Annotated in this window: 232 protein-coding genes, 5 tRNA genes and 2 pseudogenes (2 of these 239 only partly in view); 156 read left to right on the plus strand and 83 right to left on the minus strand. The window is 63.3% G+C overall.

The genetic code is table 11. The features are described 5' to 3' along the window. Together parC and WDX12_RS25420 are read left to right on the plus strand one after the other, a co-directional pair. On the plus strand, positions 1-105 hold the 3' portion of the coding sequence (parC, locus tag WDX12_RS25415; protein WP_434722470.1) for a DNA topoisomerase IV subunit A. Its footprint begins 2,151 nt before the window's first position; only the last 105 of its 2,256 coding nucleotides appear in the window; its start codon lies beyond the left edge, outside the window; it ends in the stop codon at positions 103-105. Positions 106-335: 230 nt separating this feature from the next. Next, on the plus strand, positions 336-1,535 hold the full coding sequence (locus WDX12_RS25420) for an AI-2E family transporter (RefSeq protein WP_434722471.1): 1,200 nt from the start codon (positions 336-338) through the stop codon (positions 1,533-1,535). On the opposite strand, the gene WDX12_RS25425 is transcribed toward WDX12_RS25420, so the two are convergent. From WDX12_RS25425 to WDX12_RS25440, 4 genes are all read right to left on the minus strand, one after another. After that, positions 1,523-2,419, minus strand: coding sequence for a DMT family transporter (locus WDX12_RS25425; RefSeq protein ID WP_320297311.1), 897 nt, complete (start codon positions 2,417-2,419; stop codon positions 1,523-1,525). The genes WDX12_RS25420 and WDX12_RS25425 overlap by 13 nt on opposite strands. Positions 2,420-2,543: 124 nt before the next feature. Further along, a complete protein-coding gene (locus WDX12_RS25430; RefSeq protein ID WP_434722472.1) occupies positions 2,544-3,308 on the minus strand; it encodes an arginyltransferase in 765 nt (254 codons plus the stop codon). A gap of 148 nt (positions 3,309-3,456) precedes the next feature. Next, a complete protein-coding gene (locus WDX12_RS25435) occupies positions 3,457-3,927 on the minus strand; it encodes an RDD family protein (RefSeq protein ID WP_434722473.1) in 471 nt (156 codons plus the stop codon). Positions 3,928-4,035: 108 nt separating this feature from the next. Continuing rightward, positions 4,036-4,719, minus strand: coding sequence for a methyltransferase family protein (locus WDX12_RS25440; protein ID WP_434722474.1), 684 nt, complete (start codon positions 4,717-4,719; stop codon positions 4,036-4,038). A gap of 193 nt (positions 4,720-4,912) precedes the next feature. Between WDX12_RS25440 and sthA the strand changes: the two genes are divergently transcribed. Continuing rightward, positions 4,913-6,301, plus strand: a complete 1,389-nt coding sequence (sthA, locus tag WDX12_RS25445) for a Si-specific NAD(P)(+) transhydrogenase (RefSeq protein ID WP_320297307.1) — start codon at positions 4,913-4,915, stop codon at positions 6,299-6,301. 69 nt (positions 6,302-6,370) lie between these two features. Here the strand turns inward: sthA and WDX12_RS25450 are convergent, their stop codons facing one another. The 5 genes from WDX12_RS25450 to WDX12_RS25470 form a co-directional block, all read right to left on the minus strand. Further along, complete coding sequence (locus WDX12_RS25450; protein WP_320297306.1) at positions 6,371-7,477, minus strand: hypothetical protein; 1,107 nt, start codon at positions 7,475-7,477, stop codon at positions 6,371-6,373. After that, on the minus strand, positions 7,477-8,094 hold the full coding sequence (locus WDX12_RS25455) for a 5-bromo-4-chloroindolyl phosphate hydrolysis family protein (RefSeq protein WP_434722475.1): 618 nt from the start codon (positions 8,092-8,094) through the stop codon (positions 7,477-7,479). The genes WDX12_RS25450 and WDX12_RS25455 overlap by 1 nt, the downstream gene beginning before the upstream one ends. 8 nt (positions 8,095-8,102) lie before the next feature. Beyond that, the gene (locus WDX12_RS25460) at positions 8,103-9,674 is read right to left on the minus strand and encodes a substrate-binding domain-containing protein (protein WP_434722476.1); all 1,572 of its coding nucleotides are present in this window, start codon (positions 9,672-9,674) and stop codon (positions 8,103-8,105) included. A gap of 120 nt (positions 9,675-9,794) precedes the next feature. Further along, complete coding sequence (locus WDX12_RS25465) at positions 9,795-10,874, minus strand: toxic anion resistance protein (protein WP_434722477.1); 1,080 nt, start codon at positions 10,872-10,874, stop codon at positions 9,795-9,797. 93 nt (positions 10,875-10,967) lie between these two features. After that, a complete protein-coding gene (locus WDX12_RS25470) occupies positions 10,968-11,672 on the minus strand; it encodes an alpha/beta hydrolase (protein WP_434722478.1) in 705 nt (234 codons plus the stop codon). A gap of 198 nt (positions 11,673-11,870) precedes the next feature. Between WDX12_RS25470 and WDX12_RS25475 the strand changes: the two genes are divergently transcribed. Next, positions 11,871-13,067 carry an OpgC family protein gene (locus WDX12_RS25475; protein WP_320297301.1) on the plus strand — a complete coding sequence of 399 codons (1,197 nt, stop codon included), beginning with the start codon at positions 11,871-11,873 and terminating at the stop codon, positions 13,065-13,067. A gap of 54 nt (positions 13,068-13,121) precedes the next feature. Here the strand turns inward: WDX12_RS25475 and WDX12_RS25480 are convergent, their stop codons facing one another. Together WDX12_RS25480 and WDX12_RS25485 are read right to left on the minus strand one after the other, a co-directional pair. Then, positions 13,122-14,387: a serine hydrolase domain-containing protein gene (locus WDX12_RS25480; protein ID WP_434722479.1), complete on the minus strand. Its 1,266-nt coding sequence runs from the start codon at positions 14,385-14,387 to the stop codon at positions 13,122-13,124. A 67-nt stretch (positions 14,388-14,454) separates the two neighbouring features. Continuing rightward, positions 14,455-15,534 (minus strand): LacI family DNA-binding transcriptional regulator, encoded by a 1,080-nt coding sequence (locus WDX12_RS25485; RefSeq protein ID WP_434722480.1) that lies wholly within the window; start codon positions 15,532-15,534, stop codon positions 14,455-14,457. A 169-nt stretch (positions 15,535-15,703) separates the two neighbouring features. On the opposite strand from WDX12_RS25485, the gene WDX12_RS25490 reads away from it, so the two are divergent. After that, entirely contained in the window at positions 15,704-15,847 is a 144-nt protein-coding gene (locus tag WDX12_RS25490; RefSeq protein ID WP_320297298.1) for a hypothetical protein, read from the plus strand. 59 nt (positions 15,848-15,906) lie between these two features. Continuing rightward, positions 15,907-16,044 (plus strand): hypothetical protein, encoded by a 138-nt coding sequence (locus WDX12_RS25495; RefSeq protein WP_320297297.1) that lies wholly within the window; start codon positions 15,907-15,909, stop codon positions 16,042-16,044. Between the two features lie 17 nt (positions 16,045-16,061). Here the strand turns inward: WDX12_RS25495 and WDX12_RS25500 are convergent, their stop codons facing one another. After that, positions 16,062-16,436 (minus strand): DUF423 domain-containing protein, encoded by a 375-nt coding sequence (locus tag WDX12_RS25500; protein WP_434722481.1) that lies wholly within the window; start codon positions 16,434-16,436, stop codon positions 16,062-16,064. A gap of 37 nt (positions 16,437-16,473) precedes the next feature. Further along, positions 16,474-17,721, minus strand: a complete 1,248-nt coding sequence (locus WDX12_RS25505; RefSeq protein WP_434722482.1) for an MFS transporter — start codon at positions 17,719-17,721, stop codon at positions 16,474-16,476. Positions 17,722-17,836: 115 nt separating this feature from the next. Between WDX12_RS25505 and WDX12_RS25510 the strand changes: the two genes are divergently transcribed. Both WDX12_RS25510 and WDX12_RS25515 read left to right on the plus strand, forming a co-directional pair. Beyond that, a complete protein-coding gene (locus WDX12_RS25510; RefSeq protein WP_320297294.1) occupies positions 17,837-18,502 on the plus strand; it encodes a GntR family transcriptional regulator in 666 nt (221 codons plus the stop codon). Positions 18,503-18,617: 115 nt separating this feature from the next. Beyond that, complete coding sequence (locus WDX12_RS25515; protein ID WP_320297293.1) at positions 18,618-19,589, plus strand: glycosyl transferase family 90; 972 nt, start codon at positions 18,618-18,620, stop codon at positions 19,587-19,589. A 5-nt stretch (positions 19,590-19,594) separates the two neighbouring features. On the opposite strand, the gene WDX12_RS25520 is transcribed toward WDX12_RS25515, so the two are convergent. After that, a complete protein-coding gene (locus tag WDX12_RS25520; RefSeq protein ID WP_434722483.1) occupies positions 19,595-20,638 on the minus strand; it encodes an aldo/keto reductase in 1,044 nt (347 codons plus the stop codon). 254 nt (positions 20,639-20,892) lie between these two features. On the opposite strand from WDX12_RS25520, the gene ppk2 reads away from it, so the two are divergent. Then, a complete protein-coding gene (ppk2, locus tag WDX12_RS25525) occupies positions 20,893-21,813 on the plus strand; it encodes a polyphosphate kinase 2 (RefSeq protein WP_320297291.1) in 921 nt (306 codons plus the stop codon). A 201-nt stretch (positions 21,814-22,014) separates the two neighbouring features. Here ppk2 and WDX12_RS25530 read toward each other — a convergent pair whose 3' ends face one another. The 4 genes and pseudogenes from WDX12_RS25530 to WDX12_RS25545 all read right to left on the minus strand — a co-directional run bounded on the left by WDX12_RS25530 (position 22,015) and on the right by WDX12_RS25545 (position 25,222). Next, entirely contained in the window at positions 22,015-22,659 is a 645-nt protein-coding gene (locus WDX12_RS25530) for a dihydrofolate reductase family protein (RefSeq protein WP_434722484.1), read from the minus strand. Positions 22,660-22,817: 158 nt separating this feature from the next. Then, positions 22,818-23,113, minus strand: a pseudogene (locus WDX12_RS25535) (nucleotidyltransferase family protein). A 49-nt stretch (positions 23,114-23,162) separates the two neighbouring features. Continuing rightward, entirely contained in the window at positions 23,163-24,194 is a 1,032-nt protein-coding gene (gene hemB, locus WDX12_RS25540) for a porphobilinogen synthase (protein ID WP_434722485.1), read from the minus strand. A gap of 215 nt (positions 24,195-24,409) precedes the next feature. Further along, positions 24,410-25,222 (minus strand): DUF2066 domain-containing protein, encoded by an 813-nt coding sequence (locus WDX12_RS25545; protein ID WP_434722486.1) that lies wholly within the window; start codon positions 25,220-25,222, stop codon positions 24,410-24,412. A gap of 162 nt (positions 25,223-25,384) precedes the next feature. On the opposite strand from WDX12_RS25545, the gene WDX12_RS25550 reads away from it, so the two are divergent. From WDX12_RS25550 to WDX12_RS25620, 15 genes are all read left to right on the plus strand, one after another. Beyond that, a complete protein-coding gene (locus WDX12_RS25550; protein ID WP_434722487.1) occupies positions 25,385-26,428 on the plus strand; it encodes an enoyl-CoA hydratase/isomerase family protein in 1,044 nt (347 codons plus the stop codon). Further along, entirely contained in the window at positions 26,425-26,847 is a 423-nt protein-coding gene (locus tag WDX12_RS25555) for a DUF6163 family protein (protein ID WP_320297286.1), read from the plus strand. Before WDX12_RS25550 ends, WDX12_RS25555 begins: the two co-directional genes overlap by 4 nt. 300 nt (positions 26,848-27,147) lie before the next feature. Then, positions 27,148-27,663: a transcriptional regulator LdtR gene (gene ldtR / locus WDX12_RS25560; protein WP_040983294.1), complete on the plus strand. Its 516-nt coding sequence runs from the start codon at positions 27,148-27,150 to the stop codon at positions 27,661-27,663. Between the two features lie 406 nt (positions 27,664-28,069). Beyond that, a complete protein-coding gene (locus tag WDX12_RS25565; protein ID WP_320297285.1) occupies positions 28,070-29,323 on the plus strand; it encodes a L,D-transpeptidase family protein in 1,254 nt (417 codons plus the stop codon). A 280-nt stretch (positions 29,324-29,603) separates the two neighbouring features. Next, a complete protein-coding gene (locus WDX12_RS25570; protein ID WP_434722488.1) occupies positions 29,604-31,244 on the plus strand; it encodes a Na+/H+ antiporter in 1,641 nt (546 codons plus the stop codon). 125 nt (positions 31,245-31,369) lie between these two features. Continuing rightward, entirely contained in the window at positions 31,370-32,683 is a 1,314-nt protein-coding gene (glyA, locus tag WDX12_RS25575) for a serine hydroxymethyltransferase (protein WP_320297283.1), read from the plus strand. Between the two features lie 111 nt (positions 32,684-32,794). Beyond that, positions 32,795-33,382: a hypothetical protein gene (locus WDX12_RS25580; protein ID WP_430699280.1), complete on the plus strand. Its 588-nt coding sequence runs from the start codon at positions 32,795-32,797 to the stop codon at positions 33,380-33,382. 112 nt (positions 33,383-33,494) lie between these two features. Then, the gene (nrdR, locus tag WDX12_RS25585; protein ID WP_320297281.1) at positions 33,495-33,974 is read left to right on the plus strand and encodes a transcriptional regulator NrdR; all 480 of its coding nucleotides are present in this window, start codon (positions 33,495-33,497) and stop codon (positions 33,972-33,974) included. Positions 33,975-33,976: 2 nt separating this feature from the next. Then, a complete protein-coding gene (ribD, locus tag WDX12_RS25590) occupies positions 33,977-35,104 on the plus strand; it encodes a bifunctional diaminohydroxyphosphoribosylaminopyrimidine deaminase/5-amino-6-(5-phosphoribosylamino)uracil reductase RibD (RefSeq protein WP_320297280.1) in 1,128 nt (375 codons plus the stop codon). A gap of 61 nt (positions 35,105-35,165) precedes the next feature. Then, the gene (locus tag WDX12_RS25595; protein WP_320297279.1) at positions 35,166-35,783 is read left to right on the plus strand and encodes a riboflavin synthase; all 618 of its coding nucleotides are present in this window, start codon (positions 35,166-35,168) and stop codon (positions 35,781-35,783) included. A 59-nt stretch (positions 35,784-35,842) separates the two neighbouring features. Beyond that, a complete protein-coding gene (locus WDX12_RS25600; protein ID WP_320297278.1) occupies positions 35,843-36,133 on the plus strand; it encodes a DUF1778 domain-containing protein in 291 nt (96 codons plus the stop codon). Between the two features lie 39 nt (positions 36,134-36,172). Next, the gene (locus WDX12_RS25605; protein ID WP_434722489.1) at positions 36,173-36,649 is read left to right on the plus strand and encodes a GNAT family N-acetyltransferase; all 477 of its coding nucleotides are present in this window, start codon (positions 36,173-36,175) and stop codon (positions 36,647-36,649) included. Between the two features lie 256 nt (positions 36,650-36,905). Next, positions 36,906-37,400 (plus strand): 6,7-dimethyl-8-ribityllumazine synthase, encoded by a 495-nt coding sequence (gene ribH / locus WDX12_RS25610; RefSeq protein WP_320297276.1) that lies wholly within the window; start codon positions 36,906-36,908, stop codon positions 37,398-37,400. Further along, a complete protein-coding gene (gene nusB / locus WDX12_RS25615) occupies positions 37,397-37,891 on the plus strand; it encodes a transcription antitermination factor NusB (protein WP_320297275.1) in 495 nt (164 codons plus the stop codon). Before ribH ends, nusB begins: the two co-directional genes overlap by 4 nt. Further along, the gene (locus WDX12_RS25620) at positions 37,888-39,108 is read left to right on the plus strand and encodes an MFS transporter (RefSeq protein WP_434722490.1); all 1,221 of its coding nucleotides are present in this window, start codon (positions 37,888-37,890) and stop codon (positions 39,106-39,108) included. The genes nusB and WDX12_RS25620 overlap by 4 nt, the downstream gene beginning before the upstream one ends. Positions 39,109-39,270: 162 nt before the next feature. Here WDX12_RS25620 and WDX12_RS25625 read toward each other — a convergent pair whose 3' ends face one another. Then, complete coding sequence (locus tag WDX12_RS25625) at positions 39,271-39,843, minus strand: NADPH-dependent FMN reductase (protein ID WP_434722491.1); 573 nt, start codon at positions 39,841-39,843, stop codon at positions 39,271-39,273. Positions 39,844-40,082: 239 nt separating this feature from the next. On the opposite strand from WDX12_RS25625, the gene osmF reads away from it, so the two are divergent. The 5 genes from osmF to WDX12_RS25650 all read left to right on the plus strand — a co-directional run bounded on the left by osmF (position 40,083) and on the right by WDX12_RS25650 (position 46,531). Then, positions 40,083-40,994: a glycine betaine ABC transporter substrate-binding protein OsmF gene (gene osmF, locus WDX12_RS25630; protein ID WP_434722492.1), complete on the plus strand. Its 912-nt coding sequence runs from the start codon at positions 40,083-40,085 to the stop codon at positions 40,992-40,994. A gap of 213 nt (positions 40,995-41,207) precedes the next feature. Further along, entirely contained in the window at positions 41,208-42,374 is a 1,167-nt protein-coding gene (locus tag WDX12_RS25635) for an ABC transporter permease (protein WP_320297271.1), read from the plus strand. Beyond that, positions 42,371-43,309 carry an ABC transporter ATP-binding protein gene (locus WDX12_RS25640; RefSeq protein WP_434722493.1) on the plus strand — a complete coding sequence of 313 codons (939 nt, stop codon included), beginning with the start codon at positions 42,371-42,373 and terminating at the stop codon, positions 43,307-43,309. The genes WDX12_RS25635 and WDX12_RS25640 overlap by 4 nt, the downstream gene beginning before the upstream one ends. After that, entirely contained in the window at positions 43,306-44,055 is a 750-nt protein-coding gene (locus tag WDX12_RS25645) for an ABC transporter permease (protein WP_434722494.1), read from the plus strand. Before WDX12_RS25640 ends, WDX12_RS25645 begins: the two co-directional genes overlap by 4 nt. Positions 44,056-44,389: 334 nt before the next feature. After that, positions 44,390-46,531: a sodium-translocating pyrophosphatase gene (locus WDX12_RS25650; RefSeq protein WP_434722495.1), complete on the plus strand. Its 2,142-nt coding sequence runs from the start codon at positions 44,390-44,392 to the stop codon at positions 46,529-46,531. Positions 46,532-46,586: 55 nt separating this feature from the next. Here the strand turns inward: WDX12_RS25650 and WDX12_RS25655 are convergent, their stop codons facing one another. The 3 genes from WDX12_RS25655 to WDX12_RS25665 form a co-directional block, all read right to left on the minus strand. Further along, on the minus strand, positions 46,587-47,579 hold the full coding sequence (locus WDX12_RS25655) for a glycosyltransferase family 2 protein (protein ID WP_434722496.1): 993 nt from the start codon (positions 47,577-47,579) through the stop codon (positions 46,587-46,589). A 1-nt stretch (position 47,580) separates the two neighbouring features. Next, positions 47,581-48,126 (minus strand): dTDP-4-dehydrorhamnose 3,5-epimerase family protein, encoded by a 546-nt coding sequence (locus tag WDX12_RS25660; RefSeq protein ID WP_320297266.1) that lies wholly within the window; start codon positions 48,124-48,126, stop codon positions 47,581-47,583. Between the two features lie 156 nt (positions 48,127-48,282). After that, positions 48,283-48,798, minus strand: a complete 516-nt coding sequence (locus WDX12_RS25665; protein ID WP_320297265.1) for an outer membrane protein assembly factor BamE — start codon at positions 48,796-48,798, stop codon at positions 48,283-48,285. Between the two features lie 117 nt (positions 48,799-48,915). Between WDX12_RS25665 and WDX12_RS25670 the strand changes: the two genes are divergently transcribed. From WDX12_RS25670 to WDX12_RS25700, 7 genes are all read left to right on the plus strand, one after another. Next, positions 48,916-49,458: a ubiquinol-cytochrome C chaperone family protein gene (locus tag WDX12_RS25670; RefSeq protein ID WP_320297457.1), complete on the plus strand. Its 543-nt coding sequence runs from the start codon at positions 48,916-48,918 to the stop codon at positions 49,456-49,458. A gap of 11 nt (positions 49,459-49,469) precedes the next feature. Then, positions 49,470-50,018 (plus strand): YceD family protein, encoded by a 549-nt coding sequence (locus tag WDX12_RS25675; protein WP_434722497.1) that lies wholly within the window; start codon positions 49,470-49,472, stop codon positions 50,016-50,018. A 130-nt stretch (positions 50,019-50,148) separates the two neighbouring features. Further along, a complete protein-coding gene (plsX, locus tag WDX12_RS25680) occupies positions 50,149-51,216 on the plus strand; it encodes a phosphate acyltransferase PlsX (protein ID WP_320297263.1) in 1,068 nt (355 codons plus the stop codon). 9 nt (positions 51,217-51,225) lie between these two features. Next, a complete protein-coding gene (locus WDX12_RS25685; RefSeq protein WP_434722498.1) occupies positions 51,226-52,197 on the plus strand; it encodes a beta-ketoacyl-ACP synthase III in 972 nt (323 codons plus the stop codon). A gap of 105 nt (positions 52,198-52,302) precedes the next feature. After that, the gene (locus WDX12_RS25690) at positions 52,303-52,626 is read left to right on the plus strand and encodes an integration host factor subunit alpha (protein WP_320233628.1); all 324 of its coding nucleotides are present in this window, start codon (positions 52,303-52,305) and stop codon (positions 52,624-52,626) included. A 131-nt stretch (positions 52,627-52,757) separates the two neighbouring features. Beyond that, the gene (locus WDX12_RS25695; RefSeq protein WP_434722499.1) at positions 52,758-53,297 is read left to right on the plus strand and encodes a MerR family transcriptional regulator; all 540 of its coding nucleotides are present in this window, start codon (positions 52,758-52,760) and stop codon (positions 53,295-53,297) included. 94 nt (positions 53,298-53,391) lie between these two features. Further along, positions 53,392-53,694, plus strand: coding sequence for a DUF883 family protein (locus WDX12_RS25700; protein ID WP_320297261.1), 303 nt, complete (start codon positions 53,392-53,394; stop codon positions 53,692-53,694). A gap of 221 nt (positions 53,695-53,915) precedes the next feature. On the opposite strand, the gene WDX12_RS25705 is transcribed toward WDX12_RS25700, so the two are convergent. From WDX12_RS25705 to WDX12_RS25715, 3 genes are all read right to left on the minus strand, one after another. Beyond that, positions 53,916-54,905, minus strand: coding sequence for an ATP-grasp fold amidoligase family protein (locus WDX12_RS25705; RefSeq protein ID WP_434722500.1), 990 nt, complete (start codon positions 54,903-54,905; stop codon positions 53,916-53,918). Positions 54,906-55,019: 114 nt separating this feature from the next. Continuing rightward, complete coding sequence (locus WDX12_RS25710) at positions 55,020-55,238, minus strand: hypothetical protein (protein ID WP_434722501.1); 219 nt, start codon at positions 55,236-55,238, stop codon at positions 55,020-55,022. A 221-nt stretch (positions 55,239-55,459) separates the two neighbouring features. After that, positions 55,460-56,068: a hypothetical protein gene (locus WDX12_RS25715; RefSeq protein WP_434722502.1), complete on the minus strand. Its 609-nt coding sequence runs from the start codon at positions 56,066-56,068 to the stop codon at positions 55,460-55,462. Positions 56,069-56,366: 298 nt separating this feature from the next. On the opposite strand from WDX12_RS25715, the gene WDX12_RS25720 reads away from it, so the two are divergent. The 7 genes from WDX12_RS25720 to WDX12_RS25750 all read left to right on the plus strand — a co-directional run bounded on the left by WDX12_RS25720 (position 56,367) and on the right by WDX12_RS25750 (position 63,597). Further along, a complete protein-coding gene (locus WDX12_RS25720; protein ID WP_320297257.1) occupies positions 56,367-56,633 on the plus strand; it encodes a helix-turn-helix domain-containing protein in 267 nt (88 codons plus the stop codon). A 153-nt stretch (positions 56,634-56,786) separates the two neighbouring features. Further along, complete coding sequence (locus tag WDX12_RS25725; protein ID WP_320297256.1) at positions 56,787-57,245, plus strand: YbaK/EbsC family protein; 459 nt, start codon at positions 56,787-56,789, stop codon at positions 57,243-57,245. Between the two features lie 305 nt (positions 57,246-57,550). Beyond that, complete coding sequence (locus WDX12_RS25730) at positions 57,551-58,879, plus strand: NAD(P)H-dependent oxidoreductase (RefSeq protein WP_320297255.1); 1,329 nt, start codon at positions 57,551-57,553, stop codon at positions 58,877-58,879. Positions 58,880-58,881: 2 nt separating this feature from the next. Next, positions 58,882-59,928, plus strand: coding sequence for a thiamine pyrophosphate-dependent dehydrogenase E1 component subunit alpha (locus tag WDX12_RS25735; protein ID WP_434722503.1), 1,047 nt, complete (start codon positions 58,882-58,884; stop codon positions 59,926-59,928). Then, on the plus strand, positions 59,928-60,926 hold the full coding sequence (locus WDX12_RS25740; protein ID WP_434722504.1) for an alpha-ketoacid dehydrogenase subunit beta: 999 nt from the start codon (positions 59,928-59,930) through the stop codon (positions 60,924-60,926). The genes WDX12_RS25735 and WDX12_RS25740 overlap by 1 nt, the downstream gene beginning before the upstream one ends. A gap of 3 nt (positions 60,927-60,929) precedes the next feature. Further along, positions 60,930-62,303, plus strand: coding sequence for a pyruvate dehydrogenase complex dihydrolipoamide acetyltransferase (locus WDX12_RS25745; protein WP_434722505.1), 1,374 nt, complete (start codon positions 60,930-60,932; stop codon positions 62,301-62,303). A 121-nt stretch (positions 62,304-62,424) separates the two neighbouring features. Continuing rightward, entirely contained in the window at positions 62,425-63,597 is a 1,173-nt protein-coding gene (locus WDX12_RS25750; RefSeq protein WP_434722506.1) for a DUF930 domain-containing protein, read from the plus strand. A 220-nt stretch (positions 63,598-63,817) separates the two neighbouring features. Here the strand turns inward: WDX12_RS25750 and WDX12_RS25755 are convergent, their stop codons facing one another. Continuing rightward, positions 63,818-64,492 (minus strand): HAD family hydrolase, encoded by a 675-nt coding sequence (locus tag WDX12_RS25755; RefSeq protein ID WP_434722507.1) that lies wholly within the window; start codon positions 64,490-64,492, stop codon positions 63,818-63,820. 89 nt (positions 64,493-64,581) lie between these two features. Next, on the minus strand, positions 64,582-65,223 hold the full coding sequence (locus WDX12_RS25760) for a hypothetical protein (protein WP_320298074.1): 642 nt from the start codon (positions 65,221-65,223) through the stop codon (positions 64,582-64,584). 189 nt (positions 65,224-65,412) lie between these two features. Between WDX12_RS25760 and WDX12_RS25765 the strand changes: the two genes are divergently transcribed. The 5 genes from WDX12_RS25765 to ptsP are packed head-to-tail and all read left to right on the plus strand — an operon-like array spanning position 65,413 to position 70,125. After that, complete coding sequence (locus WDX12_RS25765) at positions 65,413-65,850, plus strand: transcriptional regulator GutM (RefSeq protein WP_320298073.1); 438 nt, start codon at positions 65,413-65,415, stop codon at positions 65,848-65,850. Between the two features lie 52 nt (positions 65,851-65,902). Beyond that, positions 65,903-66,670 carry a PTS glucitol/sorbitol transporter subunit IIC gene (srlA, locus tag WDX12_RS25770; protein WP_434722508.1) on the plus strand — a complete coding sequence of 256 codons (768 nt, stop codon included), beginning with the start codon at positions 65,903-65,905 and terminating at the stop codon, positions 66,668-66,670. 15 nt (positions 66,671-66,685) lie between these two features. Continuing rightward, a complete protein-coding gene (gene srlE / locus WDX12_RS25775) occupies positions 66,686-67,690 on the plus strand; it encodes a PTS glucitol/sorbitol transporter subunit IIB (RefSeq protein WP_434722509.1) in 1,005 nt (334 codons plus the stop codon). 27 nt (positions 67,691-67,717) lie between these two features. Next, positions 67,718-68,098: a PTS glucitol/sorbitol transporter subunit IIA gene (locus WDX12_RS25780; RefSeq protein ID WP_434722510.1), complete on the plus strand. Its 381-nt coding sequence runs from the start codon at positions 67,718-67,720 to the stop codon at positions 68,096-68,098. Positions 68,099-68,145: 47 nt separating this feature from the next. Continuing rightward, positions 68,146-70,125, plus strand: coding sequence for a phosphoenolpyruvate--protein phosphotransferase (gene ptsP, locus WDX12_RS25785; protein ID WP_434722511.1), 1,980 nt, complete (start codon positions 68,146-68,148; stop codon positions 70,123-70,125). A gap of 18 nt (positions 70,126-70,143) precedes the next feature. Here ptsP and WDX12_RS25790 read toward each other — a convergent pair whose 3' ends face one another. Next, entirely contained in the window at positions 70,144-70,926 is a 783-nt protein-coding gene (locus WDX12_RS25790; protein ID WP_434722512.1) for a hypothetical protein, read from the minus strand. 152 nt (positions 70,927-71,078) lie between these two features. On the opposite strand from WDX12_RS25790, the gene WDX12_RS25795 reads away from it, so the two are divergent. Beyond that, positions 71,079-72,092 carry a sugar-binding transcriptional regulator gene (locus tag WDX12_RS25795; RefSeq protein ID WP_434722513.1) on the plus strand — a complete coding sequence of 338 codons (1,014 nt, stop codon included), beginning with the start codon at positions 71,079-71,081 and terminating at the stop codon, positions 72,090-72,092. A gap of 313 nt (positions 72,093-72,405) precedes the next feature. Here the strand turns inward: WDX12_RS25795 and WDX12_RS25800 are convergent, their stop codons facing one another. Beyond that, on the minus strand, positions 72,406-73,647 hold the full coding sequence (locus WDX12_RS25800; protein WP_434722514.1) for an FAD-dependent oxidoreductase: 1,242 nt from the start codon (positions 73,645-73,647) through the stop codon (positions 72,406-72,408). A 156-nt stretch (positions 73,648-73,803) separates the two neighbouring features. On the opposite strand from WDX12_RS25800, the pseudogene WDX12_RS25805 reads away from it, so the two are divergent. Continuing rightward, a pseudogene (locus tag WDX12_RS25805) lies at positions 73,804-74,001 on the plus strand (sugar-binding domain-containing protein); the annotation flags it as partial. 64 nt (positions 74,002-74,065) lie between these two features. Here WDX12_RS25805 and WDX12_RS25810 read toward each other — a convergent pair. Further along, positions 74,066-74,142 (minus strand) — tRNA-Pro (locus WDX12_RS25810). A gap of 148 nt (positions 74,143-74,290) precedes the next feature. Between WDX12_RS25810 and WDX12_RS25815 the strand changes: the two genes are divergently transcribed. The 6 genes from WDX12_RS25815 (at position 74,291) to WDX12_RS25840 (ending at position 81,409) form a co-directional block, all read left to right on the plus strand. After that, positions 74,291-75,505, plus strand: coding sequence for a YcaO-like family protein (locus tag WDX12_RS25815; protein WP_320298065.1), 1,215 nt, complete (start codon positions 74,291-74,293; stop codon positions 75,503-75,505). Beyond that, positions 75,502-76,824, plus strand: a complete 1,323-nt coding sequence (locus tag WDX12_RS25820; RefSeq protein WP_320298064.1) for a TfuA-like protein — start codon at positions 75,502-75,504, stop codon at positions 76,822-76,824. The genes WDX12_RS25815 and WDX12_RS25820 overlap by 4 nt, the downstream gene beginning before the upstream one ends. A gap of 68 nt (positions 76,825-76,892) precedes the next feature. After that, positions 76,893-78,281, plus strand: coding sequence for a hypothetical protein (locus WDX12_RS25825; RefSeq protein WP_320298063.1), 1,389 nt, complete (start codon positions 76,893-76,895; stop codon positions 78,279-78,281). A gap of 22 nt (positions 78,282-78,303) precedes the next feature. Continuing rightward, positions 78,304-78,486 (plus strand): hypothetical protein, encoded by a 183-nt coding sequence (locus tag WDX12_RS25830; RefSeq protein ID WP_320298062.1) that lies wholly within the window; start codon positions 78,304-78,306, stop codon positions 78,484-78,486. A 61-nt stretch (positions 78,487-78,547) separates the two neighbouring features. Continuing rightward, positions 78,548-79,393 carry a hypothetical protein gene (locus WDX12_RS25835; RefSeq protein WP_434722515.1) on the plus strand — a complete coding sequence of 282 codons (846 nt, stop codon included), beginning with the start codon at positions 78,548-78,550 and terminating at the stop codon, positions 79,391-79,393. Between the two features lie 249 nt (positions 79,394-79,642). After that, positions 79,643-81,409: a tetratricopeptide repeat protein gene (locus WDX12_RS25840; RefSeq protein WP_320298060.1), complete on the plus strand. Its 1,767-nt coding sequence runs from the start codon at positions 79,643-79,645 to the stop codon at positions 81,407-81,409. Here the strand turns inward: WDX12_RS25840 and WDX12_RS25845 are convergent. The 4 genes from WDX12_RS25845 to WDX12_RS25860 all read right to left on the minus strand — a co-directional run bounded on the left by WDX12_RS25845 (position 81,401) and on the right by WDX12_RS25860 (position 86,035). Further along, positions 81,401-82,699 (minus strand): O-antigen ligase family protein, encoded by a 1,299-nt coding sequence (locus WDX12_RS25845; protein ID WP_320298059.1) that lies wholly within the window; start codon positions 82,697-82,699, stop codon positions 81,401-81,403. The genes WDX12_RS25840 and WDX12_RS25845 overlap by 9 nt on opposite strands. After that, a complete protein-coding gene (locus tag WDX12_RS25850) occupies positions 82,696-84,231 on the minus strand; it encodes an undecaprenyl-phosphate glucose phosphotransferase (protein WP_434722516.1) in 1,536 nt (511 codons plus the stop codon). The genes WDX12_RS25845 and WDX12_RS25850 overlap by 4 nt, the downstream gene beginning before the upstream one ends. 99 nt (positions 84,232-84,330) lie before the next feature. After that, positions 84,331-85,461 (minus strand): glycosyltransferase, encoded by a 1,131-nt coding sequence (locus WDX12_RS25855; RefSeq protein WP_320298057.1) that lies wholly within the window; start codon positions 85,459-85,461, stop codon positions 84,331-84,333. A 10-nt stretch (positions 85,462-85,471) separates the two neighbouring features. Then, a complete protein-coding gene (locus WDX12_RS25860) occupies positions 85,472-86,035 on the minus strand; it encodes a polysaccharide biosynthesis/export family protein (protein WP_320298056.1) in 564 nt (187 codons plus the stop codon). 262 nt (positions 86,036-86,297) lie between these two features. Between WDX12_RS25860 and WDX12_RS25865 the strand changes: the two genes are divergently transcribed. Next, positions 86,298-88,538 carry a GumC family protein gene (locus tag WDX12_RS25865; RefSeq protein ID WP_434725709.1) on the plus strand — a complete coding sequence of 747 codons (2,241 nt, stop codon included), beginning with the start codon at positions 86,298-86,300 and terminating at the stop codon, positions 88,536-88,538. 61 nt (positions 88,539-88,599) lie between these two features. On the opposite strand, the gene WDX12_RS25870 is transcribed toward WDX12_RS25865, so the two are convergent. Further along, positions 88,600-89,829: a GNAT family N-acetyltransferase gene (locus WDX12_RS25870; protein WP_434722517.1), complete on the minus strand. Its 1,230-nt coding sequence runs from the start codon at positions 89,827-89,829 to the stop codon at positions 88,600-88,602. Between the two features lie 91 nt (positions 89,830-89,920). Between WDX12_RS25870 and WDX12_RS25875 the strand changes: the two genes are divergently transcribed. Continuing rightward, complete coding sequence (locus WDX12_RS25875) at positions 89,921-90,979, plus strand: polysaccharide deacetylase family protein (protein WP_434725710.1); 1,059 nt, start codon at positions 89,921-89,923, stop codon at positions 90,977-90,979. 7 nt (positions 90,980-90,986) lie between these two features. Here WDX12_RS25875 and WDX12_RS25880 read toward each other — a convergent pair whose 3' ends face one another. Further along, positions 90,987-91,202, minus strand: a complete 216-nt coding sequence (locus tag WDX12_RS25880; RefSeq protein ID WP_320298053.1) for a DUF2842 domain-containing protein — start codon at positions 91,200-91,202, stop codon at positions 90,987-90,989. A 151-nt stretch (positions 91,203-91,353) separates the two neighbouring features. On the opposite strand from WDX12_RS25880, the gene WDX12_RS25885 reads away from it, so the two are divergent. Then, positions 91,354-92,445: a COX15/CtaA family protein gene (locus WDX12_RS25885; RefSeq protein WP_320298052.1), complete on the plus strand. Its 1,092-nt coding sequence runs from the start codon at positions 91,354-91,356 to the stop codon at positions 92,443-92,445. Here WDX12_RS25885 and WDX12_RS25890 read toward each other — a convergent pair. The 3 genes from WDX12_RS25890 to speB are packed head-to-tail and all read right to left on the minus strand — an operon-like array spanning position 92,435 to position 95,238. Beyond that, complete coding sequence (locus tag WDX12_RS25890; RefSeq protein WP_320298051.1) at positions 92,435-93,268, minus strand: aminoglycoside phosphotransferase family protein; 834 nt, start codon at positions 93,266-93,268, stop codon at positions 92,435-92,437. The genes WDX12_RS25885 and WDX12_RS25890 overlap by 11 nt on opposite strands. Positions 93,269-93,274: 6 nt before the next feature. After that, positions 93,275-94,207, minus strand: a complete 933-nt coding sequence (gene argC, locus WDX12_RS25895) for an N-acetyl-gamma-glutamyl-phosphate reductase (RefSeq protein ID WP_320298050.1) — start codon at positions 94,205-94,207, stop codon at positions 93,275-93,277. Between the two features lie 29 nt (positions 94,208-94,236). Beyond that, positions 94,237-95,238 (minus strand): agmatinase, encoded by a 1,002-nt coding sequence (speB, locus tag WDX12_RS25900; RefSeq protein WP_320298049.1) that lies wholly within the window; start codon positions 95,236-95,238, stop codon positions 94,237-94,239. A 125-nt stretch (positions 95,239-95,363) separates the two neighbouring features. Here speB and WDX12_RS25905 point away from each other — a divergent pair, with 125 nt between their 5' ends. Together WDX12_RS25905 and WDX12_RS25910 are read left to right on the plus strand one after the other, a co-directional pair. Continuing rightward, on the plus strand, positions 95,364-96,578 hold the full coding sequence (locus tag WDX12_RS25905; protein ID WP_434722518.1) for an acyltransferase family protein: 1,215 nt from the start codon (positions 95,364-95,366) through the stop codon (positions 96,576-96,578). Between the two features lie 95 nt (positions 96,579-96,673). Beyond that, positions 96,674-97,732: a glycerophosphodiester phosphodiesterase family protein gene (locus WDX12_RS25910; RefSeq protein WP_320298047.1), complete on the plus strand. Its 1,059-nt coding sequence runs from the start codon at positions 96,674-96,676 to the stop codon at positions 97,730-97,732. Positions 97,733-97,945: 213 nt separating this feature from the next. Here WDX12_RS25910 and WDX12_RS25915 read toward each other — a convergent pair whose 3' ends face one another. Further along, complete coding sequence (locus tag WDX12_RS25915; protein WP_434722519.1) at positions 97,946-98,818, minus strand: aldo/keto reductase family oxidoreductase; 873 nt, start codon at positions 98,816-98,818, stop codon at positions 97,946-97,948. Between the two features lie 95 nt (positions 98,819-98,913). Between WDX12_RS25915 and WDX12_RS25920 the strand changes: the two genes are divergently transcribed. After that, positions 98,914-99,822: a LysR family transcriptional regulator gene (locus tag WDX12_RS25920; RefSeq protein WP_320298045.1), complete on the plus strand. Its 909-nt coding sequence runs from the start codon at positions 98,914-98,916 to the stop codon at positions 99,820-99,822. Between the two features lie 57 nt (positions 99,823-99,879). On the opposite strand, the gene rpsI is transcribed toward WDX12_RS25920, so the two are convergent. From rpsI to WDX12_RS25945, 5 genes are all read right to left on the minus strand, one after another. Beyond that, positions 99,880-100,350, minus strand: a complete 471-nt coding sequence (gene rpsI / locus WDX12_RS25925; RefSeq protein ID WP_040983171.1) for a 30S ribosomal protein S9 — start codon at positions 100,348-100,350, stop codon at positions 99,880-99,882. Continuing rightward, on the minus strand, positions 100,350-100,814 hold the full coding sequence (gene rplM / locus WDX12_RS25930) for a 50S ribosomal protein L13 (RefSeq protein ID WP_040983169.1): 465 nt from the start codon (positions 100,812-100,814) through the stop codon (positions 100,350-100,352). Before rplM ends, rpsI begins: the two co-directional genes overlap by 1 nt. A 260-nt stretch (positions 100,815-101,074) precedes the next feature. Next, entirely contained in the window at positions 101,075-101,473 is a 399-nt protein-coding gene (locus WDX12_RS25935) for a type II toxin-antitoxin system HicB family antitoxin (protein WP_434722520.1), read from the minus strand. Between the two features lie 26 nt (positions 101,474-101,499). Then, complete coding sequence (locus WDX12_RS25940) at positions 101,500-101,685, minus strand: type II toxin-antitoxin system HicA family toxin (protein ID WP_434725711.1); 186 nt, start codon at positions 101,683-101,685, stop codon at positions 101,500-101,502. 44 nt (positions 101,686-101,729) lie between these two features. Further along, on the minus strand, positions 101,730-102,185 hold the full coding sequence (locus WDX12_RS25945; protein ID WP_434722521.1) for a PaaI family thioesterase: 456 nt from the start codon (positions 102,183-102,185) through the stop codon (positions 101,730-101,732). 136 nt (positions 102,186-102,321) lie between these two features. Between WDX12_RS25945 and WDX12_RS25950 the strand changes: the two genes are divergently transcribed. The 5 genes from WDX12_RS25950 to WDX12_RS25970 all read left to right on the plus strand — a co-directional run bounded on the left by WDX12_RS25950 (position 102,322) and on the right by WDX12_RS25970 (position 106,274). Then, positions 102,322-103,143 carry an enoyl-CoA hydratase gene (locus WDX12_RS25950; RefSeq protein ID WP_434722522.1) on the plus strand — a complete coding sequence of 274 codons (822 nt, stop codon included), beginning with the start codon at positions 102,322-102,324 and terminating at the stop codon, positions 103,141-103,143. A 44-nt stretch (positions 103,144-103,187) separates the two neighbouring features. Further along, positions 103,188-103,970: an AAA family ATPase gene (locus WDX12_RS25955; protein ID WP_434722523.1), complete on the plus strand. Its 783-nt coding sequence runs from the start codon at positions 103,188-103,190 to the stop codon at positions 103,968-103,970. Next, positions 103,967-104,488: a CoA-binding protein gene (locus tag WDX12_RS25960; protein ID WP_434722524.1), complete on the plus strand. Its 522-nt coding sequence runs from the start codon at positions 103,967-103,969 to the stop codon at positions 104,486-104,488. The genes WDX12_RS25955 and WDX12_RS25960 overlap by 4 nt, the downstream gene beginning before the upstream one ends. Before the next feature lie 159 nt (positions 104,489-104,647). Next, the gene (locus WDX12_RS25965; RefSeq protein ID WP_434722525.1) at positions 104,648-105,928 is read left to right on the plus strand and encodes an O-acetylhomoserine aminocarboxypropyltransferase; all 1,281 of its coding nucleotides are present in this window, start codon (positions 104,648-104,650) and stop codon (positions 105,926-105,928) included. 1 nt (position 105,929) lies between these two features. Beyond that, positions 105,930-106,274 carry a cupin domain-containing protein gene (locus WDX12_RS25970; RefSeq protein ID WP_434722526.1) on the plus strand — a complete coding sequence of 115 codons (345 nt, stop codon included), beginning with the start codon at positions 105,930-105,932 and terminating at the stop codon, positions 106,272-106,274. A 14-nt stretch (positions 106,275-106,288) separates the two neighbouring features. On the opposite strand, the gene WDX12_RS25975 is transcribed toward WDX12_RS25970, so the two are convergent. From WDX12_RS25975 to WDX12_RS25985, 3 genes are all read right to left on the minus strand, one after another. Beyond that, positions 106,289-106,996 (minus strand): transporter substrate-binding domain-containing protein, encoded by a 708-nt coding sequence (locus WDX12_RS25975; protein ID WP_434722527.1) that lies wholly within the window; start codon positions 106,994-106,996, stop codon positions 106,289-106,291. Continuing rightward, entirely contained in the window at positions 106,993-108,246 is a 1,254-nt protein-coding gene (locus WDX12_RS25980) for a cytochrome P450 (protein ID WP_434722528.1), read from the minus strand. The genes WDX12_RS25975 and WDX12_RS25980 overlap by 4 nt, the downstream gene beginning before the upstream one ends. Before the next feature lie 127 nt (positions 108,247-108,373). Then, on the minus strand, positions 108,374-109,102 hold the full coding sequence (locus tag WDX12_RS25985) for a hypothetical protein (protein WP_320298036.1): 729 nt from the start codon (positions 109,100-109,102) through the stop codon (positions 108,374-108,376). 181 nt (positions 109,103-109,283) lie between these two features. Between WDX12_RS25985 and WDX12_RS25990 the strand changes: the two genes are divergently transcribed. Together WDX12_RS25990 and WDX12_RS25995 are read left to right on the plus strand one after the other, a co-directional pair. Continuing rightward, positions 109,284-109,556 (plus strand): DUF6949 family protein, encoded by a 273-nt coding sequence (locus tag WDX12_RS25990; RefSeq protein WP_434722529.1) that lies wholly within the window; start codon positions 109,284-109,286, stop codon positions 109,554-109,556. Positions 109,557-109,575: 19 nt separating this feature from the next. Further along, positions 109,576-110,103 (plus strand): gamma carbonic anhydrase family protein, encoded by a 528-nt coding sequence (locus tag WDX12_RS25995; RefSeq protein ID WP_434722530.1) that lies wholly within the window; start codon positions 109,576-109,578, stop codon positions 110,101-110,103. Between the two features lie 24 nt (positions 110,104-110,127). On the opposite strand, the gene WDX12_RS26000 is transcribed toward WDX12_RS25995, so the two are convergent. From WDX12_RS26000 to WDX12_RS26015, 4 genes are all read right to left on the minus strand, one after another. Next, positions 110,128-110,706 carry an ankyrin repeat domain-containing protein gene (locus WDX12_RS26000; RefSeq protein ID WP_434722531.1) on the minus strand — a complete coding sequence of 193 codons (579 nt, stop codon included), beginning with the start codon at positions 110,704-110,706 and terminating at the stop codon, positions 110,128-110,130. Between the two features lie 201 nt (positions 110,707-110,907). Continuing rightward, entirely contained in the window at positions 110,908-111,513 is a 606-nt protein-coding gene (locus WDX12_RS26005) for a transglutaminase-like cysteine peptidase (RefSeq protein ID WP_320298033.1), read from the minus strand. A 247-nt stretch (positions 111,514-111,760) separates the two neighbouring features. Further along, on the minus strand, positions 111,761-112,378 hold the full coding sequence (locus WDX12_RS26010; RefSeq protein WP_320298032.1) for a PilZ domain-containing protein: 618 nt from the start codon (positions 112,376-112,378) through the stop codon (positions 111,761-111,763). Between the two features lie 174 nt (positions 112,379-112,552). Further along, positions 112,553-113,191: a PAS domain-containing protein gene (locus WDX12_RS26015; RefSeq protein WP_434722532.1), complete on the minus strand. Its 639-nt coding sequence runs from the start codon at positions 113,189-113,191 to the stop codon at positions 112,553-112,555. Between the two features lie 425 nt (positions 113,192-113,616). On the opposite strand from WDX12_RS26015, the gene WDX12_RS26020 reads away from it, so the two are divergent. Then, a complete protein-coding gene (locus WDX12_RS26020) occupies positions 113,617-114,354 on the plus strand; it encodes a rhomboid family intramembrane serine protease (RefSeq protein ID WP_434722533.1) in 738 nt (245 codons plus the stop codon). 133 nt (positions 114,355-114,487) lie between these two features. Beyond that, positions 114,488-114,919 carry a CBS domain-containing protein gene (locus WDX12_RS26025; RefSeq protein WP_434722534.1) on the plus strand — a complete coding sequence of 144 codons (432 nt, stop codon included), beginning with the start codon at positions 114,488-114,490 and terminating at the stop codon, positions 114,917-114,919. 53 nt (positions 114,920-114,972) lie between these two features. On the opposite strand, the gene WDX12_RS26030 is transcribed toward WDX12_RS26025, so the two are convergent. Continuing rightward, positions 114,973-115,230, minus strand: a complete 258-nt coding sequence (locus WDX12_RS26030) for a YjhX family toxin (protein WP_434722535.1) — start codon at positions 115,228-115,230, stop codon at positions 114,973-114,975. A gap of 284 nt (positions 115,231-115,514) precedes the next feature. Between WDX12_RS26030 and gatB the strand changes: the two genes are divergently transcribed. The 3 genes from gatB (at position 115,515) to WDX12_RS26045 (ending at position 118,333) form a co-directional block, all read left to right on the plus strand. Then, the gene (gene gatB / locus WDX12_RS26035; protein ID WP_434722536.1) at positions 115,515-117,014 is read left to right on the plus strand and encodes an Asp-tRNA(Asn)/Glu-tRNA(Gln) amidotransferase subunit GatB; all 1,500 of its coding nucleotides are present in this window, start codon (positions 115,515-115,517) and stop codon (positions 117,012-117,014) included. Between the two features lie 4 nt (positions 117,015-117,018). After that, a complete protein-coding gene (locus WDX12_RS26040; protein WP_434722537.1) occupies positions 117,019-117,507 on the plus strand; it encodes a GNAT family N-acetyltransferase in 489 nt (162 codons plus the stop codon). Positions 117,508-117,634: 127 nt separating this feature from the next. After that, positions 117,635-118,333 carry an AIM24 family protein gene (locus WDX12_RS26045; RefSeq protein WP_140646928.1) on the plus strand — a complete coding sequence of 233 codons (699 nt, stop codon included), beginning with the start codon at positions 117,635-117,637 and terminating at the stop codon, positions 118,331-118,333. Positions 118,334-118,360: 27 nt separating this feature from the next. Here WDX12_RS26045 and panC read toward each other — a convergent pair whose 3' ends face one another. Both panC and panB read right to left on the minus strand, forming a co-directional pair. Further along, positions 118,361-119,212: a pantoate--beta-alanine ligase gene (gene panC / locus WDX12_RS26050; protein WP_434722538.1), complete on the minus strand. Its 852-nt coding sequence runs from the start codon at positions 119,210-119,212 to the stop codon at positions 118,361-118,363. Beyond that, positions 119,209-120,048 (minus strand): 3-methyl-2-oxobutanoate hydroxymethyltransferase, encoded by an 840-nt coding sequence (panB, locus tag WDX12_RS26055; protein ID WP_434722539.1) that lies wholly within the window; start codon positions 120,046-120,048, stop codon positions 119,209-119,211. The genes panC and panB overlap by 4 nt, the downstream gene beginning before the upstream one ends. 321 nt (positions 120,049-120,369) lie before the next feature. Here panB and WDX12_RS26060 point away from each other — a divergent pair, with 321 nt between their 5' ends. The 3 genes from WDX12_RS26060 (at position 120,370) to WDX12_RS26070 (ending at position 121,904) form a co-directional block, all read left to right on the plus strand. Next, the gene (locus WDX12_RS26060) at positions 120,370-120,768 is read left to right on the plus strand and encodes an NADH:ubiquinone oxidoreductase subunit NDUFA12 (RefSeq protein WP_320298024.1); all 399 of its coding nucleotides are present in this window, start codon (positions 120,370-120,372) and stop codon (positions 120,766-120,768) included. A gap of 126 nt (positions 120,769-120,894) precedes the next feature. Beyond that, on the plus strand, positions 120,895-121,452 hold the full coding sequence (locus tag WDX12_RS26065) for a DUF2155 domain-containing protein (protein ID WP_434722540.1): 558 nt from the start codon (positions 120,895-120,897) through the stop codon (positions 121,450-121,452). A gap of 62 nt (positions 121,453-121,514) precedes the next feature. Then, on the plus strand, positions 121,515-121,904 hold the full coding sequence (locus WDX12_RS26070) for a hypothetical protein (RefSeq protein WP_320298022.1): 390 nt from the start codon (positions 121,515-121,517) through the stop codon (positions 121,902-121,904). On the opposite strand, the gene aat is transcribed toward WDX12_RS26070, so the two are convergent. From aat to WDX12_RS26100, 6 genes are all read right to left on the minus strand, one after another. Next, on the minus strand, positions 121,895-122,512 hold the full coding sequence (gene aat / locus WDX12_RS26075) for a leucyl/phenylalanyl-tRNA--protein transferase (protein ID WP_140829649.1): 618 nt from the start codon (positions 122,510-122,512) through the stop codon (positions 121,895-121,897). The two genes, WDX12_RS26070 and aat, sit on opposite strands and share 10 nt — an antisense overlap. 12 nt (positions 122,513-122,524) lie before the next feature. Next, complete coding sequence (gene accC / locus WDX12_RS26080; RefSeq protein WP_434722541.1) at positions 122,525-123,868, minus strand: acetyl-CoA carboxylase biotin carboxylase subunit; 1,344 nt, start codon at positions 123,866-123,868, stop codon at positions 122,525-122,527. Between the two features lie 16 nt (positions 123,869-123,884). Further along, a complete protein-coding gene (gene accB / locus WDX12_RS26085; RefSeq protein ID WP_434722542.1) occupies positions 123,885-124,346 on the minus strand; it encodes an acetyl-CoA carboxylase biotin carboxyl carrier protein in 462 nt (153 codons plus the stop codon). 26 nt (positions 124,347-124,372) lie between these two features. Continuing rightward, positions 124,373-124,807, minus strand: a complete 435-nt coding sequence (gene aroQ / locus WDX12_RS26090; RefSeq protein ID WP_434722543.1) for a type II 3-dehydroquinate dehydratase — start codon at positions 124,805-124,807, stop codon at positions 124,373-124,375. Positions 124,808-124,939: 132 nt separating this feature from the next. Next, positions 124,940-125,767 (minus strand): DsbA family protein, encoded by an 828-nt coding sequence (locus WDX12_RS26095; protein WP_320298018.1) that lies wholly within the window; start codon positions 125,765-125,767, stop codon positions 124,940-124,942. Positions 125,768-125,825: 58 nt separating this feature from the next. Beyond that, positions 125,826-127,238 (minus strand): M48 family metalloprotease, encoded by a 1,413-nt coding sequence (locus WDX12_RS26100; protein WP_320298017.1) that lies wholly within the window; start codon positions 127,236-127,238, stop codon positions 125,826-125,828. A gap of 183 nt (positions 127,239-127,421) precedes the next feature. On the opposite strand from WDX12_RS26100, the gene WDX12_RS26105 reads away from it, so the two are divergent. Both WDX12_RS26105 and WDX12_RS26110 read left to right on the plus strand, forming a co-directional pair. Further along, on the plus strand, positions 127,422-128,570 hold the full coding sequence (locus tag WDX12_RS26105; protein WP_434722544.1) for a pyridoxal phosphate-dependent aminotransferase: 1,149 nt from the start codon (positions 127,422-127,424) through the stop codon (positions 128,568-128,570). 5 nt (positions 128,571-128,575) lie between these two features. Beyond that, entirely contained in the window at positions 128,576-129,505 is a 930-nt protein-coding gene (locus WDX12_RS26110) for a glutaminase (protein ID WP_434722545.1), read from the plus strand. Positions 129,506-129,573: 68 nt separating this feature from the next. Here the strand turns inward: WDX12_RS26110 and WDX12_RS26115 are convergent, their stop codons facing one another. Further along, on the minus strand, positions 129,574-132,501 hold the full coding sequence (locus WDX12_RS26115) for a ribonuclease E/G (RefSeq protein ID WP_434722546.1): 2,928 nt from the start codon (positions 132,499-132,501) through the stop codon (positions 129,574-129,576). A 647-nt stretch (positions 132,502-133,148) separates the two neighbouring features. Here WDX12_RS26115 and WDX12_RS26120 point away from each other — a divergent pair. The 8 genes from WDX12_RS26120 to WDX12_RS26155 all read left to right on the plus strand — a co-directional run bounded on the left by WDX12_RS26120 (position 133,149) and on the right by WDX12_RS26155 (position 141,622). Next, complete coding sequence (locus tag WDX12_RS26120) at positions 133,149-134,405, plus strand: N-acetylmuramoyl-L-alanine amidase (RefSeq protein WP_320298013.1); 1,257 nt, start codon at positions 133,149-133,151, stop codon at positions 134,403-134,405. A gap of 226 nt (positions 134,406-134,631) precedes the next feature. Further along, a complete protein-coding gene (locus WDX12_RS26125; RefSeq protein WP_434722547.1) occupies positions 134,632-137,088 on the plus strand; it encodes a penicillin-binding protein 1A in 2,457 nt (818 codons plus the stop codon). A 124-nt stretch (positions 137,089-137,212) separates the two neighbouring features. Further along, positions 137,213-138,344, plus strand: a protein-coding gene (gene prfB, locus WDX12_RS26130; protein ID WP_320298011.1) for a peptide chain release factor 2 whose coding sequence is annotated in 2 segments (ribosomal slippage) — positions 137,213-137,278 and positions 137,280-138,344 — 1,131 coding nt in all. Because the reading frame shifts where the segments join, the coding sequence is not laid out codon by codon here. 31 nt (positions 138,345-138,375) lie between these two features. Next, positions 138,376-138,780 carry a GFA family protein gene (locus WDX12_RS26135; protein WP_434722548.1) on the plus strand — a complete coding sequence of 135 codons (405 nt, stop codon included), beginning with the start codon at positions 138,376-138,378 and terminating at the stop codon, positions 138,778-138,780. A 295-nt stretch (positions 138,781-139,075) separates the two neighbouring features. Beyond that, a complete protein-coding gene (locus tag WDX12_RS26140) occupies positions 139,076-139,453 on the plus strand; it encodes a hypothetical protein (protein ID WP_434722549.1) in 378 nt (125 codons plus the stop codon). Between the two features lie 152 nt (positions 139,454-139,605). After that, on the plus strand, positions 139,606-139,974 hold the full coding sequence (locus WDX12_RS26145; protein WP_434722550.1) for a GFA family protein: 369 nt from the start codon (positions 139,606-139,608) through the stop codon (positions 139,972-139,974). A 136-nt stretch (positions 139,975-140,110) separates the two neighbouring features. Next, complete coding sequence (locus tag WDX12_RS26150; RefSeq protein ID WP_320298008.1) at positions 140,111-140,761, plus strand: OmpA family protein; 651 nt, start codon at positions 140,111-140,113, stop codon at positions 140,759-140,761. A 252-nt stretch (positions 140,762-141,013) separates the two neighbouring features. Then, positions 141,014-141,622 carry a hypothetical protein gene (locus WDX12_RS26155; protein WP_434722551.1) on the plus strand — a complete coding sequence of 203 codons (609 nt, stop codon included), beginning with the start codon at positions 141,014-141,016 and terminating at the stop codon, positions 141,620-141,622. Between the two features lie 76 nt (positions 141,623-141,698). On the opposite strand, the gene WDX12_RS26160 is transcribed toward WDX12_RS26155, so the two are convergent. From WDX12_RS26160 to WDX12_RS26190, 7 genes are all read right to left on the minus strand, one after another. After that, positions 141,699-143,252, minus strand: a complete 1,554-nt coding sequence (locus tag WDX12_RS26160; RefSeq protein WP_434722552.1) for a DEAD/DEAH box helicase — start codon at positions 143,250-143,252, stop codon at positions 141,699-141,701. Positions 143,253-143,442: 190 nt separating this feature from the next. Next, complete coding sequence (locus WDX12_RS26165; protein WP_434722553.1) at positions 143,443-144,216, minus strand: NAD kinase; 774 nt, start codon at positions 144,214-144,216, stop codon at positions 143,443-143,445. A 431-nt stretch (positions 144,217-144,647) separates the two neighbouring features. Next, entirely contained in the window at positions 144,648-145,400 is a 753-nt protein-coding gene (locus WDX12_RS26170) for an MBL fold metallo-hydrolase (RefSeq protein ID WP_434722554.1), read from the minus strand. A gap of 3 nt (positions 145,401-145,403) precedes the next feature. Further along, positions 145,404-146,468, minus strand: a complete 1,065-nt coding sequence (locus tag WDX12_RS26175; protein WP_434722555.1) for an ABC transporter ATP-binding protein — start codon at positions 146,466-146,468, stop codon at positions 145,404-145,406. Then, positions 146,465-147,247, minus strand: coding sequence for an ABC transporter permease (locus tag WDX12_RS26180; protein ID WP_434722556.1), 783 nt, complete (start codon positions 147,245-147,247; stop codon positions 146,465-146,467). Before WDX12_RS26180 ends, WDX12_RS26175 begins: the two co-directional genes overlap by 4 nt. A 2-nt stretch (positions 147,248-147,249) precedes the next feature. Continuing rightward, positions 147,250-148,095 carry an ABC transporter permease gene (locus WDX12_RS26185; RefSeq protein ID WP_434722557.1) on the minus strand — a complete coding sequence of 282 codons (846 nt, stop codon included), beginning with the start codon at positions 148,093-148,095 and terminating at the stop codon, positions 147,250-147,252. Positions 148,096-148,103: 8 nt separating this feature from the next. Beyond that, positions 148,104-149,186, minus strand: coding sequence for a polyamine ABC transporter substrate-binding protein (locus WDX12_RS26190; protein WP_434722558.1), 1,083 nt, complete (start codon positions 149,184-149,186; stop codon positions 148,104-148,106). 93 nt (positions 149,187-149,279) lie between these two features. On the opposite strand from WDX12_RS26190, the gene WDX12_RS26195 reads away from it, so the two are divergent. Continuing rightward, positions 149,280-149,894, plus strand: a complete 615-nt coding sequence (locus tag WDX12_RS26195; protein ID WP_320297999.1) for a TetR/AcrR family transcriptional regulator — start codon at positions 149,280-149,282, stop codon at positions 149,892-149,894. 69 nt (positions 149,895-149,963) lie between these two features. Here WDX12_RS26195 and WDX12_RS26200 read toward each other — a convergent pair whose 3' ends face one another. Further along, the gene (locus tag WDX12_RS26200) at positions 149,964-151,190 is read right to left on the minus strand and encodes a glycosyltransferase family 87 protein (RefSeq protein WP_434722559.1); all 1,227 of its coding nucleotides are present in this window, start codon (positions 151,188-151,190) and stop codon (positions 149,964-149,966) included. Between the two features lie 182 nt (positions 151,191-151,372). Further along, positions 151,373-151,448 (minus strand) — tRNA-Thr (locus WDX12_RS26205). Positions 151,449-151,597: 149 nt separating this feature from the next. Between WDX12_RS26205 and WDX12_RS26210 the strand changes: the two genes are divergently transcribed. The 3 genes from WDX12_RS26210 to WDX12_RS26220 all read left to right on the plus strand — a co-directional run bounded on the left by WDX12_RS26210 (position 151,598) and on the right by WDX12_RS26220 (position 152,636). After that, the gene (locus WDX12_RS26210) at positions 151,598-151,765 is read left to right on the plus strand and encodes a hypothetical protein (protein WP_434722560.1); all 168 of its coding nucleotides are present in this window, start codon (positions 151,598-151,600) and stop codon (positions 151,763-151,765) included. Between the two features lie 166 nt (positions 151,766-151,931). After that, complete coding sequence (locus tag WDX12_RS26215) at positions 151,932-152,120, plus strand: hypothetical protein (RefSeq protein WP_434722561.1); 189 nt, start codon at positions 151,932-151,934, stop codon at positions 152,118-152,120. 198 nt (positions 152,121-152,318) lie between these two features. Further along, positions 152,319-152,636 carry a BA14K family protein gene (locus WDX12_RS26220; RefSeq protein ID WP_434722562.1) on the plus strand — a complete coding sequence of 106 codons (318 nt, stop codon included), beginning with the start codon at positions 152,319-152,321 and terminating at the stop codon, positions 152,634-152,636. Between the two features lie 114 nt (positions 152,637-152,750). On the opposite strand, the gene WDX12_RS26225 is transcribed toward WDX12_RS26220, so the two are convergent. After that, entirely contained in the window at positions 152,751-153,038 is a 288-nt protein-coding gene (locus WDX12_RS26225) for a hypothetical protein (RefSeq protein WP_434722563.1), read from the minus strand. 283 nt (positions 153,039-153,321) lie between these two features. Between WDX12_RS26225 and WDX12_RS26230 the strand changes: the two genes are divergently transcribed. Next, positions 153,322-153,681: a hypothetical protein gene (locus tag WDX12_RS26230; RefSeq protein ID WP_041006281.1), complete on the plus strand. Its 360-nt coding sequence runs from the start codon at positions 153,322-153,324 to the stop codon at positions 153,679-153,681. Here WDX12_RS26230 and bhcR read toward each other — a convergent pair. After that, on the minus strand, positions 153,678-154,499 hold the full coding sequence (gene bhcR, locus WDX12_RS26235) for an HTH-type transcriptional regulator BhcR (protein ID WP_434722564.1): 822 nt from the start codon (positions 154,497-154,499) through the stop codon (positions 153,678-153,680). The genes WDX12_RS26230 and bhcR overlap by 4 nt on opposite strands. Positions 154,500-154,702: 203 nt before the next feature. Between bhcR and gcl the strand changes: the two genes are divergently transcribed. From gcl to WDX12_RS26250, 3 genes are all read left to right on the plus strand, one after another. After that, complete coding sequence (gene gcl / locus WDX12_RS26240; protein ID WP_320297993.1) at positions 154,703-156,484, plus strand: glyoxylate carboligase; 1,782 nt, start codon at positions 154,703-154,705, stop codon at positions 156,482-156,484. A gap of 23 nt (positions 156,485-156,507) precedes the next feature. Continuing rightward, positions 156,508-157,305: a hydroxypyruvate isomerase gene (gene hyi, locus WDX12_RS26245; protein WP_434722565.1), complete on the plus strand. Its 798-nt coding sequence runs from the start codon at positions 156,508-156,510 to the stop codon at positions 157,303-157,305. Positions 157,306-157,412: 107 nt separating this feature from the next. Continuing rightward, entirely contained in the window at positions 157,413-158,330 is a 918-nt protein-coding gene (locus WDX12_RS26250) for a 2-hydroxy-3-oxopropionate reductase (RefSeq protein ID WP_434722566.1), read from the plus strand. Between the two features lie 117 nt (positions 158,331-158,447). Here the strand turns inward: WDX12_RS26250 and WDX12_RS26255 are convergent, their stop codons facing one another. Further along, positions 158,448-159,305 (minus strand): TrmH family RNA methyltransferase, encoded by an 858-nt coding sequence (locus WDX12_RS26255; protein WP_434722567.1) that lies wholly within the window; start codon positions 159,303-159,305, stop codon positions 158,448-158,450. Positions 159,306-159,504: 199 nt separating this feature from the next. On the opposite strand from WDX12_RS26255, the gene WDX12_RS26260 reads away from it, so the two are divergent. Continuing rightward, a tRNA-Tyr gene (locus WDX12_RS26260) sits at positions 159,505-159,589 on the plus strand. 86 nt (positions 159,590-159,675) lie between these two features. Continuing rightward, a tRNA-Gly gene (locus tag WDX12_RS26265) sits at positions 159,676-159,749 on the plus strand. Positions 159,750-159,827: 78 nt separating this feature from the next. Here WDX12_RS26265 and WDX12_RS26270 read toward each other — a convergent pair. Continuing rightward, positions 159,828-160,283, minus strand: coding sequence for a YidB family protein (locus WDX12_RS26270; protein WP_320297989.1), 456 nt, complete (start codon positions 160,281-160,283; stop codon positions 159,828-159,830). Positions 160,284-160,411: 128 nt separating this feature from the next. Here WDX12_RS26270 and WDX12_RS26275 point away from each other — a divergent pair, with 128 nt between their 5' ends. Further along, complete coding sequence (locus tag WDX12_RS26275; RefSeq protein ID WP_434722568.1) at positions 160,412-160,669, plus strand: GlsB/YeaQ/YmgE family stress response membrane protein; 258 nt, start codon at positions 160,412-160,414, stop codon at positions 160,667-160,669. 117 nt (positions 160,670-160,786) lie between these two features. Beyond that, on the plus strand, positions 160,787-161,602 hold the full coding sequence (locus WDX12_RS26280) for a sulfotransferase family 2 domain-containing protein (protein WP_434722569.1): 816 nt from the start codon (positions 160,787-160,789) through the stop codon (positions 161,600-161,602). Positions 161,603-161,613: 11 nt separating this feature from the next. On the opposite strand, the gene WDX12_RS26285 is transcribed toward WDX12_RS26280, so the two are convergent. Next, positions 161,614-162,501: a DMT family transporter gene (locus WDX12_RS26285; protein ID WP_434722570.1), complete on the minus strand. Its 888-nt coding sequence runs from the start codon at positions 162,499-162,501 to the stop codon at positions 161,614-161,616. Positions 162,502-162,728: 227 nt separating this feature from the next. On the opposite strand from WDX12_RS26285, the gene tuf (WDX12_RS26290) reads away from it, so the two are divergent. From tuf (WDX12_RS26290) to WDX12_RS26350, 13 genes are all read left to right on the plus strand, one after another. Then, positions 162,729-163,904 (plus strand): elongation factor Tu, encoded by a 1,176-nt coding sequence (gene tuf / locus WDX12_RS26290; protein WP_095765516.1) that lies wholly within the window; start codon positions 162,729-162,731, stop codon positions 163,902-163,904. A 219-nt stretch (positions 163,905-164,123) separates the two neighbouring features. Beyond that, complete coding sequence (locus WDX12_RS26295) at positions 164,124-165,722, plus strand: hypothetical protein (RefSeq protein WP_320298080.1); 1,599 nt, start codon at positions 164,124-164,126, stop codon at positions 165,720-165,722. An 89-nt stretch (positions 165,723-165,811) separates the two neighbouring features. After that, positions 165,812-166,297 carry a group II truncated hemoglobin gene (locus WDX12_RS26300; RefSeq protein WP_434722571.1) on the plus strand — a complete coding sequence of 162 codons (486 nt, stop codon included), beginning with the start codon at positions 165,812-165,814 and terminating at the stop codon, positions 166,295-166,297. 147 nt (positions 166,298-166,444) lie between these two features. After that, positions 166,445-166,520: transfer RNA gene (locus tag WDX12_RS26305), tRNA-Trp, on the plus strand. Positions 166,521-166,871: 351 nt separating this feature from the next. Then, positions 166,872-167,075, plus strand: coding sequence for a preprotein translocase subunit SecE (secE, locus tag WDX12_RS26310; RefSeq protein ID WP_095765634.1), 204 nt, complete (start codon positions 166,872-166,874; stop codon positions 167,073-167,075). A 27-nt stretch (positions 167,076-167,102) separates the two neighbouring features. Next, the gene (gene nusG / locus WDX12_RS26315) at positions 167,103-167,630 is read left to right on the plus strand and encodes a transcription termination/antitermination protein NusG (RefSeq protein ID WP_041003121.1); all 528 of its coding nucleotides are present in this window, start codon (positions 167,103-167,105) and stop codon (positions 167,628-167,630) included. 187 nt (positions 167,631-167,817) lie between these two features. After that, positions 167,818-168,246 carry a 50S ribosomal protein L11 gene (rplK, locus tag WDX12_RS26320; protein ID WP_042642146.1) on the plus strand — a complete coding sequence of 143 codons (429 nt, stop codon included), beginning with the start codon at positions 167,818-167,820 and terminating at the stop codon, positions 168,244-168,246. A 4-nt stretch (positions 168,247-168,250) separates the two neighbouring features. Beyond that, positions 168,251-168,949, plus strand: a complete 699-nt coding sequence (gene rplA / locus WDX12_RS26325) for a 50S ribosomal protein L1 (protein WP_140637120.1) — start codon at positions 168,251-168,253, stop codon at positions 168,947-168,949. Positions 168,950-169,373: 424 nt separating this feature from the next. Continuing rightward, the gene (rplJ, locus tag WDX12_RS26330) at positions 169,374-169,892 is read left to right on the plus strand and encodes a 50S ribosomal protein L10 (RefSeq protein ID WP_320297984.1); all 519 of its coding nucleotides are present in this window, start codon (positions 169,374-169,376) and stop codon (positions 169,890-169,892) included. Between the two features lie 54 nt (positions 169,893-169,946). Next, a complete protein-coding gene (rplL, locus tag WDX12_RS26335; protein ID WP_059189560.1) occupies positions 169,947-170,327 on the plus strand; it encodes a 50S ribosomal protein L7/L12 in 381 nt (126 codons plus the stop codon). A gap of 282 nt (positions 170,328-170,609) precedes the next feature. Then, complete coding sequence (gene rpoB / locus WDX12_RS26340) at positions 170,610-174,746, plus strand: DNA-directed RNA polymerase subunit beta (RefSeq protein WP_434722572.1); 4,137 nt, start codon at positions 170,610-170,612, stop codon at positions 174,744-174,746. 134 nt (positions 174,747-174,880) lie between these two features. After that, the gene (rpoC, locus tag WDX12_RS26345) at positions 174,881-179,077 is read left to right on the plus strand and encodes a DNA-directed RNA polymerase subunit beta' (protein WP_320297982.1); all 4,197 of its coding nucleotides are present in this window, start codon (positions 174,881-174,883) and stop codon (positions 179,075-179,077) included. Positions 179,078-179,257: 180 nt separating this feature from the next. Continuing rightward, a complete protein-coding gene (locus WDX12_RS26350) occupies positions 179,258-179,923 on the plus strand; it encodes an O-methyltransferase (protein ID WP_434722573.1) in 666 nt (221 codons plus the stop codon). Positions 179,924-179,955: 32 nt separating this feature from the next. Here WDX12_RS26350 and WDX12_RS26355 read toward each other — a convergent pair whose 3' ends face one another. Beyond that, positions 179,956-180,885 (minus strand): Gfo/Idh/MocA family protein, encoded by a 930-nt coding sequence (locus WDX12_RS26355; RefSeq protein ID WP_434722574.1) that lies wholly within the window; start codon positions 180,883-180,885, stop codon positions 179,956-179,958. An 83-nt stretch (positions 180,886-180,968) separates the two neighbouring features. Further along, complete coding sequence (locus tag WDX12_RS26360) at positions 180,969-181,250, minus strand: transcriptional regulator (protein ID WP_320297979.1); 282 nt, start codon at positions 181,248-181,250, stop codon at positions 180,969-180,971. A gap of 461 nt (positions 181,251-181,711) precedes the next feature. On the opposite strand from WDX12_RS26360, the gene rpsL reads away from it, so the two are divergent. The 41 genes from rpsL to WDX12_RS26565 all read left to right on the plus strand — a co-directional run bounded on the left by rpsL (position 181,712) and on the right by WDX12_RS26565 (position 213,215). Further along, a complete protein-coding gene (rpsL, locus tag WDX12_RS26365; protein ID WP_006202128.1) occupies positions 181,712-182,083 on the plus strand; it encodes a 30S ribosomal protein S12 in 372 nt (123 codons plus the stop codon). 9 nt (positions 182,084-182,092) lie between these two features. Next, positions 182,093-182,563: a 30S ribosomal protein S7 gene (rpsG, locus tag WDX12_RS26370; protein ID WP_027170372.1), complete on the plus strand. Its 471-nt coding sequence runs from the start codon at positions 182,093-182,095 to the stop codon at positions 182,561-182,563. A 29-nt stretch (positions 182,564-182,592) separates the two neighbouring features. Beyond that, positions 182,593-184,683 carry an elongation factor G gene (gene fusA, locus WDX12_RS26375; protein WP_320297978.1) on the plus strand — a complete coding sequence of 697 codons (2,091 nt, stop codon included), beginning with the start codon at positions 182,593-182,595 and terminating at the stop codon, positions 184,681-184,683. A gap of 65 nt (positions 184,684-184,748) precedes the next feature. After that, complete coding sequence (tuf, locus tag WDX12_RS26380; protein WP_095765516.1) at positions 184,749-185,924, plus strand: elongation factor Tu; 1,176 nt, start codon at positions 184,749-184,751, stop codon at positions 185,922-185,924. A gap of 69 nt (positions 185,925-185,993) precedes the next feature. Further along, positions 185,994-186,302: a 30S ribosomal protein S10 gene (gene rpsJ, locus WDX12_RS26385; RefSeq protein WP_006205468.1), complete on the plus strand. Its 309-nt coding sequence runs from the start codon at positions 185,994-185,996 to the stop codon at positions 186,300-186,302. A 62-nt stretch (positions 186,303-186,364) separates the two neighbouring features. Then, positions 186,365-187,081 (plus strand): 50S ribosomal protein L3, encoded by a 717-nt coding sequence (rplC, locus tag WDX12_RS26390; protein WP_095765515.1) that lies wholly within the window; start codon positions 186,365-186,367, stop codon positions 187,079-187,081. After that, the gene (gene rplD, locus WDX12_RS26395) at positions 187,081-187,701 is read left to right on the plus strand and encodes a 50S ribosomal protein L4 (RefSeq protein WP_140784986.1); all 621 of its coding nucleotides are present in this window, start codon (positions 187,081-187,083) and stop codon (positions 187,699-187,701) included. Before rplC ends, rplD begins: the two co-directional genes overlap by 1 nt. Beyond that, entirely contained in the window at positions 187,698-187,991 is a 294-nt protein-coding gene (locus WDX12_RS26400; RefSeq protein ID WP_040983033.1) for a 50S ribosomal protein L23, read from the plus strand. The genes rplD and WDX12_RS26400 overlap by 4 nt, the downstream gene beginning before the upstream one ends. A gap of 22 nt (positions 187,992-188,013) precedes the next feature. Beyond that, positions 188,014-188,847 carry a 50S ribosomal protein L2 gene (gene rplB, locus WDX12_RS26405; protein WP_320297977.1) on the plus strand — a complete coding sequence of 278 codons (834 nt, stop codon included), beginning with the start codon at positions 188,014-188,016 and terminating at the stop codon, positions 188,845-188,847. Positions 188,848-188,863: 16 nt separating this feature from the next. Further along, positions 188,864-189,142, plus strand: a complete 279-nt coding sequence (gene rpsS, locus WDX12_RS26410; RefSeq protein WP_015317982.1) for a 30S ribosomal protein S19 — start codon at positions 188,864-188,866, stop codon at positions 189,140-189,142. A 2-nt stretch (positions 189,143-189,144) separates the two neighbouring features. Then, entirely contained in the window at positions 189,145-189,534 is a 390-nt protein-coding gene (gene rplV / locus WDX12_RS26415; RefSeq protein WP_006205462.1) for a 50S ribosomal protein L22, read from the plus strand. After that, complete coding sequence (rpsC, locus tag WDX12_RS26420) at positions 189,534-190,268, plus strand: 30S ribosomal protein S3 (RefSeq protein WP_112129139.1); 735 nt, start codon at positions 189,534-189,536, stop codon at positions 190,266-190,268. Before rplV ends, rpsC begins: the two co-directional genes overlap by 1 nt. Before the next feature lie 27 nt (positions 190,269-190,295). Further along, the gene (gene rplP / locus WDX12_RS26425; RefSeq protein ID WP_027170364.1) at positions 190,296-190,709 is read left to right on the plus strand and encodes a 50S ribosomal protein L16; all 414 of its coding nucleotides are present in this window, start codon (positions 190,296-190,298) and stop codon (positions 190,707-190,709) included. Between the two features lie 12 nt (positions 190,710-190,721). Beyond that, positions 190,722-190,922, plus strand: coding sequence for a 50S ribosomal protein L29 (gene rpmC / locus WDX12_RS26430; protein WP_320297976.1), 201 nt, complete (start codon positions 190,722-190,724; stop codon positions 190,920-190,922). 11 nt (positions 190,923-190,933) lie between these two features. After that, positions 190,934-191,173, plus strand: coding sequence for a 30S ribosomal protein S17 (rpsQ, locus tag WDX12_RS26435; protein ID WP_010909280.1), 240 nt, complete (start codon positions 190,934-190,936; stop codon positions 191,171-191,173). 82 nt (positions 191,174-191,255) lie between these two features. Then, entirely contained in the window at positions 191,256-191,624 is a 369-nt protein-coding gene (rplN, locus tag WDX12_RS26440; protein WP_006205457.1) for a 50S ribosomal protein L14, read from the plus strand. Positions 191,625-191,636: 12 nt separating this feature from the next. After that, entirely contained in the window at positions 191,637-191,951 is a 315-nt protein-coding gene (gene rplX / locus WDX12_RS26445; RefSeq protein ID WP_042642195.1) for a 50S ribosomal protein L24, read from the plus strand. Next, a complete protein-coding gene (rplE, locus tag WDX12_RS26450) occupies positions 191,944-192,522 on the plus strand; it encodes a 50S ribosomal protein L5 (RefSeq protein ID WP_320297975.1) in 579 nt (192 codons plus the stop codon). The genes rplX and rplE overlap by 8 nt, the downstream gene beginning before the upstream one ends. 26 nt (positions 192,523-192,548) lie before the next feature. After that, positions 192,549-192,854 carry a 30S ribosomal protein S14 gene (rpsN, locus tag WDX12_RS26455; protein WP_042642199.1) on the plus strand — a complete coding sequence of 102 codons (306 nt, stop codon included), beginning with the start codon at positions 192,549-192,551 and terminating at the stop codon, positions 192,852-192,854. 12 nt (positions 192,855-192,866) lie between these two features. Continuing rightward, positions 192,867-193,265, plus strand: coding sequence for a 30S ribosomal protein S8 (rpsH, locus tag WDX12_RS26460; protein WP_027170358.1), 399 nt, complete (start codon positions 192,867-192,869; stop codon positions 193,263-193,265). A gap of 113 nt (positions 193,266-193,378) precedes the next feature. Further along, positions 193,379-193,912 carry a 50S ribosomal protein L6 gene (rplF, locus tag WDX12_RS26465; RefSeq protein ID WP_320297974.1) on the plus strand — a complete coding sequence of 178 codons (534 nt, stop codon included), beginning with the start codon at positions 193,379-193,381 and terminating at the stop codon, positions 193,910-193,912. A gap of 133 nt (positions 193,913-194,045) precedes the next feature. Beyond that, positions 194,046-194,408: a 50S ribosomal protein L18 gene (rplR, locus tag WDX12_RS26470; RefSeq protein WP_027170356.1), complete on the plus strand. Its 363-nt coding sequence runs from the start codon at positions 194,046-194,048 to the stop codon at positions 194,406-194,408. Between the two features lie 149 nt (positions 194,409-194,557). Beyond that, positions 194,558-195,121: a 30S ribosomal protein S5 gene (gene rpsE, locus WDX12_RS26475; RefSeq protein WP_032933400.1), complete on the plus strand. Its 564-nt coding sequence runs from the start codon at positions 194,558-194,560 to the stop codon at positions 195,119-195,121. Positions 195,122-195,146: 25 nt separating this feature from the next. Continuing rightward, a complete protein-coding gene (gene rpmD / locus WDX12_RS26480; RefSeq protein WP_027170355.1) occupies positions 195,147-195,344 on the plus strand; it encodes a 50S ribosomal protein L30 in 198 nt (65 codons plus the stop codon). A 22-nt stretch (positions 195,345-195,366) separates the two neighbouring features. After that, positions 195,367-195,840 (plus strand): 50S ribosomal protein L15, encoded by a 474-nt coding sequence (rplO, locus tag WDX12_RS26485; RefSeq protein WP_434722575.1) that lies wholly within the window; start codon positions 195,367-195,369, stop codon positions 195,838-195,840. A 257-nt stretch (positions 195,841-196,097) separates the two neighbouring features. Next, positions 196,098-197,438, plus strand: coding sequence for a preprotein translocase subunit SecY (secY, locus tag WDX12_RS26490; RefSeq protein WP_320297972.1), 1,341 nt, complete (start codon positions 196,098-196,100; stop codon positions 197,436-197,438). After that, entirely contained in the window at positions 197,435-198,025 is a 591-nt protein-coding gene (locus WDX12_RS26495) for an adenylate kinase (protein ID WP_320297971.1), read from the plus strand. Before secY ends, WDX12_RS26495 begins: the two co-directional genes overlap by 4 nt. Before the next feature lie 210 nt (positions 198,026-198,235). Further along, entirely contained in the window at positions 198,236-198,604 is a 369-nt protein-coding gene (gene rpsM / locus WDX12_RS26500) for a 30S ribosomal protein S13 (RefSeq protein ID WP_027170351.1), read from the plus strand. A 133-nt stretch (positions 198,605-198,737) separates the two neighbouring features. Continuing rightward, positions 198,738-199,127, plus strand: a complete 390-nt coding sequence (gene rpsK, locus WDX12_RS26505; RefSeq protein ID WP_006205444.1) for a 30S ribosomal protein S11 — start codon at positions 198,738-198,740, stop codon at positions 199,125-199,127. A gap of 97 nt (positions 199,128-199,224) precedes the next feature. Beyond that, entirely contained in the window at positions 199,225-200,235 is a 1,011-nt protein-coding gene (locus WDX12_RS26510) for a DNA-directed RNA polymerase subunit alpha (RefSeq protein ID WP_320297970.1), read from the plus strand. A gap of 104 nt (positions 200,236-200,339) precedes the next feature. Continuing rightward, complete coding sequence (gene rplQ / locus WDX12_RS26515) at positions 200,340-200,771, plus strand: 50S ribosomal protein L17 (protein ID WP_217570559.1); 432 nt, start codon at positions 200,340-200,342, stop codon at positions 200,769-200,771. A gap of 192 nt (positions 200,772-200,963) precedes the next feature. After that, on the plus strand, positions 200,964-202,451 hold the full coding sequence (locus WDX12_RS26520; protein WP_320297969.1) for a DegQ family serine endoprotease: 1,488 nt from the start codon (positions 200,964-200,966) through the stop codon (positions 202,449-202,451). Between the two features lie 39 nt (positions 202,452-202,490). Then, positions 202,491-203,801 (plus strand): replication-associated recombination protein A, encoded by a 1,311-nt coding sequence (locus WDX12_RS26525; protein ID WP_320297968.1) that lies wholly within the window; start codon positions 202,491-202,493, stop codon positions 203,799-203,801. 148 nt (positions 203,802-203,949) lie between these two features. Further along, positions 203,950-204,777: an aspartyl/asparaginyl beta-hydroxylase domain-containing protein gene (locus WDX12_RS26530; protein WP_320297967.1), complete on the plus strand. Its 828-nt coding sequence runs from the start codon at positions 203,950-203,952 to the stop codon at positions 204,775-204,777. A 270-nt stretch (positions 204,778-205,047) separates the two neighbouring features. Then, the gene (locus WDX12_RS26535) at positions 205,048-206,016 is read left to right on the plus strand and encodes a helix-turn-helix domain-containing protein (RefSeq protein ID WP_320297966.1); all 969 of its coding nucleotides are present in this window, start codon (positions 205,048-205,050) and stop codon (positions 206,014-206,016) included. Positions 206,017-206,178: 162 nt separating this feature from the next. Beyond that, positions 206,179-207,696, plus strand: coding sequence for an aldehyde dehydrogenase (gene adh / locus WDX12_RS26540; protein ID WP_320297965.1), 1,518 nt, complete (start codon positions 206,179-206,181; stop codon positions 207,694-207,696). A gap of 64 nt (positions 207,697-207,760) precedes the next feature. Further along, positions 207,761-208,126 carry a DUF779 domain-containing protein gene (locus WDX12_RS26545; protein WP_434722576.1) on the plus strand — a complete coding sequence of 122 codons (366 nt, stop codon included), beginning with the start codon at positions 207,761-207,763 and terminating at the stop codon, positions 208,124-208,126. Between the two features lie 107 nt (positions 208,127-208,233). Continuing rightward, positions 208,234-209,214 carry an RluA family pseudouridine synthase gene (locus WDX12_RS26550; RefSeq protein WP_434722577.1) on the plus strand — a complete coding sequence of 327 codons (981 nt, stop codon included), beginning with the start codon at positions 208,234-208,236 and terminating at the stop codon, positions 209,212-209,214. 43 nt (positions 209,215-209,257) lie between these two features. Beyond that, positions 209,258-210,133 carry a DMT family transporter gene (locus WDX12_RS26555; protein ID WP_434725712.1) on the plus strand — a complete coding sequence of 292 codons (876 nt, stop codon included), beginning with the start codon at positions 209,258-209,260 and terminating at the stop codon, positions 210,131-210,133. 101 nt (positions 210,134-210,234) lie between these two features. Then, positions 210,235-211,026: an ATP12 family chaperone protein gene (locus tag WDX12_RS26560; RefSeq protein ID WP_434722578.1), complete on the plus strand. Its 792-nt coding sequence runs from the start codon at positions 210,235-210,237 to the stop codon at positions 211,024-211,026. A 299-nt stretch (positions 211,027-211,325) separates the two neighbouring features. Continuing rightward, positions 211,326-213,215, plus strand: coding sequence for an MFS transporter (locus tag WDX12_RS26565; protein ID WP_320297961.1), 1,890 nt, complete (start codon positions 211,326-211,328; stop codon positions 213,213-213,215). 82 nt (positions 213,216-213,297) lie between these two features. Here WDX12_RS26565 and WDX12_RS26570 read toward each other — a convergent pair whose 3' ends face one another. Continuing rightward, positions 213,298-213,489 (minus strand): DUF2735 domain-containing protein, encoded by a 192-nt coding sequence (locus tag WDX12_RS26570; protein WP_292223387.1) that lies wholly within the window; start codon positions 213,487-213,489, stop codon positions 213,298-213,300. A gap of 313 nt (positions 213,490-213,802) precedes the next feature. On the opposite strand from WDX12_RS26570, the gene WDX12_RS26575 reads away from it, so the two are divergent. Further along, positions 213,803-214,840, plus strand: a complete 1,038-nt coding sequence (locus tag WDX12_RS26575) for a glutamine synthetase beta-grasp domain-containing protein (protein ID WP_434722579.1) — start codon at positions 213,803-213,805, stop codon at positions 214,838-214,840. Positions 214,841-214,960: 120 nt separating this feature from the next. Here the strand turns inward: WDX12_RS26575 and WDX12_RS26580 are convergent, their stop codons facing one another. Further along, on the minus strand, positions 214,961-216,115 hold the full coding sequence (locus tag WDX12_RS26580; protein ID WP_434722580.1) for a P1 family peptidase: 1,155 nt from the start codon (positions 216,113-216,115) through the stop codon (positions 214,961-214,963). Positions 216,116-216,159: 44 nt separating this feature from the next. Then, positions 216,160-216,762 (minus strand): TetR/AcrR family transcriptional regulator, encoded by a 603-nt coding sequence (locus WDX12_RS26585; RefSeq protein ID WP_320297957.1) that lies wholly within the window; start codon positions 216,760-216,762, stop codon positions 216,160-216,162. 146 nt (positions 216,763-216,908) lie between these two features. Here WDX12_RS26585 and WDX12_RS26590 point away from each other — a divergent pair, with 146 nt between their 5' ends. Next, entirely contained in the window at positions 216,909-218,333 is a 1,425-nt protein-coding gene (locus WDX12_RS26590; RefSeq protein WP_434722581.1) for an APC family permease, read from the plus strand. Between the two features lie 149 nt (positions 218,334-218,482). On the opposite strand, the gene glnA is transcribed toward WDX12_RS26590, so the two are convergent. Both glnA and WDX12_RS26600 read right to left on the minus strand, forming a co-directional pair. Continuing rightward, the gene (glnA, locus tag WDX12_RS26595; protein ID WP_320297955.1) at positions 218,483-219,892 is read right to left on the minus strand and encodes a type I glutamate--ammonia ligase; all 1,410 of its coding nucleotides are present in this window, start codon (positions 219,890-219,892) and stop codon (positions 218,483-218,485) included. 42 nt (positions 219,893-219,934) lie between these two features. Next, positions 219,935-220,273 (minus strand): P-II family nitrogen regulator, encoded by a 339-nt coding sequence (locus WDX12_RS26600; RefSeq protein ID WP_018428041.1) that lies wholly within the window; start codon positions 220,271-220,273, stop codon positions 219,935-219,937. A 350-nt stretch (positions 220,274-220,623) separates the two neighbouring features. On the opposite strand from WDX12_RS26600, the gene WDX12_RS26605 reads away from it, so the two are divergent. Next, a protein-coding gene (locus WDX12_RS26605; RefSeq protein WP_434725713.1) for an NAD(P)H-hydrate dehydratase crosses the window boundary here: on the plus strand, positions 220,624-222,089 show its 5' portion. It continues 52 nt past the right edge of the window; 1,466 of the gene's 1,518 nt are visible here — the first part of the coding sequence; its start codon is at positions 220,624-220,626; the stop codon falls past the right edge of the window.

Here is a 222,089-nt window from a genome sequence, read left to right on the forward strand (position 1 = left end):
ACTTTCGTCAAGTCGCGCGAGGAACTGGCCGAATGGATCGGAGCGCGCGCCGCCGCCGGCCGCATGGTGCCGAAGGGTTTCCCGCGGACGGGTAAGTTCGGGTAGCACGGCCTTTTCCTTCTTCCCTTGTGGAAGAAGGTGGACGAGCGAAGCTAGGCTGGATGAGAAGTGTTCCAGGGAACGCCGACGTCTCACTCCGCTGGAGCGCCCCTCATCCGTCTCGGCGCTACGCGCCGAAGAGCGCCCAGCCAATCATTTGGACTATCGTCACGATTGCTGCACTATGATGGTGCATAAGCATCCATTGAACCTTCGGGCAGGGGAGAAACGCCGGGTTGAAGCGGGCTGAGATCCAGAAGCCGGGGCAGCGCCTGTTCGGCCTGTCGACGCCGCTGCGGGCGGCCGTCATCCCGCCGCTGTCGGCGGCGCGCTGGCTCCTGGTCCTGATCGTCGCCGCCGGCGTCTATTTCTTCCACGGCTTCCTGTTCCCGGTGCTGGCGGCCCTCGTCATCGCCTTCGCCAGCTGGCCGCTCTACCGCCGGCTGCTCGTCGTCGTCGGCGGCAACCGCACCGTCGGCGCGACGCTTGCGATCCTCTTCATCCTCACCTTCCTGGTGGTGCCGATCGCGCTTGCCGGCACCTATGCCATCAACGAGCTGCGCGAGTGGGTTACCTGGGCGATCGAGACCAATCGGCACGGCGCGGTAACGCCGCAATGGATCGCCACCATGCCGGTGGTCGGCGAGTGGCTGAACGAGCAGTGGACGGCCTATCTCGGCCATCCCGGCGGCATCGGCGAATTGATCCAGCTGATCAGCGGCTCCAATATCGGCACCATCTATCGCGGTGCCCTGGCCGCCGGCGGCAGCGCCTTCGGCCTGTTGCTGACACTTCTGTTCATGATGATCGCGCTGTTCTTCGCCTATCGCGACGGCGAATCTTTCGCGGCCCAGGTCGATCGCCTCGGCGAACGCATTCTGCCGACGCGCTGGGAGCGTATCTCGCGCGTCGTGCCGGCAACCATCTCCTCGACCGTGACGGGCATGACCATCATCGCCATCGGCGAGGGCCTGGTGCTGGGCATAGCCTATTGGCTCGCCGGCGTGCCGTCGCCGGTCACGCTCGGCGCGCTCACCGGCATCATGGCGCTGATACCGGGCGGCGCGCCGCTCTCCTTCACCCTGGTGTCGATCTACCTTGCCGCCAGCGGCCAGCTTTTTGCTGGCGCGGCGCTGTTCATCTGGGGCGCGGTCGAGCTCTTCATCGTCGACAAGACCTTGCGGCCCAAGCTCGTCGGCGGCCCGATCAAGCTGCCGTTCCTGCCGACCTTTTTCGGCTTGATCGGCGGCGTCAAGACGATGGGCTTCCTCGGCCTGTTCATCGGCCCGGTATTGATGGCGCTGCTCGTCGCCATCTGGCGCGAATGGCTGCGCGAGGTTGAGTTGATGGACGAGATCCCGCCAGTCGCCGACGAGGCTGGCGCGCCGCCCCGGATCGAGGCGGCCGCGGAGCCGAGGAAGATTCAGGCCGGATGATGCACCGCGAGGTCCGCGCGGCGCTTGCGGCCCTCATGCAATTGCCACAGCGAATGCGCGACCAGCGTTACGATCATGATGCCGCCGCCGATCAGGCTGTTGCGGGACGGTGTCTCGGCGAAGATCATCCACACCCAGACTGGCGCCAGGATCGTTTCCAGGAGATAGAACATCGCCACTTCCGCGCCCGAGATGTATTTCGGTCCGTTGGCGAGGCAGAAGAATGCGATCGGCATGACGACGCCGCCATTCAGCATGATCCACCACGGCGCCGCTACCTGGAAGCCGGTCCTGGAAACCATGAACGCCGCCACCCCGAAAGGCAGGATGACGCCAATCAGCGCGGTGAAGCCCATGTCCTTGCCGCTGGCGCGCGAGATGGTGATGGCGCAGGCAATCAGGAAGGCGGAGCACAAAGCCATCAGGTCACCGAACAGATATCCGGTGCCGACGGAATCGCCAACGATGATGGCGACGCCGACGATCATCAGCGCCATCGCGGCGAGGGTCAGCGGCCGCGGCCGCTCTTTCAGGAACAGCCAGGACAGCAGCGCCGCGAAGACGGTGTTGAAGGCCAGGATGAAGACGAGATCGGCCGTCGATGTATGGTAGACGGCTGTCATGAAGGCGACCGCGCCGAGCCCGTAGATCACGGCCACGATCAGTCCCGACCAGCCCGGTATGAGCTGCGGCGCATTCTTGCTGTACGAGCGCCAGACGGCCCACATGATCAGCGCCGCCGCCAAGGTGCAGCTGGTGCGCAGCAAAAGGATGGTCCAGGCCTCGCCATTCGCGAGCCGGATCAGCGGAATATCGATGCTCAGCACCAGCCCGCCGATGGCGGTGACGAGAAGGCCTTTCTGATGATCGGTGTGGGAAGACATGTGATCGTTCTCGAAACAAAGCGAGAGCAAGGGCCGGCGCGATTGCGCACGTCTCGCGCGAGGGCGCGCAAGACCGGCGTCTTCTCCCTTGAAACAGTATAAGGGCGGGTTCGGGAAAACTGTTTTAGCGACTGACCGCTTCGTGGTCGAAGCGTTCCCAGCCTTTCGGGCCGAGATGCTCCTGCGGCATGAAGCGCATCTTATAATTCATCTTGCGCGAGCCGTTGACCCAGTAGCCGAGATAGACGTGGGGCAGGCCCATCGCCTTGGCGCGGGCGATGTGGTCGAGGATCATGAAAGTGCCGAGCGAGCGGTCCTCGAAGTCGGGATTGAAGTAGGAATAGACCATCGACAGGCCGTCGGCCATCTTGTCGGTGAGCGCGACGGCGATCAGCTCGCCATGGCCCTTGCCGGTGATGAACGTGTCGGGGCCACGGCGCCGGTATTCGATGATCTTGGTGTCGACATGCGTGTCTTCCACCATCATCGCATAGTCGAGCACGGTCATGTCGGACATGCCGCCGCGGCGATGGCGGGCGTCGAGATAGCTGCGGAAGAGCGAATATTGCTCGGTCGAGGGCTGCGCGTCATGCATGGCCCCGACGAGGTCGGCATTGTGCTGGATGACGCGGCGCATGTTGCGGCTGGGGTCGAATTCCTGCGCCAGGATGCGCACCGAGACACAGGCGCGGCACGATTCGCAGGCCGGGCGGTAGGCGATGTTCTGCGAGCGCCGGAAGCCGCCTTGCGTGAGCAGGTCGTTCATCTCCGGCGCCTTGTCGCCGACAAGGTGCGTGAACACCTTGCGCTCGAACTGTCCCTCCAGATAGGGGCACGGTGACGGCGCGGTCAGGAAGAACTGCGGCGACTGGGTCGGATGCTGCGTCATCTAATCTTGGAAACGCTCCTGCGAATCGCTCTACCTTTGGCCCGGTCGGCGAAAAATTCAACAGGATTGTGCTGACGCGACGGGCTCGACCTGTTCATATTTATGCGCAGGCGGTGCGGCGGTTTGATCGACGCGGCCGTGGACACCGTCAGATATCGGTGCGGGTGACCACCGTGCCGAGCAGCAGATCGTGCAGCGTGCGCTTGCGGTCGGAGAACAGCGTGACCAGAAGCACCAGCGGCGTCAGGATGACATTGCCGGCCCAGAACAGCACCGAGTGAACGACGGCCGTCATGCCGTCGATGCGGCTGCCGTCGAGCTTCTCCAGGCGGATGCCCATGATCTTCATGCCGGTCGTCGCCTGGTCGCGGCTTCCAAGCGTGTTCCAGATGTAGAGAATGGCTACCATCGGCACCAGCACCGAAAACAGCGCCCAGCCGAGGCCGAAGGTCAAAAGCCCGAGGACGGCGACCAGGATGGCGAAGGGAATGGTGAGCAGCGCGACGAAGAAATAATCGAGCAGGAAGGCGAAGATGCGCCTCGTGAGCACGCCGCGATAGGCGCGGGTGTCCTCGAACCTGGTGGTGATGATCTCGCCGTCCAACACGCGTGCGTTCATGTCCGTTCCTCGATCGCGGCATCCGCTTGAGGATGCCTGTCGCCCCTGTCAAATGGTGAGGGCGGACCGGAATTCAAGGAACATGCACGCCGGTGGACCGACGCGATGTCAGAAGATGCCGGGGCAGAGCCTGTAGCGGACCCGCGAGAGATAGTCGCGATACTCATCGGTCATCGCCAGGATACGCTCCTCGCGCAGGATGCGATGGATCTGGAACAGGGTGATGATCGCGTAGACCGCGAAATTGTAGATGGAGAAGCTCGAAAGCAGGAACAGGATGTGCCCGGCCAGGTAGCCGGCATAGATCGGGTGCCGCACGAACCGGTAGGCGCCGCTGGTGACGACGCCGCGATTGGCAGGCAGGATGGCGAAAGAACGGCCGAGCGACATCTTGCCCCAGATAACCACCCACAGCGCCAGGAACTGCAGCGGCGCCGCAATGTAAAGCGGGACGATCGCGATGCCTTGCTCCAGCGAAACCAGACCGGAGCCAAAGCCCGCGGTCAGCGAGATGAAGACGGTGAGCGGGCTCCAGTCGCGCACAAGCGGCCGGCGCGCCAAGAGCAGCCAGACAAAGGTGAGCGTCTCGGAAATCAGCAGCATCAGGACGTTGAGCCGGCCGCTGTCGATGACGAGGTTGTTCACGCCGCGATAGATGAAGACTGCTGCTACCGCGAGCGCGATGAAACGAAACAGCCCCTCGCGCAGGTCGGTGAGAACCGCGCTGCTCTGCAGGCCGGACCAAAAACCGTTCTCCGCGCCAGGCAGCGCATCGCTCTTGGAAATCGCCAACTCTGTTACCCCGGTGGTCCCCTCGCGAGGGACCATTGCACGCAAGCCTTGCCGTCCGGTTAAGGTTTCGCACGCTTTTGGTTGCATCTGGAGGATTTGCGTCGTTACGCACGAATACCGGATGATGTGTTGGCAGTTGAACATGACATTCTTCCCGGTCTAGCTTGCTGCGGCGCACAAAGGGGACAGGGACATGGACTACGACATGCTGGTCATCGGCAGCGGCCCTTCGGGGCGCCGGGCCGCGGTGCAATCGGCCAAGCTCGGCAGGTCGGTGCTGGTGGTCGACAGGGGCCGGCGCCTGGGCGGCGTCTCGGTGCACACCGGCACCATCCCGTCGAAGACGCTGCGCGAGACGGTGCTCAACCTCTCGGGCTGGCGCGAACGCGGCTTCTACGGACGCGGCTACCGGGTCAAGCAGGACATTTCGATCAGCGATCTGGTCGACCGGCTGCACAAGACGCTCGACCATGAGGTGGAGGTGCTGCAGCACCAGTTCATGCGCAACACGGTGAGAAGCGCGCGCGCCGCGGTGAAATTCCTCACGCCGAACAAGGTCAGCCTGACCGCCGACAATGGCGACTACAGCGAGGTTGGCTTCGCCAACGCGCTTATCGCCGTCGGCACCAGGCCGCACCGTCCGGCCGACGTGCCCTTCGACAAACAGCGCGTCTTCGATAGCGACGAGATGCTGGAACTCCACCATCTGCCGCGCACGCTGACGGTGATCGGCGCCGGCGTCATCGGCGTCGAATACGCCACCATCTTTTCCGCGCTCGACGTGCCGGTGACGTTGGTCGAGCCGCGCAACACCATCCTCGACTTCATCGACCGCGAGATCGTCGACGACTTCATCCACCAGATGCGCGACCGCGGCATGACCATCCGCCTTGGCAGTGCGGTGAAGGAGATCGCCTCGAAGCCCGACCATGCCGAAGTGACGCTGGCCGACGGCCGCACCATCCGCTCTGAGATGGTGCTCTACGCCGCCGGCCGCACCGGCAACGTCGCCAGCCTCGGCCTCGACACCGTCGGGATCGAGGCCGACGCCCGGGGCCGCATCAAGGTCGATCCGGACACCTTCCAGACCAGCGTGCCGAACATCTATGCTTCCGGCGACGTCATCGGCTTCCCGAGTCTCGCCTCGACCTCGATGGAGCAGGGCCGGGTGGCGGCCTGTCACGCCTTCGGCGTCCACCTGCCGCCGCCGCCGGAGAGCTTTCCCTACGGCATCTACGCCGTGCCGGAGATCTCGACGGTCGGCCTGTCGGAAGAGCAGGTGCGCGACAGCGGTGCCGCCTATGAGGTCGGCCTGGCACGGTTCCGCGAAACCTCGCGCGGCCACATCATGGGCGTCTCAAGCGGCTTCCTGAAGCTTCTGTTCTCTGTCGAGACGCGCCGCCTGCTCGGCGCCCATATCGTCGGCGAGGGCGCCACCGAACTCATCCATATCGGCCAGGCGGTGATCAACCTCGGCGGCACGGTCGACTTCTTCGTAAACAACACTTTCAACTACCCGACGCTGGCGGAAGCCTACAAGATTGCGGGTTTGGACGCCTGGAACCGGATGGGACGGGGCTAGAGCAATTCCAGGAAAAGTGCGTAGCGGTTTTCCGTCCGGAATTGCGCAAAAGTAAATACTCTAGGTCGACTAGACTTCCAACTGCGACAGCAGCGACAGCATGACGTCGGCCGACGGCATCGGCAGTACCGCCTCGATCTCTGCCGGCCGCACGCCGGCAACGGCGTCGGCGTCGCCCGCCACGGTGCCGAGCGGCCCGCGGAATCCATGTTTTGACCAGGCGAGTTGCTGCAGTTTCGGGCTGGTCAGCGCCTCGAGCAACTGGTCGACCGCCGGATCGATGACGATCAGCGGATGCGCCGAATAGACGGTGGGACGCGGGTAGAGGATTTCCGGCTTGGCGCCGGCGCCGGCCTGCACGCGCTGCCAGCGCGCCGGATCGGCGAGCGCCCATTCCACGAGCTGGTTTTCGTAACCCACTGCCATCGGTTCGGCGCCCAGGCCTCCGGCGATGTATTGGTCGAACAGCTTGCCGGATGACGACGATTTGAGGCCCATGCTGCGGAAGATCGACTTCGCCTGCTCGCCATGCTGCACCAGCAACTCCTGCGTCGCCACGTCGCCGCTCATCAGGCTGAGCACCAGGCCCGCGAACATGAAGCCGGAATTGGAGCGGTTGGGATCGGTGGAGACGATGCGGGCGCGGCCATAGAGTTCGGAAATGCCGAGATCCGACCAGTTCTTGCCGGCAAGGATGGCATCGAGCAGCGCCTTCAGGTCGAGCTGGTTGTAGCCGCCCTTGGCGGCGACCGTGACCAGGCCGCTCTTCTTCAGCCCCTCGACCACCGGGCCCCAGGTGTAGACGACGATCGGCGAATTGAGCACGACCTGGTCGTTGCGGATGGAAACGCCGCTCTTGCGCGCAAGGTCGACCATGATCGAGGAGGACGGCCAAAGGAACTGCGGCTTCTGTGTCAGGAGAGCCGGCTCGCGCACCATCTCGACCGAGCCTGCGACGCGGGCGTCGAGCTCCAGCCCGTAGCCGCCCAGCGCGCTCACCACATCGGGGTCGGCGAGGAACGCCTGCTTCTCGCCGCCGATGAAGCCGAACAGATGCGCCCGGTTGCCGAGATAGCCGCGGAATTCAGGCCGGTCCTTCAGCGTCAGATAGCCGCCCGTTCCGGCCGCGGCGGCGGCAAGCAGTCCAAGTCCGAAAGCGCGGCGAGAAAGGGCCATCAGCGACCGATATCCTCTTTCAGCGACTCCTGGATGAGTCGCAGGTCAACGTCGAGCGTGCCAAGCTCGGAGTCCGCCTGGCTGTCGGCGTAATGCACGAAAGCGTCCTGCAGCTTGGTGATCACCGAGCCGATCGAGGCAAGCCGCTGCTGGCTTGGCGCGCGACGATCGGCGAGCGTGGCATAGCCTTCCGCGATCTCCGCCGCCTGCGGCACGTAATAGGTAAGGAAGCGCCGCACGGAAGCAGCGCTTGCCGGCTTCGCCTCGACCTTGGAGATGACGTCGGCGGCGATGTCGGACAGGTCCTTCACCTTGGCTTTCATGTCCTTGTCGGCGATCGAGCCGGCCGCCGCCGCCAACCGGTCGGCCGCCGGCTGCGCCTGCGCCAGCAACTCACGCGCGAACGCCACCTGGCCGCCGCCGATGGAGCGCAGATCGAGCCCTTCGAACAGCTGCCGCGGCGCCAGCACGAAGACCAGTCCGAAAAACACCAGCACCGAAATCACCGCCGAGACCAGGAAGGGGAAGCGGGTGAGCGTGCCGAGACCGATCAGCAGCGCGGCCGATACCAGCCCCGCCACGATCCAGTTCCAGTCATTGCCGAACAAGCCGCGCATGGTTGGCCTTAATTGTAGCCGCGCGCGGCGCGGAAGGCACCGGCAAGGTCGCCGCCCCCGTCGAAGACTCGCGCCGAGGTCTCCTTGGCGAGACTGTCGAGCTGGCTCTTGTCGGCATCGCCGAAGGTGATGCCGAACACCGGGATCCGTAACGGCGCCTGCCGCCACTCAGCCAAAAACGGTTCGGCGCTGCCGTCGGTGCGGCCGTCCGTCATGATGACGATGGCCGGCAAATATTTAGAAAGGTCGGGCGTCGCCAGGATCTTCTGCAGCGCCTGTGAGGCGCAAGCATACATGTCCGTGCCGCCGCCAGCCCGCTGCTGCGCCACGTCGCCAAGCAACTGGTTCTGGCCCGCCGGATCGCCGGTCGCGTCGAAAATGTCGCGCACCGTGCTGTCGAACGGCAGCACGAAGATGTGGTCGGACGGCGTCCACTGCACAAGCACTTCGCTCGACTTTTCCGGCGTGAACAGGAACTGCGCGGCCTCCTGCAACTGCTTCTCGCCTTCATTCTCCATCGAACCGGAGAAGTCGAAGCAGAGCGCCGTCAGCGACGGCTTGCGCAGGGCTTCCTGATAGAGGTTCAGCGCCGTACGGATCACCGCGGGTTCCGGCATGCGGATCGACGTCACCAGCTTGCCCGGATCGAAATTCCAGTCGGGCTCGGCCGTCGCCTGGACCGCGGCGCCGCCAAGCGGCAGTCGCCGGCCGGTGTCGGCGATGCGCTTGCGTACTGCATCCGACTGCAGATAGGCGAGCAGGTCGGTGAAGAATTTTTCGACATCGGCGCCGCGCCCATGGTCGATGAAACCGAGCGGGGAATCGCCGACCGCGACGCCGTCGGCCGGATAGACCGCATAGAGCGGCTCGTCGCCCATCTGCTTCAGCTTGTCGTTGGTCTCCTTCAGCGTCGCCTCGTAATTCCACATCGCGTCATAGAGCGTGCCTTTGCGCGCGCTGTCGACATAGAGGTCGGCCAGCCAGCCTGAGGACCCGGACGAGCGCTCGACGCCCTGCAACAGGGCACCGACCGTGTCGTGCACGGAGGCATTGTCGAGGTCGCCGGGTTCGATCACCTGCTTGCCGCCGAGCGCGCTGGAGAGCATCGCCAGATAGGCGCTGGCGCCGGAATTGGACTGCGTGGCCGAAGTCATCAGGAATTTGAGCTTGCCATCCTTCACCGCGGCAAGGATGTCCTTCATGTACACGTCCTTGCCGACCCAGCCGAGTTCGGCGGCCTTGGATTTGCGCACGCCGAGGATGACCGGCATTTGCGCGATCGAGGTGAGGTTGCGCACCTTGCGGCCGGTATCGAACAGGTCGACCCAGACGCTCGACGCCGGCCACACCGCGTCCTGATCGAGTCCGCCGGCCTTCTGCAACCCGAGACCGATATCGAGCGAGCCCTGGTAGGTGATGGTGCAGGTCGCGCCCTGCTTGGCGCAGAACTCCTGCACGATCGGTTCCAGCACCGTGTTCTCGGACCCGGAGACGATCGAGAATTTGACGTTGCTGGAATTGCAGGCTGCCAACAGCAGCGCGGCCGCCAGCGCAAGAACGGACGAAAGCTTCATTCGCATCGAGGCCCCGTCAGCCCTTGAGCCGGATGATTTCAGGTCGAGTGGACCTGAAATCATCCGGCTCCAAATCAAATAGATGGAGCATGATGTCGTCCGAAAACCGCTTCACACTTTTCGGCATCATGCTCCAGTGAGCGCTTTCTTGAGGTCGGCGGTCATCTGGTCCATCTGCTTTTCGGCATCGGCCCGCTTCTGCCGGCCTTGCTCCTGGACCTTGAGCACGCCCTGCACGGTGTCGATCAGGTCGCGGTTGGCCTGCGCCAGCGTCTCGACATCGACGATGCCGCGCTGCGCCTGCTCCTCGATGGAGATGGCCTGATCCTTCATCATCTTCGATGTCTGGCGGATCATCTCGTTGGTGGCGTCGGTCACCGTCTTTTGCAGCTCCAGCGCCGATTTCTGGTTGGTCAGCCCAAGCAGGATGACCATCTTCTGCTTCCACGCCGGCACGGTCAGCGCCGAGGTCGCCTGCAGGTTCTCAATCAGCGTCTCGTCGCCGGACTGTACGATGCGGATCTGCGGCAATTGCTGGATGCCGAGCTGGCGCGCCTGCACTAGGTAGAAGATGCGCTTCTCCAGCCGGTCGAGCGCCTGCACGGCGTCCTGGTAGGTCTGTGCCTCTAGCGCTCCGGCGGAATCGCTCGCCTTGGCCTCTGCCGCGGCCTTCAGCTTCGGCAGTTCGTTGGCGCGGTAGTCGTCGACGAATTTCTTGCCGGCCTGCACATAGGCGTCGAGGTTGAGGATAGACTCCTTGGTCTGCTCGTGCAGGTCGTCGAGCACGGCGATGTCGCGGCGCAGCGTGTCCTTGTGGCGGTCGAGCTCCAGGCCGATGCGGTCGATCTGCCCGGCAACGTCCTCGTATTTCTCCTTGAAGCGTTCGAGCCTGGCCTTGAACGAGGAGAACAAATTGCCCAAGAACCCTTCTTCCTTCAGCGAAGCCGGATCGAGGTTCTTGGCCTTCATGATGATGTCGGTCAGCAATGTGCCGGTATCGCCGAGATCGCGGTTGCGGATCTGCGACAGGATCTTGTCGGCATAGTCGCTGACCGCTTGCTGGGCGCGGTCGCCGAAGACCGAAATCGCCGCGCGGTCGCGAATATCGATGCCGCCTTCAATCCTGGCGACCTCGCCCGGACTGGCGGCGATGACGGGCAATTTCGAAGTATCGTCGAGCAAAGTGATGCTGTTCTCGTCGGCCATTCAGACCTCCCCTCGGTGAACAGTATCTCGATAGACAGTGTGTGACAGACATATGACAATGGAGCGACATGCCGCCCCAGGCTGTGAAGTGCGTCACCTTTTTGGCGCCTGGGCGATGGAAGGAGACGCTCTCAGCGCAACCGGCGCAGACTCTGCAAGCCACTGCCGCATGATCGCGGCGTCCGCATCGCCAAATTCATGGCCCGAGGCGACGATGCGCGCGTCGACCTCGGCGCCACGCTGGCTGAACAGCGTCACCAGAGCGGGTGCGAACGGGCCGTAGGTCTGGTCGGCGGCGCCAGCGACGATCAGCACGCGGCTTCCGTCGAGGTCGGTCATGGGCGAAGTGTCGAGCACCGGCATTGCCCGCAAGAGCGCCGCCTGCCTGACCACACCCGGATGGAGCAGCATCAGGCTGGAGACGACATTGGCGCCGTTCGAATAGCCAAGGAAGGTCGCACGCTGAAGGTTGAGCCCATGCTCCCTCACGGCTTCCATTGCGAACTGGGCGTAGGCAGCCGTCTCCGCATGGATGCTGGCCTGCCCGAAACTGGTCGGCGTGATTCGCTCGAACCAGCGAAATCCGTCCTCCTGCGGGATGCGGCCGCGCGCTGCGACGATCACCGAACGCGGCGCGATCTGCATGGCCACCGGCAGCATCGTCGTCTCGTCCACACCCGAGCCGTGCAGCACGAACAGGCACTCGCCGCTTGCGTTTGCCGGCTTCAGCAGACGGTAGGGAAATCTCAGATCCTCGCGCAGGATGCTGTTTTTGTCGCTATATTCGGGAACGCTCATATCCATTTGATTCCATGAGAGATTCGTTGATTTGCCGGCTTCAAAACGGAATATTTTGGCGCTCCGCGAAAGTTGATTGAACCATGCGCATTTCAGTCCGTTTCTGCGCCGATACACTCCTCATGGGAGGAATCGAAGCGGTGCGCCCCGGGGGTCGCATTGCTGGCTATGAACAACCAGCTTTGAGGCCTTTTGTCGATGACCACCCCTGTTCCTAACGATCGCCATAGGCGTATCGACGAGCGCGATACGCGTATCGACGTGCTGCGCGCGCTCGCGCTGCTCACCATTTTCGTCGACCATGTGCCGGGCACTGTCTTCGAGAACTGGACCTACAAGAATTTCGGCTTTTCCGATGCTGCCGAAGCCTTTGTGCTGATTTCCGGCATCTCGGTCGCGCTGGCCTACGGCACGAAGTTCAAGCCGGGCGGCCGATTGCTCGCGACTTTGAAGATGTGGCGGCGCGCCGGCGTGCTCTACATCTCCCACATCGTCATCACGATGGTGGTGATTGCGCTGTTTTGCGCCGCCGCGGTGTTGGCTCATCGTCCGGAAATGCTGACGATGATCAACATCGAGCCCTTGATGAAGAACACGCCGCAGGTGCTGCTCGGCATCGTCACGCTCGGCCACCAGCTCGGCTACAACAACATCCTGCCAGTCTATGCGGCGCTGCTTCTGGCGGCGCCCCTTTTCGTGCTGTTCGTCAGCTATCGGCCGGTGCCGGCGCTGATCGTGTCCGGCCTGCTTTGGCTCGTCGCCGGCATCTGGCAGATCGCGCCGCCGAACTATCCGGAGCCGGGCTTCTGGTTCCTCAACCCGCTGTCCTGGCAGTTCCTGTTCAACATCGGCCTTGCCGCCATGCTGCATGTGAAGCGCGGCGGACGGATCCCGGTCAATCCGTGGCTGCTTGGTGGCGCCGGCATCTATGTGGCCGGCGCGGCGATCTGGGTGCACACCCCGCTTTGGGGGCAGATCACCTGGTTCAACCTGCCGGTGGTGATCGGCGGCTTCGACAAGACCTTCCTGTCGCTGCCGCGGCTCTTGCACATTCTGTCGGTCAGCTATCTGATCGTGGCCCTGCCAGCGGTCTCCAACTTCTTCCGCGTCCGGCCCGACAATCCTCTGGCGATCCTGGGTAAGCGCTCGCTGCCGGTGTTCGTCGCAGGCACGCTACTTGCCATGGCGGCGCAGGTGCTGAAGCTGATCAATCCGGGCGGCCTGGCCTACGATACGCTGCTGATCGCGGCCGGCATCGCCATGCAGCTCGCGCTTGCGCTCTATCTCGAATGGTTCGCCGGCCTCGGCCCGTCCCGCGCCAAGCCGATGCGCGAGGAGCCTGCGCGCGCACCTTTCGGCGCGCAGCCGCTGCCGGCGAGGGCGGGGGGATACTAGCGTGATGCCGAACTGATCTGAGCGCGCGCACTGCGCAGTTTCTGTTGACGAGTCTCAGACCCCTGTAAGCGCACCATGGACGAGTGCGCGCAGTTCCTTGCGCACCGGAATGGCGCTCGAGGGCAAGAGTTGCGTGAAGAGAATGACCACCATGTCGTCGACGGGACTCACCCAGAAGAAAGTGCCTGCCGCTCCGCCCCAGCCATAATCTCCGACCTGCGCCGAAATTTTTGCCTTGGCCGGATCAAGGACGACGGAGCCCAACAAACCGAACCCGATACCATCGAATTGGGTCTCGGCCCAAACTTCGGTTGCCAACGAGGCAAGATCTCCCGGCAGGTGATTGCACGCCGCCAATCTCAAAGTGCGCGGACCGAGGATGCGTTCGCCGTTGAGTTCGCCTCCAGCGCGTAGCATTTCGGCGAACCGCCAATAATCGTCGATGGTTCCGACGAGGCCGCCTCCGCCGCAGAACGTATCAACCTTGCCTTGCCGCCACGCCGAAATCTCCGGCGCTTCGTTCAATGCTATGCCTGCGGGGGTTACCTCATACTGCGGGGACAAGCGGCTCATCTCGGATTCCGGCACCGAGAAACCTGTGTCGGTCATACCGAGAGGCTCGAAGATCCGTGTTACGAAATATTTGTCGAGCGTCATCCCCGAAACGACTTCCACGATACGGCCGATGACATCACTTCCGACGCTATATTGCCATCTCGTACCCGGCTCCCGCTCCAACGGCAGCTCGGCGATCCGGCGCACCATCTTGTCGAGCCCACCATAGCCCTTGGCTAGGCCGAGTGCTTCTCTAGCATAAGCTTCACCGAGTAAGCGAGGGCCGGTAAAGAGGCTCAAACCCGATGTGTGGGTCAGTAGATGGTGGATCGTCGGCTTCGTCTTGACGGGCACCGTCTGGTCGAGCGAGGTCGCGCCGGGTATCAGAAGTTGCATATCTTTGAATTCCGGCAGATAGGCTTCGACCGGGTCGTCGAGATGCACGCGCGTTTCCTCGTACAGCATCAGCAGCGCGACCGCGGTGACAGGCTTGGTCATCGACCAGATGCGGGCGATGAGGTCACGCTGCCAAGGCCGCTTAGCTTCGACGTCGGCGTGCCCGGCGCATTCGAAAAAGGCGAGCTCTCCGTGGCGAGCGACGAGTACCGCACCGCCGGGCCAGCGCCCCGTGTCCGTGTAGCGCTGCATCCAATGCTTGAGTCGCGTCAGCCGTACCTTGTCGAAGCCGAGGTTCGCAGGATCACCAACCGGTTCGCTGTCCAAGGGGCTCATTGCGCCGATGTCCTCGTCGCCATCAAAGGCCAACTAGGCATCCTGCACGCTCTCCGCGCCATTGCCAACTATTGCTTGCTAGCTGCAAGCGAAAGGTCGCTCAGCCTCTTGGAGCGGGGCCGGTCGAGCCTCTGACGATGAACTCAACGCCCATCGTCTCGCGCCGCACCGCGCCGTCATGGTCGAGGATCATGCGCGCGGCGCGGCGGCCGATCTCGATGATCGGCTGGGCGATGGTCGTCAGCGGCGGCGTGGACAGCGCGCCGTCCGGCACGCCGTCGAAGCCGACGATGGAGACGTCGCCGGGAACGTTGAGGCCTCGGGCTTTCAGCCAGTCGATGGCTATCAGCGCCATGCGGTCCGACATCGCCAGGATGGCGGTCGGCGGCTCCTCCTTGGCAAAGATCGCCTCAAGGCCGGCCCTGGTGCTTTTGTCCTCGTTCTCGGTCTCGTAGACCGGGATTTTCGCCGTATCGATGCCGAAGCGGCAAAGCTCCTCGAAATAGCCGGTTAGGCGATCCCGCGTTCCGGTGTAGACTGCGCTGCGCACGGCTTCCGGGGTGGCGAAGCCGGTGCGATTGTCGGCAAAGCCGAGCGATAGGACGGCGAAGCGGCGATGGCCGAGCTCGGCGAGATGGCGCGCGGCGAGCCTCGCGCCGGCGACATTGTCGACGCCGATGGCCGATACCGTTTCGTCCTGGAAGCCGAGTTCCAGCGCAACGAAAGGCAGCCTGCGCTCGCGCGTCAGGTCGACAAGGCGAGAACCGCCTTCGATGCAGAACAGCACGAAACCGTCGACGAGCGCGCTCTGGATGTTCCAGGCGAGCTTTTCCTGGTTGGCGGCCGAGACCAGCGCGATGCCCGCGCCGGTGGCGTCGCAGGCCTGCGAAATGCCGGCCATCATCACGCGGGCGAAGGGATCGTCGAAGAAGTAGGAGAGGGGCTCGGTGGTGGCGACGCCGATGGCGTTGACCTTGCCGGCGCGCAGCAGGCGGCCTTTCGGGTCCGGGCCGGCATAACCCATCTGCTCCGCGACCGCCTTGACCCGTTCCCGCACTTCGGCGCGCACGATCTCGGGGCGGCTGAAAACGTTCGAGGCCGTGCCATGCGAGACGCCGGCGGCCTTGGCGATGTCGGCCAGCCTGATCGGTCTTGCCTGGCCTTCGAGGAGTGATGCCATGTCGTTCCTCCGAATCCGGTCACGCGACGAACATGACCGCTGAATTGTCGCAGGTCATCTAACATTTTTGTTGGATCGATTCAAATTTCAGCTTGACTTGAGGTGGATGAGGCCTATGGTTTGAATCGATCCAAGTCCCATATATGGCGGGTTTCCACAGGAGGGTGCCGTGCATCCGGTGAGCTATTTGTTCGAGGACATCTACCGCGACGACTGGGGCATCGCCTCGGTCGCCGCCAGCGAGAAACGCCGGGGCAGATTGGGCCCGTGGAAGCGCGCGCCGCGCTTTCTCGTGGAGCGCAAGCGCGGCTGACCCACGGTCATATTTTACGCCGGCGTATTGGATCGATTCAATAGAAGGAGAACGTGGTCATGCATCCGATCGGCCATCTGTTTCAGGACATCTACCGCAACTATTGGGGCATCACGCCCGGAACCGAGCAGCCTGAACGGCGTCGCGTGGACGGATTGCCGGTGCGCCAGCGCAAGCGGCGTTTCGGGCAAAGGTAGGTCAGGGCAAAGATAGGTCAGGGTCGCGGGCGCCACAGCGCCGAGACGGCGATCGCCACCCAGCCGGCGATCAACAAGGTGCCTCCGATCGGCGCCGACATCGGGAACAGCCGCGAGCCGAGAAAATCGCGGGCGAGCAGATCGCCGCAGAACAGAAGCAGGCCCGCGAGCAGGACGAGGCTGGCGATCCTGAGGCAGCGGTTGCCGCCGGCAAGGCCGATGGCGAGGAACGCCGGCGCATGGATCAGCAGGAAGTTGGCCGCTGTGCCGGTGAAGGCGCCGCCGCGATGCGCGGCCGCCGCCGACAACGCCACGCCGGCCGCGCCGACGAGGCCGGCTGCCAGCACGAGGACGCGGCTCCCGCCGCCTGATGCCTGGGCCGTAAGACTCATCCTGGATGCTCCATGCTGCGGTTGGGCGATGTGCCGGTCAGGACTCGCCAGCTTCAAGCAGCATATGCCGTGCCCGCCGCGACTGGACAATCCAGTTATAGACCGCGCCGAGCGCCATCAGCACCGATGTGCCCAGAAACACCGAGCGCATGCCGAAATGGCCGCCGAAGTAGCCGCCGGACAGCGGTCCCGCGACCTGGCCGACATATTGCGCCGAGATCGCCAGGCCAAGCACATTGCCGCCGATCCCGTCGGGGATGTTGTGGCGGATGACGCTGGTGATGCAGGGCAACAGTCCGCCCAGCGCCAGTCCCATCAGGAAGCGCAGGCCGATCAATTGCCAGCCATTGGTGACGAAGGCCTGCGGAATGAGCAGCAACGCCGAGACGGCAAGGGCGCCGACCACGACGTTCCAGTGGCCGACGCGGTCGGCGAGTTTTCCCAGCCAGGATGAGGACAGGATGGTGCCGAGCGCCGCCGCGGACATGACCACGCCGGCGACCATGGTGACCTTGCTCTGGTCCTCGACGAGCTGCTGCACATAGACGGTGATGATCGGCTCGATCGACATGGTGGCGAAGGCGAGCAGCATGCCGGTGGTCAGCATGGCGATGATCGGCCGCTTGTCGGGAATCTGCGACCAGCCGCTTTTCGGCTTCGCCGTCGAGGCGGGCTTGGGCGCCGGCGGATTCTCCTTGATCAGGAAAGTCGTCGCCAGGAAGGCCAGGAAGATGACGGCGCCGGACAGCAGGAAGGTCGCGCGGATGCCGATCAGCGGCGGCAGCAGCCCACCGAGCAGCGGTCCGACCAGCGAGCCCGCCGTGATGCCCGCCGCCAGCACGCCCAGCGCCCAACCCGAACGCTCCTTCGGCGTCTGCATAGCCACCAGAATTGTCGAACCTGACGAATAGCCACCGGCAAAACCGATCAGCAGCCGAAGCAGCACCAGCTGCCACACACTTTGGACCATGCCGGTCAGCGACATGCAGATCGCCATGCCGAACGAAGCGCGCACCAGCATCAGTTTGCGGCCGTAGCGGTCGCCCAGTCGTCCCCACAAGGGCGCGACCAGTGCTGCCGCGAAGAAGGTCGCACCATAGGCGATACCCGACCACTGCACGATGGCCGCGTGGCCCTCGGCGCCGAGTTGCTCGACGTAAAGCGGCAGGAACGGCAACAGCAGCGTCATGGCGATAAGCGTGCTGAACGAGCCGGCGAAGCAGACGGCGAGGTTGCGCCGCCAATGGATGTTGAAGCCGCTCTGTTCGGATTCGTTGGACGTCATGTCAGGCATGCCAATGCTGGGGTTGTTGCGGATACCGATTTGGGATACCAAGCTGGTATTCGTCATGGACCTGACATTAGCCGCTGTCAATGCGGCGTTGGAAAACGGAACGACAATGTCGCAGATGCAAAATGTCGAAAGGCAGCTTCGCGAGATGATCCTCGGGCTGGAGATCGGCCCGGGCGAACGTTTGACCGAACGCTGGATCGAGAGCCAGTTCGGCGCTTCGCGCACGCCGGTGCGGGCGGCGCTGCTGCGCCTGGAAACGGAAGGGCTGGTCGGCCGCGATGGCCGCGGCTGGACGGTGGCGCCGATCAACCTCGCGGAGCTCGGACAGATCGCCGTCTACCGCGAGGCTGTCGAGGTCGCGGCGGTTCGCCTGACGGCGGCGCTCGACGACCGCGGCGGCATCGAGGTGATCGCGGCGATGCTCGATTCCTGCGATGCCGAGACGCCGCGCGAGGAGTGGCATCGCGTCGGCCTGGATTTCCACATCGAATTGGCAAGGCTTTCCGGCAACGAGTTTCTGCTCAGGGCCGTTCGCGATGCAATGACCAGGCTGTCGCGGGCGCGCTGGCTGGAGGTGCGCGATGAGAAGGCCCTCGGCCGCGCCTGGACCGAACATCATGCCATCCTCGCCGCCGTCAGGAGCGGCGATGCCGAGCAAGCGGCGCGGCTGCTTTCCGCTCACATCGCCGGCAGCCGCGATCGGCTGGTCACCTCACTGCATGACGACCGGCGCGGTCTGCGCGCAAGAGGGTTCGCCGTCGTCGCAGCGTAAGGTCCTGTGGGGTCATTCGCATTAGCGGGCTTGCAACATGGCTGGGAGAATGCTGTAGGAGACGAGGGGGATGAAGGCCGACTACCATTGACCATCTTGCTGAACTCGCGGACGCATGGCCACACTCTCACGAACCGCCGCAAAGCTGTTCTACTACGCGCGCAATTTCGCGCGTGACCGCGCACCGCAATCCCTGTTCCGCGACCGCCTGGCCAGCAGGCTCGAGCAGGCCAGGCTTTCGGGCAAGACGGTTCGCGAGCGACTGAACTACTACAACAAACTGCAACACCCGTTCGTGACCAGTCCGGACGCCATAGCTGTCGGCAAGCTGCCGTCCGCTTCCAGCATGTATTATTACGACCTCAAGGAATTCGCCCGCTATTTCGATCCCGGCCTGCTGATCGATTTCGAATTCGGCGACGTCGTCGGTGTTCCGGAGGTTCCGAGGATCGTCAAGGACCGGCCCATCGGCGACGACAACGCGAACGGCGTGCTGATGAAGCTGAACAAGTTCCGTCACTTCTACATGCCGCCCGACAAGCTGTCTTTCGCCGACAAGCGCCCGATGGTGGTCTGGCGCGGTCACCTCAACAATCCGCTTCGCACCCGATTCGTAGAAAAGGCCGCCGAGCTGCCGATTTGCGATGCGGGTTCCCACAGGGCCGACGCGCCGGATGGGTACCGCAAGCCGTTCCTGAACATCGAGCAGCAGCGGCAGTATCGCTACATCGTCTCGCTCGAAGGCAATGACGTCGCGACAAACCTGAAATGGATCATGAGCTCCAATTCGCTCTGCCTGATGCCGGAGCCGACTTACGAAACCTGGTTTGCGGAAGCCCAGGTCGAGCCCAATGTCCACTACGTACCGCTGCGGCAGGACTTCTCCGACCTGGTCGACAAGGTGGCCTATTTCGAAAAGCATCCCGCCGAGGCGGGGCGGATAACCGCCGCCGCCAACGCCTATTGCCGCAAATTCGGCAATGAACAGGACGAGCAGGCGATCTCGCTGCTCGTCCTCTATAAATATTTCGTGCTGAGCGGACAGATAAAGCCCGACCCGGAAGTCTGGCGCTTTATCACCGGCTGACTGTTTTAGGCATGCGAGCGGTCGAGCACCTTATCGGCCGGTCCGAACCGGTCCCTGGCGGTGAACTGCTGGTGCCAGTAGGGATAAAGCACCGGCGGTCGGCTGACCACGTCAAGGCGCTGCCGTTCTTCTTCGCTGAGCGACAGGCTGGCCGCGGCGAGATTGTCCTTGAGCTGCGCCTCGTTGCGGGCGCCGATCACCAGCGAGCTTACGGCCGGACGTCCAAGCAGCCAGGCAAGCGCGACTTGCGCTCCCGACACCCCTCGCGCGTTGCCGATCTCGACCAGCACGTCGACGATGCGCCACAGGCGGTCCTCGTCGCGGATCGGCGGTTCCTTCCAGCCGCCAAGCTGGCGCGCGGTCGGGCTGTCGCGACGGTATTTGCCGGAGAGCAGCCCGCCGGCCAGCGGGCTCCAGACCAGCACGCCGAGGCCCTGGTCGACCGAGATCGGCAGCAATTCGTATTCGGCCTCGCGCGCTTCCAGCGTGTAGTGGATCTGCTGGGTGACGAAACGGGCCTGATGGCGGCTGTCGCTGACGGCAAGAGCCTTCATCACCTGCCAGCCCGAGTAGTTGGAGCAGCCGATGTAGCGGATCTTGCCCTGGTTGACCAAGGTGTCGAGCGCCGCGATCGTCTCCTCGACCGGGGTGAGGCCGTCCCATTGATGGACGAAATAGACGTCGATGACGTCGGTCTTGAGCCGCTTCAGGCTCTTTTCGCATTCGCGGATCAGATGGTGGCGCGACAGGCCCTCGTCATTGGGGCCGGTGCCGATACGCATGCGCGCCTTCGAGGCGATCAGCACATCGTTCTTGCGCTTGCCGCCAAGCGCCTCGCCGATGATCTCTTCCGACAAGCCGTTGGAATAGACATTGGCGGTGTCGATGAGGTTGATGCCGGCATCGATGCAGGTGTCGATGATGCGTCTGGCTTCCGCGAGATCCGAATTGCCGACGGCGGCGAACGGACCGGTGCCGCCGAAGGTCATGGTGCCAAGCGTCAATGTCGAGACTTTCAAGCCGGATCGGCCCAGCGTGCGGTATTCCATGTCAGTCCTCGCAATTTGTTTGAAAGAAGCGCCGTGGCGAGCGCTGGCAGAGGCGAGGGGATTTGTAGGACAATTCGCGCCGCTTGTCGCCCTGCTGTCGATACGGACCGATCACATATCTTCGAGGTTTGCGACGGGCGATTGCAATAAAACCGTCATTGCGCCTCTGTATCTCAGTCGGCTTACGGAGTGTCCGTCCGGAGCCGGAGCGGATTCCGAAGCGATGATGGCCGACAGGCAGACGGAGCTGCGCGATGAATGAACTGAAATCGAATTCCGGGGCGAAGGACTGGCTCGAAGCCGAACTCGAGGACACGCTCGACGAAGACTATGAGCTGGAGCTTTCCGAGCCGGCGCTCTCGCTCGAGATCGCCAAGATCTACAAGAAATCGCATCCGCCCTCCATGGAGCGCATGACCTATTTCCGCGAGTTGCTCAGGCTGCAGTCCGAGCTGATCAAGCTGCAGTCCTGGGTCGCCTACCACAAGAAGAAGCTGGTGGTGATCTTCGAGGGCCGCGATTCCGCCGGCAAGGGCGGCGTCATCAAGCGCATCACGCAGCGGCTGAACCCGCGCATCGCCCGCGTCGTGGCGTTGCCGGCGCCGACCGAGCGCGAGAAGTCGCAATGGTATTTCCAGCGCTACGTACCGCATCTGCCGGCGGGCGGCGAGATCGTGCTGTTCGACCGCTCCTGGTACAACCGCTCCGGCGTCGAGCGGGTGATGGGCTTTGCCAACGGGGACCAGGTCGAGGAGTTCTTCCACGACGTGCCGGAATTCGAGCGCATGCTGGTCCGTTCCGGCATCACGCTGGTGAAATACTGGTTCTCGATCACCGACGAAGAACAGCAGATGCGCTTCCTGATGCGCATCCACGATCCGATGAAGCAGTGGAAGCTGTCGCCCATGGACCTGCAGTCGCGCGTGCGCTGGGAGCAGTACACCAAGGCCAAGGAAGAGACCTTCGCACGCACCAACATTCCGGAAGCGCCCTGGTTCATCGTCGAGGGCAACGACAAGAAGCGCGCGCGGCTGAACTGCATCGACCATCTGTTGCAGCAGATGCCGTATGAAGAGGTGCCGCACGAGGAGATTTCGCTGCCGGAGCGTGTCTTCAACCCGCAATACGAGCGCCAGGTTCTGCCGCGCGACCTCTACGTGCCGGAGAAGTATTGAGGCGCCTCTTCCTTCTCCCCGTAAACGGGGTGAAGGTGCCCGAAGGGCGGATGAGGGGCGGCGCCGACGTGGGCGGTTGAAATCCCATTCGCCGCAAGGGCAGGTGCCACAGGTGCTTGGCCAACCTCTAACCGGCAGCGCTGCCCCTCATTGCCCTACCGGGCATTTCTCCCCGTGAACGGGGAGAAAGAGCTACTTCGCCTACACCCGCCCGATCATCACATGCGTCGCATCGGCGGTCGCCACCTGCCCGGTACAGCGGTATCCCAGCTTCAGCATGTCGAGCCCGGCGAACAGATGCTCGCCCGAGCCGAGCAGGAGCGGCGAGACAACCAGATGCATCTCGTCGATGAGCTTCTCCTGCAGATATTGACGGACGGTCGAAACGCCGCCGCCGACGCGCACATCCTTGTCGCCGGCAGCTGCCTTCGCCTGTTCGAGCGCCGACTGGATGCCGTCGGTGACGAAGTAAAAGGTCGTGCCGCCGTCCATCTCGATCGGCGCGCGCTTGTGATGCGTCAGAATAAAGGTCGGCACGTGGTAGGGCGGGTTGGGCCCCCACCAGCCTTTCCAGTTGTCGTCCGGCCATTCGCCGCGGCTCGGCGCGAACATGTTGCGACCGAGGATCCAGGCGCCGACATTCTCAAAACTGCGCACGGCAAACTCGTCATCGGTATCCGTCGTCCCGCCATCCTTGCCGATCATCTGTTGGAACGAGCGGGTTTTGATCATCCATTTGTGCAGATTTTCGCCGCCCACGCCGAGCGGGTTGGCGAGGCTCTGGTCGGGGCCGGCGCCGTAGCCGTCGAGCGACAAGGTGAAAGCGTTGACACGCAGCCTGGACATCATTGCCTCCTAAACCAGTTGTAATTTGCAAGCGGTTGTTAGGTAGCTTGGCTGATTGCGAAATGCAAGCGGTATTTTTCCGGTGCGATCGATTTAGGCGATGCCATCCAGGGCCGCAATGATCTCTGCGATGATCGGCTTGGTCTGACGCGGTGCCATCAAAGTACGCGCACGGCCGATCGTTCGATATCAGCCTTCAACATCGGATGAAGACTGTCCCGTGTGGTGATGTCGACTTCGGCCGACATCTTCTCTTCGAGAAATTGTTTGATGACGACGAGGTCGATCAAGGAAAAGCGCCGCGCCGGATCATAGTCTATGAAGAGATCGAGATCGCTGTCCGGCGTGCGTCGCCGCGGGCGGCCGATCCAAACAGATAGAGCGAAGTCGCGCCCATGCCCCTGATGGCATCTGCGTTCTCCCGTAACCGTTCGATGACTTCATTCCTGCTCATGGATGCATTCTAACGAATCCCGTTAGAATTCCAAAATCGCGAAGCAGCCCTAGCCCTTCAGCATCTGGGCCACCACCGGCGCGAAATAGGTCAGCACGCCGTCGCAGCCGGCCCGCTTCAGCGAAAGCAGCGATTCCAGCATCGCCTTCTCGCCGTCGATCCAGCCATTGGCGGCGGCCGCCTTGATCATCGAATATTCGCCCGACACCTGATAGGCGAAGGTCGGCATCTGCAGCTCGTCCTTCAGCCGGCGGATGATGTCGAGATAGGGCAGGCCCGGCTTCACCATCAGCATGTCGGCGCCTTCGGCGAGGTCCTGTTCGGCCTCGCGCACCGCCTCGTCCGAATTGGCGTGGTCGATGTAGTAGGTCTTCTTGTCGCCCTTGAGCAGGCCGGCGGTGCCGACCGCCTCGCGATAGGGACCGTAGAAGGCCGAGGCGAATTTCGTCGCATAGGACATGATCGCCACGTCCTGAAAACCGTTGGCGTCGAGCGCGTCGCGGATGGCGCCGATGCGGCCGTCCATCATGTCCGACGGCGCGATGATATCGGCGCCCGCCGCCGCCTGGATGACGGCCGCGGCCGCGACCTGCTCCACCGTCTCGTCATTGACGATGACGCCGTCGCGCAGGATGCCGTCATGGCCATGGCTGGTGAACGGGTCGAGCGCCGCGTCGGTGATGATGCCGATCTCCGGCACCGCGTCCTTGATGGCTCGTGTGGCGCGGTTGATGACATTGTCCGGATCGAGGATGTGCGAGCCGGTCTGGTCGCGTAGCGCAAGCTCGACATTGGGGAAGGTGGCGATGGCCGGGATGCCGAGCTTGGCCGCGCGCTCGGCTTCCTTCACCGCGAGGTCGATGCTCAGGCGATAGACGTCGGGCATGGCTGCGATCGGCTCGCGCGTGTTCTTGCCGTCGACGACGAAGATCGGCCAGATCAGGTCGTTCACCGAAAGCTGGTTCTCCTGCACCAGCCGGCGCGACCAGTCGGCCTTGCGCATGCGCCTGAGCCGCCGGCTGCCGGTGATCTCGTCGACGCTGCGCGCGCCGGCAGGTTTTGCGGGGGTGAATTTGTTCATGGCCGAAAACTCTCTTTTGGGCCGGCTTTTACCACGCGTCTCCGCCCCTGACCAATGCGACACGATTGTGCCAGCCTAGGTGCAGGTTCCTCGCCCCGCAACGCGGGGAGAGGTGTCCGCGAAGCGGGCGGAGAGGGGCCTTCGAAGGGCGCTCCCCTCTCCGTCGCGGCTGCGCCGCGCCACCTCTCCCCACTGCATGGGGCGAGGAAACGCTTTCACGGCTGTCCGTGCCCTGACAAGATCTGCGCCGCGCCCCTGATCGCGACCCGGAACGCCTCGTCGAAGCTGACGCCGCGCGCCTGCCAGCGATAGGTCTTGCCGTGGTCGGCCAAGCGCCAGTCGGCGACCCAGCCGAGTTCCTTGTCGCTCCACACGATGCTGCCGGCGAGCGCCCGGGCCGCTCCCGCTTTTTTCGCGAGCTTGTCGAGCCGTGCCATATCGGCCCCCGAAAGCGCCTTCTCACCGAGGCCGCCAAGCTGTCCGGCCTTTGGAAAGATGACGCGCATCAGCATCGGATCGGTCGCATTGGCGAAGGATTCACGCATCGTCTTGCCCTGGTCCTCATCCGCCGTCAGCACGAAATGCCGCGCGCCCTGCTCGGCGGTCATGAAGACGGCAATCGGCGACCGCTCGCCGAGCCATGGCCTGCTGCCGAGCTGCGCCAGAAGCTTGTTGACCACGGCCGGCTTGTAGAGGCAGGTCAGGTCGTGCGGCCGGTCATGCGTGCCTTGCTCGTCATGGATCGGAATGCCTTCCAGCCGATCATGATAGCGGAAGGATTGAACGAAATGACCGGCCTTGTCGCGCAGCGCCAATATCTCCGGTTTCTGCGTCAGGCGCTGGTCGCCCGAGACCTTGACCAGCACCTTGTCGAGGCATTCGCGAAAGCCGATCTGCCGGTTGACCTCTCCGGTGCCGGTGACGATCGCCTGCGCTTGGTAAAGGTCGTTGGTCGTCGCGGCATGCGCGGCAACCCCCAATGCGAGGAGACCGACCAATCCAACCACGAAGCGAGAAATTCCAGGCATGTCGGTCTGCTCGAAACCTGTCGGGGCGCGGGCGTGGTGCTTTGCCGGTTACCTAACATCTGGCGCGGCCGCCCGCTAGCGCAAGGACCGCCACCATTGACGCGTTCTCATGCCGCCTTTAGCACTTCTCCGCCCGCAGGCGCGGGGGAGGATTCTCTCATTATGGATTTTGGCGGAGGCGACGAGATCCGCTTCGAGCGGCTGGGCAGAGCGGGCGTGGTCACCTTGACCCGGCCCAAGGCGCTCAACGCCGTCACGCACAACATGGTCAAGGCGCTCGGCAGGGCGCTCGACGCCTGGGAGCAGGATGCGGGCGTCGGCGTCGTCGTCGTCAAGGCCGAGGGCAGGGCGTTTTCCGCCGGCGGTGATATCCTGCACATCTATGAGGCCGGCCGGGCCGGCAGGCCGCCGGTCGACTTCTTCGCCGACGAGTACCGGCTCAACGCCCGCATCGCGCGCTTCAAGAAGCCCTATGTCGCGCTGATCGACGGCATCGTCATGGGCGGCGGTGTCGGCATCTCCTTCCATGGGTCGCATCGTGTGCTGACCGAAAACGCGCAATTCGCGATGCCCGAGGTCGGCATCGGCTTCTTCCCCGATGTCGGCGCCAGCCACTTGCTGCCGGATCTCGGCGGCTCTTTCGGCATGTATCTCGGGCTGACGGGAAATCGCATCCGCCATGGCGATGCGCTGTGGTCGGGGCTGGCCACCCACACGATCAAGGCCGAGGACCAGGCGGGCTTGCTCGATGAGCTGGCGACAAGCGGCGACGCCAATGCGGAGCTGCGCGATTTCTTCGTGCCGGCCAAACGCGAGACCGAGCGGCACGACCTGGAAGCGATCGCGCGCCATTTTTCGCAGAGCTCGCTCGGCGGCGTCATCGACAGTCTGGAGCGGGCAGGGGCGGAGGATGCTTTTGCCGCAAAGACGCTGGCGACGCTGAAAACCCGCTCGCCGACCAGCCTCAACGTCGCCTGGCGCCAGATCAGCGCGGGATCGACGCTGTCGATGGACGAATGCATGAAGATGGAGTTCCGCATCCTCAACCGCATGCTGGCCGGCCATGATTTCTATGAAGGCATCCGCGCCGCCATCATCGAGAAGGGCTCGACGCCCGCGTGGCGGCCGGCGGGCCTGGATGAGGTCAGTGCTGCCGACATCGACGCCTATTTCGCGCCGCTCGGGGATAAGGAACTCGCGCTGTGAGCGAGGTCACCTCCAGGCGCGTGGTGCTGCAGCCTTCGACCACCGAAGTCATCTTCGCCTGGTTCCAGCGCGTCATCGCCGGCTACTGCCTTTTGTTCGGCATCCTCTACTGGATCCGCCTGATCGGCATCTATCCGGGCGAGTTGTGGCGCTTCGACCTGATGCCGGTGCATTGGCAGGTGGCGGCGGCGACGCTTGCCGTCTTCTTCCCATTCGCCGCGGCGGGCCTGTGGATGCTGGCGTCCTGGGGGCCGGTGATCTGGTTCATCTGCGCGGTGACCGAGACGGTGATGTATGCCGGTTTCCCCGACCTCTTCGGCCACCGCATCCTGATCGTCGTCTCGCATGCCTGCGTGGCCTTGCTCTACATCGTCTTTCGCGTCACCATTTGGCTGCAGAAGCGCCAGCTCCGCCAATGAGCATGATGCCGAAAAGTGTGAAGCGGTTTTCGGACGACATCATGCTCCACTCATAGAGCCGGCCGAAGACGGGCCTCCCGGGCCGATTTCCGAGCCCGGTTTCCCCCAAAATCCATTGGCTAAATCTTTAGGTTAATTGTTCTTGCTCGGGTGACCGATCGTTAAGCGTCTTCCGAAACCTCTTACCGGTAAGCTCTTGTTAGCCCTGGCGTTTAAGTCGAATTTTATGAGTATTCGATAGTGTCGCGATCAAGGTGAAAAACAAAAAATCACCAAGGCGACAAACGAGAGGCAAAGACAATGATCAATTCGCGTCCGGCGGCGAAGACCGCAAACGTATCCGACGATCGCCGCGAGGCTATCCGCTCGCTGTACATGGAATCGCTGCAGCTGGTGGAGCGCCTGCACCGCCGCCTGCTTGACGTGATCAAGGACGAGTTCGACCGCAACGGCCGTTCCGACATCAACGCCATCCAGGCGCTGCTGCTCTTCAACATCGGCAACTCCGAGCTGACCGCCGGCGAGCTGCGCTCGCGTGGCTACTATCTCGGCTCGAACGTCTCCTACAATCTGAAGAAGCTGGTCGATCTCGGCTTCATCAACCACCAGCGCTCGCGCATCGACCGCCGTTCGGTCCGCGTCTCGCTGACGCCGAAGGGCAACGAGGTGGCCGACGTCGTCGCCGGCCTCTACGAGCGCCATGTCGGTTCGATCGAGGCGGTCGGCGGCATCAACACCGACGAATTCAAGCAGATGAACCGCGCCCTGCAGCGCCTGGACCGTTTCTGGAACGATACGATCGCCTATCGGATGTAAGAGCTACGAACTGGAACGGGAAGCCGCGCCGAAGAAGTGCGGCCCGGGGGAAAGAATAGGGAGGGGCCGGTGCCGAAACGCGCCGGTCCTTTTCTTTTTTGCGAAGGCAGGCAACCGCGGAAAGCGCTGATGCAGAAAAGCATCGGTATTTTTTCCTTCATTGCGCCACCACAACCAAATCGCGGGCCAAGGCCACGTTGCCGCCATAATCGCGGGCAATGCGAAGTGTGGGTGATGCTGCGGGCCTGTGCCCTGCGCTCCTTGGAACCTGGGTGGCGGCAGCGCGTTTCTGGCAGCCGGCGATGCGGGTCATGGTTGGCGAATTGTTAAGTTCGCCGCCCCTAGAGTGCGGACAAGCCGCCCTGCAAGCGAGTTGAGCGAGAGCGATAAAGCAAGAATGTCTGCCATGAGAACCAGCCGCCGTTTCTTCCTTACCGGAGCCTCCGCGCTCGCTGCTGCCATGGTCGCAGGCCATGCCAGCGCGCAGGACGTGGTCGGGGACATCCTGAAATCCTCGACGCGTGGCAATTGGGACGACCAGTTCGACGCCCGCGCCAGCGACACCAACAAGGTCGCCTCGACGCTGCCGATCTTCAGCCAGCAGACGGTCGCCTTCACCGAGCAGGCGGTGGCGCAGTACCAGAACATCGTCTCCCAGGGTGGCTGGGAGCAGGTGCCGGCGACCAAAAAACTGCAGCTCGGTGACGACGATCCGGATGTCGTGCCGCTGCGCAAGCGTCTGATGGTTTCGGGCGACCTGCCGCAGAGCGCCGGCATTTCGACGGCCTTCGATTCCTATGTCGACTCGGCGGTCAAGCGCTTCCAGCTGCGTCATGGCCTGCCGGCCGACGGCGCCATGGGCAAATACACCTATACGGCGATGAACGTCTCGGCGCAGATCCGGCTCGGCCAGTTGCAGACCAATCTGCAGCGCCTGAAGGAAAAGGCCGGCACGCTCGGCAGCCGTTACGTGCTGGTCGACATCCCTGGCGCCCAGATCGAAGCGGTCGAGAACGAACGCGTCGTGCTTCGCCATACCGCGATCGTCGGCAAGATCGACCGCCAGACGCCGATCGTGAATTCGAAGATCAACGAGATCATCGTCAATCCGTACTGGAACGCGCCGGTCTCGATCGTGCGCAAGGATATCATTCCGCTGATGCGGAAGGACCCGAACTACCTCAAGGAGAGCCACATCCGGCTGTTCGCGCCCGACGGCAGCGAGGTCGATCCGATGAACGTCGATTGGTCGACGGACGATGCCGCGAAATACCGTTTCCGCCAGGATCCGGGCAGCAATAACGCCATGGCCTCGGTCAAGATCAACTTCCCGAGCCCGGACGGCGTCTACATGCACGACACGCCGCAGCAGAGCCTGTTCGGCAAGCTGATGCGCTTCGATTCCTCCGGCTGCGTGCGCGTCCAGAACGTGCGCGACCTCGTCACCTGGATCCTGCGCGACACGCCCGGCTGGGATCGCCAGCATTTCGAGGCGGCTATCAAGACCGGCGAGAACACGCCGATCCAGGTCGTCAATCCGGTGCCGGTGCATTTCCTCTATCTGTCGGCCTGGTCGACGGGTCCGGGCGTCGTGCAGTTCCGCGACGACATTTACGGCCTCGACGGCGCCCAGGAGCTGCAGATCAGCTCGGCGCAGTAAATATCTGATCTTGGATGCAAAAAGGCCGCTCTTGCAGCGGCCTTTTTTGTTGGATGAGGCGCTGTCGGCCGCGGGTAGAGCCGCGTCTGCAGATAGGAGGCGCCGAATCCTGCATCGTCGCGAGAACGCCACTCTGGCGTCTTCGTCGGTAGGCGGCGCATACGCCGCTTCGACATGCGTCATCAATCGTGGCCGGCGGACGGCATTGCTGGACGGCGCGCGTTCAATTGCGCATGGTCGGATCAGATCAGCTCGGCATTTGGGCAACCGGAATCGTGCCATGGACGTCGCCGTCTTCATTCTCGTCGTGCTCGCCTTCGTCACCGTTTCCGGCGCGGCGGTGCGGCTGGTGCGCGTGCCGCTTCCGGTGCTGCAGATCGCGATCGGCGCCGCCCTGGCATGGCCAGCGCGTGGCTTCCATCTCGAAATCGATCCGGAACTGTTCCTGCTGGTGTTCATTCCCCCGCTGCTGTTTGGCGATGCGTTCTCGGCGCCGAAGCGCGAGCTCATAGCGTTGCGCGGCCCGATCCTCGACCTCGCCATCGGGCTCGTCTTCTTCACCATCGTCGGCTTCGGCTACGCCTTGCACTGGCTGGTGCCGAGCATTCCGCTGGTGGTCGCCTTCGCTTTGGCCGCCGTGCTGTCGCCGACCGACGCGGTCGCCGTTTCCTCGATCGTCGACCGCAATGTCGTCCCGGCCCGGCTGATGCACATATTGGAGGGCGAGTCGCTGCTCAACGACGCCTCTGGTCTGGTGATGTTCCGCTTCACGGTCGCGGCAGCGCTGACCGGCGGCTTTTCGTTTGCCGCGGCATCCCTGAGCTTTGTCTTTGCCGTGGCAATAGGCATCCTCGCCGGTGTCGCGGCGCTGTTCATCGCCGCGAAGTCGTTGCAGATCCTTGGCCGCATCACCAGCACACCGGCCGAAGCGCAGGTGCTGGTCATGGTGCTGCTGCCCTTCGTCGCCTATCTGATCGCCGAGCATTTCGGCGCTTCGGGCATTCTGGCGGCGGTCACGGCCGGCCTGCTGACAGGATACTCCGGCATAGTCCGCCACATGGCGGTCTCGGCGCGCATCCAGACGATCTCGCTCTGGTCAATGCTGATCCTCATGTTCAACGGCTCGCTGTTCATCCTGCTTGGCCTGCAATTGCCCGACATCATCCGCAAGGTGCCACCGGAGCTGACGACCCGGCACTGGCTATTCGAGCCGGCATTGACCGTGCTGTTGCTCACGCTCTGCCTGATCGCCTTGCGCTTCGTCTGGATCTGGATCGGCGATATCGGCGCCGTGCTTGCCGCGCGGCTTGGCAAGCGCAAGGCTGAACCCTTTGGTTTTCGTGTCCGGCTCGCCGGTTCGATCGCCGGCGTGCGCGGCGCGGTGACGCTGGCCGGCATCCTCTCCCTGCCGCTTACCTTGCAGGACGGCTCGCCGTTCCCGGCCCGCGACCTGGTCATCTTCCTTGCCGCCGGCGTCATCATCTGCTCGCTGGCGATCGCCAGCCTTGCCCTGCCGACGGTGGCGCGGGGCCTCGTCGAACCCGGCGAGCATCCGGGTGCCGCGGAAGAGCGCCGGGCCCGCGTCAGCGCCGCCAACGCGGCCATCGCCAGGATCGAAAACCTCGCCAGCGACGGCAATGAAGGAGAGGCGGCGGACATGAAGCTCGCCATCGCCGAGAGCGTCGCATCCATCTACCGGCGGCGCATCTCGCTTTCCGACGGCGCCGATGAAGCCCGCGCCGAGGCCCGCGAAACCGGGCGGATCGAGCTGGAACTCAGGCTTGCCGGCATCGAGGCCGAGCGCGCGGAACTTCAGGCCATGTTCCGCCGCGGCGACATCAACGACCACACGGCGCGCAAGCTGTTCACCGAAATCACCTTCTCCGAAGCGACCCTCAAGGGGCGCCTACCGCGGGATTAGTGCCGGTCGGCCAGTCTTGGCGCAAACCGGCCAGCAAATTTCGCGCCGCAAACGTGGCGGCCCCAAAACAACTGTGTTAATGCGCGGCGACCTCGCAGACCTCCGGCCCCAAGGGAAAGCAAGCCATGTCAAATGCAGCGGCAGCCTCCAGCAAATTCGAATCCTTCTTCGAGACCACGCTTGCCGACGCCGATCCGGAAATCTTCGGCGCCATTCGCAACGAGCTCGGTCGCCAGCGCCATGAGATCGAGCTGATCGCGTCGGAGAACATCGTGTCGCGTGCGGTGCTCGAAGCGCAGGGCTCGATCATGACCAACAAATACGCCGAGGGCTATCCGGGCAAGCGCTACTATGGCGGCTGCCAGTTCGTCGACGTGGCCGAGGAACTGGCCATCGACCGCGCGAAGAAGCTCTTTGGTTGCAACTTCGCCAACGTCCAGCCGAATTCGGGCAGCCAGATGAATCAGGCCGTGTTCCTGGCGCTGCTGCAGCCTGGCGACACCTTCATGGGCCTCGACCTGAATTCGGGCGGCCATCTCACGCACGGCTCGCCGGTCAACATGAGCGGCAAGTGGTTCAAGGTCGTCTCCTACGGCGTGCGCAAGGACGATCACCTGCTCGACATGGATGCGATCGAGAAGACCGCGCATGAGACGAAGCCGAAGCTGATTCTCGCCGGCGGCACCGCCTATTCGCGCATCTGGGACTGGAAGCGCTTCCGCGAGATCGCCGATTCGATCGGCGCCTATCTGATGGTCGACATGGCGCATATCGCCGGCCTCGTCGCTGGCGGCATGCATCCGTCGCCGTTGCCTTATGCCCATGTCGTGACCACGACGACCCACAAGTCGCTGCGCGGCCCGCGTGGCGGCATGATCCTGTGCAACGACGAGGAAATCGCCAAGAAGATGAACTCGGCGGTGTTCCCGGGCCTGCAGGGCGGCCCGCTGATGCATGTCATTGCCGCCAAGGCGGTGGCGCTCGGCGAGGCGTTGAAGCCGAGCTTCAAGGCCTATGCCGAAAGCATCGTCGCCAACGCCAAGGCGCTGGCCTCCAGCCTCCAGGAGACCGGCCTGGATATCGTCTCCGGCGGCACCGACAACCATTTGATGCTGGTCGATCTTCGTCCGAAGAACGCCACCGGCAAGCGCGCGGAAGCCGCGCTCGGCCGCGCCAACATCACCTGCAACAAGAACGGCATCCCGTTCGATCCGGAAAAGCCGTTCGTGACGTCGGGCGTGCGCCTCGGCACGCCGGCCGGTACCACGCGCGGTTTCGGTCAGGCTGAATTCCGCGAGATCGGCAAGCTGATCGCCGAGGTGCTGGACGGGTTGAAGGTGGCGAATTCCGACGAAGGCAATGCGGCGGTCGAGGCCGCCGTCAAGGCCAAGGTCACGGCGCTTACCGATCGTTTCCCGCTCTACCCCTATCTCGGCTGATCCACGCTCGGTTGCCCTCCGTCGGTTGACCGCGCGACATACGTCATCTTTTATCCCTGCGCTTCGCGCCGCTCCTTGATCGGGCGGCGCGGCCTACCGGAGACTTTGATGATGCGCACTTTCCGTCTTGCCATCCTGGCCCTGTCCGGCTCGCTGGCCGTTTTCGCCCTGTCCGGCGCGGTTGCGCAGGAGCAGCAGCCCAGCTCCGACATGCCGGCCACCAATATCTTTGGCAAGTGGACCACCATCATCGATACGCTCGATACCGGGCAGGATGCGCACAAGACTTGCGCCGCCTCGACCGCATTCGTCGACGGCGACGGCAATGCCGGATCCTTGACGATGTCGATCTCCACCGGCGACGCGCTGCCGCCGGATGCGTATCCGGCCATCATGTTCATCGTCGACAACAAGACGTTGCCGACCGGCAACAAGATCGCCGCGACCTTCGGCGATCCTGGCGTGAAGGTAACGGCGACCGTAACCTCCAACGCCGCCGCCGGCGGTCGCCCCAGCTGGATGGTGGACAACCAAGCCAAGACCAGCCTTGCCTTGCTGCGGGCCATGCGCAAGGTCACCTCGCTCGATGTCACCTTCGGCAAGCAGGCCGTCGCCAGCATCCCGATGGATGGCTTCACCAAGGCCTATCGCAATCTCGGTACATCCTGCGGTTTTTCGACCAAAGACGTGGCGCCCTGAGCCTGCTGACGGTCGGGACAGGGCGCTGGCAATCTTGCTCGCGCATCGCTATCTCTGAGGCATAAAAGGCTCTAAGCCTTTCGCCCACAGAATCGCGAACCCAAGGCTCTCCATGCGCTGTCCCTATTGCCAGTCCGAAGATACGCAGGTGAAGGATTCGCGTCCAGCCGAGGATGGCGCGGCAATCCGCAGGCGGCGGGTGTGTCCTGATTGCGGCGGCCGCTTCACGACCTTCGAGCGCGTCCAACTGCGCGACCTCGTCGTCATCAAGAAATCCGGCCGCAAGGTGCCTTTCGACCGCGACAAGCTGCTGCGCTCCGTCGAGATCGCCGTGCGCAAGCGCAACGTCGACCCCGAGCGCATCGACCGCGCCGTCACCGGTATCGTGCGCCAGCTTGAAAGCTCCGGCGAAACCGAGGTTGCTTCGGGCGAGGTCGGCCGGCTGGTCATGGAGGCCCTGAAATCGCTGGATGACGTGGCCTATGTCCGCTTCGCCTCGGTCTATCGCAATTTCCGCGAAGCCAGGGATTTTCACGAGCTGCTGGGCGAGCTGAAGGGCGACGAGGAAAAAACTGAAGAGGAAGCCGGCTGATCATGGCGGGACAGCGACTGGACGAGGCCGCGCAGGCGGCCCTTGACCGCCGTTTCATGGCCGCGGCCATCAGGCTGTCGCGCCGCAATGCCGGTCGTACCTCGACCAACCCTTCCGTCGGCACCATCATCGTGCGCGACGACGGCGCCGGGCCGATGATCGTCGGCACCGGAGTGACGGCTGTCGGTGGCCGCCCGCATGCCGAGACCGAGGCACTGGCCGAGGCCGGCGAGTTGGCCCGTGGCGCAACCGCCTATGTCACGCTGGAGCCTTGCGCCCATCACGGCCGCACCCCGCCCTGCGCCAACGCGCTGGTCAATGCCGGCATAGCGCGCGTCGTCGGCGCCGCGAGCGATCCAGATCCGCGCGTCTCCGGCCAAGGCTACGCCATCCTGCGCGCCGCAGGTGTCGAGGTGGTGGAGAAGGTATTGGCCGCCGAGGCCGCAGAGCAGATGGCCGGTTATCTGACTCGTTCTCTGAAGAAGCGCCCGGAAGTAACTCTGAAGCTTGCGCTTTCGAGCGACGGCAAGATCGGCCGCAAAGGCGCGGGCCAGGTCGCCATCACCGGCGAGGTCGCGCGGCGCGATGTCTATCTGATGCGCGCCGAGGCCGACGCCATCCTGGTCGGCATCGGCACCGCGCTTGAGGACGACCCGGCGCTGACCGTGCGTCTGCCCGGGCTGGAGAACCGCTCGCCGGCGCGCATCGTTCTCGATCGGCAGATCCGGCTGCCGGAGACCTCCAAGCTGGTATCCGGCGTCGACCGCGTGCCGCTCTATATCGCCTCGTGCCTGGAGGCCGATGCGCATCGGCGCGCGGCGCTCGAACGCGCGGGCGTGCGCTTCATCGGCACTGAAACCCATGACGGCGTCGTCGCCTTGCCGGAACTGCTCGAGGACCTTGCCGCGCTCGGCATGGCAAGCGTTTTGGTCGAGGGTGGCGCTCAAGTCGCCAAGGCATTCCTTGACGAAGATTTGGTCGACCGCATCGTGCTGTTCCAGGGACCGGACGCGATCGGGAAGGACGGCATTGCGTCGCCGATCGACGCCGACCATATCCCGACAGGTTTTCGCAAGCTGCGCGAGATGCGGTTTGGCGAAGACAGCTATGCCGAGTGGGTGAGACCATGATCCCAAAAAGTGGGAACCGGTTTTTGGATCAGATCATGGTCAAAACGAAAGACACTCTCTGATGTTTACTGGAATTGTGACTGACGTTGGCACCGTTGCGAGCGTGAAGCCGCTCGCCGAGGGCGTCGGCCTGCGCATCGATACCGCCTACGATCCCGAGACCATCGCCATCGGCGCCTCGATTTCTTGCGGCGGCGTCTGCCTGACTGTTACCGCTTTGCCTGAGCATGGCTCCAACGCGCGCTGGTTCGAGGTCGAGGCCTGGGAGGAAGCGCTCAGGCTGACCACCGCATCGAGTTGGAGATCCGGCACCAGGATCAATCTCGAACGGGCGCTGAAGATCGGCGACGAGCTCGGCGGCCACATCGTCTCCGGCCATGTCGACGGCACCGCCGAGATCGTCGAACGCAAGGAGGAGGGCGATGCCGTGCGCTTCACGCTGGAAGCGCCGCGCCATCTGGCGAAGTTCATCGCGCCAAAAGGTTCGGTCGCGCTCGATGGCACCTCGCTCACCGTCAACAAGGTCGAGGGCACCCGCTTCGACGTGCTTCTGATCCATCACTCGCTGAGCGTCACCACCTGGGGCGAGCGTCAGGCCGGCGACCGCGTCAACATCGAGATCGACACCATGGCCCGCTATGCCGCGCGCCTGGCCGAGGCCGCGAAAGAGGGGCTTTGAGGCGCCAGCCTTGAAATTCCCGGCCATTGGCCGTACATTGCTGCGCCAGGAGAGCGACAATGACGGCACACCCACCACGCCGCGTTCGTGGCGAGCGTCTGGAAACACGCGTCACGGCCGACCAGAAGAGCCTTATCGAGCATGCTGCGGCGCTACAGGGCCGCACCGTGACGGATTTTGTGCTGACCAGTCTCCAGGAAGCTGCCCGCCGCGCAATCGAGGAGCACAAGCGCCTGGAGCTATCTGTCCGCGACAGCCGGGCCTTCGTGGACGCTCTCATCAATCCGAAACCAGTGAACGATCGCCTGCGCGATACAGTACGTCGTTATCGCCAAGCTACTGGCATCTGAGGGGTGACGGGCTCAACCGAGGTCTCTGTACGAGTTGAGGTGCTCGGTCCGCAGCACGTCAGAAGCGCATTCGAAAGTGGCGTAGAACCGCTCGATCGATATCTTCGGCTGCAGGCCGGGCAAGACGCCCGCAAGAACATTGCGGCGCCGTTCGTGCTGGTCATGCCGGATGGAGCTATCGCCGGCTACTACACGCTCTCGTCCACTGCGGTGAATGTCGGCGAATGGCCTGCCGAGACCGTACGCAAGCTGCCGCGCTATCCTCTCGTTCCCGCGACGCTACTCGGACGCCTGGCCGTCGATCGACGGCAACAGGGTAGGGGTTACGGCCGATACCTCCTGGCCGATGCATTGCACCGGTCTCTCCGTAGTGAAATCGCCTCGTTCGCGGTCATTGTCGACGCAAAGGACGAGAACGCGCGGCCCTTCTACGAACGGGAGAGTTTCTTGCCATTTCCGGATCAACCGATGAAGCTGTTTCGACCAATGGCCGATATCGCGGGATTGTTCAGATGAAAAAGGGGGCTCCAACGGAGAGTGATAATTCCGAGTTCAAGGAACGGCTGACACGCGAAGCAATGGCCGATGTGGACGCAGGCCGTGTGGTAGACCACCGAGCCGTTCTTGCCTGGGCTGAAAGCCTGGGGTACCGGCTGTCCGCTCCCGCCGCCTCGGATAAAGATGCGATAGACCAAGCGGCACCCGGACCAATCTTCCGCTTGCGATAAACCCGGCTTCGGCCTAAGTCACCGGCAACCCCCCGGAGACTTTTATGGCTGGAACATCCCAACACGGCAAAGCGTTCATTCGCCCAAAGGCGAAGGCGCATCTGCTCATTGTCGAAGCGCGCTTTCATGACGACCTCGCCGACGCCCTGCTCGAAGGCGCGACCGGCGCGCTCGACGAGGCCGGCGCTACCTATGACGTCGTCACCGTTCCCGGCTCGCTCGAAATACCGGCCGTCATCACCTTCGCGCTCGATGGCGCCGCCGAAGGCGGCACGCATTACGATGGCTTCGTCGCGCTCGGCACCATCGTCCGCGGCGACACCTATCACTTCGACATCGTCGCCAATGAATCGAGCCGCGCGCTGATGGATCTGTCGGTGCAGGAGGCGATTGCGGTCGGCAATGGTATCCTGACCACAGAGAACGATGCGCAGGCATGGGCGCGCGCGCGCAAAACGGAAGGCGACAAGGGCGGCTTCGCCGCCCGCGCGGCGCTGACCATGATCGCGCTCAAAGAGAAATTCGGAGCCCAATCGTGAGCGATCCCGCCTCGACCGGTGCGGTGCGCCACGCCAACAAGCGCGGTGCCGCCCGTCTTGCCGCCGTCCAGGCGCTCTACCAGATGGATGTGGCCGGCGTCGGCGTTTTCGAGATCACGGCCGAATACGAGGCCTTCCGCCTCGGCAAGGAAGTCGATGGCGCGCTCTATCGCGAGGCCGACGCGCAATGGTTCCGCGCCATCCTGACAGGCGTCGTCGAGAACCAGAAGACCATCGATCCCGTCATCCGCCAGGCGCTGACCGAGGACTGGCCGCTGTCGCGGCTGGATTCGACGCTGCGCGCCATCCTGCGCGCCGGCGTCTATGAGTTGATGAAGCGCGAGGACGTGCCGGTGGCCGTCATCGTCTCCGAATATGTCGACATCGCAAAGGCCTTTTACGAGGAAGACGAGCCGAAGCTGGTGAACGCCGTCCTTGATCGTGTCTCGCGCCGGGTTCGCGGCGAGGGGCGTGGCAAGGACGCTTCGTGACGACCGCAACGGCCGCGGTCGCCGAGACCGGCAGGGAAGGGCGCCGCACCGCGGTGCTGCTTGCCGCCGCGCAGGCGATCGTCGGGTCGGCCGCGCCAATCGCCATTTCGCTCGGCGCGCTTGCCGGGCAATATCTGCTTGGTCCCGACAAGTCGCTGGCCACCGCGCCGGTCACCGGGTTCAACATCGGCGTGGCGCTTGGCGCCTTGCCGGCCGCCGCCCTCATCCGCAACCTCGGCCATCGCGGCGGCTTCATGACCGGCACGATCGTCACCGCGCTCGGCGGCCTGGTCGCGACGCTCGCGCTCTATCAGTCGAGCTTCTGGCTGTTCGCCTTCGGCCTCTGCGTCATCGGTATCGGCGGCGCCTTCGTCCAGCAGTTCCGCTTCGCCGCCGCCGACAACGCGCCGCCCGAATTCAAGGCGCGCGCCATCTCCTTCGTGCTGGCCGGCGGCATCATCACCGCCATCCTCGGGCCGCAGATCGTCATCTACACGCGCGAATTGCTGGCCCCGGTGATGTTTGCCGGGTCCTTCGCCTCGATCCTGCCCCTGGCGGCGGCCGGCGCGCTCATCTTGTCGTTCCTACGGGTTTCGTCCCGCACGGACACTGTCACTGAAACCGCCGCAAGCGATGCCCGCCCGCTGATTGAAATCGTCACCCAGCCGCGTTTCGTCGCCGCATTGTTCTGCACCGTCGGCAGCTACGCACTGATGAGCTTCGTCATGACCGGCGCGCCGCTCGCCATGGTCGGCTGCGGCCTGTCGGAAGACAATGCGACGCTCGGCATTTCCTGGCACGTCATGGCGATGTTCGGGCCGAGCTTCTTCACCGGTTCGCTGATCCATCGCTTCGGCGCCGAACGCATCGTCGCCACCGGCCTTATCCTGCTGATCGGCTGCGGCGTCGTGGCGCTTTCCGGACTGGCGCTGTGGCAGTTCTGGACGGCGCTGATCCTGCTCGGCCTCGGCTGGAACTTCGGTTTCATCGGCGCCACGGCGATGGTCGCCGCCAGCTACCGGCCTTCGGAGAAGAGCAAGGTCCAGGGCTTTCATGATTTTGTCTTGTTCGGCTCCGTCGCCTTCTCCTCGCTGATGTCGGGCGCGATCTACAATGCCTGGGGCTGGACCATGCTGAACTGGATCGTGTTCCCGGTCGTCCTGCTTTGTTTTGTCGCGCTCGGCACATTGAAGATGGTGGGCGCCCCCAAACTTTGAAGAAGGCGCCGGATCAGTTCTTCCAGCCCGCTCGCACAGCCTGCCCTAATGCATGTCGCCCAGAAGTGCGCAGCGGTTCTGGGACAACGACTTGCATCCAAACAAGGACTTGAAGCGCATCGCCTGAATCCGTTTCAGCGAGACGCGCTTAGACAGCCAGCGTCATGCATCCGGCGGGAGCACCTGCAGGACCCGCGCGATGAACATGTGGAATTCGTCCATGTAGTTGCGCAGGAATGTTTCGGTCGACTCCACCGTCACCTCGCCATCGTCGGTGATCAATCCCGGGGTAAACTGAATGTAGGCTTCGGGAGAGTTCATCTGGGGTGCGTTGCAGAAGCTCAAGACGCTGCGCAGGCTCTGCTGGGCGACCGCGGTTGCGATCGCGCCGGGTGAGGTTCCGATGACCGCAGACGGTTTACGGGCAAAGGAGTTTTTGCCGTAAGGGCGGCTGGCCCAGTCGATCGCATTCTTCAGGCCGCCCGGGATCGAGCGGTTGTATTCCGGCGTGACGAAAAGCACCGCCTGGACGGACGCGATGGCTTTCTTGAACTCCAGGGCGACCGGAGGAAAGTTGGCATCGTAATCGTAGCTGTAGAGCGGCAGGTCCTTGAAGGAGATCTCCGTCATTTCAAGTTCCGGAGGCGCCAGTTTCACGAGGGCCTTCGCGAGCTTGCGGTTGATGGAGCCCTTGGCGAGGCTGCCGATGAGGTAGCCGACTTTGTGCTTGGCCATGACATACTCCCGTGTTGGCCGCCGACCCCGCCGCTCCTAATATTCCCCAGAACAGGGGAAGTCGCCAGCCGACCTTAGGTCGGCATTGCGTTATGTCGGGTGGGGTAAGGCTTAACCCCGGCCGAACAAAATTATTGCGCGTGTCCCCCTAGTTATGAAACCGTATGCCCCGACTGGCCGTTAAAGCCGTGCTCATATGCGGCCACCGATCGATCGGTTCATAGCAAGGGATTTTCACAATGTTTTCAATCAGAAAGCTCGCTTTCGCGGCGATAGCGCTCGGCATCGCGACGGCTTCGGCGGATGCCCAGGTGGTGGTGTCCTCGAAGATCGATACCGAAGGCGGGGTGCTGGGCAACATCATCCAGCTCGTTCTCAATGCCAACAACATCAAGACGACGGACCGCATCCAGCTCGGCGCGACGCCGGTCGTGCGCAAGGCGATCACCGCCGGCGAGATCGACATCTATCCCGAATACACCGGCAATGCCGCCTTCTTCTTCCAGAAGGCCGACGATCCGGTCTGGAAGGATGCCGCCAAGGCCTACGAAACCGCCAAGAAGCTCGACTACGATGCCAACAAGATCGTCTGGCTGTCGCCGTCGCCGGCCAACAACACCTGGGCGATAGCGCTGCGCAAGGAAGTGACCGACCAGAACAAGCTCGTGACCTTGACGGATTTCGGAAAATACGTTGCGGGCGGCGGCAAGGTGGTGCTCGCCGCTTCCGCCGAGTTCGTCAATTCGGCGGCGGCACTTCCGGCCTTCCAGACGACATACGGCTTCACGCTGAAGCCCGACCAGCTGATCACGCTCTCCGGCGGCGACACCGCGGCGACCATCGCAGCCGCCGCCAACCAGACCAACGGCGCCAACGCCGCCATGGTCTATGGCACCGATGGCGGCATCCAGCCTTCCGGCCTCGTCGTGCTCGATGACGACAAGGGCGTGCAGCCCGTCTATCAGCCCGCGCCGATCATCCGCGAAGAGGTCCTGAAGCAGCATCCCGAGATCGAGGCGCTGCTGAAGCCGGTCTTCGCCAAGCTCGATCTCGTCACGCTGCAGGAGCTCAATGGCCGCGTGCAATTGGGCGGCGAACCCGCGAAGGGCGTGGCGGAGGATTTCCTCAAGAAGAACGGGTTTTTGAAGTAACAAGTTTGGCCTGAAGCGCGCGAAGTCGGTGCGAGGCACCCCCCTCTGTCCTGCCGGACATCTCCCCCTCAAGGGGGGAGATCGCCAGCTGCTGCCTCCCGCTTTCTTCTCCACCCCAGGTGATTGGCGAAAACTTTCGCGACATCTGATCTCCCCCCTGGAGGGGGAGATGGCCGGCAGGCCAGAGAGGGGCGCTTCGCGCAACCCCTCCTCATGAACCTCCGCTTCGACAAGCTCGGCGTCGTGATCACCGCGATCGTCGCCTACGCCGCCTTGGCGGCCCCCTTTGCCACGTTCCGTGCCAACCGCATCGTGCCGGGGCAGGCGCGTTCGATCCTCGAGGCGCTGCCGCCCGCGCTAGGCATGCTGCTGCTGGCGATAGTGATCGCCGCCGCCATCGTCGCCTTGCTCAGGACCCCGCTGGTGCTCAGGCTGGCGGCCAGCGTTGTCGCGCTTGTCGCGATCACGATCCTTATTGGCGTTGCCGGCGGTTTCCTGACACCCGCCGGCAACACTTTTGCCCGCGTCGCCCCAGCTTCGGGTTTCTGGCTGCTGGTCTTTGCTTTCGCCTTGCTGTTGGCCGACGTGCTGACCAGGCTGAACCTGTCGCCCTGGGCGCGCGTCAGCGTGCTGGTGCTTGCCGCTTTGGCCATCGCAGCGCTGCTCGTCTCGGGAAGCTGGGACAGCCTCTCCATTCTCAAGGAATACGCCAGCCGCGCCGACAGTTTCTGGACGGAAGCCTCCAAGCACGTCACACTGGCGCTTGGCTCGCTCGCTGGCGCGGTGATCGTCGGCATACCGCTCGGTATCCTTTGCCATCGCGTCGACAAACTGCGGGCAGGGGTGCTCAATGTGCTCAACATCATCCAGACCATTCCCTCGATCGCGCTTTTCGGCCTGCTGATCGCGCCGCTCGGCTGGGTTGCCGTCCACGTGCCGGGCGCCGCCGCGATCGGCATCAGGGGCATCGGCACCGCGCCGGCTTTTGTCGCCCTTTTCCTCTATTCGCTGCTGCCGGTGGTGGCCAACACCGTGGTCGGCCTCGCCGGTGTGCCTCGCGCCGCCAATGACGCCGCGCGCGGCATGGGCATGACCGATCGCCAGCGCCTGTTCGATGTCGAATTTCCGCTCGCCTTTCCGGTGATTCTGACCGGCATCCGCATCGTGCTGGTGCAGAATATCGGCCTTGCCACAATTGCCGCGCTGATCGGCGGCGGCGGCTTCGGCGTGTTCGTTTTCCAGGGCGTCGGCCAGACGGCGATGGATCTGGTGCTGCTCGGCGCGCTGCCCACCGTGGCGCTGGCCTTTGCGGCGGCCATCATCCTTGATGCGGTGATCGAGATGACCGCCACCAAGCGCAGGGTAGTTGAAACGGCATGATCGAGATCGAAGGCATCACCAAGCGCTATGACGAGACGACGGTGGTCGACAATGTTTCGATGGTCATCGAACCGCGCACCATCGCAACCATCGTCGGCACGTCGGGGTCCGGCAAGACGACGCTGCTCAGGATGATCAACCGGTTGGTCGAACCGACCTCCGGCGTCATCAAGCTCGACGGCGCCGACAACCGCTCGGTGCCCGGCTACCAACTGCGCCGCAGCATCGGCTACGCCATCCAGGGTCACGGCCTGTTTCCGCATCGCACGGTGGCGCAGAACATCGCCACCGTGCCGCTGCTGCTCGGCTGGGACAGGGACCGCATCAAGGCCCGCGTCGACGAGTTGATGACGCTTTACCAGCTCGACCCGCAGGCCTATGGCCCGCGCTATCCGCACGAGCTTTCCGGCGGCCAGCAGCAGCGCGTCGGCGTCGCCCGCGCTTTGGCCGCCGAGCCCAACGTGCTTTTGATGGACGAACCCTTCGGCGCGCTGGATCCGATCATCCGCACCAAGGCGCAGGAGGATCTGCTGGCGATCCAGAAGCGTTTCGGCACCACCATCATCCTCGTCACCCACGACATGGAAGAGGCCGTGCATCTGGGCGACAAGATCGCCGTCATGGATGCCGGCAAGCTGGTGCAATACGCCAAGCCGGCTGAAATCCTGGCGAGGCCGGCAAGCGACTTCGTCGAGGAATTGGTCGGCGCCAGCGAAAGGCCGTTCCGGCTGCTGTCGCTTGGTGCCGTGCGCGATGCCGTGGAGCCGGGCGGCGCCGAGGGCGAGGCTATCCCAGGCGAGGCCACGCAGCGCGATGCGCTGGCCGAGCTGTTGTGGTCGGGCCGCCCTGCGCTGCCGGTGAAGGACGCCGACGGCAAGCTCGTTGGCCGCGTCACCGTCGAAGGCCTGGTGAAGCGCGCGGCGAGGCCGCAATGAAGGCCTGGCTGCCCGCGCTGCTGAGGCTGGCCGTTCTGGTGCTGCTGGTGGTCTTCATCACCAACCCTGGCTGGTTCGAGCCATTGCTGAAGCCGCTGACCGAGAATGGCGCGCCGGCAATCTACAACCAGGGCAGTCTGCTGACGCTGACCTTGCAGCACCTGCGCACCGTGCTGATCGCGACGGTCGCCGCGACGATCGTCGCGGTGGCGCTGGCCATCCTGGTCACCAGGCCGGCCGGCGCCGAGTTCCTGCCCCTGTCGCGCAGCCTGGTCAATATCGGCCAGACTTTCCCGCCGGTTGCCGTGCTGGCGCTTGCCGTGCCGGCCGTCGGCTTCGGCGAAAAACCGACGCTGATCGCGCTATTCCTCTACGGCCTGCTGCCGATCTTCGAGAATGCGCTGACGGCGCTCACCACGCTACCCGGCAACGTGATGGAAGCGGCACGCGGCGCCGGCATGACCGGCTGGCAAAGGTTGATGAAGGTCGAGCTGCCGCTGAGCGCTCCGGTGATCCTCGGCGGCATCCGGCTCTCCGTGGTCATCAGCCTCGCCACAGCGACCATCGGCTCGACGGTGGCGGCCAAGACGCTGGGCGAAGTGATCATCGCCGGCCTGATCTCGAACAACCTTGCCTTCGTCCTGCAGGGCGGTCTGATCGTCGCCGCGCTTGCGGTGCTGATCTATGACGGCCTGTCGGCAATCGAACGCTATGCCGCGCGGCGCATGGGGCAGGGCGTGGAGTAGGGAGGTTCAGACTTCGTTTTCGTTGATTTCGGCCATCTTCAGAAGTCCTGTCTTGGGCGGCTTGTTGCCATGAATTGGAATGGAGAGACTCGATCCTGAACAGCCGCACGCAGCGTCATTTCAATCGATCTAATTCCAGGCTCGCGCTGGCACAACGATTCGTGCCTTCTTCTTTTGGGCGAAAGCCGGGCAAAAACCGAACAATATCTTGACGTTCCAAGCCCTGTTTCGCATACACCCCAGCCAAGGGGTGGATTCCGTGCGCGGCACTCATCTCCGTTCCAACGGCCCAGGGAGGGGTTCTTTTGGGCCATCAATCGAGGAAAATCCGGCAATGACCATCATTACCGCCGTCATCGCCTGCGGCTTGCTGTCAGTTCTATACGCCATCTGGGCGACACGTTCGGTCCTTGCGTCCGATCAGGGCAATCAGCGCATGCAGGAAATCTCTGCCGCCATCCGCGAAGGCGCCCAGGCCTATCTGGCGCGCCAGTACACGACCATCGCGGTCGTCGGTATCGTCGTTCTCCTGCTTGCCTGGTGGCTGCTTTCGATCACCGCCGCTATCGGCTTCCTGATCGGCGCGGTGCTTTCGGGCGCCGCCGGCTTCATCGGCATGCATGTCTCGGTGCGCGCCAATGTGCGCACCGCGCAAGCCGCTTCGAACAGCCTCGCCGCCGGTCTCGACATCGCCTTCAAGTCGGGCGCCATCACCGGCATGCTGGTCGCGGGCCTGGCGCTCCTCGGCGTCTCGATCTACTACGCCATCCTGACCGGCCCGATGGGCCTGCAGCCGAACGACCGCGTCGTCATCGATTCGCTCGTCGCGCTCGGCTTCGGCGCCTCGCTGATCTCGATCTTCGCCCGTCTCGGCGGCGGCATCTTCACCAAGGGCGCCGACGTCGGCGGCGATCTCGTCGGCAAGGTTGAAGCCGGCATTCCGGAGGACGATCCGCGCAACCCGGCCACCATCGCCGACAATGTCGGCGACAATGTCGGCGACTGCGCCGGTATGGCCGCCGACCTGTTCGAGACCTATGCGGTGACCGTCGTCGCCACCATGGTGCTCGCCGCCATCTTCTTCGGCGGCACGGCCGCGCTGGGCGCGGCGATGCTCTATCCGCTGGCCATTTGCGGCGCCTGCATCCTGACCTCGATCGTCGGTACCTTCTTCGTCAAGCTCGGCGCCAACGGCTCGATCATGGGCGCGCTCTACAAGGGCCTTATCGTTACCGGCCTGCTGTCGATCGTCGGCCTCGCCATCGCCACCTCGGCCACGGTTGGCTGGGGCGAGATCGGCACCGTTGCCGGCATCGCCATCACCGGCAAGAACCTGTTCATCTGCGGCCTCATCGGCCTCGTGGTGACCGGTCTTATCGTGGTGATCACCGAATACTACACCGGCACCAACAAGCGTCCGGTGAACTCGATCGCCCAGGCGTCGGTGACCGGTCACGGCACCAACGTCATCCAGGGTCTCGCGGTCTCGCTGGAATCGACTGCGCTGCCGGCCATCGTCATCGTCGGCGGTATCATCGCCACCTACCAGCTCGGCGGCCTCTTCGGCACGGCTATCGCCGTCACCACCATGCTCGGCCTGGCCGGCATGATCGTGGCGCTCGACGCCTTCGGTCCGGTCACCGACAATGCCGGCGGCATTGCCGAAATGGCCGGCCTGCCCAAGGAAGTCCGCCACTCGACCGACGCGCTCGACGCCGTCGGCAACACCACCAAGGCGGTAACCAAAGGCTATGCCATCGGCTCGGCCGGCCTCGGCGCTCTGGTGCTGTTCGCCGCCTACTCGAACGACCTCAGGTTCTTTGCCGCCCATGGCGACAAGTATCCCTACTTCCAGGGCATGGGCGAGATCTCCTTCGATCTCTCCAATCCGTACGTCGTCGCCGGCCTGATCTTCGGCGGCCTGATCCCCTATCTGTTCGGCGGTATCGCCATGACCGCTGTCGGTCGCGCCGCCGGCTCGATCGTCGAGGAAGTGCGCAAGCAGTTCCGCGAGGACAAGGGCATCATGGCGGGCACCTCGAAGCCGAACTATGCGCGCGCCGTCGACATCCTGACCAGGGCGGCGATCCGCGAAATGATCATCCCGTCGCTGCTGCCGGTGCTGGCGCCGCTCGTCGTCTATTTCGGCGTGCTTGTGATCTCGGGCTCGAAGGCCTCGGCCTTCGCGGCGCTCGGCGCCTCGCTGCTCGGCGTCATCGTCAACGGCCTCTTCGTCGCCATCTCGATGACTTCCGGCGGCGGCGCCTGGGACAACGCCAAGAAGTCGTTCGAGGACGGCTTCACCGACAAGGATGGCGTCAAGCACCTCAAGGGCTCGGACGCGCACAAGGCCTCGGTCACCGGCGACACCGTCGGCGATCCCTACAAGGACACCGCGGGGCCTGCGGTCAATCCGGCGATCAAGATCACCAACATCGTCGCGCTGCTTCTGCTCGCCGTGCTCGCACACGGCTGATTGCAGCCGCGGCTCGAAGGCAAGGCCCGCGGGATCGCTCCCGCGGGCCTTTTCCTTAAAGTGAGCCTTCCGGTCCTCCGTCGCTGCCGCGATAGTGGGCCAGCAACTCCTTCAAGCCCGGTTCGCGACCGGGCATTGGAGGCAGGCCACGTTTCCGCCGCAACATTTCGATGAACGCGCCGCGGCGGTAAAGACGGCGGAAGGTACGTGCCCGCGGGTGCACGCCAAGCATAGCCAGAACCCTGCGTTTGAGGTAGCGGAAGCGCTTGAGAGGAACAGGTTCCTCGGCGTTGCCGAGAACCCTGACGCGCAACGCGTCTGGCGCGTTCATTGCGTCCATCAGTTCTTCCTGCTCCCACGCCGTGTCTCGTGTATAGCTGCCTTCGCGCTTGCCCGAATGCAGCATGAGCACGGTTAGATGGGGCATTGTCGCAATCACCGCGCCCTTGCGCCATGCACGGAACAGCCAGTCCTGGGAACTCTCGCAAACGCATTGGCTTGCCGGGCGCCATGGCCCCAGTCCTGGCAGCGACGTCCTCCGGATCATTTGCGCGGAGCCGAATCCGACTGTGGTGACTGGGTCATAGAAACCGTCCCGCCCCATCCCGAGGATCATGTGCCTGGAACCTTTGCTCGCGGCCGACTCGATGACTGCCCCTCGGGCGATCACCACGTCGGCGCCGGTGGCTTCGATCCAGCCGCACATGGACGCCAGATGGTCGGGAAACCAGAGATCGTCATGGTTCAAGATGGCAACGAAACGGCCGCAGGCCCGGGCAAAGCCGATATTGTTGGGCCCTGATTGCTCGCCGAAATTCACCGGAAGGTCGATATAGGAGATGCGGGCGTCTTCGAATGCGGCAACTGTGGTCGCGGTGTCCGCCCGACATGCGTCGCCGACGACGATCGCTTCCCAGTCCTGCATGGTCTGGGCCAGCAGGCTCTTCAGCGCCTGGCGCAGCACCGCCGGACGATTATGCGTCGCGATGACGACGGAAACCAGCGGTTCGAACCGTCCGGTTGGCGCGCGGGGGTCGGCGGGTTCCACGCTACACCAGCTTGTAGGGGATGTGCTCTGTGTCCGGCGGCAAGCGCCAATGGTCGGGCGCGTCATAGGCGTAAGCCTTGTCGACGAGGTTGAGCAGCAACGCCGTCTCCGGTCCGAGGGCGACGACCCCGTGCCAGACGCCCGGCGGAATGGTGACGATTGCCGGCCGCAAGGGGCCGACGATCTTGTGCCAGAGCGCGCCGAAACTGGGCGAGGCCTTGCGCCCATCGAAAAGCGATATTCGCACGCTGCCGGCGCAGCAGAACAGGCGGTCGAGGGTCGCCGCATGCGCGTGCCAGCCCGTCACCGCGCCCGGATACATCGTGCGTTGAAACACTTGCCCGACCGGCGATTGATCGAGAGCCCATTCCTCACGAAAGATCTCGGTCAGGTAGCCGTTGGACGTTGCAACGGAACTGATTTCCTTGACCCGGACGCCCTCGATTGCCGGAGGGTCGATTGCGAGCCAGCCGGGGGTTACGGTTGGCTGGTCAGGTGTGCCCGTGGCCATCCAGCCGTGCGGCCTTGGACGCTCATCGCTGGACATTTTCAAGCCCTCCCAACCCGGTCGGCTTGATAAGGGTTCACCTTGGAGATGACAAGCTGGACTATCCCAGGGATGGAAAAAAAGCCCGTGAGAGCGATCGCACGAGCTTTGTTGCCGCGACGAGAGAAGTCGCCGAAAACGGCGGTGCCGGAGGCCTCAGGGAGTGCCGCCGCCGGGGACGCCGGGCGCGAGCTTGCTGGCGCCATTGATGATCTGGCTCAGGAAGTTCTGGTCCTTGCCGCCGGTCGGCGTCGTCCGCGAGATGAAGTCGAAGACCTTGCCGTCCTTGAGGCCGTAATTGGCGATCTGGGTGACGCGGCCGTCGGCGCCGAAATAGACCGCCAGCACATGCTGGTCGATGATGCGGGGGTTGTCGAAGGCAACGTAGCGCTTGCGCGTTTGCGAGATGTAGTAGAAGGCCTCGTTGTCGAAGGTCGCCGTCGTCGACGGCGTGCCCAGCGCCAAAAGCACTTGTTCGCGGCTCGATCCGACCGGCACCGAATCGATCGCCTGCTGGTCGATGACGTAGCCTTTCGTCAGCGTCTCGCTTGGATGGAGATCACCGAACATCTTGGACGAATTGCAGGCGGAAAGCGCTGACACCATTACCAGCAGCGAAGCCACGCCCACTGGGGCGGACGCAAAGAACGACTTGAATTTCAGCGCACCCAACAACAATTCTCCATCACATCCCCGCAACTTGCGCTGGGCCGCAAAACCGGTAAACCAGCTTGCATGCCGATGCAACAAGGCCAAATTAAACAACAGGTCCCCGGGAGACCGCCCTCAATGTTCCAGCGCCTTTTTGGCCGCGAACGCAATGCCAACCGCGCTATCACCGAGGCGCTCTACGCACAAATCGTGGCGGCGGCGCGGCAAACGGTGTTTTATTCCGACTGGAATGTGCCGGATACGCCGCTCGGCCGCTTCGAGATGTTGTCGCTGCACATGTATCTCGTCCAGCACCGGCTGCGTGGCGAGCAAGGTGTGGCCGCCGAGGTCGCGCAAGTGCTGATCGACGAGTTCTTCCTCGATGTCGAGCATTCGTTGCGCGAACTTGGCATCAGCGATGTCGGCGTGCCCAAACGCATGAAGAAGCTGGCAAAGATGTTTTACGGCCGTACGGCCGCTTATGACGACGCGCTCAGGGAAAACGACCGGGTGGCGCTTGCGGCGGCGCTCGCCCGCAACGTCAGGCCGGACTCCGGCTCCTGGCCGCAGGCGTCGCTGCTGGCGGACTATGTCTGTGAGGCTTGCCAAAAGCTTGCCGCGCAGCCGACCGAATCGATCACCGCCGGCACCGCCGCGTTCCCGGCCGCCGGGGCCGCGTGAAGGAGGCCGCGATGAAAGACGACGAATTGCGCAGCCCCGTATCCTTTGTCGCCAATGTCGCGCGGTTGCCGCAGAAGGGCCTGCCTGTCCTGGTCGAGGCCGATGAGCGCCAGCGCGAAGCGCTGGCCGCTGAATATGAACTGCTTTCGGTCGAAAGCTATCGCGCCGAGCTGCTAGTGGCTTCCTGGAAGCGCAATGGTGTCAAGGTCACCGGTCGCGTCCAAGCCGACATCACGCAAGCCTGCATCGTCACGCTCGATCCGGTGACCGCGCATATCGACGAGCCCGTCGAGGCGCTGTTCCTGCCCGAGCAGTCGAAGCTTGGGCGCGAGGGTTTCGAAGGCGGCGGCGAGATCATCCTCGACGCCGACGGGCCGGACAGTCCGGAGACATTTTCCGGCGACGCCATCGACGTCGGCGCGCTGGCCGAACAGTTTTTCGGCCTGGCGATCGACCCCTATCCGCGCAAGGCGGGGGCCTCGCTCGACGTCGCCGGCGACGATCAGCCCGAGGAAAGCGATTTCCAGAAAAAGCTGCGTTCGCTGCTTGGAAAATCCTGAGAGTGGTGCGGATTTTGGAAAAGCTGGTTGTGTGCAGGCGCAAAACCGCTATTTTCGCCGAACCTTCGCGAGCCCCCTTACCCTGGCAGGCGTCCGCCGCAAGCCATGCAAACCGTGAGAAAAGCACTACGTGATCAGGATTTCCATCGATGCCATGGGCGGCGATCACGGACCGAGCGTGGTCATCCCGGCGCTGATGACGGTTGCCATCCGCCGCCCGGACATCCGCTTCGTCATCTATGGCCGCGAGGACGTGGTGCGTCCCGAACTCGCCAAGTTCCCGAAACTCGCCGAGATAAGCGAATTCGTCCATTGCGAGATCGCCGTGCGCATGGACGACAAGCCGAGCCAGGCGCTGCGCCATGGCCGCTGGAAGTCGTCGATGTGGAAGGCCGTCGAAGCGGTCAAGAACGGCGGCGCGCAGGCCTGCATCTCGGCAGGCAACACCGGCGCGCTGATGGCGATGTCGAAATTCTGCCTGCGCACCATGGCCACGATCGAGCGCCCGGCGATCGCGGCGCTGTGGCCGACGACGCGCGGCGAGAGCGTGGTGCTGGACGTCGGCGCCACCATCGGCGCGGACGCGCACCAGCTTATCGATTTCGCCATTCTGGGCACCGGCATGGCGCGCTCGGTGTTCGGCATCGATCGGCCGAGCGTCGGTCTGCTCAATGTCGGCGTCGAGGAGATCAAGGGCCAGGAAGAGGTCAAGGAAGCCGGCCGCATGCTGCGCGAGGCCAACATGGCCTCGATGAATTATCGCGGCTTCGTCGAGGGCGACGATATCGGCAAGGGCACGGTCGACGTGGTGGTTACCGAGGGTTTTGCCGGCAACATCGCGCTCAAGACCGCCGAGGGCACCGCAAGACAGATCGCCGGCTATCTGCGCGCCGCCATGAGCCGCACGCTCATGGCCAAGATCGGCTATGTCTTCGCCAAGGGCGCCTTCGACAGGCTGCGCGAAAAGATGGATGTCGGGCGCTCCAACGGCGGCGTCTTCCTGGGGTTGAACGGCATCGTGGTAAAGAGCCATGGCGGCGCCGATTCGGACGGCTTCGCGGCCGCCATCGAACTGGGCTATGACATGGTGCGCAACAATCTGCTTGACCGGATCGAGGCCGACCTCGATCTGTTCCATGCGCGCAACCCGACCGCGCAGGCAAACAGGAAGTCCGGCGTCGCCGGCTCCGAGGAATAGGAAAGAGCCTTGATCAGATCAGTCGTGCGCGGCAACGGTGCCGCGCTGCCACGCCGCATCATGAAGAATGCCGACTTCGAAGGCATGGTCGAAACCTCCGGCGAGTGGATCGTCCAGCGCACCGGCATTCGCCAGCGCCACGTCGCTGCCGACGACGAGACGACGGCCTCGCTTGGCGAAGCCGCGGCGCGCGCCGCGCTCGACAGCGCCGGCATGACGCCCACCGATATCGACCTCATCATCCTGGCGACCTCGACGCCCAACAACACGTTCCCGGCGACCGCTGTCGAGATCCAGAACCGGCTCGGCATGCATCACGGCTTCGCCTTCGACATGCAGGCCGTGTGCTCGGGCTTCGTCTATGCCGTCGCCACCGCCGACCTTTATATCCGTGGCGGGCTGGCCAAACGCGTCCTGGTGATCGGTTCGGAAACATTCTCGCGCATCCTAGACTGGAACGACCGCTCGACCTGCGTGCTGTTCGGCGACGGCGCCGGCGCGGTGGTTCTGGAGGCCGGGGAGGGAACCGGCGCCATTGCCGATCGCGGCGTGCTGGCGGCGAGCCTGCGCTCCGACGGCGTGCACAAGGACAAGCTCTTCGTCGACGGCGGTCCTTCGACCACGGGGACCGTCGGCCATCTGAGGATGGAAGGCCGCGAAGTGTTCAAGCATGCCGTCGGCATGATCACCGATGTCATCGAGGCGACCTTCGGCGAGGCCGGCATAACGGCCGGGGACCTCGACTGGTTCGTGCCGCATCAGGCCAATAAACGGATTATTGACGCTTCCGCCAAGAAGCTCGGGATTGCCGAGCAGAAAGTGGTGGTCACCGTCGATTTACACGGTAACACCTCGGCTGCCTCGGTGCCGCTCGCTTTGTCGGTGGCGGTCGCCGACGGCCGCATCAAGAAGGGCGACCTTGTGCTTCTCGAGGCGATGGGTGGAGGTTTCACCTGGGGCGCGGTATTGCTTCGCTGGTAAGTGCCGAACTCGCCGGTTCGGTTCTTGACCTTGCCGGATCAATTACTTAGGCTCAGCCTTTACCTGTATCGATTTATTTTTTTAGCGAGCTGATGGGACGGTCGCATGGGGGGAAAGACACTTACGCGTGCCGACCTTGCTGAAGCCGTTTACCGGAAGGTTGGCTTGTCGCGAACTGAATCCGCGGAGCTGGTCGAGGCTGTCCTGGATGAGATCTGCGAGGCCATCGTTCGCGGCGAGACGGTGAAGCTGTCGTCCTTCGCCACCTTCCATGTCCGTTCCAAGAACGAGCGCGTTGGCCGCAACCCCAAGACGGGCGAGGAAGTGCCGATTCTGCCGCGCCGGGTGATGACGTTCAAATCGTCGAACGTGCTCAAGAGCCGGATCCTGCGTTCGCACCAGAACAGCAAGGGCAAGGGCGGCAAGTAGTTTGCTGGCGAATGCGGTTGAAAACCGCCGGCCGTTTTGAAGCCGGGCTTGAATATCGTTTCATAAATCGCTGAAATAAGGGGCGATTCGGCACTATGCCCGGATCGCGGTCCAGTGTGGAGGATTGGCCCATGGACAAGAGCCCGGATGCTTTCCGCACCATCAGCGAAGTCGCGGAAGATCTCGATCTGCCGCAGCACGTGCTGCGTTTCTGGGAGACGCGCTTCACCCAGATCAAGCCGATGAAGCGTGGCGGCGGCCGGCGTTACTACCGGCCGCAGGACGTCGAGCTGATCAAGGGCATCCGGCATATGCTCTACGATCAGGGCTATACGATCAAAGGCGTGCAGAAGCTGTTGCGCGAGAACGGCAACCATTTTCTGGTCGCCATCGGCAATGGCGACATGGCCGCAGTGGAGGCTATCGCCCAGCGCCGCCAGGCCGACCAGGTGCCGCTGACGGCGGCCGCGCAGCCGCGCGGCGACGAAGACGCGCTGGTCGGCCAGCCGAAGGTGAAGCCCAGTCGTCGGTTCTTTGGTCTCGGTAAGAGCGACGACGAAGGTCCGGTACAACCAGACGCTTCGAAATTGTCGCGTGACAACCGCGCCTTGCTGCAGGAGGCGCTGTTCGACCTCTTGGAATGCAAGCGCCTGCTCGACCAGGTTCGTTGAACGGTCATTATCCCAGTTGATGCCGCGCGGTCGGCCCGCCGGAACTGGCTCGTCGTCCGCGCGTTAGGCCTTCTCGAAGAGAAGGACAACAAGCATGGCATCGTTCTCGACCCTCTCCGACCTGGATATCGACAAGCAGGTCGCGGCGCTTTCGCGACAATTGCACGACCTCAGGAAGGTTCTGGCCAGGCGTGGTGACGACTATTACGAGGATAGCCGCGAGGCGGCGTCCGACTATTATTCGCAACTTGCTGATCGCCTCCACGAGGCCCTGCCGGCAATCCGGCGCAGGGGCAGGGTGATCGAGCGAACGGCGCGCGATCACCCGGCGACGGCCGCTGCAGTCGGGCTGGTCGTGGTCGGATTGCTTGCGGGCCTTTTGATCAGCCGGCGCTGATCGATCGACGCGATTGAAACAGAAATGGCGGCCGTCCTCGACGGCCGCCATTTTCGTGCCCTGTGGTTTCAGGCGATCAGTTCGCCAGCTTGAGCCGGGTCTTCGCCGTTTTTGTCGGTGGTGTCGGTACAGATGCTCCTGCGGCACCAGGCACGAGCCATGGCCCTTACAGATCGCGCGGCCGTCGCGCGATTTTTCTCGTTTGACCGGCGAGTCAGTGTTCAGCCGTCAAAATTATCGGTGCCGCGCATCGCGCATCTGGCACGCAGCGCCTCGGCATAGAAGCGGCTCACTCCGCGATGCCGACGCCTGAGGTAGGCCGAGTCCTCAAGCCGCCACAGCCGTGCGAGTTGCTCGGCGATTGCAGGATTGGTCCATGTGCCGTAGCCGGCGGCGGAATAGATGCAGATTTCACCGGCATAGAGACCCTTGTCCGTGACCAGGAAATCGATCCTGGCATGATCGAGGTCTCCGGCGATATGGGGCGCCAGCGCTATCGCTTGCCGGACAAGGTCGAGCAGGGCGGGACCGACCGGCAGGAATTGGTCCTCACGCGGGTAGTCAGGGTCGCGTCCGGGTAGCGGACGCCCGTCGCCATCGAACAGATGCGAGCGCTCGGCGAGCTTGTCCTCGGCCCAGACATGGCTGATGTCGCCGCTGCAGACATGAACCTTGATGTCGGTGGCGATCGTTCTGCCGCTGAGTTTCAGCCGCTCCTCGACGAGAACGACGGGGGCGATTGGCCAATAGGCCCATTCGCCGCTACGCCGCCCGAAGCGTTTCGTAAGCCACCGCCTTGTCTTGCGCACGATCTCCGCCCGCCCGGGCTGGCCGTCGGAAACGAAGAGGTTCATTTCGCAGCCATGGTTGGTTTTAACGACGACTTGGCCGGCAAGCAGTGCCGCCGGTATGTCTTCCGGATTGCTGCCGGACCACAGCGTTTCAGGCACCGGCAACTCAGGACAGGCGGCGCGGATATGAGCCTTTGCCGCCAGCTTGTCGGTCAGCGTCACGAACAGCGGATTGTGGTCGACGATCTTCCGCCACAGCATCAGCTCGTTGTAGCGCGTTGGGGCGGCTGGGTTCGGCAGATAGCCAAGTCTCATGGCGAAGCGGGCAACGAGAACCGGATGGCGAAGGGTCAGCAAGATTCGAGCGGCCATCAGCACCAGGCGGTGTCCGGCCGGAAGGTCGGCGCTGGCCTCCTCCATCAGACACATTCCGGAGCGTGGTGCGGCATCACCGGATGCTAAAGCAGAAAAATTCCGATGGGGAGGCCGGACCGCGCAACAAGCGAAGGCCTGCCCATCGGCAAAAGCGAAAGGTCAGTACTTCTTCGGAGCCATCTTCTTGTGGTGGTGATGATGATGGTGATGGTGGTGATGATGATGCCAACGATGATGCCAGCGATGATGCCTGTGGTGATGACGATGATGATGATGCTTCTTCATCGGAGTTGCATCAGCGCTGGTGGCGCCCAGGATCGGAATGGTGAACGCCAGGGCCAGAGCCAGCCCGAGCGCTGAGAGAAGGGACTTCTTCATGACTCGTCTCCTTGTTAAGCGGGCGTTCCGGATGCACCGGATCAAATCCGGGACCCAAGCCTCGCAACAAGGACTATCCTCCTGGTTTTTTTCGACAATTTTTCCCAACTGTAGATTTTTGTTTCTGGATTGTTTCCGGGAAGCCCGTTGCGTCGCGCCCCCGCCCCGAAGGACGAGGATTGCGCGATCTTCTGGAAATCCAGGGACGCGGCCGCCTGGCCTTACATGGGCGGCGCGATGCCGTGATTTCCGACCACGACCCGGTTGGCGACGAGCTTGCCGTCGCCGCCGCGCTCGGCGTTGACGAACACCGCGATGCCAGGCGTCAGATCCGCCGGCGTGGCGGCGGCGAATGTCACGATCGGCGTCGTCTGCGGGATCGCGATCTGCTTCTTCTGGCCGTTGTCATAGGTGAGCGTGACCGAGCGGCCCTGGATCTCGGTGACGTCGGCGACGGTGCCGTTGGTCATGCGGCTGTTGGGCTGCAAATCCCAGTCGCGGTCGCCTTCGCCCGTGCCCTTCAGCGCGGCCGGGAAGATCACGACCTCAAGCGCGCCGCTGCCGCCATCGGCCTTGGACACCGAGGCGATGCCGAGAAAATCGCCCTGCTTGATATCGGCTGCCGATGCCTTCGCGACCCCCGAGATCTTCCAGCCGCCGGCAAGCGTGATCGCGTCGGTTTTGCCATCGCGGTCCTTCACCGTCAGCGTCGATCCGGCAACGCTGACGACGCTGCCTCGAATGCGCGTGACGTCCGCCGCCTGCGCATGCGTCGCGCTGATGACGCTTGAGATTGTGCCGAGCACAATTGCGAACGATTTCAAATCCATGGCATTCGATCCTTCCGTGAAGTGCCCGGCGCGCGGGTTTCGGCTGCCGGTGACGGCGAGCTAACGAATAGAGGCGTCGAAAATGCCGGCGAATCCGGCCGTCGCCCTTCAAAAGAACTTGATTGAGCGCCGCGCGGCCTTACATGTACGAAGCCCGAGGCATTAGGCCAAAACGCGCTTCACGATGGCGTGACGCCGTACCGGTGCTCTTGGCAAATCATTTGTTAACGAGCATTCTCCCGCCCGTCTCAGGCAACGCCACATTTCATCCGACCTGTTTCACCTTTAAGGAGTTGCCATGCCCAACACCGTACGAAACGCTGTTGCCAATGACATCATTGCCGCGTCCGGCCTCAATCCGTTGAAAGCCGCTCGCGAAACGAGGGGATACACGATCGAGGAGCTTTCTCTGACCTGCGGCCTGGCCGTGGGCGAGATCGTCGACATCGAGGACGGCAAGGACGCCGACCCCGCCAAGCTTCGCCGCATCGCTTCCGCGCTGCAAATGCCGGAAGAAGAATTGATCAGGGTGCCGTCCACAGAGAATCGGCCCACGCAGCAATAGAGGCGCCAGAGGCGTCAATTCAGGAGCCCGCCGAGGTTTGTCCCGGCGGGCTTTTTAGTGCCTGCGAGGCGCAGGCGCTGGCTCTTGCCAATAATGGCCGCGCCATGCGATTCGCCGATCGCTGCTGTCCGACAGACCTGACGAGGGTTCATCATGAGCTTGGAATCGGTTCACGCCTTCTTTGCCGAGCACGCGCCGGACGTGGAGGTCGTCGTCACCGAGGCAAGCTCGGCCACTGTCGCGCTGGCAGCCGAAGCCCATGGCGTCACGCCGGCACAGATCGCCAAGACGATCTGCCTGCGCGTCGGCGAGGAGACCATGCTGGTCGTGACCAGCGGCATCGCCAGGCTCGACAACCGCAAATTCAAGGACAGGATGGGCGGTAAGCCGCGCATGCTCAGCGGCGAGGAGGTGCTGGCAGTCACCAGCCATCCGCCGGGCGGCGTCTGTCCGTTCGGTCTGCCGGCGCCGCTGCCCGTTTATTGCGATCTGTCGCTCAAGGCTTTCGACGAAGTCGTTCCGGCGGCCGGCGCGACAAATGCCGCAGTGCGCATCACGCCGCAGCGCATGGCCGATCTGGTTGGCGCCGTTTGGGTTGACGTTTGCCAGTAACAATTGCCACCCGAAGCAATTCCCGGAAAAGTGCGTAGCGGTTTTCCGGCCGGAATTGCGTCAAACAAGAGACAGATATCTCTTCATGGTTCGTCGAGGGCCTTGGCGCGGTTTTTGACCGACATTCGGCCGCGGCTGTTCGCTTCTACAGGCGTCCGCCGCCCGTGCCTTTCGCCGTTGCGCCTCGAGCAATTGGAAAAGCGTCGACCAATGCCCAAAATCTGGACATTAGTCTTGACAGAAATACATATGTTCAATACCGGTCAAGCAACCGAACAGCATGCGACATGGGAGGAATACACGGTATGGCATCCAACATTTCGTTGACGGGCCTTGCCCGCGACCTTGAGGAACGAGCCAAGTCCGGCAAGCCCATCCGCATCGGCCTGATCGGCTCCGGCGAAATGGGCACCGACATCGTCACCCGCGTCGCTCACATGTCTGGCATCGAGATTGGCGCCATTTCCGAGCTCAACCTGCCGGCGGCCAGCAAGGCCGTCGACATCGCTTTCCAGGAAACCGGCCATGCGCGGGAAGTGTCGACCGCCTCGGCGATGAATTCGGCCATGGAGGCCGGCAAGATCGCCGTTACCAACGATTCCAGCCTGGTCATCGGCAACGACTTGATCGACGTCGTCATCGACGCGACCGGCGTTCCGGCCGTCGGCGCCGAGATCGGCCTGCGCGCCATGGAGCATGGCAAGCACCTCGTGATGATGAATGTCGAGGCCGACGTCACCATTGGAGCCTATCTCAAGAGCGAGGCCGACCGGCTGGGCGTCACCTATTCGCTGGGCGCCGGCGACGAGCCGTCTTCCTGCATGGAGCTGATCGAGTTCGTCTCGGCCATGGGCCATCCGATCGTGGCCGCGGGCAAGGGCAAGAACAACCCGCTCAACATCGACGCCACGCCTCCGGATTATGAGGAGGAAGCGAAGCGCCGGCATATGAATGTGCGCATGCTGGTCGAGTTCGTCGATGGTTCGAAGACCATGGTCGAGATGGCGGCGATCGCCAACGCGACCGGGCTGGTCCCTGACAAGCCCGGCATGCACGGTCCGGCCGCGACGCTGGGCGAATTGTCGAAGGTGCTGGTGCCTGAGAAGGACGGCGGCGTGCTGTCGAAGGTCGGCGTGGTCGACTATTCGATCGGCAAGGGTGTTGCGCCGGGCGTCTTCGTCGTCGCCGACATGTCGCATCCGCGCATTTCGGAGCGCATGGAAGACCTGAAGATGGGCAAGGGCCCGTATTTCACCTTCCATCGCCCCTATCACCTGACCTCGCTTGAAGTGCCGCTCACCTGCGCCCGTGTCGTGCTTTACGGCAAGGCCGACATGGTGCCGCTGGCCAAGCCCGTGGCCGAGGTCTGTGCGGTCGCCAAGAAGGATTTGAAGCCCGGCGACAAGCTCGATGCCATCGGCGAGTATTGCTATCGCGCCTGGATCATGACGGCCCCGGAGGCCCATGCGGCCCGCGCGGTTCCCTGCGGCCTGCTGCAGGGCGGCTCGGTCACCGCACCGATCAAGAAGGGCGAGCTCATCACCTATGCCAACGCGGCGCCCGCGCCGGGCTCGAAGATCGCCGAGCTGCGCGCCCGCCAGGACAAGCTCGTTTACGGCGCTGTGGAGGCGTGATCATGGCTGGAGCCAGCAAAGCCGTCGTGGCCGGCAAAGCCGTCCTGGATAGCCGGGCCAACCTGCCTTTCGTCTATCGCCAGTACAGCCCGGAGCAGCTGAGAGCGGTGCTTCATAAGATGTACCTCATCCGCCGCTTCGAAGAGGGCGCGGAAGAGTGCTACACACGCGGCCTCATCCACGGCACGATGCACCTGTCGATCGGCCAGGAAGCGAGCGCCATGGGCATCTGCATGCCGCTCGCCGAGGACGACCAGATCACCTCGACGCATCGCGGCCATGGCCATTGCATCGCCAAGGGCGCCGAAGTCAGCCGCATGTTCGCCGAGTTCTTCGGCAAGACCACGGGTTACTGCAAGGGCCGTGGCGGCTCCATGCATATCGCCGATGTCGCCAAGGGCAATCTCGGCGCCAACGGTATCGTCGCCGGCGGCATTCCGATCGCGGTGGGCGCGGGGCTCTCGTCCAAGATGATGAAGACCGGCAAGGTCGTGGTCTCCTTCTTCGGCGACGGCGCCAACAATGAGGGCGCCTTCCACGAAGCGCTGAACATGGCGGCGATCTGGAAGCTGCCGGTGATCTTCGTGTGCGAGAACAACGGCTACGGCATGTCGACCTCGACGGCACGCTCGACCGCGGTGAAGAACATCGCCGAGCGGGCGGCCGCCTATTCGATGCCCGGCGTCATCGTCAACGGCAATATCTTCTCCGAGGTGGCCGAGGCGTCCTTCAAGGCCGTCGAGCGGGCGCGTGCGGGCGAGGGACCGACGCTGATCGAATCCAAGACCTACCGGCATCGCGGCCATTCCAAGAGCGACCGCAACCGCTACCGCACCAAGGAAGAGATCGAGGATTGGATGGCGAACCGCGATCCGATCACGCTGTTCGAGACCGAGCTGCGCGATTTCGGCTTCATCGACGACCAGGGTATCCAGGCGATCCGCGACGCGGTCACCAAGGAGATCGCCGACGGCATCGAGTTCGCCAAGGCGAGCCCGGCGCCCGAGATCGCCACCCTTCAGAACTATGTTTACACGGAGCAGGCGTGATGGACGCCGCGGTGCGTGAACTGAGCTACGCCCAGGCGATCCAGGAAGCCATGGCGATCGCCATGGACATGGATGAACGCGTCTTCCTGATGGGCGAGGATATCGGCGTCTATGGCGGCGCCTTCCAGGTGACCGGCGACCTGGTCGAGCGCTACGGCGCCGACCGGGTGATCGACACCCCGATTTCGGAATTGGGTGGCGCCGGCGTCGCGGTTGGCGCGGCCGTCACCGGCATGCGGCCGATCTTCGAATTCCAGTTCTCGGATTTCGCCACGCTCGGCATGGAGCAGATCGTCAACCAGGCGGCCAAGATGCGCTTCATGCTCGGCGGCGAGGTCTCGGTGCCGGTGGTGATGCGTTTCCCTGCCGGCTCCGGCACGGGTGCCGCCGCACAGCACAGCCAGAGCCTCGAAGCCTGGCTCGGCCATGTGCCTGGCCTCAAGGTCATCCAGCCGGCAACGCCGCACGATGCCAAGGGCATGCTGCTTGCCGCGGTCGCCGATCCGGACCCGGTCATGATCTTCGAGCACAAGCTGCTCTACAAGATGAAGGGCCATGTGCCGGAAGGCCATTACACGGTTCCGATCGGCAAGGCCGAGATCCGCCGTGAAGGCCGCGACCTCACCGTCGTCGCGACGTCGATCATGGTGCAGAAGGCGCTCGACGCCGCTGCGGCGCTGGAAGGCGAGGGCATCGACATCGAAGTGGTCGACCTGCGCACGATCCGCCCGATCGACCGGCAGACCGTTATCGACAGCGTGAAGAAGACCTCGCGCCTGCTCTGCGTCTACGAAGCGGTGAAGACGCTCGGCATCGGCGCGGAAGTGAGCGCGCTCGTCGCCGAAAGCGAGGCGTTCGACTATCTCGATGCGCCGATCGTGCGCCTTGGCGGCGCCGAGACGCCGATCCCCTACAATCCGGATCTTGAAAAGGCGACGGTGCCGCAGGTTCCCGACATCATCTCTGCTGCCCGCGACCTCGTGAAAGGGGTCCGCTGAGCGATGCCGACAGAGGTCATTCTTCCCAAGGTCGACATGGACATGGCGACCGGACAGATCTCGCGCTGGTTTGCCGAGGAGGGGGCTCACGTCAAGAAGGGCGATGTGCTCTTTGAGATTGAGACCGACAAGGCGGCGATGGAGATCGACGCCCCTGCCAGCGGCACGCTGCGCAATGTGACAGGCAAGGAGCGCGTCGACATCCCGGTCGGCGAGCCTGTGGCTTGGATCTATGCTGACGACGAGGTTTATGCGTCTGAGAACAAGGCTCCAATCTCCCCCCAAGTGGGGGCGCTGTCGGCAAAGCCGACAGAGGGGGGCGCTGTCCCTCCGGCCTCTCAGCCTGTCGCGCCCCCGTCTGCGCTGCCGGCCATATCCCGCACAAGTGGAGATATCAGCCAATCGCCGACCGGCGAACGCGCGACGCCGCTTGCGCGCCGCCTGGCCCGCGAGGCAGGTCTTATGATTGCCGATATACGAGGCAGTGGCCCTCGCGGTCGTGTGGTGCGCGCCGATGTAGAGGCCGCAGTCGCCGCGAAGGGCTCAGCTACACTTGAGCAGCCGGCCGAGATCACGTCGCCGGCCTTGGCTGAAATCACGTCAGCCGCTTCAGCCCCACCCAAATCGATGTCGGACGACCAGGTGCTGAAGCTGTTCGCCGAAGGCTCCTATGAGCTCGTGCCGCATGACAACATGCGCAAGACGATTGCGCGGCGCCTCGTCGAGGCGAAGTCCACCATCCCGCATTTCTATTTGACGCTCGACTGCGAGCTCGATGCGCTCTTGGCGCTGCGCACGCAGCTCAATGCCGCAGCCCCGATGCGGAAGACCGACAAGGGCGAGGTCCCGGCCTACAAGCTCTCGGTCAACGACATGGTGATCAAGGCGATGGCGATGGCGCTGATGGCGGTGCCGGATGCCAATGCCTCTTGGACGGACAGCGCCATGGTCAAGCACAAGCACGCCGATGTCGGTGTCGCGGTGTCGATCCCCGGCGGCCTGATCACGCCGATCATCCGGCATGCCGATGAAAAGACGCTGTCGGTCATCTCCAACGAGATGAAGGACCTGGCCAGCCGCGCCAGGAGCCGCAAGCTGAAGCCGGAAGAATATCAGGGTGGCACGACAGCGGTGTCCAATCTCGGCATGTTCGGCATCAAGGACTTTGCCGCCGTCATCAACCCGCCGCATGCGACGATCCTGGCGGTCGGCGCGGGTGAGGAGCGGGCGGTGGTCAAGAAGGGCGAGATCAAAATCGCCACCGTGATGTCGGTGACGCTCTCGACCGATCATCGCGCGGTCGACGGCGCGCTCGGCGCGGAACTGCTCGGCGCCTTCAAGCGCTTGATCGAGAACCCGATGAGCATGCTGGTGTAAGCCTGCAGGCCTCGATCCGGCTTGCTCTTATGCCTGTCATCACCGACTTGTCAGGGCGGCAACTCGCGCGAATCCCGGCAAGTGCTTGAAGCCGCCGCTATTTCGTTCCACATCGGGCGCAATGAACGGCAAGATGCGGGAATGGTTTCGGAATTGGCGGTGGGCCTTGGCCGCATCGCTATTCCTGCATGCCCTGATCGCAGCGTTCCTGTTCCTTGGCTCGACGAGACCCGAGCAACAGCCGGACCAGCAGGAACAGCCGGTCAACGTTGCGATCGTGCCGCCGCCCGAGCAGCCCAAGCCGAAGCCCGCTCCAAAGCCGCCGGAGCCGACGCCTGAAAAGAAGGCTGAAAAGCCGCCCGAGCAGGCCGTGCAAAAGCCACCGCCTCCGCAGCCGCCGAAACCGCAGGACATCCCGGTTCTGAAACGCGTTTTCCAGTATGGCGAGAAGGATACCGGCCCGGAGAAATCTCTTGACGGAGGCAGCGCTCCGGCCAATGCGCCGTCGCCAGCCCAGGACGAACCAGCGAAGCCGCCGGTCGCGCCGAAGCCTGCGCCCAACCAGCCCGCTCCTGCAACGCCTGAGCAGCAGGCGGATTCCAGCAAGGCTCAGGAGAAGCCGGCAACCGCCGCGCCGGACGAAAAACCCGCGCAAAGCGAGGAGAAGCAGGCGACCGAGGACACTGACAAGCCGCAGCCCGACAAACAACAGGCGGCGCCACAAACCACCGAAGAGCAGCCGGTCGTGCCACCGAAGCCGTTGACCGCCGAGACCGGTGACAAGCCCGCGCCTCAATCCTCAATCGAAAAGGCGAAGCCTAAACCTTCCAAGGCGATGAAGTTCAAATCCGCAAGGGCCTTGAGGGCGCCAAGCGGGAACCCGGGAAGGTCGAACTCCGCCGACAGCGAGGCTGCGGGATCGCCCATCTATTCCGGCCTGCCGGGCGTCAGAAAGCTTTACTCGCCGGGTGCAACCGGCAACGCGCTGGCCACGAGTTCGATGGAGAGCGTGCCGCGCGATCAGCGCGTTGCCAACCTTTGCGCCAACGTCCTGAACCAGGAATTGCAAAGCGCCGACTACTCGCCCAAATGGCTGCCGACCATTCCCCTGAAGCAAGGCAATGTTCTCAACCCTCCGCAAGCCGCCTTCAGCACGACAACGCAATGGTACGATCTGAGCTTCCGCTGCGAGGTCGACGCCGATGCGACGAGGGTCCTGTCCTTCAATTTCCGTGTAGGGGGAGTGGTCCCGCCCGGTGACTGGACTCGCCGCCGTTTCCCCAGCCTCCGCTAGAGCATGATCCCGAAAAGTGGGAACCGGTATTCGGAGAAGATCATGCTCCAACAAACATGATCCCGAAAAGTGGGAACCGGTTTTCGGAAAAGATCATGCTCCAACAAACATGATCCCGAAAAGTGGGAACCGGTTTTCGGAAAAGATCATGCTCCAACAAACATGACCCCGAAAAAGGAACCGGTTTTCGAAGAAGATCATGCTCTAACAAAGCGTTAGCTCAGGCCGGCACGCCAAGCCCTGCCAACTGCCGGCCGACTTCGTGCCAGTCGGCGCAGACGAAATCGGCGCCGGCAGCCTTCAGCCGTGCGCCATGCTCGGGATAGGTATGTCCGCCGCCGGTATAGCCGATCGCGATCATGCCGGCCGCCACCGCGCCCTGGATGCCGAAGGGCGAATCCTCGATGACGACACAGTCGGCCGGCTTTGCGCCCATCTTCTCGGCGGCATAGAGGAAGATGTCGGGCGCCGGCTTGCCGTTCTTCACCATCGAGGAGGAAAAGATCGCCTCGCCGAAGAAGCGCGACAGCCCGGTCACCGACAGGCTGTGGTTGATGCGTTCGACTGAGGATGACGAGGCGACGCAGCGGTCGCCGGCAAGCGCGCTGAGGAACGGCGCGATCCCCGGCGTCGGCTTCAGCTCCTCGGAAAACAGCAGCTTGGTCTCGGCCCAGATGTCGCCGTCGGCGGCGGGCGGAAACTGATGGCCGGTGAGTTCCTTGATTTTGACGATGATGTCGGACTGCTTCATGCCGATGCATTGGGCAATGATGCCGCCATGGACGCCCGGCATGCCGTGCTTCTCATAGACGCGCTCATAGGCCTTGGCGGCCAGCGGCTCGCTGTCGACGAGAACGCCGTCGCAATCGAAAATCATCAGTCTAGGTTGCGCCACGCGCTTCTCCCGGCTCCTGTGCCAATGCGCACATCGCTATCGATAAAAAGTCAGATGTTCAATAGCAGGGCGGCTAGGTCCCCAACGCTTCAAAGCTGGCGCAGCGCCTCGCTGACCGGCGTGGATCCAAGCGCGCGCTGCATGGCCTGGCGCGACTGCGCACGGTCGGGCGTGATCCAGTTGGGCTCGGCGCCGAGGAAGCGGTCGAGGAAGGCCACGGCATAGGCGGGCATTTCCGTGGCGTTCTCGCGGTAGGACCACCAGATGCGCAGGTCGTCGGCGCATTTGTCGATGCTGGGCGCCGTGCCGAATTCCTGCTCGTGCACGGCCAGGATCGCCGACACGCAGTAGTTGGTATAGAGGAAACCTTCCGGCCAGAAACGCACGATTTCCGCCGTGCCGGCATTGGCCTCCGTCTCGATCATGTCGGTGAGGCCGGAAATCTCGCGCGCCGGTGCCTGCCGGATCAGCTCGCGCAGCACCAGCCCGGCTGCGAAGACGATGAAGTCCGCGCGGTCTATCGCCGCGAATCGCTTCTGCGCTTCCATGACTTCGATCCAGTCGAGGAAGGCGCGTGTCAGCTTGGCCTCGTCGATCTCGAAACGCACGCCGAACGTTTCGGACACCACCTTCGCGCTGCTGCGGAAGGTGGCGCGAAACCAGCGCAGCTGCCGCAGCCGGTGACGAAGGTCCGGCATAAGCGCGAGTTCGTGCCTGAAAGGCAGATCCATGTCTCATATCCCGTTTGGCGACAGGCTAGCACAGGCGCTGCCGATGCCGAAATCGGCCAGCCGCCTGTGGAGCGTTATGGCGGCTAATATAATACATGTTGACATTCGAGGAAACAAATGTTCTCACTTTCGGGTCATCTCGCCTCCGTCCAATATGTGCCGGAGAAAGAGACTCGGGAGGAAACCGAAATGGCGATCTGGCAGTGGGCGCTGCTTCTGCTTTTTGTTGTCTGGGCGCTGCAATCGCTCGGTGTCTGGCTGCAGATGCGGCATTATTCGGACGTCTTCAAAGGTGTCACCGGAGAGTTCAAGGACGGCTTCGTCGGCGCGGGCAATTTCCGCGGACGGCTGGCCAAGGGCACGATTGCGCTCGTCGTCGTGACGCCGGATCTCATCGTGCGCCGCATGATGGTCATGAGCGGTCGTTCGGTGCTGACCAAGTTCAAGCGACATGAAGAATTCGAGGGCATCCCCCTCGATCGACTCCGGTCCAACCCTGCGATCATGGGGGAGGGGGAACCCGGTGTGGCCGAGGCCGTGAAACGGGCGATCGAGCAGATCGACCGCGCGCGGTCGGAGCCGGGGAAGAAGCCGGGCCTGTCCGGCTTGAACGTAGCAAGGGCTTAAACGACACCGGCGGCCGGCTGGGAATGACCGGCAGGGGTCATAAGGAGGAGAAATGTCTGTAATTTCGTTATTGGCGCAGCATGCCGACCTGGCGGTGCACAACTTGCATGTGGCAGGCACCATGGTCTCGGATGCTGCCTGGCACGGCAAGGTCGGCGTCGGGCATGCCACCGATCATCTCGTGGTCCTCGCGCAGGCGACGACCGACAGCGCGCCGGTCACCGCCGACCAGCTGAAGGAACAGCTGAAGAACGTGCAGCAGGAAGAGCAGCTCGGCTGGCTGACCGCGATCGGCAAGTATTTCATCGGCATCTTCCAGAAGGGCGGCGAGGTGTTCGCCGGCTTCGTCACCGGCATCATTCCGACGCTGGTGGTGCTGATGACCGCCTTCTATGCCGTCACCGAACTGGTCGGCGAAGAGCGCGTCCACGGCCTGGCGCGCGGCGCCGGCCGCATCGCCCTGACCCGCTATACCGTGCTGCCGGTCCTGTCGGTGTTCTTCCTCACCAACCCGATGGCTTACACCTTCGGCTCCTTCCTGGAAGAAAAGCACAAGCCTGCCTTCTACGACGCGGCAGTGTCCTATGTGCATCCGCCGCTCGGCCTGTTCCCGCACATCAATCCCGGCGAATATTTCGTGTGGGGCGGCATGCTGGTCGCGCTCCTCGACCTCGAGAAGCGGGGCGTCATCGCCAACGGCTATCACGTCAAGGTGGCCATCTGGTACGCCATCGTCGGCCTCGTCGTCATCCTGCTGAAGGGCATCCTGACCGAGCGCATCACGGCCATCATGGCACGCCGCCAGGGCGTCGAGCTCTAAGGGCGGGAGGACACCATGGCCAAGACATACAAGGCAGTAAAGATTTCGAAGGGGTCCACCGGTTGGGGCGGCCCACTGGTCATCGAACCGACCGAACAGCGCAGCAAGGTCGTGTCGGTAACCGGCGGCGGCATCCATCCGGTGGCGCAGCTCATCGCCGACATGACCGGCGCCGAGGCCGTCGACGGGTTCAAGGCGCCGCCGATCGAAAGCGAGATGGCGGTCGTCGTCGTCGACTGCGGCGGCACCGCGCGCTGCGGCGTCTATCCGCGCAAGCGTATCCCGACCGTCAACCTGACGCCGGTCGGCCAGGCGGGTCCGCTCGCCCAGTTCATCACGGAAGACATCTACGTTTCGGGCGTGAAGCCAGCCAATGTCACAATGGCGGACGGATCCGAAGCGGTCACCACTGCGGGGGGAGCAGCATCGATGAGTTCAAACAACAACACTGCATCCAGGGCGGCCGAGCCGCTGCCGAGCGAAGGCGGGCTTATCGGCCTGATCAGCTCGATCGGCCGCGTCATGGGCCGTGTCGTCGGCATCTTCTTCAATTCCGGCCGCCGCACCATCGATCAGGTCGTCCGCAACGTGCTGCCCTTCATGGCCTTCGTGACCATGCTGATCGGCCTCATCCTCTATACCGGCATCGGTGACGTGCTGGCACAACCGATGGGTCCGCTGGCCAACAACATCGTCGGCCTGCTGGTCATCTCGGCCATCTGTGGCCTGCCGTTCCTGTCGCCTATCCTGGGACCTGGCGCAGTCATCGCGCAGGTCATCGGCGTTGCCATCATCGGCCCGCAGATCGCCAACGGCACCATCTCGCCCGCAATGGCTCTGCCGGCGCTGTTTGCCTACAACACCCAGGTGGGCTGCGACTTCGTTCCCGTCGGTCTGGCGCTCGGTGAGGCCAAGCCGAAGACGATCGAAATCGGCGTGCCGGCGGTGCTCATCAGCCGCCAGATCATGGGCCCGATCTCCGTGCTGATCGCATGGGTCGTCTCCCTGATCGTGTTCTAAGCCATCAAAAGTATCGAGGTTCGCCATATGTCGGTTCTTCTCAAGACACGGGTCACAGCAATAGGACCCGAAGTGGCGGACCTCGCCGAGGGCGGCGTGGTCATCCTGTTCGCGGATGGCTCGCCTCCCGAGCTGGCCGAGGTTTCCGTGCTTCACCTGACAGAGCAGGAGCCTAGTGAAGACGCGCCGCAAAAGGGCGCATCGATCACCCTCGGACCAGTGTCAGCGACGATAACGGCGGTCGGCTCCACCGCATGGAGCAAGGTCCGCGAGATGGGCCATGTCGTGATCTCCTTCAACGGAGCGGCCGAGGCCGAAAGGCCGGGCGAGGTTTGCGCATCCGAAGTCGATACCGGAGCGCTTGTGGCCGCCCTTACACCGGGCGCTGTCATCACCATCGCCGCCTGATAATATCCGCGCTGTCTGTCGACGGCGCCCAAACCTAGAGTATTGCCATGGAACGCTCGACCATCGTCAGAGTGCACGAAGGTTTGCACGCCCGTCCCGCGACTCGGTTCGTGAAGCTCGCCAAGGCTTTCGAGTCCGATGTAGAGCTGGTCAAGGACGGCAAGGCGGTCAGCGCCAAGAGCTCGGTCAAGCTGATGCTATTGGCGGTCAAGGAGAACCAGGAAGTCACCGTGCGCGCCAATGGCGCCGACGCCATCGAAGCGATCGAGGCGCTGATAGGCTATCTGGAGAACCCGCGCGCCGGCCTCGACGATGAGGGCGACGCGGGCGAGGGTGGCCCGCAAGCAGCCGCGCCTGCGCCGGAGGCGACGCCCGTGGCAGCCGCGCCGACGGATGGAACACCCAAGCTCCAAGGTGTTGCCGCCAGCGAGGGCGTGGCGATCGGGCCGGCCTTTGCGCATTTTCCGCCGGAGATCGAGGGGCCGGGCAGGCGCCTGCAGGCCGACGAGATCGAAGGTGAGCTCCAGCGCTTCCGCGGCGCTGTCGCCAGCGTCCAGGCGCGCATGGACCGCACGCTAGCCGAGAACAATCTCTCCGCCGGCGACCGTGGCATTGTCGCGGCCCTGCGCGACATCGCCGCCGACGACAGCCTTACCGGCGAGGTCGAAAGGCTGATCCGTGGCGGTGACGACGCGGTCTCGGCGGTCATCGGCGCCGCGGCCACCATCGCCGCCGATTTCAGCGCGGTCGACGATCACTATCTCAACGCCCGGGCCGACGACGTCCATGCCGTCGGCCGGCAGATCTGCCTGGTGCTGCTCGGCCAGGACGAGGTCAGCCTGGAGACCATCCCGCAGGGCGCGATCCTGATCGCCGACGACATCGGCGCCTGGGATCTGGCGCGCGCGCCGCTGAAGCGCATCGGCGGCGTGATCTGCGGCCATGGCGGCGCCACCTCGCACATTGCCATCATCGCCCGCTCGCACGGCATCCCGGCGGTGCTGGGTCTCGGCGACAAGGTCAACGAGTTACGCACCGCCAAGGAAGTGGCGATCGACGGTAATGCCGGGCATGTGATCGTCGATCCGGACGAGGCCGCGCGGGCCGACTTCACCCGCCGCGTCGAGGCTGCGGCGCAGGAGCGCGCCGGCCTCAAAGTGTTCAAGGGCGTGACCCCGAAGCGCGCCGACGGCACGGTGATCGAGGTCGCGGCCAATATCGGCTCGCTGGAGGAGATCGAGGCGGCGCAGGAAGCCGGCGCCATGGGCGTCGGGCTGTTCCGCACCGAGCTGCTCTTCATGCGCCACATGCATCTGCCGTCCGAGGACATGCAGGCCGAGACCTACAGCGCCCTGGCCAAGGCGTTCGCGCCGCATTCCGTCATCGTGCGCACGCTCGACATCGGCGGCGACAAGCCGATCGCCGGCATCGAATTTCCCGACGAGGAAAATCCCTTCCTCGGCTGGCGCGGCATCCGCATGTGCCTCGACCGTCCCGACATTTTCAAAAAGCAGTTGCGGGCGCTGCTGCGCGCCGCGATCCATGGCAACATCAAGGTGATGCTGCCGATGGTTTCGGAAATCGCCGAAGTGACGCGCACGCGCGCGCTGGTCGATGAATGCGCGTCCGAATTGAAGGCCGAAGGCGTGCCGCATGCAAGTTTTGACCTCGGCGTGATGATCGAGACGCCAGCCGCCGTGCTGATCGCGCCGGCGTTGGCAAAAGAAGTGGCGTTCTTCTCGATCGGCACCAACGACCTCACCCAGTACATCATGGCCGCCGACCGCCTCAATCCGACGGTCGCCAAGCTCAATGACGTCACCAATCCTGCGGTGATGTCGGCGATCGAGCTGACGGCCAAGGCGGGTGTCGCCGCTGGCATCATGGTGGGCATGTGCGGCGAGGCCGCCGGCCGTCCGGACCTGATCCCGGCCTTCGTCGGGATGGGCCTGACCGAGCTCAGCATGAGCCCTGCCTCGATCCAGCGCGCCAAGAAAACCATCGCGGCCATGGTGGCCGAACGATAGCGGATTCCCTCGCGGCGGTTACGTCAGATGCGCAAGCAGGGTGGCGAGAACCGGTGTCAGTTCCTGGACGGCATTGGCCTGGGCGCAGGCCTGCCGGATGCGATCCTCCCGCACTTCGGCGGCCAGCACCGCGATCTCGAGAATGTCGGGCTCGGGCGCGCCGTCCGCCTTGGTCGCCAGTCCACAGGCAAGCACCACCGGCGCAAGGCATCTGATGTCGAGAGACCGATCGCCGGCGATCGCCGAACCTGCCCCGATCTCGCCAGGCTGGACCGGACGGTGGTTGAGGCATTCGACGAGCAGAGTCGCGCAAGCCGCGGCGACCTGATCCGTGGATACTGCGTCCGCCGTCGCGCCGGCCAGAAGATCCGCGTGACGCTTGCGCATCGCGGCGTGCACGGCCGAAAAGCTCGCCTCGTGAACGCGCGGATTGTCGATGCCGTAACCGGCGAGAACCGCGCGGGTCAGATAATACATGTCACGCCTGAACTGACGTTCGCCGCCGATCTGCCGGTCTTCATCGCCTTGCGGGAAATAAGCCCGCAGGCTTTTTACGGTCGTGCCGTCAACCTTGAGCGGCCGGGAATGCGGAACGAAGGATTCGGCGATCGTCAGCGCCTCGTCGACGGCGCTCGCGGCATGGCCAAGCAGGCTGCGGCCCGGAAAGGGCGGCAGATTACCGGCGATATCGCGCAACGGATCGCCGGCGCTGTCGTGGCGGTTCTGGCGGATCGCGTCGCGCAACTCCCGAAGCCGATCCTTCAGGTTGGCGCGGACATCTTCGGAAATTTGTCGCAGCATCGCCAATTGCCTCGAAATGCTGAAGCCGATCACGGCTTGGGGCGCCAGTCGCCCTCTCTAGATTGTTCGTCTCGATTGGTAGATCAATAGGCGATATTTAACCAGCATGCAGAATCGGCGAGGCAGCATCATCGCCGGACTTGGAGGGGAAATTGGGCAGGCGGCGGCAGGGCGAATCCGAAAACGGCAGGGCGGCGGCTGAGGCCTCCGAGCAGGTCGTCAGCGAAAGCCGGACCGACCGTCTCAGGATCCGCGCCGCCTGGATGTATTTCGTCGAGCAGATGACGCAAAACGAGATCGCCGACGTGCTCGGCGTCGGCCGCGTCACCATCGTGCGCATGCTGGCCGAGGCGAGGGCGCGCAACGAGGTGAAGATCACCATCGAGAGCGAGCTTTTGGAGATCGTGCGGCTGGAGCGGGCGCTGGAGAAGACCTTCGGGCTGCAGCAGGCGCTGGTCGCGCCGCTCACCGACCCCAACGCCGATCCGATCCCGGCAATCGCCGCCAAGACCGGCATGTTCCTGTCCGACGCGATGAAATCGGGCATGCGGGTCGGCGTCGGCTGGGGCGTGACGCTGTTCCATACCTTGCCCTTCATCAGCGCCAAATCGCTGGCCGATTTCAGCGTGATCTCGCTGCTTGGCGGCGTCGGCGTCGCGCGGCGGGTCAACCCGGCCGAGTTCGCCTGGCGCTTCGCCCAGATCTTCCAGGGTGACGGCTATCTGATGCCGACGCCGGCCGTCGTCGACAGCGTCGAGACCAAGATCGCGCTGGTCGAACGCTGCGGCCTGCAGGAGATCTTCGAGATGGCCGATGCACTCGATGCCGTCCTGCTGAGCGTCGGCGGCATCGCTTCGGCCACTACCTTCTCGCGCGGCGGCTTCCTCAAGGAAGCGGACCGCGAGGCCCTGCTGGCGCGCGGCGCCGTCGGCGACCTGCTGTTTCATTTCTACGACCGCAATGGCGATCTGGTCGACCATCCCGTCAACAGCCATGTGATGTCGGTCGATGTTGACCGCCTGCGCAAGGCGCCGATCCGCATCCTCACCTCCGGCGGCGCCGAGAAGACCGAGGCGCTGCTGGGCGCCATGAGCCTGATAGCGCCGACCATCCTGATCACCGACGAGGAAAGCGCGCGGCGCATGCTGGCCGGGCACGCAGGTTAGGCAGCGGGCATAAATTCGCCGCGCACGGTTCGTGATGCCTTCGCGGGGGATTTCAAGGATTTAATGGTCGGAGTGGCCGGATTCGAGCTTCATCCGGAGTCCGGATTCGTGACTCCTCGGTGGGAGGCCGCCTAAGGATTCCCGCTTGGGGCATTTTCGGGGCTTTAGACCCACCGGGGATCAGGCATAGGTTCCGCAAACTCGCCAGTCACTTGGGTTCGACGAAGGCATAGTGCCGGGTCGTTACCTCTCCCCTGTCGACACGCCGCGGATGAACGCCGTCGCACTCAAGTGGCTGACATGCGGCCCAATCTCATATCTCCCCGAAGTAGCGGGCGCGGGCATGATCGTCTGACGGAGCTTCGGGGCCTAAGCCCAATGCATCCGGAATGCGTGAGGAATCGCGGGCAAAGAGCGCGAAGGCGTGGTCGCGCCGCCGGTCAGCCGCATCTCCGCGTTCGAACAGTAGCGTGGTTTGCATCTCCTCCAATCGTCGCATCCTGCCGTAAAAATCATCGTGGTCGCTCGCGTATGCCTCCGCGGCCAATCGCCAATCGGAACTCTCCAGCAATCGGTCTCTCAGCAGCCGAACGTCCCGAAGCGTCCGCGACAGGCCCCTGCCCCAGGCGGGGTCGGTAGCAGCCGCCGCATCACCGATGAGGACGACGCCATCTCGATAAGGGCTGCCGACCCATCGATGCGAACCGTCGAAACTGGCGAATGGACCTGCCTGCCTTGCTCCGTCGAACCAATGGCTGGGTGCCCCCACCTCCTGAAGTTGCCGTATCATCTTCTCAACAGAATGGCGACCTGACAGGCGCTTCGGCAGGACATCTTTGTGGTAGACGAGATAGACGCGATTGCGCTTGGGCGCGATGCGCATCGCGATCACCATGCGCCCGCCCTTGGGGTCATAGAAGAGATTGACCGTGTTTGCCGGTGTCCGCGCCTCGTCGGCGAGGAACTCCGAATAGTTGATGTCACCCTCCATGATCATGCCCGCCGTGAACAGCTGGCACTCGTCGTGCCGCACCTCGAAGCCGAGAAGCGAGCGCAGCCGTGAATCTCGGCCGTCCGCTAGAACGACCAGGCGGGCAGAGAGTCCTCTGATGTCGTCGCCTATGTGGACCCGTGGCACCTCTCCAGAAGTCACACCAGACGCCAAATGTCCGCGCCTGACCTCGGCTCCGAGCGCCTCGGCTTGCTTCAAGAGAACCGCTTGCATTTCCGAATGGGGAAACGTCATGCAGCAGGTGGCAGCCGGGGTCGTCGCGCGCAGATCCCGAATCGCAGGTGGCGAGCCATTGGTAAATGTCGAAAAGTAGGCTGTCTCGATGGCGCAGTCCTTAAGAAGCAGATCGTAAATACCCAAGCCCTTCGCCTCGAGGCTGCCCCATGGCATGAGGACTTCGCCGCGAATGCGGTCCCTGAACTCCTCTTGCTGCTCGAGAATGAGGGTTCGGATGCCGCGGCCAGCAAGGGCGATGGCCAGCGACGAACCTGCAAGCCCGCCACCAACGACGATCAGATCGTAGTCAGCACCGCCGTTTGACAATAGAGTCCCGCTGGTTTTCCCGTGTGACGTGGCTCGCAGTCGATGAATATTTGTATTTTCTAATATAATGAGCTTACATCGGTCTTAAGTCAAATCCCGGGACTTGGTGCGGTGGCTGTTGCTGATTGGCACGGAGCCGCTTCATTGCCGGCGCCGTTGGTCGACCATCCCGTCAACAGCCATGTGATGTCGGTCGATGTTGACCGCCTGCGCAAGGCGCCGATCCGCATCCTCACCTCCGGCGGCGCCGAGAAGACCGAGGCGTTGCTCGGCGCCATGAACCTGATCGCGCCGACCATCCTGATCACCGACGAGGAAAGTGCGCGGCGCATGCTGGCCGCGCATGAGGCCTAGCCAGCGGGCATAAATTCGCCGCGCACGGTTCGTGATGCCTTCGCGGGGGATTTCAAGGATTTAATGGTCGGAGTGGCCGGATTCGAACCGACGACCCCTTGACCCCCAGTCAAGTGCGCTACCGGGCTGCGCTACACTCCGGACCGCGCAAAGCCCTATATTCTCAAAGGGTGGAGTGCAAGGGCCAGTCGGGCAAAATCCTCGAAATTGTAGGCTGACCAGCCAGACCTGATCTGTTGGGCGTCGGTGGAAATCGGTAAGCTTTCCTGATCTCTCGGAGAAAACCTCAGTGTCGTTGGCGAATGGCGCCGTACCGGGAATTCCTGATCGCGCAGACGGCGCTCAGAGCGTGATTGCTCGGTTTCGCCCGCACTGGGCGCAGATGGGGATTACCAGGGTCGCCAATGTGACCGGGCTTGATCGCATAGGCATACCGGTGGTGATGGTGTGCCGCCCCAACGCCCGATCGCTGGCTGTTTCACAAGGCAAGGGCATCGACCTGGAATCGGCCACGGCTTCGGGCCTCATGGAAGCGGCGGAACTTTACCATGCGGAGCACATCGAGCGCCCGCTGAAACTCGGCAGCATGGCTGAGCTCTCCCAATCGCATCGGTTCGCCGAGATTGGGAGGCTGGCTCGCATCACCGGCAGGGCATTCACGAAGGACATTGTGACGCTGTGGATTGAAGGCCAGGAGATGATCTCCGGCGGGAAGCGCTGGCTGCCATACGAGTCGGTGCGGGCCAACTTCACTGTGCCACCGCCTCCTGGAAGCGGCTTCTTCGATTGCAGCAGCAATGGGCTCGCCTCGGGAAATACAGCCGATGAAGCGATCCACCACGGGGTTTGCGAAATCATCGAACGCGACGCGACTGCCTTGTGGAACCGGATACCGTCCGCCAGCCGCCGGCGCACCGGCGTCGACCTCGGCAGTGCGCCGGACGGCCCGTGTCGCGAAGTGTTGAAGAAACTGGAAGGCGCGGACTTCGACGTCGCGGCGTGGGAAACGACCTCCGACATCGGCGTGCCGGCCTTTTTCTGCCTGATCGCGGATCGCCGGGACCGCAACAGCCACTATGGCATAGGCGCGGCAGCACACCCGCTGCCGGAGACCGCCTTGCTGAAGGCGCTTATCGAGGCCGCTCAGGTGCGAACGACCTACGTATCGGCGGCACGAGACGATCTGACCGCCGAGGAATATAGCGAAGCCTACCGGGACAAACGCCGCCGGCAGGCAGAGAGATTGCTGGCCGAACGATCCAGCACGAGGCGACTTGGCTCTGCCGGGGAGAGGGCTGCACACGGGATTGCCCGCAATGTGGCCTGGCTGGTCGAAAGGCTGCAGGCGGCAGGCGTAAGCGAGATCATCGCCGTCGATCTGTCCAAGGAGGATATCGGCCTGCCTGTGGTTCGCGTTGTGATACCTGGCCTCGAAGGCCCCGACGACCATGACGCCTATATGCCGGGCAAACGAGCCCGCCGAATGTCGGATGGCGGACCGTGAATCCGATCGTCTTTTGCGGCCCAAGCCTGCGCGCGCATGACATCGCGTCTTACGACGGATTCGAATTCCGCCCTCCCGTGCGACAGGGAGATCTTTATGCCGCCACGCGCGACCGCCCCAGGGCAATCGGCGTCATCGACGGTTATTTCGACGGTCAGCCGGCTGTCTTGCACAAGGAGATACTTTGGGCCTTGACGCAAGGGATCGCCATATTCGGCGCGTCCAGCATGGGCGCGCTCCGCGCCGCGGAATTGCACTCGTTCGGCATGCGCGGCGTCGGGCGTATTTTCGAAGCCTATCGCGACGGCGAGCTCACCGACGACGACGAGGTCGCGCTCATTCATGGTCCGCCGGAGACCGGCTACATCCATCTGAGCGAGCCGATGGTCAATATCCGCGCGACGCTCGAGCAGGCGGTTGCAGAAGGTATCATCGACAGACCGACAGGGGCGCGCCTTGCGGCTTCGTCGAAGGCACGCTTCTACCGGGAAAGAACCTGGCCTGACGTGCTGGCGGACATCGGCGATCACCGTACGGAGCAGGAATTGGCGACCTGGCTGCGAACGGGCAAGGTCGACAGGAAGCGCCAAGACGGGCTGGAGCTGCTGAAGGAGATGGACGCATTTATCCGCAGTGGGGCTGCGCAGGGGCCTCCCGACTTCCATTTCGAATGGACGGAGAATTGGCACAATGCGTCCTGGCGCAACGAAACCGCGCAGCCGGGCGGAACGGCTGAAGAGGCTGCCATTCTCGATGAGCTTCGGTTGCGTGGCGACTATGCGCAATTGCGCCGCGAGGCGCTGCTTCGTCTGCTGGCCCGCGGCGAGCAGGCGGCACCGGATCGCCAGGCGGTCAAGCGTGCCATGGGCGATTTTCGCTCGCGGCGCGGGCTTATGCGGCAGACGGACGTCGTCGACTGGGCGCGCGACAATGGAATGGATCTTCCCGGTCTTGATCGCATGATCGAGGATGATGCGGCCGTCGAGACGCTCGCGCGAGATCGCGATGCCGAACTGCACCGAGCCATCCTAGACCGACTGCGCGAACTGGGTCTCTACCCCGACTATCGAGACAAGGCTCTGGCCAGGCAGCGGGCACCGTCGCTGTCCGCGCCGGTGCCGCGTGCCCTGCTCGCAGCCTGGTTTTTCGAGAAACGACTCGGCCGCGCCGTGCCTCGAGACATTGACGACTATGCCATCTCCATCGGATTGCCTGGCATCGAGGAATTCTACGACCTGCTGGCGCATGAGTATGCTTTCATGGTCGGCCGCGGCTCGTCCGATGACTCTGGCCTGACCGATGAAAACGGGCTAACTTGAAACCGCATTCGCCGACGATATCGCAGCCAGTTTGACGTGCATGCCTTTGTCCATGCGAGGGGACAAGCGTGACATCTGGAGAGGAAGGCTCTGTATTCAAGAACGGGACGCGCTTCCGGCTATTCGCCCAGGCGCCGTTCCTGGAAGCTTTTCGTCGGCCCGAAATCGTGCTCGTGTCGTCGCCGGCGGGGTCGGTCGGCCCTGGCCCGGGCGACGGGCGCATGTATGTCGTCGACCCTATTGGCAAGGCGTTTGCCTACGGTCTTGCGGAAAATGTCCGCGGCGACCCGCTCTATCTGATGCCGCCTTGGCGTGGCGACGTCTTTCCCCCGGCGTTTCCCGATCTCGACGGGCATTTCGATCACATCGGCCCGGACGATCCGACATTCGAGGCGGCGCATCTGTTCGGCTCGGTGCGTTTCACGCTGGACGTGTGGGAGAAATATTTCGGCCATCCCATCAGATGGCATTTCCGGCGCGACCTCGACCGCCTGGAACTGGTGATACAGCGCAATCTGCACGAAAACGCCTTCATGGGTTACGGCTTTCTGGAGGTCGGCATCCACGAGACGCCGGATGGCCAGGTGGAGCCGTTCACCCTCAACTTCGACGTTGTCGCCCACGAGGTCGGCCACTGCGTCATCTATTCCATCATCGGCGTGCCCGACCTCGGGACGGCCAGCGCGGAATATTACGGCTTTCACGAATCCTCGGCCGACCTCGCTGCGCTCATCACCGCCCTGCATTTCGATTCAGTCATAGATGAGCTGTTGGAAACCAGTCACGGCAATCTCTACACGCACAATCTCGTCAACCGCATCGCCGAGTTATCCTCCAACAGCCAGATCAGGCTCGCGGCCAACCCGCTGTCGATGCTGGATTTCGTCCAGGGCTGGAGCGACGAGCATGCTCTCGCCCAGCCGCTCACTGGCGCGATGTTCGACATTTTTGTCGACCTTTTCCACGAAGAGCTGGTCGCGAGGGGTCTGATCACCCAAAGCCAGGAAGATCTGTCCGACCGGCTGGAGGACAGTCCCGACTATTTTCGCGCCATCCAGCCGATGTTCGACGAAGCCTATGCGGCGTCGCCTTTGGCGTTTCGCGAAGCACTGGTCGCCTCGCGCGACGAGCTCGGCATGCTTCTCGCCGAAACCTGGCGGCGGCTTTCGCCGGACGATCTCAGCTACGCGGAAGTCGGATACACGTTGCGCGCCGTTGACAGGCTGATGACAGGCGGACGCTGGCGCACGATCATCGACGTCAACCTCAACCGTCGCGCGATCGGTTTTGTAAGCGCCGGCCCCAAGATCAAGCCGTTTGGGCCCAAAAGCCACTTCGGTTTGCCGAGGGTGTTCGTGCCGGCACGTCATGGCGCTTGTTGTGCACGGCATCTGCGTGTTGCGAGACAGACGGGAACGCGAGACAGACTGGCAAGAAGCAGGGCCGGCGTTCTTTGAGTCAGATGAGGAGGAATGCTCAATGCCTTACGTCGTGACGGAAATCATGGACGACATTGAATTGTTGCAGGCTCATGTAGACAGCATATCCAAAAAGCGAGGCAGGATCGTAAGCGTATTATGGCGTGAAAGCGATCGCACTTATGTTGTGACGCATGAGGTGGAAGGGACTGAGAAACAAAATAGAAGCCAAAAGGCCGCATGATGCCAAGAAATCATACTGTTTGACACTAGATATATGATCCAGGAACCGGAGGGTTGCGGCTATGGTAGAGAGCCTTCTTAGCGTGTCGGGTATTAATCTATTCGGCCATTTTGTAATCGATCTGCAGGTTGTGAACCCACTTCTGAATCCTATCGTGGCGCAGGTGGCGACCGCCAAGAACATACCGGCATTGACTGGCAACAAGGTCGTGAATGGTGTGCGTCTGGCGGAGAAGAGCAAGATTGTTGTCTGGAAACAGAAGGTCCTGGATCAGATCGGCGTGTACACGGTAGGCGGCGCTGACGGTCGGTGGACCAAGGATGACACGCCGGCCGGTGCAATAATCCAGGTGACCGGCGGGAATAGCTTCGTCGGCTATTTCATGAAGCTTGAGGGCGGGTTCGAATTCATCGGGCGCCGCCCGGGCGCCGCAAACCGAAGCGGGAAGAACAGGCTCCTTGAGGACCAACTGCAAAACGGCAGGTTTGCAAGGATATATGGCTTCAGTTTTGAGGGCAGCTACTACGACCTGCCAAGGCCCATAATATTCCTTGTGCACGGTGATGGAGAACTCGTCGCGGAAGATCTCGGCACGTTCAGTCCCGCCCGTTCACCCAGTCCGACCGGACTGACGGGCCTCGCGGCAGCCGACTTCGATTTCGCCGATGGCTTGCGCGTCTGGTCCTACGACAAGGCCGACTACACAGTGCGCATGGATGTCGAGACAGGCATGTTCGAGGATGTGCTGCTTGCGGCGACACTCGGCGGCGGCGGACCGGGCGGCATGGACAGTGCCGGCATGAGCGCACGCGGGATGAGTGCAAGGGGAATGAGCGCGCGTGGCATGAGCGCAAGGGGAATGAGCGCGCGCGGCATGAGCGCCCGCGGCGGTGGCAACAGCGATTGACCTGCATGCAATGAATGCCTGACGGAGCGGGGCTTCTTCACGGTGCCAAGGGTTGGCCGCGGCTAGCGATCAACCAGGCGGAGCTCTTCCGCACCCGGATCGCGCGTGCGTTGCATTAGAAGCAGCTAATTCCTTTAAATCTCAGCAATATTCCTTTGAGCACGTCCTTCTTTCTCGGCTGCTGTTAGCGATTTCAGCGTGCTATGCTGCAGTGCCCGGTGGTTGCTGGGAACGCCGGCGGGAAGAGCAATGGTCACAAGCCGATTCGAGCTGCTTAATCGAAAGCTGTCGGCGATCGTCTATGCGGACGTGCACGGCTACAGCCGCCTTATGGATCAGGATGAGGCAGGGACGGTTGTCCGCCTGACCCAATCGCTCAGCTTCATCCGCGGCCTGGTTGGCGATTATGGCGGTTCAGTTGTCGATACTGCCGGCGACGGCGTGGTGGCTTTGTTCCCTAGCCCGACCCTGGCATTGCATTTCGCGGTCGAGATGCAGCGGGAACTGTCCAACGAGACCGTGTGGTCAGGCGGCGAGGATCCCATCGCCTACCGGATCGGCATTACCGTTGGAGACACGATCGCAAGCGATGGTGAGATCTATGGCCACAGCATCAATTTGGCCGCTCGAATCCAGTCGCTGGCGGAGCCGCGCGGCATATGCATCGCCGAATCCGTTCGCCAATTCGTTCGCGGTGAGGCGGAGTGTTCGTTCCGGTCGCTGGGCAAGCAAAAGCTGAAGAACATTGCTGAAGAGGTCGAGGTCTTCGCGGTCGACTTCGAATTGGCACATGCGGAGCCAAGGGAGTCGGCGCCACACTTTGTCCCTGCGACTGAGCGTTTCGTGCCGGAGAGTTCACTGGCGGTCTTGCCGCTTGAGAACGTTTCGGGTGACCCAGCGGACCTTCATTTGTGCCAGGGTGTCGTCGCGGACCTCATTTCCAACCTGTGCCGGTTCCGTAACTTGATGGTCATTGCTCGGCACTCGACATTGGCCGTCGTCACGCAGACACGATCGCTGCGCGAGATCGCCAATCAACTGGGTGTTCGCTATCTCCTGACGGGAAGCCTGCGCCGTGCGGGCACTCGTCTCCGGGTTGCGATGGACCTGGTTGAGGCGCAAACCGAGCATACAATCTGGTCGGAACGCTACGACGGTAGCATTGAGGATATCTTCGCCTTCCAGGACGACGTTACCGCGACGACCGCTTCGCGGCTGGCCGTGCATATCGACATGGCTGAGAGACGGCGGCTGATGTCGCAAAATCATCCCAACATTCATGCCTACGGCATGATCCTGCGCGGGCAGGATCTCAGCTTCCGCTTCCGACCGGAGAGCAATTGGCATGCCAGGCGGCTTTATGAGCAGGCGAGGTCGCTCGATCCTCGCTATGCCCGCAGCTATGCAGCGCTGTCACGGACGTTCAACGTCGAATGGCGCTATGCGTGGACCAATGATCCGGAAGCTGCGCTGAACGAGGCGTTGAAGCTCGCGAGTCTGGCCGTGCTGCACGATGACCTCGATGCACGCGGTTACTCGGAGATGGGCCTGGCCCACCTCTACAAGAAAGAGCACGATCCAGCGATCGCCGCCTACGAACGTGCTCTGCAGCTCAATCCCAACGACGCCGACCTGCTGGCCGAGATGGGCGACTGCCTTGTCTATGTTCGGCAGGCGGAGCGGTCCGTGAAGCTGCTGGAGCGGGCGATGCGGCTGAACCCTTACTACCCCGACGCTTATCTTTGGTATCTGGGCGACGCCTATTTTCAGCTGGGCGAATATGAAAAAACGATAGAGACGCTGCAAAAGATGCGGGATGGCTCCGAGAGCCATCGGCTTATGGCGGCGAGCCATGCCTATCTCGGGAACACCCAGGAAGCGGAAAGGCATGCCCGTGCGCTGCTGGAGGTGCACCCGAATTTCACCACCGAGCAATGGCGGAAAGTTCCTCCGCACAAATATCCCGAGGACACTGAGCTGCTTGTCGATGGCCTGCGCAAAGCAGGGTTAAAATAGCGCGGCGACAGGAGCGTGCCGCGCGATAGACGCCGCGGCCGCTGCCGGAACGGGAACTCGCGCCAGCCTCAATTCCCGTTGGTGCCGATACTCCAGAGCGATGGCGCCCCAGACCAGCCCGAGCAGCAGGTAGAGATGGCGCCAGTGGTCGATGTCGATGAAGGTGCCTAGCCCGATATTGCCGAGATAGGCGACATAGGCGCAAAGCAGATAGGGCTGCCATGGCCGGTCGCGCAACAGGATGCGGAAGCCGGCGCCGATCGTCCACAGCGTCAGCGTCAGGAACGAGACGAAGCCCAGCCAGCCGTAATCCATCAGCGCCTTCAGCCAGATGTCGTGCGTGTCCTCGCCGTAGATCGTGCCGAAAACCAGCGGACCGATGCCGAACGGGTGTTCCATCGCCAGCTGGAAGCCGATCGCGTAGCGGGCGAAGCGACCGAGCCGTGCCGAGTCGTAGCTCTGCTCGAGCTGCGCGCGCTGGGTGAACATATCCGACACGCCGGGCAGTTGCAGGATGACCAGGAAGGCGATGATCAGCAGCGCCACGGCCGCGATCGTCATCACCACGACCCGCAACCGGAACTTGCCGCTGGCGCTCTGCAGGAAGAGGCACGCGGTGAGCAGCACCGCCGACACCGCGAACATGCCCCAGGCGCCGCGCGAGAAGGAGAAGAAGATGCCGGCGGTGATGATGAGCAGCGGCAAGGCGAGCAGCGGCATGCGCGACACCGGGCCGGTCAAGAGCAGGTAGAGCAGGTAAGTGCCGGGCAGCACCAGGAACGGCCCGAACACGTTCGGGTCCTGGAAGGCGCCGGCGGCTCGGTCGTATTTGGTGAACATTTCCGCGCCGGGAAAGGCATGGAAATAACCGGCGATGCCAAGCAGCGACGTCGCCACCGCCGATACGACATAAGCGATGAAGATCAGCCGGTAGAGGCTCGGTTGAACCGAGGTCACCGAGGCAAAGAACACCGCGCTGAAGGCGAGAAACAGCGAGACGGCGAGATAGAGCGGCGTGTTGGCGAGGTCCGCCATCTGCGTCATGGCGATCATGCCGCCGATGTTCATCGCCACCAGCAGCACCAGCAACGGCACGATCGCGCGCGAGATTCGAAGGCCGAACAGCGCCCAGACGGCGATCAGCCCGGCCATGTAGATTTCGTAAGGCGCGGGTTCGCTGATGACGAAGCCGGAGAGCAGGATGCCGATGCCGATCGCGGCCGACGCGATCAGCGAAATCAGCTTGGCGTTGACCGCCGACGCCGGCAACTCATGGGCGATAGCGCTCAATAGGCGTTTTCCGTGTTGAGCAGGCGGATCGGCGTCAGGAACAGGATGCGCAGGTCGAACAGCATCGACCAGTTCTCGATGTAATAGAGGTCGTATTCGGTGCGCATGCGGATCTTTTCGTTGGTGTCCATCTCGCCGCGCCAGCCGTTGATCTGCGCCCAGCCGGTGACGCCGGGCTTGACCTTGTGGCGGGCGAAGTAGCCGTCGACCACCTCGTTGTAGAGCAGATTGTGCGACTGCGCGGCGATGGCATGCGGGCGCGGCCCGACCAGCGACAGCGAGCCGAGCAACGAATTGAAGAACTGCGGCAGCTCGTCGATCGAGGTCTTGCGGATGAAGCGGCCGACACGGGTGACGCGCGGATCGTTCTTGGTCACCGTCTGCCTGGCGGTCGGATCCGACCGGTCGGCATACATCGAGCGGAACTTGTAGACCTCGATGATCTCGTTGTTGAAGCCGTGCCGCTTCTGCTTGAACAGCACCGGGCCCTTGCTGTCGAGCTTGATGGCGATCGCGGTGGCGAGCATCACCGGCGAAAAGAGGATGATGCCGACGAGCGAGAAGACGATGTCGAAGGCGCGCTTGGCGACCGAATCCCAGTCGTTGATCGGCTTGTCGAAGATGTCGAGCATCGGCACCGAGCCGATATAGGAGTAGGCGCGCGGCCGGAACTGTAGCGCGTTGGAATGCGCCGAAAGCCGGATGTCGACCGGCAGCACCCAGAGTTTCTTCAGAAGCTGCAAGACGCGCGATTCGGCGGTCAGCGGCAGCGACACGATCAGCATGTCGATGCGAGCGATGCGGGCGAATTCGATGAGCTCCGAGATCGTGCCGAGCTTGGGATAGCCGGCGACGATCGGCGGCGAGCGCTTGTCGTTGCGGTCGTCGAAGATGCCGCAGATGCGGATGTCGTTGTAGGGCTGCTTCTCGACCGAGCGTATCAGCTGTTCGGCCGCCTTGCCGCCGCCGACGATCAAGGCGCGGCGCTCCATCCGGCCGTCACGCGCCCAGCGCCGGATCAGGCTGGACATCACGAGTCTCAGGCCGAAGATCAACACGAAGCCGACCGCGAACCAGGTGCCGAACAGCAGGCGCGAATAGTCTTCCGACGCCTTGATGGCGAAGGCGGTGAGCGCCATCAGCGCGAAGCTGCCGGCCCAGACCAGCAGCACGCGGCCGAAATTGGCGAGCGGGCGCATCAGCGCCGCGATCTGATAGCAGTCGGTCACGTCGAGGAGCACCACGGCCAGGAACGACGTCGCCGCGATCGCCAGCGGATATTGCCAGGCCAGATAGTTGAAGAAACCGACATAGTAGAAATAGACGCCGAGACCCGACAGGAACAGCATGGCGAACTCGACCATGCGCAGCACGCCGCTGACCATGATCGGCGACATGGTATCGCGCCGGTATTGCGAGGCGACCTGGCGCGCCACATCATTGATGCCGCCAGGCTTTTCGCTTCCGGCGGGAGCGTCGTAGTTGCGCACCGCATCTATGGAAAAGCGGTGCGCGGGGTCGATTTCATTCATGGGAACTGTCCGCGAGCTTCGCGCAACTGCATAGCAAAAGAGAGCTAAGAAAGCCTTGAAACAACCGGTGGTTTTGGAGCCGTTCGGGCGGCCGCAAGCCTATCTGTTCAGCGCGGAGAAATAGGCCTTCTCGATTTCGGCCGCCATCACATCGGCTCCGAAGCGGGCTTTGAGCTCGTCCGTCTGCGGCATCTGTCCGCGATAGGCGTCGAAATCGCCGAGCGCCGTCTGCATCTTGGCCGCGAGTTGCGAGGGGTCGGGGCGGATCAGGGCAGGGGAGTTTTCGCCGAAGATTTCCGGAATGCCGCCGACCGCCGTCGCGATCATCGGCATGCCGGCAGCGAGAGCCTCGAGCACGATGTAGGGCATCGCCTCCGCGCGAGACGGCACGACGATCGACTCGGCCAGCGCGAAAGCGTCTCTTGCCGGCATGGGCGGCAGGAATCGGACGTGGTTTTTGAGGCCGAGCCGCTCGACCTGCGCATGGTAGCGCGGCAGGTCGTCGCCGTCGCCGACCATCACGGCGCTCAGCGGACGGCCCGACTCGCTGCCGGCCAAAGCCAGCGAATCGATGAAGATATCGGGACCTTTCAGGTCGCGCATCATGCCGATGTACAGGAAATCTGCGGCATTCGCCGCGGTCGCCACCGGTTCGAATTCGGCGGCGCGCAGGCCGTTATAGACCAGCCGGTTGGGTATGGGCGGCTCGCCGACCTTGCGGCGATAGGTGTTGCGCTCGTAGTCGGAAACGAACAGCAGGCAGTCGGTGAAGCGCGCCATGAAGCGCTCCAGGCCGAAGAACAGTTTTCCTGTCGCCGTCGTCTCGTCATAGTGGAGGGAGCCGCCATGCGGCGAATAGAGGCGGGCAACGCGAAACCTTGATACCCGCAACAATGAGCCGAACAGCCGGGCATAGGCGCCACCCTTGGCGCCATGTCCGTGCAGCACGTCCGGCCGCAATTCCTGGATGATTCGATAGGTGCGCCAGGCCGAGGCGAGGTCGCCCGGCCCGACATGCCGTTGCATCGGCGTGCGATGGATGCCAAGCGCGAGGCTGTCCTTCATCGCCTCGAACAAGCGTTCCTCATAGTCGCCGCCGGTGGTCGAGTCGCAGACGATTCCCACCGCGTGGCCGGCGGCGACCTGCGCCTCGGCCAGGTCGCGCACGTGCCGGAAGATTCCTCCGACAGGTGAGCGAAAGCAGTGGACGATCCTGAGGTTCACCGCCACGACGGGTTTTTCAGAACAGGCGTTCGCGGACGTAGATGGTGTCGCCGGGCAGGAGCGGATCGGATGTCAGTACCCGTCCGGTCATCACCTTGCCGTTGATGTCGCGGGTGATGTCGACGCTCCCCTGATTGGCGCGTGGCGTGAAGCCGCCGGCGATGGCGACCGCCTTTTGCACCGTGAGTCCCGGCACATAGGAATACTGGCCGGCAGCGCCCACTTCGCCCATGACGAAGATCGGCCGGTAGCGGTCGATCTCGACCGAGACGTCGGGATCGCGCAGATAGCCTTGGCGCAGCTTGTCGGCGATCTCCTTTTCCAACTGCTGCGCGGTGTGGCCGCGCGCCGGCACCGAGCCGACCAGCGGGAAGGAGAGATAGCCGGACTGGTCGACGCTGTAGGTGTTGGTCAATCCATCTTGCTCGAACACCGTGACACGGACGCGGTCGCCGGCGCCGAGCCGATAGGGCTGGTCGAGCACTTCATGGAAGGCGGCGGGTGTCGGGCGGTAGCTCGAGCAGCCGGTGAGCAGCGACAGGGCAAGCAAAGCGCGAAAGAGGGAAGCATTGCTTTTCATGACCGGCCAGGAACCTTCATCGCTCTTGCCGCAAGTCGCGGCCAACCCCAGGAAAGTGCGACCGTTATCATCCTGTTAGGGTTAATGGGCGGTAAAGGAGTGTGCTGCGGGAGAGCGGAGATCGGCAAAAAGCCCAATTGTTCTATTGCTTTCGCCCAATCTTCTTTGAGTGCTCTCTAATAAGCATCCATTCTGATCTTAACGGGTGAGTTACCATAGTTGTTTACGGTCCGTCCTCGACTCAAAGTTCGGAGCAGGATGCATGTCCGTTCAGTCCGCGGCCGCAGACGTCGATGTCGATCTGAGACAGCTCTTCGCCAGTCTGGCGAGGAACTGGGTGCGCATTGTCTTCGTGACGCTTCTGGCCACCGGGCTGGCCTTTGCCTTCGCCTGGCTCGCGACGCCCTATTACAAGGCGACAGCCAAGCTGGAGATCGGCTCGCGCGAATCGGAATACACCCGGCCGCCAGGCACCAACGATGACGAAAAGCCGATTCTCGACGAGCAGGGCGTCGCGACCCAGGTCCAGATCATTTCCTCGCCCGACATCCTCAAGCAGGTGGCGACCAAGCTCAACCTGGACAAGCTGCCGGAGTTCGACGAAACGCTGAAGATGTCGACGCTCGGGCGCATGCTCGTTCTTGTCGGCTTGAAAAGCGATCCCTTCGATATTGCGCCGGAGGAGCGCGTGCTGAATGCCATGCACGACAAGCTCAACGTCTACGCCGTTGAGAAGACGCGCGCGATCGCCATCGAGTTCGCCTCGAAGGATCCCAAGCTTGCCGCCGACATCGCGAACGGCATCGCCAACGCCTATATCGCCTCGAAGGGCGACGCCAAGCTCGAATCGAATGCCGCCGCTACCGACTTCCTGGCGCCGGAAATCGCGGACCTGCAGAATCGCGTCAAGGACGCCGAGGCCAAGGTCGCGGCGTTCCGCGCCCAGTCCGACCTTTTGATGGGTGGCAACAATGCGGTGCTTCCGACCCAGCAGCTCGCCGAACTGTCGAGCGAGTTGTCGCGCGTGCGCGCCAGCCGCGCCGCCGCCGAAGCGAGCGCCGAAAGCGTGCGCCGGGCGCTGCAGAATGGCGGTTCGCTGGACAGCGTGCCGGAAGTCCTGTCTTCCGATCTGATCCAGCGCCTGCGTGAGCGCCAGGTGGAACTCAGGGCTAATATCGCCGACCTTTCCACGACCCTGCTGGACAACCACCCGCGCATCCGGGCGCTGAAGTCGCAACTGGCCGATCTCGACGGCCAGATTGGCAACGAGGCGCAAAAGATCATCCGTGGCCTGGCCGCCCAGGCCCAGACGGCCAAGGCCCGCGAGGATCAGCTGGTCGCGGACGTCAACACGCTGAAAGCCGCGTCGGCCCGCGCCGGCGAGCAGCAGGTGCAGCTGGACGCCTTGCAGCGCGACGCGAATGTTCAGCGCCAACAGCTTGAATCCTATATGACAAGCTACAATGCGGTGGCCTCGCGCAAGGATCGCAAATACTCGCCTGTCGCGGCGAGCCTGATTGCCAGCGCCCAGGTGCCGTCCCAGCCCTATTTCCCGAAGATTGGGCCGATCACCGGTGCCGCCGCCGCCGCTTCGCTGCTGCTGATGGCGATCGGCACGCTGCTTGGCGAGCTGTTCTCGGGCCGCGCCATGCGTCCGGCCGCCGGCGCCCGCTTTACCGATATCGAGCAGGTGGCGATGCCCGTGGCCAGGGTGGAACCGACGGTCGTTGAGGCTCACGACGGAGGTCGGGCCTTTGCGCCTTACGAGGAAGCCGCGGCGGCGCATTCGATTGCGGAATCGGAATTCCCGAGGCCGGCCGAGCGCGATCTGGCGGAGGCTCGCGCTGCGGCTGTCAAGCAGGCTGGGCCCAGCGAATTGACCCCGGAACCAAGGCAATCCAGGCTCGGCGAGATCGATGTCGACAAGGCCGCGGAGAAGCTGATCGCTTCCGGCGCCGCGCGCGCGATCTTCGTGTCGCCGGAAGGCGACGAGGCGGCCGCGTCCGCCGTGCTCGTGGCGCGCGAAGTATCCGACGCCGGTCTGCGTGTGCTGCTGCTCGATCTCACCGCATCGGGCGCGGCGTCGCTGCCGATGCTGGACACGAGCCTGTTCCCCGGCATCACCAATCTGCTTGCGTCCGAAGCGCAGTTCAGCGACGTCATCCATCCCGATCTCTATTCGGATGCGCATGTCATTCCGGTCGGCACCGCCGACCCTGTCCGCGCCATGCGCGCCGCCGACCGGCTGCCGATCATCATGCAGTCGCTCACCACGGCCTATGATCTCGTCGTGGTCGAGTGCGGCCCGGCCGACGCGCAAGGCATTGGCCGCCTGGTCGGCGACGGCACCGAAGTCTTCCTGTCGATGCTGGAGGCCGACGACCAGGTGACGCAGGCCGCGGTCAAGCTGATCGAGAACGGCTACCCGAACCTGACGCTGGTCACGCCGGTCGGCCACGAACCGCCGGGAACCCCGGTGCCGGGACGCCGCTCGGCGGCTTGAATGCCGCGCGAAAACGCGACGGGGTGTCGAAGCAACCGTGCGTCCGATTAAAGCGTGGTGATCAGTTGTCGTCTTCGGCTGGGACGGGCGCGGCCTGACCGGCCGCCTTGCGGCGCAGCATCTTGGTCAGCTTCCAGACCGTCGGGTTGTTCTTGATGAAGGCCTTGGCGCGCGCGCCTTGCCGCATCATCGTCGCCAATGCGCGGCCTTTCAGCGTCAACGGTGCAAGCACATCGAAATGCTGGATCTCGATATCGCACCAGAGCCGTTTGTAAGGCTCGTCGCCGACCGAGAAGTCATACACCTCGAAGCCGAGCTCGGAGGCTTCCTGGATGTTGTCGAAGAACAGGAAATCGCCGGGGCTGGCGAAGGCGAGGTCGTCCTCGGCGATGGCGCCGAACTCGCAGATCAGCCGCTTGCCAGAGCGGCTGGAGCCAGTGACCGCACGCAGTTTTCCCGCCACGTCCAGGCCGTGCAGCAGGAAGGAGGGATTTTCCTCGCTCAGCGCATCGGTAAACAGCGCCCGGAAGAAGTCGCGCACTTGCCTGTCGCCGAAGACATCGGCGATGCCCATCTTGGCGAAGCGTACTTCCTTCATATCGAGGAAGGCGTCGAGCAGCCTGTCGACCTCCTCGCTGGTGCCTGCCTCGATCCGGCGGAAGGGGCCGACAGCCTCGAACTTGCGTGTCTGCGAGCGGTGCTTCTTGCGCTTGCGCTTACCGCTCGCGCGCGACAAGAGCGCGTCGAACCCGCCGTCGAGGTCGACCGCGAGCGCGAGGTTCGGACTTGGAAAGCCGGGCAGCGCGGCGAGCGGGTTGGCAACGCCATCGAGGTCGGGCAGCAGCCTTTCCAGCGAGATCAGGTCGATGTCCGGCCGCGTTTGCACGATCGCCTTGAACGCCGAGCGGATCGCCTGGCCGTCGATAGCAGGCAGGAAACGTGGATCGGCGGCGGCGAAATTGCCGTTGGCGTGGCGCCCGCCGGCGAAACGGGCAACTTTGAACGGGCCGCGTCTTACGATCTCCAGGGCCAGGGATAGCGCCGGGCGGCCATCGCAGGCCAGCGTCGCAAAAACCATGTCGGCGCCGGTTGCGGTCGCCCAGTTGCCCACCCAGGATGCGCTTTGCGCCGGCGCGAACAGCGCCGAGGTGCAGAATTGAACATAGTCGGCAAGTCCGGCGCCGTCCCTTGCGGTCGCAGTCCACCGACCCTGATCGGCTCGCATGGCGCGCGCGGAAATCTCATTGGTCGCGACCCGGTTGCCGTCAAATGACGCGGTGGCGTCAACCATACCTCAATCCTTAAGACGTATTGGTTCCGACTTGGGGGTTCGCATAGGCGCAATTCGTGCTTGCATGAGCCTAGGCGCAAAAGGTGAAGGAATGATCGACGGGGGCGAGGCAATCCGGAAACTGGCGTTGAACCTTGCCCGCTTCTCCGGTCTCGCGCCCCTGGCGCGGCCGTTTGTTGGCGGCATCGGCGCTATCCTGATGCTGCACCGTGTCACCGCGACGCCGGAAAAGCCGAACAGCGTCAATCGGCACCTGAACATCGCTCCGGCCTTCCTCGACAGGCTGATCGCTGACATGAAGGGGCGGGGTTATACCTTTGTTTCCCTTGATGAAGCGATCGAACGCATCAAGACGGGCGGCAAGGGCGGCCAGTTCGCCACGATCACCGCCGACGACGCCTATCGCGACAACATGACCGAGGCGCTTCCGGTGCTGCAAAAGCACGCCGCGCCGATCACCATCTATGTCGCCCCCGGCTTGATCGACGGCGCCGTCGATCTCTGGTGGGACGTGATCGAGGACATTGTCGACACCAGTTCGCGCCTGACTTTGAACAAGGCGGGCAAGCCGACGCTGATCGATTGCTCGACGCCAGGCAGGAAGATCCAAGCCATTGCCCGGCTGAACGCCTGGCTGACCCTGGAAGTCTCCGAGGAAAAGCAGGGCGACGCGCTGCGCGAGCTAGCCCGTTCGAACGGGCTCGAATTCGGCTCGGGCCGCCCATGCGCCTTGATGAATTGGGATGAACTTCGCAGCATGGCAGCGCACCCGCTGGTGACCATCGGCGCGCACACCATCAACCATCGGAACTTGAAGCGACTGTCCGAAGTCGATGCGCGCCATGAGATCGGCGACGTCCGCCGTATCCTCAAGGAAAGGCTCGGCGAGGAGCCGCGTCATCTGGCTTACCCGTATGGCTATGCGAGCGCCGTCGGCTGCCGCGAGGTGGGCTTCGCCCGCGACGCAGGCTATGCCTCGGCGGTGACCACGCGGCATGGTGTGCTGCGCGCCGAGCATGCCGGCTTCCTGCACGCGCTGCCGCGCATCTCCGTCAATGGCCGCTATCAGAGCGTGGCGCATATCCGCACGATGCTGTCCGGCATCACGACGCCGCTCGCCAATGCGGGCAAGATGGTGGTGACCATCTAAGGCTGCGTCAGCCCTTCGGGCCGGGCTCCAGTATCAGCCATTTGATGATGCCCATGGCAGGCAGCACCCACAACAGGCCGCTGAACAGGAAGAACAACAGATGCGCGACAGGGCCGTATTCGGCGAGCCTGGTGACCGCGACGGCCGACGCGATCAGCGCGTAGATGATGACCAGCGCCACCAGCAATATGGTTCCGATCAGCTTTTTCAGGCGAATGGGCATGTCGCGGTTCCGTTGACCCGCTTCGCTTAGGCCGAATGAAGAGGGCGCGCAACCGTCGCGGCCCGGCGCGACGGCGTGCCGCGCTGTCCAGTCTTGCCAGTTGGGCGACCTTGGTCCACCAATCGCGCGTTTCAACCGCCGGGAAAGCGAAATGGCTGCCATCACCGCCACGGCCCCCTATGCCGCACGCGACCGCGACCTGCATAACCGCGCCCTGGTGCGCGGCTGGCTCTACGCCGTGCTGCTTGTGCTGTTCGCCCTGGTGCTGGTCGGCGGTTCCACGCGTCTCACCGGCTCGGGGCTGTCGATCACTGAGTGGCAGCCGATCCACGGCGTCATCCCGCCGCTCAACGACGCCGAATGGCAGGAAGAGTTCCAGCGTTACCAGCAGATCCCGCAATATACCGAGATCAACAAGGGTATGAGCGTCGACGACTTCAAGTCGATCTTCTGGTGGGAGTGGGCGCACCGCATCCTGGCGCGCAGCGTCGGCGTCGTCTTTGCCTTGCCGCTGCTGTTCTTCTGGGCGACACGCCGCATCGAACGTGGCCTCGGGCTGAAGCTCGTCGGCATCCTGGCGCTCGGCGGGTTGCAAGGCGCCATCGGCTGGTGGATGGTGGCTTCCGGCCTGGCGGACCGCGTCTCGGTCAGTCAATACCGGCTGGCGACACACCTGACGCTTGCCGCGCTCATCTTCACAGCCACCATGGTGGTCGCGCGCGGGCTGGCGCCGCATTCGGAGCCCGCCGCCGACCGGCCGACGCAGCGGCTTGCCGGCTTCATCGTGCTTTTGGCGCTGGTCCAGATCTATCTTGGCGGATTGGTCGCCGGGCTCCACGCGGGGCTTAGCTACAACACATGGCCGCTGATGGACGGAAAGCTGATCCCGTCCGACCTGCTTCTCCTGAAACCCGCCTGGCTGAACTTCTTCGAAAATCCGAAAACGGTTCAGTTCGTCCACCGGCTCGGCGCCTATACGGTCCTTGTCGTGGCGCTCTGGCACATGATCGCGACGTGGCGGCGCCAGCCCGGCACCACCCATGCCCGCCGGGCCACGCTTCTGTTCGCGCTGGTGGTCGTCCAGGCCTCGATCGGCATCGGCACGCTCTTGATGCAGGTGCCGCTGCACATGGCGTTGACGCATCAGGCGATCGCGCTTGTGTTGCTCGGCTTCGCTGCCGCGCACTGGCGCGGCACCAAGGGCGCCTATCCGCTTCCGACCGAAATTGCCGTCAGAGGCTGAGGCGAACCTTTCGAACTGCTTCAGCGACGGCTAGCTCGCGTTTTTCGTCGACCGCGTTCTTGTCCTCGCGATGCCAAGCGGCCGACAGGCAGCCATAGGCGATCGCATGGTCGAGGATGGCGCGTGGCGACTGTCCGAGCGTCTTTCCAAACACGTCGGCCATATGCGCGATCCGGCGCGGATCGAGGCAGAGGTCGTCGCGGTCGAGCGGGTTGTAGAAGATGTTCGCCGCGTCGAAGCCGGGATCGCCGAGCACGCCCTTTGGGTCGATCGCCAGCCAGCCGCGCGGCCCGAACAGGATGTTGTCGTGGTGCAGGTCGCCATGCAGCGGGCGCACGGCATGCGGGTCGGCAAGCAACCGCTCGGCTATATTGGCAGCGTCGACATAGAGGCTGTGCCGCCCGGCTTCCTGATCGGTCTTGGCCGCTCGAAACAAGCTGACATACCGTTCCCGCAAGGGCTGCAGGTCGGCCGGAGGCGTGTGCTCGGAGGGCGACAGCAGCTTCCCCATAATGTCGGCGGCAATCGCCGTCGCGACATCGTCGCCATATTCCGCAAGATGTTCGGAAAGCAGTCGGTCGCCGGCATATTCGAGCAGCATGCGATTGCCGTCACGGCCGAGCAGGCGCACGGCGCCTTCGCCGCCCCGCCAGGCAAGGTAATGCTCGCCGCGCAGCTCGTCGGCGACGTCGTCGAAGGGTTTCAGGTCCTTGACGATTGCCGGCGAACCATCCTCGCGCGTCACCTTCCAGATCCGGCTGGAAAACGTCTCTTCAATGAGTTCGGGAGCGCTGAGCTTCCAGCGCTCGGGAAACGCTTGCATTGCCGCTCAGTGCTTGATGCCGAGCATCAGGTCGAGGTTCTGCACCGCGGCGCCCGACGCGCCCTTGCCGAGATTGTCGTAGACGGCCATCAGCAGCGCCTGCGCCCGCTCGTCATTGGCGAACACGTAGACCTTCATCCGGTTGGTGCCGTTGTAGACCTCCGGGTCGATCTCCGGCATGCGCTCCATGTGCGTGTAGGGCGCGACCTCGACCACGCCGCCGTCGATCGAGGCATAATGGTCGGCGATCGCCGCATGAAGCTCCGCCCCTGTCGGCACGCGGTCGAGACCGCCGAGCTGCAGCGGCACCACGGTGATCATGCCTTGCGCGAAATTGCCGACCGCGGGCTGCATGATCGGGTCATGCGACAGCTTCGCATAGGTGCGAAGCTCCGGCACATGCTTGTGCTGCAGCGTCAGCCCGTAGGGCAGGAACTCGGGCGCGTCCTCGCCCTTGCCGACATAGTCCTCGATCATCGGCCGGCCGCCGCCGGAATAGCCGGAGATGCCGTTGACGGTGACCGGGAAGTCGGCAGGCAGCAGGCCGGCCGCAACCAGCGGCCGCAGCGTCGCGATCGGCCCTTGCGGCCAGCAGCCGGGATTGGCGATGCGCTTCGCGCTGGCTATCTTCTTCGCCTGGTCCTTGTCCATTTCGGCGAAGCCATATTCCCAGCCCTCGGCCACGCGATGCGCGGTCGAGGCGTCAATCACCTTCGTGGTGTCGTTCGTGATCAGCGACACGCTTTCCTTGGCCGCCGCATCCGGCAGGCAAAGGATCGCGACATCGGCCGCGTTGAGGAACTCGGCGCGGGCGGCGGCCTCTTTGCGGCGCTCCGTCGGGATGGAGATGATCTCCAGGTCGCCGCGGTCGGCCAGCAGCGCCCTGATCTGCAGGCCCGTCGTGCCGTGTTCGCCGTCAATGAAGATTTTCGGTTTCATCGCTTGCCAGATTCCTTGCGATTCCAATGCTATATGCCGTTGGCATGATTTATTGCGGCATGATTGCCGTTGCTCAGTTCGTCAAGCCGCGCCTTTCGCTCCGCCAACAGGCCGAGATAATGCATGGCGATGATCGATCCGGCGATCGCCGTTATATCGGCATGATCATAGGCCGGCGCAACCTCGACGACGTCGGCGCCGACGATGTCGATCTGGCCGAGCTGGCGCAGCGTCGACAGCATCTTGGCCGAAGACGGGCCGCCTGCCACCGGCGTGCCGGTGCCGGGCGCAAAGGCCGGATCGAGGCAGTCGATATCGAAGGTGAGATAGGTCTTCTTGCCGCCGGTGCGCTCGACGATCGCGTAGGCGATGTCGGAGGCGCGCATTTCCTCGACCTCGTGGCCATAGAGGATTTTTATACCGAACGTGTCCGGCGCATGGGTGCGGATGCCGATCTGGATCGAGCGATCGGGGTCGATGATGCCTTCATTCACCGCGCGGGCGACGAAGGAGCCATGGTCGATGCGCTTGCCGTCGTCGGGCCAGGTGTCCTGGTGCGCGTCGAACTGCACCAGCGCCATCGGCCCGTGGATCGCGGCATGCGCCTTGAGCAGCGGCCAGGTGACGAAATGGTCGCCGCCGAGCGTCAAAAGGAACGCGCCTGATTTCAGGATCTTGGCCGCCTCGCGCTCGATCGTGCCGGGGGTCTTCTGGTGATTGCCGCTGTCGAGCAGGCAATCGCCATAGTCCACCACTGAAAGGTGCTCGAACAGGTCGCGCGAGAACGGGTACTGCGGGTCGTTGTCGAGGATCGCAGAGGCGCGGCGAATAGCCTGCGGCCCGAAGCGGGCGCCGGGCCGGTTGGTGACGGCGGCGTCGAAGGGAATGCCCCACACGACGGCGTCCGCGTCCTTCACGTCCTTCGCGTATTTGCGCCGCATGAACGACAGCGCGCCGGCATAGGTCGGCTCGAGCGACGCGCCCGTTTTGGAACGGGCGGTGAAGGCGTGGTCGATCTCATTGTTCGCCATTAGGAATCCTCGGTTTTCATCGGGGCAGCCACAACTACAGAACCGGCACGCAACATGCCAGTCACAGCTTGCGGAATGGAAGCGGCGCTCGGCGAGTGCCACGCCAACACAGGATCTGTATCAATATGGCTGAGACGGCTCTGCTCAATCTTGCGTCCGCACCCACGGCGACCCGTGTCGGCACGACCGCCGGCGAGCGCTTCCTGGTGCTGGATTCCTGGCGCGGCATCTGCGCGCTGCTGGTGGCGCTGTTCCACTTCCCGACGACCTCGATGATTTCGCAGAGCGCCTTTGTCGGGGGCTCCTACCTGTTCGTCGATTTCTTCTTCGTGCTGTCCGGCTTCGTCATCGCCAGCGCCTACGGCAGTCGCTTGAACAAGGAGGACGACCTTGCCCGCTTCGCGCTGGTGCGCTTCGGCCGCATCTATCCGTTGCATCTCCTGATGCTTGCCGCTTTCGCAGGCTTCGAGGCGCTCCGGCTCGTGCTGCCGGCACTGCACGGAACCGGTCCCGCGCCCTTCACCGCCGGTTTCGACCTGAAAAGCCTCATCGCCAACCTCTTCCTTGTGCAGGGCATGGGCGTCGAGGATCATCTGAGCTGGAACGCGCCGAGCTGGAGCATCTCGGCCGAGTTCTTCACCTATCTGCTTTTTGCCGCCGTCGTCTTCACCACCGGCCAGCGCGCCTGGATATGGTTCGTCGCCGCCGCGGTGACGGCGCCCCTTTTCCTGCTTGCGGTCTCGACGCGTCATATGGACGTGTCCTTCGATTTCGGCTTCATCCGCTGCCTTTACGGCTTCTCGCTCGGTGCGTTGCTTGCCTGGTTTCAGCACGATTCCATTGCAGAGGCGCGACAGGCGCTGAGCGGCGGGGCAGGGCGCCTCGCCTGGACGCTGGCCGAACTGGCGATGATCGCGGGGATCGCCTTGTTCGTCTCCACTGCCGGCACCAACGACCTTGGCATTGCGGCGCCGGTCGTCTTCGCGCTGGCGCTTTATCTTTTTGCCCATGAAGGCGGCTTGGTCAGCGCCGTGCTGCGCAGCCGGCCGATGCTGCTGCTCGGCTCGCTCTCCTATTCGATCTACATGGTCCACATCTTCGTCCAGGCGCGCATGATCAATGTCGGCGGCCTGATCGAACGCAAGCTCGGGCTCGGCATCGTCGGCGACCTGATGCTGCGCGGCGACCATGCGACCGGCTTCGGCGCCGGCTCGCCCTGGATCGGCTTCGCGGCCCTGATCGCCATGTTGATCGCGGTCATCGTCGCGTCGTGGTTCACCTGGCGCTTCGTCGAAATGCCTGCGCTTGCCTGGTTCCGCCGCCTTTCCAGGCGGATTTGACGAACTTTGATGCGAAACAGCTAGCCGGCTTCGTTCACCGCCCTGTCATGGGCATCGCTTAACCGGGTCGCGACCCGGAACGGAGCGATTCCCCGATGCGAACACTCTGGATGAGCCTTGCCTTTTCCGCCGCCCTTGCCACCATTGCCGGACAAAGCTTAGCCGGCGAGACACGCGCTGCCCAAATCCTCGACCGCTTCGAGCATGCCAACCAGTGGCGCGATCATGTGATGATCGCTGCGCACCGGGCCGGCAGCATGCAGGCCGGCAAGACGCTTTACGCAGAGAATTCGCTTGCCGCGGTCGAAGGCTCGATCGCGATCGGCGCCGAGATCGTCGAGGTCGACGTCCGGCGCGCGAAAGACGGCGAATTCGTCATCATGCATGACAGCTGGCTCGACCGCACGACCACCTGCACTGGCGAGGTGGTGAAATACACGCTTGCCGAGCTGAAGAAATGCCGGCTGGTCATCGAGGGCACGGGCGTCGTCACCAACGAGACGGTGTCGACGCTGCGCGAGATGCTGCTGACGACCAGGGACAGGATCCTGATCAACCTCGACAACAAGCTGGAGGTGACCGACCTGCCGGGCATGATCGCCGAGGCGCGCGATCTCGGCATGGCCGATCAGGTCATCGTCAAGGAGAACCTCTGGAACCGGCAACGCATCGATGCCGCGAGCGCAGCACTTGCCAAGGCCGGCGGCGGCTTCCAGTTCATGCCGATCCTCGCCGACGACGCCGTCCACGATGCGGGCTTCGCCGGCGAGGTCGACAAGGCTTTCGCGCCCCGCGCCATCGAATTGATCAATTGGCGCAACGGCGCCGAGACGCTGACGTCGACCGGCGGCCCGCTGTTCAGCAACCATATGCGGGCGGAAGCGGCCAGAGGCGACTGGCATCTCTGGGCCGACACCTACGCCATCGTCAACAAGCCGGGTGGATTCCTCGCCGGCGGCCGTGGCGACGAGCTCGCCGTCGCCGCCAGCCTGCCGCGCGAAGCCTGGGGCTTTTGGGTCGACCGCGGCGCGACGATCATCCAGACGGATGAGCCGAAAGCGGCGATCGAGTGGCTGGCGGCCAATGGTTTTCGCGTGCCTTATACGACGGACATCAAGCAGGCCGAGCCGGCGCATACCGCAAGCATTAATTAGAGTGCGGCGCTGGAACTGCGATCTCCCCCCTCGTGGGGGAGATGCCCGGCAGGGCAGAGGGGGGCGCTGTCCCGCCGGCCTATCCCGCGTCTAGGTCGATCGCGGCCGCATTTCAAAAGTCACCGTTGATTGCAAACCTTTCAAGGTTGGCGTTCCTTCGCGCCCCCCTCTGCCCTGCCGGGCATCTCCCCCACAAGTGGGGAGATCACCCAATCACGCCGCCTTCGCGACCCCATCCAACTCGTTCAGCACATCCCCCGACAGCTCCAACTCCGCAGCCGCAAGATTCTCCCGCAAATGCCCGACCGACGATGTGCCCGGGATCAGCAGGATGTTCGGCGAGCGCTGCAGCAGCCACGCCAGCGCCACCTGCATCGGCGTCGCGCCAAGCCGTTCGGCGACACCGGATAACGTCGACGATTGTAGCGGGCTGAAGCCGCCGAGCGGAAAGAACGGCACATAGGCGATGCCATCGCGCGCTAGTTCGTCGATCAGCGCGTCGTCGTCGCGATGCGCCAGATTGTACTGGTTCTGCACGCAGACAATGTCGCAGATCTTGCGGCCTTCCGCGATCTGGGCGCGGGTGACGTTGCTTAGGCCGATATGGCGCACCAGGCCTTTGCGCTGAAGCTCGGCCAGCTTGGTGACTTGCGCCTCGATGGAGCCCTCCGCTGGACCATGCACCCCGAACATGATGCGCAGATTGACGACGTCCATCACCTCGAGGCCAAGATTGCGAAGATTGTCGTGTACGGCCTGTTCGAGCTCATCGGCTGTGAAGGCCGGCAGCCAGGAGGCGTCTTCGCCACGACGGGCGCCGATCTTGGTGACGATGGTGAGATCGTCGGGATAGGGCGATAGCGCCTCGCGGATCAGCTTGTTGGTGACGTACGGCCCGTAATAGTCACTGGTGTCGATATGATTCACGCCTTGCGCCACCGCCTCGCGCAGCACCGCGATCGCCGCGTCATGGTCCTTCGGCGGACCGAACACGCCTTTGCCAGCAAGCTGCATGGCGCCATAGCCGATGCGATGAACCGTGCGGTTGCCGAGTTTATAGGTGCCGGATTTGTCTACGCTGGACATTGCAGTTCTCCTTCGTTGTCGGTGAGGGAGATAGGACATAGCTGCTGTCCCGATAACCGGATATAATTGGCACAGCTTGTACGGAATTTAGAACAATGGCGGCTGACCTCAACGATCTTCAGGCGTTCATGGCCGTGGCGCGCGCCGGCGGTTTTCGCGAAGGAGCCCGTGTGACGGCGGGCAGTGCGTCCGCGCTCAGCGAAGCCATCCGCCGTCTGGAAACGCAGCTTGGTGTCAGGCTCTTCAACCGCACCACGCGCAGCGTCGCTTTGACCGAGGCTGGTGCCGGCCTGCTGGCGCGGCTCGGCCCCGCATTGGGCGAGGTGGAAGCCGCACTCGATGTGGTGAACGGCTTTCGCGACCGGCCCGCCGGAACCTTGCGGCTCAACGTGCCGATAAGCGCCTCGCGGCTGGTGCTGCCAAGAATCGTCCCGGGATTTCTGGCGGCCTATCCTGCCATTCGCCTGGAGGTGATTGCCGAGGAGAACTTTGTCGATCTGCTGGTGGCGGGCTGCGATGCCGGCATCCGCTATGACGAGCGGCTGGAGCAGGACATGATCGCCGTGCCGATCGGGCCGCGCACGCAGCGCTTCACGACCTCCGCCGCGCCGGCCTACCTTGATCGGTACGGTCGGCCGCAGCATCCCCGTGACCTGCTTGGCCATGCCTGTGTGCGCGGCCGCTTCCCGAGCGGAGTCATGACGCCCTGGGAGTTCGAGCGGGATGGTGAGGTGGTGCGAGTCGATCCCACGGGACCATTGGTCGTCAGCATCGGTGGAGGCGTCGATCTCGCCGTCGATGCGGCGATCGCTGGCGTCGGCATCCTTTGGCTCTTCGAGGATTGGGTGCGCCCATATTTCGAGAGCGGCGTGCTGGAGCCGGTACTGGAGCCGTGGTGGCAAAACTTCTCGGGGCCGTTCCTCTATTATCCCGGCCGCCGTCTGGTACCGGCGCCGCTGCGTGCCTTCATCGACTACATCAAATCGACGGCCGGGCACTGGTAATGGAAACAAAAAAGGCCGCCCGGAGGCGGCCTTTCGAAAGCTTGGAACCCGTAAAGCTTAGCGCTTGGAGAACTGGAAGCTGCGGCGGGCCTTCGCCTTGCCGTACTTCTTGCGTTCGACCACGCGGCTGTCGCGGGTCAGGAAGCCGCCCTTCTTGAGCACCGAGCGCAGGCCCGGCTCATAGTAGGTCAGCGCCTTGGAGATGCCGTGACGCACCGCACCCGCCTGGCCCGAGAGGCCGCCGCCGATGACGGTGGCGACGATGTCGTACTGGCCGGCGCGGTTGGCCGCGACGATCGGCTGGTTGAGGATCATCTGCAGCACGGGACGCGCGAAATAGCTCGCGAATTCCTTGTCGTTGACGGTGATCTTGCCGGAGCCCGGCTTCACCCAGACGCGCGCGATGGCGTTCTTGCGCTTGCCGGTGGCGTAGGCGCGGCCCGACTTGTCGAGCTTCTGGACATGCACGGGCGCGGCCGGCTGCGCGGCGACGGTGCCGAGTTCTGCGAGCGAGGAAAGCTCAGCCATTACGAAGCCCTCTTGTTCTTGGAGTTCAGCTTGGCCACGTCGAGCGTGACGGGCTGCTGGGCGGTGTGCGGATGCTCGGCGCCAGCGTAGACGCGGAGATTCTTCATCTGGCGGCGGCCAAGCGGGCCGCGCGGGATCATGCGCTCGACGGCCTTCTCGACGACGCGCTCGGGGAAACGGCCCTCGAGCAACTGGCGCGCGGTGCGCTCCTTGATGCCGCCGGGATGGCCGGTGTGCCAGTAGTAGACCTTGTCGGTGTACTTCTTGCCGGTGAACACCACCTTGTCGGCATTGATGACGATGACGTTGTCGCCATCATCGACATGCGGGGTGAAGGTGGGCTTGTGCTTGCCGCGCAGATGGTTGGCGATGACGGTGGCCAGACGACCGACGACGAGACCTTCGGCGTCGATCAGCACCCACTTCTTCACCACATCCGCAGGCTTCTGCGAAAAGGTAGCCATGGTTTTGCTCTCACGTTGACCTTTCCAATCAGGAAAGGCGTTTCTTGTTGCTTGGATTGACGGAAGAGCCGGAGCCGACCCGCCAATAACAAAACGGCGGCCTTTGCGGGCCGCTGCTTCGGGTCGGCTTATAGGCGAGGGCGCTTAACGCGTCAAGGCGATCAAAAACCAGCCTGGCGGATAAAATGATGCAAAAACAATGGTTTGGTAAGGTGGTATTATTTTACCACAAGTGTGGCCGGCGCTAATCCGCTCGGGGGCTAGTGCTTAGCTTCGATTTCCTTGCGGGCTGCGCTTGAGAGAAACGCCGATCTGGTAATGCCGCGCTGACGCGCGGCGGCATCGATCGCGCGCAAGACACCGCGTTCGAATGTCACGTTCGCCCTCACCACGGCGCTATCATTATCGATCAGCGGCACCGAGACCAGATAGGCGCCCTCGGACAGCGCGGCGCGGATTTCGGGAAGCGAGACAATAGCCTCGTGGCTGGATGGCTCAGGAACAGACATATCCTCGGCCCAAAGCTGCAGGGCCTCGACCGCATTTGGCACGATATCTTCCGGTACGTCCGCAGCTGAAAAGCAGCCCGGAATGTCGGGGAAGCGAACACCAAACGCGCTGTCGGCATCCTTCTCAACCAGCGCGAAGTAGTTCTTCATTGCAGTCTCCTGATTGCACGCGCGATTTAAATCGCTCGAATCCAGCCTGCCTGCTTGGCGATCGCGCGAGCGGTGCCGACTGGCAGATCTTTCTCCGGGTGCGGAAGCACAATGGTGCCTTTGCGGAATTTGTGATGCGAGCCCCGAACCGAGACCAATTCAAAGCCGTCGTCCCTCAGCCGTTTTATGATGCGGCGACTGTCACGCTCGATCAAATGCCACCTATGCGCATATATATACACATCCCATTGAGGTATCAAGCTGGGGAGGACTTTCGCGGAATCGAATAGGTGCCGGTGGCATGCGCGACGGTGTGCCCGTCCGGGCCGGCGACAATATCGATATCGAACACCATCAGGCTTTTGCCGAGCTTCAGGATCCGGCAATGGCCGTCGATCGGACCGGCTTCGGCCTTGCGCATGAAGTTGATGTCGAGGTTGACCGTCACCGAAAGCGCGTCCGGTCCGGCATGGCTGAGCACGCAGACGTAGCCGCCGATGTCGGCCAGCGTGAACAGCGACGGACCCGAGACCGTGCCGCCTGGGCGCAGATGCCGCCCGTCGGCGTTGAGCCGCACCGTGCAGCCGCCTGGAAACACGTCGATCGCCTCGTAGGAGGTGAAATTGTCGTTGAGCTGCGGATAGACGCTTGCCATCAGCGCATTGACTTGCGCCGCGTTGAGCACTGGCTTCAGATTGCTTTGGGCTGGCATCGGCGCGTCCTATATGAATGAGCGGCTCCGGGCGGTGCGCCTGGACCAAACGGTGCGACGGAGAAAACACGTCTCGCGGCTGTTCTTCAACCGGCAGCGTGCTAGTTCTGTTGCTCCATAAGCACGAGGATTAGAAGTGGCCGAAGTCGTCGCCATCAAGCCCGCCGTCGCTGACGGCCCCGTTCTTGTCAGCCAGGACAAGGGCATCTTGCGCCTCACGCTGGCCAGCCCGCCGGCCAACGCGCTGTCGCTGGCCACGATGGCGGCGCTGCAGGCCGAGTTCGATCGCGTCAGGGCCGACAAATCCGTGCGCGTCATCATCCTCGCGGCATCGGGAAAAGTGTTCTGCGCCGGTCACGATCTCAAGGAAATGACGGCGCATCGCGCTGAAGCGGACCGCGGCAAGGCCTTTTTCGAAAAGACCTTCGCGGCCTGCGCAACCTTGATGCAAACGATCGTGCGCCACCCGAAGCCGGTGATCGCCGAGGTCGACGGTCTCGCCACCGCAGCCGGCCTGCAACTGGTCGCCAGCTGCGACCTTGCCATTGCCTCGCACGAGGCGAGTTTCTGCACGCCTGGCGTCAACATCGGCCTGTTCTGCTCGACGCCGATGGTGGCGCTGTCGCGCAACGTCTCGCGCAAGCAGGCGATGGAGATGCTGCTGACCGGCGAAACGATCGACGCCGCGACCGCCAAGGAATTCGGCCTGATCAACCGCATCGTGCCGCGCGAATATCTGAATCAGGTTGTCAACAAATACGCGCAAACCATTGCATCCAAATCCTCTTTGGTGGTCAAGACCGGCAAGGAAGCATTCTACGCCCAGGCTGAAATGGGGCTGGCCGACGCCTATGCCCATACCGGCCGCGTGATGGTCGAGAACATGCTGGCGCGCGACGCTGAGGAAGGCATCGGCGCCTTCATCGGCAAGCGCAAGCCTGAATGGACCGACGAGTAGCCAACTTGAATGGAGCCGTGCCAATCAATCGCTGAAGGTTCGACGTGGCTGCCCGCAAGCAACTGATGCGGCTGAAAGCGCCTTATCTCAAGCGCATCCTGCTTGAGCCATCGCGCGTCACGGATTGGGAAAAATATCCCTGGAACCTGCCGATCTTCCACGGCCGCGAATTCGAGTTTGAATTCACGAGCGCCATCACCATCATTGTCGGCGAGAACGGCACCGGCAAATCGACGCTGCTGGAAGCGATCGGCGCGTTGGCTGGTTACGACGAAGCCGGCGGTGGCAAGGGCTACCGCCCGGTCGACCATTCCATTGCGATCGACAAAAGCGGCGCGTCCCTTGCCGACACGCTGCGCGGCCATTGGCTGCCGAAGGTCACCGCCGGTTGGTTCTTCCGGGCTGAATCCTTCTATTCCGTCGCACGCTATCTCGACCGGGCGGCTCTCGAAGATCCGTTCAAGCCACCGCCGCCCGATTTCCTCTCCTGGTCGCATGGCGAGGGCTTTATCCGTTTCTTCGAGGAGCGTTGCCGCCGGCAAGGCATCTATATCCTCGACGAGCCCGAAAGCGCGCTGTCGCCCACGCGCCAGATCGAACTCTTGAAACTGCTCCGGCGCATGGAGCAGTCGGGCAGCGCGCAGGTGATCATGGCCACGCACTCGCCTTTGTTGATGGCTTGTCCGAACGCGCGGCTCTTCCGCGTCAGGCGCTCCGGGCTGGACCTCGTCGATTTTCAGGACACCGATCATTTTCGCATGATGCGCGACTTCTGCAGCGATCCGGCTGCCTTTCTCGCCGAAGCGCTGTATGAGGACGAACCATGAACCACGATACCTACGACAACAGCTATATCGCCGGCATCCTGAATGCGGTGAAGACGATCGCCATGGTCGGCGCTTCGCCCAACGATGTGCGGCCAAGCTACTTCGTGCTGAAATATCTTTTGGCCAAGGGCTTTTCGGTAGTGCCGATCAATCCCGGTCATGCCGGCAAGCAGATCCTCGGACAGACGGTTTATGCCAGCCTCGCCGACCTGCCGCTGCCGGTCGACATGGTGGACATCTTTCGCGCTTCCTCAGCGGTGCCGGGCATCGTCGACCAGGTGCTGAAGCTTGACCCGCTGCCCAAGGTCGTCTGGATGCAACTTGGCGTGCGCCACGACGAGGCGGCGGCCCGTGCCGAAGCCGCCGGCATCAAGGTGGTAATGAACCGCTGCCCGAAGATCGAATACGGCAAGCTGTCCGGCGAGATCGGATGGACCGGGGTCAACTCCGGCGTGCTGTCATCGAAAAAACCCTTGATGCGCCAGGGGTTTCAGAGCTTCGGCGTAAGGCAGAAATAGGCGCGCGGTAATTCGCGCAAAATTATTCCGGGAAGAATTGGATTTTTCCTGGCGTTCGCCGCAGATCGCACGCCGAAAGGTATTTTCTTCTTTGCATTCCCATTCGGGCTTCGGCATGAATGCCCGGCGATTTTCGAAAGATTTGAGAGGGAGGTTTCGATGACCCGTACGCCTGGTTTCAACACGCTCGCTGTTCATGCCGGCGCAAAGCCCGATCCGGCAACCGGCGCGCGCGCCACGCCGATCTACCAGACCACCTCCTTTGTCTTCGACGATGCCGACCATGCCGCCTCGCTGTTCGGGCTGAAGGCCTTCGGCAACATCTACACCCGCATCATGAATCCGACGCAGGCGGTTCTCGAGGAACGCGTCGCGGCACTGGAAGGCGGCACGGCGGCGCTCGCCGTCGCTTCGGGCCACGCCGCCCAGGTCATCGTCTTCCACAATCTGATGCAGCCGGGTGACAACTTCATCGCCGCCAACAAGCTCTATGGCGGTTCGATCAACCAGTTCGGCCATGCCTTCAAGAATTTCGGCTGGGAAGTTCGCTGGGCCGAAGCAAACGATCCGGCGACTTTCGAAAGCCAGATCGACGACAGGACCAAGGCGATCTTCATCGAGAGCCTTGCCAACCCCGGCGGCGTCTTCGTCGATATCGAGAAGATCGGCGACATCGCCCGCAAGCACGGCCTGCCGTTGATCGTCGACAACACGTTGGCCTCGCCCTATCTGGTCCGGCCGATCGAGCACGGCGCCGATATCGTCGTGCATTCGCTGACCAAGTTCATCGGCGGCCATGGCAATTCCATCGGCGGCGTCATCGTCGATGGTGGCACCTTCGACTGGTCGAAGTCCGGCAAATACCCGATGCTGTCGGAGCCGCGGCCCGAATATGGCGGCCTCGTCCTGCACGAGACCTTCGGCAATTTCGCCTTCGCCATTGCCGCGCGCGTGCTCGGCCTGCGCGACATCGGCCCGGCGATCTCGCCGTTCAACGCCTTCCTGATCCTGACGGGCTTGGAAACACTGCCGCTGCGCATGCAGCGCCATTGTGACAACGCGGTGAGCATCGCGGCTTGGCTTTCGAACCATCCGAAAGTCGCGTGGGTGAACTATCCCGGACTGCCGAGCGACAAGAACAATGCCTTGCAGAAGAAGTACTCGCCGCAAGGCGCCGGCGCTGTGTTCACCTTCGGCCTCAAGGGCGGCTACGAAGCCGGCATCAAATTCGTCGAGGCGCTTGAGCTGTTCTCGCATCTCGCCAATGTCGGTGACACCAAGTCGCTGGTCATCCATCCGGCTTCGACCACGCACCGCCAGCTGTCCGATGAGCAGAAGGTCAAGGCCGGCGCCGGGCCGGACACGGTGCGGCTGTCGATCGGCATAGAAGACGTCAACGACATCGTCGCCGATCTCGAGCAAGCGCTCGGCAAGGTCTGATATGTCGGCCTTCCTTGCGGTCAATGTCGACAGCGTCGAACCGGAGGCCGGCGCGCCGGCCCCGGATCGCGTGCTGTCGGGCGATCCGAAATTCCGCACCTGGAATGTCGAGGAGCGCGACGGCGGCCTCTATGCCGGCATCTGGGAAGCGACGCCGGGCAAATGGCGCATCGTCTATGACGAATGGGAGTTCTGCCACATCCTGTCCGGCATGTCGGTGATCGCCGAGGACGGCGGCGAGGCACGTACTGTGAGGGCCGGCGACAGCTTCGTGCTGAGGCCGGGCTTCAAGGGCACATGGGAGGTGCTGGAGACGACGCGCAAGGAATATGTGATCCGGCTTTGACGGCTTCGGCCGGTTCACAGCAGTCTATCGATATCGCCGTCGGAAAAGCCGCATTGGCTCATCATCTCCCGGTGCCACGGGCAGCCGAGCAGTTCATTCAGGCACCGATCCACTTCTTGACGTAGCGCGGTACTGCTCTTGGCCAGCGCGAAGGCGCCGGCGGCGGGCTGCTTCTCGGATGCCGGAACATCGACGACGTCGAGCCGCGCAGCGGGTCGCTGGGCGATGTAACCTCGATGCGCCATGGCGACGCTGGCATAAGCCTGCACCGCGCCCTTTGCCACGGCCTCCGCTGCCTGCGCCTGCGTTGCGAATATCCTGACCCGATCGGGCGGAACGCCGTTCTGCAAAGCGGTTTGATGCTGGATCTGATCCGCTATTACGGCAAGTATCGCTGAAGGGTGCCGGGCGAGGGAGCGGTAGCCCTTCAGCCCTAACGGATTATCCTTGGCGACCATCAGTCCGTCAGGCAACGACCAAATCGGCCGTGTAAAGTCCACGAGCCTTTTGCGCTCGTCCGAGACGAACAGACCTGTCGTCATGTCCCAACGACCGTCGGCCACTCCGGGCAGCAGTTCGGCGAACTCCGCCTCGATCGGCGAGAAGTCCCCCAGGTCGAGCATCTGGCAAATTTTCGAGGCGAGCTTTGTATCGCAGCCATCGACCCTGCCGGAAGCATCGGTGAAGCAGAAGGGAGGTTCCTGCAGGAACGCGAATCTCATTTCGTGGTTTCTCGAAGAGCAACCCTTAGTCTCTCCAGCCCATGGAAATGATAGGTGTCGCGGAAACGCGGCGCTTCTGCCAGGCGCAGATCCGGCAGTCGGTCGAACAGCGTCTTCAGCGACACCTGCAGCTCCAGCCTGGCCAGCGGTGCGCCGATGCAGAAATGGATGCCAGCGCCGAAGGAGACATTCTTCTGGTCCGCGCGGGCCGGATTGAAGGTGTCGGGTTCGGCAAAGGCCAGCGGGTCGTGATTGGCCATGCCGAGCAGCAGTGCGACCATCTCGCCGGGCTTGACCAGAATGCCCGGCGACACTTCGATCTCCTCATAGGCATAACGCAGAAACATATGCAGCGGCGCGTCGAAGCGCAGGCTCTCCTCGACTGCCGCGGCGTTTTTCTCCGGAGTTTCGAAGAAGCGGCGCGGATCGCCGCCTTGCGCCAGGATCGAGCGCACCGCATTGCCGGTCTGGTGCACGGTCGCTTCATGGCCGGCATTGAGAAGCAGGATCGCCGACGACACCAGCTCGTCCTCCGAAAGCCTCTGGCCGTTGTCCTGGGCCTCGATCAGCAGCGACAGCAGATCGTCGCCCGGCTTCTTGCGCCGCTCGGCCGCGTAGCCGCGCAGGAAAGCCGCGAAATCCCGCGCGGCGCGGTTGGCCGTGTCCTCGGTCTCGCGCGTGCGGCCATGCATATACATGGCGACCATCCGATGCGACCAGTCGAGCAGTTGCGGCCCCATCTCGACCGGAACGCCGAGCATTTCGGCGATGATCGTGATCGGCAAGGGCGAGGCGTAAGCGGGCAGAAGGTCGACACCGTTTGGTTCGAAGCGGTCGATCAATTCGTTGGCCAGCACCTCGATGCGCGGCCTGAGCCGCTCGACCTGGCGCGAGACGAAGGCGCGGTTGACCAGCGTTCTGAGCCGCGTATGCACCGGCGGCTCGAGCTCCAGCATGGAATTGGCCTCGATCGCGTCGAAGGCCGCAAGATGCGAACGGTCGTCACCAACGCCGCGGCTGTCGGGAATCCCGGCCGGATTCTGGCGGCCGAAACGGCGGTCGCGCAGCAGGCGGTTGACGTCGTCGAAGCCGCCGAAACACCAGAAGCCGTAGTCTTCCCAGAAGAACGCGTTGGCAGCGTCATGCAGGAAGGCATAGGCCTCATAGGGGTTCTGGACGAAGGCCGGCTCATGCGGGTCGAGACGCAGGCGGCGGCTGGTTGGGTCGAAGGCGAGATAGGCTGGCATCATGCTGGATCATTACCGCGCCTTGTCAGGCCGATGCTAGACCATGTCTTGGCGCCCGCAACTCAGAAGCGTTGAGCCAGGCCGCAGCCTTGCGCGGGTTCGACACACCATCACGCGGACGACCCAACCGTTAATGCCCTGTCTTCAGGATGCCTGCGACCTTGGTGGCGATCGCCGCGTCGAGCGCCGGCCAATCCGCCAGCAACTCGCGCGGAAAACGATAGGTCAGGCTGAGGTCGTCACCGACCTGGATGTCGCGCTCGCAGGGCGCCAGCGATTCCTCCGCGCTCGGACCGCTGAGGCAGCGGGCGACGAACGGGTCCTTGCCGGGGCGTTCGGCGACGGCCAGCACCTCGTTGAGATAGCCTGATTTTTCCGTGAAGGCGTAAACCGTCGTGCCGCCTGGGCCGGGCGTGCCCGGCTTTTCGATCAGCGCGCTGTAGATCGGCGCGAAGCGGCCGCTCATGTCGCGCGACATCATCCGCGGCTCGAATGACAGGAAAATGATCTTCCTGGTCGTCGTGTGGTTGAAGTCGTCGCGCGCGGCCGTGCTGTAGCCGTCCATTTCGGGATAGCGCAGATAGAGGTCGAGCCGCGAGGCGATGCCGTCGCGCCTCGCCTGGTCGAAGCGGATGAAGTTTGCCGGCACTCTGATCAGATTGTTGCCCATGACGACCTGACGCACCGTCGCGTCATCCGTATAGCCAGCCATGGCGATCGACCGTCCAAGCCATTTGCCGCCGACGCTGATGGCCACCGAAAGCAGCGCCAGCGCCGCGAAGACGTAGAAGACCCGCCTCATCAAGGTCGAATCGACGACCGCGAAGTCCGGGCTCTCGGCGACATTTGCCTGTCTCATTGCTCTTTCCCGATCCGCCTGCCTGTCCTTCGGCGGCACAGCCTGCGCGGCACGGCTCTTGCAGCGCGTTGGCACGACTGTGCGTTTTCATGGTAAATGGTTGGTAAACATGGGTCCCGTTGTGCTTGTTCTTTACGCTTTTGCGGTTGGTCTCACGGCCTGCGGGCTGTCCGGATCTGTCATGGAACTGCTGTCGGGCCGGCGCCTGGCCTTTGCCGAACCCTATGTTTCGCCTGTTCATATCCTGCGTTCGCTGGCGGCAACGGCTTGCGCCGGGCCGTTCATGCTCACCAACGAGGCTTTGGCCGCCCGCCGCGAAGGCCGCATCGGCACGATGGCGCTGTTGTCCTGCGGTTGCACGGCCATCGCCTGGGCGCTGGCGCTCGGCGTCGTGCTCATCGCCATTGCATCCTGGGCGACGGCCAACCTAGGGTCTTTCGAGTTCGCTGGTTGAGACGAATCGGAGACGAAAAATGCCGGTCTATGCGATCGATGGGAAGGCGCCTGAGTTCGAGGACGCCGGTACGAACTGGATCGCGCCGGACGCGACGCTGATCGGCAACATCACGATTGGCCGCAATGTCGGCTTCTGGTTCGGCGTAGTCGTTCGCGGCGATGGCGAGCTCATTGCGATCGGCGCCGACACCAATGTGCAGGAACATACGATCATGCACACCGATCCCGGCTTTCCGCTGACCATCGGCGAAGGCTGCACGATCGGCCACAGGGCGCTGCTGCATGGCTGCACTGTCGGCGACAACAGCCTCATCGGCATGGGCGCCATCGTGCTCAACGGCGCCAGGATCGGCAACAACTCGCTGGTCGGCGCCGGCGCGCTGGTGACCGAAAACAAGGTTTTTCCGGACAATTCGCTGATCGTCGGTTCGCCCGCCAAGGTGATAAGGACGCTGGACGAAGCGGCGATCGAGCGGCTGCGCGTCTCGGCCGCGCATTACGTGGCCAACGCAAAACGCTTCAAGGCCAAGCTGAAGCCAGTGTGACGGCGGCAGCAACTCCGCGCGACCTCATCCGGGGCGGCTGTTCATCGCTTCGCGCAGCAGAAAAGCGCCGACCTCGAAACCAGCCCCTTCCGCGCCTTCCAGCGCTGTTTCGTAGTCGTCGATGCGAGTCCTCAGCAAAGGGTCCGCGCCCGCGAGCAGCAGCAGATGGATCGCCCCGGCATCACGCCGGGACACCGCATAGTGCAGGGGCGTCCAGTCGTTCACGCCGCGCAAATCCGGGTCTGCGCCATGCCCAAGCAGGATATGGATGACGTCCAGCCTGTCCGGCCGCTCCGTCGACAGCGCCGCAATGATCGAAGGAAACCCGGCAGGATCTTCATAATTCGGGTTCGAGCCGGCATCGAGCAAGGCGGTGATGAACGTGGCCGGGCTCCAGTAGATGGCATATTCCAGCGGATGACCAAGGCCGAGCTCGAACGGCATCCGCTCGTCGAACCAGCGTGTCGAGCCGCCAAGCGCTTTGCCAAGCCCCTCGAAGTCGCCCGCCTTGAAGGCGCCGTCTATAGCCATGAACAGCCGATGTCTGGCGCCGCGATCCTCAGGGAGTTCCAGCATCGCCTTGATCCGCAATGAACGAGGCATTCTGCTCCCATCCGCCTCGCTCGAAAAGGGCGCACCAGCGCCGCGTCGACAGGCGCGGCCCAAAATAGCGGAGCCGGCCCCGGGGACAGGGGCCGGCTCCTAAAACCCGGTCGTTGGGGACGGGGAGGGTGGGGACTCGACCGGGCTTTCTCCTTGGGTATGTCGCCGCGTCACGGCGACGTACCCGATGGCTTTGGCGCCTCAGCGGACGCTGGCGACGGCGTCCTCGCGGCCGTCGTTGATCGTCTCCCAAACGCCCGAATTCTCCGTCGATTGACGCTTGAGGTAGGTGTAGACCGTGTCGTTCCAGGCGAGCACTTTCGGCTCGAGATTGTCGAGAATGAATTCGCCGAGGCTGGTGCGCACCGTGAGCACCGCATGGCCGTCGCCATTCGGCTGGCGCACCACCGTCATCAAAAGATTGCCGGCCGGCACGCCGACGGCCATCAACTCGCGGCGCTTCTCCAGCGCGTAGTCCTCGCAGTCGCCATAGCCGTTGTCGGGATAGGCCCAGTATTCCTCGACACCGTAGATCTCCATATCGGTGCGCGGCTTGACCCGGACGTTGACCGAATTGTTGACGTTGACGATCGTCGCCCACAGCTTGCGCGTCAGCTCGACCGGCGGACCCTTCGGCGTCCGTTGGTTACATTCGACCGGAATGCGCTGGCAGAAATCGTAGTGGCCGACCGGCTGGGTGGTGCGGCCACCCGTATGCATGAAAGCCGGTCCTGCGCTTGCCGTGCCCCACGCGGAAAGCTGCATCGCCATTGCCAAGAGCAACAGCTTGCCCCTCGTCATTTTCATTGTTGTAGTCTCCCCGTTCGAAGGAGACTGTGCCACGTTGGGATTTATTTGACGCAAAAACCCGAAGTAGATATTGAGTAAAACCTCAGTAGAATAAACATAAAATTTGAACTATCTCGATCTTGGATTGTTCAGGTTTTACCCGGTTCGCACGAGATCCTGGTGACGCGCCAGGCGGTGCCAAAGGCGGGCAACAAAAAACCGGCCGTTAACGGCCGGTTCGCTTCGCGCTTGCAGTACGGTCGCGTCAAGAGCGCGGCGCGTTGAATTCCTGATCGAGCGTTTCCGGCCGCTGGATGACCGCGAACTCGATGGCGACGCCGTCCTCGAAATGGCGCACCACCTGGCCGCGCATCGTGCCGAGCGTGACCTGGACGCCGATGGCCGGCTTGACGTCGATCTCGATCGCCGCGCCGGAGAGCGACAGGTCGATGATGCGGCACTGATACTGGCGCCCGTCGGTAAGCTGCAGGACGCTCATCGGATTACGCGGCGCCACGCGCTCGTGGCGGCGGTCCTCGGGCAGGTCGAGCTCATGCTTGTTGGCAAGCCAGGTGAGCTGCGCGGCAAGCTTGTCCTTCTTGCGATCCGAGGCGATGACGGTCATGGCGAAACCGTCCTGTGAGGTGCGCGTCACGATGCCTTCGACACGGCCGATATGGTCGATATAGGCGATCACCTTCTCGCCCGGCATGCCGATACGGTCGGTGCGCAACGCGACGTTGCCGGGCGACATGTCGATCACCTGGCATGGATGCTCGGTACGGTCTTCCAGCATGAAGCGCCCGTAAATCTTGACGCGGACACGCTGAAAGTTGCGCCGCTCAGCTCGTGACGGCGCATATTCTACCGCCGCTGACCTCATGACTGGCTACACCCTGTTGGCATTCCACGCGACGATGCGAGGAATTTCGCCCGAAAAACTACAGCAAAGCAGGTTAACAAACGGGAAAAATCGGCCGCGAAAGCCTGGGCCTGGAGGCTCGCGCGACGCAGAAAAATCAACCGCGAGCGAGGAGAAAATCCCGCGCGGCCAGGCTCACTCGTGACGTCCGCCGTCGAGGACGACGAGATGGCGGATGCGGCGCACGCGGCCGAGCGCCGAAATGGTCTCCGGAGGATCGAATTCCGCCGGAACGAGCGAGGGGACGTCGATCGCCGGACGGTTCTTCAGGAACATCGGCTCCTTGTCGGGATCTATCACCCGGATCGTATCGATGAGCGCATCGGCGAGCGGATCGGCGCCAAGCCAGAACGGCTTATCGGCAGTGCTGATGATGCCGAGGCAGCGCGGGTTTTCGGCGCCCCCGTCCAACGGCAGCGCCAGGAGTTCGAATTTGTGGGAACGGCCGTTGCGGCTGAACCCCTCATAGGTCATGAGCAGAACCGATTTCTGATTGAAAACGCCCTGCATGAGCCGCGATACAAGCCGCTGATCCTTCTCGCGCCAGAGCGAAGGGAAGGAGAATCCCTTGAGCTCCCGGCCATAATAGGCGCAGAGCCGCGTGCCCGCGAGCCGGAACACCGCCTCACCGCGCGTGTCGCGCTCCAGGATGAAGGTGTCGGCCAAAAGCGACTTGATGTCGGCCGGCTCCACCTCCGATCGCTTTGGGGCGAGGCGACCATCACGCAGCCGGTTCCAATATTGGAACAGCGCGATTGATCCTTTTTCTTTCATGTCCATTCCGCTCCGCACAATCTGTCTTTTGATGTCCCATCGGCGAACAGACAGGGCGCCCTCCGATGACCTTCATGCGGTGCGGAGCAGGATGCGTGCCAGTATCGTTAACGTTTGTTCACGCCTCGGGATCGTTAAGGTTAACAAGTGGTTTACATTGCGCGCTGCCGAGGCCTATGGCACACCAAAACCACTCCAAAACGGTCGTTCCTGCAGCGATCGGCAGCACTTCAGTCACGAGTTTATGGGGAGCAGGGGACTCGACCGGCCGTTCAGGGAAATCCTGGACGGCCTTCTTTTTGATTCGCCCCCGTTCTGATTCGCTCCTTTTCCGATCTGGGCTGTGGCGATTAGCCGTTTGTGATTCGAAAGAGCGTGATCTACATGCTCGCCGAAAACCCTAAGCCCCAGACCCGCAAAGGCGCATGAGCGAGCCTGTAAGCCCCACTGAAACCGAACCGACGCCGGACGAGGCCCCCGAGCCGCGGCGCCGCGAACCCGTGTTCAACCTGCCGCCGGTGGTGCTCACCGTGATCGGCATATGCGCGGCCGTGTATCTGCTGCAGCAATATGTGCTGAACGAAACGCAGCAAATGACGCTGCTCTATGACGGTGCCTTCATTCCGGTGCTGTACACGGGCCAGTACGGCTTCGACTGGTTCCTGTTCACGCGTCCGTTCACCTATGCGTTCATGCACGGGGGCGTTGCCCATATAGCCATCAACATGATCTGGCTTGCAGCCTTCGGTTCGCCGCTCGCCAATCGTCTCGGCGCGCTGCGTTTCGCGGTGTTCTATGCCGCGACGGGCCTGGCCTCGGTCGTTTTGTTCTGGGCGCTGCATCCCTATGGCGAGGCGCCGCTCGTCGGTGCCTCGGGCGCGATCTCCGGCATGATGGGCGCGGCCGCGCGCTATGGCTTCCGCGTCGACCGCTCGTCGGGCAGTGCGGCCTTCGCAGGTGAGCCGTTACCGATCGCATCCGTGCTGCGCTCGCGCGGCGTCATGACCTTTCTCGGCGTTTGGATGGTGATCAATCTTGCCACGGGCCTGCTTGGCTTTGCGCCGGGCATCGATGGTCAGATCGCGTGGGAAGCCCATATCGGCGGCTTCGTCGCCGGCTTTTTCGGACTGCGTTTTTTCGACCGTCCGCAGGCTGCCGCCTAGTCCTTAGGCGCACTTGAAATGCAGCCAATCACGGCGCACGATGTTCGCCAAGCACCCGGCGTCTTTCTGAGGGCGCCGGGGCTCAAAAGCCGGTCAGGGCGGGGAGCCGGCGTCAACGGCAGTGGAGGACGCCATGACGGTTAAGGCAATTCTTGAAAGCAAAGGCCATGACGTGTTCACGCTCGGGCCCAATGAAAAACTCAGCGAGGCCATTCGCATGCTGGCCGAGCACAGGATCGGCGCGCTCGTCATCACCAATGGCGATCGCAAGATCGTCGGCATTCTGTCGGAGCGCGATATCGTCAGGGTGGTGGCCAGGGAAGGCGCTGCCGCGCTCGACATCGCCGTGCGCTCGGCGATGACGCCGAAGGTCAAGATCTGCAACGAAAACCATACGGTCAACGAGGTCATGGAGATCATGACGCGTGGCCGCTTCCGCCATCTGCCGGTGGAAAAGGGCGGCCAGCTCGACGGCATCGTCTCCATCGGCGACGTGGTCAAGCGCCGCATTGAGGATGTCGAGCGCGAAGCCGAAGAGATGAAGGCCTACATCGCTACTGCCTAAGCAGGCAAGGCGAGGAAACCGCCGGCTGTTTCCAGCCGGCGGTGCGACGCGTTCTATCGGTTGTCGAGCTCGGCGCGGACGAGTTGGAGCCCGCGTCGTGTGATGCGGTAAGGGCCGCCATCCGTCGAGGAAACCGCTTTCTTGCGCCTCAATTTTCGAAAGAGCTCCAGGTCGAAGCCCGGATAACGCCAGCCGTCGCGGGTCAGGCATTGGGCCGAGGCGATCTTCCTACTCTCGTTCTTTTCGATTTCGATACGCCCGCCCTGCGCGAGCAGGTGCAGGATGCGCTGTTCGTTGCGCGATATGTCCATTGAAGAATTCCCGGGAAAAACAACAAAAGCCGCCGCCGCGAGACATCGCGGCACGGGGTTTCAGGTTTTTCTGCCCTGCCTCGCTCAAGAGGTCAGGGCTTCACCGGGACTGAGCGTAAGTGGACATCCACTCTCCATAGGGGTGGACGCTTCTTAGGCGAAAGCGCAGGAAAAGGCCAGCGGACGGCTTTGCGCTTGTCTCGCCGGGCGGTTTGCACTAGCGAAGTTGCTCGTCAAACTATCCTTTTGCGCATATTCGCGAATTCTAAGATACGCAGGCCTCCATGAGCATCATCGACACCCGCACCCCCGACGCGAAACGTCTGATCCCCGGCGCCACCGGCGACTGGGAAATCATCATCGGGCTCGAAGTGCATGCGCAAGTGATCTCGGAAGCCAAGCTCTTTTCCGGCGCCTCGACCTCGTTCGGCGCGGCGCCCAATGCCAATGTCAGCCTGGTCGACGCGGCGATGCCCGGCATGCTGCCGGTCATCAACGAGGAATGCGTCAAGCAGGCGATCCGCACCGGGCTGGGCCTGAAGGCCGCGATCAACCACAAGTCGGTCTTCGACCGGAAGAACTATTTCTATCCGGACTTGCCGCAGGGCTACCAGATCTCGCAGTTCAAGCAGCCGATCGTCGGCGAGGGCAAGGTGATCGTCTCGGTCGGCCCTGATCGCCAGGGCGAGTTCGAGGATATCGAGGTCGGCATCGAGCGCCTGCATCTGGAACAGGATGCCGGCAAGTCGATGCATGATCAGCACCCGACCATGTCCTATGTCGATCTCAACCGCTCCGGCGTGGCGCTGATGGAGATCGTCTCCAAGCCCGATATCCGTTCGGCCGACGAAGCCAAGGCCTATGTCACCAAGCTGCGCTCGATCATGCGCTATCTCGGCACCTGCGACGGCAATATGGACGAAGGCTCGCTGCGTGCCGACGTCAACGTCTCGGTGCGCCGTCCGGGCGGTGCCTTCGGCACGCGTTGCGAGATCAAGAACATGAACTCGATCCGCTTCATCGGCCAGGCCATTGAATATGAGGCGCGCCGCCAGATCGCCATTCTGGAGGACGGCGGCAAGATCGATCAGGAGACGCGCCTGTTCGACGCTGTCAAAGGTGAGACGCGTTCGATGCGTTCCAAGGAAGAGGCGCATGACTATCGCTATTTCCCGGATCCCGACCTTTTGCCACTGGAGTTCGACCAGGCCTATGTCGATGCGCTCGCCACAAGCCTGCCGGAGCTGCCCGACGACAAGAAGGCTCGGCTGGTCGATGTGCTCGGCCTCTCGGCCTACGACGCCTCGGTGTTGGTTTCGGAAAAGCCGATCGCGGACTATTTCGAGAAGGTGGCTGCGGGCCGCGACGGCAAGCTCGCCGCCAACTGGGTCATCAACGATCTCCTGGGCCAGCTGAACAAAGCTGGCAAGGACATTGAAAATGCTCCGGTTTCGCCCGAGCAGCTCGGCGCCGTTCTCGATCTGATCAAGGAAGGCACGATCTCCGGCAAGATCGCCAAGGACCTGTTCGAGATCGTCTGGAACGAGGGCGGCGACCCGCGCCAGCTCGTCGAGAGTCGCGGCATGAAGCAGGTCACCGACACCGGCGCCATCGAGAAGGCGGTCGACGAGGTGATCGCCGCCAACCCGGACAAGGCCGAGCAGGCGCGCGCCAAGCCGACCATGGCCGGCTGGTTCGTCGGCCAGGTGATGAAGGCGACCGGCGGCAAGGCCAACCCGCAGGCGGTCAACGATCTCGTCAAGGCCAAGCTCGGCATCGAATAGGCCGATGTTCGTCCGCACCGCCAGCGAGCGCGACCTTGTTGCGGTGCGTGCGCTGCTGGTCGAGACGTGGCACGCGACCTACGACGCCATCTACGGCGCCGAGCGGGTTGCAGCGATCACCGATGACTGGCATTCGATCGCCTCGCTCAAGGCGCGGCTTGTGCGGCCGAATTCCGAGTTCCTGGTCGCCGACGATGGCAAGCGGCTCGGTGGCATGGCTTTCGCCGCCGCCACCACCGACCCGAAGATCGTGCTTCTGAACCAGCTCTACGTGCATCCGGCCTGCCAGCGGCAGGGGATTGGCCGGTTGCTGCTCGATGAGGTCGAGGCCAGCTTCCCGGAGATGCGCACGCTGCGCCTCGAGGTCGAGGAAGCGAACGCCGGGGCCATCGCCTTCTACGAGGCGAACGGGTTCAGGCATGCAGGCAGGACCGCGGATTGCGGCGGCGGTTCGGGGTGGCCCGCGCTCATCCTGGAGAAGCGGCTCGGCTAGATCGGCTGCGAGCATGCCTGGTCATCGCGCGGTTTTGATTTGATCGCGGCGATCCGCGCGATCAAGGCTGCTCCTCGCGGTAGCACCCTCCACAACGCAGAGGCGTCGCCCGCAATGGGGGATTGCCATGCCGAGCTTGCCGGAATTGATGCCGACCGAGGTGTCGGATGAGACTTTTGGCGGCGTGACCTATCACGTCGCGGGCGAACTGGTGCCGGTGCTGTCGGTCGATGTGACCAACATGCCGGTCTATTTCGAACACCACATCCTGCTCTGGAAGAACACCACCATCACCATCGGCCTGAAGTCGCTGAAGGGCGCGCTGAAGCGCATGATCGCCGGCATGCAGATCTTCGTCACCGAGGCGTCCGGGCCGGGCGTCATCGCCTTCAGCCGCGACGGGCCGGGCCATATCGTGCCGATCCATCTCCGGCGCGGCGAGGAGATCCAGGTGCGCGAACATCAGTTTCTGGCCGCGACCGCCAGCGTCGACTACACTTTCGAGCGCGTGCGCGGGCTGGGAACGATGCTGTTCGGCCAGAGCGGCTTCTTCATCGATCGCTTCCGTGGCGAGACCGGCGACGGCATCGTCTGGCTGCACGGCTACGGCAATGTCTTCGAAAAGGTGCTGGCGCCCGGCGAAACCATCGACATCGAGCCCGGCGGCTGGCTGTTCAAGGACGCTTCGGTGAAGATGGATACGAGGATAGACCGCCTTTCCAGCGGCTTCTTCGGCGCAGCCATGAATTTCGTCGTCAATCGCTTCACCGGGCCGGGCCGCGTCGGCATCCAGTCGATGTATCTGCATATGCCGTCGGAAGAGTAGGCGGCTCGATCAAACGAACTTGGCCGATCAGGCGGAAGCGATCTCCACATTGTCGATCAGTCGCGTCGTGCCGAGCCAGGCTGCCGCGAGCATGCGGCCGTCATGGCCTCGCCGCCAGGGTTCGAGCGTGACGCTCGCGCGGGCGGCGACGTAGTCGACCTTTTGGAAGCCGGCGGAGACCAGGGCCTTCGCGGCGGCGGTGGTGGCGTCGGCTTCATCCGTGCCGGTCGAAAGCGCCGCCGCCGTACGGCGCAGGATCACGTTGAGCTTGCGCGCGATGTCGAGCTCGGCCTCGCCCAGATAGGCGTTGCGTGACGACATGGCGAGGCCGTGGGCGTCGCGCACCGTCGGCGCGCCGACGATCTCGACGGGCAGGTCGAGATCGCGGCAGAGCTGCCTGACGACGCAAAGCTGCTGGTAATCCTTCTCGCCGAACACGGCGCAATCGGGCGCCGCCTGCAGGAAGAGCTTGGCCACCACGGTCGCGACGCCGTCGAAGAAATTCGGCCTGAAGTCGGTCTCCAGGCCGCGGGAGGGGCCGCCGACAGAGATTTTCGTGGCGAAACCGGAGGGGTACATTTCGCTCACGCCGGGCGTGAAGGCGAGATGCGCGCCAGCGTACTGCAACCGGTCGAGATCGCGCGCCAGCTGGCGCGGATATTTGTCGAGATCTTCCGTCGGCGCGAACTGCGTCGGGTTGACGAAGATCGAGACGACGCAGCGCTCGGCCCGTTCGAGCGCGATCCGGACCAGCGAGATATGGCCGTCATGCAGCGCGCCCATGGTTGGCACCATGGCCACCTTGAGGCCTGCCCGCCGCCAGTCCCGGACTTGCGCCCGAAGGGCAGTGACGCTGTCGACGACGATTGGCGCGTTCATGTCTTGTCCTTGCCGGAGGCCGTCTTGAAGACGTGGTCGGGGCCAGGGAAGGCGCGGCCGCGCACCTCGGCTGCGTAGCGCGCCGCCGCATCCGCTATCGCGCTGCGCAAGTTGGCGTATTCCTTGACGAATTTCGGCACGCGGTCGACGGTCATGCCGACCATGTCGTCGATCACCAGGATCTGGCCGTCGCAGTCGGCGCTGGCGCCGATGCCGATGGTCGGTATGGAAATGTGACGGGTAAGCTTCGCGGCCACGGCTTCCATCGTGCCTTCGATGACGACCGAGAAGGCGCCTGCTTCTTCCACCGCTTCGGCATCGCTGAGCAGCGCGGCGATATTATCCTGCGTCCGGCCCTTGATCTTGTAGCCGCCGTCCTTCTCCACCGACTGCGGTTGCAGGCCGATATGGCCCATGACCGGCATTCCCTCTGCGACGATCGCGGCGATCCGGGAGGCCATGTCGACGCCGCCTTCGAGCTTCACGGCCTGGCAGCCTGTTTCCTTCACGATCCGCCTTGCCGACGCCACGGCTAGCTCCGGCGAGGCCTCATAGCTGCCCGCCGGCATGTCGACGACGACGCACGCCTTGACCGAGCCGCGCATCACGGCCTGGCCGTGCGCGATCATCATCTCCAGCGAGGCGCCGAGCGTCGTGGCGTGGCCATGCAGGACCATGGCGACGCTGTCGCCGACCAGCAGCAGATCGACATGTGGATCGAGCAGACGGGCGACGGGATAGGTATAGGCGGTAAGGCAGACGATCGGCACGCCGCCCTTGCGGCGGCGAATGTTTTCGGCGCTGATCCGGCTGTCGGCCGACGGATACCGGGTCAATCGTCACCCCCCTAGAGCATGATGCCGAAAAGTGTGTAGCGGTTTTCGGACGACACCATGCTCTGGGGCGCGCCCGAAACGGGCGGGCCGAGCTTTAGAAAGACAGGTTACGCTTGGCAAGCCACGTTGCCGCCGGCGACGCAACTGCATCGATTTAATGCATGTCGCCCAGAAGTGTGGAGCGATTCTGGGGCGACGACATGCATCAAGATAACGCACGAAGCATTTACGTTCGGGGCATGGCAAAACCCTTGCCTTCGCGGTGGCGTGACGCCATAAGCAGGGGGAAAAGGCGCAGCCGCTGCCGCCGCGAGGATCTGGATGAAAACTTTCCTGCTGCAGTTTTTCACCTGGTGGAACAGCCAGACGCTCGGCACCCGCTTCCACACCTGGCGCTTCGGCAAAAAGGTCGGCGAGGACGAAGCCGGCAACGTTTATTATGAGGGCGGCGTCGATTCGGAAGGCCGCACCCGCCGTTGGGTCATCTATCGCGACTATTCGGAAGCCTCGAAGATCCCGCCGGGCTGGCATGGCTGGATCCACCATCGCGTCGACACCGCTCCTTCGAGCGAGAGCTACAAGGCTCGCGAGTGGCAGAAGCAGCATCGGCCGAACCTGACCGGAACGCCCGGCGCCTATCGTCCGCAGGGTTCCATCCTGACCAACCAGCATCGCCCGCAGGTGACCGGCGACTACGACGCCTGGACGCCCGGATCGTAATCCGCGTCCACGACGCCGCTTCGGTCCTTTGTCGCCACAATTGGCGTTTAGCTGCTTGCTGATAGCGCAGCGTCGATTAGCCTTGGGCATTGAAGAATCACCCGGGCACAACCACCGGTATTTTGCATGAGCTCTTTCGGCCACATATCAAAGGCGCTGATCGCGGCGACGTCCATTCTGGTTACCGCGACAACGGTCTTCGCCGCCGCGCCGGCTCCGGCCGCGGCGCCCACGGCCTCTGACCGCGTCACCAATGCGGTGGCCGAGTTCGCCGGCATTGACAAGATCACCGGTCGCATCATCACCTTCGACGTCTATATCGACGAAACCGTGCAGTTCGGCGCTTTGCAGGTGACGCCTCGCGTCTGTTATTCGCGGCCGGATACGGAGCAGCCGAAGACCGATTCCTTCGTCGAGGTCGACGAGATCACGCTTGACCGCAAGATCCGCCGCATCTTCACCGGCTGGATGTTTGCCGAAAGCCCCGGCCTCAACGCCGTTGAGCACGCCGTGTATGACGTGTGGCTCAAGGGTTGCAAGCAGAAGTCGGACGTGCCGCCGCCGACCGCGGCCAAGGCCGACACGGCCAAGCCGAAGGACCAGGCCGCCAAGCCTAAGGCTGCGGCGCAGCCGGCCGACGCCGCGCCCGAGCCGGCTGACGACGAGCCCTCCAGCACCAACTGATATCGGAACCTGCCCGCCCTTGAGCCGTTCCAAATCGGCGACAAGGCAAGGAGGATTCCGCGATGACCGCCAAACCGATTACGGCCAACAAGCAGGAGCTTCTCGATATCGAGAAGGGCTTTTGGTCAGGCGATTCCGCCTATTATGAAGCCAACGCCGACGTGGAGTGCCTGGTGGCGTTTCCGCGGATGGCGCAGGCGATGACCAACGCCGATCTGGCAAAGACCGCCGCCAAGCCCAACAAATGGCGCGACCTCGACATCAAGCTGAAGGGCATGGTCGAGCCGGGCAGCGATATCGTCATGCTCACTTACGAAGCGCACGCGACGCGGGAAAACGGCGAGCCCTATGCGGCGCTCGTCAGCACGGGTTATGTCCATCGCGCCGACGGATGGAAGATGATGTTCCATTCGCAAACGCCGATCGAGGCGGCAGAGCAAGCTCAAGGATAAAAGACGGCCTCGCCCTTCAGCGCTTCGGCGAGCAGCTTCTCATACTGGCCGCGCGGCACGTCGACGGCGCCGAAGCGCTTCAAATGCTCGGTGGTGAATTGCGTGTCGAGCAGCGCGAAGCCGCGCGCCTTCAGCCGCTCGACGAGATGGTAGAGACAAGTCTTCGACGCGTCGGTCTCCCTGGCGAACATGCTTTCGCCGAAGAACACGCGTCCGAGCGAGACGCCGTAGAGGCCGCCGACCAGCCGTTCCTCGCGCCACGCCTCGACCGAATGGCAGTGGCCAAGGCGATAGAGGTCGACATAGGCTTCGCGGATCGGCGCGTTGATCCAGGTCGAGCGGCGCTCCTCGCGCTTTTCGGCGCAGCCGTCGATCGTCGCCTCGAAATCGAAGTCGTAGCGTATCTCGAACGGATGCTTGCGGATCGTCTTCTTCAGGCTGCGCGGTGTGTGGAACCCGTCCAGCGGAATGATGCCGCGCGTTTCCGGCCGCACCCAGAACACTTCCGGGTCGTTGGCGCTCTCGGCCATTGGGAACACGCCAGAGGCGTAGGCCCTGAGCAGCAGGTCGGTCGGAATGCGATAGCCTGGCGCGTAGGGGCGAGTCATCGCATCCCCGTGCTATTCACCCTTGGCCAGGTATTTTTCCAGCCAGTGGATGTCGTAGTCGCCATTGGCGATGTCGGGATTGCCGACAAGGTCGCGGAACAGCGGCAGCGTCGTCTTGATGCCGTCGACGACGAATTCGTCGAGCGCGCGGCGCAGCCGCATCATGCATTCGACGCGGTTGCGGCCGTGCACGATGAGCTTGCCGATCAGGCTGTCGTAATAGGGCGGGATCTTGTAGCCGGAATAGACGCCGGAATCGACACGGATGCCGAGGCCGCCGGGCGTGTGGAAATGCGTGATCGTGCCGGGCGAGGGCGTGAAGGTACGCGGATCTTCGGCGTTGATGCGGCACTCGATGGCATGGCCGTTGAACTTGATGTCCGCTTGCCTGACCGACAGTCCGCCGCCCGAGGCGACGCGGATCTGTTCGTGCACGAGGTCGATGCCGGTGATCGCTTCGGTCACCGGATGCTCGACCTGAAGACGAGTGTTCATCTCGATGAAATAGAACTCGCCATTCTCGTAGAGGAACTCGATCGTGCCGGCGCCCGAATAGCCGAGATCGGCGATGGCCTTGGCGCAGATGCCGCCGATGCGCGAACGCTCCTCGGCATTGAGCGCGGGGGAATTGGCTTCCTCCCAGACCTTCTGGTGCCGCCGCTGCAGCGAGCAGTCGCGCTCGCCGAAATGCACGCCGCGGCCGGCGCCGTCGCCGAACACCTGCACCTCGATATGGCGCGGCTTCTCCAGATATTTCTCGATATAGACGGCGTCGTCGCCGAACGCCGCGCCCGCTTCCGACTTGGCCGTCTGCAGGGCGACTTCGAGGTCCGCTTCGGTATGCGCCACCTTCATGCCGCGGCCGCCGCCGCCGGCGGAAGCCTTGATGATCACCGGATAGCCGATCTCGGCGGCGACGCGCCTGGCTTCCTTGTCGTCGCTGATCGCGCCGTCGGATCCCGGCACGACCGGAATGCCGAGCCGCTTTGCCGTGCGCTTGGCCTCGATCTTGTCGCCCATGATGCGGATATGGTCACCCGAGGGGCCGATGAAGGTGATGTTGTGGGCGGCCAGAATGTCGGCGAACTTGGCATTCTCCGACAGGAAGCCGTAGCCAGGATGCACGGCGTCGGCGCCGGTGATCTCGCAGGCGGCGACGATCTGGTGGATGTTGAGATAGCTTTCGCGCGAGGGCGGCGGGCCGATGCAGACGCTCTCGTCGGCAAGCCGGACATGCATGGCGTCGGAATCCGCGGTCGAGTGGACCACCACCGTCTGGATGCCGAGCTCCTTGCAGGCGCGCAGCACCCTCAGAGCGATTTCGCCGCGATTGGCGATGAGGATCTTCTGGAACATCTGGCTGTTCCCGGCCCTACTCAAGAACCACCAGCGGCATGCCGTATTCGACCGGCTGGGCATCCTCGATGAGAATCGCCGTCACCGTGCCGGCGCGCGGCGAGGGTATCTGGTTCATCGTCTTCATCGCTTCGATGATGAGCAGCGTCTGGCCTTCCTTGACCTTCTGGCCGACTTCGATGAACGCCTTGGCGTCGGGCGAGGGCGCCAGATAGGCGGTGCCGACCATCGGCGAAGGCACCGCGTTCTTGGACACGTCGGCGGCAACGGCTGCAGTTGCGGGCTGAGCCGCCACCGCGGCAACAGGAGCAACCGCGCTAAGCGGCGCGGCGACGGCATGCACGGCCTGCGCCTGGCGCGAGACGCGCACCTTAAGGTCGCCGAGTTCGACCTCGATCTCGGTCAGGTTGGTGTCGTTCAGAATGCCCGCCAGATCGCGGATCAGCTGCTGGTCAACACCGGTCTTTTTTATCGACATTTTCGAGCCTTCTGTTTGGGGGCCGGTCACAGGCGAGCCGCCAGTGCCTGCAGCGCGAGCGTGTAGCCGAGGGGTCCGAACCCGCAGATCATGCCGACAGCGACCGGCGCGATCATGGAGACGTGGCGGAAGGGCTCCCGCGCGTGGATGTTGGAAAGATGGACTTCGGCGACCGGCAGCGGCGCTGCGGCGCGGATGGCGTCGTGAATGGCGATCGACGTGTGGCTATAGGCGCCCGGATTGATGACGATGCCTGCCGCCTTCTCGCCGGCTTCCTGGATCCAGTCGACCAGATCGCCCTCATGATTGGATTGGCGAAAATCGATCTCCAGCCCGAGGGCGGCGCCGGCCGCCTTGCAGTCCTCGGCGATGGCCGCAAGTGTCTTGCCGCCGTAAATCCCCGGCTCGCGCTTGCCGAGCGCATTGAGATTGGGACCGTTGAGGACGAAAATCGTTTTCAATATGCCGACCTTGTTCTGCGCCGACCCCAAGCCGGCGCACTGGGCCTCTATAATGGGCATAACCGCCCGCGAAAAGAGCGCAAGTGCGTTCTTTCGCTGTCCACAACGGCCGGCTTCTGCACGCGCACGCGCTTACAGCGCGCTCTTGGCCTCTTCGATCTTTTCCGCGAGAACCTGCTGGCCGAGCGCTCCGAAGATCACCTCGTTACCAACCACATAGGACGGCGTGCCGGTGATCGACAGTTTCGTCGCAAGGTCATAGGTGCGCGAAAGCGTTTCGGCGATGCGCGGGTCCTTCATCTTCTCGCGCAGCGTCGCCTCGTCGGCGCCGAGCGAAAGCGCCACCTTGATGGCGGTCGCTTCGGTGGCGCGGCCCTGGCCGCCGAGCAGCGCGGTGTGGAACTCGCCGTATTTCTCCGGATGCATCAGGTGGAACGCCATGGAGACGACGCTGGCCTTCTGCGAATCCGGGCTGAGGATCGGGAACTCCTTAAGCACAAAGCGCAGATCCGAGTCGGACTTGGTCAATGCCTTCATGTCCTCGATGGCGCGTTTGCAGAAGCCGCAATTGTAATCGTAGAACTCGACGATCGTGACCTTGCCCTTCGGGTTGCCGACGACGCCGTCGAAGGTGGAGTTGAAGATCTCGTCCTTGGAGTTCTTGATCACGCCGAGCGCCGCGAGCCGCTGCTCTTCCTTCTGCTTGGCCTCGAGCGCGTCCTGCACCTCGAGCAGAACTTCCGGGTTCTTCAAGAGATAATCGCGGATGATGCCTTCGACCTCCTTGCGATCGATCTTGGTGTCGGCAGCGGCCTTGGTGTCGGTGGAGGACGTAACCTGGGCGACTTGCACGGTGTCGGCCCTCGCGGCTTGCGGGTTTCCCGCCACGAAGCCGAAGGCCAGCATGCCGAGCGCCACCGCCAGACCGCCAGCACTGCCAAGCAGGATTGCCTTGTTCATATCGTCGTTCCTTTTGCCCATTCCGGTCCGCCTTGGTCGCCGCCAACGCCCGGGAGGTTCATTTGAGTTTGTTCGATGGCGTGTAGTTTACAATATCCTGCGCGCGGACCCAGCGGGGTTCGCCGCGCTTCAATTTCTGTTGAGCGCGCATGGCGAAGATCTTAGCGTTTTTGTAGTCGCCCGCATAATAGTGGCCCTCGGCGGTGGCAAGATCGGCGGCCGGAATGTCGCCGAGTTCGCCATAAGCCTGCGCCAGAAAGCGGTAAGCGTCGGCATTCTCCCTTTCCCGCGCGACCCCATTGTTGAGCTGGGTCACCGCCTTCTGGATCGAATCGGGCGTTCCCACCGCCATTAGCGCCTGGCCGAGCGAGACCAATAGCAATCCGGAGCGCGCCGGATCGAGGCTGACCGCCTTGGCATAGGCGTCCGCCGCGTCCTTCGGTTTGTTGGCCTTCATCAGGATATCGCCGCGCAATTCCTGGAAATAGGGGTTCTTCGGTTGTTCCTTGATCAACGCCGCCGTCTTGGTGAGCGCCGCGCCGGGATTGCCGAAGAGATAGGTCTGCTGCGCATCGCCATAGCGCGAGGCGAGGCTGGCCGGGTTCTTGCGCATCAGCCGCGCGACGGCCGCCTGGCCCTGCATATAGGCGGCGATCTTGATGCGCATCATGTCGTGCCGCTGCTGCAAGGCAGGCGGGTCGACAACGTTGACGAACGGGCTCTGCTTGACGAGCACTTCCAGGTTGGCGATGCGCTCCTGCGGCATCGGATGGCTGATCCGGTAGGGGTCGACCTGGGTGCCGGCGAGCGAGAGCGCGCTCTGGAAGCGGCCGAAGGTCTTCAGCATGCCCATGCCGGACTGGCCGGTGGCGTTGAGATAGGTGATCGCCGAACGGTCGGCGGTGATCTCTTCGGTGCGCTGATAGGCAAGGATCGAGCGCTGCGCCATCTCGCCGCCGCCCGCGGCGACGCCCATGCCGGCGCCGGCAAGGCCACGGCTGTTGGTGGTGGCGCCGGCAACCATGGCGCCGGCGCCAAGCAGGGTGGCGATGATGGCCATGGTCTTGGCGCGGTCGAGCTGGTCGCGCAATTTCTGCTGGTGGCCGCCGGCAATATGGCCGGCCTCGTGCGCGATGACGCCGATGATCTCGTTCGGCGTTTCGGCAGTCACCAGCGCGCCGGTGTTGATGAACAGTCGCCGCCCGGTGACGAAGGCGTTGAAACTCTGGTCGTTGACCAGAACGATGTCGATGCCGTCATTGGCGAGCCCCGCGGCCTTGAAGATCGGCCGGGCATAGTCGCGCACCAGCGCCTCGATCTCGGCATCGCGCACCACCGGCACGCCTTGCGCGAAGGCGCTGACCGAGCTCGAGACCGCAACCGCGGCGGCCAGCATAAGGGTCGCGAAGCCGCGCGCGGTTCGGCTGAGGGAGGTCGATTCGCCAATCGATGGTCGGGGTCGGCTCAACATAAGGTCCACTGGTAGACGAGCGGGCGAAAGATGAAAAGTCGGCGCCGGTAACTTCCTGCGCGCTTGTGATCCCCACATCAATCGGGCATTTGTGCGGCGCCGTCCTCGAACCGGGGCGGTTCACGGGCAAATCCGCGACGGTTTCCCCTCGGATTTCGTCGCAGGGCAGTTGGAAGAGGTCAAATGGTCGTTTCGCTTTCGCGCCGAGGGGAAGTCGAGCCGTTCCACGCCATGGACATCCTGGCCGAAGCCAACCGGCTGAAGGCCACCGGCGTGCCTGTGGTGTCGATGGCCGTCGGCCAGCCGTCGGATCCCGCGCCGGTCGGCGTCCGCGAGGCGGCGGCCGCGGCGCTCAGGCATGGCCGCATCGGCTACACCGACGCCTTGGGTCTCGCCGATCTGCGCAAGGCGATCGCGGCGCATTATGGCGAGCATTACGGGATCGACGTCGCGCCGTCGCGCATTGCCGTCACGACCGGCTCATCGGCCGCCTTCAATCTCGCTTTCCTGGCGATGTTCGACCCGGGCGACCGTGTCGCCATCGCCGCACCCGGCTATCCGGCCTACCGCAACATCATGGCCGCGCTCGGCATCGAGATCGTCGAGATCGAGCTCGGCGCGGATGCCTATCTGCATGCCGAGCATCTCAAGGCCACGCATCGCGAGAAGCCGCTGAAGGGGGTGCTGTTTGCCAGCCCCGCCAATCCGACCGGCGCGGTGATCCCGGCGGAGGAACTCGCGACGCTGGTGGAGACGGCCGAGGAACTTGGCATCGCCGTGATCTCCGACGAAATCTATCACCGGCTGGCCTACGCTGCGCCCGATGTCACCGCGCTGACGCATGGCGCCGGCGTGACCGTGGTCAATTCCTTCTCGAAATACTATTGCATGACCGGCTGGCGCATCGGCTGGATGGTGCTGCCGGAAGAGCTGGTGCGGCCGGTCGAGCGTGTCGCCCAGAGCCTCTATATCTCGCCGCCGGAACTGTCGCAGATCGCGGCGATCGAGGCGTTCAAGGCGACGCAGGAGCTGGAAAAGGTGAAGGCGCGCTATGCCTGGAACCGTGACCTCCTGATGAAGCGCCTGCCGGAACTCGGCTTCGCGCTCGCCGCGCCGATGGATGGCGCCTTCTATGCCTTCTGCGATGTCACCCGCCACACCAATGACAGCATGGCTTTCGCGCGCAAAATGCTGGCCGAGGCGCATGTCGCGGCGACGCCCGGCCGTGATTTCGACCCGCTGCAGGGCCATCGCACCATGCGCTTTTCCTATGCCGGCAGCCATGACGACATGGTCGAGGCGCTGGGGCGCATTGAACGCTGGTTGAAATAGAAGCCATGCCGGAACTCGAGCAAGCACTGGCCGAAGTGGCCGCCGAGATGGCTGAGCGCACCGATCGCGGCGCGGTGGCCACCTACATCCCGCAGCTCGGCAAGGTCGATCCGAAGAAATTCGGCATCGCCGCCGTGACCAATGACGGCCGCGTCATCCTTGCCGGCGAAGCCGATCAGCCCTTTTCGATCCAGAGCGTGTCGAAAGTCTTCACGCTCACGCTGGCGCTGGGCAAGGTCGGCGATGCGCTATGGCATCGCGTCGGCCGCGAGCCGTCCGGCAACCCGTTCAACTCCATCGTCCAGCTCGAGCATGAGAATGGCATTCCGCGCAATCCGTTCATCAATGCCGGCGCCATCGTCGTCTCCGACGTCCTGCTCGCGGGCCACCAGCCGCGCGAGGCGATCGGCGAGATCCTGCGTTTCATCCAGTTCCTTGCCGATGACGAGACGATCATCATCGATCGTGAGGTCGCGGCATCCGAGCGGGCCACCGGTTACCGCAACTTCGCCCTGGCCAACTACATGAAATCCTTCGGCAATCTCCATCACGAACCGGAGCTGGCGCTGGGGGTCTATTTCCACCATTGCGCGATCGCCATGAGCTGCCGCCAGCTCGCCATGGCCGGCCGGTTCCTCGCCAATGGCGGCCGGAACCCGGCGACCGGACATTCGGTCGTGTCGACTGAGCGGGCGCGCCGCATCGGCGCCCTGATGCTGACCTGCGGCCACTATGACGGTTCCGGCGATTTCGCCTTCCGCGTAGGCATACCGGGCAAAAGCGGTGTCGGCGGTGGCATTCTCGGCATCGTGCCTGGGGTAGCTTCGCTGGCGGTCTGGTCGCCCGGCCTCAACGAGAACGGCAACTCCAAGCTCGGCTCCATCGCGCTGGAGAAGCTTGCCCGGATGATGAACTGGTCGATCTTCGCGCCGTAAAATGAAAAATCCCGCGCCGAGAGTGGCGCGGGATTCTTTTAAAAGATCAACTTAACAGCCTGAAAGGTTTAGAAAAAACCCTTGCGCTGCCACCAGCCGGCGCGCTTCGGTTTGTCTTCGGCCTTGGCCTCGCCGGACACGTTCGAGGAGACGACGGGTACAACCGGCGCGTCGACCGACTGCGGCTTGCGGCGCGTCGGATGCGCACTGGCGGCAGGCTCGGCCTCCGCTGGAGCGGCGGGCGCCGGCTCGGGCGGGGCGGCCACGGGCGCGACCTGGGCCTCGGCAACAGGCTCCGACACCGTCTCGGCCACGGTTTCCTCGGCCGCCTTCTTTGCTCGCGAACGGCGGGGCTTCTTCGGCTTCTCGGCCACCTCGGCGTCATCATTGGCGGCCGCTGGAGCGGCAGGCTGTTCGGGCGCGACTGCCACGACCGGCTCGCCGGCGGCATCCTCGCTTTCCGCCGCTTCGTCCTCGGTGTCGCCGACAGTCTCGCCGGCAACCGCCTCCGAAGCCTCGTCCTCGCGGCGGCTGCGCTTGCCGCCGCGCTTGCCGCGCCGCCGCTTCTTGGCCGAACCGTCCTCGGTTGCCGCCGCGGCTTCATCGCCGGCGGTCACGTCCTGAGCCGCTTCTTCGATCGCATCCGTGGCATCGTCGGTTGCTTCGCCCGCTTCCGCCGGTGCCACGGCGTCGCCGGTCTGCTCACGGTCGCGATCCCTGCCGCCACGCCGCCGGCGGCGCTTGCGGCGCCTGCGACCATCGCCGTCCTCGGACCGCTGCTGGTGCTGACCCTGCTGCTGCGGCTGGCGCGGCTGTTCGGCCTGCACCGAAACCTCTTCTTCCTCTTCCTCGATGACGATCTCGTCCTCGGGCTCTTCCGGCTCGACATAGGCCGGCAGGCTGCGCACCTCGACAAAGCCTTCCGGCTTTTCGGCAACGGCGCCGCGGAAGATCGCGTAGTGCTGGGTGCCGAGCGTCTCGTCGGCCTCGATCGTGATCGTCAGGCCGAAGCGGGCTTCGAGCTCCACCAGATTGGCGCGCTTGTGGTTGAGCACATAAAGCGCGGTCACGGCGGGCGTACGCACGATGATGTGGCTGCGCGAATCCTTGAGCAGGAATTCCTCGATCGCCCGCACCACCATCAGCGCCACGGAGGAGTCGGAGCGCACATGGCCGGTGCCGCCGCAATGCGGGCAGGGCTTCATGGTCGATTCCAGCACGCTGGCGCGGATGCGCTGGCGCGACATCTCCATCAGGCCGAAATGCGAAATGCGGCCGACCTGGATACGGGCGCGGTCGTTCTTGAGGTGATCCTTCAGCCGCTTCTCGACGGAGCGGTTGTTGCGGTTCTCCTCCATGTCGATGAAGTCGATGACGATAAGCCCGGCAAGGTCGCGCAGCCTCAGTTGCCGCGCGACTTCCTCGGCCGCTTCCAGATTGGTGTGGAGCGCGGTCTCCTCGATCGAATGCTCCTTGGTGGAGCGGCCGGAGTTGACGTCGATCGAAACCAGCGCCTCTGTCTGGTTGATGATGATGTAGCCGCCGCTCTTCAGCGTCACCTGCGGCTGCAGCATGCGGTCGAGCTGCGCCTCGATGCCGTTGCGCACGAAGATCGGCGTGGTGTCGCGGAACGGCTGAACCACCTTGGCGTGGCTCGGCATCAGCATGCGCATGAAGTCCTTGGCCTCGCGGTAGCCGTCTTCGCCGGAAACCAGGATTTCGTCGATGTCCTTGTTGTAGAGGTCGCGCACCGAGCGCTTGATCAGGCTGCCTTCCTCGTAGACCAGGGCAGGGGCCGAGGACTGCAGCGTCAGGTTGCGGACGTTTTCCCAGAGCCGCATCAGGTATTCGTAGTCGCGCTTGATTTCGGCCTTGGTGCGGCTTTCGCCGGCGGTGCGCAGGATGACGCCCATGCCCTGCGGCACTTCAAGATCGGCCACGACCTCCTTCAGGCGCTTGCGGTCCTGTGCGTTGGTGATCTTGCGCGATATGCCGCCGCCGCGCGCCGTGTTCGGCATCAGCACCGAATAGCGGCCGGCAAGCGAGAGGTACGTGGTGAGCGCCGCGCCCTTGTTGCCGCGCTCTTCCTTGACCACCTGCACCAAAAGGATCTGGCGGCGCTTGATGACTTCCTGGATCTTGTACTGGCGTCGCACCGGCTTGCGGCGGTTGCGGATTTCCTCGAGCGCATCTTCGGCGCCGACCGATTCGACCTCGTGCTCGTCCGAATGCGAGGACGAGACCTCCTCCAGCATGCCGCGATCATTGTCGCTGGCGGCGGCCTCGCCGCTCTGCTCGGGCTGGTCCGTCTGCGGGACCGCTTCGGAAATCACGTCGGCTTCGACGTTCGCCGCGATCGAGGTGGGGCCGCCTTCCGATGGCTTCCCATCATCGTCGTCGGCTGATTCTTCAGCCGTTTCCAGTGCGGCGCCGACGGCCTCGGAGGTCGTTTCCGCGTTTTCCACTTGGACATCGGCGGTCTCGCCGCCGGCATCCTCGCTTCCGACAGCCTCGGCAGCGGTTTCCTCGGTCGCTATGGCCTCTGCCGGGCTTTCCCCGCTTTCGGGGGAAGCAGCGACTTCGGCATCGTGCTTGTGCTCACCGCGGTCGCGGTTCTTGCCGCCGCGCCGCCGGCTGCGTCGGCCACCGCGATCGCGCGCCTGCTGCTCTTCGCCGTTCTCGGCCTCCTCGTCGTCTTCGTCTTCGGCTTCCTGCGCCTCGGCGCGCAGCAGGGCCTGACGGTCGGCGACCGGGATCTGGTAATAGTCGGGATGAATTTCGCTGAAGGCGAGAAAACCGTGACGGTTGCCGCCATACTCGACAAAGGCTGCCTGGAGGGAAGGTTCGACGCGCGTTACGCGGGCGAGGTAGATGTTTCCTTTGAGTTGCTTCTTGTCCTGGGATTCAAAGTCGAATTCTTCGATGCGGTTACCGCGAACGACAACAACGCGTGTTTCCTCCGGGTGGGAGGCGTCTATCAGCATCTTGTTGGGCATTATTTTGTTTCCTGCCGGCAGCCGACGGCCGCAGCTGGCGTGGCAATGCCCGCCGCTGTGCGCCTGTATCTGTGTGCATGCCGGATAATTGAACGTCCGCCGGCCGCCGCTTGAGCGCAATGGCGGTGCCGCCCGCAGCCATTGTGGCGCGGTTTGATGCGGACCTTTCCATGATTGCGCTTGAAGCCATCGGCACCCAGCAGAACCTTTTGAACCAAAGCCCGGGTTGAGCCGGACCAGCTTGTTTGCTCACGAAGAGCCGGCGCGGGGGCAACCCGGCCGTTTTCCTCACGCAAGCGATTCCCCCGCCACGAGGGCACGCTTGCGAAATTCGTCGCGACCACCTGAGCCTGGAAGGGTAACGGAGCCGCCTTTGCATCCGACCTGTGGCAGGAAACTGCTGAGGCGAGCGGTTCCAGGATTGCAGTGATCCAACGTCGCTTTTATGATTTGGCGGGATGGAAGGCAACCCCGATTTCGGATGCCGGCAAAAAGCGCTTCCGCTGGGGAAGGTGTCTTTGGTCGCGCCCCCTGAAAGGCTTGGTTAACCTTCTCTGAATACCAATCGTTAATCGGGTTGGTGGCCTGACAGGCACTTTGCAGGAAGGTTGGGCGCAATGCGTCAAACCGGGAGCGACGGATAAGAGATGGGACCGGCGGGCGCCGCAGACAAGAGGAGTGGGGCCGGCGGGCATTTCCCGCGCCTGGCCTGGGCCGCCTTGCTGCTGGCTGTGTTGTTCTGCCTCACTGCCGGCGCGCATGCCGACGACCTGCTTGGCGCGACCGGCTACAAGATGGCCGGCGACGCCACGAAGATGCGCATCGTCGTGAATTTCGACCGCGAGCCGGATGTCAAATGGTTCCTGCTGCGCGGCCCCAATCGCCTGGTCGTCGACCTGCCTCGCACGCGATTCGCCGTCGACGCCAAGGATGTGAAGCCGCGCGGCCTTGTGCGGGCTGTTCGCTACGGCGATCAGGGACATGGCTCGCGCCTGATCCTTACCGGCAAGGGCCCTTTCGTCGTCGACAAGCTCGACGTGCTCAAGAATGACGACGGCAGCGGCTACCGCATCGCCATCGATATGTCGGCCGCCTCCGAGCGGGAGTTCGACGAAGCTCTCGCCAATCAGTCGCTGACCACCGGCTCGACGGTTTCGACCGAAAAGGGCGAGCGGGTCGGCACCGGACCGGTCTCGGCGCCCGGCCATCGCTTCACGGTGGTTATCGATCCCGGCCATGGCGGCGTCGATGGCGGCGCAGAAAGCTCCGCCGGCACGATCGAGAAGGACGTCACGCTCGCTTTTGCCGAGGAGCTGCGCGACAAGCTGGCCGCGGCCGGCAAATACGATGTCTTCATGACACGCGACAACGACGTGTACCTGGCGCTGGACGAACGCGTGCGCATCGCGCGCCAGCACGAGGCCGATCTCCTGATCTCCATCCATGCCGATACGATCGCCGTCAAAGGCCTTCGCGGCGCCACGGTCTACACGCTCTCGGACAAGGCCTCCGATCCGGAAGCCCAGGCGCTCGCCGATCGCGAGAACCTGTCCGACCAGTTCGCCGGAATGAAGATCGAGGACGACAACAAGGAAGTCACCGACATCCTGATCGACCTGATCCGCCGTGAAACGCACGGTTTCTCGATGAGCTTCGCCCACACGCTGGTAGGCCAGTTGTCGACCAGCGTCGGCCTTATCAACAATCCGCAGCGCTCGGCCGGCTTCAGGGTGCTCAAGGCCCCGGACGTGCCGTCCGTCCTGGTCGAGCTCGGCTACCTCTCCAACGTCAAGGATGAGGCGCAGTTGCTCAACGCCGACTGGCGCGGCAAGGCGGCGCAAAGCATAACCAACGCGGTCGCCCTGTTTGCCGCCGCGAAGGCCGGAACCGCGACGGGCGGCTGACCCGCACCCGCCCACAACCGTCGGACGTCTACAACCGCAAGCAGCGTTGCATGACGACAACACCCGGCGTTATTATTCGGCAACCGAGTCCTCAAATTTCGCGCTGCCGTATTTTGTCCACATGGTCGCGACATGGGTTTTTGATTGCGGATTGGGACCGCTCCGGGAAGCTTGCGCGGCAGGCGGCTTCGTTTAGGAAAATCCCGAACTTCGGACTGGAGCGGGCATGATTCGTCTCATCGGCTATTTCTTTGGCGTCGGCACGACGCTGGCGCTGCTGGTGGCTGCTGGTATCGCTATTTATATCAGCCATGTGGCGAAGGACCTGCCCGACTACGAGGTTCTGGCCAAGTATGAGCCGCCGGTGACGACGCGCATCCATGCCTCCGACGGCGCCCTGATGGCCGAGTATGCGCGCGAGCGGCGTCTCTACCTGCCGATCCAGGCCATCCCGGACCGCGTCAAGGCCGCTTTCATGTCGGCCGAGGACAAGAACTTCTACAACCATCCCGGCATCGACATCACCGGCCTCGGCCGCGCCATCATCGTCAACCTGCAGAATTTCGGTTCCGGGCGGCGGCAGGTCGGCGCCTCGACCATCACCCAGCAGGTGGCGAAGAACTTCCTGCTCACCTCCGACCAGACCTATGAGCGCAAGATCAAGGAGATGATCCTGGCCTTCCGCATCGAGCAGGCCTATTCCAAGGACCGCATCCTCGAGCTCTATCTCAACGAAATCTTCTTCGGTTTCGGTGCCTATGGCGTCGCCGGCGCCGCGCTCACCTATTTCGACAAGTCGGTCAACGAGTTGACGGTTGCGGAGGCCGCCTATCTCGCCTCGCTGCCGAAGGGCCCGAACAACTACCATCCCTTCAAGCATGCCGACCGCGCAATCGAGCGCCGCAATTGGGTCATCGACCAGATGGTCGAGAATGGCTATGTCACCCGCGAGGAAGGCGACAAGGCCAAGGCCGAGCCGCTCGGCGTCAAGCCCCGCCGCAATGGCTCGTATCTGTTCGCCGGCGAGTATTTCACCGAGGAAGTCCGCCGCCAGATTATCGCCCGCTATGGCGAGAACGCGCTTTACGAGGGCGGCCTGTCGGTGCGCACGACGCTCGATCCGAATGTCCAGCTCATCGCCCGCAAGTCGTTGCAGAACGGCCTGCTCAAATACGACATGCTGCGCGGCTATCGCGGACCGGTGACGCATATCGACGTCTCCGGCGACTGGGGCGTGCCGCTCGGCAATGTGAAGGGTCTCGAGGATGTTCCGGAATGGACGCTGGCCGTCGTGCTCGACAGTTCGGCGAGTGGCCTGACTATCGGCATCCAGCCGACGCGGCAGGTTTCCGGCGATCTGGTCAAGGAACGCGTCCAGGGCACCGTCAGCAAGGAAGACATGGGCTTCGCCATGCGCCACTTCGTCAACGGCAAGTCCGTCAGGGCGAAGTCCCCGGCGGAAGTGCTGGAACCCGGCGACGTGATCTTCGTGCAGAAGAATGACGGCTCCGACAATACCTACATGCTGCGCCAGGTGCCGGAGGTCGAGGGCGGCCTTGTCGCCATGGATCCGCACACCGGCCGCGTGCTCGCCATGGTCGGCGGCTTCTCCTACGCGCAGTCGGAATTCAACCGCGCCACCCAGGCGATGCGCCAGCCCGGTTCCTCGTTCAAGCCGATCGTCTATTCGGCGGCGCTCGACAACGGCTACACGCCGGCCTCGGTGATCATGGACGGCCCGATCACCATCCAGAGCGGCAACACCACCTGGACGCCGAAGAATTATGACGGCACGGTCGCGGGGCCGGCAACCTTGCGCTCCGGTATCGAGAAGTCGCGAAACCTGATGACCGTGCGACTCGCCAACGACATGGGCATGAAGCTGGTCGTGGAATATGCCGAGCGCTTCGGCGTCTACGATCATCTGGCGCCCTATCTGCCGATGGCGCTGGGTTCCGGCGAAACGACCGTCATGCGCATGGTTTCGGCCTATTCGATCATGGCCAATGGCGGCAAGTCGATCAAACCGTCGCTGATCGACCGCATCCAGGACCGCTACGGCAAGACGGTGTTCAAACAGGACGAGCGCGGCTGCGAGGGCTGCAACGCCGCCGAATGGAAGAACCAGCCCGAGCCGGAGCTGGTCGACAACTCCGAGCAGGTGCTCGACCCGATGACCGCCTACCAGATCACCTCGATGATGGAGGGCGTCGTGCAGCGCGGTACCGGCGCCACCATCGGCGAGCTTGGTCGTCACATCGCCGGCAAGACCGGCACGACCAATGACGAGAAGGACGCCTGGTTCATCGGCTTCACGCCAAACCTCGTCGTCGGTCTCTACATGGGCTACGACACGCCGCGCGGCCTCGGCAAGGGCGCCACGGGTGGCGGTCTCGCCGCCCCGATCTTCAAGGATTTCATGCGCGTGGTGCTTGACGGCAAGCCGAACACTGACTTCCAGGTTCCGGACGGCATGAAGCTCATCGCCATCAACCGGAAGACCGGCATGCGCGCCGCCGAAGGCGATCCCAACACCATCGTTGAAGCGTTCAAGCCCGGCACCGGCCCGGCCGACAGCTACTGGGTGATCGGCATGGGCGCCGATGGCTCGAACGGGTCGGGCGGGGCGCTGTCGCCGCAGGCCAACCAGGCCATCCAGGACGGCGGCGGCGGGCTTTACTGACGTCGAAATGCTTCTCGAATGGGTCGGCCAGCCGCCGACCCATTTCGCTTTACAGGCGGCGATGCCGTGCCTATGTATCGCGCCTATTCCAAAAAACCGAAAGAACAGGACCGGACGAAGAGCCATGCGCGCGGAAACGCTCAACATTGTCGACGAGATCAGGCAGGCGATAACCCTGCTGAGGAGGCATCTTTGACTGGGATCAGGCTGTAAAGCGGCTTGAATACCTGAATTCGCGTGCAGAGGATTCCAGCCTCTGGAATGATCCGATCGAAGCGCAGAAGCTGATGCGCGAGCGCCAGGAGCTTGAGGACGGCATCGCCGCCGTCAAGGGGATGACCCAGGCTCTGGAAGACAATATCGGCCTGATCGAGCTCGGCGAGGAAGAGGGCGACGACGGCATCATCGCGGAAGCGGAGGCGGCGTTGCGTTCGATGCAGGGCGAGGCGAAGGCCCGCCAGGTCGAGACGCTGCTCTCGGGCGAGGCCGACGCCAACGACACCTATCTCGAAATCCATGCCGGCGCCGGTGGCACCGAGAGCCAGGACTGGGCCTCGATGCTCCTGCGCATGTACACGCGCTGGGCCGAGCGCCGCCGCTTCAAGGTCGAGGTGCTGGAAGTCCATGACGGCGAAGAAGCGGGCATCAAGTCCGCCACCGTGCTGATCAAGGGTCACAACGCCTATGGCTGGCTGAAGACGGAATCCGGCGTCCACCGCCTGGTGCGTATTTCGCCCTATGACAGCAATGCGCGCCGTCACACGTCGTTCTCCAGTATCTGGGTCTATCCTGTCGTCGACGACAAGATAGAGATCGACGTTTCGGAATCCGATGTCCGCATCGATACCTATCGTTCATCCGGCTCGGGCGGGCAGCACGTCAACACCACGGATTCGGCTGTGCGCATCACCCATATCGCCACCGGCATCGCGGTCGCCTGCCAGGCGGAGCGTTCGCAGCACAAGAACAAGGCCAAGGCCTGGGAAATGCTGCGCTCGCGCCTCTACGAGGAAGAGCTGAAGAAGCGCGAAGCGGTCGCCAATGCGACCGAGGCCTCCAAGAGCGATATCGGCTGGGGCCACCAGATCCGCTCCTATGTGCTGCAGCCCTATCAGTTGGTGAAGGATCTGCGCACCGGCGTCGAGAGCACTTCGCCGTCGAGCGTGCTCGACGGCGATCTCGACGAGTTCATGGAAGCATCGCTGTCGCACCGCATCGAAGGTGGCGCGGGCGAAGCGGTGGCGGACCTCGACTAGTGCATATGCGTTGCGGGAGCGGAGGAAGCCGGTGTCTCGAACACTAGCGGGAAAATGCTTCTGCGGCGCAGTCCACTATCAGGTTGCGGACGAATTTGTTTACGCGGCGAACTGCCATTGCTCGAACTGCCGGCGCACGACCGGGTCGGCGTTCAACCCCTTCGCCGGCATCGAGCGCGAAAAGTTCCGTCTCGTCGCGGGCGATGACAGGCTGCTGATCTTCGGCGACGAGAGCGGCCACGACGCGCATTGCGGGCGATGCGGCTCGCTCATCTATTCGTTGGTCCGCGACGGCGCCTATGTGCATGTCGCCATGGGCACACTGGTCGACGATCCGATCATACGGCCGACCGCGCACATCTTTGTCGGGTCGAAGGCGAAGTGGTTCACAATCACCGACGACCTGCCGCAGTATGATGGGCATGTTCCCGGCTGAAACGTCTGGAACCAGCTTGAGCCGAATTCCGTTGTCCGGCACCGGTTCCGTGCGGCTAACCGGTCGTTAACCAAGCCGGCGCACGTTTCTGAATGGCAGAGGCTGGCGGGAATTGTCGCATCGCCGTTGCAAGCGGTTGCTTGCGCCAGTCGAGGAATCAGCCCAGCTTTCGTGCTGGGGTTAAAAGCATTTATGGCCGGATGCGGCATATCTGCGACCGACGATCCGGCCACTGGGAAGACACGTTCCGGGAACGGGCAAGCGAAAACGCTTGATGCTCGAAAGGAATGTTTCGATGTCTGCTGCCATATCAAGATCGGCCCAAGCCGTTCGACCGGCTGGCCGACTTTTGTTCTCCCTGTTCGCTGTTGGAGCTATCTCGGTGCTGGCGCCGCCGGCCATCGCGCACGACGCCCAAGCCACGGCGGTGATGCCGCAAGGCTGGAAATATCCCTTTGCCTGCTGTGCCAACTTCGATTGCAAGGAGGTGCCGCAGTCTTCGATCAGCGAGCGGCCCGAAGGCTATGTCATAAAAGGCACGGGCGAGGTGGTGGCCTATAGCGACAAGCGGGTCAAGAATTCGCCCGACGGGGAGTACCACTGGTGCGCGCACCAGGCCGGGCTCGACGCCGGCAAGACCATCTGCCTGTTCGTGCCGCCGCCCTCTTACTAGATCTCGCGAGCCAAACGCGAGGCGCGAGAGGGCTTCGAGCGCGCCAGCATGTCTGCCGAAGCTGCTGACAGACGGTTGTCAGGATCACTTCTTTATGTTGCCCTGCTGCCAGTGGAATCCGGGGCGGCGGCGGGCAATTGAGAGGTGAGGTGATGACCATCAAGGGAAGCTGCCACTGCAAGGCGACAACCTTCGAGGTTGCCGAGGCGCCGCGGACGGTGACGCAATGCAAATGCTCGTTCTGCTCGAAGCGGGGGTCGTTATGGGCATACTATGTGCCGTCGCAATTCAAGCTCACGAGCCCGCCCGAGAATGTCTCCTTCTATCGCTGGGGCTCGAAGACCGTAAAGCACGGTTTCTGCGCCACTTGCGGCTGTGGCACCTTCACCGAAACGCCCGATTGGTCGACCGGAAAGCCGGACTTCGACAACCCGAAGATCAGCGTCAATTCGCGCCTGTTCGACGATTTCGACCTGGATAAGGTCGAGGTGGTGGTCATCGACGGCAAGAATCTGTGGTAGACGCGAAGCGGGAACGGCCGCCGAGCTTCGCAGGCCGCACTCCCGTTCCGTTTTTCGCCGCATTTCATGCTACAAGGCTGCGGAAGGGCTGATTTGGCACGGCCGAAAGGCCGTGAATTGGAGAGGGACCAATCTCATGAAGAAGACTGTGCTCGTCGCCGTGGCGACGGCTCTACTGGTGAGCGCCTGCACCACCACCGATCCGTATACCGGCGACCAGAAGGTCTCCAACACGGCGGCCGGTGCTGGCCTTGGCGCGCTGGCGGGCGCCAGCCTCGGTCTGCTGGCCGGCGGCAATGACCGCCGCAACGCGTTGATCGGCGCCGGCATCGGCGCGCTCGCCGGCGGCGCGATCGGCGCGACGATGGACCAGAACGAGGCCGAGCTTCGCCGTCAGCTGCAGGGCACCGGCGTCAGCGTTACCCGCAGCGGCGACCAGATTATCCTCAACATGCCGTCCGATATCACCTTCAACGTCGACCAGGACGCGGTGAAGCCGGGCTTCTATCCGGTGCTGAATTCGGTCGCGCTGGTGCTGAAGAAGTTCCGCCAGACCACGGTGGACGTTTTCGGCCATACCGACTCGACCGGCGGCGATCAGCACAATTTCGACCTGTCGCAGCGTCGCGCGCTTGCAGTCGCCAATTACCTGTCCGGCCAGGGCGTCGATCAGCGCCGCTTCGCAGTCACCGGCTTCGGCAAGACGCGCCCGATCGCATCCAACGCGACGGCCGCTGGCCGCGAACAGAACCGGCGCGTCGAAATCCAGCTGTCGCCGCTCACGTAAGACGAACCGCGCCGGCAGCATAAGTCCATCAATAAAAAACGGCCCCGCATGGGGCCGTTTTTTATTGGCTCGGGCCAGGGATGGGTCGAAAGTCTTAGGACATTAGCTTTTTCTAATTGATACTTTTCTAGAACCGGTGAAAGGACTACCATCTTCGTGTTCCAGAGGGGATGGGGTGGTCAATCGGCCGCGCAATCAACATCTGCCGCCCCGGTCTTGCACGGCCAGATCAAGGGAATCTGGGAGGAATTCATGACAAGAACAGCTCGTTTAGGGCGCTGCGGCGTCCTTGTTTTGACTGGCCTTTTGGGCGCATGGCTTGGAGCCGCCACGGCCCAGGCCGAGGACGCCAACAAGGCCGACATCGAGGCCTTGAAGAAGTCGCTGGCCAAGTATGAAGACTACACGGCAGCCGTCCGCGACCTCTATTTGTCGACGGTCGGCTGCGTCCACTATAGCGGCGAGAAGATAGACGGCGCCATGTACTATCCGAAGGGCGCCATGGGCATCCATTTCGTCAACGTCCCGAGCATCGGCAAGCCGCTCGATCCTATGAAGCCCAATGTCCTGATCTACGAGCCAACCAAGAAAGGTCTCAAACTGGTCGGCGTGGAATGGCTGGTGCCGTTGACGCCGGACGTGAAGGAAGCTCCGAAGCTGTTCGGCCAGAAATTCATGGGGCCGATGGAAGGACACTACCCGCTCATCCCGAGGGAGTTTGTCCACTACGACCTGCATGCCTGGCTGTTCAGGGACAATCCGAACGGCATGTTCACCCCGACGAACCCGAAGGTGACATGCAATAAGGCCGACTTCCCGATGCTGGAGAAGCCGACCAAGATGATGCCTGGGCCGATGTAGGGCAGGGCGAGCAAACGGTACAAAAACGAAACGGCCCCGATCGGGGCCGTTTCATTCTGCCGTAGCGGTCCGGAACTCAGACCTTCGCGACGATCCGCATGAAGGCCGGCACGTCGTCGCCGAAGCCGACGGTTGCGTCGTCTTCTTCCTGACGATGGCGGCCGGGGCGGTCGCGCTGCGGACGGGCGTCGCCGCGCTGCTCGTGATGGTTGCCCGAACCCTTGCGCTCGTTGTCGGAACGAATCGCGTCCTTGCGGGCGCGGCGTTCGGCGATATCGGCCACTTCGGCGACAGGCTGCTCTTCGCGCGCCGCATCGGGCGTCTCGTCGCGCTTGGCGTGACGGTCCTTCTTGCGCTCGCCGCGTTCCTTGCGATCGTCCTTGCGGTCCTCGTCCTTGCGGCCGGCCCGACGCGGCGCGCCGCGGCCGCGCCGCGGCTGCTCCTCGCCCTCGCTTTCGGTCACGGTCGACAGGTCGCCGTCATGCCACTCGATCTTGGTGCCGATCAGCCTTTCGATGGCATCGACGTATTTCGTATCCGAGCGCGTCGCGATGGTGAAGGATTTTCCGGAGCGGCCGGCGCGGCCGGTGCGGCCGATGCGGTGGACATAATCCTCCGCGTGGATCGGCACGTCGTAGTTGAAGACGTGGCTGACATCGGGAATGTCGAGGCCGCGCGCGGCGACGTCGGACGCAACCAGATAACGCAACTTGCCGTCGCGGAAGTTGGCGAGCATCTGCATGCGCGCCCGCTGATCCATGTCGCCATGCAGCGCGCCCGCATCGAAATCATATTTCAGCAACGAGCGGAAAAGCTCCGACACCTCGATCTTGCGGTTGCAGAAGATGATGGCGTTCTTCAGCTCGGCGTCTTCGGCCTTCATGAGATTGCGCAGCGTCTCGCGCTTGTCCCAGGGTTTTGAGCCCGACTTGACCAGCCGCTGGATGATGTTGGTTGCGGCGGATGCGGCCTTGGAAACCTCGACGCGAACCGGCGCGTGCAGGAATTTTTCGGTGAGCTTGGTGATCTCCGGCGGCATCGTCGCCGAGAAGAACAAAGTCTGGCGCGTGAACGGGATCATCTCGCAGATGCGTTCGATATCCGGGATGAAGCCCATGTCGAGCATGCGGTCGGCCTCGTCGATGACGAGGATCTCGACGCCGTTGAGCAACAGCTTGCCGCGCTCGCGGTGGTCGAGCAAGCGGCCGGGCGTTGCGATCAATACGTCGGCGCCACGCTCGAGCTTCTTGTCCTGTTCGTCGAAGGAGACGCCGCCGATCAAAAGCGCGATGTTGAGCTTATGGTTCTTGCCGTATTTGATGAAGTTCTCCTCGACCTGCGCGGCCAGCTCACGGGTCGGTTCGAGGATCAGCGTGCGCGGCATGCGGGCCCGCGCTCGGCCCTTTTCCAGGCGCGTCAGCATCGGCAGCACAAAGGAAGCGGTCTTGCCGGTGCCGGTCTGGGCGATACCCAGCACGTCCTTGCCGAGCAGCGCATGCGGGATGGCGCCGGCCTGGATCGGCGTCGGCTGGGTATAACCGGCATCGGTGACTGCGGAGAGGACCTTCGGCGACAGGCCGAGGTCCGAGAATGTCAATGCTTCTTGAGCGATCGTGGTGTCTGAGGACAAGTGTTTGTTGTCTTTGTTGGTTGGGAAAATCGCGACACAGGAGCCGCGACAGGCGCCGCGCGCCTGCAAGATCGGTGTTGCAGTTAGGCGCAAGTCCTCGATTTGTCAACAGAAACGGACGGAAATACAGCGATTGTGAAGACGTAACCTTAATCGCGATGCTTAATCGAAACAGTATCGCTGCGCCGGCTCAGTAGCGGAACTGCTCGGCAAGGATACGCTCGTTCCATGAATGGTTCGGATCGAACAGCAAAGTTGCCGTCGCCGTCGGCGATTCCCGCACGGTGATGGAGGCCACCGCCTTGACCTCGGTGTGGTCGGCCGCGGCATTCACCGGGCGCTTTTCGGATTCCAGGATGTCGAAGCGTATGGTCGCTTTGTTGGACAGCAGCGCTCCGCGCCAGCGGCGCGGCCGGAAAGGGCTCACTGGCGTCAGCGCCAAGAGCGGCGCATCAAGCGGCAGGATCGGCCCATGCGCCGACAGATTGTAGGCGGTGGAGCCGGCGGGCGTGGCGATCATCACGCCATCGCAATTCAGCTCCTCCAGCCGCACCTGTCCGTCGACGGTGATACGGATCTTCGCCGTCTGGTAGGACTGGCGCCACAGCGCCACCTCGTTGATGGCCGGCGCCGAAACGGATTCGCCGTCATGTGTCACAGCGACCATTTCCAGCGGGCGGATCGTCTCGGCGACCGCGGCGGCGATGCGCTCCTCGAGGCCGCCGGCGCGATATTCGTTCATCAGGAAGCCGATGGTGCCACGGTTCATGCCGTAGACCTTCTTGCCCGTGCTCATCGTGTCGCGCAGCGTCTGCAGGAGAAAGCCGTCGCCGCCAAGCGCAATGATGATCTCGGCCTCCGCGACTGGCACCTGCCCGTAGCGCGCCGACAGGCTTTCCAGCGCGGCGCGGGCGTCGTCGGTATCGGAAGAAACGAAGGCGAAACGGCTGGCGGCTTTGCTCATGGCTCCCGGAGGGCGACCGTCTGCGGGGCCGCGCCGGCGACGGCGTAGCATGCGCCGCCCATATCTGTGAAGGGCGCGGCGCTGGCCGGTGGGTTACACCCCGGCAATCGCGCTTCGTGACAGTCGCGACATGAATGTGATGGCTGCTATGGTTAAGACGAAGCTTAAACACTCGTAAAGCCGGATCGTTCATGTTAGCCGACAGGAGATGGGTTGGCGGGGGCTGGCCAGTCGAGAGACCTGTCTATTGCCGGTAACGCGTCTGATCATAGTCTTCCTGATGATGGGAAGTTTCGCGCTCATGTTCGCCGAATTGGTGCGCCATTCGGAAGAGATGAGCCAGCGGCCGCAGCCAACGGCTTCCCGTTGCGGCGACGCTACGGGAACACCTTGTCCGCAAAGGGCGCTGTAAGCTTCGCTTCCCGGATCGCTCAGCCACCCTGCAGGTGGCAGCCGGCCTTGCCCGCGACATACTCGTCGATGAGTTGCCGGTAGCGCACCTTGCCGAAGCTCGGAAAATGGCCGCCATGTACGACCGAGACGTCGAGGTCGCGCATGGCGAGCAGCGTTCCGACATAATCCTCGATATCGGAGTGATAGACGTCGTCGATCAGCGGCCCGTCATAGACGATGTCGCCCGACAGCAGGATGCCGGTCTTCCTCTCATAAAGCGCGATGCCGCCGGGCGAATGTCCCGGTGTGTGGATGACCTCGAAGGCGCGGTCGCCGAGATCGACGACATCGCCGTGCTCGAGCAGCCGGGCCGCCGGCGCGGGCAGGATGCGGTAGCGTGCCGTATCCCAGCCTTCTGGCGCGCCATCGAACATCTCCTCATTGGCGTAACGGTCAGCGACCGTCCATTCGTTGCGGGGATCGGCGAGGATTTGCGCTTCGGCGGTATGCACGCAGCGGTCCGGGAATTCGTGATGGCAGCCGATATGGTCGAAATGCGTGTGGCTGGCGACGCAGGTGAGCCTGCGCTCGCTGACCAGCGGCACGTGGTGCCGCAGGCTGAAATGGCCGAGGCCGGTGTCGAACAACAGGTCGCGGTCGCGCCCGCGCACATGCCAGATGTTGCAGCGGAAGAACGGCTTTATCCAGGGCTCGTGGATGAGCGTGATGGCGTCGCCCATGCGGATGGTTTCGTACCAGTCCGCAGCGCCGATGACCGGAAGCATGCCCATGGATCAGTCCGCCAGCAGGATGATGTCTTGAGCGTTGCATGAAACCGGGACCGTGTCGCCTGCCTGGACGGTGGCGGAAGCGGGAGCCTTGGCAATGAACTGCAATGCCGGGTCTTGCATCGAGATGGCGAGCACGCGCTTGAAGCTGCCCTGGAAGACGACATCGCCCACCTTGGCCATGCCCAGCGCGACATCGCCTTTCGCGTCGCCGAGAACGAGATGCTCCGGCCGGATCGCGAGCGCGAGAGCGGTGCCGGCAGGCGAAGCGCCGGGCAGTGAAATCGACCCCACCGCCGTCGAGGCCGTGACGATCCCGTTCCTCGCCTCGGCCACTGTGCCGGCAAGGATCGTGCTCTCGCCCATGAAGGTAGCGGAAAACCGCGTTGCCGGCCGCGCATAGACCCGCTCGGGCGGGCCTTCGTCCTCGATGCGGCCGTCATTCATCACCACGCAATGGTCGGCGAGCGCCATCGCTTCTTCCTGGTCGTGGGTGACATGGATGAAGGCGGTGCCGACGCGCTTCTGGATCGCCTTCAACTCGTCCTGCATCTGCCGCCGCAGTTTGAGATCCAGCGCGCCGAGCGGCTCGTCGAGCAAAAGCACCGCCGGCTCGATGACCAGCGCGCGGGCGAGCGCCACGCGCTGGCGCTGGCCACCGGAAAGCTGATGCGGCTTCTTGTCGAAGGCGGTGGCCAGTCCGACGAGGGCCAGCGCATCGCGCGCCTTCGCCGCCCGCGTCGCGCCATCGACGCCCTGCATGCGCAGCCCGAAGCCGACATTGCCGCCGACGCTCATATGCGGAAACAGCGCATAGTCCTGGAACACGGTCGTCGTCGGGCGCTTGGCCGGCGGCACGGCCGTGCAATCCTGGCCACGAATGAAGACCTTGCCTTCGCTTGGATTGACGAAGCCGCCGAGGATCGAAAGCAGGGTCGTCTTGCCGGAGCCCGAGGGGCCAAGCAGGATCGTGTAGCTGCCTGGTTCGATCGCCAGCGAAACGTTCTTCAGCACCGGAAGCTGGCCGAAGCGGTGCGAGACGCTGCGGATATCGACCAAGGGTGCGCTCATGCCGGCTTTCTCCGCAACAGCGTCAGTTCGAAAAACACCACCAGGACGATGGAGACGGCAAAGACCAGCGAGCCGACGGCATTGGTCTTGGGGTTGAGGCCGGAGCGCAGCAGGTTCCAGATCTCCACTGGCAGCGTCGTCTCGAAACGGGTGAGCAGGAAGGAGATGACGAACTCGTCCCAGGAAAACGTCATCGACAGGAAGAAACCGGCGAAGATCGCCGGCGCCATCACCGGCACGGTGATCATCAAAAGCACCTTCCATTCGGCGGCGCCCAGGTCGCGCGCGGCGCGCTCTATGTTGATCTGGTGATCGCCCATCTGGCTGTAGATGATGGCGAAGCAGAGCGGCAGGTTGATCACGACATGGCCGATGCCGGCCGCAAGCAGCGATTTCGGCACGCCGGCCCAGTTGAACAGCACCAGCAGGCCCATGCCGATGATCAGATAGCTGACGGTGAGCGGCAGCGTGATCAGCCCGCGCAGGATGGCCGAGCCCGGCAGCACGAAGCGCGCGAAGCCCCAGGCCGAGAGGAAGCCGAGCGTGACCGAAGCAAGCGAGGAGAGCACCGCCACCAGCAGCGAGTTGACCAAGGCCGAGGTCAGCCGCGCATCGGAGAGCACCGCCTGGTACCAGCGCAGGGACGGACCGGTGAAGGGCGGGATCGGGAAGGAGGTGGCCTGCAGCGAAAACAGCACCAGAACGACCACCGGCAGGAAGATGAAACCGTAGACGGCGATGGCATAGACCCAGACGGCGAGGCGGACGGCGGCGCGCATGGTCAGGCCCGCTCGATCTTCAGCCAGCGGGCGCAGGCGAGATAGGCGATGGTGACGACGGCCATCAGGACGATCGACAGCGCTGAAGCCAGCGGAAAATCGCCGCGGCGGCCGATCTGCATCATGACGAGCTGAGGCATGACCAGCTCGTTGTTGCCGCCCAGGATCTGCGGCGTGATGTAGTCGCCGATGCAAAGCACGAAAGTGAGGAAGGCGCCGACCATGATGCCGGGCAAAGTCAGCGGCAGCACGACATGCAGGAAGATGCGCACTGGCCCGGCGCCGAGATCGGCGGCAGCCTTGCGGTAGCTCGGGCTGAGCTGCTTGAGGTTGGCGAAGATGGTCAGCGTCAAAAGCATGACGAAGAAGTGCACGAAGCCGGTGACGGTGGCGAAACGCGTGTTGGCGAGCTGCAGCGGCTCGCCGATCAGGCCGACGCCGGTCAGCGCCCGGTTGATGACGCCGTTCTGCGCCAGCACCAGCAGCCAGGAATAGGAGCGCACGACATAGGAGGTCCAGAACGGCAGCACGGCCAGCATCAGCGCCAGCCGCTGCCAGCGTTCCGGCACCATCTCGGCAAGGATCCAGGCAAAGGGATAGGCAAGCAGGATCGAAACCACGGTGACGATCGCCGTGACCTCCAGAGAGTTGACCATCGCCCGCCAATAGGACGGGTCGGTGAAGAACTGGCTGTAATTGGCTAAAGTGAAGCCGCCGCCTTCATGCGCCGTGAGGCTGGAAAACCCCATGGCGATGAAGGGCAGCACGAAGAATGCACACGTCCATGCCAGCGCCGGCGCGACCAGCGCCCAGGGCAGGGCACGCGACTTGTTTCCCGCGAACGCCATCGGCCGATCTACTGCGCCTGCAGCATCCCGGTCCACATGTCCTGCATCTTCTTGTCGAGATCGGCGTTCGGCGCCGGATAGGCCTGGGCGCGGGCAAGGAAGCCGGGCTGCTCGTCGAAGCGCAGGATCTTCTTCTGCTCATCGCTCAGCGCTGCCTTTTTGTTCGCTGGCATGCCCCAGTAGCAGGACGAGGTGGCAAGCCGCGCCTGGCCCTCCGGGCTCATGATGTGCTGGATGAATTTCAGCGCCATGTCCTTGTTCTTGGAATCCTTGAACATGGCGAGCGACTGCGACCACAACACCGCGCCTTCCTTCGGGATCGAGAAGTCGAGCGCCGGGTTTTCCTTGGCAAGACCGGCCGTCACCCATTCGCCGCCGCCGACCAGTATGTCGACCTCGCCGGTGGCCAGAGCGGTCTGGCTGGCCGTGACCTCGCCGACCAGCTTGGCGTTGGCCTTCATCTTGAGGAGTTCGGCCTTGAGAGCGGGCAGGTCGGCCTCGGTGAGGTCGGCCGTCTTCTTGCCTATCGCGAGCGCCGCCATGCCGATCACCGGCAGGTAATAGTCGTAGATCGCGACCTTGCCCTTGTATTTGTCGCTGGTGAGCGAGGCCAGCGACTGCATGTCGGCCGGATCGACCTTGGTCTTGTTGAAGCCGATCGTGTTGTAACCGAACTTCTCGGTGATGCCGTAGCGCTTGCCGTCGACGATTGTGGACTTGTCCATCTTCACTTCCGGGAAGAGGTCGGCGAAGGGCAGCCTGTCCTCAGGCAACGGCTCGAACAGGCCTTTCTCGACGCCGCGCGGCACGTCGATGCTGTCGATCACCATCACGTCCCAGTCACCAGGCTGCGACTGCTCGACGATGGCGAGGCCTGCGCCCGTGCCTTCGAATTCCTTGACGTTGACCTTGACGTCGTTGGCCTTCTCGAAAGGTTCGAGCAGCGCCGGATCTGCATGGTCGCACCAGATCAGCGCGTTGAGATCGGCAGCCTGGGCGCCGCCCGCCGCGAGCAGCAATGCGGCCGCCGCGCAGGCGGATGCGAGGTTGGACTTCAGGGTGGAAAGCGGAGTCCGGGCATTGATGGTCATCGAGTGTTCTCCCTGCCTTGCTGGCTTGTTGGAAGAAAAGTTGAACCAATTCTAAAATTGAGTCAATTATGATTTTGTGGCAGGGAGGCCGATATGAGCGGATTGCGCGAACGACAGAAGGCGGACCGGCACCGCCGCATCATCGATGCGGCGACGGCGCTGTTCCGCGAGGCCGGCTATGAAGGCGCCAAGATCGAGGCGATCGCCGCGCAAGCGGAAGTCTCGATCGGCACCATCTACAATTACTACCAGAACAAGGGCGACATCCTCGGCGCCATCGTCTCGTTGGAAGTCAACGAGGTGCTGAATGCCGGGCGAGGGGTGGTCGCCAGCCCGCCGGCCAATGTCGGCGACGCGCTGGACACGCTGATCGGCATCTATATCGAGCACTCGCTGAATTATCTCAGCAAGGAGATGTGGCGCCAGGCGATGGCGATCTCGACGCAATTGCCCGACAGCCCCTTCGGCCAGGCCTACACCGCGCTCGACCGAGACCTGACCGAGCAGATAAGCGCGCTGATCGCGCGCCTGCAGCACATCGGCCTAGTGCGCCCGGACATCGACGGCCCGGCGGTAGGCGAGCTGATCTTCAACAACATGAACATGATGTTCATCGAGTTCGTGAAACGCGACGAGGCGAAGATACCGGAGCTGCGCGCGGCGATCCGAAGGCAGAACAGGGTGCTGGTGGCGGCGATTGGAGTGTAAATGCCTTGCCCCTGACGGAAGCGGCCCGGCCGTATAGCTGGACAAGCCGAATCCTTGGCGAAAGTAGGATCAGCGTGGCATCGACGGCAATACACCGGTCGTCGCGACAAGGTCCTGTCTCGCGTTCGGCCATGTGCGGCGGAAGATCATTGCCATGAAGACGATCATCGCGATCTGTCCGACAGGAATGAAAGTCGTCATGGTCAGGTCGCGGGCCAACAACGGTGTGGCCCAGACCACCGCAAGGATCGTTTTCTCCCAGGGCGCAAAACCTGTTTCCAATCCATGGGCGATAAAGAAAGCCAGCGCCGGCCCGAGCAGCATCATGTCGTAATCCAGCGCATAGGGTGTCGACAGAAGAGCGCCGGTCATCAAGGCGGCCGCCGCCAGCCGCCGGTCGACGCGGGCGAACCACATCCAGGCGACCATCGCGGCACAGCCCAAGGTGGAAACAGCCTGCACGCCATAAGCGAGCGGAATCGAGCCGCCCCACATGCGCACCGCTGAGAAAACCGTTTGAATCTTATACCAGCCGGTTGCGCCTTGTTCGGAAATGACGACGCGCGAGAAATGCATCATGTCGAAGAAACCGCGCCAGGTTTCCCAGCCGAAGGCCCACGCCGTTCCCAGTGTCATCGCGACAATCGTTGCGCCCGCGGCAACGATCGCGCGCCAGTAGCCACCAGCCAGAAGCGCGATGGGAATGAGCAAACCAAACTGCGGTTTGTAGGCAAGCAAGCCGAACAGGATCCCGGCCACGACCGGCCGTCGCTCCAGCGCCAACAATGCCAGAGCCATCAAGCCGGCACTGAGGAAGCCGTTGTGTCCATGACCGATATTGACGAAGACCGCGGGAAAAGCCGCCGCCACCAACAGGCAGTCCTGGATGGGCGCAATGCGACGTACCGCCGCCAGATAGAGCAGCAAGGTCGATGCCTGCCACAACAGCAGCGACAAGGCATAGGGGAGCAGGGCGAAGACCGCCGCGACGACCAGGAAGTAAGGTGGATAGCCCCAGTGAAAGAAGCCCGACGTCGGCGAGAAATAGTCTTGCTGCCGACGTTGGTGCGCCACGTTGTCGAAGGGTTCTTCCGGATGGCCTTCAAGCACGAAGCGCCCCGCCGTCCAGACTTGCGAATAGTCAGTACCCAAGGGACGATCAAAACGATCGACGCGCCCGTTCGAAGTCGCAAATAGGAAGACCATCAACAGGACGTAAAAGGTCAGCAAAGTGACGGAGATCATACGGACCCGTTCCCGGGTCAGCCAATCGCCAGTGCGCAGATGTCCGAGCATGATCTGGGTCCAGCGTCGGCACCGCCGACAGCCAAGACTGCACCGTTTTGCCTAAGATTCTGTTGACGGGTCAAACTCGCGGGAAGCCCCGCTGCGCTTCTGCGCCAAAATGGCGCGCGGCATCGACTGGGTCATTTGCGCTCGCCGGAACAAGAGTTTTTTCGGGGCGAACGGGCGCAGGATGGTGCCCCCGGCAGGGATCGAACCCGCGACCTTCGGTTTACAAAACCGCTGCTCTACCAGCTGAGCTACAAGGGCACGGCGCTCCGGTAGCACATTTCGTGCGCCAGTAAAGACAAAACTCCGTTTTGGGTTGCTAATGGACCGCAGCCGAGCCGGCATCCTGAAAATCCGTGCGCCGCTTCCTACATCTCATACAGGTGCAATCGCATCGAACGGGGTGCCGCATGATCAGATTCGTCATCATCCTGCCGCTCATCGTCGTAACCTGGCTTCTGCTGGTGAAGGCCGTCAGCGATCTCAAGAAGGCCAATATCGACTGGACCGGCATCGCCACCTTCGTCGGCTTCATCGTGCTGGCCTTCTGGCTGAGGCATGTCACGGGAATGGGGTGAAGGGAGTGAGTAGGGAGTAGTCGGTAGTGAGTAGGATAGCCAGCTACTCACTACTCACTACTCACTACCGACTACTCACTCGAAACCCTCGAACCTTTTGCCGTTTCGCCACCACTGATCTCCGAGAGGCGAATGGTCGCCTCGGTCAAGGATCCAGGAGATCATCATGTTCAAACGCACACTGACTTCCGCTCTCGCAGCCATCTTTGTCGCCGCAGGCGCGCTGGCCGCTACGGTTCAGACGTCCTCGGCTCACGGCATGCATCATCATCACCATCACTACGACGACTACGGTGACTATTGGTGGTACCACCACCATCATCATCATCATGGCAGGGTGGTCATCATCCTTTGACGCCTAAACCTGTTGCTTTCGAAGGGCGGCCTCGGCCGCCCTTTTCATTTATTACGCAACCTGGCCGACGGCCGACCGGCAACAGCCGCCGGCGGCTCCAGAAAAAATCAAAAAATCTTCGAACCTTTTTGCGCGTCGACGCGACCCATGTTCAAGAGGCGGATGGTTCGCCTCTCCAATGAAATCAAGGAGATCGTCATGTTCAAGCGCACCATCGTTTCGGGCCTCATCGCCACCACCGTCGCAGCCGGCTCGCTCGTCGGCACGGTCCAGCCTTCGGCGGCTCACAACCATCACAACCGCGAACTCGGCATCGGCATCGCCGCGGGCGTCGGCGGCTTCGTCCTCGGCAGCATGCTTGCCCAGCAGCAGCCCCGCACGGTCTATGTCGAGGAAGACGGCGGCTATGAGGGTTCCTGGCACGTCCGCCGCTGCATGGCCCGCTACGGCAGCTACGATCCGGATTCGAACACCTACATCGGCTATGACGGCTACCCGCACTATTGCCATCTGTAAGAGAAGGCGGGCCAGGAAAGAGGGGCTGCACGCGGCCCCTTTTCTTGCGTTTGAGCGTTAGACGCTAGCCTGATTGGGTCGATTTGAAGCGGACTACTTTCCTGCCTCCCCGACTTAGGAATTGGGCTTCAGCTCCGGCATCGCCAATCCCGCCGCCTTGCAGGCGCCGCTGACCGAGACGTCGTTTATCGCGACGAGTTCGAAGCTGTTCCCGGTATCGGGATAGATATTGCCGATGAAAGGCTCGTTGCCGCCGGGAGAGCCCTTGTCGTCCACATAGCCGCACACCACGATTTCGTGGCGGCCGTTCAAACTGCGCTCGCCGGCAAGCATCGTTCCAAATTTGGCGGAGATGGGGTTTTTCAAATGCTGGCGGACGCCGGCGGTGATGATCTCTTCCATTGCCAACGAGATCGGAACGGGGTCGGCCAGCGGGCTGCCGCTGGGGCCAGCTATGGGCCCGACCGGCGCCGGTGCCGCCGCCACGCATCCGCAAAGCGAAGCGGCGGATAGGAGGTAAACTGTTTTCCGCATCCGCGCCCTTTCGCATGCATCCCGACGCTCCGGCAAGACGTTCAAGCCCGGCGGTCCGGCCTGGCTAACGCCTGGGGCTCCTGCCAAGCAACCAGCGATGTACAGCGATTTTGCAAACGATTAGTCTGGCTTTGGCGCCAAGGAGGGTGGCATGGACGAGCAGGATCCCAAGGAAGAACGGGTCGAACCGGTTTTCCGCAACGGCACCATCACCATCGTCGGCATCCTGCTTGCGTTTTCGCTAGGCTTCATCACGCATTGGGCGGCCAACCCGATCCCCTGGCAGACCTACCATCTGATTGCCGTCCTGCCGATCTTGGTCGGTATTGCGCTGCAGATCCGGGCGCTTGCCATTCTGCTCGACATCAAATCCCTCCAGCGAAGCATTCATGATCGCGCCAGTCGGATATTCATCGCCGGCCTCATCTTGGCGGCCTGCGGCGTTGGGCTGGCCATCCTGCTCGATTTCTTCGACATATCGGCTAAGAGCGCCTTGCCGGGCGCGTCCTAATACGCTTTCACGCCCCCGATCATCTTGGTCACCTCGACCGCCGCTTCACGTACCAGCGGACCGATCTCGGCCAGCCGCTCGGGCGTGACCCGCACCGTCGGGCCGGACACCGAAACGCCGCCGATCGGCTCGCCATATTCGTTGAAGATGGCGGCGGCAACGCAGCGCATGCCGGGGTGGCGTTCCTCGTCGTCGACCGACCAGCCGCGGCGCTTTATGGTCGCAAGGTCGTGCGCGAGCGCCGAGATGTCGGAGAGCGTCTTGTCGGTGTAGCGCTGCAGGCCTGCCTTGCGCAGGATGGCCGCGACCCGTTCCGGCTCGAGATGCGCCAGCACGGCCTTGCCTATGCCGGAAGCATGGAAGGGGCTGCGCGTGCCCGGCCGGAAGAAGGCGCGGATCGCCTGATGTGTCTCGACCTGGCTGACGAAAACGACGCAATCGTCCTCGGCGACACCCAGATTGGCGGTTTCGCCGGTCTTCTCCATCAGCTCCTGCATGACGATGCGGGCGCGGTCGACGAGCTTGCGCCGGCGCAGGAAGGCCGCGCCCATGCGATAGGTTTCGACGCCGACCGACCAGAGCTGGTCGGTCGTGTCGAATTCGACCATGCCGTGGTTCTCCAGCGTCGTCAGCATGCGATAGGCAGTGGAGGCGGCAATGCCGCTTTGCGCCGCGATTTCGCTGAGCGACAGGCCGCTGGCCTCGGCGACAATCGCGAGGATCCGCAGCGCCCGGTCGAGCGACTGCACCGACGCTGCTTCGGATGGACCGTTGAAGGCGCGCGGCCGGCCGCGCTGGCGTTTTTCCGTCGTTTCCATGGGCGGCATTCTCGCCGATTTGATGCCGGATGCAATGAAAAAGTTTTTCAGTGGTTGTCACGGCGGGTTTTCTGGAAAACGAAAAATGAAATTAAATCAGGTAGTAATAGGTGTTTTCTAGAAATGAAAAAATATTCTGAAAAAATTGAAAAATCAAAGGCGCGCTGCCACTATCAAGCCAACCAACGAAATGGAGGCTTGTCATGGCCAGGATGCGCGCTGTCGACGCAGCGGTTCTCGTTCTCGAAAAGGAAGGCATCACCAATGCCTTCGGCGTGCCCGGTGCTGCGATCAACCCGCTCTATTCGGCGCTGAAGGCGCGCGGCACCATCCGCCACGTGCTCGCCCGCCATGTCGAGGGCGCCTCGCACATGGCCGAAGGCTATACGCGGGCCAAAGCCGGCAATATCGGGCTCTGCATCGGCACTTCCGGTCCGGCCGGCACCGACATGATCACCGGCCTCTACTCGGCTTCAGCGGACTCCATCCCGATCCTCTGCATCACCGGGCAGGCGCCGCGCGCGCGCCTCAATAAGGAAGATTTCCAGGCCGTCGACATCGCTTCGATCGCTGCACCCGTCGCCAAATGGGCCGTCACCGTCATGGAGCCCTACCTGGTGCCGATGACGCTGCAGAAGGCGTTCCATCTGATGCGCTCCTCGCGGCCGGGCCCGGTGCTGGTCGACCTGCCGCTCGACGTGCAGCTCGCCGAGATCGAATTCGACATCGACGCCTACGAGCCGCTCGCGCCCTTCAAGCCGGCAATCACGCGCGCCCAGGCCGAGAAGGCCCTTGCGATGCTCAACGAAGCGGAAAAGCCGCTGATCGTCGCCGGCGGCGGCATCATCAACGCCGATGCTTCCGACCTTTTGATCGAGTTCGCCGAAGTCACCGGCGTGCCGGTCATCCCGACGCTGATGGGCTGGGGCTCGATCCCCGACGACCACCGGTTGATGGCCGGCATGTGCGGCCTGCAGACCTCGCACCGCTACGGCAATGCGACGATGCTTGCCGCCGACTTCGTCTTCGGCATCGGCAACCGCTGGGCCAACCGCCACACCGGCTCGGTCGATGTCTACACCAAGGGCAAGAAGTTCATCCACGTCGACATCGAGCCCACCCAGATCGGCCGCGTCTTTGCGCCGGATCTCGGCCTCGTTTCGGATGCGGGTGCGGCGCTGAAGATCCTGCTCGACGTCGCCACCGAATGGCGTACGGCCGGCAAGCTGCGCGACTGGTCGGGCTGGGCCAAGGAGTGCCAGCAGCGCAAGAAGACCATGAAGCGAAAGACGCATTTCGAGCAGGTGCCGCTTAAGCCGCAGCGCGTCTATGAAGAGATGAACAAGGCGTTTGCCCGCGACACCACCTATGTCACCACGATCGGCCTGTCGCAGATCGCCGGCGCGCAGTTCCTGCATGTCTACAAGCCGCGCAACTGGATCAATTGCGGTCAGGCCGGCCCGCTCGGCTGGACGCTGCCGGCGGCGCTTGGCGTGCGCGCCGCCGATCCGGATCGCGACATCGTCGCGCTTTCCGGCGATTACGACTTCCAGTTCATGATCGAGGAGCTGGCCGTCGGCGCGCAGCACAAGCTGCCTTACATCCACGTCGTGGTGAACAACGCCTATCTCGGCCTGATCCGCCAGGCGCAGCGCGGTTTTTCGATGGATTACGAGGTGAGCCTTGCCTTCGAGAACGTCAACCGCGCGGGCGATCCGGAGGCGGGCTACGGCGTCGATCACGTCGCGGTCGCCGAGGCGATGGGCTGCAAGGCGGTCCGCGTGAGGAAGCCCGAGGAATTCGCCGGCGCCTTCAAGGAGGCGCAGCGGCTGATGAAGGAGCACCAGGTCCCGGTCGTCCTCGAATTCATCCTCGAGCGCGTCACCAACATTTCCATGGGCACGGAAATCGACAAGATCACGGAATTCGAAGATCTTGCCGAAAGCCATGAGGATGCTCCTACAGCTATAGTGATGTTGGATTAAGCTGAGCGGAAAAGGAGAAAAAAATGCCGCGTTTTTCAGCCAATCTTTCGATGCTCTTCGGCGAGCACGACTTCCTCGATCGTTTCGATGCCGCCGCCCGCGCGGGCTTCAAGGGCGTCGAATATATCGGTCCCTATGACCATGCGCCTGACGTCGTCGCGACGCGCCTGAAGAAGAACGGCCTAGGCCAGGTTCTCTTCAACCTGCCGGCCGGCGACTGGGCTAAGGGCGAGCGCGGCATTGCCGTGCTGCCGGACCGCGTGCCGGAATTCCGCCAAGGGGTCGCCAAGGCGATCACCTATGCCCATGCGCTGGGCTGCGAGCAGATCAACTGCCTGGCCGGCATCGCGCCGCAGGGCGCCGACCGCGCGGTGCTGGAAAACGTCTTTGCCGAAAACCTCGCCTTCGCGGCCGAAAAGCTGGAACAGGCCGGCATCAGGCTGCTGATCGAGCCGATCAACACCCGCGACATCCCCGGCTTCTTCCTGAATTATTCCGACCAGGCGCTGGCGCTGATCGACCGCATCGGCTCGAAGAACGTGTTCCTGCAATATGACATCTACCACATGCAGATCATGGAGGGGGATCTCGCCCGGACCATCGAGGCGAACCTGCCCCGCATCGCGCATATCCAGCTTGCGGACAATCCCGGCCGTCACGAGCCGGGGACGGGCGAGATCAATTACCCCTTCCTCTACGACCACATCGACCGTCTCGGCTATTCCGGTTGGATCGGCGCCGAATACAAGCCGAAAGCCGGCACTGAGGCAGGGTTGGGATGGTTCAGCGAATTCGCCGGGCAGGGGAGTGCGGCTGCTTAAGGGCTTCCTTCTCCCCGTCACTATACGGGGAGAAGGTGCCGGCAGGCGGATGAGGGGCAGCGCCGATCTTTCGACGAATTCGAGCTAGGAATTTCAGGAGCAAATCAATGGAAACCATCGGCTTCATCGGCCTCGGCATCATGGGCGCGCCAATGGCGGGGCATCTTCTCGACGCGGGCTATCACGTCATCGCCAGCGATCACCGCTCGAAGCCGCCGGCCGATCTCATTGCCAAGGGCCTGAAGACCACCACTGGCCACGACGCCGTGGCCAAGGCCGCCGACATCATCATCACCATGGTCCCGGATACTCCGCAGGTGGCCGACGTGCTGTTCGGCGACAACGGCGTCGCCGCTGGCCTGTCCAAGGGCAAGCTCGTCATCGACATGAGCTCGATCTCGCCGATCGCGACCAAGGAATTCGCCCAAAAAATCAACGATCTCGGCTGCGACTATCTCGACGCGCCGGTGTCGGGCGGCGAGGTCGGCGCCAAGGCAGCATCGCTCACCATCATGGTCGGCGGCGAGGACAAGGCCTTCGAGCGCGCCAGGCCGGTGTTCGAGAAGATGGGCAAGAACATCACTCTGGTCGGCCCGAACGGCGTCGGCCAGACCACCAAGGTCGCCAACCAGATCGTCGTGGCGCTGACCATCGAAGCCGTCGGCGAAGCGCTGGTTTTCGCCTCGAAGGCCGGCGCCGACCCCGCCAAGGTCCGCCAGGCGCTGATGGGCGGGCTCGCCGCTTCGCGCATCCTCGAAGTGCATGGCGAGCGCATGATCGAGCGCACCTTCGCGCCGGGCTTCCGCATCGAACTGCACCAGAAGGACCTCAACCTGGCGCTTGAGGGCGCCAAGGCGCTTGGCGTGTCGCTGCCCAACACGTCGACCACGCAGCAACTGTTCAATTCCTGCGCCGCCAATGGCGGCGGCAAGGAGGACCACTCGGCGCTGGTCAGGGCGCTGGAGCGCATGGCGGCGCATGAGGTAGGTGGGGAGGCAGCGCAAACCAAAGGCAAGGCAGCTTAGGTCAGGAGAGGGCGGCTCAACGTTCCCACGCCGCCTGCTCTTTTCCTGTCAGAGAACGGGTTCCTGCGTCATCGCTGGAACCCGTTTTCGCTTCGATGCCCAGGCACCGATCTGGGCTCAGCGCTTCAGGAATGCGTTTGCCGCGTAGAGGCTCACCGCCGCCGCATTCGACACGTTGAGCGAGTGGATCGCGCCGGGCATGTCGAGGCGGGCCAGCGCGGTTACCGTCTCGCGGGTTTTCTGACGCAGGCCCTTGCCTTCAGCGCCCAGCACCAGCGCGATTTTATCGCCGTCGAAGGTCTTTTCGAGCTCCGCCTGCCCTTCGGAATCGAGCCCGATGGTCTGGAAGCCGGCCTCGTGCAACTGCCCCAGCGCATCGGCGAGGTTCTTCACTTCGATCTGATCGATATGTTCCAGCGCGCCCGAGGCGGATTTTGCCAGCACGCCGGATTCCTGCGGACTGTGGCGGGCGGTCGTGATCAGTGCGCCGGCGCCGAAAGCGACCGCGGAGCGCAGGATCGCGCCGACATTGTGCGGGTCCGTCACCTGGTCTAGCACCAGAACCAACCTGGCGTCGCCGAGCGCGTCGAGACGCTTCGGCTTGAGCGGCTCGGCCTCGATCAGCACGCCTTGATGCACGGCGTCCGATCCGGTGATCCTGTCGATGTCCTTCGGCTCGACCAGTTCTGCCTTGAAGGGCAGGGCGGCAAGGTCGGTTATCGCCAGCCGCTCGGCGGCGTTGCGGGTCACCAGCATCTTTCTGATCTTGCGGCGCGGATTGTCGAGCGCGGCCCGCACGGTATGCAGGCCGTAAAGCCGCACCAGTCCGTCGGTGGGCGCTTCGCCTGGCGGCACCGGCTGGCGCGGCCGGAATACCGGCGCGCCGCCCGCCTTCTGATCGCGATGCGCGCGCCTAAGCTTGGCGTAATGGGTGTCCTTGCGTGTGCCGGGCTTGTTGCTTTTATCATCGCTCATGGCGGCTTCTATAGCCGTCTCGTCCGGCTAAGGATATGGGCTGAAGACATGAATGCCGGACATCCTCGAAAAACCCTCGCCGCGCCGGTTGACACCCACCGGCCTTGCCGCCATAAGGCGCTTCGCTGATTTCGGAGAAGATCTAACTCGGGCTCCGGATTGGCGAAAATGCCTCGTTGCATGGCTCCGGCGGCAGACTGGAGAGGTGCCCGAGTGGTTAAAGGGGACGGACTGTAAATCCGTTGGCTTAGCCTACGTTGGTTCGAATCCAACCCTCTCCACCACTGCCGGCCCGGAAGCCCTGAACGAAAAGTCTCGGACCGAAAGTGCATGGCGCTTTTCGGGTGAATCCGGTACTTCAGTGTAAGGCGCGGGTATAGCTCAGTGGTAGAGCAGCAGCCTTCCAAGCTGAATATGCGGGTTCGATTCCCGCTACCCGCTCCAGATTTCCTACCCTGCCGCCATTCACATAAAATGCGCCGCGCGCCTTAGCGCGCAGCGCATTGCCTTTCTTCCAGCCGCCTAGCTGTTGAAGGCCGAAGCGACCTGATGGTTCTGCGGGATCTGGCCGTTCGGCGTCAGCTTGTCGACGATACCGGGCAGCGCGGTGGAGAGCTGCTGCAGCAATTCCTGCTCGTTCATGCCGGTGCGCTGCGCGATCTCGCGGATCACCGCCGGGCCGAGCGCCGAGCCGAGATCGCCTGGGTTGATTGACTGGTTCTGGCCGGTGCCGACCCAGGAGTCGGCGACGTTGCCATGGCCGGCATCCTTCAGCTTGTCGAGCAGTCCGCCGAGACCGCCAAGCAGGCCGCCATCGGCGGACGTGTCGGTTCCCGCGGGCGTCGGCGCCGGCGCTTGCGGCGCGGCCGCCTCTTCGCCTCTGCCGCTCAGCATCTTGCCGACCAGCAGCGCGCCGAGCGCGATCATCAGGGGTTTGGTGATATTGCCGCCCGGAACGGCGTTGTCGAAAAGGCCCATCGTGGATCTCCTTGTCCAGCCAAGTCCGCCCGGCCTCAGAATGGCGCAAACGGAACGAATTTCAAGCTGTCTTGAGCTTTTGACAATCATGTGACCATGATGGCGCGGCGGGGAAACTGGAGGGAATTATGGGCATCATCAGCTGGATTATTCTGGGCCTTATCGCTGGCTTCATCGGCAGCAAGATCGTCAACAAGACCGGCGAGGGCATGATCATGGATATCGTGCTCGGCATTGTCGGCGCCATCGTTGGCGGACTGATCTTCAGCGCCTTCGGCTCGGCGGGTGTCACCGGCCTCAATATCTGGAGCCTTATCGTGGCTGTGATCGGCTCGGTCGTCGTGCTCTGGGCCTATCACCAGATTTCCGGCAAGCGCACGCTGTAAGGAACCAATGCGCGGCAGCTGAAGGGCTGCTGCCGATGGACTTGTCTAGGGCCGGCCGCGCGGGGCGCGCCGGGGCCGGCTGGTTTGCTTTGGATCGTCAGGCGGGGCAGTTCGGCAATGGCGGTGCAGATCGAAGGGCTTGCCGTTACCTACTATCCAATCCCGAAAAGCGGCACCAGCAGCGTCAAATACGCGCTCATGGCGCTTGGCGACAAACACGCCGCGCTTGCCGCGGATCCGGACAACGAGGTCCACACTCACCTGGCGACGAATTGGGTCGATCCCTTCGCGCCGGTCTATGATGGGATGGGCGGCAAGTTCACCATCGTCCGCGACCCGCTTGAGCGGCTTCTATCCGCCTACTCCAGCAGGATACTGGACGCCAACGTCCTGACCGGGCCCTCGGCAAAGGCTGAAATGCTCGCGAGCTTCGGGCTACCGTCCGATCCGGATCTCGATACTTTTGTCCTGAATGTCGAAAAATACAGCGCATGCTCGTGGGAGATCCAGTTCCATATCGCCTCGCCCCGCTGTTTTGTTGGCTCCAGCCTGTTTCTGTTCGAGCATGTCTTCAGGTTCGAGGAGATGGACAAGGTTGCGGATTTCCTGTCCTCCGCCAGCGGCAAAACAGTCGGCATGCCTCGATTGCAGACGGCCAGACACAAGGTCAGCCCGTCGGATCTGTCACCGGCCGCTCTGGCGAAGGCCATGCGCTTCTGCCGCTATGACTATGGCTTCCTGGTCGATTACTACGATTCGGCAAGATGGGGCGGCATTCCCGATGGCGATCCCGCCGAAACCTCCACGCTGCATGTCAAGGGCGATCCCACGGCGCTGCGCGACGGCCGCCTCGTCTATCCGCGAACGCTGCGCAACTTCGTTGATTTCTTGGTGCAGCGCCCGCTGAAGAGTACGGTAAAGCGCGTTGGGTGATGCGGTAACGGCTAGGCAACCATGGCCAGCCGGCGCTTGCGTTCGTCGAGCGAGACGATCGCCAGGCCGCTGGCCATGACCAAAAGGATGCCGCAGACGGCGAGCGCGTTGGGGAACTGCCCGAACACCAGCAAGCCCGAAATGACAGCCCAGACGGTGAAGCAGTAATAGAAGGGCGCGACCGCGCTAGTCGGGCCTACCCGGTAGGCCATGAAGATGAAGAAATGGCCGAAGATCAGGAACAGGCCCGCTCCGGCGATAAGCAACAGATGACGTCCTTCCGGCATCACCCATTGCTCGGACACGAGATGCGCCGCACCTGAGCCGACCAGCACCACCACGACAGCCGAGATGGCGACGATCATGCCGGGCACCTCGGCGCCCACCTTGCGGCCGGCAAGGTCGCGCACCGCCGCGAAGGCGGCGTTGCCGAGCGCCAGCAGCGCATAGACCGAAATACCTTGCATGGTCGGCTGCGCCACCATCAGCGCTCCGACAAAGCCAAGGCCGATCAGCGCCATGCGCGTGGCGCCGATCCTTTCGCCGAACAGCATTGAGGAGCCGACCAGCACGATGAGCGGCGTGACCTGGCCGAGCGCGGTGGAATCCGCGATCTGCATGTTGGCCAGGGCGACGACATAGCAAAGGATTGCCAGGAGCTCGAACAGGTTGCGGCACAGCACCTTGCGCTCGAAGAGCAGGGGGATCTGCCTCGCATAGCCCAGCATCAGAAGCAGCGGTACGCCCCACAACGTGGCGGCAGCACCCCGCAACAGGAGCACTTCATAAGGCGGCAGCCCGGCGGTCGCGAGCTTCATCATCGTGTCGTTGATGAGGTAGGACCCCGTCGAGACGATCATGAACAGCGGACCGCGGATATTGGATGGAATGAACTGCATTTGGCGAACAAGATCAGAGCGGCGCGGCGGCGGCAATGGGCCAGCCCGGAGCCTTTGATTTTACGCACGGCACCCCTATATCCGCGCCATATCCCCCTGAAATCGACCATTGGTTCGGGTCGGCGGGAATCCGCTCGGCCACAAGGCACTTGTGTTTTTCGGCCGTTGTCGCTAATCGCCCCGCATTCGACTGAACTGAAGGTCAAGGCCGTCCAAGGAAAGAGACTATGGCAAAAGGTAAATTCGAGCGCACCAAGCCGCATGTGAACATTGGCACGATCGGTCACGTCGATCATGGCAAGACGTCGCTGACGGCGGCGATCACGAAGTATTTTGGCGAATACAAGCGCTATGACCAGATCGACGCGGCGCCGGAAGAGAAGGCGCGCGGCATCACGATCTCGACGGCGCACGTCGAGTATGAGACGGCCAACCGTCACTATGCCCATGTCGACTGCCCCGGCCACGCCGACTATGTGAAGAACATGATCACGGGTGCCGCGCAGATGGACGGCGCGATCCTGGTTGTTTCGGCCGCTGACGGCCCGATGCCGCAGACCCGCGAGCACATCCTGCTTGCCCGCCAGGTCGGCGTTCCCTCGATCGTTGTGTTCCTGAACAAGGTCGACCAGGTCGACGACGCCGAGCTTCTGGAGCTGGTCGAGCTCGAGGTTCGCGAGCTTCTGTCGAAGAACGAGTTCCCCGGCGACGACATTCCGATCGTCAAGGGTTCGGCGCTGGCTGCGTTGGAAGACAGCAACAAGACCATCGGCGAGGACGCCATCCGCGAGCTGATGGCTCAGGTCGACGCCTACATCCCGACCCCGGTTCGTCCGCTGGACAAGCCGTTCCTGATGCCGATCGAGGACGTGTTCTCGATCTCGGGCCGCGGCACGGTGGTGACCGGCCGCGTCGAGCGCGGCGTGGTCAAGGTCGGCGAGGAGCTGGAGATCGTCGGCATTCGTCCGACCACCAAGACGACCTGCACGGGCGTCGAGATGTTCCGCAAGCTGCTCGACCAGGGCCAGGCCGGCGACAACATCGGCGCGCTGCTGCGCGGCGTCGACCGTGAAGGTGTCGAGCGCGGCCAGGTTCTGGCCAAGCCCGGCACGGTGAAGCCGCACAAGAAGTTCGTGGCCGAAGCCTACATCCTGACCAAGGACGAGGGCGGCCGTCACACGCCGTTCTTCACCAACTACCGTCCGCAGTTCTACTTCCGCACGACGGACGTGACGGGCATCGTGACGCTGCCGGCCGGCACCGAGATGGTGATGCCTGGCGACAACATCACCGTCGACGTCGAGCTGATCGTGCCGATCGCGATGGAAGAGAAGCTGCGCTTCGCCATCCGTGAAGGCGGCCGCACCGTCGGTGCCGGCATCGTCGTCACCATCAAAGAGTAATCGATCCGGCACTTGCCAGTTCGACACGGAAAGGGCGGTCTTCGGACCGCCCTTTTGCTTAGGAGCGGTATCGCGCGGACCTCTTCAATTCTGTTGCAAGCATCGTTGTCACAACTAGTATGGGTCGTACCGAGGGGCTTGCCAGACGTGGTTTCCACATTCCGTTCAAAGACCATGCGGTGTAGGCGCGGGCTGCTTCGGCTGGGATTGGCCGCCGCCATGGGGCTGGCCGCCTTCGGCGCCGCCGCGAAGGAAGAGCCGCCGGACTACGGCCCGACGATGCGCTTCGTCGTCGTGCGCAGCAGCGCGCCGGGCTGCGAGCCGAACTGCCCGGAATGGATTTCGGCCGAAGGCACGATCGAGGCCGACACGCCGGTGCTGCTGAAGCGCCTGCTGAAGACGCTCGGCGGAAGGCCGCTGCCGATCGTCGTCAATTCTCCCGGCGGCAATGTCGATGCCGCGATCCAGCTGGGCCGCATGGTCCGCAAGAACAAGCTCGATATCGCGGTCGGCATCACCGAGTTTTCCGGCTGCTCGCCGGCGATGAAGGATTGCCGGGACAATGGCGGCAAGGGCCAGCCCTATTTGGGCGTCGCTCATGACAGCGGCGCGATGTGCAATTCGGCGTGCCCGCTGATGTTTGCCGGCGGCATCCGCCGCGTGGTCGGCGAATGGGCCTATCTCGGCGTCCACGAGATCACCACCACCTACCGTCGTGAGAAGCTGCTCTACCGCACGACCTATCGGATCGTGAACGGCAAGAAGAAGATCATCAGCACCAGGATCGTCAGCCGCAAGAACGCCGGCAGCTACAAGACCTACGAGATGAGCAAGACGGTCGAGAAGCGACTGTCGGCCTATCTGAAGGAGATGGGCGTCGAGCAGGGCGTGCTGGATGTGATCAAGGCGACGCCTGCCAGCGACATCAGGCAGATCGAGCCCGAGGACATGTTGGAGATGAAGCTCGTCACCAGCCTCGATTCGCTCGATTTGCTGACCGAGAGAACCATCTGCCAGCGCCATCCGGCGCCGGCGAATTGCCGCGAGGTTCCCACGGACGGCGCGACCGCCGCGGTCGCGGCAGTCGAGGCCAAGCCGGCTTCTCCTCGACCGACGGAAGCCGCGCCTTCGCAAAGTCAAGACGAGGAAATGCGCTTCGCTTTGGTTCGCGGCAGCAACCCGCTCTGCAATCCGGATTGCCCCGAATGGATTTCAGCCGAAGGCACCATCACCGCCGCCACGCCCGACAAACTGCGTCAACTGCTTGACGATGCCGGCGGGCGCAGGCTGCCGGTGGTCATCAGTTCGCCTGGCGGCGACGTGGAAGGCGCGCTTGACGCGGGCCGCCTGATCCGCGAGCGCAAGCTCGATGTGGCGGTCGCTCGGACGGACTTCCTGGATTGCGATCCCGGCGCTGTCGGTTGTTCCGCCGAGGATGGCTTCCATACCGGCCTCACGGTGGATGCGGGCGGCGCGTGCGGCTCTGCCTGCGCGATAATGATCGCGGGAGGCGTCAGGCGTCTCGTCGGCTCGACCGCCCATCTCAGCCTGAGCTCCGTGGGGATGGGCGACAAGGTCAAGGCCTATCTCGACGAGATGGCGATCGGCCCGGCGCTGTTCTCGGCCATGCAAGCGGTGCTCTATGCGAGCGGTAGGGAACTCAGCCAGAGCGAGATGCAGAATTTCGGATTGACGACCGGGCCGCAGTCGGTAGATGCGCTGACGGGCGCCACCATTTGCAGATCCGAGCCCAGGCCGGACAATTGCCGGTTCCTTCCGGCTGCCGATGCCGAGGCGAAGGCACCGGCGAAGCTCTGAAGCCCGATACTGGCCATGGAGCGAGGTTGAGCAGGCTGGGGCGCTGCCGCTATGTTGCTCGTGCCTGTATGCACAGTGGAGGAGCGGCGATGAGCGAGGACATCCCGACTTTGTACGAATGGGCCGGCGGCAGCGAGGCGCTGAACCGGCTGACTCGGACCTTTTATGACAAGGTGGCGGCGGATCCGGTCGTCGGGCCGGTGTTCAGGCAAATGTCGCCGGATCACCCCGCGCATGTCGCAGCCTTCATCGGCGAGGTCTTCGGTGGGCCGAAGACCTACAGCGAGAAACATGGCGGCCATCGCGAGATGGTGATGCATCACCTTGGCAAGCATCTGACCGAGGAGCAGCGCCGCCGCTGGATCAATCTCCTTGCCGACGCGGCGGATGAGGTGGGCCTGCCGGACGACCCCGAGTTCCGTTCCGCCTTCATGAGTTATGTCGAATGGGGATCGCGGCTGGCGAGGATGAACTCGAATCTGGGCGAGACCTGCGATCCCGAAACCGAGCCGATGCCGGCCTGGGGGTGGGGCGTGCCCGGCGGGCCCTACAAGCCGCCGGCCGGAAAGTCTTAAGCGCGGGCGCACTGTTTTGCGGGCGCGATCCGCTTCAGGTGCAAATGGAAACCAGATTTCCGGCAAAGGTCCCGAAACCGCTGCTGAGTGCTCTTTACAGAGTGCCCGGAAGCTTTTAGGAAGCGCCTGCGCCGAACAAGCGCATGCACGGGCATAGCTCAGTTGGTAGAGCGGCGGTCTCCAAAACCGCAGGTCGTAGGTTCGAGCCCTGCTGCCCGTGCCATCTCCCCGAAGGTGGCAAAACGAAGCCTCCGCGGTTGAAAATCGGCGGGTGGCTTGCCATTTAGCAGGAATTGGGGCATAAGCCCCGCATAGCCGGGACGGGACGACTGGATGGTTCCGAGGCGGCGTTAGGACATAAAGCGGACCCTTGCCACTTGCGTGGATTAAGAATCGGTTTTATGTAGACAAGACAGACACGCGACGCGTGGAGCTGGGAAGCCGGCTTTACGCGTCTGATTTGCGTGGGTGAAATAGCGGTGCTGATTCGCGCCGCATAGAGCCCAGGCGGCACGTCCCGGTCAGCGGGATCATCCAGGAGGCCCGGCCAACGGGTCTTGAAAACAGGCGGCACATGGCTTCGAAAACCACTAATCCCTTTACCTTTCTCCAGCAGGTTCGCGCGGAGACGGCCAAGGTGACATGGCCCTCGCGGCGCGAAACCATGATCTCGACTGTTATGGTCCTGATATTCGCGGTGATCGCGATGCTGTTCTTCTTCGCTGCCGATATTCTGATGGGCTATGCGATCGAGTGGATCCTGGGTCTCGGACATTAATTCGGCGGTTTACGGAGAGGTCGTGAAATGACTGCGCGGTGGTATATCGTCCACGCCTATTCGAACTTCGAGAAGAAGGTCGCCGAGGACATCGAGAACAAGGCCAAGCAGAAGGGCCTGTCCGGTGAGATCGAGCAGATCGTGGTTCCGACCGAGAAGGTCGTTGAGATCCGTCGCGGCCGCAAGGTCGATGCCGAGCGCAAATTCTTCCCGGGCTATGTGCTGTTGAAGGCCAACCTGACGGACGCCGTGTTCTCGCTGGTCAAGAACACGCCGAAGGTCACCGGCTTCCTGGGCGACTCCAAGCCCGTGCCGATCACCGAGACCGAGGCGCAGCGCATCCTGAACCAGGTCCAGGAAGGCGTCGAGCGACCGAAGCCTTCGGTCACCTTCGAGATCGGCGAGGCGATCCGCGTTTCGGACGGTCCTTTCGCGTCGTTCAACGGCGTCGTCCAGGAAGTGGACGAGGAGCGGGCCCGCCTCAAGGTGGAAGTTTCGATCTTCGGGCGCGCCGTGCCCGTCGATCTGGAATTCGGACAGGTCGAAAAGGGCTGATCCGTAAAGCCGCGCCGCAAGGCGTCGGCACGCCCGCGCCGAAAGGCGTCGGGGCGGTGTGAAAAGCGCCGCGTGAACGGGTGGGAGGCGAAGGCGGCATAGCCGGTCGTCGGAACCGTACCACCAGACTGCAACCGCCGGCGTTCCCCGGATAAAGGGGCCGGCATGAGAAAAGGCAGGAATAGAGATGGCTAAGAAAGTTGCAGGCCAGCTCAAGCTCCAGGTTGCCGCGGGCTCGGCCACGCCGTCGCCCCCGATCGGCCCGGCGCTTGGTCAGCGCGGCATCAACATCATGGAATTCTGCAAGGCGTTCAACGCGCAGACCCAGGAGCTCGAGAAGGGATCGCCGATCCCGGTCGTCATCACCTACTACCAGGACAAGTCGTTCACCTTCGTCATGAAGACGCCGCCGGTGAGCTACTTCCTGAAGAAGGCAGCCAACCTGAAGTCGGGCTCCAAGGAGCCAGGCAAGACCAAGGTCGGCACGATCAGCCGCGACAAGGTGCGCGCGATCGCCGAGCAGAAGATGAAGGACCTGAACGCAAACGACGTCGAGGCGGCCATGCGCATGGTCGAGGGTTCCGCCCGCTCGATGGGCCTGGAAGTGGTGGGCTAAGATCATGGCAAAGATTGCAAAGCGTATTGCCAAGAGCCGCGAAGGCATCGATCCGAACAAGGCTTACGCCCTCTCCGAGGCGCTGCAGCTGCTCAAGGACCGGTCCAAGGTGAAGTTCGACGAGACCGTCGAGATCTCGATGAACCTCGGCGTCGATCCGCGCCATGCCGACCAGATGGTCCGCGGCGTGGTCAACCTGCCGAACGGCACCGGGCGCTCGGTGCGCGTCGCCGTGTTCGCCCGTGGCGACAAGGCCGAGGAAGCCAAGGCCGCCGGCGCCGATATCGTTGGCGCCGAGGACCTGGTCGACATCGTCCAGAAGGGCACGATCGATTTCGATCGCTGCATCGCCACGCCGGACATGATGCCGCTGGTCGGTCGTCTGGGTAAGGTGCTCGGCCCGCGCGGCATGATGCCGAACCCGAAGGTCGGCACCGTGACCACTGATGTGGCCGCGGCCGTCAAGGCTTCGAAGGGCGGCGCCGTCGAGTTCCGCGTCGAGAAGGCAGGCATCGTCCAGGCCGGCGTCGGCAAGGTCTCGTTCGACGTCAAGGCGCTGGAAGAAAATGTCCGCGCCTTCGCGGACGCAGTGACCAAGGCCAAGCCCGCGGGCGCCAAGGGCAACTACGTCAAGAAGGTGTCGGTCACCTCGACGATGGGCCCCGGCCTCAAGCTCGACATCGCGACGCTCGCCGCGTCGTAAGTGTCGTCTGACCGGCTTCAGGCCGGTCGCTAGAGCATGATCCCGAAAAGCGGGAACCGGTTTTCGGTAAAGATCATGCTCCACGAAGAAGAATTCCGGACCGCCGATCCGTCGGCGGCCCGGTACCCCGGAAGCCGAAAGGTTTCCGGATATCCTGTCCGAGATTGCAGGCGGCCCAAAGCCTTAATTCACTTGGGCCTGCATGAGACGGGTGAAGACCCGACAAAGGAGCCAAGGCTCCAATGAAAGGTTCGAACCGTGTTTGCCTTTTGTCTGCGCACTATCCGGCTTGCCGGCTGGTGTGGCGAAAGGGGGCAGGATCCTCGAGCGTCGTTCGGGAGATCCGTTACTGGATGCCCGGCCGGCAAAAGGCAACCCGACTTCTGACCTCGTTAATGGGGCAGGGGTCAACTGGAGATAGGCAGTGGACAGAGCGGAAAAACGCGAACTCGTCACGGGCCTGAATGATGCGTTTTCAAGCGCTGGTTCAGTCGTCGTGGCCCACTACGCCGGTATCACCGTCGCGCAAATGAACGACCTTCGGTCGAAGATGCGCGCTGCCGGTGGCACCGTCAAAGTCGCGAAGAACCGTCTCGCCAAGATCGCTCTTCAGGGCACGGACTCCGCATCGATCATCGATCTGTTCAAGGGACAGACGCTGGTCGCTTATTCGGAGGATCCGATTGCGGCGCCAAAGGTCGCGTCCGATTTCGCCAAGGGGAATGACAAGTTGGTCATTCTCGGTGGCGCGATGGGTTCGACCTCGCTCGACGCCGACGGTGTGAAGGCACTCGCCACACTACCGTCGCTCGACGAGCTGCGCGCCAGGCTGGTTGGCATGATCGCCACGCCGGCTACCCGGATCGCCCAGATCGTCAATGCGCCCGCGGCTTCGGTCGCGCGTGTCATCGGCGCTTACGCCCGGAAGGACGAGGCGGCATGAGGCCGTTCCTCGCTGTCAACAACACACGTTCGAACCAACTAAAGGAATATCAAAATGGCTGATCTCGCAAAGATCGTAGACGACCTTTCGAAGCTGACCGTCCTCGAGGCGGCTGAGCTGTCGAAGCTCCTGGAAGAAAAGTGGGGCGTTTCGGCTGCTGCTCCGGTGGCGGTTGCCGCTGCTGGCGGCGCTGGTGCCGCTGCCGCTGCTCCGGCTGAAGAGAAGACGGAATTCGATGTCGTTCTCGCCGATGCCGGCGCCCAGAAGATCAACGTCATCAAGGAAGTCCGCGCCATCACCGGCCTTGGCCTCAAGGAAGCCAAGGACCTGGTCGAAGCGGCTCCGAAGCCGGTCAAGGAAGGCGTTTCCAAGGCCGATGCCGACAAGTTCAAGGCTCAGCTGGAAGCAGCTGGCGCCAAGGTCGAGCTGAAGTAAGCCTGTTAGGCGAGGGCGGACGGTCTCGCGCCGTCCGCCCCCTCCCTTGGACTGAGGGAGGGCTTTGTTGCGCGAGGCGTTTGAAAACCTCTTTCCTGAGGGCCGAAAAGCGGCCTTCCGGAAACGGGTTTTCTCCCGTTTTAGCCGGTAGCCGCCAAGCAATTGGCCCAAGAGATTGGCAAGGCAGCCGGAAAAACAGATAGGGGCAGCTGCCGAGGCCGCCCGTTGGTGCAAGGCGAGCCGCGGCGAGGTTCGTCCCGAGTTTATAGCTAAGGAGCGACGATGGCCCAGACCCAGACTTTCAATGGCCGCAGACGCGTACGCAAGTTCTTCGGAAAGATCCCGGAAGTTGCGGAGATGCCGAACCTCATCGAGGTCCAGAAGGCATCCTATGACCAGTTCCTGATGGTGGACGAGCCCAAGGGCGGCCGTCCGGACGAGGGACTGCAGGCCGTTTTCAAGTCGGTCTTCCCGATCTCCGACTTTTCCGGCTCCTCGATGCTGGAGTTCGTGAAGTACGAGTTCGAGGCACCGAAATTCGACGTTGACGAGTGCCGTCAACGCGACCTGACCTATGCCGCGCCGCTCAAGGTGACGCTGCGCCTCATCGTGTTCGATATCGACGAGGATACCGGCGCCAAGTCGATCAAGGACATCAAGGAGCAGGACGTCTACATGGGCGACATGCCGCTCATGACGTCGAACGGCACCTTCATCGTCAACGGCACCGAGCGCGTCATCGTCTCGCAGATGCACCGCTCGCCGGGCGTTTTCTTCGACCATGACAAGGGCAAGTCGCACTCGTCGGGCAAGCTTCTGTTTGCCGCGCGCGTCATTCCCTATCGCGGCTCGTGGCTCGACATCGAGTTCGATAGCAAGGACGTCGTGCACGCCCGCATCGACCGTCGCCGCAAGATTCCCGTGACGTCGCTGCTGATGGCGCTCGGCATGGATGGCGAGGAGATCCTGTCGACCTTCTACAACAAGATCACCTACAAGCGCGCCGGCGACCACTGGCGCATTCCGTTCAACGTCGAGCGTTTCCGCGGTCTCAAGGCCGTCGGCGACCTGGTCGATGCCGACACCGGCGAGATCGTGGTCGAACAAGGCAAGAAGATCACCGCCCGCCAGGCTCGCCAGCTCGGCGAGAAGGGTCTCAAGGCCATCAAGGCGACTGACGAGGATCTGCTCGGCAACTACCTTGCCGAGGACATCGTCAACTATGCTACCGGCGAGATCTTCCTCGAGGCCGGCGACGAGATCGACGACAAGACGCTGAAGGTGCTGCTCGGCACCGGCGAGGACGAGATCCAGATCCTGGACATCGACCACGTCAATGTCGGCGCCTACATCCGCAACACGCTCAACGTCGACAAGAACGAGAGCCGCCAGGACGCGCTGTTCGACATTTACCGCGTCATGCGCCCGGGCGAGCCGCCGACGCTTGAGACCGCCGAAGCCATGTTCAACTCGCTGTTCTTCGACAGCGAGCGCTACGACTTGTCGGCCGTCGGCCGTGTCAAGATGAACATGCGCCTCGAGCTCAAGGCCGAGGACACCGTGCGTGTGCTGCGCAAGGAAGACATCCTGGCCGTGGTCAAGACGCTGGTCGAGCTGCGCGACGGCAAGGGCGAGATCGACGACATCGACAATCTCGGCAACCGCCGCGTGCGTTCGGTTGGCGAGCTGATGGAGAACCAGTACCGCGTCGGCCTGCTGCGCATGGAGCGCGCGATCAAGGAACGCATGTCCTCGATCGAGATCGACACGGTCATGCCGCAGGACCTGATCAACGCCAAGCCGGCGGCTGCCGCCGTGCGCGAGTTCTTCGGTTCCTCGCAGCTGTCGCAGTTCATGGACCAGACCAACCCGCTGTCGGAGATCACCCACAAGCGTCGCCTTTCGGCGCTTGGACCGGGCGGTCTGACCCGCGAGCGCGCCGGCTTCGAGGTGCGCGACGTGCACCCGACGCATTACGGCCGCATCTGCCCGATCGAGACGCCGGAAGGCCCGAATATCGGTCTGATCAACTCGCTGGCCACCTTCGCGCGTGTCAACAAGTACGGCTTCATCGAAAGCCCGTACCGCAAGATCGTGAGCGGCAAGCTGACCAACGAGGTCGTCTACCTGTCGGCGATGGAAGAGGCCAAGCACTATGTCGCGCAGGCCAACGCCGAGCTCGACAAGCACGGCAGCTTCGTCGACGAGTTCGTCATTTGCCGTAACGCCGGCGAAGTGATGATGGCGCCGCGCGAAAACGTCGACCTGATGGACGTTTCGCCGAAGCAGATGGTGTCTGTCGCGGCAGCGCTCATCCCGTTCCTCGAGAACGACGACGCCAACCGCGCGCTGATGGGCTCGAACATGCAGCGTCAGGCCGTGCCGCTGGTGCGCGCCGAAGCGCCGTTCGTCGGCACCGGCATGGAGCCGGTCGTCGCCCGTGACTCGGGCGCCGCCATCGGTGCTCGTCGCGGCGGCGTGGTCGACCAGGTCGACGCGACCCGTATCGTCATCCGCGCCACGGAAGATCTCGATCCCGGCAAGTCCGGCGTCGATATCTACCGGCTGATGAAGTTCCAGCGTTCGAACCAGAACACCTGCATCAACCAGCGTCCGCTGGTGCGCATGGGTGACCGCGTCAACAAGGGCGACATCATTGCCGACGGTCCGTCGACCGAGCTCGGCGATCTGGCGCTCGGCCGCAACGTGCTGGTCGCGTTCATGCCGTGGAACGGCTACAACTACGAGGACTCGATCCTGCTCTCCGAGCGCATCGTGGCCGATGACGTCTTCACCTCGATCCACATCGAGGAGTTCGAGGTCATGGCGCGCGACACCAAGCTTGGGCCGGAGGAAATCACGCGCGACATTCCGAACGTTTCGGAAGAGGCGCTGAAGAACCTCGACGAGGCCGGCATCGTCTATATCGGTGCCGAGGTGCAGCCGGGCGACATCCTGGTCGGCAAGATCACGCCGAAGGGCGAAAGCCCGATGACGCCGGAAGAGAAGCTTCTGCGCGCCATCTTCGGCGAAAAGGCCTCGGACGTCCGCGACACCTCCATGCGCATGCCTCCGGGCACCTTCGGCACGGTCGTCGAAGTGCGCGTCTTCAACCGCCACGGCGTGGAGAAGGACGAGCGCGCGATGGCGATCGAGCGCGAGGAGATCGAGCGTCTGGCCAAGGACCGCGACGACGAGCAGGCGATCCTCGACCGCAACGTCTATGCGCGTCTTTCCGACGTGCTGGTCGGGAAGGAAGCGATCGCCGGGCCGAAGGGCTTCAAGAAGGGCTCGAAGCTGTCGAAGGACACGCTCGACGAGTATCCGCGTTCGCAGTGGTGGCAGTTCGCCGTGGAGAACGAGAAGCTCCAGGGCGAACTCGAGGCTCTGCGCGGCCAGTACGACGAGTCCAAGAAGGCGCTCGAGCAGCGCTTCATGGACAAGGTCGAGAAGGTGCAGCGCGGCGATGAAATGCCTCCGGGCGTCATGAAGATGGTCAAGGTCTTCGTGGCGGTGAAGCGCAAGATGCAGCCGGGCGACAAGATGGCCGGCCGTCACGGCAACAAGGGCGTCGTGTCGCGCATCGTTCCGGTCGAGGATATGCCTTTCCTCGAGGACGGCACGCATGCCGATATCGTGCTCAACCCGCTGGGTGTGCCGAGCCGCATGAATGTCGGCCAGATCCTGGAAACGCACCTGGGCTGGGCTTGCGCCGGCATGGGCAGGAAGATCGGCGAGCTGATCGACGCGTATAAGGGTGGCGGCGACATCAAGCCGCTGCGCAAGACGCTGGAAAGCTTCATGCCTGCCAACGACCGTAACGAGCCGATCCGCGAGTATGACGACGAGAGCATCGTTCGCCTGAGCGAGCAGATGCGCCGCGGCGTCTCCATCGCGACTCCGGTGTTCGACGGCGCGCATGAGGCCGACATCAACACCATGCTGGAGCAGGCGGGCCTGCACACCAGCGGTCAGTCGCAGCTCTATGACGGCCGCACCGGCGAGCCGTTCGATCGCAAGGTGACGATGGGCTATATCTATATGCTCAAGCTGCATCACCTGGTGGACGACAAGATCCACGCGCGCTCGATCGGTCCGTACTCGCTCGTCACCCAGCAGCCGCTGGGCGGCAAGGCGCAGTTCGGCGGCCAGCGCTTCGGCGAAATGGAGGTCTGGGCGCTCGAAGCCTACGGCGCCGCCTACACGCTGCAGGAAATGCTGACGGTGAAGTCGGACGACGTCGCCGGCCGCACCAAGGTCTACGAGGCGATCGTGCGAGGCGATGACACGTTCGAGGCGGGCATTCCCGAGAGCTTCAACGTTCTCGTCAAGGAAATGCGCTCGCTGGGCCTCAATGTCGAGCTGGAGAATACCCAGGTCGAAGAGACCCCGACGCGTCTGCCCGACGCAGCCGAGTAATGGCTATGGCGCGCGCCGCGCTCTAAGCGCGGCGCGCCCTTCAAACTTTTCGGCCGGTTCGACCGGCCAGTCTGCGGACATTTCGTCCGCGATCGATGCAAGGGGTTATCGAGGACCCCGAAAAGGAGAACGGCATGAACCAAGAGGTCATGAATCTCTTCAACCCGCAGGCGCCTGCGCAGGTGTTCGATTCGATCCGGATCTCGCTTGCCAGCCCAGAGAAGATTCTGTCCTGGTCGTTCGGCGAGATCAAGAAGCCGGAGACCATCAACTACCGCACCTTCAAGCCGGAGCGTGACGGCCTGTTCTGCGCGCGCATTTTTGGTCCGATCAAGGACTATGAGTGCCTGTGCGGCAAGTACAAGCGCATGAAGTACAAGGGCGTCATCTGCGAAAAGTGCGGCGTCGAAGTCACGCTGTCGCGCGTCCGCCGCGAGCGTATGGGCCATATCGAGCTCGCCGCGCCCGTCGCCCATATCTGGTTCCTGAAGTCGCTGCCTTCGCGCATCGGCACGCTGCTCGACATGACGCTCAAGGACATCGAGCGCGTGCTCTACTTCGAGAACTACATCGTCACCGAGCCGGGCCTCACCGCGCTGAAGGAGAACCAGCTCCTCAGCGAGGAAGAGTACATGCTTGCCGTCGACGAGTACGGCGAGGACTCTTTCACCGCCATGATCGGCGCCGAGGCCATTCATGACCTCCTGGCCGGCATGGACCTGGAGAAGATCGCAGGCGATCTGCGTTCGGAGCTGGCTTCGACCACCTCCGAGCTCAAGCAGAAGAAGTACCTGAAGCGGCTCAAGGTCGTCGAGAACTTCATGGAATCCGGAAACCGTCCGGAATGGATGATCATGAAGGTGGTTCCGGTGATCCCGCCGGACCTGCGCCCGCTTGTCCCGCTGGACGGCGGCCGCTTCGCTACGTCGGACCTCAACGACCTCTACCGTCGCGTCATCAACCGCAACAACCGCCTGAAGCGGCTGATCGAGCTGCGCGCGCCCGGCATCATCGTGCGCAACGAAAAGCGCATGCTGCAGGAAGCCGTCGATGCACTCTTCGACAACGGCCGTCGCGGCCGCGTCATCACCGGCGCCAACAAGCGTCCGCTGAAGTCGCTGTCCGACATGCTGAAGGGCAAGCAGGGCCGGTTCCGCCAGAACCTGCTCGGCAAGCGCGTCGACTATTCCGGCCGCTCGGTCATCGTGACCGGTCCGGAGCTCAAGCTGCATCAGTGCGGCCTGCCGAAAAAGATGGCCCTCGAGCTCTTCAAGCCCTTCATCTACGCCCGCCTCGACGCCAAGGGTTTCTCCTCGACCGTCAAGCAGGCGAAGAAGCTGGTCGAGAAGGAGCGTCCGGAGGTTTGGGATATCCTCGACGAGGTCATCCGCGAGCATCCGGTGCTGTTGAACCGCGCGCCGACGCTGCACCGCCTCGGCATCCAGGCGTTCGAGCCGATCCTGATCGAAGGCAAGGCGATTCAGCTGCACCCGCTGGTCTGCACCGCCTTCAACGCCGACTTCGACGGCGACCAGATGGCGGTCCACGTGCCGCTGTCCCTGGAAGCGCAGCTTGAAGCCCGCGTGCTGATGATGTCGACCAACAACATCCTGCACCCGGCCTCCGGCGCGCCGATCATCGTGCCGTCGCAGGACATGGTTCTCGGTCTCTACTATCTCTCGATCGTCAACCAGAACGAGCCGGGCGAAGGCATGGTGTTTGCCGACATGGGCGAACTCCAGCATGCGCTGGAGACCAAGGCCGTCACCCTGCACGCCAAGATCAAGGGCCGCTTCCGCACGGTAGATGCCGAAGGCAAGGTCGTGTCGAAGATCTACGACACCACGCCTGGCCGCATGATCATCGGCGAACTTCTGCCGAAGAACGTCAACGTGCCGTATGAGACCGCCAACCAGGAGATGACGAAGAAGAACATCTCCAAGATGATCGACACCGTCTACCGCCACTGCGGTCAGAAAGAGACGGTCATCTTCTGCGACCGCATCATGGCGCTCGGCTTTGCGCATGCCTGCCGTGCCGGCATCTCGTTCGGCAAGGACGACATGCTGATCCCGGACTCCAAGCTGAAGCTTGTTTCCGACACCGAGGCTTTGGCCAAGGAATACGAGCAGCAGTACAATGACGGCCTGATCACGCAGGGCGAGAAGTACAACAAGGTCGTCGACGCCTGGGCCAAGTGCTCGGAAAAGGTCGCCGACGAGATGATGGCGCGCATCAAGGCGGTGGAATTCGAGGACAACGGCCGTCAGAAGCCGATGAACTCGATCTACATGATGTCGCATTCGGGTGCGCGCGGTTCGCCCACCCAGATGCGTCAGCTTGCCGGCATGCGTGGCCTGATGGCCAAGCCGTCGGGTGAAATCATCGAGACGCCGATCATCTCGAACTTCAAGGAAGGCCTCACCGTGCTCGAGTATTTCAACTCGACCCACGGCGCCCGCAAGGGTCTGGCCGACACCGCCTTGAAGACGGCGAACTCGGGTTACCTCACCCGCCGTCTGGTCGACGTGGCGCAGGACTGCATCGTCAACTCCGTGGATTGCGGCACCGACAAGGGCCTCACCATGCAGCCGATCGTCGATGCCGGTCAGGTCGTCGCTTCGGTCGGCCAGCGCGTGCTGGGCCGCACCGCGCTCGACGACATCAACCATCCGGTCTCCGGCGAGTTGCTGGTCAAGGCCGGCACGCTGATGGATGAGCGCGATGTGGAGCAGATCGAAAAGGCCGGCGTGCAGTCGATCCGCATCCGCTCGGCGCTGACCTGCGAGGTCAGGACCGGCGTGTGCGCCGTCTGCTACGGACGCGATCTGGCGCGCGGTACCCCCGTGAACCAGGGCGAGGCCGTCGGCGTCATCGCGGCGCAGTCGATCGGCGAACCGGGCACCCAGCTCACCATGCGTACCTTCCACATGGGCGGCACGGCGCAGGTGGTGGATAGTTCGTTCCTTGAAGCCTCGTATGAGGGCAAGGTGCAGATCCGCAACCGCAACGTGGTGCGCAACTCGGAAGGCCAGCAGATGGTCATGGGCCGCAACATGGCGGTGCTCATCCTCGATGAGACCGGCAAGGAGCGCGCCACGCACCGCGTCGCCTATGGTTCGCGTATCTTCGTGGACGATGGCGACAAGGTGAAGCGCGGCCAGCGCATCGCCGAGTGGGATCCCTATACCCGCCCGATCCTCACCGAAATCGAGGGTCGCGTGGCGTTCGAGGATCTGGTCGACGGCATCTCCGTGCAGGAAACGGCCGACGAGTCGACCGGCATCACCAAGCGTGAGGTCATCGACTGGCGTTCGACGCCGCGTGGCAGCGACCTGAAGCCCGCGATCGTCATCCAGGACGCCAAGGGCAAGGTCGGCAAGCTGTCGAAGGGCGGCGATGCGCGCTTCCTGCTCTCGGTAGAGGCCATCCTCTCGGTCGAGCCGGGCGCCCATGTGAAGCCTGGCGACGTGCTGGCGCGTATCCCGATGGAAAGCGCCAAGACCAAGGACATCACCGGCGGTCTGCCGCGCGTTGCGGAACTGTTCGAGGCTCGCCGTCCGAAGGATCACGCCATCATCGCCGAGATCGATGGCACGATCCGCTTCGGCCGCGACTACAAGAACAAGCGCCGCATCATCATCGAACCGCATGACTCGACGTTGGAGCCGGTGGAGTACCTGATCCCGAAGGGCAAGCCGTTCCATCTTCAGGACGGCGACGTCATCGAGAAGGGCGACTACATCCTCGATGGCAATCCGGCGCCGCACGACATCCTGGCGATCAAGGGCGTGGAGGCGCTTGCCTCTTACCTCGTCAACGAGATCCAGGAAGTCTACCGTCTGCAGGGCGTGTCGATCAACGACAAGCACATCGAGGTGATCGTTCGCCAGATGCTGCAGAAGGTCGAGATCACCGTCCAGGGCGACTCGACCTACATCCCGGGCGACCACGTCGACGTGATCGAACTGGAAGAGGTCAACGAGCGCCTGATCGAGGACGGCAAGAAGCCGGCCGAAGGTCAGCCGGTGCTGCTCGGCATCACCAAGGCCTCGCTGCAGACGCCGTCCTTCATCTCGGCTGCTTCCTTCCAGGAGACCACCAGGGTGCTCACCGAGGCTGCGGTTGCCGGCAAGACCGACATGCTGCAGGGCCTGAAGGAGAACGTCATCGTCGGCCGTCTGATCCCGGCCGGCACGGGCGGCACGATGAGCCAGATCCGTCGCATCGCCACCGCGCGCGACGAGCTCATCATCGACGAGCGCCGCAAGGCCTCCGGTGTCGAGGTCGCCGACCCGATGCTGACCGATATGGTCAACGCCGCGCAGTGAGCGGTGTGATATGAGAAACGACAAGAAGGGGCCCACGTGGCCCCTTTTTTCATTTCAGAGCATGATCCCGAAAAGTGGGCGCCGGTTTTCGGAAAAGATCGTGCTCCAACAAAAAGACCAGATCAGGATGGCGGCCCTAGAGCTGTCGTCCTGATCTAACTTCACGAACGAGGAAGAGCTATGAGCAGCAGGACCTGGACGGCTGTGGACGACTATATCGTTTCCTCTCTTTTCGAAGCGGATCCCGTTCTGGATGCGGTGCTCAAGGCCAACCGCGATCAGGGCCTGCCGGCGATCGACGTGTCGGCTGCGCAGGGCAAGCTGTTGTCGTTGCTGGTGCGCATCCGCGGCGCAAAAAAGGTGCTGGAGGTCGGCACGCTCGGCGGCTACTCGACCATCTGGATGGCGAGGGGATTGCCGGCGGACGGCAACGTCGTGACGCTGGAGCTCGATCCGCACCACGCCAAGGTCGCACGTTCGAATTTCGAGCGGGCAGGGGTTTCCGACAAGATCGACCTGCGCGTGGGGCCTGCGCTGCAGTCTCTTGCCGCGCTGGCTGACGAAGGTGCCGGTCCGTTCGACCTGATCTTCATCGATGCCGACAAGCCGAACAACCCGAACTATCTGACCTGGGCCATGAAGCTGTCGCGCCCAGGAACCGTCGTCGTCTGCGACAACGTCATCCGCGACGGCGCGGTCGTGAAAAAAGACAGCGGCGACGCCAATGTCGAAGGCGCCCGCGCCGCGTTTTCGTTCATCGGCGGCGAGAAGCGTCTGGACGGCACGGCCATCCAGACGGTCGGCGCCAAGGGTTATGACGGCTTCGCCATCGCGATCGTTGAGTAAGGTGCCGTTCGCCTCGACGTTTTGGCGCTGCCTCAGTCGAAGAACGCCTCGACCACGTTGCGCTTGCCCAGCATGAAGGCATCGGCGACGTGCTGTAGCGGCGCGAGGTCGACATCGGAAGTTCCGGCGCGAACGATCTCCGCGAAGTGCCTGTAAAGCATCGGGTATTCGGCTTCCGGCTCGTCGTGGACGATCTTGCCGTCGACGGCGAGTTTCGCGCCGCCGCCCGACAGCACCATCTTGCCCTTGTCGGTTTCAGCCAGGATGTCCCAGCTCTGCGGGCCGGTCTGCAGCCAATCGAGCTCCATCGTCACCGGCAAGCCGTTGGAGGTGCGGAAGGCCACATGCGCCGCGACCGGTGCCGCGCGATTCTCGGGAAAATCGAGCATGGCCGAGGTGATGAACATGGGCGGCAGGATATGGGTTGCGATCGACAGCGCGTTGATCCCGGGATCGAACACACCGAAGCCGCCCGGTTCCCAGATCCATTCCTGGTTTGGGTGCCAGCGGCGCACGTCTTCCTTCCAGTTGATGGCGGCCGAAGTCAGTCTGGCCGACGCGAGGAAAGCGCGAGCGGCCTCCACCGCCGGCGCATAGCGCGAGTGCCAGCTGGCGAAGAGCGAGACACCGTTCTTTTCGGCCAGCGCCTTGAGGTGCTCGACCTCGCTCACCGTCGCGCCCGGCGGCTTTTCGAGGAAGACATGCTTCTTCGCTTCCAGCGCGGTGCGCGCGGCGTCGTAGCGGAACTGCGGCGGCATGCAGAGCGAGACCGCCTCGAGGCCAGGTTCGGCCGCAAGCATCGCCTCGATGTTGGGGTAGTTCGCAATACCGTCGACCTTGCCGTGGCGGCTGGCCGCTGCTGTTAGTTGGTAGTTGCCATCCTTCGCGACCGCCGGCAGGTGCTGGTCGCGGACGATCTTTCCCACGCCGACGATGCCGAGCTTGATTGCGTTGCTGGTCATGGAAGCTCCAAGGAATGAAAGGGATGTCTAGGCAGGACAGGTCTGTCCGGCGAGTCCGGCAAGTGTGACGCTGGCCGCGCTTTTCAGATCGGCTCTTCAAAGGTGACGATCGAAACCTCGCCCTCCAGCGCACCCTGATAGGCCGACAGATGCGGCTCGTCGTCGGGTTCGCCCTCCATGTCGCCGATCTGGTCGAGCTCGGCCTCGGCGTAACCTTCGGCCGCAAGCGATTCGAGGGCGCGGCGCACGGCAGAATCATCGTCGGGCGCCACCAGCATCACATGCACGCCCTCCGGCTTGCCGCCTTTCTTCTTCCAGACCCGTCCGGTGATCACGGTGACCGGGCGCTCTTCATTGTCGTTCACGGGCTGATTCCTCGTTTTCCCGGAGATTGTCCGGTTCGAGCCGCCTTTTGGCACGAAGCCGGGATGCAGGACAGCGCAAAGCCGGTCACTTTCTTCCTCGCTCTTGAAAAAAGACGCAAGAAAATTACATGCGTTTTTCGCATGGCTGCCCAGCCTCCAGTTGGGCGCAATATTTGCCTCGCCGGGGTTGACGGACCCTGGGGTTGCGAGTAGAAGCCGCGACGTCAGAACCGATGTGAGGCTCTCCTGTCCGAAGCGACACGCTTTGGAGTTTGCCTCAAACAGGGTTCGTTTTACGAGCGAAAAGACATTTCCGGCGCGCATGAAGCGGCTTCCGCTTCCTCTGCAATTTGTTCGGGCAGGACCGCGAGGCGCGGTGTGTTGCCCGAATTTGCGTATGGGAATGACGCTTTGAGCGGCCCTGACAGGGCAGACACGGAATTGAGAGACAAGAGGGTTTAATGCCTACCGTCAACCAGCTGATCCGCAAGCCGCGCCTGGCGCCGGTGAAGCGCAACAAGGTCCCGGCCATGCAGCAGAACCCGCAGAAGCGGGGAGTCTGCACGCGCGTCTACACCACGACGCCGAAGAAGCCGAACTCGGCGCTGCGCAAGGTGGCCAAGATTCGCCTGACCAACGGTTTTGAAGTGATCGGCTACATCCCCGGTGAAGGCCACAACCTTCAGGAACACTCGGTGGTCATGATCCGCGGCGGCCGCGTCAAGGATCTGCCGGGCGTCCGCTACCACATCATCCGTGGCGTGCTCGACACGCAGGGTGTGAAGAACCGCAAGCAGCGTCGTTCGAAATACGGCGCCAAGCGTCCGAAGTAAGGGTTTCCCATGTCCCGTCGTCACAGTGCAGAAAAGCGTGAGATCAATCCGGACCCCAAGTTCGGCGATCTGATCGTCACCAAGTTCATGAACGCCGTCATGTATGACGGCAAGAAGTCGGTTGCCGAGACCATCGTCTACGGCGCGCTGGACCAGGTCCAGGCCAAGACCAAGCAGGAGCCGGTCACCGTCTTCCATCAGGCGCTCGACAATGTCGCGCCGCATGTGGAAGTGCGCTCGCGTCGCGTCGGCGGCGCCACCTACCAGGTTCCGGTCGATGTGCGCCCCGAGCGCCGCCAGGCGCTGGCCATCCGCTGGCTGATCGCCGCCGCGCGCAACCGCAACGAGACCACCATGGTCGACCGCCTTTCGGGCGAGCTGATGGACGCGGCCAACAACCGCGGCACGGCCGTGAAGAAGCGTGAAGACACCCACAAGATGGCGGAAGCCAACCGCGCCTTCGCGCACTACCGCTGGTAAAGCGCGAACGAGACTGAGAGGCACCTCCCATGGCCCGCGAATACAAGATCGAAGACTACCGCAATTTCGGTATCATGGCGCATATCGACGCCGGCAAGACGACGACGACCGAGCGCGTCCTGTATTACACGGGCAAGTCGCATAAGATCGGCGAAGTCCATGACGGCGCTGCCACCATGGACTGGATGGAGCAGGAGCAGGAACGCGGCATCACCATCACCTCGGCCGCGACCACGACCTTCTGGAAAGGTCGCGACGGCAAGATGCGCCGCTTCAACATCATCGACACCCCCGGACACGTCGACTTCACCATCGAAGTCGAGCGTTCGCTGCGCGTGCTCGACGGTGCCATCGCGCTGCTCGACGCCAATGCCGGCGTGGAGCCGCAGACCGAGACCGTGTGGCGCCAGGCTGACAAGTACCACGTGCCGCGCATGATCTTCTGCAACAAGATGGACAAGATCGGCGCCGACTTCTACCGCTCCGAGGAAATGATCGGTTCGCGCCTCGGTGCGCAGGCTGTTGTCATGCAGTTGCCGATCGGCGCCGAGACCGAGTTCAAGGGCGTTGTCGACCTCGTCGAGATGAACGCGCTTGTCTGGCGCGATGAAACGCTCGGCGCTGCCTGGGACGTCGTCGAGATCCCGGCCGACCTCAAGGCGAAGGCCGAGCAGTACCGCGAGAAGATGATCGAAGCCGCCGTCGAGATGGACGAGACCGCGCTCGAGAACTACCTCGAAGGCAAGATGCCGTCGAATGACGAGATCCGCGCGCTGATCCGCAAGGGCACCATCGCGGTCAAGTTCTTCCCGATGTTCTGCGGCTCGGCCTTCAAGAACAAGGGCGTGCAGCCGCTGCTCGACGCCGTCGTCGAATACCTGCCGTCGCCGATCGACGTGCCGGCCATCAAGGGCGTCGACGCCAAGACCGACGCCGAGATCGAGCGTCATGCCGATGACAACGAGCCGCTGTCGATGCTGGCGTTCAAGATCATGAACGACCCGTTCGTCGGCTCGCTGACCTTCGCCCGCATCTATTCGGGCAAGCTCGCCAAGGGCATCTCGGTCGACAACACCGTGAAGGGCAAGAAGGAGCGCATCGGCCGCATGCTGCAGATGCATGCAAATTCGCGCGCCGACGTTGAAGAAGCTTTTGCCGGCGACATCGTCGCCCTGGCAGGCCTCAAGGACACGACCACCGGCGACACGCTCTGCGATCCGCTGCACCCGGTCATCCTCGAGCGCATGGAATTCCCCGATCCGGTCATCCAGATCGCCATCGAGCCGAAGACCAAGAACGACCAGGAAAAGATGGGCCTCGCGCTGCATCGCCTGGCGGCTGAGGATCCGTCCTTCCGCGTCAAGACCGACGAGGAAAGCGGTCAGACCATCATCGCCGGCATGGGCGAGCTGCATCTCGACATCATCGTCGACCGCATGCGTCGCGAGTTCAAGGTCGAAGCCAATGTCGGCGCCCCGCAGGTGGCCTATCGCGAGACGATCACCCGCACGCACGAGCAGGATTACACGCACAAGAAGCAGACCGGCGGTACCGGTCAGTTCGCTCGCGTCAAGATCATCTTCGAGCCGAACACCGAGAGCGAAGAGTTCGTGTTCGAGTCCAAGATCGTCGGCGGTGCGGTTCCGAAGGAATACATCCCGGGTGTCGAGAAGGGCATCAACAGCGTCATGGGTTCCGGCCCGTTCGCCGGCTTCCCGATGATCGGTGTGAAGGCCACGCTGGTCGACGGCGCCTTCCACGACGTCGACTCCTCGGTGCTGGCGTTCGAAATCGCCTCCCGCGCCTGCTTCAAGGAAGCTGCGCCGCGTCTCGGCGTGCAGCTCTTGGAGCCGATCATGAAGGTCGAGGTCGTGACGCCGGAAGATTACGTCGGTGGCGTCATCGGCGACCTCAACGGCCGCCGTGGTCAGATCCAGGGCCAGGAAGCGCGCGGCGTTGCCGTCGTCATCAATGCGATGGTGCCGCTCGCGAACATGTTCAAGTACGTCGACAATCTGCGTTCGATGTCGCAGGGCCGCGCCCAGTACACGATGCAGTTCGACCACTACGAGCCGGTTCCGACCGCGGTCGCCCAGGAAGTTCAGAAGAAATACGCGTAACTCGAGCGGGTTGCACGAGACCTTAATTCAAGGCCCGCACGGGCAGGCAGGAATGGAGAGATCACATGGCAAAAGGTAAATTCGAGCGCACCAAGCCGCATGTGAACATTGGCACGATCGGTCACGTCGATCATGGCAAGACGTCGCTGACGGCGGCGATCACGAAGTATTTTGGCGAATACAAGCGCTATGACCAGATCGACGCGGCGCCGGAAGAGAAGGCGCGCGGCATCACGATCTCGACGGCGCACGTCGAGTATGAGACGGCCAACCGTCACTATGCCCATGTCGACTGCCCCGGCCACGCCGACTATGTGAAGAACATGATCACGGGTGCCGCGCAGATGGACGGCGCGATCCTGGTTGTTTCGGCCGCCGACGGCCCGATGCCGCAGACCCGCGAGCACATCCTGCTTGCCCGCCAGGTCGGCGTGCCCTCGATCGTTGTGTTCCTGAACAAGGTCGACCAGGTCGACGACGCCGAGCTTCTGGAGCTGGTCGAGCTTGAGGTTCGCGAGCTTCTGTCGAAGAACGAGTTCCCCGGCGACGACATTCCGATCGTCAAGGGTTCGGCGCTGGCTGCGTTGGAAGACAGCAACAAGACCATCGGCGAGGACGCCATCCGCGAGCTGATGGCTCAGGTCGACGCCTACATCCCGACGCCGGTTCGTCCGCTGGACAAGCCGTTCCTGATGCCGATCGAGGACGTGTTCTCGATCTCGGGCCGCGGCACGGTGGTGACCGGCCGCGTCGAGCGCGGCGTGGTCAAGGTCGGCGAGGAGCTGGAGATCGTCGGCATTCGTCCGACCACCAAGACGACCTGCACGGGCGTCGAGATGTTCCGCAAGCTGCTCGACCAGGGCCAGGCCGGCGACAACATCGGCGCGCTGCTGCGCGGCGTCGACCGTGAAGGTGTCGAGCGCGGCCAGGTTCTGGCCAAGCCCGGCACGGTGAAGCCGCACAAGAAGTTCGTGGCCGAAGCCTACATCCTGACCAAGGACGAGGGCGGCCGTCACACGCCGTTCTTCACCAACTACCGTCCGCAGTTCTACTTCCGCACGACGGACGTGACGGGCATCGTGACGCTGCCGGCCGGCACCGAGATGGTGATGCCTGGCGACAACATCACCGTCGACGTCGAGCTGATCGTGCCGATCGCGATGGAAGAGAAGCTGCGCTTCGCCATCCGTGAAGGCGGCCGCACCGTCGGTGCCGGCATCGTCGTCACCATCAAAGAGTAATTTGGACTGAAACCGATCTGTCGCGGGCGCGGGAGCTGCCCGCGCCGCGCCAGAACAAGGAATTGACGCATGAACGGACAGAATATCCGCATCCGCCTTAAGGCGTTTGACCACCGGGTGCTCGACGCCTCGACGCGCGAAATCGTGTCGACCGCCAAGCGCACCGGCGCCAACGTTCGCGGCCCCATTCCGCTGCCGACGCGGATCGAAAAATTCACGGTCAACCGGTCGCCCCACGTCGACAAGAAGAGCCGCGAGCAGTTCGAGATGCGCACGCACAAGCGTCTGCTCGACATCGTCGATCCGACCCCGCAGACGGTCGATGCTTTGATGAAGCTCGATCTGGCCGCCGGTGTCGACGTCGAGATCAAGCTCTAAGGGAATTGAGAGCGCGGTAAGGGGCGGTGCCCCTGGCCCGGAACTCTAAAGGAATTGAACCGATGCGTTCAGGTGTGATTGCAAAGAAGGTGGGAATGACCCGCATCTATAACGATGCCGGCGAACACGTTCCCGTCACCGTTCTCCAGATGGAGAACTGCCAGGTCGTGGCCCAGCGCACGCAGGAGAAGAACGGCTACACCGCCGTCCAGCTCGGCGTTGGCCTTGCCAAGGTGAAGAACACGTCGAAGGCGATGCGCGGCCATTTCGCCGCCGCCTCCGTCGAGCCCAAGGCCAAGGTCGCCGAGTTCCGCGTCTCCGCCGACAACATGATCGACGTCGGCGCCGAGCTGACGGTCGAGCATTTCGTCGCCGGCCAGAAGGTCGACGTCACCGGCACCTCGACCGGTAAAGGTTTTCAGGGCGTGATCAAGCGGCACCACATGGGCGGTGGCCGCGCCACGCACGGTAACTCGGTCTCGCACCGCACGCACGGCTCGACCGGCCAGCGCCAGGACCCCGGCAAGGTGTTCAAGGGCAAGAAGATGGCCGGCCACATGGGCGACACCCGCGTCACCACGCAGAATGTGGAGGTCGTCTCGACCGACGCCGACCGCGGCCTGATCCTGATCCGCGGCGCGGTTCCCGGTGTCAAGGGCGCCTGGATCCTGGTTCGCGACGCCGCCAAGGTTGCGCTGCCGGCCAATGCGCCGAAGCCTGCCGCGATCCGTGCCGCTGCCGCCAAGAACGAAGCCCCGGCCACTGAGGGAGCCGAATAATGGATCTCAAGATCACAACGCTGGGCGGCAAGGACGCCGGCAAGGTGAAACTCTCCGAGGAGATTTTCGGCCTTGACCCGCGCGAGGACATCCTGCAGCGCGTCGTGCGCTGGCAGCTCGCCAAGAAGCAGCAGGGCACGCACAAGGCCAAGGGCCGCGCCGAAATCGCGCGCACCGGCGCCAAGATGTACAAGCAGAAGGGTACGGGCCGCGCCCGTCACCACTCGGCTCGCGCTCCGCAGTTCCGCGGCGGCGGCAAGGCACACGGCCCGGTCGTTCGCAGCCATGAGCATGAGTTGCCGAAGAAGGTCCGCGCGCTTGGCCTCAAGCACGCTCTCTCGGCCAAGGCCAAGAGCTCTTCGCTGATCATCGTCGACGAGCTGAAGCTCACCGAAGCCAAGACCAAGGCGCTGGTGGCGAACCTCGAGACGCTCGGGCTCACCAACGCCCTGGTGATCGGCGGCGCCGAGCTTGACCAGAACTTCAAGCTGGCCGCGACCAACATTCCGAACATCGACGTGCTGCCCATCCAGGGCATCAACGTCTACGACATTCTGCGCCGCGGCACGCTGGTCCTTTCGAAGGCCGCCGTCGAGGCTCTCGAGGAGCGCTTTAAATGACCGACCTTCGTCACTACGACGTGATCGTCTCGCCGGCGATCACCGAAAAGTCGACCATGGCTTCCGAGCAGAACCAGGTCGTCTTCAACGTCGCCAAGAAGGCGTCGAAGCCGGAAATCAAGGCTGCCGTGGAAGCTCTCTTCGGCGTCAAGGTGACGGCTGTGAACACGCTCGTCCGCAAGGGCAAGATCAAGCGCTTCCGCGGCACCGTTGGCCGCCAGGGCGACGTCAAGAAGGCGGTTGTGACGCTGGCCGACGGCCAGTCGATCGACGTCGCGACGGGTCTCTGAGCAAGGCCGCGAGGACAAGACAATGGCACTTAAGAAATTCAACCCGGTAACGCCGAGCACCCGCCAGCTGGTCATCGTCGACCGCTCGGGCCTCTACAAGGGCAAGCCCGTCAAGGGCCTGACCGAAGGCCTGACCAAGTCGGGCGGCCGCAACAACTACGGCCGCATCACGGCCCGCTTCATCGGCGGCGGTCACAAGCGTTCGTACCGCATCATCGACTTCAAGCGTAAGAAGTACGACGTCGTCGGCACGGTCGAGCGTATCGAATACGATCCGAACCGCACCGCCTTCATCGCGCTGATCAAGTATGACGACGGCGAGCTGTCCTACATCCTGGCCCCGCAGCGTCTTGCCGCCGGCGATAAGGTCGTGGCTGGCGAAGCGGTCGACGTGAAGCCGGGCAACGCGATGCCGCTGGCCTCGATGCCGGTCGGCACGATCGTCCACAACATCGAGCTGAAGCCGGGCAAGGGCGGCCAGGTCGCCCGTTCGGCTGGCGGTTACGCCCAGCTCGTCGGTCGCGACCAGGGCATGGCTATCTTGCGCCTCAACTCGGGCGAGCAGCGTGTCGTGCACGGCTCCTGCATGGCTACCGTCGGCGCTGTGTCGAACCCCGACCACGGCAACATCAACGACGGTAAGGCCGGTCGCACCGTGTGGCGCGGCAAGCGCCCGCACAATCGCGGCGTGACCATGAACCCGGTCGACCATCCGCATGGCGGCGGCGAAGGCCGCACCTCGGGTGGCCGTCATCCGGTTTCGCCCTGGGGCAAGCCGACCAAGGGCAAGAAGACGCGGTCCAACAAGGCGACCGACAAGTTCATCCTGCGCTCGCGTCATCAGCGCAAGAGCTAAGAAGAGGTAACGCCAAGTGACTCGTTCGATTTGGAAAGGCCCCTTCATCGACGGCTACCTTCTCAAGAAGGTGGACAAGGTTCGTGAAGGTGGTCGCAATGAGGTGATCAAGATGTGGAGCCGTCGCTCCACCATCCTGCCGCAGTTCGTCGGCCTCACCTTCGGTGTCTACAACGGCCAGAAGCACGTTCCCGTCTCGGTGAACGAGGACATGGTCGGCCACAAGTTCGGTGAATTCGCTCCGACCCGGACCTATTACGGTCATGGCGCGGATAAGAAGGCGAAGAGGAAATAATCATGGGCAAGGCCAAAGCTCCGCGCAGGCTTGCTGATAACGAGGCTCGTGCCGTTCTGCGCACGATCCGCATCAGCCCGCAGAAGCTCAACCTGGTTGCCGCGCTGATCCGCGGCAAGAAGGTCGCGACAGCGCTTTCCGACCTCGAATTCTCGGCCAAGCGGATTTCCGGCACGGTCAAGAAGACGCTGGAATCGGCGATCGCCAACGCGGAAAACAATCACGACCTCGACGTCGACGCTCTCATCGTGGCGGAAGCCTATGTTGGCAAGTCGATCGTCATGAAGCGTTTCCACGCTCGTGGCCGCGGCCGCGCCAGCCGTATCGAAAAGCCGTTCTCGCACCTCACGATCGTCGTTCGTGAAGTCGAGGAAAAAGGGGAGGCCGCATAATGGGCCAGAAAGTCAATCCGATCGGGCTGCGTCTCGGCATCAATCGTACCTGGGATTCGCGCTGGTTCGCGAACACCGGCGAGTACGGCCAGCTGCTGCACGAGGACCTCAAGATCCGCAAGTATCTTGAGAAGGAACTCAAGCAAGCCGCGATCTCGAAGGTCGTGATCGAGCGTCCGCACAAGAAGTGCCGCGTCACCATCCACGCCGCGCGTCCGGGCCTCATCATCGGCAAGAAGGGCGCCGACATCGAGAAGCTTCGCAAGAAGCTGACCGAGATGACGAAGTCCGAAACGCATCTCAACATCGTTGAAGTGCGCAAGCCGGAAATCGACGCCACGCTGATCGCCCAGTCGATCGCCCAGCAGCTCGAGCGCCGCATCGCGTTCCGCCGCGCCATGAAGCGCGCCGTTCAGTCGGCCATGCGCCTCGGCGCCGAAGGCATCCGCATCAACTGCTCCGGCCGTCTCGGCGGCGCCGAAATCGCGCGCATGGAGTGGTACCGCGAGGGCCGCGTGCCGCTGCATACGCTGCGCGCGGATGTCGACTACGGCACGGCCGAGGCGAACACGGCTTACGGCATCTGCGGCGTCAAGGTGTGGGTGTTCAAGGGCGAGATCCTCGAGCACGACCCGATGGCTTCCGAGCGCCGTGCGACCGAAGGTGATGCCGCGCATGGCGGCGGCGGTGCCGGCGGTGAGCGCGAACGCGGTCGTCGTCGCGAGAACGCCTGAGACATTTGAGAATTTGGAGTTAGAACGATGCTGCAGCCAAAGCGCACAAAGTTCCGCAAGCAGTTCAAGGGCCGTATCCACGGTACCGCCAAGGGCGGCACCAATCTGGATTTCGGCGGTTTCGGGCTGAAGGCGCTTGAGCCGAACCGCGTCACCGCGCGCGAGATCGAGGCGGCCCGCCGCGCGATCACCCGCGAGATGAAGCGCGCCGGTCGCGTCTGGATCCGGGTGTTCCCGGACCTGCCGGTCACCTCGAAGCCGACCGAAGTCCGCATGGGTAAGGGCAAGGGCGCCGTTGACTACTGGGCGGCGCGTGTCAAGCCCGGCCGCATCATGTTCGAGATCGACGGCGTCAGCGAGGAGACCGCGCGTGAAGCGTTGCGTCTCGGTGCCGCCAAGCTCTCGGTCAAGACGCGCTTCGTGCAGCGCATCGCAGAATAAGGACAGGCGATCATGAAAGCCGAAGACATCCGGACCAAGACCCAGGATCAGCTGAGCGACGACTTGGCAGCCCTCAAGAAGGAGCAGTTCAACCTGCGCTTCCAGAAGGCCACCGGCCAGCTAGAGAAGACCGCGCGCGTGAGACAGGTCCGCAAGGACATCGCGCGCATCAAGACCATCGCCGCGGAAAAATCCGCGGCCAAGAAGGCTTAAGGACGAGAACCATGCCAAAGCGCATCCTGCAGGGCACCGTCGTCAGCGACAAGAATGAGAAGACGGTCGTGGTCAAGGTCGAGCGTCGCTTCACCCATCCGGTGATGAAGAAGACCGTGCGCATGACCAAGAAGTACAAGGCGCACGACGAGAACAACGCCCACAAGGTCGGCGACCAGGTGTTCATCCAGGAATCGAAGCCGATTTCGAAGGACAAGCGCTGGATTGTCGTCTCTTCGGATCAGGCTTGATCCGGGCGAACGAACCGAATTTTGGACAGACCGGGGAGGGGTGAAGCACCCGTCCCGTTAGAAAAGAAGAAGGCGGCCAGTCATGATTCAGATGCAAACAAACCTCGACGTCGCGGACAATTCCGGCGCCCGTCGTGTCATGTGCATCAAGGTGCTGGGCGGCTCGAAGCGGAAGTATGCATCCGTCGGCGACATCATCGTGGTGTCGATCAAGGAAGCCATTCCGCGCGGCCGCGTTAAGAAGGGCGATGTGATGAAGGCGGTCGTTGTTCGCACGGCCAAGGACATCCGCCGCCCGGACGGCAGCGTGATCCGTTTCGACAAGAACGCGGCCGTTCTCGTCGACAATAAGAAAGAGCCGATCGGCACCCGTATCTTCGGACCGGTTCCGCGCGAGCTGCGCGCCAAGAACCACATGAAGATCATCTCGCTCGCGCCTGAAGTGCTGTAAGGAGCCGGACCAATGCAAAAGATCAAAAAAGGCGACAAGGTCGTCGTGCTTGCCGGCAAGGACAAGGGCCGTTCGGGCGAAGTCCTGTCAGTGCAGCCGAAGGAAGACACCGCGGTCGTCCGCGGCGTGAACCTCATTCGCCGTCACCAGAAGCAGACCCAGTCCCAAGAGGGCGGGATCATCACCAAGGAAGCGCCGATCCACCTGTCGAATATCGCGCTGGCCGACCCCAAGGACGGCAAGCCGACCCGCGTCGGCTTCACCATCCAGAAGGATGGCAAGAAGGTGCGCGTCGCCAAGCGTTCGGGAGAAGTCATCAATGGCTAAGGCTGAAACCAAGCAGGCAACTGCCAAGAACGAGCCGCGCCTCAAGAAGGTCTACAACGAGACCATCCGCAAGGCGATGCAGGAGCAGTTCGGTTACGACAACGAGATGCAGGTTCCGCGCATCGACAAGATCGTGCTGAACATGGGTGTCGGCGAGGCAACCGCGGACTCCAAGAAGCCCTCGGTCGCGGCCGAGGACCTCGCGATGATCGCCGGCCAGAAGGCCGTCGTCACCCGCGCCCGCAACTCGATTGCCGGCTTCAAGGTGCGCGAGAACATGCCGATCGGCGCCAAGGTCACGTTGCGCAAGGAACGCATGTACGAGTTCCTCGACCGCCTCGTGAACATCGCGCTGCCGCGCGTTCGCGACTTTCGCGGACTGAACCCGAAGAGCTTTGACGGCCGTGGCAACTACGCCATGGGCATCAAGGAACACATCGTGTTCCCGGAGATCAACTACGACAAGGTTGATCAGGTCTGGGGCATGGACGTCATCGTTTGTACGACGGCGAAGACGGACGACGAGGCAAGAGCGCTGCTCAAGGCCTTCAACTTCCCCTTCCGCCAGTAACGGCAGCGAAAAAGGAAACATCTGAAATGGCAAAGACCAGCTCAGTCGAGAAGAACAACCGGCGCCGCAAGCTCGCCGATCAGTACGCCGCCAAGCGCACGGCGCTCAAGGCCATCATCATGGATCAGTCCAAGCCGATGGAAGAGCGTTTCCGCGCTCAGTTGAAGCTTTCGGCGCTGCCGCGCAACTCGGCCAAGATCCGTATCCGCAACCGCTGCGAAGTGACGGGCCGTCCGCGCGCCTATTATCGCAAGCTGAAGCTTTCGCGTATCGCGCTTCGCGATCTGGGCAACACCGGCCAGATCCCGGGCCTGGTCAAGTCGAGCTGGTAAGGAGACACTGAGATGTCATTGAGCGATCCTCTCGGCGATATGCTGACCCGCATCCGCAACGCCTATGGCCGCAAGAAGTCGAGCGTCTCGACTCCGGCCTCGCGTCTGCGCGCCCGCGTCCTCGAAGTGCTGAAGTCGGAAGGCTATATCCGCGACTACAGCCAGACCGATTTCGAAAACGGCAAGTCGGAAATCGAGATCGAGCTGAAATATTTCGACGGCGCCCCGGTCGTACGCGAAATCGCGCGCGTCTCGAAGCCTGGCCGTCGCGTCTATGTCTCGGCCAAGTCGATCCCGCACGTCGCCAACGGCCTCGGCATCGCCATCCTTTCGACGCCGAAGGGCGTCATGGCCGACCATGAAGCGCGTGAGCAGAATGTCGGCGGCGAGATCCTCTGCCAGATCTTCTAAGGGTGAATGGTCAGTGGTGAATAGTGAATGGTGAAACTGCACGGACTTCGATCGCGCTATTCACCATTTTACCATTCACCATTCACAGCAGTTAAGGAAAGAAGGAGACAAAAATGTCTCGTATCGGAAAAAAACCCGTTTCGCTGCCGCAGGGCGTGACCGCGTCCGTCAACGGCCAGACCGTGACGGCTAAGGGCCCCAAGGGCGAATTGAAGTTCGTGGTGAACGACGAAGTGCTGGTGAAGATGGAGAACAACGAGATCTCCGTCGAGCCGCGCGACCAGACCAAGAACGCCCGCTCCAAGTGGGGCATGTCGCGCACGCAGATCGTCAACATCCTGCAGGGCGTGAAGGACGGCTTCGAGAAGAAGCTCGAGATCACCGGCGTCGGCTATCGCGCTGCGTTGCAGGGGAAGAACCTGCAGCTGGCGCTCGGCTTCAGCCACGACGTGGTCTATCAGACGCCGCAGGGCATCACCATTACGGTGCCGAAGCCGACCGAAATCACGGTCTCGGGCATCGACAAGCAGCAGGTTGGCCAGGTCGCCGCCGAGATCCGCGAATATCGCGGCCCCGAGCCCTACAAGGGCAAGGGCGTGCGCTATTCCGACGAGCGCATCGTGCGCAAGGAAGGCAAGAAGAAGTAATAAGCTTGGCCCGGGAAAGTTGCAGACTTTTCTGAAAGGGCCGGAGAAGTGTAACGCCGCGGGGAGCGGCCGCGGGAGGCTTGGCCTACCGCACAGGGTTGCCCCCGTTTTCTGAAGGCAAGGAACTGACATTATGGCAAGCCCCAAAGAAACCATCCAGCGCCGCGCGCAGCGCGTGCGCCGCCAGCTGAAGAAGGTCGCCGGCGAGCGTCCGCGGCTTTCGGTGCACCGCACCTCGAAGAACATCTACGTCCAGGTGATCGACGACGCCAACGGCCACACGCTGGCCGCAGCCTCGACGCTCGAGAAGGACCTCAAGGGTTCGCTCAAGACCGGCGCCGACACCGCTGCCGCTGCCGCGGTCGGCAAGCTGATCGCCGAGCGCGCCACGAAGGCAGGCGTCAAGGAAGTCGTCTTCGACCGCGGCCCGTACATCTATCACGGCCGCGTCAAGGCGCTGGCCGAGGCTGCCCGCGAGGGTGGTCTGAGCTTCTAATGCATGATCCCGAACCGGGAGGTCCGCGCAGCGAAAAGTTGCAGACTTTTCGGACAAGATCATGCAAAGGAGAAATTCGCCGCTGGCGACCCGCATGAGGCGTCGGCAAACAGCAACCCGTGCTTCCGGAAAAGAACAAGGAACAGGATATGGCACAGGAACGTAGAGAAGGCGGCCGCGGCCGCGAGCGTGAAGAGCGCGACGACGGCATGGTGGACAAGCTCGTCCACATCAACCGCGTCGCCAAGGTGGTGAAGGGTGGCCGTCGTTTCGGCTTTGCCGCTCTCGTCGTCGTCGGCGACCAGAAGGGCCGCGTCGGCTTCGGCCACGGCAAGGCGCGCGAAGTGCCGGAAGCGATCCGCAAGGCGACTGAATCGGCCAAGCGCGACATGATCTTCGTGCCGCTGCGTTCGGGCCGCACGCTGCATCACGACGTCGAGGGCCGTTGGGGCGCCGGACGCGTTCTGCTGCGCGCCGCCAAGCAGGGTACCGGCATCATCGCCGGCGGTCCGATGCGCGCCGTCTTCGAGACGCTCGGCATGCATGACGTGGTCGCCAAGTCGATGGGTTCGTCGAACCCCTACAACATGGTTCGCGCCACCTTCGACGCGCTGAAGAGCCAGATGCATCCGAAGGATGTGGCTGCCGCACGCGGCATCAAGTACTCGACCCTTCAGGCCCGCCGCGGCACCGCCGTTGCGGCTGAAGAATAGTCGACGCTGACCAGGGATTTCGACCATGGCCAAGAAAGCTACCAAGACCATCACCGTCGAGCAGATCGGCTCCCCGATCCGCCGGCCGAAGGAGCAGCGCGCGACGCTGGTCGGCCTCGGCCTGAACAAGATGCACAAGCGGCGCACGCTGGAAGACACCCCTTCCGTGCGCGGCATGATCGCCGCCGTCCAGCACCTCGTCCGCGTCGTGGACGAGGCCTGAACGGAAGCGCAGGAGAAGAATGATGAAACTCAACGATCTGCGTGACAAGGACGGCGCCACGCACTCCAGGAAGCGCCTCGGTCGCGGCATCGGCTCCGGTTCGGGCAAGACCGCCGGTCGCGGCGTCAAGGGTCAGAAGGCCCGCTCGGGCGTTGCCATCAACGGCTTCGAGGGTGGCCAGATGCCGCTCTACCGGCGTCTGCCGAAGCGCGGCTTCAACAACCTGTTCGGCAAGAGCTTCGCGGTTGTGTCGCTGGCCAAGATCCAGGCGGCGATCGACGCCAACAAGCTCGACGCCAAGGCGGCCGTGACGGCCGAGGCCCTGGTTGCCGCCGGCGTCATCCGCCGCGTCAAGGACGGCGTGCGCGTGCTGTCCGACGGCGAGCTCAAGGCCAAGCTCTCCTTCGACGTGGCCGGCGCCTCCAAGGCCGCGATCGAGAAGATCGAGAAGGCCGGCGGTTCGGTGAAGCTGCCGGAAGCGGCCACCGCCGAGTAACGGCGATTTGAAGCGCGGCCGACCGGGATGACTTCGCATTTTCCGTCGAACCGCGCTTTGACCAGATGAATTGGGCGGCCGCGTCAACGCGGCCGCTTGCATGTTTACGGTCCGGAGCTTATCTCGTGGGCTTCGGTGACACGCGCTGCCTGAGCTGCGGGCATCGAGCGTGACATGGAAATCAATGAAGTAGAGCGTGATGTCGTCCGAAAACCGCTTCACACTTTTCGGCATCATGCTCTAGCGGAGAATCAGGCATGGCCTCGGCTGCTGAACAACTAGCCTCCAATCTGAATTTCGCGGCCTTCGCCAAGGCCGAGGATCTCAAGAAGCGCATCTGGTTCACCATCGGCGCGCTGCTCGTCTACCGCCTCGGCACCTACATCCCGCTTCCCGGCATCAACCCCGACGCTTTCGCCCAGGCCTTCTCCTCGCAGAGCAAGGGCGTGCTCGGCATGTTCAACATGTTCGCCGGCGGCGCCGTGCAGCGCATGGCGATCTTCGCGCTGGGCATCATGCCTTACATCTCCGCCTCCATCATCATGCAGCTGATGACCTCGGTCATCCCGTCGCTGGAAACGCTGAAGAAGGAAGGCGAGCAGGGCCGCAAGATCATCAACCAGTACACGCGCTACGGCACCGTGCTCCTGGCGCTGATCCAGGCCTACGGCATTTCGATCGGTCTCGAGGGCGGCAACGGCATCGTCAACGATCCCGGCATGTTCTTCCGCATCTCGACGGTCGTCACGCTGGTCGGCGGCACCATGTTCCTGATGTGGCTCGGCGAGCAGATCACCGCGCGCGGCATCGGCAACGGCATTTCGCTGATCATCTTCTCCGGCATCGTCGCCGGCCTGCCGCGGGCGATCTCCGGCACGCTGGAACTTGGCCGTACCGGCGCGTTGTCGACGGGCCTCATCCTCGCGATCATCGTGCTGGCCATCGTCGTCATTGCGCTGATCGTTTTCTTCGAGCGCGCGCAGCGCCGCCTGCTCATCCAGTATCCGAAGCGTCAGGTCGGCAATCGCATGTTCCAGGGCGATACCTCGCACCTGCCGCTGAAGCTCAACACCTCGGGCGTCATCCCGCCGATCTTCGCGTCCTCGCTGCTGCTTCTGCCGGCGACGGTCGCGGGCTTCTCGCAGGCGACGAACCTGCCGGCCTGGGCAAGCACGATCCTGGCCTCGCTCGGCCATGGCCAGCCGCTCTACATGATCTTCTATGCGGGCATGATCGTCTTCTTCGCCTTCTTCTACACGGCGATCGTCTTCAACCCGAAGGACACGGCCGACCAGCTCAAGAAGCACTCCGGCTTCATTCCGGGCTATCGTCCGGGCGAGCGCACCGCCGAATATATCGACTATGTTCTGACGCGTATCACCGTCATCGGCGCCATCTACCTGGTGCTGGTCTGTTTGCTGCCGGAGTTTCTGATTTCGGCGACTGGCGTACCTTTCTACCTCGGTGGCACATCGCTTCTGATCGTGGTCAGTGTCACGCTCGACACGGTGGCGCAGATTCAGGGTCACCTGATCGCGCACCAGTATGAGGGCCTGATCAAGAAGTCGAAGTTGCGCGGGGGGAAGAGGAGCAGATGAGGCTGATTTTGCTTGGGCCGCCAGGAGCCGGCAAGGGGACGCAAGCACAAAGACTGGTAGAACAACACGGCATACCGCAGCTCTCGACGGGTGACATGCTGCGTGCCGCAGTCCAGGCCGGAACCGAGGTCGGCAAGCGTGCCAAGGCGGTGATGGATGCCGGTGAGCTGGTCTCGGATGCGATCGTCAACGCCATCGTCGCCGAACGCATCGATCAGCCGGATTGCGCCAAAGGTTTCATCCTCGACGGCTATCCGCGCACGCTGGTCCAGGCCGACGCGGTCGAGGCCATGCTCGCCGAGCGCGGCATTGCGCTCGACACCGTCGTCGAGCTCGTCGTCGACGACAAGGCGCTGGTTGGGCGAATCGTCAAACGCGCCGAGGATGCCAAGGCCGCCGGCCAGCCGGTGCGCAAGGACGATAACCCGGCGGTGTTCGAAGAACGCCTGCGCGAATACTACAAGAAGACGGCGCCGCTGATCGGCTACTACTACGCCAAAGGCAAGCTCAAGACCGTCGACGGCATGGCCGGCATCGATGCGGTCACCGCCGAGATCGGCAAGGTGCTCGCGGCCGCGGTGAAGTAGGCCGGGCCGGCAATTGACGATTGCGCTTGACTGGAGTGGGCCGTTGGGGTATGGCGGCCCGTCTTCCTATCAGGCATGGACTTTGCTTGCCCTTGCGGGCAAGGCATCCGCTTTGAACCAGGAAACTCCCGCAAGGGCCGGCCTCCACCGGACGCGGGGCAACTTCGACAGCGCCGGGCATGCCCGGCCCACATGGAGAAAGAGAAGAAAATGGCTCGTATAGCCGGCGTCAACATTCCGACCAACAAGCGCGTCGTCATCGCGCTTCAGTACATTCACGGCATCGGCAAGAAGTTTGCCCAGGAGATCGTCGACAAGGTCGGCATCCCGGCGGACCGCCGCGTCAACCAGCTGACCGACGCGGAAGTGCTGCAGATCCGCGAGACGATCGACCGCGACTACCAGGTCGAAGGCGACCTGCGCCGCGAAGTCTCGATGAACATCAAGCGGCTCATGGACCTCGGCTGCTACCGCGGCCTGCGTCACCGCCGCTCGCTACCTGTCCGCGGCCAGCGCACGCACACCAATGCGCGCACCCGCAAGGGCCCGGCCAAGGCGATCGCCGGCAAGAAGAAGTAATTGAGCGAATAGCGAGTAGTCATTAGCGAGTAGGGCCCCTATTCGCTAATCCCTACTCACTACTCACTACTCGCTTTTATAAGGTGGAGCCGCTGGCATTACGGCGGTGTAGAGATCAACTGAAAGGACTACCATGGCCAAGGAAGCCGCTCGTGTTCGCCGTCGCGAACGCAAGAACATCTCGTCGGGCGTTGCCCACGTCAATTCGACCTTCAACAACACCATGATCACCATCACCGACGCGCAGGGCAATTCGATTGCCTGGTCGTCGGCTGGCGCGCAAGGGTTCAAGGGTTCGCGCAAGTCGACCCCGTTCGCTGCCCAGATGGCTGCCGAGGACGTCGCCAAGAAGGCGCAGGAACACGGCATGCGCATGCTCGAGGTCGAGGTCTGCGGACCCGGCTCCGGCCGTGAATCGGCGCTCCGCGCGCTGCAGGCCGCCGGCTTCACCATCACCTCGATCCGCGACGTGACGCCGATCCCGCATAATGGCTGCCGTCCGCGCAAGAAGCGCCGCGTCTGATTTTTAAGCGCCGCGCGAACGCCACGGCGTTCCTCCGCGGCTTTCCGTGTCGCCCGCCACGATTGGATGGTGGCGGGGCAAAGGAAGGAAGATTTTTATGATCCAGAAAAACTGGCAGGAACTGATCAAGCCGAACAAGATCGAGTTCTCGTCGAAGAAGAAGACGCTGACCACGCTGGTGGCCGAGCCGCTCGAGCGCGGCTTCGGCTTGACGCTCGGCAACGCGCTGCGGCGCGTGCTTCTGTCTTCGCTGCGCGGCGCTGCTGTCACCGCCGTGCAGATCGACGGCGTGCTGCATGAATTCTCGTCCATCGCCGGTGTGCGCGAGGACGTGACCGACATCGTGCTCAACATCAAGGAAATCGCCATCCGCATGGAAGGCGATGGTCCCAAGCGCATGGTCGTTCGCAAGCAAGGCCCGGGTGCGGTGCTCGCAGGCGACATCCAGACCGTGGGCGACGTCGAGATCCTCAACCCCGACCACGTCATCTGCACGCTGGACGAGGGCGCCGAGATCCGCATGGAGTTCACCGTCGACACCGGCAAGGGCTATGTGCCGGCCGAGCGCAACCGCGCCGAGGACGCGCCGATCGGCCTGATCCCGGTCGACAGCCTCTACTCGCCGGTCAAGAAGGTCTCCTACAAGGTCGAGAACACCCGCGAGGGCCAGGTGCTCGACTACGACAAGCTGACCATGAGCATCGAGACCAACGGCTCGATCTCGGGCGAGGATGCGGTCGCTTTCGCCGCCCGCATCCTGCAGGACCAGCTTGCGCTGTTCGTCAACTTCGACGAGCCGCAGAAGGAAGTTGCCGCCGAAGCCGTCACAGAGCTCGCCTTCAACCCGGCGCTGCTCAAGAAGGTCGACGAGCTCGAGCTTTCGGTGCGTTCGGCAAACTGCCTGAAGAACGACAACATCGTCTATATCGGCGACCTGATCCAGAAAACCGAAGCCGAGATGCTGCGCACCCCGAACTTCGGCCGCAAGTCGCTGAACGAGATCAAGGAAGTGCTGGCGGCCATGGGCCTGCATCTCGGCATGGAAGTGCCGGACTGGCCGCCGGAAAATATCGAAGACCTCGCCAAGCGTTACGAAGACCAATATTGAGCATGAATTCCAAGGATCGGCGGCGAGAGCCGCTCGATCCGACGGTCATGCGGAAAACCATCAGAGGCCGTGGCCTCTCGAACAACTGAAGAAGGAAAAGAGCCATGCGCCACGGTTTCAAAGGCCGTCGTTTCGCCCGCAGCATCAGCCACCGCAAGTCGATGTTCGCCAACCTCGCCGTGTCTCTGATCGAGCACGAGCAGATCGTCACCACCCTGCCGAAGGCAAAGGACCTGCGTCCGATCGTCGAGAAGCTGGTGACGCTCGGCAAGCGCGGCGACCTGCACGCCCGCCGCCAGGTGATCGCGCAGATCGGTAATGAAGGCGTCGTCAAGCGCCTGTTCGAGACCCTCGCCCCGCGCTACGCCACCCGCAACGGCGGCTACCTGCGCATCATGAAGGCCGGCTTCCGCAAAGGCGACAACGCCGCCATGGCGGTCATCGAATTCGTCGATCGCGACACCTCGGCCAAGGGCGCCGGCGACCGCGCCCGTCTCGAGGCTGAAGGCGCCAATGAGGAAGCCGCTGCCGCCTGAGGCCAGCGTTTTCATCAATGACTTCAAGGGGCCTACGGGCCCCTTTTGCATTTGGAAGAGGTTTGAGCCGGGCGCGTGGAATTTCACTTCCAGCTTCACGCTTTTGCGCGACAAGTGTCGCAATTATGTGCATTAGCCTTTCATTCTGCACAATCGTCGAGACAATGGCGCCCGATCTGGAGGGATTCGAAAATGCAGCTCAAACGACTGTTTCTTGTTGCCGCCCTGGCCGTCTTCGCCGCGGCACCGGCCACAAGACAGGCTTTTGCCGAGGACGCCGCCAAGCCGGCCGATCCGGGTCTTTCCGACGTGCTGACCGATCTCTTGCATGGCGTCGAAGGCGAGAACGGCACGTCCAGCCCGGACAAGCGCGTGCCGTTCGGCCGCGAGCAAGTGCAGCTCTCATTCGCGCCGCTGGTCAAGCAGACGGCCCCGGCCGTCGTCAATGTCTATGCCTCGCAGACCGCCAAGGTGACCTCGCCCTTCGAGGGCGATCCCTTCTTCGAGGAATTCTTCGGCCGCGCCCAGCCGCGCGCGCAGTCCTCGCTGGGCTCCGGCGTGCTGGTCGATCCGAGCGGTGTGATCGTCACCAACTTCCACGTCATCAAGGACGCCGACGAGGTGAAGGTTGCAACCGCGGACGGACGCGAGTTCACCTCCAAGGTCATGCTCAAGGACGAGACGCTCGATCTCGCCGTGCTCAAGATCTCGGCCGACAAGCCGTTCCCGGTGATCGCCATCGGCGATTCCGACGCGCTTGAGGTCGGCGACCTGGTGCTCGCCATCGGCAACCCGTTCGGCGTCGGCCAGACCACCACCAGCGGCATCGTCTCGGCGCTTGCCCGCAGCCATATCGGCGTCTCGGATTCGGGCTATTTCATCCAGACCGATGCCGCCATCAATCCCGGCAACTCGGGCGGCGCCCTTATCAACATGGGCGGCCAACTGGTCGGCATCAACACGGCGATCTACAGCCGCAGCGGTGGCTCGATCGGCATCGGCTTCGCCATTCCCTCGAACATGGTCCGCGCCTTCGCCGACGCCGCCAAGGCCGGCCTCGATTTCTTCGAGCGTCCCTATATCGGCGCCGAATTCGAGATGGTGACGCCGCAGATCGCCGAATCGCTCGGCATGGAGAAGCCGACCGGTGCCCTGGTGTCGTCGGTTGACGCCACGGGGCCGGCGGGCAAGGCGGGGCTCAAGGCGGGCGATGTCATCCTATCGCTCAACAACACGCCGGTCGAAAGCATCGAGGCCCTCGACTACCGCATGGCGACGCTGTCGATCGGTACCAAGGCGACCTTCGCCGTGCTGAGCAAGGGGCAGCAGGCGACGTTGGAAATCCCACTGGAGCGCGCGCCGGAAGGCGCCAAGCCCAGTGAAGTGACCTTGCGTGGCCGCAGTCCCTTTTCCGGCGCCAAGGTCGCGGAACTGTCGCCCAGGCTTGCCCAGAGGCTTGGCCTGCGCACCGATCTCAAGGGCGTCACCGTCATCGATATCAGCCGCGATTCGCCGGCCGCCGATTTCGGCTTCCAGCCCGGCGATATCGTGCGCGAGGTGAACGGCACCACCATCGACACCGCGGCGACGCTGGCACAGGTTGCCCAGCAGGACACGCGCTGGTGGCGCTTTACCGTCGAGCGTGGCGGGCAGATACTGCGTCAGGTATTGCGTTATTGAGGCGATCCAAGGGATCGTCCTCTAGCCTTGAAGACATGAATGGCCGATCTGTTCAGTTCCGATGAACCGGAGAAAGCGCCACCTGGACGGCCGCTTGCCGACCGATTGCGCCCCAAAAACCTCGGCGAGGTCGTCGGCCAGGAGCATCTGACTGGCCCCGACGGCGCGCTGACCAGGCTGATCGATTCCGGTTCGCTCGGCTCGATGATCTTCTGGGGTCCGCCCGGCACTGGCAAGACGACCGTGGCGCGGCTGCTGGCCGGTGAGACCAATCTTGCCTTCGAGCAGATCTCGGCCGTGTTTTCCGGCGTCGCGGACCTCAAGAAAGTCTTCGAGGCGGCGAAGCTGAGGCGCTCCAACGGCCGCCAGACGCTGCTCTTCGTCGACGAGATCCATCGCTTCAACCGCGCCCAGCAGGACGGTTTCCTCCCGGTGATGGAAGACGGCACGGTGGTGCTGGTGGGCGCCACGACGGAGAACCCGTCCTTCGAGCTGAACGCAGCGCTTCTGTCGCGCGCGCGTGTGCTGGTGTTCCGTTCGCTGGGCGAGGAAAGCATCGCCAAGCTTCTGGCGCGGGCGGAAGAAACCGAGGGCAGGGCGCTGCCGCTCGATGACGAAGCGCGTGCCATGCTCATCCGCATGGCTGACGGCGACGGCCGCGCCTCGCTAACGCTGGCCGAGGAAGTCTGGCGCGCCGCCAAGAAAGGCGAAGTGTTCGGCCCGGAGGGCCTGCAGCGCGTCATCCAGCGCCGCGCCCCGATCTACGACAAGGGCCAGGACGGCCATTACAATCTGATCTCGGCGCTGCATAAATCGGTGCGCGGCTCCGATCCGGATGCGGCGCTCTACTATCTTGCCCGCATGTTCGATGCCGGCGAGGACCCGCTCTACCTCGGCCGCCGGCTCGTGCGCATGGCGGTGGAGGATATCGGGCTCGCCGATCCGCAAGCGCTTGTAGTCGCCAATGCAGCCAAGGACGCCTATGACTATCTGGGTTCTCCCGAAGGCGAGCTCGCCTTCGCCCAGGCCGCCGTCTATCTGGCCACCGCGCCGAAATCCAACGCCGTCTACAACGCCTTCAAGGCCGCGACCGCGGCCGCCAAGGAGTTCGGCTCGCTGCTGCCGCCCAAGCACATCCTCAACGCGCCCACCAAGCTGATGAAGCAGGAGGATTACGGCGCCGGCTATCGCTACGACCATGACGAGCCGGACGCGTTTTCGGGCCAGGACTATTTTCCGGAAAAGATGGGTCGGCGCACTTTCTACGATCCGCCGGAGCGCGGTTTCGAGCGCGACATCCGCAAGCGGCTGGAATACTGGGCAAAGCTGCGCAGCGAACGGAACAGCTGAGTTGTGCAGCCCAATGGTCGGCCGCCGTGGCGGACCACGTGCGGCGGCATTGTGCCGGGAAACAAAAAATCTTATCAAGACGCACGGCTGGCGGGGGTCGCCGTGATTTTGTCTCATGGAACAGGATCGCGCTCCCGCGCGAATGACAATGAAAAAGAAAACCGTCAAGTCGCTCCGCAAGGCCGCCATCGCGGTCGTGGTTCTCGCGCTCGCCTTCTACTTCATCCCGATCCTGGCGACGATCTGGGTCGTCTGCGGCCTGATCGATGTCATGCGCAACGACCAGAAGAACCTGAATCTGTTCGAGCGCTACTTCCTCGGCAATGGCCTGTTCACCTGGCTGTTGTCGCCATTCAACCTGATCGTCGACCTTCTCTGCTACCGCAACCCCGGTGTCTGGAAGCCCGAGCAGTTCCCCGAGGACTATCAGCGCGAGATCAACGAGGTGCTGGGCGTCTTCAAGGCCCGCAAGGACGAGATCATCGCAGACATCGACGCCAATTTCGGCGCCGGCCGGCGCGGCATGTATGTCTACCAGTGGTACGGCAAGCACAAGATCGACAACGTTCCCGAATTCAACAAGGACTACAAATACATCAAGACGATCGCGGTATCCGTTTTCAGCAAGCGCGAATCCACGTCCTGGCATTTCGGTCCGCTGCGGCTCAGCCTGCGCATCCTCTACAATCTGATTCCGGTGCAGGCGGAAATCTTCGTTCAGTGCGGCAGCAAGAAGAACTACTGGTACGACAACCCGCTGTTCATCTTCGACGACACGCTGTTCCACCGCTCGGTCAACGAATATGACGGCCGCCGCTACTGCGTCTTCGTCGACATCATCCGCCCGTCTCCGTTCCCGAAGCTGATCGCGGGGCTTCTCGCCATCGTATCGGTCAGTGTGGAGCGCATCAATTCCGTCTTCTACAAGAACTGGAAGATGATCGGCTCGTCCAAGCCGAAGGCGGCCGCCAACTGACTTGGCGCCTCGCCCTGGTTCGGCCGGCACATCGGCCGAACCGCCAATCTGCTCTTGAACCAACGTCGTATGGCGCCAACGAGCGACGATCTTTAGAAAGTCCAGGCCAGTAATAGGAAATGCCGGGCGGTTTCGACCGGGATTGCGCCAAATCAAATACCTGTTGCGGCCAGCGGTTCTATAAAAGGGCCGGGCAGCTGTGGCGTCGGAAATGTTCTGGCGAATATGGCGACGGAGCAGAGGGAGGTTCTGCTCGCCGGGAGGATAGCGTTGGGCGGACTGCAAGCAGCCGGTCATGCGGATTTTATCGAGGCATCGATCGCTAAGAGCGATGCGGCCCATTCGGCGCTGATCGCCTCCTGGCGACGATCACTCCAGCTACACGGTCTCGACCCGGCCGAACGGAAGGCACCCAGGCGATTGACTGAAGGCGAACTGCGGCTTGCGAGGCAGCGCACCGAACAACTCGTCCGCGCCGCCGAAGGGAGCCTCAATCGACTGTACCTCGCCGTCGGCGGTGTCGGCTGCTGCGTGATGATGGCAGACCGCGACGGCATCCCGCTCGAGCGCAGGGGGGCGGTTGCCGACGATGAAACATTCGATGAATGGGGTCTATGGACCGGCACGGTCTGGAGCGAGGAGAGCGAGGGCACCAATGGGATCGGCACCTGCATTGCCGACCAACGGGCACTGACCATCCACCGCGACCAGCACTTCTTTTCGCGCAACACGCTGCTCAGCTGCACCACGGCGCCGGTCTACGACCACGAAGGCAATCTGGCGGCCGCGCTCGACGTGTCGTCCTGCCGCTCGGACCTTACCGAAGGCTTCGTCCAGCTCATCGCCATTGCGGTCGGCGATGCCGCCCGCCGGATCGAGGCGGAGAATTTCCGGCTGGCGTTCGCGAATGCCCGCATCCTTCTTGCGCCGCTTGGCGAGCGCAGCACGGGCGCGCTGATCGCGGTCGACTCGGATGATCTGGTGATCGGTGCCACGCGCTCCGCGCGCCTGGCGCTCGGCATAACGCGCGAAACGCTGGCCAAGGGATTGCTGGCTGCCGATGTCCTTGGCGATCCTGCGAAGGGTGCCGAAGACCTCGACGACGCGGAGCGCAGCGTGCTGCAGCGGGCACTGGCGCGCGCCGGCGGCAATGTCTCGGCGGCGGCCCAAAACCTCGGCATTTCGCGCGCGACACTGCATCGCAAGCTCGCACGTTTCGCCATCCGGCGCCCGCATTGATTTCCCGGACCTGACCTTTCATTTAAGTGAAATGACCTGTCGCAGTTCTGCGACACTTGGCGGCCATGATCGCCCCACCATGGGCTGACAAACCGAAGACTATCCGCGACCCTTTCCTCCTGACGCGCCGCATCCCGCGGCGTGCTTCTTTGGGAGGAAGTGATGAACAAGGTGGAATTTTCGCGTACGGCCAAGGTTCCTTTCGCCAAGCGCTACGACAACTTTATCGGCGGCAAGTGGATGGCGCCGCACGCCGGCAGATATTTCGAAAACATCTCGCCGGTCACCGGTCGCCCGCTGGGCGAGATCGCCCGCTCGGATGCAACGGACGTCGAGGCGGCGCTCGATGCTGCGCACAAGGCCAAGGATGCCTGGGGCAAGACCAGTCCAGCGGCCCGCGCGCTGATCCTCAACCGCATCGCCGACCGGATGGAGGACAACCTCGACCTGCTGGCGCTCGCCGAGACCTGGGACAACGGCAAGCCGATCCGCGAGACGACCGCGGCGGACCTTCCCTTAGCCATCGACCATTTCCGCTATTTCGCCGGTGTGCTGCGCAGCCAGGAGGGCTCGATCTCCGAGATCGACCACGACACCGTCGCCTACCACTTCCACGAGCCGCTCGGCGTCGTCGGCCAGATCATCCCGTGGAACTTCCCGCTGCTGATGGCGGTGTGGAAGCTGGCGCCGGCGCTTGCCGCCGGCAACTGCGTGGTGCTGAAACCCGCCGAGCAGACACCGGCGACGATCATGCTGTGGGCCGACCTGATCGGCGACCTTCTGCCCGAAGGCGTGCTCAACATCGTCAACGGCTTCGGCCTGGAGGCCGGCAAGCCGCTCGCTTCGTCGAACCGCATCGCCAAGATCGCCTTCACCGGGGAGACCACGACGGGCCGGCTGATTTCGCAATATGCCAGCCAGAACCTCATTCCGGTGACGCTCGAACTTGGCGGCAAGTCGCCCAACATCTTCTTCCAGGACGTGACGGCGGAAGACGACGATTTCTTCGATAAGGCGATCGAGGGCTTCGTCATGTTCGCGCTCAACCAGGGCGAGGTCTGCACATGCCCGAGCCGCGCGCTGGTGCATGAGAAGATCTACGACAAGTTCATCGAGCGCGCGCTGAAGCGCGTCGAGGCGATCGTCCAGGGCGATCCGCTCGATCCCGCCACCATGATCGGCGCGCAGGCATCGAGCGAGCAGCTGGAAAAGATCCTGTCCTACTTCGACATCGGCCGCCAGGAAGGCGCCGAAGTGCTGACAGGCGGCGAGCAAGCCCATCTGCCTGGCGATCTTGCCGGTGGCTACTACGTCAAGCCGACCGTGTTCAAGGGCAACAACAAGATGCGCATCTTCCAGGAGGAGATCTTTGGCCCCGTCGTGTCCGTGACGACCTTCAAGGACGATGACGAGGCGCTGTCGATCGCCAACGACACGCTCTACGGACTGGGCGCCGGCATCTGGAGCCGCGACGCGAACCGCTGCTACCGCTTCGGCCGCGCCATCCAGGCCGGACGCGTGTGGACCAACTGCTATCATGCCTATCCGGCGCATGCCGCCTTCGGTGGCTACAAGCAGTCCGGCATCGGCCGCGAGACGCACAAGATGATGCTCGACCACTACCAGCAGACCAAGAACATGCTGGTCAGCTACAGCCCCAAGAAGCTCGGCTTCTTCTGATCCTCCCAGGGCGAAGGGAGGGCGCGGCTCACCCGCGCTCTCCCGTCATTCGGAGGAGGATTCTATGGGCAACGCTTCGTTGGGCAAAGTGTCGGCCACGCCGGAGGCTAAGGCGCTGCTGGCCGAGATCATCGCAGATCACGGCCCGGTTCTGTTCCACCAGTCCGGCGGTTGCTGCGACGGCTCCTCGCCGATGTGCTACCCGCGCGCAGAGTTCATGATCGGCGACAATGATGTGCAGCTCGGCGAGATCGTCGACACGCCGGTCTATATCAGCGCCGCGCAATTCGAGGCGTGGAAGCACACCGACCTGATCATCGATGTGGTGAAGGGCAGGGGCGGCATGTTCTCGCTCGACAATGGCCGCGAGAAACGGTTCCTGACGCGTTCGACCATCTGCGCCGTCCTGCCGCCATCTTCCGGCAACTGAGCGAACAGCGCGACGATTGGGGTAATCGTCAGGCTTTCTTGGGTCTTTGGCTCGCAACCCGCTCGCCTTAGTGCTATGGCGCCGCTTTCAAACGGAAAAGCGTATCCATGGCAGGTGTTGAACAGATCACGGTTGAGGCCGGCGAGGCGGGCATGCGGCTCGACCGGTGGTTCAAGGTCCATTATCCGGGCCTCGGCTTCGGCCACCTGCAGAAACTGCTTCGGTCCGGCCAGATCCGCGTCGATGGCGGCCGGGTGAAGGCCGACACGCGCGTCGAACCCGGCCAGTCCGTCCGCGTTCCGCCGCTCGACGTCGACAAGAAGGGCGATGCACCTCTCACCGGCCACTCGATCCGCAACCAGGGCGATGCCGACGTGCTCGCCAAGATGCTGTTGCACGAGGACCCGAAAGTCTTCGTCTTCAACAAGCCGGCCGGCCTGGCCGTGCAGGGCGGCTCCGGCGTCACCCGCAATGTCGACGACATGCTGGAGGCCTGGCGCAACCAGAAGGGCGAGAAACCGCGGCTTGTCCACCGTCTCGACCGCGACACGTCCGGGGTGCTGGTCGTTGCCCGCACCCGTCTTGCCGCGATGAAGCTTTCGGAAGCGTTCCGGGCGCGCGAGACCAAGAAGACCTATTGGGCGCTGGTCAAGGGCGTGCCGCCCAAGCGCGAGGACAAGATCTCGACCTGGCTGATCAAGGAGCCGACGGAGGATGGCGACCGCGTGCGTGTGGCCGCGCATGGCGAGAAGGGCGCCGACCATGCCGTCTCCTACTATCGTGTCATCGAGCAGGCAGCGCAGACGATGACCTGGCTGGAGATGGAGCCCTATACCGGCCGCACCCACCAGCTGCGCGTTCACGCCGCCTACATAGGTTGCCCGATCATCGGCGACCCCAAATATTTCGAGGCCGATACCAACTGGGATTTTCCGGGTGGCATTCAAAACCGCCTGCACCTGCACGCGCGCCGCATTATCATCCCGCACCCGGACCAGGGCGTCATCGACGTCACGGCGCCGCTGCCGCCGCATATGCGGCAGAGCTGGAACCTGATCGGCTTCGACGACGCCAGCGCGGAGGACTGACTTGGCTATCGCCTCGGCACTGGACCGTCGCGATGCAGTCGACATGGCCGCGGCTGCCATCATGGTCGGGCTGACCTTTTCCTGGGGCCTGAACTACGTCGCCGCCAAGATCTCCTATGCAGGTTACGACCCTGTCTTCGTCTCGATCGCGCGTTCGCTCATCGGGGGAGCCTGTGTGCTTGGCTGGTGCCGGCTGCGCGGCATCAAGCTGTTCGAAAGGGACGGGACGCTGGTTGCCGGCATCGTCGTCGGCGCGCTCTTCGGTGTTGAGTTCCTGTGCCTTTATATCGGGCTCGAGCACACGACCGTTGCCCGCAACACGCTGTTGGTCAACACCATGCCGTTCTGGGTGCTGATCGGCGGCCATTTCCTGCTTGGTGAGCGCATCAACGCGCGCAAGCTCGGAGGGCTTGTTCTCGCTTTCTGCGGCCTTGCGGCGGTTTTCTCCGACGGCATCGCAGCCGGCCGCGACGCGACGCTGACGGGTGATCTGCTCAGTCTCGGCTCGGGCATTCTCTGGGCGGCGACCAGTATCTCCATAAAGCGGTCGAAACTGGTGGAAACCAACGCCGAAAAGCTTCTGCTCTATCAGCTTGCGGGTGCAACTGTCGTCGGCCTGCTGGTGATACCCTTCGCCGGCCCGCCGATCCGCGCGGTTGCCGCCTTGCCGACACTGGCGCTGCTCTTCCAGTCTTTCTATATCGTTGCCTTCACCTATGTGTTGTGGTTCTGGCTGCTCACGCGCTATCCGGCCGCCGGTCTGTCGAGCTTCGCCTTCCTGTCGCCGGTGTTCGGCGTCCTGTGCGGCGCGGTGCTGTTGGGCGAGCCGCCGACAGTCAGGATAATCCTGGCGCTCGGCCTGATCGCCGCGGGATTGATCATCGTCAACCGCCCGGCGCGCAGGCAGCCCGCACCGTAGACAGCCCGCCGGACGGCTAGCTGTCTATCTCTTTGCTTTGACGCAATTCCGGATGGAAAACCGCTTCACACTTTTCCTGGAATTGTTTTAAGGAGTTCGGCATGCGCGACATCCTCGAAGACCTCGAAGCCGGAAAGCTGTTGTCCGATCCCGATCCGGTGCGACGCGCCCAGATCCAGATGAAGACGCCATTGCCGAAGCGCTTCTACAAGGCCGTTTCGGTGGCTCCCGTCGAGAATGGTTTTGCCGTTCATCTGGACGGCCGGTCGGTGCGCACGCCTGGCAAAGCCGTGATGGTGCTCCCGACCGAAAAGGCAGCCGCGCTCGTGGCCGATGAATTCAGCGCGCAGACCGAGGTCATCGATCCCGTGACGATGCCTGTCATGCGGCTCGTCAACACCGCCATCGACGGCGTCGCCTCCGATCCGCAGGCAGTGCTGGAGGATGTGCTGCGCTTCGCCTCGTCCGATCTTTTGTGCTACCGGGCGGACGGTCCACAAGGGCTGGTCGATCGCCAGAACAAGCTCTGGGACCCGGTGCTCGACTGGGCGCGGGGCAGCCTTGGCGCACGCTTCAACCTTGCCGAAGGCGTCATCCATGTCGAGCAGCCGCGCGAGGCGATCGCCATCCTCGGCGCGCATCTTGGCCAGCGTGCCGAGCCGATGCGGCTGGCCGCCATCCACGTCATGACGTCCCTGACCGGTTCGGCGCTGCTGGCGCTGGCCGTCGATTTCGGCGAGCTCGACGGCGAGGAAGCTTGGCTTGCTGCCCATGTCGACGAGGACTGGCAGATCGAGCATTGGGGCCAGGATGCGGAGGCCCTGGCGCGCCGCTCGGCCCGCAACCGCGACATGATGGCGGCGGTCAGCCTGCTCGAGGCGCTGCAAGGCTAGAGCAATGCCAGGAAAAGTGCGCTGCGGTTGGGCCCGGCGCCTTCGCCGTAGCCTTCCGTCCGGAATTGCGTAAAACAAAAACCTGGAGTGGATCGGCGCTCCCCGCAGCCGAGACACTCCGCGCGCGGCATCGCTTTCGCAGCGCACCTAATACCAAAGTCATAATCCCATTGTCGCGGTGCCTTTGGCCCGCCCTTTCTGTCATTTTTTGCTTCGTTGGCTGCGTTTTGAGTCCGCGTTCGGAGGACGGTGGCGCGCAGCCACCGAGGACAGACGGGATCTCACGGGAGGATTTATCAATGGCAATGGCATCGACCGCCGGCAGAACCAGCCGCGGCATGACGCGGGAGGAGAAGAAGGTCATCTTCGCTTCCTCGCTCGGCACCGTTTTCGAGTGGTATGATTTCTATCTTTACGGCTCGCTCGCCGCCTTCATCGGCTCGACCTTTTTCAGTCCGGCGATCCCGGAAGCGACGCGCAACATCTTTGCGCTGCTGGCTTTTGCCGCAGGCTTCCTCGTGCGTCCGTTCGGCGCGCTGGTGTTCGGCCGCATCGGCGATCTCGTCGGCCGCAAATACACCTTCCTCGTCACCATGACGATCATGGGCCTGTCGACCTTCCTGGTCGGCCTGCTGCCCGGCTACGCCAGTTGGGGCATTGCTGCACCGGTGATCCTGATCGGGCTGCGCATGCTGCAGGGCCTGGCGCTCGGCGGCGAATATGGCGGCGCCGCGACCTATGTCGCCGAACATGCGCCGGACGACCGCCGCGGCTACTACACGTCCTGGATCCAGACCACGGCGACGCTCGGCCTGTTCCTGTCGCTGATCATCATCCTGATCGTACAGGGCTCGCTCAGCAAGGAAACCTACGCCGCCTGGGGCTGGCGCATTCCCTTCATCGTTTCTTTCGCGCTGCTCGCCGTCTCGATCTGGATCCGGCTGTCGCTCTCGGAGTCGCCGACCTTCCAGCGCATGAAGGATGAGGGAAAGGGATCCAAGGCGCCGCTGTCGGAAGCCTTCGGCCAGTGGAAGAACGCCAAGATCGCGCTGCTGGCGCTGCTTGGCCTCACCGCCGGCCAGGCCGTGATCTGGTACAATGGTCAGTTCTATGCGCTTTTCTTCCTCACCAACGTGCTGAAGGTCGAAGCGCAGTCGGTCAACATCATGATCGCGATTGCGCTGGCGATCGGTTCTATCTTCTTCGTCGTGTTCGGCTGGCTGTCCGACAAGATCGGCCGCAAGCCGATCATCATGGCCGGCCTTGCTTTGGGCATCGTGTGCACCTTCCCGCTGTTCAAGGCGCTGACCTGGGCTGCCAACCCGGCTCTGGCCACCGCGCAGCAGAACACCCGCGCGACGGTGACGGCCGCGCCCGGCGACTGCAAGTTCCAGTTCAACCCGGTCGGCACGGCGAAGTTCACGACATCCTGCGATATCGCGACTTCGTTCCTGACCAAGAACTCGGTGCCGTATGACGTGGTGACCACGGCAGCACCTGGCACGGCTGCCACGGTCAAGATCGGCAACGAGACGGTCGACTCCTACGACGCCGTCGCCGCCGGCGATCAGGCCAAGGCCAAGGAGGCGGCCTTCCAGAAGGCGGTGAACATGTCGCTGCGGGACGGCGGCTATCCGCTGAAACGCGCCGCGGCCAAGGTGCCGGACCAGAAGCTCGACGCCTTTATCGCGGCCAATCCCGAACTGAAGCTCGACGCCGCGGCCATCCGTGGCGGCGAGAAGACCACGGTTCCGGTCGACAAGGCGATCGCCGACAAGCTCTTGACCAAGGACGAGGTAGCCGGCGCGCCGGAAGTCACCGTCTACAACATCCCGGCCGGCGGCGCCTTCGCCATGACCGCCGATCCTGCCGCCATCAACTGGCCGGTGACGATCGGCATCCTGTTCATCCTGGTGCTGTTCGTCACCATGGTCTACGGGCCGATCGCCGCGATCCTGGTCGAGATGTTCCCGACCCGCATCCGCTACACCGGCATGTCGCTGCCTTACCATATCGGCAACGGCTGGTTCGGCGGTCTGCTGCCGGCGACGGTGTTCGCACTGAGCGCCTACAAGGGTGATATCTATTACGGTCTCTGGTACCCGGTGATCATCGCGGCGATGTCGCTCATCATCGGCTTGATCTTCGTCAGGGATACGCTCGGCACCGACCTGAACGCCAAGGACTGATATCAGTCAATCCGCTCAAACAGAAAGCCCGGCGCGAGCGATCGCGCCGGGCTTTTCCGTTCATGGAACTCAAAGAGGCGGATCAGCTCTTGCGCTGATTTTCTTCCTCGACGGCCGCTTCGTGGTACCAGCCGTCGAAATCGGCATGCTCGCCGCGAAGCGTTGCAAGCTCTGCCGCGAATTTGGCCTTGGCGCCTAAATTTGAGGCAGACTTCCGCCCTGCCAGCGGGAACATCAGGATTTTTGCTGACGGGCGCGATTGCATGACTTGCATTGGCGACCTCCTTGCTTGTCCAGGGACTTGCCGATTCAACTTACCAGGCAAGATAGGTCATGCGATTCATTTAGGCAATATGACTACAAAAAGATCATTATTTGCCAAATATTTGTGCAGAAATATCGATTGAGCGATCCGGGCGCAGTGTTGAGACGGCTGAGCAAAATCAACGCCTTGCAATGATCATTTTGCCGCACCCGCCGAAGGCGGAATGGCATACGAATTGCTTTTTAACCATCGGCAGGTCGGCAAGCCCGGCCATGCGTTGACGCCGCTCACTTGCGGCGCCCAAGCAACGAGAGGCACTGGAATGACCAAATACAAGCTCGAGTATATCTGGCTCGACGGATACGTCCCGACCCCCAGCCTGCGTGGCAAGACCCAGATCAAGGAATTCGCCGAATTCCCGAAGCTGGAGCAGCTGCCGCTGTGGGGCTTCGATGGCTCGTCCACCAACCAGGCCGAGGGCCACAGCTCCGACTGCGTGCTGAAGCCTGTCGCGGTCTACCCGGATCCGGCCCGCACCAATGGCGCGCTGGTCATGTGCGAAGTCATGATGCCCGATGGCGTGACGCCGCATGTCTCCAACAAGCGCGCCACCATCCTCGACGACGAGGGCGCCTGGTTCGGCTTCGAGCAGGAGTATTTCTTCTACAAGGACGGCCGTCCGCTCGGCTTCCCTGAGAGCGGCTACCCGGCGCCGCAGGGCCCGTATTACACCGGCGTCGGCTACAAGAATGTCGGCGATGTCGCTCGCAAGATCGTCGAGGAGCATCTCGACCTCTGCCTCGCCGCCGGCATCAATCATGAAGGCATCAACGCCGAAGTGGCGAAGGGCCAGTGGGAATTCCAGATCTTCGGCAAGGGCTCCAAGAAGGCCGCCGACCAGATGTGGATGGCCCGCTACCTGCTGCTGCGCTTGACCGAGCAATACGGCATCGACATCGAGTTCCACTGCAAGCCGCTCGGCGACACGGACTGGAACGGTTCGGGCATGCACTGCAACTTCTCCACCACCTACATGCGCGAAGTCGGCGGCAAGGCGTATTTCGAGGCGCTGATGGCGCAGTTCGACAAGAACCTGATGGATCACATCGCCGTCTACGGCCCGGACAACGACAAGCGCCTGACCGGCAAGCACGAAACCGCGCCGTGGAACAAGTTCAGCTACGGCGTCGCCGACCGCGGCGCTTCGATCCGCGTGCCGCACTCCTTCGTCAAGAACGACTACAAGGGCTATCTGGAAGACCGTCGCCCGAACTCGCAGGGCGACCCCTACCAGATCGCCTCGCAGGTCCTGAAGACGATCTCCGAGGTTTCGACCGCAGCCGTTTCGGCTGCCGCCTGATTTCTCGTTGCGCGGGCCTCGTCTGCGCCAGATGGGATTCAATAGTGAAAGGCCCCCGGCGTTCTCCGCCGAGGGCCTTTTGCATGGTAATTGCCGGCGAGAGAGCTCCGCCCGCTGCCGTCAGCCGGCAATCACACCACGCGATTTGAGCGCCGCCACCACCTTGGCATGCGGCAGGGCAGGCGTGCGGTTGCCGTCGCGGCCGACCATATCGGAGTTGGCGACCAGCGCGTTGAGCACCGCCTCCTCTGTCGCCTGCACCACGGCCGTGTAGAAATCGTCCATGCGGCCCCAGGGGATGAAATCCATGTGACTGTAGCTCTCCTCGCCTGGAGCGCCCTTGGGAAAGCGGCCATTGAGCGCATCCGGGTTGGCGGTCGACAAAGCGAGGAAGATGTCGCCGGAAAAATGCGAGCCGGCAGTGCCGGTGCGCGCCAGCCCGAGCGGCACCCGCCGCGCCAGCGCCTTGCACTGCCCAGGCAGCAGCGGCGCGTCGGTGGCGACGATGCCGATGCAGGAGCCGGCGCCCGTCGGTCTGCCGCTGAAATAGGCTTCCATCGGATTGTCGGCGGCAAGCTCGTGCCCAAGTGGAACGCCGGCGATGCTGATCTCCTGGCGCGAGCCGAAATTGGCCTGCAGGAAGACGCCGACCGTGTAGGCGCGGTGGCCATAATCGACGATCCGCGAAGCGCTGCCGGAGCCGCCCTTGAACGCGTAGCAGTTCATGCCAGTGCCGCCGCCGACCGATCCTTCCTCGATGGCGCCTGCGGCCGCGTTCTCGATCGCCTCGATCGCGTGGTCAACGGTGACATGCGAGCCGTTGATGTCGTTGAGATAGCCGTCCCAGGTTTCGGCCACCACTGGCAGCAGCCACTGGTTCGCCACCTCGGGCTTGTTGCGTGCCACCCAGTCGATGACGCCGCGATGGCAGGGGCCGACCGCATGCGTGTTGGTGATCAGGATCGGCATGGAGAGGCTCCCAGCCTCTTCCAGCCATGAAGCGCCGGTCATCTCGCCATTGCCGTTGAACGAATGATAGCCGGCAGCCAGAGCCGCACCGATGCCATCGCGGCCGAGCGGTAGGATAGCGGTAACGCCGGTGCGGACCGGCCCATGCCCGAGGCTGAGCTTGCCTTCACCTTTGATCAGCGTCGAATAGCCTACGAGCACGCCATCGACATCGGTGATGGCATTGGCAGGTCCCGGCGTGCCCGACAGCGGAATCCCGAGGCCGCGGGCGCGCGTCTTGCCGGCCGGCGTGGTGGTCGGTTCCATTCGTTGATCCATGGCTGAGAAATGCTCCGTTGATGAAAGCCGGCTCAGCGAAGGCTGCAGCCGGTCGCGAGTTCGGCGTAACCGGTGAGGATCGCCATCGCCGAGGCGTGGTCGACAGCCGGCACGACATTGACGAGGTGGAGGCCGAGCCCGTCCTCCAGGACGACGAGACCGCGGGCGATGACTTCGCTCGCCGCTTTCAGCTTGAAGACGCCGGTGGCAGCACCCGCCTCGAGGATGCCGACATAGATCGCCACCTGGCGCTCGAACAGCGTGATATGTCGGGCGGCGTAGCTGGCGTCCGAGCGCGAATAGGCGCCGAGCTCCAGCAGAAGCCGGCAAAGCTGGTCGTCCGGATCGGTCGGCAGGCCGCTGTCGAGCATCGTTTTCAGGCGCAGCCGGGGATCGACGATTGCCGCGACCGCTGCGGCGCGCTGCGTGCAGAAGCGCTCGACCGCCTTCGTCTGCACGTCGTCCAGAAGCTCCTTGAGGCCGGGATAGTAATAGAGCAGGGCGCTCGAGCTCATGCCGGCCTCGTTGGCGACGTCGCGCAAGGTGACGCCGGCGAGGCCGCGTTTGGCTATCATCGATTCTGCTGCCGCGACCAGCGTCAGGCGGCGATCGGTCTGTGTCTTGGGTCTGCCCATTTCATTTCCCTGAATATGATTCAATAAAAACTGGCCTGTTGATTTTTGCAAGCCGGCATATCGCATATTTGTTGACGCTATGTGTGGACACAGATAGCTTCCGCTACGGATAGTAATTTTTATCCAATTAAAAAAAGGGGAGGACGATGTCCACAAACGAAGCCACTACCGCGACCGCCGACAAGGCCGCGCCTGGCGCCAAGGGTCTCGACCGGGCGCTGAACGCACTGGGCACGCTGATGATCGTGCTATCGGCGGTGACGCCGGCATCATCCGTCTTCATCATCGTGCCGGGCGTCATCGCGCTGGCCGGCACCGGCTCGTTCCTGAGTTTCGTGATCGCGGCGGTCATCGGCCTGTTCATGGCCTTCGTCTATGCCGAGCTTTCCTCGGCCTACCCGATGGCCGGCGGCGAATACACCATGATCGGCCGTACACTCGGGCGCTTCTGGGGCTTCGTCACGCTGGTGCTGGTCTTCGTGTCGATCGTGCTCATCGTCGCCGTCATCGCGCTCGGCGTCGGCACCTATCTCGGCGTCCTCATTCCCAATCTCAGCCCGCAATGGGTGGGCGTGGTCACGATCATCCTGGCCGGCGCTGTCGCCGCCATGCGCATCAAGCTCAACGCCTTCGTCACCGGCATCTTCCTCGGCATCGAGATGCTGGCGCTGCTGATCCTGACCGGCCTTGGTTTCACCCATGTCGAGAGGCCGCTTTCCAGCCTGTTCAGTGCGCCGCAATTGCTCGACGCAACGACCAACACCCTGGTTCCGGCCTCGGCCGCCATCATCCTGGCGTCCACCGCTGTCTCGCTGTTCGCCTATAATGGCTATGGCGCGGCCGCCTATTTCGGCGAGGAAACCCACGACGCCAAGCGCAACATCGGCAAGGTGGTGCTCTGGGCGCTGGTGATCACGGTCGCCGCCGAGCTCATCCCGCTGACCGCGGTGCTGCTCGGCGCGCCGGATCTCGTCGGCCTGCTCTCTGCACCCCAGAAGATCGAATATTTCCTCGAGGCGCGCGGCGGCCATTGGCTGACGGTGGCGATCAGCCTGGCGATTGCGGTGGCCATCTTCAACGCCGTCATCGCCATCATCCTGCAGGCGGCGCGGCTTCTGTTCAGCTCCGGTCGCGACAAGACATGGTTCGGGCCCATCAACAGCGCGGTCGCGTCCGTCCACGGCACTTACGCCTCGCCATGGATTGCCACCATCGTGGTGGTGGTGCTGGCCGCACTCGCCTGCTTCATCGATCTCAACCTGCTGCTCGTGGTCAGCGGCACGTCGCTGGTTGTGATCTACGCGCTGCTGTGCGTCGCCGTCTTCGCCGGCCGTCGCAGCGGCACCACCTCGGGCGGCCACTATCGCATGCCGTTCTTCCCGGTGCCGGCGATCCTCGCCTTCGTGGCGCTGGTCTACGTCGCCTATCAGAACTGGCTCGACGCCGCCTTCGGGCGCCCGAGCCTGATCGCGACGCTGGCGATCATGGCCGCCGCCGCTATCTATTTCCTGCTGTTCCTGGCGCGCCGCGCCGACTGGACGCTGCACGGACCCGACGAGCTTGCGGGATAGGCGTCAGCCCTCCGACACCTATCCATGCGAGAACCCCGGCGAATGCCGGGGTTCTTTTTTGCCCTGAGGCGCCTGAGCCTATTTCCAAAATGAAAAGTCCCTGGAGGCGGTTACCTCCAGGGACTTGATTTCAGCGTCCGATCAGAAACTTAGACCGAATAGTACATGTCGTACTCGACCGGATGCGGGGTCATTTCGAAGCGCATGACCTCGGCCATCTTGAGCTCGATATAGGAGTCGATCTGATCGTCGTCGAAGACGCCGCCGGCCTTCAGGAAGCCGCGGTCCTTGTCGAGGCTCTGCAGCGCTTCGCGCAGCGAGCCGCAGACGGTCGGGATCTTCTTCAGCTCCTTCGGCGGCAGATCATAGAGATCCTTGTCCATCGGCTGTCCCGGGTGGATCTTGTTCTTGATGCCGTCGAGGCCGGCCATCAGCATGGCGGCGAAGCCGAGATAGGGGTTCGCGCCCGGATCGGGGAAGCGGACCTCGACGCGCTTCGACTTCGGCGAGTTGCCGAACGGAATGCGGCAGGAAGCCGAACGGTTGCGCGCCGAATAAGCGAGCAGCACCGGCGCTTCGTAACCCGGCACCAGACGCTTGTAGGAGTTGGTGAGCGGGTTGGTGAAGGCGTTGATCGCCTTGGCGTGCTTGATGATGCCGCCGATATAATAGAGGCAGCTCTCCGACAGGCCGGCGTATTCGTTGCCGGCGAAGGTCGGCTTGCCGCCCTTCCAGATCGACTGGTGGACATGCATGCCCGAGCCGTTGTCGCCGAACACCGGCTTCGGCATGAAGGTGGCCGTCTTGCCGTAGGCGTTGGCGACCTGGTGCACGACATACTTGTAGATCAGCATCTTGTCGGCGTTGCGCACCAGCGTGTCGAACTTGATGCCGAGCTCGTGCTGGGCGGCGGCGACCTCATGGTGATGCTTTTCGACCCGCACGCCCATTTCGGCGAGCACAGTCAGCATTTCCGAACGCATGTCCTGGCAGGAGTCGATCGGCGGCACCGGGAAATAGCCGCCCTTGATGCGCGGACGGTGGCCGAGATTGCCGGTCTCGTAGTCGGTGTCGTCGTTGGAGGGCAGTTCGGTCGAGTCGAGGCGGAAACCGGTATTGTACGGGTCGGCCTTATACTTGACGTCGTCGAACACGAAGAACTCGGCTTCCGGGCCGACATAGATGGTGTCGCCAATGCCTTCCGACTTCATATAGGCCTCGGCCTTCTTGGCGGTGCCGCGCGGATCGCGGTTGTAGGCCTCGCCCGAGACCGGATCGAGGATGTCGCACAGGATGACCATGGTCGACTGGGCGAAGAACGGATCCATGTGGACGGTATCCGTGTCCGGCATCAGCACCATGTCGGACTCGTTGATCGCCTTCCAGCCGGCGATCGAGGAGCCGTCGAACATGACGCCGTCGGCGAACATGTCTTCCTCGACCTCGACGACATCCATCGTCACATGCTGCAGCTTGCCCCGCGGATCGGTGAAGCGCAGGTCGACGAATTTCACGTCGTTGTCCTTGATCTGCTTCATGATGTCTTTGGCTGTCGTCATGTCATTTCTTCCCTGTGTGATGACGTCTGGAATGGTTGAAGGTCAGATGGCGTCGATGCCGGTCTCGCCGGTACGGATGCGCACGACTTCCTCTATGTTGGAGACGAAGATTTTTCCATCGCCGATGCGGCCGGTCTGCGCCGCCTTGCGGATGGCCTCGATGGCGCCTTCCACGGCCTCGTCGCCGAGCACCACTTCGATCTTTACCTTGGGCAGGAAGTCGACGACATATTCGGCGCCGCGATAAAGCTCGGTATGCCCCTTCTGGCGGCCGAAACCCTTGGCTTCGGTGACGGTGATGCCTTGCAGTCCGGCCTCCTGAAGCGCTTCCTTCACTTCGTCCAGCTTGAATGGCTTGATGATCGCTTCGATCTTTTTCATGTAAAAAGTGGCCTCCACTGCCAAGAAGACGGGTTGTGTGCCCCGCTTGCGCCTCCATCAAGCACGAACCGTGCCAATCCTGAGGAGCGCAGGCGGCGAGGGGCGTTTTCGAGCCCATGCCGCATCCGGATGCAAAATAGCGTCATCCGCTGCATCGGATGCGTCATGGACGCCCAAACCCTATACATCGCCCCTCCTCACGTCTGCGCAAAAAATGGGCAGACAGCGCAATTTGCAGGCAGAAACCCCTCCCGGATGCGACCGCATGTGCAAGATAGTGCCGCGGTCGCGATGGTTTGCTTCGAACCGAAAACTGGACAATGCTTGATCGCATGAAGATCGGCAATCCCATGCGCAATGAACTTCTATCGCCGGCCGAAATGGCCGAGGCAGACCGGCTGGCAATCGCGGCCGGACCGCTCGACGGCTATGGATTGATGCAACGTGCCGGCGAGGCGGTCGCGGCGATCGTGCTGGCGCGCTATCCCGGCGCGATGAGGGTCCACGTGCTATGCGGCCCCGGCAACAATGGCGGCGACGGTTATGTCGTGGCGCGCTTGCTGGCCGAGGCAGGCGTCGACGTGTCGCTGTGGGCATTGGGCGAACCGCGGACAGGCAGCGACGCCGCGCTTGCGGCGGCTGACTGCACACTGGAGCGGCATCCGCTTTCGGCTTTCGCCGCGGAAGCTGGCTCGCTGGTTGTCGACGCGATCTATGGCGCAGGTCTGTCGAAGCCGCTCTCCGGCGACGCCAAGGGTGCGGTCGACATCGTGACGGGGATGAACCTGCCGGTTGTCGCGATCGACCTGCCTTCGGGCGTTTCCGGCGACAGCGGCGAAGTCCTCGGCTCGGCTTTTCGCGCGGTCGTCACGGTGACCTTCGCGCGAAAGAAGCCTGGGCATCTGCTTCTGCCTGGCCGCGAGCGATGCGGCGAGATCGTGTTGGCCGACATCGGCATTCGCGAAGAGATCATCGACCAGGTTGCGCCGCGGACCTTCGAGAACCGGCCTGGGCTTTGGATCGCAACCTTTCCCGCGCCGGCCGTCGACGCGCACAAATACAAGCGCGGCCACACGAGCGTCTTTTCGGGCGGACCATCCGCGACGGGCGCGGCGCGCCTTTCGGCGCTTGCGGCAGCTAGAAGCGGGGCAGGGGCCGTCACCGTGCTCTCGCCGGCGAACGCCATGCACGTCAACGCGGCGCATCTGACCTCGATCATGCTGCGCAAGGTCGACGCGGTCGAAGACGTGCACGACCTTATCGGCGATCGCCGGCCGTCGAGCTTCGTCCTCGGTCCCGGCTTCGGCATAGGTGACAAGGCACGCGATTTCACGCTCGCCATGCTCGCCAAAAACCGCCAGGACGGCGCTGTTGAGGGACTTGTGCTCGACGCCGACGGCATCACGTCTTTCCGCAACGCGACCGCGACACTGTTCGAGGCAGCCGGCAGGCCGGACGCGCCGGCGCTGATCATGACGCCGCATGAGGGCGAGTTCGGCAGGCTGTTTGCCGACATTGCCGCCGACACGGCGCTGTCGAAGCTGGCGAAGGCGCGCGAAGCCGCGCGGCGCGCCAGCGCCGTGATCGTCTATAAGGGCGCCGACAGCGTGATCGCTTCGCCGGACGGCCGCGCCGCGATCAACGGAAATGGCGCGCCATGGCTCGCCACCGCCGGCTCGGGCGACGTGTTGGCGGGCATCATTGCCGGACTTCTCGCGCAAGGCATGCCGGCCTTCGAAGCGGCATGCGCCGGGGTCTGGATCCATGCCGAGGCCGGCAGCCGTTTTGGACCGGGTTTGATTGCAGAAGACTTGCC

It is taken from the genome of Mesorhizobium sp. RIZ17, from assembly GCF_051127865.1.
Lineage (GTDB): Bacteria > Pseudomonadota > Alphaproteobacteria > Rhizobiales > Rhizobiaceae > Mesorhizobium > Mesorhizobium humile.

What these genes read in the sequence shown, in the direction of transcription:
- WDX12_RS25425 (WP_320297311.1), bottom strand. Translation starts at nt 2,419, where the DNA reads ATGTCTTCCCACACCGATCATCAGAAAGGCCTTCTCGTCACCGCCATC.
- WDX12_RS25430 (WP_434722472.1), bottom strand. Translation starts at nt 3,308, where the DNA reads ATGACGCAGCATCCGACCCAGTCGCCGCAGTTCTTCCTGACCGCGCCG.
- WDX12_RS25435 (WP_434722473.1), bottom strand. Translation starts at nt 3,927, where the DNA reads ATGAACGCACGCGTGTTGGACGGCGAGATCATCACCACCAGGTTCGAG.
- sthA (WP_320297307.1), top strand. Translation starts at nt 4,913, where the DNA reads ATGGACTACGACATGCTGGTCATCGGCAGCGGCCCTTCGGGGCGCCGG.
- WDX12_RS25450 (WP_320297306.1), bottom strand. Translation starts at nt 7,477, where the DNA reads ATGGCCCTTTCTCGCCGCGCTTTCGGACTTGGACTGCTTGCCGCCGCC.
- WDX12_RS25455 (WP_434722475.1), bottom strand. Translation starts at nt 8,094, where the DNA reads ATGCGCGGCTTGTTCGGCAATGACTGGAACTGGATCGTGGCGGGGCTG.
- WDX12_RS25460 (WP_434722476.1), bottom strand. Translation starts at nt 9,674, where the DNA reads ATGCGAATGAAGCTTTCGTCCGTTCTTGCGCTGGCGGCCGCGCTGCTG.
- WDX12_RS25465 (WP_434722477.1), bottom strand. Translation starts at nt 10,874, where the DNA reads ATGGCCGACGAGAACAGCATCACTTTGCTCGACGATACTTCGAAATTG.
- WDX12_RS25470 (WP_434722478.1), bottom strand. Translation starts at nt 11,672, where the DNA reads ATGAGCGTTCCCGAATATAGCGACAAAAACAGCATCCTGCGCGAGGAT.
- WDX12_RS25475 (WP_320297301.1), top strand. Translation starts at nt 11,871, where the DNA reads ATGACCACCCCTGTTCCTAACGATCGCCATAGGCGTATCGACGAGCGC.
- WDX12_RS25485 (WP_434722480.1), bottom strand. Translation starts at nt 15,534, where the DNA reads ATGGCATCACTCCTCGAAGGCCAGGCAAGACCGATCAGGCTGGCCGAC.
- WDX12_RS25495 (WP_320297297.1), top strand. Translation starts at nt 15,907, where the DNA reads ATGCATCCGATCGGCCATCTGTTTCAGGACATCTACCGCAACTATTGG.
- WDX12_RS25500 (WP_434722481.1), bottom strand. Translation starts at nt 16,436, where the DNA reads ATGAGTCTTACGGCCCAGGCATCAGGCGGCGGGAGCCGCGTCCTCGTG.
- WDX12_RS25505 (WP_434722482.1), bottom strand. Translation starts at nt 17,721, where the DNA reads ATGACGTCCAACGAATCCGAACAGAGCGGCTTCAACATCCATTGGCGG.
- WDX12_RS25510 (WP_320297294.1), top strand. Translation starts at nt 17,837, where the DNA reads ATGTCGCAGATGCAAAATGTCGAAAGGCAGCTTCGCGAGATGATCCTC.
- WDX12_RS25515 (WP_320297293.1), top strand. Translation starts at nt 18,618, where the DNA reads ATGGCCACACTCTCACGAACCGCCGCAAAGCTGTTCTACTACGCGCGC.
- WDX12_RS25520 (WP_434722483.1), bottom strand. Translation starts at nt 20,638, where the DNA reads ATGGAATACCGCACGCTGGGCCGATCCGGCTTGAAAGTCTCGACATTG.
- ppk2 (WP_320297291.1), top strand. Translation starts at nt 20,893, where the DNA reads ATGAATGAACTGAAATCGAATTCCGGGGCGAAGGACTGGCTCGAAGCC.
- WDX12_RS25530 (WP_434722484.1), bottom strand. Translation starts at nt 22,659, where the DNA reads ATGTCCAGGCTGCGTGTCAACGCTTTCACCTTGTCGCTCGACGGCTAC.
- hemB (WP_434722485.1), bottom strand. Translation starts at nt 24,194, where the DNA reads ATGAACAAATTCACCCCCGCAAAACCTGCCGGCGCGCGCAGCGTCGAC.
- WDX12_RS25545 (WP_434722486.1), bottom strand. Translation starts at nt 25,222, where the DNA reads ATGCCTGGAATTTCTCGCTTCGTGGTTGGATTGGTCGGTCTCCTCGCA.
- WDX12_RS25550 (WP_434722487.1), top strand. Translation starts at nt 25,385, where the DNA reads ATGGATTTTGGCGGAGGCGACGAGATCCGCTTCGAGCGGCTGGGCAGA.
- ldtR (WP_040983294.1), top strand. Translation starts at nt 27,148, where the DNA reads ATGATCAATTCGCGTCCGGCGGCGAAGACCGCAAACGTATCCGACGAT.
- WDX12_RS25565 (WP_320297285.1), top strand. Translation starts at nt 28,070, where the DNA reads ATGAGAACCAGCCGCCGTTTCTTCCTTACCGGAGCCTCCGCGCTCGCT.
- WDX12_RS25570 (WP_434722488.1), top strand. Translation starts at nt 29,604, where the DNA reads ATGGACGTCGCCGTCTTCATTCTCGTCGTGCTCGCCTTCGTCACCGTT.
- glyA (WP_320297283.1), top strand. Translation starts at nt 31,370, where the DNA reads ATGTCAAATGCAGCGGCAGCCTCCAGCAAATTCGAATCCTTCTTCGAG.
- WDX12_RS25580 (WP_430699280.1), top strand. Translation starts at nt 32,795, where the DNA reads ATGCGCACTTTCCGTCTTGCCATCCTGGCCCTGTCCGGCTCGCTGGCC.
- nrdR (WP_320297281.1), top strand. Translation starts at nt 33,495, where the DNA reads ATGCGCTGTCCCTATTGCCAGTCCGAAGATACGCAGGTGAAGGATTCG.
- ribD (WP_320297280.1), top strand. Translation starts at nt 33,977, where the DNA reads ATGGCGGGACAGCGACTGGACGAGGCCGCGCAGGCGGCCCTTGACCGC.
- WDX12_RS25595 (WP_320297279.1), top strand. Translation starts at nt 35,166, where the DNA reads ATGTTTACTGGAATTGTGACTGACGTTGGCACCGTTGCGAGCGTGAAG.
- WDX12_RS25600 (WP_320297278.1), top strand. Translation starts at nt 35,843, where the DNA reads ATGACGGCACACCCACCACGCCGCGTTCGTGGCGAGCGTCTGGAAACA.
- ribH (WP_320297276.1), top strand. Translation starts at nt 36,906, where the DNA reads ATGGCTGGAACATCCCAACACGGCAAAGCGTTCATTCGCCCAAAGGCG.
- WDX12_RS25625 (WP_434722491.1), bottom strand. Translation starts at nt 39,843, where the DNA reads ATGGCCAAGCACAAAGTCGGCTACCTCATCGGCAGCCTCGCCAAGGGC.
- osmF (WP_434722492.1), top strand. Translation starts at nt 40,083, where the DNA reads ATGTTTTCAATCAGAAAGCTCGCTTTCGCGGCGATAGCGCTCGGCATC.
- WDX12_RS25635 (WP_320297271.1), top strand. Translation starts at nt 41,208, where the DNA reads ATGAACCTCCGCTTCGACAAGCTCGGCGTCGTGATCACCGCGATCGTC.
- WDX12_RS25640 (WP_434722493.1), top strand. Translation starts at nt 42,371, where the DNA reads ATGATCGAGATCGAAGGCATCACCAAGCGCTATGACGAGACGACGGTG.
- WDX12_RS25645 (WP_434722494.1), top strand. Translation starts at nt 43,306, where the DNA reads ATGAAGGCCTGGCTGCCCGCGCTGCTGAGGCTGGCCGTTCTGGTGCTG.
- WDX12_RS25650 (WP_434722495.1), top strand. Translation starts at nt 44,390, where the DNA reads ATGACCATCATTACCGCCGTCATCGCCTGCGGCTTGCTGTCAGTTCTA.
- WDX12_RS25660 (WP_320297266.1), bottom strand. Translation starts at nt 48,126, where the DNA reads ATGTCCAGCGATGAGCGTCCAAGGCCGCACGGCTGGATGGCCACGGGC.
- WDX12_RS25670 (WP_320297457.1), top strand. Translation starts at nt 48,916, where the DNA reads ATGTTCCAGCGCCTTTTTGGCCGCGAACGCAATGCCAACCGCGCTATC.
- WDX12_RS25675 (WP_434722497.1), top strand. Translation starts at nt 49,470, where the DNA reads ATGAAAGACGACGAATTGCGCAGCCCCGTATCCTTTGTCGCCAATGTC.
- WDX12_RS25690 (WP_320233628.1), top strand. Translation starts at nt 52,303, where the DNA reads ATGGGGGGAAAGACACTTACGCGTGCCGACCTTGCTGAAGCCGTTTAC.
- WDX12_RS25695 (WP_434722499.1), top strand. Translation starts at nt 52,758, where the DNA reads ATGGACAAGAGCCCGGATGCTTTCCGCACCATCAGCGAAGTCGCGGAA.
- WDX12_RS25700 (WP_320297261.1), top strand. Translation starts at nt 53,392, where the DNA reads ATGGCATCGTTCTCGACCCTCTCCGACCTGGATATCGACAAGCAGGTC.
- WDX12_RS25705 (WP_434722500.1), bottom strand. Translation starts at nt 54,905, where the DNA reads ATGGAGGAGGCCAGCGCCGACCTTCCGGCCGGACACCGCCTGGTGCTG.
- WDX12_RS25710 (WP_434722501.1), bottom strand. Translation starts at nt 55,238, where the DNA reads ATGAAGAAGTCCCTTCTCTCAGCGCTCGGGCTGGCTCTGGCCCTGGCG.
- WDX12_RS25715 (WP_434722502.1), bottom strand. Translation starts at nt 56,068, where the DNA reads ATGGATTTGAAATCGTTCGCAATTGTGCTCGGCACAATCTCAAGCGTC.
- WDX12_RS25720 (WP_320297257.1), top strand. Translation starts at nt 56,367, where the DNA reads ATGCCCAACACCGTACGAAACGCTGTTGCCAATGACATCATTGCCGCG.
- WDX12_RS25725 (WP_320297256.1), top strand. Translation starts at nt 56,787, where the DNA reads ATGAGCTTGGAATCGGTTCACGCCTTCTTTGCCGAGCACGCGCCGGAC.
- WDX12_RS25730 (WP_320297255.1), top strand. Translation starts at nt 57,551, where the DNA reads ATGGCATCCAACATTTCGTTGACGGGCCTTGCCCGCGACCTTGAGGAA.
- WDX12_RS25735 (WP_434722503.1), top strand. Translation starts at nt 58,882, where the DNA reads ATGGCTGGAGCCAGCAAAGCCGTCGTGGCCGGCAAAGCCGTCCTGGAT.
- WDX12_RS25740 (WP_434722504.1), top strand. Translation starts at nt 59,928, where the DNA reads ATGGACGCCGCGGTGCGTGAACTGAGCTACGCCCAGGCGATCCAGGAA.
- WDX12_RS25745 (WP_434722505.1), top strand. Translation starts at nt 60,930, where the DNA reads ATGCCGACAGAGGTCATTCTTCCCAAGGTCGACATGGACATGGCGACC.
- WDX12_RS25750 (WP_434722506.1), top strand. Translation starts at nt 62,425, where the DNA reads ATGAACGGCAAGATGCGGGAATGGTTTCGGAATTGGCGGTGGGCCTTG.
- WDX12_RS25760 (WP_320298074.1), bottom strand. Translation starts at nt 65,223, where the DNA reads ATGGATCTGCCTTTCAGGCACGAACTCGCGCTTATGCCGGACCTTCGT.
- WDX12_RS25765 (WP_320298073.1), top strand. Translation starts at nt 65,413, where the DNA reads ATGGCGATCTGGCAGTGGGCGCTGCTTCTGCTTTTTGTTGTCTGGGCG.
- srlA (WP_434722508.1), top strand. Translation starts at nt 65,903, where the DNA reads ATGTCTGTAATTTCGTTATTGGCGCAGCATGCCGACCTGGCGGTGCAC.
- srlE (WP_434722509.1), top strand. Translation starts at nt 66,686, where the DNA reads ATGGCCAAGACATACAAGGCAGTAAAGATTTCGAAGGGGTCCACCGGT.
- WDX12_RS25780 (WP_434722510.1), top strand. Translation starts at nt 67,718, where the DNA reads ATGTCGGTTCTTCTCAAGACACGGGTCACAGCAATAGGACCCGAAGTG.
- ptsP (WP_434722511.1), top strand. Translation starts at nt 68,146, where the DNA reads ATGGAACGCTCGACCATCGTCAGAGTGCACGAAGGTTTGCACGCCCGT.
- WDX12_RS25790 (WP_434722512.1), bottom strand. Translation starts at nt 70,926, where the DNA reads ATGCTGCGACAAATTTCCGAAGATGTCCGCGCCAACCTGAAGGATCGG.
- WDX12_RS25830 (WP_320298062.1), top strand. Translation starts at nt 78,304, where the DNA reads ATGCCTTACGTCGTGACGGAAATCATGGACGACATTGAATTGTTGCAG.
- WDX12_RS25835 (WP_434722515.1), top strand. Translation starts at nt 78,548, where the DNA reads ATGGTAGAGAGCCTTCTTAGCGTGTCGGGTATTAATCTATTCGGCCAT.
- WDX12_RS25840 (WP_320298060.1), top strand. Translation starts at nt 79,643, where the DNA reads ATGGTCACAAGCCGATTCGAGCTGCTTAATCGAAAGCTGTCGGCGATC.
- WDX12_RS25850 (WP_434722516.1), bottom strand. Translation starts at nt 84,231, where the DNA reads ATGAATGAAATCGACCCCGCGCACCGCTTTTCCATAGATGCGGTGCGC.
- WDX12_RS25860 (WP_320298056.1), bottom strand. Translation starts at nt 86,035, where the DNA reads ATGAAAAGCAATGCTTCCCTCTTTCGCGCTTTGCTTGCCCTGTCGCTG.
- WDX12_RS25865 (WP_434725709.1), top strand. Translation starts at nt 86,298, where the DNA reads ATGTCCGTTCAGTCCGCGGCCGCAGACGTCGATGTCGATCTGAGACAG.
- WDX12_RS25870 (WP_434722517.1), bottom strand. Translation starts at nt 89,829, where the DNA reads ATGGTTGACGCCACCGCGTCATTTGACGGCAACCGGGTCGCGACCAAT.
- WDX12_RS25875 (WP_434725710.1), top strand. Translation starts at nt 89,921, where the DNA reads ATGATCGACGGGGGCGAGGCAATCCGGAAACTGGCGTTGAACCTTGCC.
- WDX12_RS25880 (WP_320298053.1), bottom strand. Translation starts at nt 91,202, where the DNA reads ATGCCCATTCGCCTGAAAAAGCTGATCGGAACCATATTGCTGGTGGCG.
- WDX12_RS25885 (WP_320298052.1), top strand. Translation starts at nt 91,354, where the DNA reads ATGGCTGCCATCACCGCCACGGCCCCCTATGCCGCACGCGACCGCGAC.
- WDX12_RS25890 (WP_320298051.1), bottom strand. Translation starts at nt 93,268, where the DNA reads ATGCAAGCGTTTCCCGAGCGCTGGAAGCTCAGCGCTCCCGAACTCATT.
- argC (WP_320298050.1), bottom strand. Translation starts at nt 94,207, where the DNA reads ATGAAACCGAAAATCTTCATTGACGGCGAACACGGCACGACGGGCCTG.
- speB (WP_320298049.1), bottom strand. Translation starts at nt 95,238, where the DNA reads ATGGCGAACAATGAGATCGACCACGCCTTCACCGCCCGTTCCAAAACG.
- WDX12_RS25905 (WP_434722518.1), top strand. Translation starts at nt 95,364, where the DNA reads ATGGCTGAGACGGCTCTGCTCAATCTTGCGTCCGCACCCACGGCGACC.
- WDX12_RS25910 (WP_320298047.1), top strand. Translation starts at nt 96,674, where the DNA reads ATGCGAACACTCTGGATGAGCCTTGCCTTTTCCGCCGCCCTTGCCACC.
- WDX12_RS25915 (WP_434722519.1), bottom strand. Translation starts at nt 98,818, where the DNA reads ATGTCCAGCGTAGACAAATCCGGCACCTATAAACTCGGCAACCGCACG.
- WDX12_RS25920 (WP_320298045.1), top strand. Translation starts at nt 98,914, where the DNA reads ATGGCGGCTGACCTCAACGATCTTCAGGCGTTCATGGCCGTGGCGCGC.
- rpsI (WP_040983171.1), bottom strand. Translation starts at nt 100,350, where the DNA reads ATGGCTGAGCTTTCCTCGCTCGCAGAACTCGGCACCGTCGCCGCGCAG.
- rplM (WP_040983169.1), bottom strand. Translation starts at nt 100,814, where the DNA reads ATGGCTACCTTTTCGCAGAAGCCTGCGGATGTGGTGAAGAAGTGGGTG.
- WDX12_RS25935 (WP_434722520.1), bottom strand. Translation starts at nt 101,473, where the DNA reads ATGAAGAACTACTTCGCGCTGGTTGAGAAGGATGCCGACAGCGCGTTT.
- WDX12_RS25945 (WP_434722521.1), bottom strand. Translation starts at nt 102,185, where the DNA reads ATGCCAGCCCAAAGCAATCTGAAGCCAGTGCTCAACGCGGCGCAAGTC.
- WDX12_RS25960 (WP_434722524.1), top strand. Translation starts at nt 103,967, where the DNA reads ATGAACCACGATACCTACGACAACAGCTATATCGCCGGCATCCTGAAT.
- WDX12_RS25965 (WP_434722525.1), top strand. Translation starts at nt 104,648, where the DNA reads ATGACCCGTACGCCTGGTTTCAACACGCTCGCTGTTCATGCCGGCGCA.
- WDX12_RS25970 (WP_434722526.1), top strand. Translation starts at nt 105,930, where the DNA reads ATGTCGGCCTTCCTTGCGGTCAATGTCGACAGCGTCGAACCGGAGGCC.
- WDX12_RS25975 (WP_434722527.1), bottom strand. Translation starts at nt 106,996, where the DNA reads ATGAGATTCGCGTTCCTGCAGGAACCTCCCTTCTGCTTCACCGATGCT.
- WDX12_RS25980 (WP_434722528.1), bottom strand. Translation starts at nt 108,246, where the DNA reads ATGATGCCAGCCTATCTCGCCTTCGACCCAACCAGCCGCCGCCTGCGT.
- WDX12_RS25985 (WP_320298036.1), bottom strand. Translation starts at nt 109,102, where the DNA reads ATGAGACAGGCAAATGTCGCCGAGAGCCCGGACTTCGCGGTCGTCGAT.
- WDX12_RS25990 (WP_434722529.1), top strand. Translation starts at nt 109,284, where the DNA reads ATGGAACTGCTGTCGGGCCGGCGCCTGGCCTTTGCCGAACCCTATGTT.
- WDX12_RS25995 (WP_434722530.1), top strand. Translation starts at nt 109,576, where the DNA reads ATGCCGGTCTATGCGATCGATGGGAAGGCGCCTGAGTTCGAGGACGCC.
- WDX12_RS26000 (WP_434722531.1), bottom strand. Translation starts at nt 110,706, where the DNA reads ATGCCTCGTTCATTGCGGATCAAGGCGATGCTGGAACTCCCTGAGGAT.
- WDX12_RS26005 (WP_320298033.1), bottom strand. Translation starts at nt 111,513, where the DNA reads ATGAAAATGACGAGGGGCAAGCTGTTGCTCTTGGCAATGGCGATGCAG.
- WDX12_RS26010 (WP_320298032.1), bottom strand. Translation starts at nt 112,378, where the DNA reads ATGAGGTCAGCGGCGGTAGAATATGCGCCGTCACGAGCTGAGCGGCGC.
- WDX12_RS26015 (WP_434722532.1), bottom strand. Translation starts at nt 113,191, where the DNA reads ATGAAAGAAAAAGGATCAATCGCGCTGTTCCAATATTGGAACCGGCTG.
- WDX12_RS26020 (WP_434722533.1), top strand. Translation starts at nt 113,617, where the DNA reads ATGAGCGAGCCTGTAAGCCCCACTGAAACCGAACCGACGCCGGACGAG.
- WDX12_RS26025 (WP_434722534.1), top strand. Translation starts at nt 114,488, where the DNA reads ATGACGGTTAAGGCAATTCTTGAAAGCAAAGGCCATGACGTGTTCACG.
- WDX12_RS26030 (WP_434722535.1), bottom strand. Translation starts at nt 115,230, where the DNA reads ATGGACATATCGCGCAACGAACAGCGCATCCTGCACCTGCTCGCGCAG.
- gatB (WP_434722536.1), top strand. Translation starts at nt 115,515, where the DNA reads ATGAGCATCATCGACACCCGCACCCCCGACGCGAAACGTCTGATCCCC.
- WDX12_RS26040 (WP_434722537.1), top strand. Translation starts at nt 117,019, where the DNA reads ATGTTCGTCCGCACCGCCAGCGAGCGCGACCTTGTTGCGGTGCGTGCG.
- WDX12_RS26045 (WP_140646928.1), top strand. Translation starts at nt 117,635, where the DNA reads ATGCCGAGCTTGCCGGAATTGATGCCGACCGAGGTGTCGGATGAGACT.
- panC (WP_434722538.1), bottom strand. Translation starts at nt 119,212, where the DNA reads ATGAACGCGCCAATCGTCGTCGACAGCGTCACTGCCCTTCGGGCGCAA.
- WDX12_RS26060 (WP_320298024.1), top strand. Translation starts at nt 120,370, where the DNA reads ATGAAAACTTTCCTGCTGCAGTTTTTCACCTGGTGGAACAGCCAGACG.
- WDX12_RS26065 (WP_434722540.1), top strand. Translation starts at nt 120,895, where the DNA reads ATGAGCTCTTTCGGCCACATATCAAAGGCGCTGATCGCGGCGACGTCC.
- WDX12_RS26070 (WP_320298022.1), top strand. Translation starts at nt 121,515, where the DNA reads ATGACCGCCAAACCGATTACGGCCAACAAGCAGGAGCTTCTCGATATC.
- aat (WP_140829649.1), bottom strand. Translation starts at nt 122,512, where the DNA reads ATGACTCGCCCCTACGCGCCAGGCTATCGCATTCCGACCGACCTGCTG.
- accC (WP_434722541.1), bottom strand. Translation starts at nt 123,868, where the DNA reads ATGTTCCAGAAGATCCTCATCGCCAATCGCGGCGAAATCGCTCTGAGG.
- accB (WP_434722542.1), bottom strand. Translation starts at nt 124,346, where the DNA reads ATGTCGATAAAAAAGACCGGTGTTGACCAGCAGCTGATCCGCGATCTG.
- WDX12_RS26095 (WP_320298018.1), bottom strand. Translation starts at nt 125,767, where the DNA reads ATGAACAAGGCAATCCTGCTTGGCAGTGCTGGCGGTCTGGCGGTGGCG.
- WDX12_RS26100 (WP_320298017.1), bottom strand. Translation starts at nt 127,238, where the DNA reads ATGTTGAGCCGACCCCGACCATCGATTGGCGAATCGACCTCCCTCAGC.
- WDX12_RS26105 (WP_434722544.1), top strand. Translation starts at nt 127,422, where the DNA reads ATGGTCGTTTCGCTTTCGCGCCGAGGGGAAGTCGAGCCGTTCCACGCC.
- WDX12_RS26110 (WP_434722545.1), top strand. Translation starts at nt 128,576, where the DNA reads ATGCCGGAACTCGAGCAAGCACTGGCCGAAGTGGCCGCCGAGATGGCT.
- WDX12_RS26115 (WP_434722546.1), bottom strand. Translation starts at nt 132,501, where the DNA reads ATGCCCAACAAGATGCTGATAGACGCCTCCCACCCGGAGGAAACACGC.
- WDX12_RS26120 (WP_320298013.1), top strand. Translation starts at nt 133,149, where the DNA reads ATGGGACCGGCGGGCGCCGCAGACAAGAGGAGTGGGGCCGGCGGGCAT.
- WDX12_RS26125 (WP_434722547.1), top strand. Translation starts at nt 134,632, where the DNA reads ATGATTCGTCTCATCGGCTATTTCTTTGGCGTCGGCACGACGCTGGCG.
- WDX12_RS26140 (WP_434722549.1), top strand. Translation starts at nt 139,076, where the DNA reads ATGTCTGCTGCCATATCAAGATCGGCCCAAGCCGTTCGACCGGCTGGC.
- WDX12_RS26145 (WP_434722550.1), top strand. Translation starts at nt 139,606, where the DNA reads ATGACCATCAAGGGAAGCTGCCACTGCAAGGCGACAACCTTCGAGGTT.
- WDX12_RS26150 (WP_320298008.1), top strand. Translation starts at nt 140,111, where the DNA reads ATGAAGAAGACTGTGCTCGTCGCCGTGGCGACGGCTCTACTGGTGAGC.
- WDX12_RS26155 (WP_434722551.1), top strand. Translation starts at nt 141,014, where the DNA reads ATGACAAGAACAGCTCGTTTAGGGCGCTGCGGCGTCCTTGTTTTGACT.
- WDX12_RS26165 (WP_434722553.1), bottom strand. Translation starts at nt 144,216, where the DNA reads ATGAGCAAAGCCGCCAGCCGTTTCGCCTTCGTTTCTTCCGATACCGAC.
- WDX12_RS26170 (WP_434722554.1), bottom strand. Translation starts at nt 145,400, where the DNA reads ATGGGCATGCTTCCGGTCATCGGCGCTGCGGACTGGTACGAAACCATC.
- WDX12_RS26175 (WP_434722555.1), bottom strand. Translation starts at nt 146,468, where the DNA reads ATGAGCGCACCCTTGGTCGATATCCGCAGCGTCTCGCACCGCTTCGGC.
- WDX12_RS26180 (WP_434722556.1), bottom strand. Translation starts at nt 147,247, where the DNA reads ATGCGCGCCGCCGTCCGCCTCGCCGTCTGGGTCTATGCCATCGCCGTC.
- WDX12_RS26185 (WP_434722557.1), bottom strand. Translation starts at nt 148,095, where the DNA reads ATGGCGTTCGCGGGAAACAAGTCGCGTGCCCTGCCCTGGGCGCTGGTC.
- WDX12_RS26190 (WP_434722558.1), bottom strand. Translation starts at nt 149,186, where the DNA reads ATGACCATCAATGCCCGGACTCCGCTTTCCACCCTGAAGTCCAACCTC.
- WDX12_RS26195 (WP_320297999.1), top strand. Translation starts at nt 149,280, where the DNA reads ATGAGCGGATTGCGCGAACGACAGAAGGCGGACCGGCACCGCCGCATC.
- WDX12_RS26200 (WP_434722559.1), bottom strand. Translation starts at nt 151,190, where the DNA reads ATGCTCGGACATCTGCGCACTGGCGATTGGCTGACCCGGGAACGGGTC.
- WDX12_RS26210 (WP_434722560.1), top strand. Translation starts at nt 151,598, where the DNA reads ATGATCAGATTCGTCATCATCCTGCCGCTCATCGTCGTAACCTGGCTT.
- WDX12_RS26215 (WP_434722561.1), top strand. Translation starts at nt 151,932, where the DNA reads ATGTTCAAACGCACACTGACTTCCGCTCTCGCAGCCATCTTTGTCGCC.
- WDX12_RS26220 (WP_434722562.1), top strand. Translation starts at nt 152,319, where the DNA reads ATGTTCAAGCGCACCATCGTTTCGGGCCTCATCGCCACCACCGTCGCA.
- WDX12_RS26225 (WP_434722563.1), bottom strand. Translation starts at nt 153,038, where the DNA reads ATGGAAGAGATCATCACCGCCGGCGTCCGCCAGCATTTGAAAAACCCC.
- WDX12_RS26230 (WP_041006281.1), top strand. Translation starts at nt 153,322, where the DNA reads ATGGACGAGCAGGATCCCAAGGAAGAACGGGTCGAACCGGTTTTCCGC.
- bhcR (WP_434722564.1), bottom strand. Translation starts at nt 154,499, where the DNA reads ATGGAAACGACGGAAAAACGCCAGCGCGGCCGGCCGCGCGCCTTCAAC.
- gcl (WP_320297993.1), top strand. Translation starts at nt 154,703, where the DNA reads ATGGCCAGGATGCGCGCTGTCGACGCAGCGGTTCTCGTTCTCGAAAAG.
- hyi (WP_434722565.1), top strand. Translation starts at nt 156,508, where the DNA reads ATGCCGCGTTTTTCAGCCAATCTTTCGATGCTCTTCGGCGAGCACGAC.
- WDX12_RS26250 (WP_434722566.1), top strand. Translation starts at nt 157,413, where the DNA reads ATGGAAACCATCGGCTTCATCGGCCTCGGCATCATGGGCGCGCCAATG.
- WDX12_RS26255 (WP_434722567.1), bottom strand. Translation starts at nt 159,305, where the DNA reads ATGAGCGATGATAAAAGCAACAAGCCCGGCACACGCAAGGACACCCAT.
- WDX12_RS26270 (WP_320297989.1), bottom strand. Translation starts at nt 160,283, where the DNA reads ATGGGCCTTTTCGACAACGCCGTTCCGGGCGGCAATATCACCAAACCC.
- WDX12_RS26275 (WP_434722568.1), top strand. Translation starts at nt 160,412, where the DNA reads ATGGGCATCATCAGCTGGATTATTCTGGGCCTTATCGCTGGCTTCATC.
- WDX12_RS26280 (WP_434722569.1), top strand. Translation starts at nt 160,787, where the DNA reads ATGGCGGTGCAGATCGAAGGGCTTGCCGTTACCTACTATCCAATCCCG.
- WDX12_RS26285 (WP_434722570.1), bottom strand. Translation starts at nt 162,501, where the DNA reads ATGCAGTTCATTCCATCCAATATCCGCGGTCCGCTGTTCATGATCGTC.
- tuf (WP_095765516.1), top strand. Translation starts at nt 162,729, where the DNA reads ATGGCAAAAGGTAAATTCGAGCGCACCAAGCCGCATGTGAACATTGGC.
- WDX12_RS26295 (WP_320298080.1), top strand. Translation starts at nt 164,124, where the DNA reads ATGGGGCTGGCCGCCTTCGGCGCCGCCGCGAAGGAAGAGCCGCCGGAC.
- WDX12_RS26300 (WP_434722571.1), top strand. Translation starts at nt 165,812, where the DNA reads ATGAGCGAGGACATCCCGACTTTGTACGAATGGGCCGGCGGCAGCGAG.
- secE (WP_095765634.1), top strand. Translation starts at nt 166,872, where the DNA reads ATGGCTTCGAAAACCACTAATCCCTTTACCTTTCTCCAGCAGGTTCGC.
- nusG (WP_041003121.1), top strand. Translation starts at nt 167,103, where the DNA reads ATGACTGCGCGGTGGTATATCGTCCACGCCTATTCGAACTTCGAGAAG.
- rplK (WP_042642146.1), top strand. Translation starts at nt 167,818, where the DNA reads ATGGCTAAGAAAGTTGCAGGCCAGCTCAAGCTCCAGGTTGCCGCGGGC.
- rplA (WP_140637120.1), top strand. Translation starts at nt 168,251, where the DNA reads ATGGCAAAGATTGCAAAGCGTATTGCCAAGAGCCGCGAAGGCATCGAT.
- rplL (WP_059189560.1), top strand. Translation starts at nt 169,947, where the DNA reads ATGGCTGATCTCGCAAAGATCGTAGACGACCTTTCGAAGCTGACCGTC.
- rpoB (WP_434722572.1), top strand. Translation starts at nt 170,610, where the DNA reads ATGGCCCAGACCCAGACTTTCAATGGCCGCAGACGCGTACGCAAGTTC.
- rpoC (WP_320297982.1), top strand. Translation starts at nt 174,881, where the DNA reads ATGAACCAAGAGGTCATGAATCTCTTCAACCCGCAGGCGCCTGCGCAG.
- WDX12_RS26350 (WP_434722573.1), top strand. Translation starts at nt 179,258, where the DNA reads ATGAGCAGCAGGACCTGGACGGCTGTGGACGACTATATCGTTTCCTCT.
- WDX12_RS26355 (WP_434722574.1), bottom strand. Translation starts at nt 180,885, where the DNA reads ATGACCAGCAACGCAATCAAGCTCGGCATCGTCGGCGTGGGAAAGATC.
- rpsL (WP_006202128.1), top strand. Translation starts at nt 181,712, where the DNA reads ATGCCTACCGTCAACCAGCTGATCCGCAAGCCGCGCCTGGCGCCGGTG.
- rpsG (WP_027170372.1), top strand. Translation starts at nt 182,093, where the DNA reads ATGTCCCGTCGTCACAGTGCAGAAAAGCGTGAGATCAATCCGGACCCC.
- fusA (WP_320297978.1), top strand. Translation starts at nt 182,593, where the DNA reads ATGGCCCGCGAATACAAGATCGAAGACTACCGCAATTTCGGTATCATG.
- tuf (WP_095765516.1), top strand. Translation starts at nt 184,749, where the DNA reads ATGGCAAAAGGTAAATTCGAGCGCACCAAGCCGCATGTGAACATTGGC.
- rpsJ (WP_006205468.1), top strand. Translation starts at nt 185,994, where the DNA reads ATGAACGGACAGAATATCCGCATCCGCCTTAAGGCGTTTGACCACCGG.
- rplC (WP_095765515.1), top strand. Translation starts at nt 186,365, where the DNA reads ATGCGTTCAGGTGTGATTGCAAAGAAGGTGGGAATGACCCGCATCTAT.
- rplD (WP_140784986.1), top strand. Translation starts at nt 187,081, where the DNA reads ATGGATCTCAAGATCACAACGCTGGGCGGCAAGGACGCCGGCAAGGTG.
- WDX12_RS26400 (WP_040983033.1), top strand. Translation starts at nt 187,698, where the DNA reads ATGACCGACCTTCGTCACTACGACGTGATCGTCTCGCCGGCGATCACC.
- rplB (WP_320297977.1), top strand. Translation starts at nt 188,014, where the DNA reads ATGGCACTTAAGAAATTCAACCCGGTAACGCCGAGCACCCGCCAGCTG.
- rplV (WP_006205462.1), top strand. Translation starts at nt 189,145, where the DNA reads ATGGGCAAGGCCAAAGCTCCGCGCAGGCTTGCTGATAACGAGGCTCGT.
- rpsC (WP_112129139.1), top strand. Translation starts at nt 189,534, where the DNA reads ATGGGCCAGAAAGTCAATCCGATCGGGCTGCGTCTCGGCATCAATCGT.
- rplP (WP_027170364.1), top strand. Translation starts at nt 190,296, where the DNA reads ATGCTGCAGCCAAAGCGCACAAAGTTCCGCAAGCAGTTCAAGGGCCGT.
- rpmC (WP_320297976.1), top strand. Translation starts at nt 190,722, where the DNA reads ATGAAAGCCGAAGACATCCGGACCAAGACCCAGGATCAGCTGAGCGAC.
- rpsQ (WP_010909280.1), top strand. Translation starts at nt 190,934, where the DNA reads ATGCCAAAGCGCATCCTGCAGGGCACCGTCGTCAGCGACAAGAATGAG.
- rplN (WP_006205457.1), top strand. Translation starts at nt 191,256, where the DNA reads ATGATTCAGATGCAAACAAACCTCGACGTCGCGGACAATTCCGGCGCC.
- rplX (WP_042642195.1), top strand. Translation starts at nt 191,637, where the DNA reads ATGCAAAAGATCAAAAAAGGCGACAAGGTCGTCGTGCTTGCCGGCAAG.
- rplE (WP_320297975.1), top strand. Translation starts at nt 191,944, where the DNA reads ATGGCTAAGGCTGAAACCAAGCAGGCAACTGCCAAGAACGAGCCGCGC.
- rpsN (WP_042642199.1), top strand. Translation starts at nt 192,549, where the DNA reads ATGGCAAAGACCAGCTCAGTCGAGAAGAACAACCGGCGCCGCAAGCTC.
- rpsH (WP_027170358.1), top strand. Translation starts at nt 192,867, where the DNA reads ATGTCATTGAGCGATCCTCTCGGCGATATGCTGACCCGCATCCGCAAC.
- rplF (WP_320297974.1), top strand. Translation starts at nt 193,379, where the DNA reads ATGTCTCGTATCGGAAAAAAACCCGTTTCGCTGCCGCAGGGCGTGACC.
- rplR (WP_027170356.1), top strand. Translation starts at nt 194,046, where the DNA reads ATGGCAAGCCCCAAAGAAACCATCCAGCGCCGCGCGCAGCGCGTGCGC.
- rpsE (WP_032933400.1), top strand. Translation starts at nt 194,558, where the DNA reads ATGGCACAGGAACGTAGAGAAGGCGGCCGCGGCCGCGAGCGTGAAGAG.
- rpmD (WP_027170355.1), top strand. Translation starts at nt 195,147, where the DNA reads ATGGCCAAGAAAGCTACCAAGACCATCACCGTCGAGCAGATCGGCTCC.
- rplO (WP_434722575.1), top strand. Translation starts at nt 195,367, where the DNA reads ATGAAACTCAACGATCTGCGTGACAAGGACGGCGCCACGCACTCCAGG.
- secY (WP_320297972.1), top strand. Translation starts at nt 196,098, where the DNA reads ATGGCCTCGGCTGCTGAACAACTAGCCTCCAATCTGAATTTCGCGGCC.
- WDX12_RS26495 (WP_320297971.1), top strand. Translation starts at nt 197,435, where the DNA reads ATGAGGCTGATTTTGCTTGGGCCGCCAGGAGCCGGCAAGGGGACGCAA.
- rpsM (WP_027170351.1), top strand. Translation starts at nt 198,236, where the DNA reads ATGGCTCGTATAGCCGGCGTCAACATTCCGACCAACAAGCGCGTCGTC.
- rpsK (WP_006205444.1), top strand. Translation starts at nt 198,738, where the DNA reads ATGGCCAAGGAAGCCGCTCGTGTTCGCCGTCGCGAACGCAAGAACATC.
- WDX12_RS26510 (WP_320297970.1), top strand. Translation starts at nt 199,225, where the DNA reads ATGATCCAGAAAAACTGGCAGGAACTGATCAAGCCGAACAAGATCGAG.
- rplQ (WP_217570559.1), top strand. Translation starts at nt 200,340, where the DNA reads ATGCGCCACGGTTTCAAAGGCCGTCGTTTCGCCCGCAGCATCAGCCAC.
- WDX12_RS26520 (WP_320297969.1), top strand. Translation starts at nt 200,964, where the DNA reads ATGCAGCTCAAACGACTGTTTCTTGTTGCCGCCCTGGCCGTCTTCGCC.
- WDX12_RS26525 (WP_320297968.1), top strand. Translation starts at nt 202,491, where the DNA reads ATGGCCGATCTGTTCAGTTCCGATGAACCGGAGAAAGCGCCACCTGGA.
- WDX12_RS26530 (WP_320297967.1), top strand. Translation starts at nt 203,950, where the DNA reads ATGAAAAAGAAAACCGTCAAGTCGCTCCGCAAGGCCGCCATCGCGGTC.
- adh (WP_320297965.1), top strand. Translation starts at nt 206,179, where the DNA reads ATGAACAAGGTGGAATTTTCGCGTACGGCCAAGGTTCCTTTCGCCAAG.
- WDX12_RS26545 (WP_434722576.1), top strand. Translation starts at nt 207,761, where the DNA reads ATGGGCAACGCTTCGTTGGGCAAAGTGTCGGCCACGCCGGAGGCTAAG.
- WDX12_RS26550 (WP_434722577.1), top strand. Translation starts at nt 208,234, where the DNA reads ATGGCAGGTGTTGAACAGATCACGGTTGAGGCCGGCGAGGCGGGCATG.
- WDX12_RS26555 (WP_434725712.1), top strand. Translation starts at nt 209,258, where the DNA reads ATGGCCGCGGCTGCCATCATGGTCGGGCTGACCTTTTCCTGGGGCCTG.
- WDX12_RS26560 (WP_434722578.1), top strand. Translation starts at nt 210,235, where the DNA reads ATGCGCGACATCCTCGAAGACCTCGAAGCCGGAAAGCTGTTGTCCGAT.
- WDX12_RS26565 (WP_320297961.1), top strand. Translation starts at nt 211,326, where the DNA reads ATGGCAATGGCATCGACCGCCGGCAGAACCAGCCGCGGCATGACGCGG.
- WDX12_RS26570 (WP_292223387.1), bottom strand. Translation starts at nt 213,489, where the DNA reads ATGCAAGTCATGCAATCGCGCCCGTCAGCAAAAATCCTGATGTTCCCG.
- WDX12_RS26575 (WP_434722579.1), top strand. Translation starts at nt 213,803, where the DNA reads ATGACCAAATACAAGCTCGAGTATATCTGGCTCGACGGATACGTCCCG.
- WDX12_RS26580 (WP_434722580.1), bottom strand. Translation starts at nt 216,115, where the DNA reads ATGGAACCGACCACCACGCCGGCCGGCAAGACGCGCGCCCGCGGCCTC.
- WDX12_RS26585 (WP_320297957.1), bottom strand. Translation starts at nt 216,762, where the DNA reads ATGGGCAGACCCAAGACACAGACCGATCGCCGCCTGACGCTGGTCGCG.
- WDX12_RS26590 (WP_434722581.1), top strand. Translation starts at nt 216,909, where the DNA reads ATGTCCACAAACGAAGCCACTACCGCGACCGCCGACAAGGCCGCGCCT.
- glnA (WP_320297955.1), bottom strand. Translation starts at nt 219,892, where the DNA reads ATGACGACAGCCAAAGACATCATGAAGCAGATCAAGGACAACGACGTG.
- WDX12_RS26600 (WP_018428041.1), bottom strand. Translation starts at nt 220,273, where the DNA reads ATGAAAAAGATCGAAGCGATCATCAAGCCATTCAAGCTGGACGAAGTG.